Source organism: Saccharopolyspora sp. SCSIO 74807, assembly GCF_037023755.1.
Classification (GTDB): Bacteria; Actinomycetota; Actinomycetes; order Mycobacteriales; family Pseudonocardiaceae; genus Saccharopolyspora_C; species Saccharopolyspora_C galaxeae.
Genome location: NZ_CP146100.1, coordinates 4,238,843 through 4,469,007, shown reverse-complemented (window position 1 = coordinate 4,469,007; position 230,165 = coordinate 4,238,843). Strand labels below are relative to the sequence as shown.

At 70.6% G+C, this 230,165-nt stretch carries 201 protein-coding genes and 1 riboswitch (2 of these 202 running past the window's edge); of the genes, 89 read left to right on the top strand and 112 right to left on the bottom strand.

All coding sequences use genetic code 11. The features are described 5' to 3' along the window. From cysD to V1457_RS20420, 5 genes are all read right to left on the bottom strand, one after another. Window positions 1-561, bottom strand: partial view of a sulfate adenylyltransferase subunit CysD gene (gene cysD / locus V1457_RS20440; RefSeq protein ID WP_338596124.1) — the 5' portion only. 345 nt of this gene lie to the left of the window's left edge; 561 of the gene's 906 nt are visible here — the first part of the coding sequence; it begins with the start codon at window positions 559-561; its stop codon lies beyond the left edge, outside the window. Next, window positions 561-1,292 carry a 3'(2'),5'-bisphosphate nucleotidase CysQ gene (locus tag V1457_RS20435; protein WP_407074792.1) on the bottom strand — a complete coding sequence of 244 codons (732 nt, stop codon included), beginning with the start codon at window positions 1,290-1,292 and terminating at the stop codon, window positions 561-563. The genes cysD and V1457_RS20435 overlap by 1 nt, the downstream gene beginning before the upstream one ends. Further along, window positions 1,204-2,244, bottom strand: coding sequence for a sulfite exporter TauE/SafE family protein (locus V1457_RS20430; protein ID WP_338596123.1), 1,041 nt, complete (start codon window positions 2,242-2,244; stop codon window positions 1,204-1,206). Before V1457_RS20430 ends, V1457_RS20435 begins: the two co-directional genes overlap by 89 nt. Further along, window positions 2,229-3,722: an adenylyl-sulfate kinase gene (gene cysC, locus V1457_RS20425; protein WP_307850069.1), complete on the bottom strand. Its 1,494-nt coding sequence runs from the start codon at window positions 3,720-3,722 to the stop codon at window positions 2,229-2,231. Before cysC ends, V1457_RS20430 begins: the two co-directional genes overlap by 16 nt. Window positions 3,723-3,888: 166 nt before the next feature. Next, window positions 3,889-6,858, bottom strand: a complete 2,970-nt coding sequence (locus V1457_RS20420; protein ID WP_338596122.1) for a family 78 glycoside hydrolase catalytic domain — start codon at window positions 6,856-6,858, stop codon at window positions 3,889-3,891. A gap of 162 nt (window positions 6,859-7,020) precedes the next feature. On the opposite strand from V1457_RS20420, the gene V1457_RS20415 reads away from it, so the two are divergent. Continuing rightward, window positions 7,021-8,511, top strand: coding sequence for an MFS transporter (locus V1457_RS20415; RefSeq protein ID WP_338596121.1), 1,491 nt, complete (start codon window positions 7,021-7,023; stop codon window positions 8,509-8,511). A 37-nt stretch (window positions 8,512-8,548) separates the two neighbouring features. Here V1457_RS20415 and V1457_RS20410 read toward each other — a convergent pair whose 3' ends face one another. From V1457_RS20410 to V1457_RS20395, 4 genes are read right to left on the bottom strand one after another with little or no spacing between them, the layout of a single operon-like run. Further along, window positions 8,549-8,800, bottom strand: a complete 252-nt coding sequence (locus V1457_RS20410) for a hypothetical protein (protein WP_233627519.1) — start codon at window positions 8,798-8,800, stop codon at window positions 8,549-8,551. After that, the gene (locus V1457_RS20405) at window positions 8,800-9,027 is read right to left on the bottom strand and encodes a non-oxidative hydroxyarylic acid decarboxylases subunit D (protein WP_200070620.1); all 228 of its coding nucleotides are present in this window, start codon (window positions 9,025-9,027) and stop codon (window positions 8,800-8,802) included. The genes V1457_RS20410 and V1457_RS20405 overlap by 1 nt, the downstream gene beginning before the upstream one ends. A 17-nt stretch (window positions 9,028-9,044) precedes the next feature. After that, on the bottom strand, window positions 9,045-10,460 hold the full coding sequence (locus tag V1457_RS20400) for a non-oxidative hydroxyarylic acid decarboxylases subunit C (protein ID WP_338596120.1): 1,416 nt from the start codon (window positions 10,458-10,460) through the stop codon (window positions 9,045-9,047). 59 nt (window positions 10,461-10,519) lie between these two features. Then, on the bottom strand, window positions 10,520-11,107 hold the full coding sequence (locus V1457_RS20395; protein WP_338596119.1) for a non-oxidative hydroxyarylic acid decarboxylases subunit B: 588 nt from the start codon (window positions 11,105-11,107) through the stop codon (window positions 10,520-10,522). A 324-nt stretch (window positions 11,108-11,431) separates the two neighbouring features. Here V1457_RS20395 and V1457_RS20390 point away from each other — a divergent pair, with 324 nt between their 5' ends. Next, the gene (locus tag V1457_RS20390) at window positions 11,432-11,959 is read left to right on the top strand and encodes a MarR family transcriptional regulator (protein WP_307850070.1); all 528 of its coding nucleotides are present in this window, start codon (window positions 11,432-11,434) and stop codon (window positions 11,957-11,959) included. 173 nt (window positions 11,960-12,132) lie between these two features. After that, window positions 12,133-13,890, top strand: coding sequence for a GAF domain-containing protein (locus V1457_RS20385; RefSeq protein ID WP_338596117.1), 1,758 nt, complete (start codon window positions 12,133-12,135; stop codon window positions 13,888-13,890). A gap of 271 nt (window positions 13,891-14,161) precedes the next feature. Here the strand turns inward: V1457_RS20385 and V1457_RS20380 are convergent, their stop codons facing one another. Both V1457_RS20380 and V1457_RS20375 read right to left on the bottom strand, forming a co-directional pair. Beyond that, complete coding sequence (locus tag V1457_RS20380) at window positions 14,162-14,458, bottom strand: hypothetical protein (protein ID WP_200070623.1); 297 nt, start codon at window positions 14,456-14,458, stop codon at window positions 14,162-14,164. 108 nt (window positions 14,459-14,566) lie between these two features. After that, the gene (locus V1457_RS20375; RefSeq protein WP_338596116.1) at window positions 14,567-15,265 is read right to left on the bottom strand and encodes a response regulator transcription factor; all 699 of its coding nucleotides are present in this window, start codon (window positions 15,263-15,265) and stop codon (window positions 14,567-14,569) included. Between the two features lie 405 nt (window positions 15,266-15,670). On the opposite strand from V1457_RS20375, the gene V1457_RS20370 reads away from it, so the two are divergent. Then, complete coding sequence (locus V1457_RS20370; RefSeq protein ID WP_200070821.1) at window positions 15,671-15,808, top strand: hypothetical protein; 138 nt, start codon at window positions 15,671-15,673, stop codon at window positions 15,806-15,808. A gap of 138 nt (window positions 15,809-15,946) precedes the next feature. Here the strand turns inward: V1457_RS20370 and V1457_RS20365 are convergent, their stop codons facing one another. After that, window positions 15,947-17,173, bottom strand: a complete 1,227-nt coding sequence (locus V1457_RS20365; RefSeq protein ID WP_200070625.1) for an acyl-CoA dehydrogenase family protein — start codon at window positions 17,171-17,173, stop codon at window positions 15,947-15,949. A 94-nt stretch (window positions 17,174-17,267) separates the two neighbouring features. Then, window positions 17,268-18,395, bottom strand: a complete 1,128-nt coding sequence (sfnG, locus tag V1457_RS20360) for a dimethylsulfone monooxygenase SfnG (RefSeq protein WP_200070626.1) — start codon at window positions 18,393-18,395, stop codon at window positions 17,268-17,270. A gap of 627 nt (window positions 18,396-19,022) precedes the next feature. Here sfnG and V1457_RS20355 point away from each other — a divergent pair. Further along, the gene (locus V1457_RS20355) at window positions 19,023-19,508 is read left to right on the top strand and encodes an NUDIX hydrolase (protein ID WP_200070627.1); all 486 of its coding nucleotides are present in this window, start codon (window positions 19,023-19,025) and stop codon (window positions 19,506-19,508) included. Between the two features lie 133 nt (window positions 19,509-19,641). Here the strand turns inward: V1457_RS20355 and V1457_RS20350 are convergent, their stop codons facing one another. Next, on the bottom strand, window positions 19,642-20,799 hold the full coding sequence (locus V1457_RS20350) for a nucleotide disphospho-sugar-binding domain-containing protein (protein ID WP_338596115.1): 1,158 nt from the start codon (window positions 20,797-20,799) through the stop codon (window positions 19,642-19,644). A 173-nt stretch (window positions 20,800-20,972) separates the two neighbouring features. Between V1457_RS20350 and V1457_RS20345 the strand changes: the two genes are divergently transcribed. Genes V1457_RS20345 through V1457_RS20305 form a run of 9 tightly spaced genes read left to right on the top strand, consistent with a single transcriptional unit; the run spans window position 20,973 to window position 28,375 of the window. Beyond that, a complete protein-coding gene (locus tag V1457_RS20345; RefSeq protein ID WP_200070629.1) occupies window positions 20,973-21,797 on the top strand; it encodes a CoA transferase subunit A in 825 nt (274 codons plus the stop codon). Next, the gene (locus V1457_RS20340) at window positions 21,794-22,552 is read left to right on the top strand and encodes a CoA-transferase (RefSeq protein ID WP_338596114.1); all 759 of its coding nucleotides are present in this window, start codon (window positions 21,794-21,796) and stop codon (window positions 22,550-22,552) included. Before V1457_RS20345 ends, V1457_RS20340 begins: the two co-directional genes overlap by 4 nt. An 8-nt stretch (window positions 22,553-22,560) precedes the next feature. Beyond that, window positions 22,561-23,742 carry a thiolase family protein gene (locus V1457_RS20335; protein WP_200070631.1) on the top strand — a complete coding sequence of 394 codons (1,182 nt, stop codon included), beginning with the start codon at window positions 22,561-22,563 and terminating at the stop codon, window positions 23,740-23,742. 9 nt (window positions 23,743-23,751) lie between these two features. Further along, entirely contained in the window at window positions 23,752-24,486 is a 735-nt protein-coding gene (pcaH, locus tag V1457_RS20330; protein WP_338596113.1) for a protocatechuate 3,4-dioxygenase subunit beta, read from the top strand. After that, a complete protein-coding gene (gene pcaG, locus V1457_RS20325; protein ID WP_338596112.1) occupies window positions 24,486-25,064 on the top strand; it encodes a protocatechuate 3,4-dioxygenase subunit alpha in 579 nt (192 codons plus the stop codon). The genes pcaH and pcaG overlap by 1 nt, the downstream gene beginning before the upstream one ends. Further along, a complete protein-coding gene (gene pcaB / locus V1457_RS20320; protein WP_338596111.1) occupies window positions 25,036-26,400 on the top strand; it encodes a 3-carboxy-cis,cis-muconate cycloisomerase in 1,365 nt (454 codons plus the stop codon). Before pcaG ends, pcaB begins: the two co-directional genes overlap by 29 nt. After that, window positions 26,400-27,161: a 3-oxoadipate enol-lactonase gene (pcaD, locus tag V1457_RS20315; protein ID WP_407074704.1), complete on the top strand. Its 762-nt coding sequence runs from the start codon at window positions 26,400-26,402 to the stop codon at window positions 27,159-27,161. The genes pcaB and pcaD overlap by 1 nt, the downstream gene beginning before the upstream one ends. Next, window positions 27,158-27,541: a 4-carboxymuconolactone decarboxylase gene (pcaC, locus tag V1457_RS20310; RefSeq protein WP_338596109.1), complete on the top strand. Its 384-nt coding sequence runs from the start codon at window positions 27,158-27,160 to the stop codon at window positions 27,539-27,541. Before pcaD ends, pcaC begins: the two co-directional genes overlap by 4 nt. Window positions 27,542-27,583: 42 nt before the next feature. Then, window positions 27,584-28,375: an IclR family transcriptional regulator gene (locus tag V1457_RS20305; protein ID WP_200070637.1), complete on the top strand. Its 792-nt coding sequence runs from the start codon at window positions 27,584-27,586 to the stop codon at window positions 28,373-28,375. Window positions 28,376-28,509: 134 nt separating this feature from the next. On the opposite strand, the gene V1457_RS20300 is transcribed toward V1457_RS20305, so the two are convergent. Further along, window positions 28,510-28,773, bottom strand: coding sequence for a hypothetical protein (locus V1457_RS20300; RefSeq protein WP_200070638.1), 264 nt, complete (start codon window positions 28,771-28,773; stop codon window positions 28,510-28,512). A 403-nt stretch (window positions 28,774-29,176) separates the two neighbouring features. Between V1457_RS20300 and V1457_RS20295 the strand changes: the two genes are divergently transcribed. The 3 genes from V1457_RS20295 to V1457_RS20285 all read left to right on the top strand — a co-directional run bounded on the left by V1457_RS20295 (window position 29,177) and on the right by V1457_RS20285 (window position 30,749). Continuing rightward, window positions 29,177-29,512, top strand: a complete 336-nt coding sequence (locus V1457_RS20295; RefSeq protein WP_338596108.1) for a hypothetical protein — start codon at window positions 29,177-29,179, stop codon at window positions 29,510-29,512. A gap of 164 nt (window positions 29,513-29,676) precedes the next feature. Next, window positions 29,677-30,531: a helix-turn-helix transcriptional regulator gene (locus V1457_RS20290; protein WP_338596107.1), complete on the top strand. Its 855-nt coding sequence runs from the start codon at window positions 29,677-29,679 to the stop codon at window positions 30,529-30,531. After that, the gene (locus tag V1457_RS20285) at window positions 30,528-30,749 is read left to right on the top strand and encodes a DUF397 domain-containing protein (protein ID WP_200070641.1); all 222 of its coding nucleotides are present in this window, start codon (window positions 30,528-30,530) and stop codon (window positions 30,747-30,749) included. The genes V1457_RS20290 and V1457_RS20285 overlap by 4 nt, the downstream gene beginning before the upstream one ends. A gap of 108 nt (window positions 30,750-30,857) precedes the next feature. Here V1457_RS20285 and V1457_RS20280 read toward each other — a convergent pair whose 3' ends face one another. Genes V1457_RS20280 through V1457_RS20260 form a run of 5 tightly spaced genes read right to left on the bottom strand, consistent with a single transcriptional unit; the run spans window position 30,858 to window position 36,832 of the window. Further along, on the bottom strand, window positions 30,858-31,775 hold the full coding sequence (locus tag V1457_RS20280; RefSeq protein ID WP_295145516.1) for a sugar kinase: 918 nt from the start codon (window positions 31,773-31,775) through the stop codon (window positions 30,858-30,860). Beyond that, window positions 31,772-33,241, bottom strand: a complete 1,470-nt coding sequence (locus V1457_RS20275; protein WP_338596106.1) for a mannitol dehydrogenase family protein — start codon at window positions 33,239-33,241, stop codon at window positions 31,772-31,774. The genes V1457_RS20280 and V1457_RS20275 overlap by 4 nt, the downstream gene beginning before the upstream one ends. 20 nt (window positions 33,242-33,261) lie before the next feature. Next, complete coding sequence (gene manD / locus V1457_RS20270; protein WP_200070644.1) at window positions 33,262-34,476, bottom strand: D-mannonate dehydratase ManD; 1,215 nt, start codon at window positions 34,474-34,476, stop codon at window positions 33,262-33,264. Continuing rightward, window positions 34,473-35,507, bottom strand: coding sequence for an alcohol dehydrogenase catalytic domain-containing protein (locus V1457_RS20265; protein WP_338596105.1), 1,035 nt, complete (start codon window positions 35,505-35,507; stop codon window positions 34,473-34,475). Before V1457_RS20265 ends, manD begins: the two co-directional genes overlap by 4 nt. Then, the gene (locus tag V1457_RS20260) at window positions 35,504-36,832 is read right to left on the bottom strand and encodes an MFS transporter (protein ID WP_200070646.1); all 1,329 of its coding nucleotides are present in this window, start codon (window positions 36,830-36,832) and stop codon (window positions 35,504-35,506) included. Before V1457_RS20260 ends, V1457_RS20265 begins: the two co-directional genes overlap by 4 nt. A gap of 112 nt (window positions 36,833-36,944) precedes the next feature. Between V1457_RS20260 and V1457_RS20255 the strand changes: the two genes are divergently transcribed. Further along, window positions 36,945-37,685: an IclR family transcriptional regulator gene (locus V1457_RS20255; RefSeq protein ID WP_200070647.1), complete on the top strand. Its 741-nt coding sequence runs from the start codon at window positions 36,945-36,947 to the stop codon at window positions 37,683-37,685. A 220-nt stretch (window positions 37,686-37,905) separates the two neighbouring features. Beyond that, complete coding sequence (locus V1457_RS20250; RefSeq protein WP_200070648.1) at window positions 37,906-38,133, top strand: hypothetical protein; 228 nt, start codon at window positions 37,906-37,908, stop codon at window positions 38,131-38,133. Between the two features lie 39 nt (window positions 38,134-38,172). Here V1457_RS20250 and V1457_RS20245 read toward each other — a convergent pair whose 3' ends face one another. Beyond that, on the bottom strand, window positions 38,173-39,648 hold the full coding sequence (locus V1457_RS20245) for an APC family permease (protein WP_338596103.1): 1,476 nt from the start codon (window positions 39,646-39,648) through the stop codon (window positions 38,173-38,175). Window positions 39,649-39,939: 291 nt separating this feature from the next. Between V1457_RS20245 and V1457_RS20240 the strand changes: the two genes are divergently transcribed. Continuing rightward, complete coding sequence (locus tag V1457_RS20240) at window positions 39,940-41,859, top strand: ABC transporter ATP-binding protein (protein ID WP_407074703.1); 1,920 nt, start codon at window positions 39,940-39,942, stop codon at window positions 41,857-41,859. A gap of 218 nt (window positions 41,860-42,077) precedes the next feature. Here the strand turns inward: V1457_RS20240 and V1457_RS20235 are convergent, their stop codons facing one another. Then, window positions 42,078-42,569 (bottom strand): MarR family winged helix-turn-helix transcriptional regulator, encoded by a 492-nt coding sequence (locus V1457_RS20235; RefSeq protein ID WP_295145196.1) that lies wholly within the window; start codon window positions 42,567-42,569, stop codon window positions 42,078-42,080. Window positions 42,570-42,683: 114 nt separating this feature from the next. On the opposite strand from V1457_RS20235, the gene V1457_RS20230 reads away from it, so the two are divergent. Continuing rightward, complete coding sequence (locus V1457_RS20230; protein WP_338596102.1) at window positions 42,684-43,463, top strand: class III extradiol ring-cleavage dioxygenase; 780 nt, start codon at window positions 42,684-42,686, stop codon at window positions 43,461-43,463. 104 nt (window positions 43,464-43,567) lie between these two features. On the opposite strand, the gene V1457_RS20225 is transcribed toward V1457_RS20230, so the two are convergent. After that, window positions 43,568-44,542 (bottom strand): PHP domain-containing protein, encoded by a 975-nt coding sequence (locus V1457_RS20225; RefSeq protein ID WP_338596101.1) that lies wholly within the window; start codon window positions 44,540-44,542, stop codon window positions 43,568-43,570. A gap of 44 nt (window positions 44,543-44,586) precedes the next feature. Continuing rightward, a complete protein-coding gene (locus tag V1457_RS20220) occupies window positions 44,587-46,449 on the bottom strand; it encodes a cellulase family glycosylhydrolase (RefSeq protein ID WP_338596100.1) in 1,863 nt (620 codons plus the stop codon). A gap of 188 nt (window positions 46,450-46,637) precedes the next feature. On the opposite strand from V1457_RS20220, the gene V1457_RS20215 reads away from it, so the two are divergent. Then, window positions 46,638-47,465, top strand: coding sequence for a TIGR03620 family F420-dependent LLM class oxidoreductase (locus tag V1457_RS20215; protein WP_338596099.1), 828 nt, complete (start codon window positions 46,638-46,640; stop codon window positions 47,463-47,465). Here V1457_RS20215 and V1457_RS20210 read toward each other — a convergent pair. Then, window positions 47,446-48,252, bottom strand: coding sequence for a hypothetical protein (locus tag V1457_RS20210; protein WP_338596098.1), 807 nt, complete (start codon window positions 48,250-48,252; stop codon window positions 47,446-47,448). The genes V1457_RS20215 and V1457_RS20210 overlap by 20 nt on opposite strands. A gap of 315 nt (window positions 48,253-48,567) precedes the next feature. Here V1457_RS20210 and V1457_RS20205 point away from each other — a divergent pair, with 315 nt between their 5' ends. The 6 genes from V1457_RS20205 to V1457_RS20180 all read left to right on the top strand — a co-directional run bounded on the left by V1457_RS20205 (window position 48,568) and on the right by V1457_RS20180 (window position 56,948). After that, entirely contained in the window at window positions 48,568-49,281 is a 714-nt protein-coding gene (locus tag V1457_RS20205; RefSeq protein WP_200070657.1) for a GntR family transcriptional regulator, read from the top strand. A gap of 386 nt (window positions 49,282-49,667) precedes the next feature. Next, a complete protein-coding gene (locus tag V1457_RS20200) occupies window positions 49,668-51,368 on the top strand; it encodes a thiamine pyrophosphate-binding protein (RefSeq protein ID WP_338596096.1) in 1,701 nt (566 codons plus the stop codon). Between the two features lie 145 nt (window positions 51,369-51,513). Continuing rightward, entirely contained in the window at window positions 51,514-52,740 is a 1,227-nt protein-coding gene (gene frc, locus V1457_RS20195; protein ID WP_338596095.1) for a formyl-CoA transferase, read from the top strand. Beyond that, complete coding sequence (locus tag V1457_RS20190; protein ID WP_338596094.1) at window positions 52,740-54,872, top strand: acetate--CoA ligase family protein; 2,133 nt, start codon at window positions 52,740-52,742, stop codon at window positions 54,870-54,872. Before frc ends, V1457_RS20190 begins: the two co-directional genes overlap by 1 nt. A gap of 41 nt (window positions 54,873-54,913) precedes the next feature. Then, the gene (locus V1457_RS20185; protein ID WP_338596093.1) at window positions 54,914-56,428 is read left to right on the top strand and encodes an Nramp family divalent metal transporter; all 1,515 of its coding nucleotides are present in this window, start codon (window positions 54,914-54,916) and stop codon (window positions 56,426-56,428) included. Window position 56,429: 1 nt separating this feature from the next. Next, complete coding sequence (locus V1457_RS20180) at window positions 56,430-56,948, top strand: hypothetical protein (protein ID WP_338596092.1); 519 nt, start codon at window positions 56,430-56,432, stop codon at window positions 56,946-56,948. 43 nt (window positions 56,949-56,991) lie between these two features. Here V1457_RS20180 and V1457_RS20175 read toward each other — a convergent pair whose 3' ends face one another. After that, window positions 56,992-57,189: a hypothetical protein gene (locus tag V1457_RS20175; RefSeq protein ID WP_200070662.1), complete on the bottom strand. Its 198-nt coding sequence runs from the start codon at window positions 57,187-57,189 to the stop codon at window positions 56,992-56,994. Window positions 57,190-57,363: 174 nt separating this feature from the next. Here V1457_RS20175 and V1457_RS20170 point away from each other — a divergent pair, with 174 nt between their 5' ends. Further along, the gene (locus V1457_RS20170; RefSeq protein ID WP_200070663.1) at window positions 57,364-57,519 is read left to right on the top strand and encodes a hypothetical protein; all 156 of its coding nucleotides are present in this window, start codon (window positions 57,364-57,366) and stop codon (window positions 57,517-57,519) included. 88 nt (window positions 57,520-57,607) lie between these two features. On the opposite strand, the gene V1457_RS20165 is transcribed toward V1457_RS20170, so the two are convergent. From V1457_RS20165 to V1457_RS20150, 4 genes are all read right to left on the bottom strand, one after another. Next, a complete protein-coding gene (locus V1457_RS20165) occupies window positions 57,608-61,516 on the bottom strand; it encodes a HAMP domain-containing protein (protein WP_338596091.1) in 3,909 nt (1,302 codons plus the stop codon). 1 nt (window position 61,517) lies between these two features. Then, the gene (locus V1457_RS20160) at window positions 61,518-62,174 is read right to left on the bottom strand and encodes a response regulator transcription factor (RefSeq protein ID WP_200070664.1); all 657 of its coding nucleotides are present in this window, start codon (window positions 62,172-62,174) and stop codon (window positions 61,518-61,520) included. Between the two features lie 314 nt (window positions 62,175-62,488). After that, window positions 62,489-62,908: a CBS domain-containing protein gene (locus tag V1457_RS20155; protein ID WP_200070665.1), complete on the bottom strand. Its 420-nt coding sequence runs from the start codon at window positions 62,906-62,908 to the stop codon at window positions 62,489-62,491. Between the two features lie 90 nt (window positions 62,909-62,998). Beyond that, window positions 62,999-63,235: a hypothetical protein gene (locus V1457_RS20150; RefSeq protein ID WP_233627525.1), complete on the bottom strand. Its 237-nt coding sequence runs from the start codon at window positions 63,233-63,235 to the stop codon at window positions 62,999-63,001. 171 nt (window positions 63,236-63,406) lie between these two features. On the opposite strand from V1457_RS20150, the gene V1457_RS20145 reads away from it, so the two are divergent. The 8 genes from V1457_RS20145 (at window position 63,407) to V1457_RS20110 (ending at window position 72,716) form a co-directional block, all read left to right on the top strand. Continuing rightward, window positions 63,407-64,786: an NAD(P)/FAD-dependent oxidoreductase gene (locus V1457_RS20145; RefSeq protein WP_338596090.1), complete on the top strand. Its 1,380-nt coding sequence runs from the start codon at window positions 63,407-63,409 to the stop codon at window positions 64,784-64,786. Between the two features lie 126 nt (window positions 64,787-64,912). Next, entirely contained in the window at window positions 64,913-65,233 is a 321-nt protein-coding gene (gene fdxA / locus V1457_RS20140) for a ferredoxin (RefSeq protein WP_295150718.1), read from the top strand. A 149-nt stretch (window positions 65,234-65,382) separates the two neighbouring features. Beyond that, window positions 65,383-66,060: a GntR family transcriptional regulator gene (locus V1457_RS20135; RefSeq protein ID WP_338596089.1), complete on the top strand. Its 678-nt coding sequence runs from the start codon at window positions 65,383-65,385 to the stop codon at window positions 66,058-66,060. 337 nt (window positions 66,061-66,397) lie between these two features. After that, the gene (locus V1457_RS20130; protein WP_200070670.1) at window positions 66,398-67,180 is read left to right on the top strand and encodes an enoyl-CoA hydratase/isomerase family protein; all 783 of its coding nucleotides are present in this window, start codon (window positions 66,398-66,400) and stop codon (window positions 67,178-67,180) included. After that, window positions 67,177-69,273, top strand: a complete 2,097-nt coding sequence (locus tag V1457_RS20125; protein ID WP_338596088.1) for an acetate--CoA ligase family protein — start codon at window positions 67,177-67,179, stop codon at window positions 69,271-69,273. Before V1457_RS20130 ends, V1457_RS20125 begins: the two co-directional genes overlap by 4 nt. 61 nt (window positions 69,274-69,334) lie before the next feature. Next, on the top strand, window positions 69,335-70,648 hold the full coding sequence (locus V1457_RS20120; RefSeq protein ID WP_338596087.1) for an MFS transporter: 1,314 nt from the start codon (window positions 69,335-69,337) through the stop codon (window positions 70,646-70,648). Further along, window positions 70,645-71,739, top strand: a complete 1,095-nt coding sequence (locus V1457_RS20115) for an acyl-CoA dehydrogenase family protein (RefSeq protein WP_200070673.1) — start codon at window positions 70,645-70,647, stop codon at window positions 71,737-71,739. The genes V1457_RS20120 and V1457_RS20115 overlap by 4 nt, the downstream gene beginning before the upstream one ends. After that, window positions 71,736-72,716, top strand: coding sequence for an acyl-CoA dehydrogenase family protein (locus V1457_RS20110; protein ID WP_338596086.1), 981 nt, complete (start codon window positions 71,736-71,738; stop codon window positions 72,714-72,716). Before V1457_RS20115 ends, V1457_RS20110 begins: the two co-directional genes overlap by 4 nt. A gap of 48 nt (window positions 72,717-72,764) precedes the next feature. Here V1457_RS20110 and V1457_RS20105 read toward each other — a convergent pair whose 3' ends face one another. From V1457_RS20105 to V1457_RS20075, 7 genes are all read right to left on the bottom strand, one after another. Continuing rightward, a complete protein-coding gene (locus V1457_RS20105) occupies window positions 72,765-73,814 on the bottom strand; it encodes an MOSC N-terminal beta barrel domain-containing protein (RefSeq protein WP_338596085.1) in 1,050 nt (349 codons plus the stop codon). Between the two features lie 75 nt (window positions 73,815-73,889). Beyond that, entirely contained in the window at window positions 73,890-75,539 is a 1,650-nt protein-coding gene (locus V1457_RS20100; protein WP_338596084.1) for a class I adenylate-forming enzyme family protein, read from the bottom strand. Window positions 75,540-75,658: 119 nt separating this feature from the next. Further along, window positions 75,659-76,555 carry a crotonase/enoyl-CoA hydratase family protein gene (locus V1457_RS20095; RefSeq protein ID WP_407074702.1) on the bottom strand — a complete coding sequence of 299 codons (897 nt, stop codon included), beginning with the start codon at window positions 76,553-76,555 and terminating at the stop codon, window positions 75,659-75,661. Continuing rightward, window positions 76,552-77,616, bottom strand: a complete 1,065-nt coding sequence (locus V1457_RS20090; RefSeq protein WP_338596083.1) for an acyl-CoA dehydrogenase family protein — start codon at window positions 77,614-77,616, stop codon at window positions 76,552-76,554. The genes V1457_RS20095 and V1457_RS20090 overlap by 4 nt, the downstream gene beginning before the upstream one ends. A gap of 42 nt (window positions 77,617-77,658) precedes the next feature. Continuing rightward, entirely contained in the window at window positions 77,659-78,876 is a 1,218-nt protein-coding gene (locus tag V1457_RS20085; RefSeq protein WP_338596082.1) for an acyl-CoA dehydrogenase family protein, read from the bottom strand. Window positions 78,877-78,908: 32 nt separating this feature from the next. After that, window positions 78,909-80,054: a thiolase family protein gene (locus V1457_RS20080; RefSeq protein WP_200070679.1), complete on the bottom strand. Its 1,146-nt coding sequence runs from the start codon at window positions 80,052-80,054 to the stop codon at window positions 78,909-78,911. Window positions 80,055-80,081: 27 nt separating this feature from the next. Beyond that, window positions 80,082-81,623: an acyl-CoA synthetase gene (locus tag V1457_RS20075; protein ID WP_338596081.1), complete on the bottom strand. Its 1,542-nt coding sequence runs from the start codon at window positions 81,621-81,623 to the stop codon at window positions 80,082-80,084. 128 nt (window positions 81,624-81,751) lie between these two features. On the opposite strand from V1457_RS20075, the gene V1457_RS20070 reads away from it, so the two are divergent. Further along, on the top strand, window positions 81,752-82,438 hold the full coding sequence (locus tag V1457_RS20070; protein WP_200070681.1) for a TetR/AcrR family transcriptional regulator: 687 nt from the start codon (window positions 81,752-81,754) through the stop codon (window positions 82,436-82,438). 62 nt (window positions 82,439-82,500) lie between these two features. Here the strand turns inward: V1457_RS20070 and V1457_RS20065 are convergent, their stop codons facing one another. Continuing rightward, on the bottom strand, window positions 82,501-83,265 hold the full coding sequence (locus V1457_RS20065) for a 3-hydroxyacyl-CoA dehydrogenase (RefSeq protein ID WP_338596080.1): 765 nt from the start codon (window positions 83,263-83,265) through the stop codon (window positions 82,501-82,503). A gap of 384 nt (window positions 83,266-83,649) precedes the next feature. On the opposite strand from V1457_RS20065, the gene V1457_RS20060 reads away from it, so the two are divergent. Then, the gene (locus tag V1457_RS20060) at window positions 83,650-85,245 is read left to right on the top strand and encodes a long-chain-fatty-acid--CoA ligase (RefSeq protein ID WP_338596079.1); all 1,596 of its coding nucleotides are present in this window, start codon (window positions 83,650-83,652) and stop codon (window positions 85,243-85,245) included. 120 nt (window positions 85,246-85,365) lie between these two features. Here V1457_RS20060 and V1457_RS20055 read toward each other — a convergent pair whose 3' ends face one another. The 3 genes from V1457_RS20055 to V1457_RS20045 all read right to left on the bottom strand — a co-directional run bounded on the left by V1457_RS20055 (window position 85,366) and on the right by V1457_RS20045 (window position 88,110). Further along, the gene (locus V1457_RS20055; protein WP_338596078.1) at window positions 85,366-86,208 is read right to left on the bottom strand and encodes a PaaI family thioesterase; all 843 of its coding nucleotides are present in this window, start codon (window positions 86,206-86,208) and stop codon (window positions 85,366-85,368) included. Next, on the bottom strand, window positions 86,205-86,969 hold the full coding sequence (locus tag V1457_RS20050) for a crotonase/enoyl-CoA hydratase family protein (RefSeq protein WP_338596077.1): 765 nt from the start codon (window positions 86,967-86,969) through the stop codon (window positions 86,205-86,207). The genes V1457_RS20055 and V1457_RS20050 overlap by 4 nt, the downstream gene beginning before the upstream one ends. Before the next feature lie 88 nt (window positions 86,970-87,057). Beyond that, the gene (locus V1457_RS20045; RefSeq protein WP_338596076.1) at window positions 87,058-88,110 is read right to left on the bottom strand and encodes an MBL fold metallo-hydrolase; all 1,053 of its coding nucleotides are present in this window, start codon (window positions 88,108-88,110) and stop codon (window positions 87,058-87,060) included. Window positions 88,111-88,248: 138 nt separating this feature from the next. On the opposite strand from V1457_RS20045, the gene V1457_RS20040 reads away from it, so the two are divergent. The 4 genes from V1457_RS20040 (at window position 88,249) to V1457_RS20025 (ending at window position 92,256) form a co-directional block, all read left to right on the top strand. Continuing rightward, window positions 88,249-88,782 carry a DUF1697 domain-containing protein gene (locus V1457_RS20040; RefSeq protein WP_338596075.1) on the top strand — a complete coding sequence of 178 codons (534 nt, stop codon included), beginning with the start codon at window positions 88,249-88,251 and terminating at the stop codon, window positions 88,780-88,782. Between the two features lie 139 nt (window positions 88,783-88,921). Further along, on the top strand, window positions 88,922-90,811 hold the full coding sequence (gene dnaK / locus V1457_RS20035; RefSeq protein WP_338596074.1) for a molecular chaperone DnaK: 1,890 nt from the start codon (window positions 88,922-88,924) through the stop codon (window positions 90,809-90,811). 6 nt (window positions 90,812-90,817) lie between these two features. Continuing rightward, window positions 90,818-91,408 (top strand): nucleotide exchange factor GrpE, encoded by a 591-nt coding sequence (locus V1457_RS20030; protein ID WP_338596072.1) that lies wholly within the window; start codon window positions 90,818-90,820, stop codon window positions 91,406-91,408. A 239-nt stretch (window positions 91,409-91,647) separates the two neighbouring features. Continuing rightward, on the top strand, window positions 91,648-92,256 hold the full coding sequence (locus tag V1457_RS20025) for a lytic polysaccharide monooxygenase auxiliary activity family 9 protein (RefSeq protein ID WP_338596071.1): 609 nt from the start codon (window positions 91,648-91,650) through the stop codon (window positions 92,254-92,256). Window positions 92,257-92,395: 139 nt separating this feature from the next. On the opposite strand, the gene V1457_RS20020 is transcribed toward V1457_RS20025, so the two are convergent. Continuing rightward, complete coding sequence (locus tag V1457_RS20020) at window positions 92,396-92,710, bottom strand: hypothetical protein (protein ID WP_338596070.1); 315 nt, start codon at window positions 92,708-92,710, stop codon at window positions 92,396-92,398. A 140-nt stretch (window positions 92,711-92,850) separates the two neighbouring features. On the opposite strand from V1457_RS20020, the gene V1457_RS20015 reads away from it, so the two are divergent. Next, window positions 92,851-93,702 carry a helix-turn-helix transcriptional regulator gene (locus V1457_RS20015; protein ID WP_295141773.1) on the top strand — a complete coding sequence of 284 codons (852 nt, stop codon included), beginning with the start codon at window positions 92,851-92,853 and terminating at the stop codon, window positions 93,700-93,702. A gap of 13 nt (window positions 93,703-93,715) precedes the next feature. Beyond that, window positions 93,716-93,919, top strand: a complete 204-nt coding sequence (locus tag V1457_RS20010; protein ID WP_295141770.1) for a DUF397 domain-containing protein — start codon at window positions 93,716-93,718, stop codon at window positions 93,917-93,919. 64 nt (window positions 93,920-93,983) lie between these two features. On the opposite strand, the gene V1457_RS20005 is transcribed toward V1457_RS20010, so the two are convergent. The 9 genes from V1457_RS20005 to V1457_RS19965 all read right to left on the bottom strand — a co-directional run bounded on the left by V1457_RS20005 (window position 93,984) and on the right by V1457_RS19965 (window position 108,417). Further along, window positions 93,984-95,183, bottom strand: a complete 1,200-nt coding sequence (locus V1457_RS20005) for a macrolide family glycosyltransferase (RefSeq protein WP_338596069.1) — start codon at window positions 95,181-95,183, stop codon at window positions 93,984-93,986. 257 nt (window positions 95,184-95,440) lie between these two features. After that, the gene (locus tag V1457_RS20000) at window positions 95,441-96,892 is read right to left on the bottom strand and encodes a glutamate synthase subunit beta (protein WP_338596068.1); all 1,452 of its coding nucleotides are present in this window, start codon (window positions 96,890-96,892) and stop codon (window positions 95,441-95,443) included. Beyond that, window positions 96,885-101,450: a glutamate synthase large subunit gene (gltB, locus tag V1457_RS19995; protein WP_338596067.1), complete on the bottom strand. Its 4,566-nt coding sequence runs from the start codon at window positions 101,448-101,450 to the stop codon at window positions 96,885-96,887. Before gltB ends, V1457_RS20000 begins: the two co-directional genes overlap by 8 nt. A 677-nt stretch (window positions 101,451-102,127) precedes the next feature. After that, the gene (locus tag V1457_RS19990) at window positions 102,128-103,423 is read right to left on the bottom strand and encodes a glycosyltransferase family 87 protein (RefSeq protein ID WP_338596066.1); all 1,296 of its coding nucleotides are present in this window, start codon (window positions 103,421-103,423) and stop codon (window positions 102,128-102,130) included. A gap of 240 nt (window positions 103,424-103,663) precedes the next feature. Further along, window positions 103,664-104,131: a cupin domain-containing protein gene (locus V1457_RS19985; RefSeq protein WP_200070694.1), complete on the bottom strand. Its 468-nt coding sequence runs from the start codon at window positions 104,129-104,131 to the stop codon at window positions 103,664-103,666. Between the two features lie 92 nt (window positions 104,132-104,223). Continuing rightward, the gene (locus V1457_RS19980) at window positions 104,224-105,279 is read right to left on the bottom strand and encodes an Rrf2 family transcriptional regulator (protein ID WP_338596065.1); all 1,056 of its coding nucleotides are present in this window, start codon (window positions 105,277-105,279) and stop codon (window positions 104,224-104,226) included. Window positions 105,280-105,607: 328 nt separating this feature from the next. After that, the gene (locus V1457_RS19975) at window positions 105,608-106,726 is read right to left on the bottom strand and encodes an LLM class flavin-dependent oxidoreductase (RefSeq protein WP_338596064.1); all 1,119 of its coding nucleotides are present in this window, start codon (window positions 106,724-106,726) and stop codon (window positions 105,608-105,610) included. A 120-nt stretch (window positions 106,727-106,846) separates the two neighbouring features. Next, window positions 106,847-107,587 (bottom strand): ABC transporter ATP-binding protein, encoded by a 741-nt coding sequence (locus tag V1457_RS19970; RefSeq protein ID WP_338596063.1) that lies wholly within the window; start codon window positions 107,585-107,587, stop codon window positions 106,847-106,849. Further along, window positions 107,560-108,417, bottom strand: coding sequence for an ABC transporter permease (locus V1457_RS19965; protein WP_338596062.1), 858 nt, complete (start codon window positions 108,415-108,417; stop codon window positions 107,560-107,562). The genes V1457_RS19970 and V1457_RS19965 overlap by 28 nt, the downstream gene beginning before the upstream one ends. 329 nt (window positions 108,418-108,746) lie before the next feature. Here V1457_RS19965 and V1457_RS19960 point away from each other — a divergent pair, with 329 nt between their 5' ends. The 3 genes from V1457_RS19960 to V1457_RS19950 all read left to right on the top strand — a co-directional run bounded on the left by V1457_RS19960 (window position 108,747) and on the right by V1457_RS19950 (window position 111,101). Beyond that, window positions 108,747-109,592: a metallophosphoesterase gene (locus V1457_RS19960; protein ID WP_338596061.1), complete on the top strand. Its 846-nt coding sequence runs from the start codon at window positions 108,747-108,749 to the stop codon at window positions 109,590-109,592. Then, window positions 109,589-110,251 carry a 4'-phosphopantetheinyl transferase superfamily protein gene (locus tag V1457_RS19955; protein WP_338596060.1) on the top strand — a complete coding sequence of 221 codons (663 nt, stop codon included), beginning with the start codon at window positions 109,589-109,591 and terminating at the stop codon, window positions 110,249-110,251. The genes V1457_RS19960 and V1457_RS19955 overlap by 4 nt, the downstream gene beginning before the upstream one ends. A 103-nt stretch (window positions 110,252-110,354) precedes the next feature. Beyond that, window positions 110,355-111,101, top strand: coding sequence for an MBL fold metallo-hydrolase (locus V1457_RS19950; RefSeq protein WP_338596059.1), 747 nt, complete (start codon window positions 110,355-110,357; stop codon window positions 111,099-111,101). 10 nt (window positions 111,102-111,111) lie between these two features. On the opposite strand, the gene V1457_RS19945 is transcribed toward V1457_RS19950, so the two are convergent. Next, window positions 111,112-112,278: an MFS transporter gene (locus V1457_RS19945; RefSeq protein ID WP_338596058.1), complete on the bottom strand. Its 1,167-nt coding sequence runs from the start codon at window positions 112,276-112,278 to the stop codon at window positions 111,112-111,114. 159 nt (window positions 112,279-112,437) lie between these two features. Between V1457_RS19945 and V1457_RS19940 the strand changes: the two genes are divergently transcribed. Then, the gene (locus tag V1457_RS19940) at window positions 112,438-113,304 is read left to right on the top strand and encodes an alpha/beta hydrolase (RefSeq protein WP_338596057.1); all 867 of its coding nucleotides are present in this window, start codon (window positions 112,438-112,440) and stop codon (window positions 113,302-113,304) included. Window positions 113,305-113,347: 43 nt separating this feature from the next. On the opposite strand, the gene V1457_RS19935 is transcribed toward V1457_RS19940, so the two are convergent. From V1457_RS19935 to wrbA, 4 genes are all read right to left on the bottom strand, one after another. Further along, window positions 113,348-113,947, bottom strand: a complete 600-nt coding sequence (locus V1457_RS19935; protein WP_200070703.1) for a hypothetical protein — start codon at window positions 113,945-113,947, stop codon at window positions 113,348-113,350. 210 nt (window positions 113,948-114,157) lie between these two features. Then, the gene (locus tag V1457_RS19930; RefSeq protein WP_200070704.1) at window positions 114,158-114,772 is read right to left on the bottom strand and encodes an alpha/beta hydrolase; all 615 of its coding nucleotides are present in this window, start codon (window positions 114,770-114,772) and stop codon (window positions 114,158-114,160) included. Then, window positions 114,769-115,734, bottom strand: coding sequence for a ring-cleaving dioxygenase (locus V1457_RS19925; protein WP_338596056.1), 966 nt, complete (start codon window positions 115,732-115,734; stop codon window positions 114,769-114,771). Before V1457_RS19925 ends, V1457_RS19930 begins: the two co-directional genes overlap by 4 nt. 66 nt (window positions 115,735-115,800) lie before the next feature. Continuing rightward, on the bottom strand, window positions 115,801-116,415 hold the full coding sequence (wrbA, locus tag V1457_RS19920; RefSeq protein ID WP_200070706.1) for an NAD(P)H:quinone oxidoreductase: 615 nt from the start codon (window positions 116,413-116,415) through the stop codon (window positions 115,801-115,803). Window positions 116,416-116,729: 314 nt separating this feature from the next. Between wrbA and V1457_RS19915 the strand changes: the two genes are divergently transcribed. Then, a complete protein-coding gene (locus V1457_RS19915) occupies window positions 116,730-117,167 on the top strand; it encodes a MarR family transcriptional regulator (RefSeq protein WP_307850091.1) in 438 nt (145 codons plus the stop codon). Between the two features lie 10 nt (window positions 117,168-117,177). Here the strand turns inward: V1457_RS19915 and V1457_RS19910 are convergent, their stop codons facing one another. The 7 genes from V1457_RS19910 to V1457_RS19880 form a co-directional block, all read right to left on the bottom strand. Then, window positions 117,178-117,720 (bottom strand): 2'-5' RNA ligase family protein, encoded by a 543-nt coding sequence (locus V1457_RS19910; RefSeq protein ID WP_338596055.1) that lies wholly within the window; start codon window positions 117,718-117,720, stop codon window positions 117,178-117,180. Between the two features lie 108 nt (window positions 117,721-117,828). After that, on the bottom strand, window positions 117,829-118,851 hold the full coding sequence (locus V1457_RS19905; RefSeq protein ID WP_338596054.1) for an Acg family FMN-binding oxidoreductase: 1,023 nt from the start codon (window positions 118,849-118,851) through the stop codon (window positions 117,829-117,831). Between the two features lie 186 nt (window positions 118,852-119,037). Next, entirely contained in the window at window positions 119,038-119,220 is a 183-nt protein-coding gene (locus V1457_RS19900) for a hypothetical protein (protein ID WP_200070710.1), read from the bottom strand. Between the two features lie 82 nt (window positions 119,221-119,302). Then, window positions 119,303-121,075 carry an acetyl/propionyl/methylcrotonyl-CoA carboxylase subunit alpha gene (locus V1457_RS19895; RefSeq protein ID WP_200070711.1) on the bottom strand — a complete coding sequence of 591 codons (1,773 nt, stop codon included), beginning with the start codon at window positions 121,073-121,075 and terminating at the stop codon, window positions 119,303-119,305. Window positions 121,076-121,152: 77 nt separating this feature from the next. Next, on the bottom strand, window positions 121,153-121,443 hold the full coding sequence (locus tag V1457_RS19890) for an acyl-CoA carboxylase epsilon subunit (RefSeq protein ID WP_200070712.1): 291 nt from the start codon (window positions 121,441-121,443) through the stop codon (window positions 121,153-121,155). A 251-nt stretch (window positions 121,444-121,694) separates the two neighbouring features. Then, the gene (locus V1457_RS19885) at window positions 121,695-123,332 is read right to left on the bottom strand and encodes an acyl-CoA carboxylase subunit beta (RefSeq protein WP_200070713.1); all 1,638 of its coding nucleotides are present in this window, start codon (window positions 123,330-123,332) and stop codon (window positions 121,695-121,697) included. Window positions 123,333-123,625: 293 nt separating this feature from the next. Beyond that, window positions 123,626-124,798: a TetR/AcrR family transcriptional regulator gene (locus V1457_RS19880; protein ID WP_338596053.1), complete on the bottom strand. Its 1,173-nt coding sequence runs from the start codon at window positions 124,796-124,798 to the stop codon at window positions 123,626-123,628. Window positions 124,799-125,031: 233 nt separating this feature from the next. Here V1457_RS19880 and V1457_RS19875 point away from each other — a divergent pair, with 233 nt between their 5' ends. From V1457_RS19875 to V1457_RS19865, 3 genes are all read left to right on the top strand, one after another. After that, window positions 125,032-125,847, top strand: a complete 816-nt coding sequence (locus V1457_RS19875) for an enoyl-CoA hydratase-related protein (protein ID WP_338596052.1) — start codon at window positions 125,032-125,034, stop codon at window positions 125,845-125,847. Window positions 125,848-126,125: 278 nt separating this feature from the next. Further along, complete coding sequence (locus V1457_RS19870; RefSeq protein ID WP_338596051.1) at window positions 126,126-127,376, top strand: hypothetical protein; 1,251 nt, start codon at window positions 126,126-126,128, stop codon at window positions 127,374-127,376. Between the two features lie 171 nt (window positions 127,377-127,547). Beyond that, window positions 127,548-128,435 (top strand): oxygenase MpaB family protein, encoded by an 888-nt coding sequence (locus V1457_RS19865; RefSeq protein WP_200070717.1) that lies wholly within the window; start codon window positions 127,548-127,550, stop codon window positions 128,433-128,435. A 39-nt stretch (window positions 128,436-128,474) separates the two neighbouring features. On the opposite strand, the gene egtD is transcribed toward V1457_RS19865, so the two are convergent. The 4 genes from egtD to egtA form a co-directional block, all read right to left on the bottom strand. After that, a complete protein-coding gene (gene egtD / locus V1457_RS19860; protein WP_338596050.1) occupies window positions 128,475-129,446 on the bottom strand; it encodes an L-histidine N(alpha)-methyltransferase in 972 nt (323 codons plus the stop codon). Next, window positions 129,443-130,195, bottom strand: coding sequence for an ergothioneine biosynthesis protein EgtC (gene egtC, locus V1457_RS19855; protein WP_200070719.1), 753 nt, complete (start codon window positions 130,193-130,195; stop codon window positions 129,443-129,445). Before egtC ends, egtD begins: the two co-directional genes overlap by 4 nt. Before the next feature lie 6 nt (window positions 130,196-130,201). Continuing rightward, window positions 130,202-131,572 carry an ergothioneine biosynthesis protein EgtB gene (gene egtB / locus V1457_RS19850; RefSeq protein ID WP_338596049.1) on the bottom strand — a complete coding sequence of 457 codons (1,371 nt, stop codon included), beginning with the start codon at window positions 131,570-131,572 and terminating at the stop codon, window positions 130,202-130,204. A gap of 83 nt (window positions 131,573-131,655) precedes the next feature. Further along, a complete protein-coding gene (gene egtA / locus V1457_RS19845) occupies window positions 131,656-132,897 on the bottom strand; it encodes an ergothioneine biosynthesis glutamate--cysteine ligase EgtA (protein ID WP_200070720.1) in 1,242 nt (413 codons plus the stop codon). Window positions 132,898-133,133: 236 nt separating this feature from the next. Here egtA and V1457_RS19840 point away from each other — a divergent pair, with 236 nt between their 5' ends. Both V1457_RS19840 and V1457_RS19835 read left to right on the top strand, forming a co-directional pair. Further along, on the top strand, window positions 133,134-133,727 hold the full coding sequence (locus V1457_RS19840) for a TetR/AcrR family transcriptional regulator (RefSeq protein ID WP_200070721.1): 594 nt from the start codon (window positions 133,134-133,136) through the stop codon (window positions 133,725-133,727). A gap of 164 nt (window positions 133,728-133,891) precedes the next feature. Then, entirely contained in the window at window positions 133,892-136,231 is a 2,340-nt protein-coding gene (locus V1457_RS19835) for an FUSC family protein (RefSeq protein ID WP_338596048.1), read from the top strand. A gap of 177 nt (window positions 136,232-136,408) precedes the next feature. On the opposite strand, the gene V1457_RS19830 is transcribed toward V1457_RS19835, so the two are convergent. Further along, the gene (locus tag V1457_RS19830; protein ID WP_338596047.1) at window positions 136,409-137,887 is read right to left on the bottom strand and encodes a peptide MFS transporter; all 1,479 of its coding nucleotides are present in this window, start codon (window positions 137,885-137,887) and stop codon (window positions 136,409-136,411) included. A gap of 521 nt (window positions 137,888-138,408) precedes the next feature. Between V1457_RS19830 and V1457_RS19825 the strand changes: the two genes are divergently transcribed. From V1457_RS19825 to V1457_RS19785, 9 genes are all read left to right on the top strand, one after another. Continuing rightward, entirely contained in the window at window positions 138,409-139,767 is a 1,359-nt protein-coding gene (locus V1457_RS19825) for a hemolysin family protein (protein ID WP_200070722.1), read from the top strand. Then, window positions 139,764-140,807 carry a hemolysin family protein gene (locus V1457_RS19820; RefSeq protein ID WP_200070723.1) on the top strand — a complete coding sequence of 348 codons (1,044 nt, stop codon included), beginning with the start codon at window positions 139,764-139,766 and terminating at the stop codon, window positions 140,805-140,807. Before V1457_RS19825 ends, V1457_RS19820 begins: the two co-directional genes overlap by 4 nt. 195 nt (window positions 140,808-141,002) lie before the next feature. Then, entirely contained in the window at window positions 141,003-141,836 is an 834-nt protein-coding gene (locus tag V1457_RS19815; protein ID WP_338596046.1) for a mycofactocin-coupled SDR family oxidoreductase, read from the top strand. 23 nt (window positions 141,837-141,859) lie between these two features. Further along, window positions 141,860-142,273 carry a nuclear transport factor 2 family protein gene (locus V1457_RS19810; protein WP_338596045.1) on the top strand — a complete coding sequence of 138 codons (414 nt, stop codon included), beginning with the start codon at window positions 141,860-141,862 and terminating at the stop codon, window positions 142,271-142,273. A 7-nt stretch (window positions 142,274-142,280) separates the two neighbouring features. Next, the gene (locus V1457_RS19805) at window positions 142,281-143,840 is read left to right on the top strand and encodes an AMP-binding protein (protein WP_338596044.1); all 1,560 of its coding nucleotides are present in this window, start codon (window positions 142,281-142,283) and stop codon (window positions 143,838-143,840) included. After that, a complete protein-coding gene (locus tag V1457_RS19800; RefSeq protein ID WP_200070727.1) occupies window positions 143,837-144,277 on the top strand; it encodes a hypothetical protein in 441 nt (146 codons plus the stop codon). Before V1457_RS19805 ends, V1457_RS19800 begins: the two co-directional genes overlap by 4 nt. Beyond that, window positions 144,274-144,687: a MaoC family dehydratase gene (locus V1457_RS19795; RefSeq protein ID WP_338596042.1), complete on the top strand. Its 414-nt coding sequence runs from the start codon at window positions 144,274-144,276 to the stop codon at window positions 144,685-144,687. Before V1457_RS19800 ends, V1457_RS19795 begins: the two co-directional genes overlap by 4 nt. Next, on the top strand, window positions 144,684-145,100 hold the full coding sequence (locus V1457_RS19790; RefSeq protein ID WP_295142272.1) for a thioesterase family protein: 417 nt from the start codon (window positions 144,684-144,686) through the stop codon (window positions 145,098-145,100). The genes V1457_RS19795 and V1457_RS19790 overlap by 4 nt, the downstream gene beginning before the upstream one ends. A gap of 52 nt (window positions 145,101-145,152) precedes the next feature. Then, window positions 145,153-146,058, top strand: a complete 906-nt coding sequence (locus V1457_RS19785; RefSeq protein WP_200070729.1) for a 3-methyladenine DNA glycosylase — start codon at window positions 145,153-145,155, stop codon at window positions 146,056-146,058. A 181-nt stretch (window positions 146,059-146,239) separates the two neighbouring features. Here the strand turns inward: V1457_RS19785 and V1457_RS19780 are convergent, their stop codons facing one another. The 8 genes from V1457_RS19780 to V1457_RS19745 form a co-directional block, all read right to left on the bottom strand. Further along, window positions 146,240-146,524, bottom strand: coding sequence for a HesB/YadR/YfhF-family protein (locus V1457_RS19780; RefSeq protein ID WP_200070730.1), 285 nt, complete (start codon window positions 146,522-146,524; stop codon window positions 146,240-146,242). An 81-nt stretch (window positions 146,525-146,605) separates the two neighbouring features. Then, entirely contained in the window at window positions 146,606-149,503 is a 2,898-nt protein-coding gene (gcvP, locus tag V1457_RS19775) for an aminomethyl-transferring glycine dehydrogenase (RefSeq protein ID WP_200070731.1), read from the bottom strand. 167 nt (window positions 149,504-149,670) lie between these two features. Then, window positions 149,671-149,772, bottom strand: a riboswitch (glycine riboswitch). A gap of 138 nt (window positions 149,773-149,910) precedes the next feature. Continuing rightward, on the bottom strand, window positions 149,911-150,441 hold the full coding sequence (locus V1457_RS19770; RefSeq protein ID WP_200070814.1) for a MerR family transcriptional regulator: 531 nt from the start codon (window positions 150,439-150,441) through the stop codon (window positions 149,911-149,913). A gap of 343 nt (window positions 150,442-150,784) precedes the next feature. Continuing rightward, a complete protein-coding gene (locus V1457_RS19765) occupies window positions 150,785-151,261 on the bottom strand; it encodes a bifunctional nuclease family protein (RefSeq protein ID WP_200070732.1) in 477 nt (158 codons plus the stop codon). A gap of 538 nt (window positions 151,262-151,799) precedes the next feature. After that, on the bottom strand, window positions 151,800-152,261 hold the full coding sequence (garA, locus tag V1457_RS19760; protein WP_200070733.1) for a glycogen accumulation regulator GarA: 462 nt from the start codon (window positions 152,259-152,261) through the stop codon (window positions 151,800-151,802). 115 nt (window positions 152,262-152,376) lie between these two features. Then, complete coding sequence (gcvH, locus tag V1457_RS19755; protein WP_200070734.1) at window positions 152,377-152,760, bottom strand: glycine cleavage system protein GcvH; 384 nt, start codon at window positions 152,758-152,760, stop codon at window positions 152,377-152,379. Window positions 152,761-152,951: 191 nt separating this feature from the next. Further along, the gene (locus V1457_RS19750; protein WP_200070815.1) at window positions 152,952-153,557 is read right to left on the bottom strand and encodes a CDP-alcohol phosphatidyltransferase family protein; all 606 of its coding nucleotides are present in this window, start codon (window positions 153,555-153,557) and stop codon (window positions 152,952-152,954) included. 408 nt (window positions 153,558-153,965) lie between these two features. Next, window positions 153,966-154,190: a hypothetical protein gene (locus V1457_RS19745; protein ID WP_295147005.1), complete on the bottom strand. Its 225-nt coding sequence runs from the start codon at window positions 154,188-154,190 to the stop codon at window positions 153,966-153,968. Window positions 154,191-154,608: 418 nt separating this feature from the next. Between V1457_RS19745 and V1457_RS19740 the strand changes: the two genes are divergently transcribed. Together V1457_RS19740 and V1457_RS19735 are read left to right on the top strand one after the other, a co-directional pair. Continuing rightward, complete coding sequence (locus V1457_RS19740) at window positions 154,609-156,483, top strand: propionyl-CoA synthetase (RefSeq protein ID WP_338596040.1); 1,875 nt, start codon at window positions 154,609-154,611, stop codon at window positions 156,481-156,483. 117 nt (window positions 156,484-156,600) lie between these two features. Next, on the top strand, window positions 156,601-158,175 hold the full coding sequence (locus tag V1457_RS19735; protein ID WP_338596039.1) for a beta-N-acetylhexosaminidase: 1,575 nt from the start codon (window positions 156,601-156,603) through the stop codon (window positions 158,173-158,175). Between the two features lie 42 nt (window positions 158,176-158,217). Here V1457_RS19735 and V1457_RS19730 read toward each other — a convergent pair whose 3' ends face one another. Both V1457_RS19730 and V1457_RS19725 read right to left on the bottom strand, forming a co-directional pair. Then, window positions 158,218-158,610, bottom strand: coding sequence for a DUF779 domain-containing protein (locus V1457_RS19730; RefSeq protein WP_295146010.1), 393 nt, complete (start codon window positions 158,608-158,610; stop codon window positions 158,218-158,220). Further along, the gene (locus tag V1457_RS19725) at window positions 158,610-160,133 is read right to left on the bottom strand and encodes an aldehyde dehydrogenase family protein (RefSeq protein WP_200070739.1); all 1,524 of its coding nucleotides are present in this window, start codon (window positions 160,131-160,133) and stop codon (window positions 158,610-158,612) included. The genes V1457_RS19730 and V1457_RS19725 overlap by 1 nt, the downstream gene beginning before the upstream one ends. A gap of 266 nt (window positions 160,134-160,399) precedes the next feature. Here V1457_RS19725 and V1457_RS19720 point away from each other — a divergent pair, with 266 nt between their 5' ends. Then, on the top strand, window positions 160,400-161,872 hold the full coding sequence (locus V1457_RS19720) for a GAF domain-containing protein (protein WP_200070740.1): 1,473 nt from the start codon (window positions 160,400-160,402) through the stop codon (window positions 161,870-161,872). A 117-nt stretch (window positions 161,873-161,989) separates the two neighbouring features. Here V1457_RS19720 and V1457_RS19715 read toward each other — a convergent pair whose 3' ends face one another. The 8 genes from V1457_RS19715 to V1457_RS19680 form a co-directional block, all read right to left on the bottom strand. After that, on the bottom strand, window positions 161,990-162,238 hold the full coding sequence (locus tag V1457_RS19715; RefSeq protein WP_200070741.1) for a phosphopantetheine-binding protein: 249 nt from the start codon (window positions 162,236-162,238) through the stop codon (window positions 161,990-161,992). Further along, window positions 162,235-162,897 (bottom strand): isochorismatase family protein, encoded by a 663-nt coding sequence (locus V1457_RS19710; RefSeq protein ID WP_295147976.1) that lies wholly within the window; start codon window positions 162,895-162,897, stop codon window positions 162,235-162,237. Before V1457_RS19710 ends, V1457_RS19715 begins: the two co-directional genes overlap by 4 nt. A 34-nt stretch (window positions 162,898-162,931) precedes the next feature. Beyond that, the gene (locus V1457_RS19705) at window positions 162,932-164,581 is read right to left on the bottom strand and encodes a (2,3-dihydroxybenzoyl)adenylate synthase (protein WP_338596037.1); all 1,650 of its coding nucleotides are present in this window, start codon (window positions 164,579-164,581) and stop codon (window positions 162,932-162,934) included. 19 nt (window positions 164,582-164,600) lie between these two features. Further along, window positions 164,601-165,857 carry an isochorismate synthase DhbC gene (dhbC, locus tag V1457_RS19700; protein WP_338596036.1) on the bottom strand — a complete coding sequence of 419 codons (1,257 nt, stop codon included), beginning with the start codon at window positions 165,855-165,857 and terminating at the stop codon, window positions 164,601-164,603. Window positions 165,858-165,904: 47 nt separating this feature from the next. Next, a complete protein-coding gene (locus V1457_RS19695; protein WP_338596035.1) occupies window positions 165,905-166,687 on the bottom strand; it encodes a 2,3-dihydro-2,3-dihydroxybenzoate dehydrogenase in 783 nt (260 codons plus the stop codon). A 720-nt stretch (window positions 166,688-167,407) separates the two neighbouring features. Then, window positions 167,408-168,703 carry a carboxyl transferase domain-containing protein gene (locus tag V1457_RS19690; protein ID WP_338605048.1) on the bottom strand — a complete coding sequence of 432 codons (1,296 nt, stop codon included), beginning with the start codon at window positions 168,701-168,703 and terminating at the stop codon, window positions 167,408-167,410. Window positions 168,704-168,854: 151 nt separating this feature from the next. Next, a complete protein-coding gene (locus V1457_RS19685; protein WP_338596033.1) occupies window positions 168,855-170,306 on the bottom strand; it encodes an acyl-CoA synthetase in 1,452 nt (483 codons plus the stop codon). A gap of 27 nt (window positions 170,307-170,333) precedes the next feature. Next, window positions 170,334-171,584 carry an SLC13 family permease gene (locus V1457_RS19680; RefSeq protein WP_338596032.1) on the bottom strand — a complete coding sequence of 417 codons (1,251 nt, stop codon included), beginning with the start codon at window positions 171,582-171,584 and terminating at the stop codon, window positions 170,334-170,336. A 180-nt stretch (window positions 171,585-171,764) separates the two neighbouring features. Here V1457_RS19680 and V1457_RS19675 point away from each other — a divergent pair, with 180 nt between their 5' ends. From V1457_RS19675 to V1457_RS19660, 4 genes are all read left to right on the top strand, one after another. Further along, complete coding sequence (locus V1457_RS19675) at window positions 171,765-172,469, top strand: FadR/GntR family transcriptional regulator (protein ID WP_200070747.1); 705 nt, start codon at window positions 171,765-171,767, stop codon at window positions 172,467-172,469. Window positions 172,470-172,620: 151 nt separating this feature from the next. Continuing rightward, the gene (locus tag V1457_RS19670) at window positions 172,621-173,109 is read left to right on the top strand and encodes a VTT domain-containing protein (RefSeq protein ID WP_200070748.1); all 489 of its coding nucleotides are present in this window, start codon (window positions 172,621-172,623) and stop codon (window positions 173,107-173,109) included. A gap of 65 nt (window positions 173,110-173,174) precedes the next feature. Next, window positions 173,175-175,292 carry a catalase gene (locus V1457_RS19665; protein ID WP_338596031.1) on the top strand — a complete coding sequence of 706 codons (2,118 nt, stop codon included), beginning with the start codon at window positions 173,175-173,177 and terminating at the stop codon, window positions 175,290-175,292. 302 nt (window positions 175,293-175,594) lie between these two features. Further along, a complete protein-coding gene (locus tag V1457_RS19660; protein WP_200070750.1) occupies window positions 175,595-177,055 on the top strand; it encodes an APC family permease in 1,461 nt (486 codons plus the stop codon). Here the strand turns inward: V1457_RS19660 and V1457_RS19655 are convergent. Next, window positions 177,036-178,457, bottom strand: a complete 1,422-nt coding sequence (locus tag V1457_RS19655) for an MFS transporter (RefSeq protein WP_338596030.1) — start codon at window positions 178,455-178,457, stop codon at window positions 177,036-177,038. The two genes, V1457_RS19660 and V1457_RS19655, sit on opposite strands and share 20 nt — an antisense overlap. Before the next feature lie 125 nt (window positions 178,458-178,582). Here V1457_RS19655 and V1457_RS19650 point away from each other — a divergent pair, with 125 nt between their 5' ends. The 3 genes from V1457_RS19650 to V1457_RS19640 all read left to right on the top strand — a co-directional run bounded on the left by V1457_RS19650 (window position 178,583) and on the right by V1457_RS19640 (window position 180,628). Further along, window positions 178,583-179,440, top strand: coding sequence for a TetR family transcriptional regulator C-terminal domain-containing protein (locus V1457_RS19650; protein WP_200070819.1), 858 nt, complete (start codon window positions 178,583-178,585; stop codon window positions 179,438-179,440). Window positions 179,441-179,526: 86 nt separating this feature from the next. After that, on the top strand, window positions 179,527-180,300 hold the full coding sequence (locus tag V1457_RS19645; protein WP_200070751.1) for an enoyl-CoA hydratase-related protein: 774 nt from the start codon (window positions 179,527-179,529) through the stop codon (window positions 180,298-180,300). A 157-nt stretch (window positions 180,301-180,457) separates the two neighbouring features. Further along, window positions 180,458-180,628 carry a hypothetical protein gene (locus tag V1457_RS19640; protein ID WP_200070752.1) on the top strand — a complete coding sequence of 57 codons (171 nt, stop codon included), beginning with the start codon at window positions 180,458-180,460 and terminating at the stop codon, window positions 180,626-180,628. On the opposite strand, the gene V1457_RS19635 is transcribed toward V1457_RS19640, so the two are convergent. From V1457_RS19635 to V1457_RS19620, 4 genes are all read right to left on the bottom strand, one after another. Further along, on the bottom strand, window positions 180,613-182,031 hold the full coding sequence (locus V1457_RS19635; protein ID WP_200070753.1) for an FAD-binding oxidoreductase: 1,419 nt from the start codon (window positions 182,029-182,031) through the stop codon (window positions 180,613-180,615). The genes V1457_RS19640 and V1457_RS19635 overlap by 16 nt on opposite strands. A 245-nt stretch (window positions 182,032-182,276) precedes the next feature. Next, window positions 182,277-183,206 (bottom strand): NAD(P)-dependent oxidoreductase, encoded by a 930-nt coding sequence (locus V1457_RS19630; RefSeq protein WP_338596029.1) that lies wholly within the window; start codon window positions 183,204-183,206, stop codon window positions 182,277-182,279. A 141-nt stretch (window positions 183,207-183,347) separates the two neighbouring features. After that, on the bottom strand, window positions 183,348-183,551 hold the full coding sequence (locus V1457_RS19625) for a cold-shock protein (protein WP_200070755.1): 204 nt from the start codon (window positions 183,549-183,551) through the stop codon (window positions 183,348-183,350). 316 nt (window positions 183,552-183,867) lie between these two features. After that, complete coding sequence (locus V1457_RS19620) at window positions 183,868-185,091, bottom strand: Glu/Leu/Phe/Val dehydrogenase dimerization domain-containing protein (RefSeq protein ID WP_338596028.1); 1,224 nt, start codon at window positions 185,089-185,091, stop codon at window positions 183,868-183,870. Between the two features lie 557 nt (window positions 185,092-185,648). Between V1457_RS19620 and V1457_RS19615 the strand changes: the two genes are divergently transcribed. Both V1457_RS19615 and V1457_RS19610 read left to right on the top strand, forming a co-directional pair. Beyond that, window positions 185,649-186,536, top strand: a complete 888-nt coding sequence (locus V1457_RS19615; protein ID WP_338596027.1) for a hypothetical protein — start codon at window positions 185,649-185,651, stop codon at window positions 186,534-186,536. A gap of 41 nt (window positions 186,537-186,577) precedes the next feature. Next, complete coding sequence (locus tag V1457_RS19610) at window positions 186,578-188,146, top strand: amidohydrolase (protein ID WP_338596026.1); 1,569 nt, start codon at window positions 186,578-186,580, stop codon at window positions 188,144-188,146. Between the two features lie 52 nt (window positions 188,147-188,198). Here the strand turns inward: V1457_RS19610 and V1457_RS19605 are convergent, their stop codons facing one another. Both V1457_RS19605 and V1457_RS19600 read right to left on the bottom strand, forming a co-directional pair. Further along, on the bottom strand, window positions 188,199-188,996 hold the full coding sequence (locus tag V1457_RS19605; protein ID WP_338596025.1) for a serine hydrolase: 798 nt from the start codon (window positions 188,994-188,996) through the stop codon (window positions 188,199-188,201). Between the two features lie 16 nt (window positions 188,997-189,012). Next, a complete protein-coding gene (locus V1457_RS19600; protein WP_338596024.1) occupies window positions 189,013-189,957 on the bottom strand; it encodes an ornithine cyclodeaminase family protein in 945 nt (314 codons plus the stop codon). Between the two features lie 313 nt (window positions 189,958-190,270). On the opposite strand from V1457_RS19600, the gene V1457_RS19595 reads away from it, so the two are divergent. From V1457_RS19595 to V1457_RS19575, 5 genes are read left to right on the top strand one after another with little or no spacing between them, the layout of a single operon-like run. Beyond that, window positions 190,271-191,857 (top strand): aldehyde dehydrogenase family protein, encoded by a 1,587-nt coding sequence (locus V1457_RS19595; protein WP_338596023.1) that lies wholly within the window; start codon window positions 190,271-190,273, stop codon window positions 191,855-191,857. Beyond that, the gene (locus V1457_RS19590; RefSeq protein WP_338596022.1) at window positions 191,854-192,996 is read left to right on the top strand and encodes an FAD-binding oxidoreductase; all 1,143 of its coding nucleotides are present in this window, start codon (window positions 191,854-191,856) and stop codon (window positions 192,994-192,996) included. The genes V1457_RS19595 and V1457_RS19590 overlap by 4 nt, the downstream gene beginning before the upstream one ends. 48 nt (window positions 192,997-193,044) lie before the next feature. Next, window positions 193,045-194,220 carry a Glu/Leu/Phe/Val dehydrogenase dimerization domain-containing protein gene (locus tag V1457_RS19585; protein WP_338596021.1) on the top strand — a complete coding sequence of 392 codons (1,176 nt, stop codon included), beginning with the start codon at window positions 193,045-193,047 and terminating at the stop codon, window positions 194,218-194,220. 6 nt (window positions 194,221-194,226) lie between these two features. Beyond that, window positions 194,227-195,318: a LysR family transcriptional regulator gene (locus tag V1457_RS19580; RefSeq protein ID WP_338596020.1), complete on the top strand. Its 1,092-nt coding sequence runs from the start codon at window positions 194,227-194,229 to the stop codon at window positions 195,316-195,318. After that, a complete protein-coding gene (locus V1457_RS19575; protein WP_338596018.1) occupies window positions 195,315-197,549 on the top strand; it encodes a thiamine pyrophosphate-dependent enzyme in 2,235 nt (744 codons plus the stop codon). The genes V1457_RS19580 and V1457_RS19575 overlap by 4 nt, the downstream gene beginning before the upstream one ends. A 326-nt stretch (window positions 197,550-197,875) precedes the next feature. Here V1457_RS19575 and V1457_RS19570 read toward each other — a convergent pair whose 3' ends face one another. From V1457_RS19570 to V1457_RS19555, 4 genes are all read right to left on the bottom strand, one after another. Beyond that, window positions 197,876-199,270 carry an FAD-linked oxidase C-terminal domain-containing protein gene (locus V1457_RS19570; RefSeq protein ID WP_338596016.1) on the bottom strand — a complete coding sequence of 465 codons (1,395 nt, stop codon included), beginning with the start codon at window positions 199,268-199,270 and terminating at the stop codon, window positions 197,876-197,878. A gap of 178 nt (window positions 199,271-199,448) precedes the next feature. Then, window positions 199,449-199,658 carry a DUF397 domain-containing protein gene (locus V1457_RS19565; protein ID WP_200070765.1) on the bottom strand — a complete coding sequence of 70 codons (210 nt, stop codon included), beginning with the start codon at window positions 199,656-199,658 and terminating at the stop codon, window positions 199,449-199,451. Between the two features lie 157 nt (window positions 199,659-199,815). Continuing rightward, window positions 199,816-200,253 (bottom strand): PPOX class F420-dependent oxidoreductase, encoded by a 438-nt coding sequence (locus V1457_RS19560; RefSeq protein WP_338596015.1) that lies wholly within the window; start codon window positions 200,251-200,253, stop codon window positions 199,816-199,818. A 64-nt stretch (window positions 200,254-200,317) separates the two neighbouring features. Then, window positions 200,318-201,346: a phosphatidylinositol-specific phospholipase C gene (locus V1457_RS19555; RefSeq protein WP_338596013.1), complete on the bottom strand. Its 1,029-nt coding sequence runs from the start codon at window positions 201,344-201,346 to the stop codon at window positions 200,318-200,320. 79 nt (window positions 201,347-201,425) lie between these two features. Here V1457_RS19555 and mmuM point away from each other — a divergent pair, with 79 nt between their 5' ends. After that, window positions 201,426-202,313, top strand: coding sequence for a homocysteine S-methyltransferase (gene mmuM, locus V1457_RS19550; protein ID WP_338596011.1), 888 nt, complete (start codon window positions 201,426-201,428; stop codon window positions 202,311-202,313). A 145-nt stretch (window positions 202,314-202,458) separates the two neighbouring features. On the opposite strand, the gene V1457_RS19545 is transcribed toward mmuM, so the two are convergent. The 8 genes from V1457_RS19545 to V1457_RS19510 all read right to left on the bottom strand — a co-directional run bounded on the left by V1457_RS19545 (window position 202,459) and on the right by V1457_RS19510 (window position 214,900). Next, on the bottom strand, window positions 202,459-203,346 hold the full coding sequence (locus V1457_RS19545; protein ID WP_200070769.1) for a mycobacterial-type methylenetetrahydrofolate reductase: 888 nt from the start codon (window positions 203,344-203,346) through the stop codon (window positions 202,459-202,461). A gap of 237 nt (window positions 203,347-203,583) precedes the next feature. Beyond that, entirely contained in the window at window positions 203,584-205,041 is a 1,458-nt protein-coding gene (gene ahcY, locus V1457_RS19540) for an adenosylhomocysteinase (protein ID WP_338596010.1), read from the bottom strand. A 121-nt stretch (window positions 205,042-205,162) separates the two neighbouring features. Beyond that, window positions 205,163-208,756, bottom strand: a complete 3,594-nt coding sequence (gene metH, locus V1457_RS19535) for a methionine synthase (protein WP_338596009.1) — start codon at window positions 208,754-208,756, stop codon at window positions 205,163-205,165. Between the two features lie 103 nt (window positions 208,757-208,859). Continuing rightward, window positions 208,860-209,834: a carbohydrate kinase family protein gene (locus tag V1457_RS19530; protein ID WP_200069422.1), complete on the bottom strand. Its 975-nt coding sequence runs from the start codon at window positions 209,832-209,834 to the stop codon at window positions 208,860-208,862. 133 nt (window positions 209,835-209,967) lie between these two features. Then, window positions 209,968-211,107 carry a methionine adenosyltransferase gene (gene metK / locus V1457_RS19525; RefSeq protein WP_407074790.1) on the bottom strand — a complete coding sequence of 380 codons (1,140 nt, stop codon included), beginning with the start codon at window positions 211,105-211,107 and terminating at the stop codon, window positions 209,968-209,970. A 194-nt stretch (window positions 211,108-211,301) separates the two neighbouring features. Next, window positions 211,302-213,008: a class I SAM-dependent methyltransferase gene (locus V1457_RS19520; RefSeq protein WP_200069424.1), complete on the bottom strand. Its 1,707-nt coding sequence runs from the start codon at window positions 213,006-213,008 to the stop codon at window positions 211,302-211,304. 621 nt (window positions 213,009-213,629) lie between these two features. Further along, on the bottom strand, window positions 213,630-214,499 hold the full coding sequence (locus tag V1457_RS19515; RefSeq protein WP_338596006.1) for an EamA family transporter: 870 nt from the start codon (window positions 214,497-214,499) through the stop codon (window positions 213,630-213,632). 32 nt (window positions 214,500-214,531) lie between these two features. Then, window positions 214,532-214,900 carry a hypothetical protein gene (locus V1457_RS19510; RefSeq protein WP_338596004.1) on the bottom strand — a complete coding sequence of 123 codons (369 nt, stop codon included), beginning with the start codon at window positions 214,898-214,900 and terminating at the stop codon, window positions 214,532-214,534. 157 nt (window positions 214,901-215,057) lie between these two features. Here V1457_RS19510 and V1457_RS19505 point away from each other — a divergent pair, with 157 nt between their 5' ends. Both V1457_RS19505 and V1457_RS19500 read left to right on the top strand, forming a co-directional pair. Beyond that, window positions 215,058-215,924, top strand: coding sequence for a helix-turn-helix transcriptional regulator (locus tag V1457_RS19505; protein WP_338596002.1), 867 nt, complete (start codon window positions 215,058-215,060; stop codon window positions 215,922-215,924). Continuing rightward, on the top strand, window positions 215,917-216,120 hold the full coding sequence (locus V1457_RS19500) for a DUF397 domain-containing protein (RefSeq protein WP_200069428.1): 204 nt from the start codon (window positions 215,917-215,919) through the stop codon (window positions 216,118-216,120). The genes V1457_RS19505 and V1457_RS19500 overlap by 8 nt, the downstream gene beginning before the upstream one ends. A 174-nt stretch (window positions 216,121-216,294) precedes the next feature. On the opposite strand, the gene V1457_RS19495 is transcribed toward V1457_RS19500, so the two are convergent. Beyond that, complete coding sequence (locus tag V1457_RS19495; protein ID WP_307849957.1) at window positions 216,295-218,013, bottom strand: AMP-binding protein; 1,719 nt, start codon at window positions 218,011-218,013, stop codon at window positions 216,295-216,297. A gap of 292 nt (window positions 218,014-218,305) precedes the next feature. Between V1457_RS19495 and V1457_RS19490 the strand changes: the two genes are divergently transcribed. The 3 genes from V1457_RS19490 (at window position 218,306) to V1457_RS19480 (ending at window position 222,060) form a co-directional block, all read left to right on the top strand. Beyond that, complete coding sequence (locus V1457_RS19490; RefSeq protein ID WP_338605045.1) at window positions 218,306-220,045, top strand: sugar-binding domain-containing protein; 1,740 nt, start codon at window positions 218,306-218,308, stop codon at window positions 220,043-220,045. A gap of 59 nt (window positions 220,046-220,104) precedes the next feature. Then, window positions 220,105-221,157 (top strand): aldose 1-epimerase family protein, encoded by a 1,053-nt coding sequence (locus V1457_RS19485; RefSeq protein ID WP_338595999.1) that lies wholly within the window; start codon window positions 220,105-220,107, stop codon window positions 221,155-221,157. A 63-nt stretch (window positions 221,158-221,220) separates the two neighbouring features. Further along, window positions 221,221-222,060, top strand: coding sequence for an alpha/beta fold hydrolase (locus tag V1457_RS19480; RefSeq protein ID WP_295145175.1), 840 nt, complete (start codon window positions 221,221-221,223; stop codon window positions 222,058-222,060). 42 nt (window positions 222,061-222,102) lie between these two features. On the opposite strand, the gene V1457_RS19475 is transcribed toward V1457_RS19480, so the two are convergent. After that, window positions 222,103-223,035, bottom strand: coding sequence for an alpha/beta hydrolase-fold protein (locus tag V1457_RS19475; protein ID WP_338595996.1), 933 nt, complete (start codon window positions 223,033-223,035; stop codon window positions 222,103-222,105). 118 nt (window positions 223,036-223,153) lie between these two features. Between V1457_RS19475 and V1457_RS19470 the strand changes: the two genes are divergently transcribed. Continuing rightward, entirely contained in the window at window positions 223,154-224,698 is a 1,545-nt protein-coding gene (locus V1457_RS19470; protein ID WP_338595995.1) for an acetolactate synthase large subunit, read from the top strand. Window positions 224,699-224,742: 44 nt separating this feature from the next. After that, window positions 224,743-225,204 (top strand): MarR family transcriptional regulator, encoded by a 462-nt coding sequence (locus V1457_RS19465; RefSeq protein WP_338595994.1) that lies wholly within the window; start codon window positions 224,743-224,745, stop codon window positions 225,202-225,204. A gap of 15 nt (window positions 225,205-225,219) precedes the next feature. On the opposite strand, the gene V1457_RS19460 is transcribed toward V1457_RS19465, so the two are convergent. The 5 genes from V1457_RS19460 to V1457_RS19440 form a co-directional block, all read right to left on the bottom strand. After that, window positions 225,220-226,683, bottom strand: coding sequence for a UbiD family decarboxylase (locus V1457_RS19460; RefSeq protein ID WP_338595992.1), 1,464 nt, complete (start codon window positions 226,681-226,683; stop codon window positions 225,220-225,222). A gap of 122 nt (window positions 226,684-226,805) precedes the next feature. Further along, a complete protein-coding gene (locus tag V1457_RS19455; RefSeq protein WP_338595989.1) occupies window positions 226,806-227,486 on the bottom strand; it encodes a response regulator transcription factor in 681 nt (226 codons plus the stop codon). A gap of 110 nt (window positions 227,487-227,596) precedes the next feature. Beyond that, window positions 227,597-228,205 carry a sensor histidine kinase KdpD gene (locus V1457_RS19450; protein WP_200069436.1) on the bottom strand — a complete coding sequence of 203 codons (609 nt, stop codon included), beginning with the start codon at window positions 228,203-228,205 and terminating at the stop codon, window positions 227,597-227,599. A gap of 119 nt (window positions 228,206-228,324) precedes the next feature. Then, window positions 228,325-229,458: a glycosyltransferase gene (locus V1457_RS19445; protein ID WP_338595987.1), complete on the bottom strand. Its 1,134-nt coding sequence runs from the start codon at window positions 229,456-229,458 to the stop codon at window positions 228,325-228,327. Continuing rightward, a protein-coding gene (locus V1457_RS19440; RefSeq protein ID WP_338595986.1) for a response regulator transcription factor crosses the window boundary here: on the bottom strand, window positions 229,455-230,165 show its 3' portion. The gene runs 171 nt beyond the window's last position; only the last 711 of its 882 coding nucleotides appear in the window; its start codon lies off the right edge, out of view; its stop codon occupies window positions 229,455-229,457. The genes V1457_RS19445 and V1457_RS19440 overlap by 4 nt, the downstream gene beginning before the upstream one ends.

The following is a 230,165-nucleotide window of genomic DNA, read 5'->3' as shown; positions in this document are numbered from 1 at the left end:
GTTCGACAGCGGGAACGCGCGCACGCTCTCGCCGGGCCGGATCAGTCCGTTGTAGACGTTCCACAGCTCGGGGCGCTGGTTGCGCGGATCCCACTGCCCGAAGGAGTCCCGGAAGGACAGCATCCGCTCCTTGGCCCGCGCGCGTTCCTCGTCGCGGCGCGCGCCGCCGAACAGGGCGTCGAAGCGGTGCTCGGCGACGGCGTCCAGCAGCGTCACCGTCTGCGCCCGGTTGCGGCTGGGCCAGCGGCCCGTCGGCTCGGCCACCCGACCCGCATCGATCGAGTCCTGCACGCCGGCCACCACCAAGCGCACTCCCAGCTCGGCGACGCGGCGATCCCGGAACTCGAGCACTTCGTCGAAGTTGTGCCCGGTGTCCACGTGCAGCACCGGGAACGGGATCGGAGCGGGTGCGAACGCCTTCTCCGCCAGGCGCAGCAGGACCGCGGAGTCCTTGCCGCCGGAGAACAGCAGCGCGGGGCGGTCGAATTCGGCGGCCACTTCGCGGATCAGGTGCAGCGCCTCGGACTCCAGGACGTCCGATCGGGACGGTCCGGACGGCATCAGCGACTCCCCTCGGTCAGGTTCCCGGGCAGCGCGGCCAGCAGGTCCGCGGCCAGTTCCCGGCGGCACACCAGCAGATCCGGCAACCACGGGTCCGGCAGGTCGTAGTGCAGCGGCGAGCCGTCCACCCGACTGGTGTGCAGTCCGGCCGCCCGGGCCACGCCGACCGGCGCTGCGCTGTCCCATTCGTACTGCCCGCCCGCGTGCACGTAGGCGTCGACCTCGCCGAGCACCACCGCGCTGATCTTCGCGCCCGCGGAGCCCATCGGAACGGTCTCGGCGCCGAGCGATTCGGCGAGCTCGCGCACGAAATCCGGCGGGCGGCTGCGGCTGACCGCCAGCCGCGGGTGGGCGATGCCGTGGCTCGGCTGCTTCGGCGGCGCACCGGTGCCGAGAACCCGGCCGTGCGCGGGCAGCGCTACCGCGGACGCGGTGATCTGATGATCCTCGGCCAGTGCCACGTGCACGGCCCAGTCGGTGCGTCCGGCTTCGGAGAACTCGCGGGTCCCGTCCAGCGGGTCGATGATCCAGACCCGGTCGGCGGATTCCCGCGGTGGCCCGGAAACGCCGTGCTCGGACAGCACCGGATCCTGCGGGCGGGCTTGCGCGAGCGCGGCGACCAGCAGGTCGTGCGCCGTGCGGTCACCCTCCGCGCCGAGGGCTTTCGGGTCCGTTGTGGACGCCGTCCGCTCCCGCAGGTCCAGCAGGCTCTCGCCGGCTTCCCGCGCCAGTCGTGCGGCGAGTTCGTGATCGTCCGCGCTCACCCGGTACCTCCTCGTCCGACGTCAACTCTTCGTTCCGCGCGCCAGGGCGGGCACGGGAGAACACCCGGTGCGCGACCGGGGAGACCGCTGCCGCGAGCACCACCAGCACGCCCGACGACGCGCCGATGATCGCGTTCGCCCCCAGGAGCATCACTGCGGTGGTCGCCAGCATTCCGCCGAGCAGCACGCGGATCGGCCGGTCCGAGACGCGGGCCGAGATCACCGCTCCGACCAGCACTCCGGGCAGCGAGCCCACCAGCAGCGAACCGACGATTCCGAAGTGGACTTCGCCGGTGAACAGGTGCCCGCAGGCGGCGACCAGCACCAGCGGCACGGCCTGCACCAGGTCGGTGCCGACCAGCCGCGCCGAGCTCAGCGAGCGGTTCGTCAGCAGCAGGCACACGATGATGATGGAACCGGAACCGACCGAGGTGGTGCCGACGATGAGCCCGGCCACGGCGCCGAGCAGCGCGGTCGGCAACGGCCGCACCGAGGCGGCGCCGGCCGCGGGGCTGCGTTTCGCCAGCAGCATCCGGGCGAACAGCATGATCGCGGCCAGCAGCACCGCCACGCCCGTCAACGTCTTCAACGACGACTCCGCGCCGTCGCCGAGCGAACCCGCGAACAGCGATCCCACCACCGCGCACGGCAACGAGCCCAAGCACAACCAGCCGACCAGCCGCGCGTCCGCGGTCCTGCGCCGCAGGTGCACCAGCGCCCCGACCGGCTTCATGACCGCGCTGGCGACCAAGTCGGAAGACACCGCTGCCAGCGGCGGCACCCCGAACACCAGCGTGAGCAGGGGCATCGTCAACGCGCCGCCGCCCATCCCGGTCAGTCCCACCAGCAGCCCGGTCAGCAGGCCGGTGACCGCCACTCCCGGGTTCGGTGCGGCGAGCTCGGCTAATGCGGGTTCCACCGGCCCACCCAGCCTCGTCGCCGCAGCAGCGCGACGACCTCGTCGACGGCTTCGTCCTGCGACAGCCCGGAGGTGTCCAGCACCAGGTCCGCATCGGCGGGCACCTCGTACGGCGCGGAGACGCCGGTGAACTCCGGCAGCGTCCCGGCGCGGGCCTTGCGGTAGAGGCCCTTGCGGTCGCGGCGCTCGCACTCGCCCAACGGCGTCGCCACGTACACCAGCACGAATCCGCCCGATTCCTCGACCATGTCGCGCACCGCATCGCGGTCGGCGCGGTACGGCGCGATCGGCGCGCAGATCGCGGCGCCGCCGTGCCGGGTGACTTCGGAGGCCACGAACCCGATCCGGCGCACGTTGCGGCTGCGGTCCTCAGCGGAAAAGCCCAGTCCCGCGCACAACGTGCGGCGCACGACGTCGCCGTCGAGCAGCGTCACGGCCCGGTGGTCGTACTGCGTGAGCTCGTCCCGCAATGCACGCGCCATCGTGGACTTGCCCGCTCCGGAAAGTCCGGTGAACAGCACCGTGAAGCCGCGCCGGGACAGCGGTGGATGCAGCCGTTGCTGCTGCTCGGCGATGGCGGGCGTGGTGAACCAGCTCGGCAGCGGGTCGCCCCGGTCCAGGTGTGCGCGCAGTTCTTCAGCGCTGAGGCCGGGAAGCCGCCTGCTCGGCTCGACCTGCGCGGCCGGGCGCCAGCGGCCGGTGTCCTCGCGCACCACCTCGGGCGGCTCCAAGCCCGGAATCGGCGGCTGTTCCAGCGGATGCTCGCTGATCAGGTGGGTGGCTCCGTAGGCGGCGGCGACGTGCGCGGTCAGCAGCGCGTCCCGCTTCGGATCGGGCCGCTGCGCCAGCGGCACCGGCACGACCGTCGTGTCCGGCGGCAGTTCCGGGCGTGCGGCCAGCACTGCCTGCACCAGGACTTCCGGGCGCGGCCCGATCATCCGGGGCAGCAGCAGCAGGTGCGCCCCGTGCTCGGCGACCAGCTCGCGCAGCTGCGCGATCTCCTTGTGGTGCAAGGGTTTTTCCGGAAGCATCGCCAGAACGGGGCCGTGCGACAGGTTTTCCCGCACACTGGCGGCCGGCGGGCGCATTCTGCGCAGCGCGCCCGTAGGCGCCGCGGCGGCGCGTACCGGTCCGGCGGCATGGCTGCCGTCGGCGTCCGACCAGGCCGCGACGTTGCTGACCACGGCGACAGGTGCGCCTTCGGAGTCCTGCAGTTCGATCTCGTCCGCGGCGGCCACTTCCGCAGGCACGGTCAACGTGATCGGGGCGGGCCAAGGGGTCGCGTCGCACAGGCGTTGCCGGGTGCGCACGGACTCGACGTCGGCGGCATCGAGAAATCCGCTCAGCGCCGGGAAAGCACCGTCCAGCAGGAGTTCCACATCGGACAGTTCGGCGGCGCCGGGCACCCACGTGGCGCGCCGGACCGCACCGCGGCCGCGCGTACCCGGCCCCGGACACTCGGATTCCGCTCCGCTCACACGCACCTCTGTCCGCCCGATGAACTGGATCCATACGGTGACCGACCGCAGCCGCCGCGGAGAACCCCGGTGTCCATTTCTCGCCAGATCTCGTTTTTCCCACCTTGCACGGCGGATCTCGTTGCCACTGAGCGTGATTTCCGGCATTGCACGCGTACCGTACGGATCATTCCGGCTCCAGGTCGGACGTGAAGGTGTGGGTGCCCGGGCCCGCGGAGAAGACCGCACCGGCGGCGCTCTCCTCCGCGACACCTGGCGATCCCCTGCAGGAAACTCGCCCCGGCAGCTGGACCCGCGCCGATGCGTTCGGCGGAATGCGCACGGTGAGCGTGAAATCCGTCCCGTCGCGCCGCCATCGCGTCTCGATGCGCCCCGCGGGCGCGCGGTAGTGGCCTTCGGCCCACCGCAGATCGCCCACGGGCTTCGGCCGGATCAGCAGTCGCCGGAAGCCGACCGAGCCGGGTTCCTGGCGTATCCCGGCGATCCCGGTGTGGAACCACTCGTCGATCTGCGTGAGGATCATGTGGTTCAGCGAGTTCACCATGTCCCACTGCTCCGGGATCGTGGTCAGCCCACCGGGATTCTGCGGGTGATCCCGCAGGAACGCGCCATAACCCGGCACCTCGTCCCGGCGCAGCGCCGCCCACAGCACGTCGTCGCGGTCGGCGTCGCGCAACACCCGCACCACCGGGCCGAGTCCGATGTGGCCGGCGAGCAGCCGCGGACCGTCCCGATGGTGGATTCGGCCGAGCAGCGCATCCAGCACCCGCGGGCGTTCCGCTTCCGGCACCATGCCCGCGTCGAGCGGGAGCGCTTGCGCGGCCTGCGTCGCGCCGGAGGTGGCGCCGTCGCCGGTGTAGCATCCCAGCTCGGCGTCGAAGAAGCGGTCGTGGAACGCGCCCGCGATCGCCTCCGCGAGCGCGCAGAACTCGCGGAAATCCGTTGTGCGGCCGAGGGTTCCGGCCATGTCGGCGAGCCGCCGGGTAGTCAGGTAATAACCCCAGGTCCCGGTAAGCTCACCCGAGGTGTCTTCCGCTCCGACCCAATCGCCGAGCGGCCCGGTCACCAGATGGCCGTTCGCTTTGCGCCGGCTCAGGTAATCCAGGTAAGCCGTCATGGCCGAGTAGTGCTGCGCCATCGTCCGGGTGTCGCCGTAGAGCCGGTGCAGCAGCCACGGCACCAGCACGATCGCGTTGCCCCAGTTGACCTCGTCGCCGAAATCCCCGGTGTAGCCCCAGTCGTAGACCGGGGCCTTCAACGCCACGTTGCCCGCCCGCGGACCGCGCCCCGCCTGACCTTCGACGAGGTGGCGCTGCATCGTGCGCAGGTACGCGGAGAGGTCGAAGTGCCGCGAGAGCACGCCGATCGGATGCGTGTAGTCCGCGCCGTAAGCCAGCTTCTCCCGGCCGGGGCAATCGGTGAGCACGGACATCAGGTTCGCCGCCACCGAGAAGTGCACCATCCGGTGCAGCCGGTTGATCCGGCCGTCCGAAGTGCGCACTGCTCCGGCAGGCGCCGCATCGGCACGCAGTTGCAGTCCGCGCAGTCCGGGCCGGATCCCTTCCGGTGCGGCGACTTCGACGAACCGCATCGCGAAGTACTGGAACGCGGGCCGCCACCGCTCCCCCTCCGGTGAGCCCGCTGCGATGTAGGTGTGCAGCACGTCGGTGCCGCGGGTGGCGTCGCGGATCGAAGTCTGGTCCACGCGGCCGTCCTCGGTCAGCGCCTCCCCCGGCCGCAGGCTGATCGCGGTTCCCGCGGGTACCGGAGGCAGCCGCAACTCCGGCCACCCGGCGATGTTCTGCCCGAGGTCGAACACCTGGATCCCCGGCTCCGGTTCGCGCACCGCCACCGGCTCCCACTCGCGGACCACGCGCACCGGCGGGCCCGCGCGCCGCACCAGCTCGGTGGCCAGGTTCGGCGGCGCCGCGGGCATCGCGTCGATCCAGCCGGTCCTGCTCCCGTCGCGGCGCACGGCTTCGGCGGAGTGGTCGGCGCCCGGCTCGTCCCAGCCGGGCTGTTCCCGGCGGGCGTCGTGATCGGTGCCCGAGAACCAGTTGTCGGTGACCGCCGGGCCGAGCGCGGTGCGCCACTCCGGCCCGCTGACGATCGCCTCCTCGCGGCCGGCGGTGGTGAGCTCCAGCCTCGCCAGCATTCGCGGCGGCACCGCGGCACCGGCGCTCGGGTCGACATCCGCCACCGGGTCGCCGGACCCTGCGACAGGTGTGCCGGCGGGGTGCGCCCGCTCCAGCGGCGGCGCGAAGGTGATCGACTCGTCGCCGAGCGCGGTGATCCACCGGTCTTCCAGCTGCTCGCCCTCGCCGACGTGCACGGAACCGCCCACGAAGTAGCCGCCGGTGCCGGCGGCCCGGACCGAGTCGTCCCCTGCGCGGGCGTCCGCGCTCAGCACCCCCGAGGCGGTGTCGTGACTGGTCCACCACGAATACGCGTCGCGCAGACCGGAGTTCGTGCCCTCCCGGTGCACGTGCGCGGTGCCGTGGCCGAGCCGGACGCCGAGCGTGTTCGGCCCGCACCGCACCGACTCCGTGACGTCGTAGGTCCGGTACTCGGCGGATCGCTGGTAGTTCGAGTTCCCCGGGGCCAGCACCTCGTCGGTGACGGGGCGGCCGTTGAGCGTCACGACCTGCACGCCGAGCCCGCACACGTACAGCCGCGCGCGCCGGACCGGACCGCTCACCCGGAAAGCCCGCGCGAAGATCGGCAGCGGGTCGCCCGGCCCGCGCCGCGGATGCGCGATCCAGCGCGCCCCGCCCCAGTCCGCGCGCGTCAGCAGGCCGGTTTCCCAGCCGGCCCGTTCGCTCCAAGGCGACCAGCGGTCGTCCTGGTCGCGCACCCGGACCCGCCACTCGACCCGGGTGCGCGCGGGCAGCCGCGGGCCGCCGTAGCCGAGTCCGGCGCAGCCGGATTCGACGACCCCGCTGTCCCACAGCTGTTCCCCGCGTTCGTCGAACACCTGGACTCGGCAGGCGCTCTGGTGGCCGGAGTCGCCCAGCAGCCGCCAGCTCAGGTCCGGAGCCGGATCGTCCACGCCGAGCAGTGGACCGTGCCTGCCGGCCCCCAACCCGCCGACCTGCAGCTCACCGACCCGCGGCCCCGCGACCCGGAGTCCGGTCACCGGCCACCCCCGCTCACGATCGCCAACGCCGAGGCTGTTTGTACGCAGCGCACCCCACCCCGTCAACACTCCACAGTGGACAGGTGCCGCGCCCGGGCGCGCACGCTTATCCTCGGCGAGTCGCCCGGAACCCGAACGAGGTACCCAGCGGAAGAGGCCAGCATGGAAGCTCCGTCAGCCCCGCCGACCGTGGCGCTCGGCGGCCGGGCAGGCCGCTGGATCATCGTGGCCACCATCCTCGGCTCCGGGGTCGCGTTCCTGGACGGTTCGGTGGTCAACGTGGCGCTGCCCGCCATCGGCCGGGACACCGGTGGCGGGTTCGCGGTGCTGCAATGGGTGCTGGACGCCTACCTGCTCACGCTCAGCGCGCTGCTGCTGCTCGGCGGGGCGCTGGGCGATCGCTACGGGCGGCGGCTGGTGTTCCAGATCGGGCTGGTGGTGTTCACGCTCGCCTCGCTGGGATGCGGGCTCGCGCCGGACGGCGCGGTGCTGATCATCGCCCGGCTGGTGCAGGGCGTCGGCGGGGCGCTGCTGGTGCCGGGCAGCCTCGCGCTGATCAACTCGACGATCCGGCCCGACGACCGGGGGCGGGCGGTGGGCACCTGGGCCGGGCTGACCGGGGTTTCCTCCGCGCTCGGCCCGTTCGTCGGCGGCTGGCTGGTGGACGCGGTGTCCTGGCGCTGGGTGTTCTTCATCAACCTCCCGATCGCCGCGGTGGCGCTGGTGGTCACCGCCCGGCACGTGCCGGAAACCCGCAGCACCGGCGTCACCGGGGCGCCGGACCTGGCCGGAGCCGCGGCCATCACCCTCGGGCTGGCCGGGGCGATCTACGCGCTGATCGAACTGCCCGTGCACGGCTGGAACGTGCTGACCGCCGTGGCGCTCGCCGCCGGAGTGGCCGGGCTGGTGGCGTTCCCCTTGGTGGAGTCGCGGACGAAGGGGCCGATCATGCCGCCGGCGCTGTTCGCGAACCGGCAGTTCACCGGTGCGAACCTGACCACGTTCACGGTGTACTCGGCGTTGAGCGGCGCGCTGTTCCTGCTGTCGCTGCAACTGCAGCAGACCCTCGGCTACTCGGCGCTGGAGGCCGGGATCGCCACCCTGCCGATCACCGTGATCATGCTGCTGCTGTCCGGCCGGATGGGTGCGCTGGCCCAGCGAACCGGCCCGCGGCTGCCGATGACGATCGGCCCGTTCGGCTGCGCGGCCGGGCTGGCGCTGATGACCTTGGCGGTGCCCGGATCGTCCTACCCGACCGGTGTGCTGCCCGGAGTGCTGGTGTTCGGGCTCGGCCTGGCGGTGACCGTGGCACCGCTGACCTCCGCGGTGCTGGCCGCGGTGGAACCGGCGCGGGCGGGGGTGGCTTCCGGGGTGAACAACGCGATCTCCCGGCTGGCCGGGCTGGTCGCCGTCGCGGTGCTGCCGCTGGTGGCGGGCATGACCGGCCCCGGTGCCACGGTGGGCAGCGGGTTCGGCAGGGCGATGGTGATCTCCGCGGCGGTGTGCGCGCTGGGCGGAGTGCTTTCCTGGTGCACCATCGACCGCCGCTGCCCCGTCGAGTCCGTCGCGGTCCCGGGCCTCAACCACGCCTGCCAGGACCCTTGCACCCAACACGGCTCCATCGAGGAGCGAACGGACCGTTCGTCCCGCTAGATCGGTCGAACGGTCCGTTCGCTCGGAACGACCGCGCTCACTGCGGCGAGCACTTCTCGAACGGCCACTGGTGCGGCGGGCGGGCGCTGAGCTCCTCCGGCGGCTCGGGCAGCCGCACCGGCTCGCCCGCGAAGTGCGCGATGACCACGACCCGGTCGGCCGAGCGGTACACCGCGAGGTCCTCCCCGCCGCTCGCGCGCAACGCGGGCACGCCGTGCGCGCGCACCCAGGCGAGCAGTTCGTCCCGCTTGCCCTCCGGCGCGCGCGCCTCCCACATCAGCGCGTTCATTAGCTCGTCCGGCGCAACGGCGGGATCGCGGGAACCTGCGGCGCCTCGTCGATGTCGGCCTGGGTCATCTTGAACGCGTCGGGATAGGACTCGCGCTTGGTGCGGCGGTCCGGTTCGGTGCTGCGCCAGGTGTAGAGGCAGCGTTCGCACTGCCAGACCTCCCACACCCCGGCGACCGGCGACACGGCCAGCCGCCGCAGTCCTTCAGCGGCGCAACGAGGACACATCGTCGGCTCCTCTCGTCTCACTTGCCCTGCAACGTGCGCAGCCGGGAAATCCACCGCCCGGTCTCCGGCAGGTCCCGCACCGGCTGGCTGTAGTGCCCGCGCGTGTCGGGCGCGACCGGGGTGGTCGCGTCGATCACGAGCTTGTTGCTGATCCCCGGCGGCTGCGAACCCGGGTCCAGCTCCAGCACCGACATGTTCGGCAGGTTCACCAGATCGCTGGCCGGGTTGACCTTGGTCGACAACGCCCACATCACCTGCGGCAGGTCGAACGGGTCCACGTCCTCGTCGACCACGATCACGACCTTGGTGTAGCCGAGCCCGTGCGGCGTGGTCATGGTGCGCAACCCGACCGCGCGGGCGAAACCGCCGTAGCGCTTCTTGGTGGACACGATCGCCAGCAGCCCGTGCGTGTACATCGCGTTGACCGCCTGCACCTCGGGGAAGTCCGCGCGCAGCTGCTGGTACAGCGGCACGCAGGTGGCCGGGCCGATCAGGTAGTCGATCTCGGTCCACGGCTTGCCCAAGTACAGCGACTCGAACAGCGGCTTGCTGCGGTAGGAGATCCGGTCGATGCGCACCACGGTCATGTTCCGGCCGCCGGAGTAGTGCCCGGTGAACTCGCCGAACGGGCCCTCGATCTCCCGCTTGCGGCCCTCCACGACACCTTCCAGCAGGACTTCGCAGCCCCACGGCACGTCGAACCCGGTCAGCGGGGCCGTGGCGATCGGAGCGGGCGCGCCGCGCAGCGCACCGGCCATCTCGTACTCGGACTGCTCGTAGCCGAGCGGGGTACCCGCCACGACCGTGATCAGCGGGTCGTTGCCGAGTGCGATGGCCACCGGCAGGTCCTCGCCCTTCTCCTCGGCTTTGCCCAGGTGCAGCGCGATGTCGTGCATCGGCACCGGCTGCATCCCGAGCCGGTTCGGGCCTTTCACCTCCAGCCGGTAGGTGCCGACGTTCTGCTTGTCGAAGTTGTCCGGGTCGTCCGGGTCGCGCGAGACCACCGCGGCCTTGTCCAGGTAGAAGCCGCCGTCGCCGTCGTTGAGCCGGAACAGCGGCAGCACGTCGAACAGGTCCACGTCGTCGCTGGTGTTGGCCGCGAACGGCGGATCGTCGCGGCGCTGCGGGGCGACCGGGAAGTCTTCCCAGCGGCGGATGAACTCCTCGACCTGCTCCCGCGTGGACGTGGAAGGCGGCAGGCCCATCGCGATGGCGTGGTTGGCCCAGGAACCGTGCGCGTTGAGCACGATCCGGGGGTCGACGAACCCGTTGACGTCGTCGAAGTAAAGCGCGGGCGCGTTCTCGCCGAGCCGTGCGGCGGCGTTCGCGGCCGCGCCCAGGTCCGGTTCCGGTTCGACCCGTTCCGGCACCCGCAGCAGCTGCCCTTCCTTCTCCAATGCGTCCAAATAGGACCGCAGGTCGTCGTAGGCCAAGATCTCCTCCTCACCGCTCGCCGGATGCCCATCGGCGGCTCATTCCCGGACGTACCGGCTCAGCGCTCGTCGTCCCGCCGCGCTTCGGCGAGCCCGTTCCACCGGCGGGCGGCGGGCGCGGGCAGGCCGAACTGGTCGAGCACCCTGGCGACCACGTGGTCGACCACGTCCCCGACCGACGACGGGTTGTTGTAGAAGGCGGGCATCGGCGGAACCATCACCGCGCCCATGCGCGAGAGCGCGAGCATGTTCTCCAGGTGGATCTCGCTGAGCGGCGTTTCCCGCGGCACGACCACGAGCTTGCGGCGTTCCTTGAGCACCACGTCGGCCGCCCGCCCCACCAGGCCGTCGGCGAACCCGGTGCGGATGCCCGCGAGGGTCTTCATGCTGCACGGCACGACGACCATCCCGTCGGTCCGGAAAGAGCCGGACGAGATCGAAGCGCCCTGATCACCCGAGCCGTGCACCACGTCGGCGAGCTTGCCGATCTCGCGGGCGCTGTAACCGGTTTCCAGCTCGATCGTGGTGCGCGCCCAGCGGCTCAGCACGAGGTGCGTTTCCACCTCGGGCTGCTCGTGCAGTTCTTCCAGCAGCCGGACGCCCAGCGGCGCCCCGGTCGCCCCGGTCATCCCGATGATCAGCCGCAACGCCGGACCTCCCGCCCACCGAGAATAATAGTTCGTATGCGAACGTTCGTCTACATACTAACACCTGGTGGCGCGAACTGCCCGCGGCCACCAGGCCACCGGGTACCCGGAACCGCCCGAACCGGACCGGCGTGCGCAACCGCGCAGCGGCCGGGATCTAGAATGGCGGGCCACCGATCAGCCGGGCCCGCGGCCGCCGGGGGGCGAGCGAATACCGGGCAGAGCCAACGACGGGGGGCGGCACACGGCGCCGGCGGGCGTAACGAGGTTCCCCACCCACTACGCAACCGTTCCGAGACACCCTCAGCGGGAGGAGCGCGCCAAGTGCAGCACCTGGAGCACGTCGTCTTCCACCTCATGCGCCGGGTCCTGCAGGACCACGGCGCGCGCTGGCAGTCCGAGCTGCCCCAGCTCACCAAACCGCAGTACGCCGCACTCACCGCCATCGACGAACATCCGGGCATCGAGCAGACCGCGCTGGGCCGCCGCGCGGCCATCGACAAGGCCACCCTCGCGGCCATGCTCGCCCGCCTCGAACAGCGCGCGCTGATCGAGCGCACCGTGGACAGCTACGACCGGCGGCGCCGCGTGCTGCACCTGACCGCGGACGGCAGGCGGGTGCTCGCGGACTCGCACCGGCTCGCCGAGAAGATCAACGGCGGGATGCTGCAGCGGCTCACCGCGACCGAGGCCGATCAGCTGCGCGAACTGCTGGCCAAGCTGGCCGCCGACGAGAGCGGCGAACTCGCCGCACCGCCCGAGAACGCCGCAACCACCGAGAACAGCGCACCCCCGGAAAGCGCCGGGTCGCCGGAGCGCGCACGCCCCCCGGAGGCCCCCGCCGAGAGCTGATCCGACACGCCCGCGCGCACCACCCCGGACCAGCGCGAATGGAGTAGCCGCGGCGCGTCCGGTCGGTCACACTCGCAGCACACGCGCGGCCCCGCGCCCACGCGCCACCGGCGACGGCCCCGGCCGTCACGACGCGCGCCGAGCGCGGCACACCGGAACGCACGCCGAGAGCGATGGACCAGCCGATGCCCGATGCCTCCTCGTCCGACCCGGTGAGCTCCCAGCTGCAGGGAGTCGCCTCCACGCTGGGCGACCTGCGACTCGACGAGCTGCTCGGCGAGTTGCAGGAACGCCTGGCCCGGGTGATCAGCACCCGCGACCGGATGCAGGACCTGCTGGACGCGGTGCTGGCGATCGGCACCGAACTCGAGCTGGACAGCACCCTGCACCGCATCGTCACCACCGCCACCGAGCTGGTGCAGGCCCGCTACGGCGCGCTCGGCGTGCTCGGCCCCGGCGGCGAGTTCACCCAGTTCGTGCACGCGGGCATGGACGCCGGGACCACCACGGCGATCGGCGGCCTGCCGAAGGGGCACGGGATGCTCGGCCAGGTCACCCGCGACCCGCGGCCGCTGCGGCTGGCCGACCTCACCGAACACCCGTCCGCGATCGGATTTCCGGCGCACCATCCGCCGATGCGCAGCTTCCTGGGCATCCCGATCCGGGTGCGCGACGAGGTGTTCGGCAACCTCTACCTGACCGAGAAGCTCGACGGCGGCGAGTTCAGCCAGGACGACGAGGTGGTGCTGCGCGCGCTGGCCGCCGCCGCCGGGGTGAGCGTGGAGAACGCGCAGCTGTTCGACCAGGTCCGGTTGCGGCACCGCTGGCTGCAGGCGTCGAGCGAGATCACCACGGAGCTGCTTTCCGGGGTCAGCACCGCCGACGGCCTGCGGCTGATCGCGCAGCGCGCGATGGAGATCTCCCGCGCGGACTGCGCGCTGATCGTGCTGGCGCGGGAGGGAACCGCGACCGGACTGGCGCGGGTGGAGGCGGTCGCGGGCGAGGCCGACATCGAGGTCGGCATCCCGGTGACCACCGACGGGCCGGTGCTGGCCAGCCTCACCGGGGACACCCCGGTGCTGGAGTCGGACGTGTCGGCCTCCCCGGTCAGCGGCTTGCAGCACGTGCTGCCCGGCTACGGCCCGGCGCTGGCGGTGCCGCTGCACTCCGGCGAGGCCGGGGCGGGCGCCGTGATCGCGTTGCGGCGCAAGGGGAATCCGCCGTTCGGGCCGGGACAGGTGCCGATGCTGGCCTCGTTCGCCGACCAGACCGCGATCGCGCTGGAACTGGCCGCGAAGAACCGCGCGCAGCGCCAGCTGGACGTGTTCGGCGACCGCGAACGCATCGCCCGCGACCTGCACGACCACGTGATCCAGCGGCTGTTCGCCACCGGCCTGAGCCTGCAGGGCACGCTGCGCCGCGCAACCGACGCCGACGTGCGGCGGCGGTTGCAGCAGTCGGTGGAGCAGCTCGACGACACCGTGCGCGAGATCCGCACCGCGATCTTCGACCTGCATTCCGCGCCGGAAACCGACGAGCCGGTGAGCCTGCGCAGGCGGCTGCTGGACACCGTGGCCGACGCCAGCAGCGGCGCCGGCTTCGCACCATCGGTGCGGATGTCCGGGGCCGTCGACACCGCGGTGCCCGCCACCTACTTCGAGCACGCCGAAGCGGTCGTGCGGGAGGCGGTCACCAACGCGCTGCGGCACGGCGAGGCCACCGAGATCACGGTCTCCATCGACACCGGCGCGGAACTGACCATCGAGATCGTCGACAACGGGACCGGCATCGGCGAGAACCCCGCCCGCAGCGGGCTGGCGAACCTGCGCAAGCGCGCCACCCAGTGCTCGGGCGGCCTGGACGTGCAGGCCGCTGCCACCGGCGGCACCCGGCTGTGCTGGCACGCCCCGCTCAACAGCAACGAGCCCTGACCGCGGGGGCCAGGGCTCGTCAGGACCGGGTTCTTCGTCCCACTTGTGTTTGCTGGAATGTTTCGTCTTTCCAAGCGGCGTCAGCCGCTTTCGCCACCTAGGCAACCGGCAACGCCGCGGGTTCTCAGGCGTCTGCTCGCGAGGACAGCGGCCCGGACCTGTAAAGACGCCGCGTAGGGAGCTACGTCAGGATGAGATCCCGCAGCGAGCAGGCGCCTGAGGTTCCGCCAAGCGACCACCTACGCAAAACGAGCTCAATGCAGATCCTGCTTCAGTGCTCGTCGTAGTGGTCCTCGTGCGCGGCGTGCCGGTGGCCGTCGTGCAGGTAGTCGACGTGGTCGCCGTGCGGGACCGCGACGTGCCCGCAACCGTCGCCGTGCCGGTGGGCGTGCTGTTCGTGCACGGTGTGACCGTTAGGCTCGCACTCGTCGTAGTGCCCGTCGTGCGCGGTGTGCAGGTGCCCGTCGTGGACGTAATCCACGTGGTCGCCGTGCGGGACCGCGACGTGCCCGCAACCGTCGCCGTGCCGGTGGGCGTGATCGGTGTGTTCCTGGTGCGCGGTGGTCATCGATCTCCTTCAGCGCTGAACGGGGTCCGGTTTGACCCGTTCAGCCTAGGAACACCGGCAGCCGAACACATGCCGAAGCACGCATGCGAACTCGTTCGAGGCGCCTGATCACTTGTCGTGGTGGCCCTGGCGCAGTTCGGTGGCCAGCACCGCTGCCTGGGTGCGGCGTTGCATCCCGAGCTTGGCCAGCAGCTGGGAGACGTAGTTCTTCACCGTCTTCTCGGCGAGGAACATCCGCTCGGCGATCTGCCGATTGGTCATGCCGACGCCGATCAGCTCCAGCACCGCGCGTTCCTGCTCGGTCAGCCGGTGCAGCGGGTCCTCCTGGGCCTGCTTGCGCCGCTGCCGCTCCAGCACGGCCGCGGTGGTGCGCGAGTCCAGCAGCGACCGGCCCGCGGCGACCTGCCGGATGGCCGAGCGCAGGTCGGAGCCGAGCACCTGCTTGAGCACGTAGCCGGAGGCACCCGCCATGATCGCGTCCAGCAGCGCCTCGTCGTCGGAGAAGGAGGTCAGCACCAGGCACCGCACGCCGGGCAGGATCGTCAGCAGTTCGCGGCACAGCTCGATGCCGTTGCCGTCCGGCAGCCGCACGTCCAGCACGGCCACGTCCGGATTCGCCCGCGGCAGCCGCACGAGGGCTTCGCGCACCGAGCCGACCTCGGCGACGATCTCGAAGTCGGCTTCGTCCTCCAGCAGATCGGCTATGCCGCGGCGCACCACCTCGTGATCGTCCACGAGCGCGATCCGGGTGCCGCGCGCGGCGCCGTCCGGTGCGCCCTCTTCCCGGACGCCGTCACCTGTGTCCATCTCGCAGCCCCGCTTCCACCCGCGGACCGCGGGCGACGCGCCAGATCTCGCCTTCCCCAGGCTAAGCGCAGCTCCCCCGGCCCACAGCAACAGCCGGATGCGCGCGCGGCCGCTTAGCTGATCCGCACTCCGGTTTCGATGTTCCGCCGCATCACGGTTCGTCCCATCTGTTCGCCCGGCCGCCCACCGCGGCCGGATTCCCCTCGCAGTCAAAGGTAGAAATCGGATACGCGGCGTCACACGGCCAAAGGTCCCCACCCACGCGGCCGGATGACGGGCGAGGTGATCGGTTCCGCCGCGTCGCCGGGCGTGGTGTGATCGGTCGTGCGGCTTCGAACACGGGGCGCGGACGCGAGCTGCGGAAGGGGCGGAATGCAGCGAGGACGCAGGGGCCACCCGTGCGAGGTGGACACCACCCGGCTCGGGCCGTACCAGTGCCCGGAGTGCGGGCAGCACTGGGAGGTCAACGGCATCGCCGGTTTCGAGCCGAAGGTGCGCCGGGTCAGCCGGGTGGCGTGGTTCTTCGCCAAGTGGTTCGGCTGAGGCCGATCGAGCGACCGGTCGCATCGGCACGGGCTATCGCAGGATCTTTCCCGCATCGACTCGCCCGACGGCAGCACCCGCGCGAGAGCGCCCGCCCGGCTGGATCGCCGGACGGGCGCTGGTGCCACGGCATCGGGCTCAGGTGTACCAGGTGGGTTCCGGGATTTCGCCGAGCAACGCGTAGCGGCCGACCTCGACCCGCTTGTAGGCCACCGGGTCGTGCAGCGTGTGCGTGCGCAGATTGCGCCAGAAGATGTCCAGGCCCGCCTTGTTCGAGGTGGCCCGCGCACCGGTGACCTCGTAGATCTTGGTCGCGATCTCCAGGCCGGTGTCCACGATCCGCTGCTTCGCCGCCGCGATCAGCACGGCCGCCGAGCCGCGCTGCTGCGCGGTCACCGACTCGCGCTCGGCGTGCAGCAGTTGCTCCAGCTCGCCGCCCGCCCGGTCGATCAGCGCCTCCGCCGCCCACAGCTTGGCCTGCAGGTCGCCGTAGGCGTCGAGGACGTAGAACTCCTCGGTGGCGCTTTCCTTGTTGTCCCCGCCGTAGGGCCAGGCGCGGGTCTTCTCCCGGGTGTAAGAACTCGCCACGTCCAGCGCGCCCTGCGCGATGCCCAGGTAGAAGTTCGCGAACACCAGCTGGATGGTGGGCGTGTTCAGCGTGTTGTAGACCAGCGGCCGGAATTCCTTGTCCACGTAGCCCGCCGCCGATTCCCACGGCACCCGCACGTCGCGGATCTCGACGCTGCCGGACTCGGTGAGCCGCTGGCCCAGGTTGTCCCAGTCGTCGCCGAACACGATGCGGTCCTGGTCGGAGGGCACGATCGCGAAGATGTGCTTGTCGGTGCCCGCCAGCACGCCTTCCAGGACGGTCAGGTCGGAGACCTTGCCGCCGGTGGAGAACGACTTGCGGCCGTTGAACACGATTTCCGCGCCGTCGTCGGTGATCACCACGTCGGCGTCGCGGGGGTTGACCGCCCCGCCGAAGAACAGGACCTCGCCGGTGTAGAGCCGCTCGACCTGCTCGATCTGCTCGTCGGTGCCGACCAGCCGCACCGCCCACGCCCACAGGTAGTGGTAGCCGAGCAGCTGGCCGATGGATCCGTCGCCCTTGGCGACCTCGCGGGTGACCTTGTACGCGGTGGACCAGGTCTGCCCGCCCCCGCCGTGCTCGGCGGGGCCGAGCAGGGTGACCAGCCCGGCGTCCTTGAGCAGCCGGACCTCGGCGTGCGGGGTCTCGCCCGCCCGGTCGCGGGCGACCGCGTCGGTGGCCAGCAGCGCGGCGACGTCCTGCGCCCGCTCGATCCAGCCCTGCGCGGTGCTCGGGCGCTGCTGCCAGCGCGTAGCGGTGTCGTCGGTAACGCTCATTCTGTTGTCTCCAAGTCAGGTCAGGAGGTGTCCGCGCACCGGCCGTTGCGGCTGGCCCGGTGCGCGACCACCTGCGTGCGAAGAGTTCGAGGGCTCAGACAGCGGCGCCGACGGGATCGCCCTTGCGGTCCAGTTCGGCTTCCAGCTCGCGGACGATGGGCAGCACGTGCTGGCCGAAGTGCTCGACGTCTTCGAGGTAGTGCAGGAAACCCAGCAGGATCAGGTTCGCGCCGCGCTTCTTGTACTCGATGATCCGGTGCGCGATCTGCTCCGGGGTGCCGATCAGCCCGGTGCGGAAACCGTCGTTGTACTGCACCAGATCGGCGAACTCGGAGTCCGCCCACATGCCCTTTCCGTCCGATGTGGAGTTACCGGCCTGCTGCACGGACTTGCGGAAGCCCTCCACGGCCTCGGTGTCCGCCTTGTCCACGATCTCCCGCAGCACGGCCTTGGCCTCGGACTCGGTCTCGCGGGCGATCAGGAAGCCGTTGAGTCCGAATCGGACGGTGTGCCGGTTCGCCGCCGCGTGCTCGCGGACGTCGGCGACCTGCTCGGAGAAACCGTCGAAGTCCTTGCCGTTGCTGAAGTACCAGTCCGACACGCGCCCGGCCAGCCGCCGTGCGGCGGTGGAGTTGCCGCCCTGGAAGATCTCCGGGTGCGGCCGCCCGGGCACCTGGTACGGCTGCGGGCGCAGGCTGAAGTCGCGGATCCGGTAGAAGTCGCCTGCCAGCTCGAAGTTCGGCTGCGTCCACAATCCGCGCAGCACGCGGATGAACTCCTCGGTGCGCCGGTAGCGCTCGTCGTGCTCCAGCCACGGCTCGCCGAGGCCGGTGAACTCGCCCTTGAACCAGCCGCTGACGATGTTCACCGCGAACCGGCCCTGCGAGATGATGTCTGCGGTGATCCCGAACTTCGCCAGGATCGCCGGGTGCCACAGCCCGGGGTGCGCGGCCACGATCAGCTTCAGCCGCTCGGTCTCGGTGAGCAGGCCGAGGCTGAACGCCGCCGGATCGTGCTGCTCGGCGGCGCTGTAGCTGGAGGCGTAGCGGACCTGGCTGAGCGCGTACTCGAACCCGCTGCGCTCGGCGAGCACCGCGAGCCGCTTGTTGTAGTCGTAGCTGAACTCGGTGCGCTGTTCGATGGTGCTGGTGACCAGGCCGCCGCTGACGTTGGGCACCCAGTAGGCGAACTTCAGCGGTTCGGCGGGCTTGTCTTCGGACACGGTCGTCTCCCGTTGTGCGGTCGTGCTCGGGCGGCGGCGCGCGGACGCGCTGCACCGCGGTGCGAGAAAGGGATCGACCGGCGGGCCGCCGCGCGATTGACGCGCTGCGCGGCCGTCGCCGGGTACAGCGGAACTGCGCCTGCCTGGGAACTGAGCCGACCTGGAACCGGGCCGGTCTGGGAACCGGGCCGGTCTGGGAACTGAACCGACCCGGGAACCGGGTCTGCCTGGCAACCGGCCTGCCTGGGGAATCGGACCTGCCTGCTACAGGACGCGGAAAACGGCCGGAAGTTCGCGAGCGGCGGCGCTGGAGATCAGAATCGACAACCCTGCGCGCCGACGCGGACGAGGTCCACGTGGCGGCGTTTCGTCAGCTGCGCGGCGAACACGGGCTCATCCGACCAGGGCCGCCGAAGGACTGTCAACAGCGCCGAACGGCGTTCCACGCTGCGGACACCCGGACCATCCACAAAGGACCAATCGGCCCAGTGCGGCCCGCCGGGTGCTGGAGCCGCCCACCGGGCCCCGCGCGCGGCCGCGTTGCTGCGGGATTTCCGGGCGCACCGGCGGTAACCTGATCGGTTCGACAGCGGCCCGGCCGCCGGGGCTCGACGAAGGGATCTTGCGATGGCGAAGTTCTCCTGGCACACCCGCGCCGTGCCTGCCGAGCTGCCGGTCCGGCAGGTCTACGGATTCCTGTTCGCCCCCGACGGCCGCGTGCTCATCCGGGTCGACGGCGGCAAGCACTCGCTGCCCGGCGGACGACCCGAACCGGGCGAGTGCGGCTACGTCGAGGTGCTGCGCAGGGAGACCTTCGAGGAGGTCACGCTGGACATCACCGAGCCGCACTACCTCGGCTACCAGTGCGTGGACGACGGCGTCTCCCCGTACGCGCAGGTGCGCATGGCCGCGCGGATCAGCGGGGTGCACGCCCCGGAGCCGGACCCGGACAACGGGCGGACCTACCTGCGGCTGCTGGTGCACCCGGCGAAAGCCGGTGACCTGCTCAACTGGGGCGAAACCGGGCACCAGCAGGCCGTGGCCGCGGCGAACGCGGCGGTCGCCGTGCTGGGCCTGCCGCAGGACGGCCTGCCCGCCAGCGGATATCTCTAGGGCCTTGCGGAAGCGTCTGCGGAGCGGTTCCGCTCGAACTGCCGCGCGGGACCGGCCACCGGCGTAGCCACAGCCGCGGAAGGCCGCTCCCCGATCCGGCTTCATCGACCGGAAAGGCTCCCCGCCAGGACGCTCACGACAGCCGCGCCAGCTCCGGCAGTCGCCCGGCGAGTTCCTCCGGTGCGGGCATCGCGGCGATCTCGGCCGAGATCCTGCCCGCGACCTGCCGCGTGCGGTCGTCCGCCAGCAGGCCGCGAGCCGCGGCCCCGATCGCGGACGCATCGGCCTCGTCGGGCAGCAGCCGCGCACCGGCGCCGGAGTCGTGCACCGCGGCGGCGTTGACGAACTGGTCGGCACCGCGCGGCAGCACGAGCTGCGGCACACCGGTGCTCAACGCGCCGAGCGTCGTGCCGCTGCCGCCGTGGTGCACCAGCAGGTCGATGTGCGGCATTAGGCGCGCTTGCGGGACCCATCGCTCGACCAGCACGTTGCCCGGCACATCCCCGAGTTGCGCGACGTCCACCGCCGGACCGGCCGCGACCAGCACGTCGGCTTCCAACGGCGCCAGCGCGTCGATCCCCCGGCGCAACGTCTCGGCGGTGCCGAACCCGGTGCCGAACGTCAGGTACACGAGCTGCCTGTTGCGGCCCAACTCCCTGTTCCGGCGCAGCACCGGCTCGGGCAGCTCGCCTGCTTCGGCGAACGCCCGAGGACGCATTTCGATCCGCTCCGGCCGGGACCGGAACGCGGGGTCCTGCAGCGATGGCGGATAGATGTCGAGGTAAGGGGCCGCTTTCCCGACGGGAAGACCCACCTCGGCGGCGACCGCCGCCAGCTGCTCGCGGTGCTCCTCGAATCCCTTGTCGACCGCAGGGCCGACGCCGTGCGCGACGGCGGGCACCCCGGCGCGCCGGGCGGCGAGTTCCGCTCCGCCGGTGGCGGCCTCGAACACCACCAGGTCGGGCTCGAACCGGGCGAGCACCGGTTCCAGGTCTGCGAGGAAGCGCCGCGGCAGCACCGTGCCGAACGCCGCGGCCCCGACCGCGGGCAACTGCTCCGGCGACAGCTCGCCGAGTTCGGTGCCGAACAGGTCCCTGGCGGCCTCCGCACCCGCTTCGCTGATCGACGCTCCGGCGTCGATCGGTTCGAAACCCGCGGCGCGCAGCGGATCGTGCATGACCCGGCCGGTCGCGAAAGCGACCTCGTGGCCTTGCTCGCGGGCGGCGACGGCCAGCGGCAGCAGCGGATGAACATGCCCGTACGCGGCGAGCGCGGTGAACAGGACGCGCATTCCGCTCAACTTAGCCGCCCGCGCTCGCGCACACGTGCGGTTTCCGGCGAAGGGTTCGGAATCAATGCAGTTCGTTTGTGGGCGAACGGGATCTCTTGACCGGCCATCCAGCCGCTCGCTATGTTCGTATTAAGCACATCTGTTCACTATGCGCACGATCGGAGCTGATCGGGGTGGCACGCATCCTGGCGCTGTCCGAAGCCATCGCGGAGCTGGTCGCCGACGGCGACGAGGTCGCCATGGAGGGCTTCACCCATCTCATCCCCGTCGCGGCCGGGCAGGAGATCATTCGGCAGGGCCGCGAGGACCTCACGCTGGTGCGGATGACGCCGGACATCGTCTACGACCAGCTGATCGGCGCCGGGTGCGCGCGCAAGCTGGTGTTCTCCTGGGGCGGCAACCCCGGTGTCGGCTCGCTGCACCGGTTCCGCGATGCCGTGCAGAACTCCTGGCCGGTACCGCTGGAGATCGAGGAGCACAGCCACGCGGGCATGGCCAACCGCTACGCCGCGGGCGCCTCCGGGCTGCCGTTCGCGGTGCTGCGCGGCTACACCGGCACCGACCTGGTCGAGCAGACCGAGAACATCAAGACCATCCGGTGCCCGTTCACCGGCGAGACGCTGGCCGCGGTGCCCGCGCTGAACCCGGACGTCGGCATCGTGCACGCCCAGCAGGCCGACCGGGCGGGCAACGTGCAGATGTGGGGCATCACCGGGGTGCAGAAGGAGACCGTGCTCGCCTCGAAGCGTTCCCTGGTGACCGTCGAGGAGATCGTCGACGAGCTCACCCCGCGCCCCGGCGGTGTGGTGCTGCCGAAGTGGGCGGTGACCGCCGTCGCCGAAGCGCCCGGCGGAGCGCGCCCCTCCTACGCGCAGGGCTTCTACGAGCGCGACAACGGCTACTACCAGAACTGGGACGCGATCTCCCGCAGCCGCGAGGAATTCGAGACCTGGATCGAGGCGAACGTGCGGACCACCGCCGAGAGGAGCGCGCGATGACGTTCACCGCCGACGAGATGATGAGCGTCGCCGCCGCGCGCACGCTGCACAACGGCGCCGCCTGCTTCGTGGGCATCGGCCTGCCCAGCACCGCAGCCAACCTCGCCCGCCGCACGCACGCCCCGGACCTGGTGCTGGTCTACGAGTCCGGCACGCTCGGGACCAAGCCGGACCAGCTGCCGCTGTCGATCGGCGACGGCATCCTCGCCGACACCGCGGACTCGGTGGTCAGCGTGCCGGAGATCTTCAACTACTGGTTGCAGCCGGGCCGGATCGACTTCGGCTTCCTCGGCGGCGCGCAGGTGGACAAGTTCGGCAACATCAACTCCACCGTGATCGGCGGGGACTACGCGAGTCCGAAGGTGCGGCTGCCCGGCGCGGGCGGTGCCCCGGAGATCGCGGCGAACTGCCGGGAAGTGCTCATCGTGATGCGCCAGAGCACCCGCAGCTTCGTCGAGCAGGTCGACTTCGTCAGCTCCGTCGGGTTCGGCCGCGGCAAGGGCGATCGGGAGAAGCTCGGGTTGCAGGGCCGCGGCCCGGTGAAGGTGATCACCGATCTGGGCGTCATGCAGCCCGATCCGGACACCTGCGAGCTCACCCTGACCACGCTGAGCCCCGGCGTCGAGGCTGGGCAGGTCAAGGAAGCCACCGGCTGGGACCTCAAGGTCGTCGACGAGCCGGGCGTGCAGGACCCGCCGACCGAAACGGAGCTCAGCGTGCTGCGGGAACTCAAAGCAACGATCGGGAAGGACTGAGAGCTTCCATGAGCAACGGGGCTTACGTCCTCGACGCGGTGCGCACCCCCATCGGCCGCTACGGAAAGGGCCTGGCCGCGGTGCGCCCGGACGACCTGGCCGCGCACGTGGTGCGCACGCTGGTCGAGCGCACTTCCGGGCTGGACCCGGCACGGATCGAGGACGTCGCGTTCGGCGACGCCAACGGCGCCGGAGAGGACAACCGCAACGTCGCGCGGATGGCGGCACTGCTGGCCGGGCTGCCCACCAGCGTGGCCGGATCGACGGTGAACCGGCTGTGCGGCTCCGGGCTGGAGGCCGCGATCGGCGCGAGCCGCGCGGTGCAGACCGGGGACAACGACCTGGTGATCGCCGGTGGCGTGGAGTCGATGAGCCGGGCGCCGTGGGTGTTGCAGAAGCCGGAGAAGGTTTATCCGAACGGCCACGAGACGCTGCACTCCACCACGCTCGGCTGGCGGATGGTCAACCCGGAGATGCCCGAGCGCTGGACCATCGCGCTCGGTGCCTCCGCCGAACTGCTGGCGGACCGCTACAAGATCAGCCGCGCCGAGCAGGACGCCTTCGCGGTGCGCAGCCACCGGCGCGCGGCCGCGGCCTGGGAGGCGGGTCTGTTCGACGACGAGGTGGCGGCCGTGCCCGGCACCGAGCTGACCCGCGACGAGGGCATCCGCCCGGACAGCTCCACCGAGAAGCTGGCCGGTCTCAAGCCCGCGTTCCGCGCGGACGGCACGGTCACCGCGGGCAACTCCTCCCCGCTCAACGACGGCGCGTCGGCGCTGCTGATCGGCTCCGAGTCGGTGGCAGGTGACCTCGGCGCGCAGCCGCTCGCGCGGATCGCCGCCCGCGGCGTCGCAGGGGTGGATCCGGACGTGTTCGGCATCGGCCCGGTCGAGGCGGCCAACACCGCGCTGCGCCGCGCCGGCATCGGCTGGAGCGACCTGGCCGCGGTGGAACTCAACGAGGCTTTCGCCGCGCAATCGCTGGCCTGCCTGGCAGAGTGGCCGGAGCTGGATCCGGAGATCGTCAACGTGCAGGGCGGGGCGATCGCGATCGGGCACCCGCTGGGCGCGTCCGGGGCGCGGATCCTCGGCAGCCTGGCGCATCAGCTGCGGCGCAACGGCGGCGGCTGGGGCCTGGCGGCGATCTGCATCGGCGTCGGGCAGGGCCTGGCAGTGGTACTCGAAGCGTAGGAGTCGACGATGACCGCACAACACAGCTCCGGCCTGCTGGTGCCGAAGTACCGCCCGGACGGCGACTCGCACCCGCCGCTGGACACCCCGGAATACGGGTCTTCGGCGCTGCGGCACCCGAAGCGGCCGTTGCAGCTGCTGCCGCAGTACCTCACCGAGGTCACCGGCCCGCTGCTCGGGCACGACCGGGTCGGCGAGACCGACCACGACCTGACGGTGCAGCACGAGGGCGAACCGCTGGGCGAGCGGATCATCGTCAGCGGCCGGGTGCTGGACTCGGACGGCAAACCGGTTCCGGAGACGCTGCTGGAGCTGTGGCAGGCGAACGCGGCCGGTCGCTACCGCCACGCCGGGGACCGCCATCCCGCGCCGCTGGACCCGAACTTCACCGGTGTCGGGCGCGCGATGACCGACGCGGACGGCTGCTACCGGTTCGTCACCATCAAGCCCGGGGCGTATCCGTGGCGCAACCACGACAACGCGTGGCGGCCAGCGCACCTGCACTTCTCATTGTTCGGGCAGGCGTTCACGCAGCGGCTGATCACCCAGATGTACTTCCCGGGGGATCCGCTGTTCTACCAGGACCCGATCTTCAACTCGGTGCGCGACCCGGCCGCCCGCGAGCGGATGATCAGCAGCTTCGACCTGGACACGACGGTGCCGGAGTGGGCGCTGAGCTACAAGTTCGACATCGTGCTGCGCGGCTCGGAAGCGACCGTGTTCGAGGAGGAGGACGACGACTGATGACGGACTCCACAGTGGACGAACTGGGCACCACGCCGTCGCAGACGGTCGGGCCGTTCTTCGCGCTGCCGGGCGGAATGATGTGGGACGACGGCCCGGAGATCGTGCCCGCGGGCACGCCCGGATCGATCGTCGTGCGCGGCACGGTGCTCGACGGCGACGGCACGCCGGTGCCGGACGCGGTGATCGAGCTCTGGGGCGCCGACGAGCAGGGCCGGTTCTCGCACCCCAACGATCCGCGCGGCGGGTCGGCCTCGTTCGAGAATTTCGGGCGCTGCGGCACCGATCCGCAGGGCGGGTTCTGGTTCCGCACCGTCAAACCGGGTCCGCTGCCCACTCCGGACGGTCGCACCGAGGCGCCGCACCTGGACGTCACGGTGCTGGCGCGCGGAATGCTCAACCGCGTGGTCACCCGGATCTACTTCCCCGATGAGCAGGCTGCCAACGCCACCGACCCGGTGCTGTCCGCAGTGGACGCCGAGCGGCGCGGCACCCTGATCGCGGTGGCCGACGAGCGCAGCGTGCGGTTCGACATCAGGCTGCAGGGCGATGACGAGACCGTTTTCTTCGACCTCTGAGCCCGGCTTGTTCGCGCCGATGTTCAGCACCCCCGATGCCGCGGCGGGCACCGGCCGCGGCGCTTGGGCGCAGGCCATGCTGGACTTCGAGGCCGCGCTGGCGCGCGCCCAAGCCCGCGCCGGGCTCGTTCCGGAATCCGCGGCCGCGGAAATCACCCGGCACTGCCGCGCCGAGGAGTTCGACCTCGAATCGTTGGCGCAGCGCGCGGTTTCCTCGGCAACACCGGTGATCGGGCTGGTGGCGGACCTCGGCGAGCTGGTCCCGGCGGACGCGCGCCCGTATGTCCACAATGGTGCGACCAGCCAGGACGTGCTGGACACCGCCGCGATGCTGGTGGCACGCCGCACGTTGCGCGGGGTGCTCGCGGATTTGCGCAGCGCTGCCGGGCATTGCGCGCGGTTGGCCGGCGAACACCGCGGCACGGTGATGATCGGGCGCTCGCTGTTGCAGCAGGCGTTGCCGACGACGTTCGGGCGTCGCTGCGCCGCGTGGCTGACCGCGCTGTCCGAATCCACCGAGCAGCTGGAGCGGGTGTTCACCACGCGGCTCGCGGTGCAGCTCGGTGGTCCGGCCGGAACGCTGGACTCGCTGGGCGATCGCGGCGTCGAGGTATTGGGCCACCTCGCCGCGGAGCTGGAGCTGGCCGAGCCGGTGCTGCCATGGCACACCGACCGCACCCGGATCGCCGAACTCGCGGGCGCGCTCGGCACCGTCGCGGGCGGCCTCGGCAAGATCGCGCTGGACGTCGAACTGCACGCGCAGACCGAAATCGGCGAGCTCACCGAAGGCAGCTCCGGCGGCTCCTCCGCGATGCCGCACAAGCAGAACCCGGCGGGATCGGTGCTGATCAGCGCCGCCGCGCACCGCGTTCCCGGCCTGGTGAGCAGCTTGCTGGCGGCGATGCCGCAGGCGCACGAACGCGCCGCCGGTGCGTGGCAGTCCGAATGGGAGCCGTTGAGCGAACTGCTGCGCCTGGTCGCGGCCGCGGCGGCGGGAACCGACCGGCTGCTGGCGAATCTCCGCGTGCACCCGGAGCGCATGGCGTCCAATGTGGACCTCACCGGCGGTCTGGTGCTGGCCGCGCCCGCTTCCTCGGCACTGCTCGGCTCAATGGGCCGCGGTGCGGCACAGCAACTCGTCAAGGAGTTGTGCGAGCGGGTCGTCGAGCGGGGCACTTCGCTGCGCGCGGAATTGATCGCCGACGAGCGGGTTCGCGAAGTACTGTCCGAACAGGAGATCATCCGCGCCACCGAGCCCGGCGACAACCTGGGTTCGGCGGGCGCGTTCATCGATCGTGCGCTGGCGCTGCACGAGGCGGGAGGGAATTCGCCGTGATGCCGCATTACGAACTCACCGGGCCCGAAGGGGCCGAGGTGGTCGTGCTGTCGAACTCGCTGGGCACCGATCTGTCCCTGTGGGACGATCAGGAGCCCGCGCTGGCCGAGCGGTTCCGCGTGTTGCGCTACGACCAGCGCGGCCACGGCCGCAGCTCGGCTCCGCCCGGTCCGTACGGGCTGGCCGACCTCGGCGGGGACGTGCTGGAACTGCTGGATTCGCTCGGGATCGAGCGCGCGCACTTCGCCGGGGTGTCGCTGGGCGGCATGACCGGGATGTGGCTGGCCGAACGACACCCGGACCGGATCGGGCGGCTGGCGCTGCTGTGCACTTCGGCATCGCTGACCCCGGCCTCGGCGTGGCGCGAACGCGCTGCGCAGGCCCGCGAGCACGGAACCAAGTCCCTTGTGGACGGTTCGGTGAGCCGCTGGTTCACCCCTGCGACGGCGGCGAAGCCGGAGATCGCGGAGAAGTTCGGCAACATGGTCACCGAATGCAGCGACGAGGGCTACGCGGGATGCGCGGAGGCCATCGCGGAGATGGACCTGCTGCCGAAGCTCGGCGAGATCACCGCGCCGACGCTGGTGATCGCCGGGCGCGACGATCCGGCCACTCCCCCGCCGCACGCCGAACTCATCGGCGCCGAGATTCCCGGCGCGCAGGTGGAAATCCTCTCGGACGCCTCGCACCTCGCCAACGCCGAACGGCCGGAGCCGGTCAACCGCCTGCTGCTGCACCACTTCACGCGGAGCATCCGATGAGCGACGACGCACAGCGCCACGCCGAGGGCATGGAAGTGCGCCGCGCGGTGCTCGGCGACTCCCACGTGGACCGCGCGGAGGCGAAGAAGTCCGAGTTCACCGAGGGATTCCAGGACTTCATCACGCGCTACGCATGGGGCGAGGTGTGGACCGGGGACGGCGTGGACCGCCGGACCCGCAGCTGCCTGACCCTGGCCATCCTCGCCGCCACCGGCTGCGAGGAGGAGTTCGCGATGCACGTGCGCGCCGCCCGGCGCAACGGCGTAGCCCCGGAAGAGATCCGCGAGGTGCTCATGCACGTCGCGATCTACGCGGGCGTGCCGCGGGCGAACCGCGCGTTCGCGCTGGCCAAGGACGTGCTGGACGCCGAGGGCGAGTGAATTGGGGTCTCCGGCGACCTGGCCGGGCGAGCGAGGAGAACGATGGAATCGGAAACCGGCGGGTACGTGCAGTCCTTGGCGCGGGGGCTGGCGGTGATCCGCGCCTTCGACGAGTCCCGCCCGGAGATGACGCTGAGCGAGGTCGCCCGGGCCACCGACCTGTCCCGGGCGGCGGCGCGGCGGTTCCTGCACACCTTGGCGCAGCTCGGCTACGTCTGGAGCGACGGGCGGGTGTTCACGCTGACCCCGCGGGTGCTGGAGCTGGGTTTCGCCTACCTGTCCAGCGTTTCGCTGCCGGAGATCGCGCAGCCGCACCTGGAGCGGCTCGTCTCGCAGGTGCACGAGTCGGCTTCGGTGTCGGTGCTCGACGGCGACGACATCGTCTACATCGCCCGCGTGCCGACCAGCCGGATCATGACCGTCTCGATCAACATCGGCACCCGGTTCCCCGCCTACGCGACGTCGATGGGCCGGGTGCTGCTGGCGAACCTGCCTGCTGACGAGCTGGATCCGTTCCTGTCGCGGGTGCGCCTGGACCCGCTCGGCCCGCACACCCTGAGCAGCCCGGACGAGCTGCGCCAGGAACTCGCGCGCATCCGCGAACGGGGTTTCGCGCTGGTGGACCAGGAATTGGAAGCCGGCCTGCGGTCCATCGCCGCCCCCGTCCGCAACCGCGCGGGCCGGGTGATCGCAGCGGCGAACATCTCCTCGCACGCCAGCCGCACCACCGGAGCCGAAGCCCGGGAGAACCTGCTGCCACCGCTGCTGGAAACCACCGCGAACATCGAAGCCGACCTGCGCGTGGCACCGGGCTCGGCGGCGAGCACGCCGTGACCGTGCTGGAGTGAACGGACCGCCGTCCCGAGAATCGGGCGACCGGTCCGTTCACTCCGCACCAGCTTGCGCCGATCCGGCTATTCGCGGGCATGTCGTCCTGCCAAGCGCCGCGGCCTATCCGATTGCGCGGATCAGCAGGACTCCACCTTGTCGAGCTCGGGCGCCGTGCCGGCGCCGGACTTGTAGGAGCCCTTGTAGCCCGCCTTGACGGTGATGCAGTTGCTGTCCACCGCGCGCTGGATCACGAACTTGACGCGCTGCTGCGACGAGCAGGTGTTGTTGTAGTAGATCGTCACCGTGGCGTTCCCACCGCTGGCGCTGGTGTGGAAGCAGCTCGGCGCCAGGCCCTTCGCTTCCGGCTGCGCGGGCGCCGCATTGGCCACCCCTTGCGTCAACCCACCTGAAAGAATCGTCGCGGTCAAGAGACCGATGACGGCAGTGCGTCGCATCTTCACCCCACATGTTCGTCCGGACCCCGTTGGTCCGGAACCCCAGAGCCGCCCGGAGCGGGTCGGCAGGAACGAACATAGCGATCGGGCGACGGTTCCCGCCCTTGATCTATGTCCGGGGATTGTCCGGGGACAACTGCACCCGTCCGGACATTGACCACCTGCACCTCACCTGCGAGAACGGCCATTGACTTTTCGTCCGTTGTGGACACAAGACGGTCGGCCACCAACACGAGCACGGGCTCGAAGAGGCGACCGTCCGCGCGATCGCGAAGCGGGCCGGGGGCGATCGTCCGCTCGTGATCCAGCACCACGGCTCGAACAAGGATCTGACGCCATCGCGATCCGGGTGCCCCGTGACAACACCGATGACGATGTCGTCGAGCACCTCTTCGATGTCCGCCTCGGCGGGCGTTCGCCAGGACACCTGTCCTGGAATACGCCGTTCGCGAACATGCCGCTGCGCTACGCCACCGCGGACATCGACCTCGGTGCGGTCACGATCCCGTCCGGAGCGGCGATCCTCGCCGCGCAACTGCTGGCGCTGCCGAAGTTCACCGACGCGGCTACGGCGCACACCGCCGCCGACCTGTGGTACTCGCTGAGCAGGAGTCGCGCACCACCGCGACTACGAGCTGTCCCCGACCATCACCGAACTGCACAACTGGCACCGCAGCACCAGTGATGCCTGCGCCGCGCTGACCTCGCCCACACGCTGAAACCAGCGCAATCGCGGCGATAGCACTGCTTCTTCCCACAATCTCCGATGCTTCCTTCGGGTGATCTCGGTGGTTTGCCCAGTTGGCAACCCGCGAAGCTTGGCCCGCGAAGATCAGTGAAGGGGGCAACATGGGAACGCGCAACGGGGTTCCGGTGCACACCAGGCGGGCCAGCAGCAGGCTGCGCGAGCTACGGCAACGCAGCGGCTTCACCGAGAAGGACGTCTCGCGCGCACTGGGCATCTCGATGAGCAAGGTCAGCCGGATGGAATCCGGCCACCGAGCCTTGAAAACCGACGACGTGGCCGCACTCCTCGGCCTCTACCGGATACCGGCACGGGAACGACAGGAAGTTCTCAGCATCGTTCGGGACGGTTCGGAGACCAATTGGTGGACCAGCCGGAGTGTCCCGACCTCGCGGGTCTGGGATGACTTGGAATCGTTCGAAAGCGAAGCCGTCGTCCTGCGCAGCTACGAGACGATGCTCGTCCCCGGGTTGCTGCAAACGCCCGACTATGTGGAGGCGATCACCGCAGCATTGGCCCCGGCTTCACCGGCGATCGATATTGACGCACTGCAAACACAACGCGTGGAACGACAGTTGCTGCTGCATTCCGACCGCCGGTACGAGTTCCTCATCGAGCAAGCAGTCCTGGACCGGCATATCGGCAGCGCCGAGGTGATGTATCACCAGTATCAGCGGATGAGCGCCTTGGCGGATCGGAGCAACATAACCCTGCGCGTGGTCCCCACGAAGGCGGGCGCACACGCTGGGCTAACCGGTCCACTGCTCTACTTCGAGTTTCCGGAGCACGAAGACCTTCTGCTCAGTGAGAGCCGCAGCTCCGCATCGTACGTGGAAGACCCGCGATGCCTTGCGGACGCGCGGGAAGCTCTCCAAATGCTGCGCAAGGTAGCGCTTTCCCCGGAAGAGTCGGCTAACCTGATCAAGCGTGTTTCCAACGGATTGGAAAGGCAGCCATGATCCACCACGACGCATCACGAGACGCGACGTCACCTGCACTCATGTGGCGCAAGAGCAGCTACAGCTCCGAGGTACGTCACTGCGTCGAGGTCGCCTCGGCCGACCGCGCCGTCGCCGCACGCGACTCGAAGAACCCGCAGGGCGCCGTCCTGCTGATGAGCCCGACGATCTGGTCAACATTCCTGCACGGCATCCGCGACGGCCGCTTCGACCACTGACCCGCACGGCCGACGATCAGACGGAGTGAGCGGACCGCTGGGCCGGTAAGGGTCGGCGAGCGGGACGTTCACTCCGCCCGCGTTGCGGCGGGCGCGCAACGGGCAGTCTCACGCCCGCTTCGGCAGTACCTCGTCGGCGACGATGGCGCCCGGGTGGCGGATGACCGTGGCGGCGATTTTCTGGGCGTGCTGGGCGGAATCGGGCGGGGCGGTGCCGGTGAGGCGGGCTGCCAGGTAGGCGGCGTTGAAGGCGTCGCCTGCGGCGGTGGAGTCGACGACCCTCGGGACGTGCTCGGCGGGCAGGCGAAGGGTCCAGTCGCCGTCGAGCAGGACGCAGCCGTTGGCGCCGTCCTTGACCACGGCGTCCTCGACGCCCAGACCGCGCAGCCGGTCCACTGTGGCGGCAGCGTCCGGGTCGGCGAAAAGGGCTTGCTCGTCGGAGAACGTGGGCAACGCGATCGAGGTGAGCCGCCACAGCTCGCGGACCTGCTCGGCAGCTTCCGCGGCGTCCGGCCAGCCCGCTGGGCGGTAGTTGCTGTCGAAGGAGACGCGGCCACCGGAGGTGCGGAACTTCGCCAGCGCCTCCCGCAGACGTTCGCGGGCGGGCGGACTGAGGATCTGCAAGGTGATCGCGGACAGGTGCACGACGTCGTAGTCGGCGAAGTCCACACCGTCCACATCGGTCTCGAACAGTTTCCGGGCCGCTGAAAGGGATCGGTAATAGGTGAAGCTGCGCTCGCCGTGTTCGTCGGTGCGCACCAGGTACAGCCCGGGCTGTTCGCCGGGCAGCTGCCGGATCCGCTCGGTGCCGATGCCTTCGCTGCGCATCGCGGCCAGGATCCGCTCGCTGTAGTGGTCGTCGCCGAGCAGCGTGAGGTAATCCACCTGCACTTGGTCCGGAGTGGTCAGACGCGCCAGGTACGCGGCGGTGTTGAACGTGTCTCCTGCGCAGCCCACGGCCAGCGTGTCCGCATCCCGGTGCGTGAGTTCGATCATGCACTCCCCGATCGCCAGCACCCGGATCACGCCCGGCCCTCCCCTGCTCGCACGACTCCTTGTTCAGCGGCCCAGGCACGCGCCCCCGCGGCGCCGAGCCCGCGCAGATTCTCCCGCAGCAGTGCGGTGAAACGGGAATCGGCTGCCAACTCGGCGTCGAGTTCGGACAACAGCCGATCGGCGCGAGCCAACAGCTCAGCCTCATCCGCGGCACGTACCCGGTCGGCCAGCGGGTCGGAGACCGCCAGCTCCGCACCACGATCGTCCACGCTCAGCGCGGTATAGCGCAGCCAGGCGGCCACCACCAGCGCCGTTCGCAGTGGCGATCGACCGGCGGTCATGTTCTGCCGGATCGCGCCGAGCAGGCGGACCGGGAGCTTTTGCGAGCCGTCGGAGGCGACCTGCGCGGTTCGGTGCTTCAGCGCGGGGTTGGCGAATCGGCGCAGCACGGTGTCGGCGTAGGCGTGCAGGTCGATCTCCGGGGCGTCCACCGTGGGCAGCACCTCTTCGGTGAGCAGGCTGCGCACGAATCCTTCCAGCGCCTCGTCCTGCACGGCTTCGGCGATGGTTTCGTACCCGGCGAGCCCGCCGAGGTAGGCCAGCGCGGAGTGGCTGCCGTTGAGCACCCGCAGTTTGGCTTGCTCGTACGGAGCCGTGTCGGCGGTGAACACGACGCCGGAGCGCGCCCAATCCGGGCGCCCGCCCGGGAATTCGTCGGTGCTGACCCATTGCGAGTACGGTTCGGCCGCCACCGCGGCCCGATCGCGCACGCCCAGTTCCGCGGCGACCCGCGCCAGGTCTTCCTCGGTCGTGGCGGGCACGATGCGGTCGACCACCGAGGATGGGAATCCGGCTTCGCTTTCCAGGAACTCCACGAGCGGGCGCGCCTCGCCACCCGGCATGAGCGAGCAGAAATCGTGCAGCACCGAACGCAGCGCGGCACCGTTGCCCGGCAGGTTGTCGCAGCTCGCGAGCGCGATCGGCCCGGCATCGGCGGCGATGCGGCGCTGCAAACCGCGCACCAGGGCGCCGATGATCGTGCGCGGGGTGCCGCCGGCGGCTTCCGCGCGCAGTTCGTCGTCGACCAGCAGCCGACCTTCCGGACCCAGCCGGTATCCCTTCTCGGTGACCGTCAGCGTCACCGCCCGAGTCGCCGGAGAAGCCAGGGCATCGAGCACCTTCTCCTGCTGCGTGGGCAGATGAGCGGTGTCTACGATGGAACTCATGACGCGGGAAGAGCGGTGCGATCCTTCCTTCGACAGCACGGCGTAGTAGTGGTCCTGCGCGCGCAGCGACTCCAGCACGTCGGTGGATCGCGGACTCACCGCGAGAATTCCCCAGTCACCCGCGTCCTGGGTGTGGACGGCCTGGTGCGCGCGGTGGAACGCGCCGAGTCCGATGTGGACGATACCGGGCGGACCCTGGCCGCGGGCGCCGGGCCGCGCGGCTGCGGGCAACCGATCCAGCCGGGAGGCGTTGAGCCGTGGCTCGGTCACGGGATGCTCCTTCCAGCAGGTCACCAGTCGTGCATCGAGCCGTCGCGCAACCGGTTCACCGGCAGGTACTTCGGCTCGTAAGGGTATTTCGCGGCCGCCTCCTCGTCGATCTCCACGCCGAGACCGGGCGCCGTACCAGGGTGCATGAGCCCGTCCTCGAAGGAGTAGTTCGTCTTGAACACCTCACCGGCCGGGTCGAGATGACCCATGTACTCCTGAATTCCGAAGTTCGGCACCGTCAGGTCGAGGTGCAGCGCGGCGGCGAACGACACCGGCGAGAGGTCTCCGGCACCGTGCGAACCGGTGCGCACCCCGTACAGCGCCGCCAGGTCGAAAATCCTGCGCAGGTGCGTGATCCCACCGGCGTGCGAGACCGATGCGCGGATGTAGTCGATCAGCCGCTCGGTGATCAGGTGCTGGCAGTCCCAGATGGAATTGAACACCTCGCCGACCGCGATCGGCGTGGTGGTGTGCTGCCGGATCGTGCGGAACGCCTCCTGGTCCTCGGCCGGAGTCGGGTCCTCGATCCAGAACATCCGGTACGGCTCCAACGACTTGCCCAGTTGCGCCGCCTCCAGCGGCGAGAGCCGGTGGTGCACGTCGTGCAGCAGGTGGAAGTCGTATCCGAAGCGTTCCCGCACCGCCCGCATCATCTCCGGCGCGAAGTCCAAATAGGCCGGTGTGTGCCAGACGTTGTCGGACGGCATCGCGGCGTCGGCCGGTTCGTACGTCTCACCGGTTCCCGGGTGGTGCAGCCCGTAGGTGCTGTCCAGTCCGGGGATCGCCGCTTGCACCCGGATCGCCTTGTAGCCGCGCTCGTGGAACGTCGCCACGTCGTCGAGGAGTTCGTCGATGCTCCGTCCGCTGGCGTGGCCGTAGATCGTGACGCCGTCGCGGGCGGCTCCGCCGAGCAGCTGGTGCACCGGTTTTCCGGTCTCCTTGCCCAGGATGTCCCACAGCGCGCAGTCCACGGCCGCGATCGAGGTCATCGTCACCGGCCCGCGACGCCAGTACGCACCCCTGTACAGGTACTGCCAGATGTCGTTGATGTGCCCGGCATCCCGTCCGATCAACAGTGGACAGACGTGCTCGCGCAGGTACGCGGCCACGGCCAGCTCGCGGCCGTTGAGGGTGGCGTCGCCGAGCCCGGTGACCCCGTCCGCGGTAGTGATCTTCAGCGTGACGTAGTTGCGCCCCGGGCAGGTCACGATGACATCGGCGGCGGTGATCCTCATGCGTCCTCCTCGGACAGTACGGCGATCTTCAGGTGGTCGCGGTCGGTGAGCGCGGTGTGCAACGCCACCCCGGTCTGCTCCAGCGGGAACCGGCCCGTGACCATCCGGGCGAGGTCGACCCGGCCGGCGCGGACCATGCCGACAGCGGCCCGGAACGCGCCCGGCCCGTAGCGGAAGCAGCCGCGCACGTCGATCTCCCAGCGCTGCGCGGCGGCGAGCAATTCCGGCGACGGCGCGCGACCCGCGGGCACGCCGACCAGCGCCAGCACACCACCCGGCACGAGCGCGGCCGGCGCCAACGCCTCCGGCGCGCCGGAGCACTCGAGTTGGTGATCGAAGCCGGTCGGCAGCTGATCGGCGCTGGTGTCGAGCACCTCATCCGCCCCGGCACCGGCGGCCGACGCCAGCCGCCGCGGGTCCACGTCGGTGAGCACGATCCGCGCCGCACCCGCCGCACGAGCCGCGGCCACCGCCAGCTGCCCGATCGGCCCGGCGCCGGTGACCAGCACCGACGATCCACTGACGATGCCGGCACGGCGCGCGGCCCAGCACGCCACGGCCAGCGGCTCGACCAGCGCGGCTTCGGCGGGATCGACGTTCTGCGGCACCGCGTGGGCCAGCTCCGCATCCACGACCACGCTGGAACGGATCGTGCCGTGCGTGGGCGGCGAGCCGAAGCAGCGCCCGGCCGGGCAGAGGTTGTACCGGCCGGAGGCGCAGGTTTCGCAGCGACGGCATGGCCGCGCCGGCTCGGCTGCCACGAGACGGCCGAGCAGGTCCGGGTCCACGCCGTCGCCGATCTCGGTGATCGACCCGGCCGACTCGTGCCCGAGCACCGTCGGCGTGCGCAGCACGTTCGGCCCGTTCCGGCCGTCGGCGTAGTAGTGCAGGTCGCTGCCGCACAAGCCGGTCGCGGCCACCGCGATCCGCACCGCGCCGGGGCGCAACGGCTCCGGCTCGACCTCTTGCACGCGCACGTCCTCCGGCGCGTGCAGCACCGCGGCCCGTTCCAACGTTCCTCCTCGACTCATGCCGCCACTGGTTCCCGCACCGGCAGCGGCTCGACCCGCTTGATCAGCACCCCGTAGGAGAACGCGCCGAGCAGCCCGAGCGCGCCGGAAAGCACCAGCGGCGCCACGAACGACCCGCCGCTGACGGTCTGCAGCACACCGGTGACGATCGGCCCGATGAACCCGGCGAGGTTCGACGCGCAGTTCTGGATACCCGCCAGCGAGGAGACCTGCCCGGGCTGCGGGGCGACGTCGGCGGGCAGCGAAGCCACCGAGGCGGCGCTGAACGACAGGCTGGCGTAGGAGATCGACAGCAGCACCACCGCGCTCGCCGCGTTCGGCACGACCACCGCGAGCGCGATCACCGAGCTCAGCAGCATTCCCGGAATCAGGCAGATCTTGCGCGCCCGCGTCAGGCTCCACCCGCGCCGCACCAGCGAGTCGGACACCCAGCCGCCGAGCAGGCTGCCGCCGATCGCCACGATGCCGGGCAGCGCGCCGACCGTGCCCAGCTCCAGCAGGTCGAACCCGCGCGCCTGCACCAGGTAGCTGGGGAACCAGGTGATGAAGAAGTAGATGATGTAGTTCAGGCAGAAGAAGCCGAGCATCATCGCCCACACCGTGCGGTAGCGGAACAGGTCCCGCCAGCGCACCTTCGGGCTTTCGTCCGATGTGGACTCCCCCCGCGCGCCGCCTTCGTCGATGTAGGCGAGTTCCTGCTCGGTGACCTTCGGATGCTCCTCCGGCTCGCGGTAGGCGAACCACCACCACGCCACCCACAGCAGCGCGAGCACGCCGACGACCAGGAAGGCCGCGCGCCAGCCCTCCCAGGCGATGATCGCGGTCACCACCGGCAGCGCGATCGCGGTGCCCGCGCGGGCGCCGTTGTCCCAGATGCTGTTCGCGAAAGCCCGCTCGTGGCGCGGGAACCAGCGCGAGACGACCTTCGCCGAGCCCGGGTAGCCGGTGGATTCGCCGACGCCGAGCAGGAACCGGAACGCCAGCAACGCGATCAGCCCGGTCACCAACCCGGTGAGCATCGTGGCCAGGCCCCACACCAGCGCGCCCAGCGCGAAGGACTTCTTCACCCCGATCCGGTCGATCAGCACGCCCGCGGGCAGCTGGAACACCGCGTAGGCGAGGAAGAACGTGCCCAGGATCAGGCCCTGCACGCTCGGGTCGAAGCCGAGGTCGTGGTTCATCGAAGGCAGCGCCACGGAAAGCGCGGAGCGGTCGATGTAGTTCACCGACAACCCGACGAAGCACAGCAGCGCCATGCCCCAGCGCAGGTTGTTCGCCCGGCCTCGCGGACGCGCCGGGCGTTCCGGCGGGGTCTGCGTGGTCATCGCTCCTCCTTGAGCCACCACGTTCCGAAATACGGAATACCGTTTTGTTAGAGCGAACGGTAGCGTAGATCGGGACCGGGCCGGAAGCAATGAAGCGGGGGGAGCGGGGACGATGAGCGCCTCGGAAGGCAGCGCGCTGCGCACGCTGCGCGTCCTGGAAGCGGTCGCCGACCCGGGCGGCCCGCACCGGCTCGGCGAGATCGCCAAGGCCACCGGCATCGCCAAACCCAGCACGCACCGGCTGCTGAGCGGGCTGACCGCGGCCGGCTACGCGGTCAGCGACGGCGACGGCGGCTACTCGCTCGGGCCGCGCGCCTACGCGATGTCGGCGACGATCTCCGCGGCCGCGGGCTCCGGCGGCGAGACGCTGCTGGAGCGGTTCCAGGCCGAAGTGGGCCAGACCGTGCACGTCGCGCTGCTCAGCGGCGACCACGCGATCTACGTGCGCAAGGTGGACAGCGCCGGGCCGTACCGGATGGCTTCGCGGATCGGTGGCGTGCTGCCGCTGCACTGCACCGCGATCGGCAAGGCGATCCTGGCGAACCTGCCCGCCGAGGAGCGTTCCGCCGCGCTGGCCGCCGGACTGCCCGCGCAGACCGACCGCACCATCACCGGCACCGCGGAACTGGAAGGCGAACTCGAGCGGATCCGCGCCGCGGGCTGCGCGATCGACGACGAGGAGAACGAGGAGACCATCCGGTGCCTGGCCGCGCCGCTGCTGGACGGCACCGGACGTCCGGTGGGCGGGGTGAGCATCTCGACGATCACGTTCCAGCTCAGCCGCGACGAGCTGCTGGCGCACTCCGCCCGGCTGATCGAAACCGCCGGGCTGCTGGCTCCGCACTACACGTGAGGCCGAACGCCGCTCGGCGGTGATCCGCCGGGAGTACGCTCGGTGATCGAGTCTGCGAGCAGCGTGCTCCCAGCGGGCGCCTCCTTCCACCGTCCTTCCTGGACACCACGCCAGCAGCGACGGAACCGGTTCGTGGCGCACCACTCGATCCGGTGAGCGACGGAACCGGACGGCGGCCCGCGGAGTCCGACCCCGCGAACCGGCGAAGGGAGACCCACCAGTGGATCAGATTCGCGTCCGGCTGCGCGGCGGACCGGAGGACGGCCGCGAGATCACCGTCCCCGCCGACACGTCCGGGCATCCCGTTCCGCGCATCACCGTGCCCGTCCGCGGCCCGGAGCCGCCGCGCGCGGCGGCCGCTCCGCCGCTGTTGATCTACGAACGCGCCGAGCCGGGCCGAGCCGACACCTGGGAGTTCGACTACGTGGGCGCGCAGTCGCAGACCTAGCGTCCTCCCGGACTGGCTTCACCGGGCGGTGGGCCGCTTTCAGACCCGCTGCTTCCGATCGTCGACCGACCCCGGGTGCGCACCCATCCCGATCCGGGCGTAAGTCCGGGGACGGCTGCGGCGCAACCAAATGCCCCACGCGCCACCGCCGAGCGCGACCACCAGGTACAGCAGCGGCAGCGCCCAGGCCGCCGGATCGCCGGGCGCGACTCCCAGCACGGTGCCGAACGAGCTCAGCGTCAGCACCAGGATCAGCCCGAGCAGCACCACCGCCGCCGCGGGCGCGAACAAGGTGCGCCACCTGCTGTGCCCGCCCGGGCCGTTGCGCAGGAAGTAGCCGACCACGGCCAGCGAGGTCGCGGTCACCAGCAGCAGCACGCCGAGCGCTCCGACCGAGGCGCCCCAGAAGAACAGGTAGACGATCGGATCCCACCCGCCGATCGCGAAGACCACCACGAACAGCAGCGCGATCGCGCTCTGCGTCGCCGACCCGGCGGTCGGCGCCGAGGTGCGCGGGCTGGTGCGCGCCCACCAGCGCGGCCCGACGCCTTCCCGCCCCAGCGCGAAGAAGTAGCGGGCGCAGACGTGGTGGAACGAGAGCATCGCCGCGAACAGGCTCGTGACGTACAGCGCGGAGCCGATCGTGACCACCGCGGCGGGCAGCCGTTCGGCGGCGAGCACGAACAGCAGCTCGGTGGAGTGCTCCTCGGCCCGCGCAACGACCCGCTCCGGCCCGGTCGCCACGGTCATCGCCCAGGTGGAGAACCCGTAGAGCGCACCGATCAGCACCAGCGACGAGTAAGTCGCGATCACCACGGTGCGCCTGCCCCGCGCTTCCTCGGTCAGCACGGTGGAATTCTCGAACCCGATGAACCCGGTGAAGGCGATCACCAGGATCACCCCGGCGGTGCCGGTCAGCAGTTGCGCCGGGTTCAGCGTGTCCGCAACGACGCCCGCGGCGGCGGGCCGGGCCACGAACGCTGCGTCGTAGACCAGGATCACCAGCACCTCGGCGGCCAGCAGCACGCCGAGCACCCGCCCGTTGATGTCGATGCGCAGCACGCCCAGCACCGCCACGCCGGCCAGCCCGATCCCGGCGTAGAGCCACCAGGGGTGGGCGCCGCCGCCGAGCCCGCGGACCAGGTCGGCGGCGCCCACTCCGAAACCGCCGAGGAGGCTGACCTGGAGCACGTTGTAGGCCAGCAACGCCACCCCGCCCGCAGCGGTGCCGGAAACCCGGCCGAGGCCCTTGGCGATGTAGGCGTAGAAGGCGCCCGCGTTCTCGACCTGGCGGGCCATCGTCACGTAACCGATCGCGAACAAGCCCAGCACCAGCGCGATCGCCAGGTAGCCGACGGGGATGCCGTTGACCCCGGAGACGGCGAAACCGCTGACCGCTCCCCCGGCGACGACCGTTTCCGGCGCCGCGGCGGCCACGGTGAAGAACACGATCGCGGGCACGCCCAGCCGGGACCCGGCCAGCGAACCGGTCTCCGCGCTCCCGTTCGACGACATCTCCACCCCGGATCGTCGCGGCCGAAGACGCCATCTGCGCGAGCGCCTCATGCACCGCCGGACAAGGTAACGGCTCGCGGGCCGCGGGAAGATCCTCCAGAAGCGCGATCTTGGCGGCCGAGCGGTCGACTTCCGAAGGGAACACCGGCCGCTTCGTTCGTGTTTGACTTCGAGTTAACCCGAAGTCGCAGCATCGGCTTCGGCGCGCGACACCACCGCGCGGCTGCTCCGCGACCCGGCCGACCCGAACCGGGCGGGCGCGGACGAACTCGACACGAGAGGACCACCACGATGACCTCTGGCGTCAGCTGGGAGACGATGCGCTCCTTCGCCGGTGACCAGTCGGTGACCCGGCAACGCCTGGCCCCCGGCCTCGCGCGGCGGATCACCCGTTACGCCCGCCCCTACGCCCGCGACATCGTCCCGTTCCTGCTGCTGGTCGCCGCGTCCGCGGTGATCGGGATCGTGACGCCGCTGCTGTTCAAGGCGATCATCGACAACGGCATCGTGCCGCGGAACCTGCGCGTGGTGGCATGGCTCGCCGGGCTGGTCGCGCTGGTCGCGGTGCTGGAGGCGGTGCTGTCGCTGGCGCAGCGCTGGTACTCGGCGAAGCTGGGCGAAGGGCTCATCTACGACCTGCGGTCCGAGGTGTTCGACCACGTGCAGCGGATGCCGGTGGCGTTCTTCGTGCGCGCGCAGACCGGTTCGCTGGTCAGCAGGCTCAACAGCGACGTGATCGGGGCGCAGCGGGCGCTGACCAGCACGCTGTCCTCGGTGGTGTCGAACGTGCTGAGCCTGGTGCTGGTGCTGGCCACGATGTTCACGCTGTCCTGGCAGATCACGCTGATCGCGCTGGCGCTGCTGCCGCTGTTCCTGCTGCCGGTGCGCTGGGTCGGCCGCAAGCTGCAGACCGTCACCCGCGAGCAGATGAAGACCGACGCGCAGCTGAGCTCGCTGATGACCGAACGCTTCGGGGTCGGCGGCGCGATGCTGGCGAAGCTCTACGGCCGCACCGAGGACGAGGCGGGCATGTTCTCCTCGCGCGCGGCGCGGGTGCGCGACCTGGGCGTCGTATCGGCGATGTACAGCAGGGTGTTCTTCGTGGCGCTGACGCTGCTGGCGGCGCTGGCCACGGCCGTGGTCTACGGGCTCGGCGGTTCGCTGGTGATATCCGGGGCGTTCCAGCTGGGCACGCTGGTGGCGCTGGCGACCCTGCTGAGCCGCCTGTACGGGCCGTTGACCGCGCTGTCGAACGTGCACGTGGACGTGATGACGGCGCTGGTGAGCTTCGACCGGGTCTTCGAGGTGCTCGACCTCAAGCCGATGATCGAGGAGAAGCCGGACGCCGTGCGCCTGCAGGTCGGCTCCGGCAGCGCCGACGTCGAGTTCGAGCACGTGTCGTTCCGCTACCCGGCCTCCAGCGAGATCTCGCTGGCCTCGCTGGAGTCGGTCGCCCGCAGCGAGCAGGCACCGGCGCACGAGGTGCTGCGCGACATCAGCTTCCGGGCCGAACCCGGGCAGACCGTCGCGCTGGTCGGGCATTCCGGCGCGGGCAAGACCACGCTCACCAACCTCGCGGGACGGCTCTACGACGTCGACTCCGGAACCGTGCGGGTGGCCGGGCACGACGTGCGGGACGTGACGCTGAAATCGCTGTACGCGACGGTCGGCGTCGTCACGCAAGACCCGCACCTGTTCCACGATTCGATCCGCGCCAACCTCGCCTACGCCCGGCCCGGTGCTTCCGACGACGAGCTGTTCGAGGCGCTGCGCACCGCCCAGCTGCACGAGCTGATCGACGAACTGCCGGAGGGCTTGGACACCGTCGTCGGCGACCGCGGCTACCGGCTCTCCGGCGGGGAGAAGCAGCGGCTGGCCATCGCCCGGCTGCTGCTGAAGGCTCCGCCGGTGGTGGTGCTGGACGAGGCGACCGCGCACCTGGACTCGGAGTCGGAGGCCGCGGTGCAGCAAGCGCTGTCCACCGCGCTGTCGGGGCGGACGGCGCTGGTCATCGCGCACCGGCTGGCGACCATCCGGGAAGCGGACAAGATCCTGGTGATCTCCGGCGGCCACATCGCCGAACAGGGCACGCACGCCGACCTGCTCGCCCGCGGCGGGCTCTACTCGGAGCTTTACCGCACCCAGTTCGCCCAGCAGGAAACCGCCGCACCGGCCGGCAACGGCCACCTCCCGAGCCTCGTTTCCGAGTGAACGGCCTGTTGAACCAATCTGGTCGGACGAACGGTCCGTTCACTGTTGGTGGAACAGGGAACGGTCACGCCTGACGCGCATAGCGCTCCCCGGCGATGCGGCCGACAAGCCGATCCGGCGCCGGGGAGCGAAGCGCAGGACGGGCCTCCCGTTCCGAGCGAACGGACTGTTCGACCGATCCAGTCGGACCAACGGTCCGTTCACCCGTGGTGAACCGGCTACGTACCGAGCCGTCCGTCCGGGTCGATGCGGCGGAGCATGGCACCGCAGATCTCGCCGAGTTGCTGGACCTGGGTGCCGGTGAGGGCGTCGAACACCAGCGACCGGACTCGTTCCACGTGGCCGGGAGCGGATTCGACGACCTTGCGGTATCCGGCTTCGGTGAGTTCGGCGAGGTTGCTGCGACCGTCGCAAGTGGACCTGGCGCGCCGCACCCACCCGTTGTTCTCCAGCCGCGCCACCACGTGCGAGACGCGGGACGGCGAAGCGGCGGCCTGCGCGGCGAGATCGCTCATCCGCAGCGTGCGGTCCGGGCGTTCGGACAGCATCGCCAGCACCCAGTAACCGAAGTGGGTCAGGTCCGAGTCCCGCTGCAACTGGGTGTCCAGCGCGGCGGGCAGCAGCGTCATGAGCATCGCGAGCTTGCGCCAGGCGTGCTGCTCGTCGTCGCTCAACCACGGGGGGTCGCTCGACCGCTGCAGCTCGTCCATCCGGCGAGTCTAACCGCCGTCCTGCGCCCCCTCGCCGATCGCCGGGGCGCCTTGAACCCGTTCCTGCCACGGCCTACGCTGTTAATTGAAGCTTCAATCAAGTGGAGGCCGGCGATGCCGCAGTCGATGCCCGCGATCTACCTCAGCCACGGAGCGCCACCGCTGGTCGACGACGCGCTGTGGACCGGCCAGCTCGCGGAATGGGCGGGGAACCTGCCGCGGCCGAAGGCGATTCTGGTGGTCTCGGCGCACTGGGAATCCGCGCCTTGCACGCTCGGTGCGACCGCGGACGGCGTGCCGCTGACCTACGACTTCTGGGGTTTCGCGCCGCGCTACTACGAAACCGTCTACCCGAGTCCTGGTGCTCCTGAGCTGGCCGCGAAGGTCGCCGCGCTGATGCCGGACGACGAACCGGTGGCCCACCAGCCGGACCGCGGGCTCGACCACGGTGCCTACGTGCCGTTGACCGTGATGTACCCGGACGCGGACGTGCCGGTGCTGCAGGTGTCGATGCCGACGTTGAACCCGGAGCGGTTGCTGCAGCTCGGGCGGCGGCTGCGGCCGTTGCGCGACGAAGGCGTGTTGATCATCGGCTCCGGTTTCACCACGCACGGCCTGCCGTTCCTCAGCGACATGCGCCCGAACGCCGCGGCTCCCGGCTGGTCCCGCGAGTTCGACGCGTGGACAGGGGAAGCGCTGGGGCGCGGAGACGTGGACGAACTCGCCGCCTACGCCGATCGCGCGCCCGGGATGCCTTACGCGCACCCGACGGCCGAGCACTTCGCGCCGATGTTCGTCACCCTCGGCGCGGCACGCGACCCGGGAACTGCGCCGGACCAGCTCATCGACGGCTACTGGATGGGGCTGGCGAAGCGATCGTTCCAGGTGGGGTGAGCGGCTGCGACTCTCGGCCGGCCGGTCGCACGCGGTCCCTACCGCGGCGTGCCGGGATGGCAGCGGGGTCCTGCCGCGTCCTCGGGCCGCAGTGCCGACACCGCTCAGCGGCTGAGCAGCATCTCTGCGCCGCGTGTGTTGATCACCCGCTGCGGCGGGATGCCGCATTCCTCGGCCCGCGCGCAGCCGTGGGACTGCCAGGCGAGCTGGCCGGGGGCGTGCGCGTCGGAATCGATGGCGAACTCGCACCCCAGCTCGAACGCGCGCCGCAGCAGCGCCCGCGGCGGATCCAGCCGCTCGGGACGCGAGTTGATCTCGACCGCGACGCCGTGCTCCCGGCAGGCCGCGAACACCTCGTCGGCGTCGAACTCGGACGGCGGGCGGCTCGACCGCAACCGCCCGGTGCAGTGCCCGAGCACGTCGACCCGCGGGTTCGCCACCGCCGCCAGCATCCGCCGGGTCATCGCCGCCGAATCCATCCGCAGCTTGGAATGCACGCTGGCCACCACGAAGTCGAGCCCGGCCAGCACCTCGGGGTCCTGGTCCAGCGAGCCGTCGTCGAGGATGTCCACCTCGATGCCGGTCAGCACGCGGAACGGCCGCATCGCCGCGTTGAGCTCGGCGACCAGTTCGAGCTGGTGGTGCAGCCGCTCGGTGCTGAGCCCCCGCGCCACGGTCAGCCGCGGTGAGTGATCGGTCAGCACCATCCACTCGTGCCCGAGTTCCCGCGCCGTGGCGGCCATTTCCTCGATCGGGCTGCCGCCGTCGGACCAGTCGGAGTGGGTGTGGCAGTCACCGCGCAACGCCGCGCGCAACGGCCCGGCCCGCTCCGCGCCTTCTTCCCGAAGCCGGGCCAGGTAGTCCGGTGTCGCGCCGCGCTCGGCCTGCTCGATCACGCGCGCGGTGGTCTTGCCGATGCCCGCCAGGTCGGTCAGCCGCCCGGCCGCGGCGCGGTCGGCGAGGTCGTCGTGCGAGTCCGCGACCTGCGCCGCCCGCCGGAACGCCCGCACCCGGTAGGTCGGTTCGCCCGCGCGTTCCAACCAGAACGCGATCTCCCGCAAAGCCCGCGCAGAGTCCATGCAGCGTTGGTAACCCCGTGCGCGTCGGCGCGCACGTCCGGGCGTCACCGCAGCGAGCTCGACCACCGGTTCAATTCGGCCTGGGCAGCGGACAGCTGTTGCGGCGACGGGGACTCCGGACCGTTGGCGACGAGCGCGTAGTGCATCGCGCCGGGTTCGCCCGCAACGTCGAGCACGAGCCTTGAGTCCTTTGTGGAGGAAATCGCTTTTCCTGGCTCGTAATCCGGGGTCCCGTGCACGGTGCCGATGTCGGAGACGACCGTGGTATTGGTGTCGCCGAAGGTTTCCGGCAAGTGCAGCTCGGTGGGCGCGTCCGATGCGCCTTCGCGCCACGCGAGGACACCGTACTGGCCTTCGCCGACGAGTTCCCGCACGGCGGGCAGGTCGGCGGGAATCTGGTTCCACGTCAACGTCTTGTCGCCGTCGCGGGATCGGTCCTCGTAGGTGAACGCCGCGGTCTCGCCGTCGACCGCGCGCGGATACAACCGGTCCAGCACGCGCGGGTCCGCGCGCAGCCGGAGCTTTCCGGTCTCGTCACGGCTCACCACGGAATGATCCTCGTCGTTCCAGGCGTCACCTTCGGTCTCGACCTTGTCCGGGTTTCCGTTCATCGGCTCGTGGTGCCGATCGTGGTAGATGTCCCACTGCCACTGGGTTCCGGACAGCACCGAGCCGGAGTGCGCCGCGCCGCGCCACCAGTCCGCTCCGGACAACCGGGAATCCATGGCCTGGTACAGGCCCTTCAGCACGGTCGGATATTTGTCCGCTGTGGACCCGCCGAGTGGATGGCCGAACTCGGAGACGAATCCGGTCGTGCCGAGTTCGGCCGCACGAGCGCGGATCTGGGCGAAATCGGCGACGTTCTCACCGTCCTTCGCCTTGCCGTAGAGCCCGGACTGCGCGAGCGCGTGGTAGAAGTGCGCGTTGAACACGAAGCGGTCGCCGAGGTGGTCTAATTCGGGGAAGCCGCCCGGTTCCCGCACGAGCGGCACGTTGTTGTTCCAGAACACCGTGGGTTCGACGTAAGCGGGCTTGTCCCGCCAGCCGGCCCTGTCCATGACGGACCGGAACCGTTCGAAGAACGGCCAGAGTTCGGCACGTTCCCAGCTCGCACCGTCCTGGCCCTCGTCGTAGTCGCCCGCCGACGGCTCGTTGAACGGGTCGAAGCCGATCATCCGCTGGAACTGCGCCGGAGCGAGGTGTTCGGCGAAGTAGCCGAGCGCGGCTTCGGCCTGCGCCAGGAAGGCGTCCTGGATGCCGACCTCACCGGCCGCGGTCGGAATCCGCCGGTTGTTCCAGAAATCGGCCTTCGCCTGCTTGACCGCCTCGTTGTTCATCATGTTCTGTCCCCAGTGGAAGCAGACCCCGCAATTCTCCGGCGGGTAGTCACCGCCTTCGACCACCCAGCGCGGCGCTCCGTCGCCGGTGTACCAGCTGTCCGGGCGGAACAGGTGCCGCGAGTACAGGTCCTGGTGGTAGTCCGGCAGCACCCAGAATCCGGCGTCGGCGAACGCGGCCATCTGCTCGGTCACGCGCCGCAGGTACTCCCGGTCGATCCGGTCCGGCGCGGGCTGCACCCGCTCCCAGGACAGCAGGAACCGCACGGTGTTCGCACCGGTGGATTCCCGCATCGCGGCGGCGGATTCGCGGGCTTCGGCGGTCGTGGCGAACGGCAGGTTGCCGTTCTCGCCCAGCTTCACCTCGCCGGAGACGTTGAAGCCGCGCAACACCACCTCCCGGCCGTGACCGTCCCGATAGGACACTCCGGCGCCGGAACCGGCGAGGTCGAGCGAGCGGCTCGCCGCATCGTCGAACCAGGGCTCGCTCGCCGCCGCCGCGGGCTCGGCGGGGACCAGGGACAGCGGGACGAGCAGCAGGGCGAGCCCGGCGCCGAAGAAGCGGATCATGCGCGACAAGCTACGAACCCGGGCACGCCACGGACAACAGCAAACGTGAACGCCGTTTACGTTTCACTCGTTCGGCGCAATGTCGCAATCGTTCATCATCCCGCCGCACCGATTGACCTCGACCGCGGTCGAAATAGCAACCTCCGGTAGCGGAAAGCCACGCCACGGGGACGGGATCGGGAGCCGGGATGACGCTGCGAGGCCGGATCGGAGTCACGTTGAGCTTCGGGGATTGGCGGGAATCGCTGGCAGCGGCGCCCGAATTGGAACAACTGGGCTATGCCGCGATCTGGATATCCGGTGGCCGGCTCGACGACTTGAGCCGCGTCGCCGCGACCTTGCGGGCCACACGGCACGTGCCCGTCGGGACGGGGATCATTCCGGTCGACGTGTTCTCCTCGGATTCCGTGGCCACGGCCTACACCGAGATCGAGGCGGATCACCCGGGCCGATTCCTCGTCGGTCTCGGCGGGGCGCACGGGCCGAACCCTCGGCAGACGTTGAGCGATTACCTGAACCGCATCGGACCGGCCGTGCCCGCCGACAGATGTCTCCTGGCAGCACTCGGACCCCGGATGCTCACGCTCGCCGGTGAGCGCACCGCCGGCGCTTTCCCGCTGCTGGCCACACCGGAATACACCGCCCGGGCACGTGCACGCTTGGGGCCGCAACCGACCCTGGTGGTGCAGCATCCAGTGGTCGTCGATACCGATGCTGCCCGCGCGCGTGCGGCGGGACGTTGGCTGCTCGACCAATTGGCCGGAGTCACCGGTTATCGGGCGCATTTCCACCGGATGGGGTTCACCGAGGAGGACGGAACGGGATCGGATCGGATCGTGGACGCGTTGGTGAGCTGGGGCGACCCCGACAGCATCGCCGTACGGGTGGGACAACACCTCGACGCCGGGGCCGATCAGGTCGCGGTGACCGTGCTTGCGACCGAGGCGGACGGACGCGCGCCGCTCAGGCAATGGCGCCGGCTCGCCGAGGTCCTGATCAGTCCCGAGCTCCGCTGACGTCCGGGCTCGGCACCGCGGTCACCGCGCTGAGCGCGATCACCGCGGCCAGGACGCCGAAAGATCCGAGTGCCAGCGCGAGCGTTTCCCCGGAGTTCGCACCGACAAGCGCGCTGAGTCCGGTCTTGACGCCCGCGAAGGCCAGCAGCACCGATAACGCGACCTGCGGTCGAGTCGCCCGCGCGACCGCACGATCGACCAAGCCGAACACCCGAGGCGCGCCGAGCAGCGCCAGCAGGCTCGCAGCGAACGCGGCGGGCTGTTGCGCACCTGGAACCGTGGCTGCGCTGCAGGCGAACAGGACTCCGGTAGCCGCGGCACCGAACAGCAATCCGTTGCGCACCGGTGCGGGGACGGCTGGGAACGGTGGACGCTCGCGGCGGTGCGCCCACCAGCCGCCCGCCCCGACGAGCGCGACACCCAAGATCACCGCGGCCGCTCGCCCGGCCGCGCCCGGCTCGGTGAACGACAGCACCGAGCGCGTGAGCAACGCGGCGCCGACGGCGACCGTTGCGGCATGGGGTACGACCACCGCCCTGGACAGCGCGGCCAGTGCGATCACCAGGTCCAGGCACACCGACCAGCCGACCACCCAGCCGAGGGCGAACTCCGCGCTCTGTCCCGCTCCCCCGCTCATCGCGAAGATCAGCGCGAGGGCGACCCCGCACAACACGTGCCCGGGGAACCACCGCGCGCCGCGCGGTCCCGGTCCGATCAGGACATCGCCGGCGAATGCGAGCAGTGCGAGTGCGGACAGCGCGACCCGCAGTGGAATGGCCGGATCCATCGTCGCCTCCGGGAGCTTCGCGCCGATTCGGCCGCGCGGGCGGCGCGGTCGTGCCGGAACTCAGCATCCGGTTGTAATCCCGCGGGAGAGCCGAGTCCAGCCACCCGGCGGTGATCCAGCCGATCGGCCTAGGACGGCTCCCGCCGACGACACCCGGACCGTCCACAGTAGAGCAGTCGCACCCGGGGCGACCGGCGTCGCGTGCACCGGCGCGCGAACCGAAACCGCGCCGGACGGTCTTCCGGATACTGTATGCTGCCGATGATCTGTCCCTGACCTGCCGGAACGCCGGGCGTTCCGGAGCGCGGAGCCGTCATGTCCGAGCCCTCCACATCCGCCGCGAACTCCGGGCGCCAGGTGGCGCGACCGGTGCCGCTGCGCGAGACCGTGTACGAGGCGATCCTGGAGATGATCGTCACCGGCGAGCTCGAACCGGGCAGGCACCTGGTGGAGAAGGAACTCGCCGAACTGCTCGGGGTGTCCCGCCAGCCGGTCCGGGAAGCGCTGCAATCGCTGCAGAAGGAGGAGTGGGTCGACCTGCGGCCGGGCTACGGCGCGTTCGTGCACTCCCCCACCGACGAGGAGGCCGACCAGCTGCTGAGCGTGCGCACCCTGCTGGAAGCCGAGTCCGCGAAGCTGGCAGCCGCCAACCGCACCGCGGACGGTGTGGCCGCGCTGCGGGAGATCCACGACGAGGGCGTGCGCGCGCTGGACTCCGACGACATCGACACCGTCGTCGCCACCAACGCCCGGCTGCACGCCCGGATCACGCAGCTTTCCGAGAACCGCGTGCTGCAAGAACTCGCCGGCCAGGTCGCTCGCCGAGTGCGCTGGTACCACACTCCGGTCGCGCGCTCGCGGGGTGAGCAGTCCTGGCAGGAGCACGCCGCGCTGATCGACGCGATCGAGCGGGGCGACGGCAAACGCGCGGAGCGGTTGATGCGCGAGCACACCGAGCACACCCGCCTGACCTACCTCGGCCACGGCGAGCAGGACGGAACTCCCAAGCGGCGGCGCAAGAAGTCCTGATCGGCGCGCGGCTCCACCGGGCACGCGAGTTCCTGCGCGCGGCAAGCGGAGCGCGCGCCGACTGCATTGTGGAGCCGTTTGTCCGAATTGACTGTTTTTGGGTTTCGTTGCTGCACAACGGGTTCTGCCGCACCCAGGGTCTCGCCGTCGCGCGACCGATCCAGCTTTTCCGTTCACTGAGCGGAAATCCGCGCTGCGCCAATGTGGATCTTGCGCTCGCCGGGGGCCGGGACACCGCCATCGAGGGGTAATGCCCGGGCCGGCTCTGGACAGCATGCGGACTCAGGAGTACTGCTACCTCATACGGTATGCAGTATGGAGCTGCGCTTACGAGTCCGCGTGCCGACCGGCTCCGCACCGCAGGGCGCGCGGGGAGGAGAACAGCGATGGCCGACTCCGCTTCCAACCCTCCGTTACCCGACGAGCACCGCACGATCTCCGGCGGCCACCTGGTCGCCAAAGCACTGCGCGCCGAAGGCGTGGACACCGTTTTCACCCTGTGCGGCGGGCACATCATCGACATCTACGACGGCTGCGCCGACGAAGGCATCGACGTCCTGGACGTGCGCCACGAGCAGGTGGCCGCACACGCAGCTGACGGCTACGCCCGGATCACCGGACGCCCCGGCTGCGCCGTGGTCACCGCAGGCCCCGGCACCACCGATGCGGTGACCGGCGTGGCGAACGCGTTCCGCGCGGAGAGCCCGATGCTGCTGATCGGCGGCCAAGGCGCGCTTTCGCAGCACAAGATGGGCTCGCTGCAGGACCTCCCGCACGTGGACATGATGTCGCCGATCACCAAGTTCGCCGCGACCGTGCCGCGCACCGAACGGGCCGCCGACATGGTCTCGATGGCGTTCCGCGAGTCGCACCACGGCGCCCCCGGACCGTCGTTCCTGGAGATCCCCCGCGACGTGCTCGACGCCAGCGTGCCGGTCGAGTCCGCCCGGGTGCCGGCCCGCTACCGCGCCTCCACCCGCTCGGCAGGAGACCCGGAGTCGATCGAGCGGCTGGCGGATCTGCTGACACACGCGGAAAAACCGTGCATCCTGCTGGGCAACCAGGTCTGGACCTGCCGGGCCACCGACTCGGCGGTGGAACTGGTGCGGTCGCTAGACGTGCCCGCGTTCATGAACGGCGCCGGCCGCGGCACCCTCGCCCCGGACGACCCGCTGCACTTCCAGCTCGCCCGCAGGCACGCCTTCGCCAACGCGGACCTGATCGTCATCGTCGGCACCCCGTTCGACTTCCGGATGGGTTACGGACGGCGGTTGTCGCAGCAGGCGACCGTCGTGCAGATCGACCTGGATTACCGGACGGTGGGCCGCAACCGGGACGTCGACCTGGGCATCGTCGGCGATGCGGATGCGGTGCTGTCCGCCGTCGCGCAAGCCGCCACCGGCCGCATCGACAACGGCAGCAGCGCGCGCAAGGAATGGTTGCGCGAGCTGCGCGAAGTCGAGCAGGCCGCCTACGACAAGCGATTGCCGCGCCAGCTGTCCACCGCATCCCCCATCGATCCGTACCGGCTGGTGCACGAGATCAACGAATTCCTCACCGCGGACTCGATCTACATCGGCGACGGTGGCGACATCGTCACCTTCTCCGGGCAGGTGGTCCAGCCCAAGTCGCCGGGGCACTGGATGGACCCGGGCCCGCTCGGCACGCTCGGCGTCGGGGTGCCGTTCGCGATGGCCGCCAAGCACGCCCGCCCGGACAAGGAAGTGGTGTGCTTGTTCGGGGACGGCGCGTTCAGCCTCACCGGATGGGATTTCGAGACGATGGTGCGGTTCGGGCTGCCGTTCGTCGGCATCATCGGAAACAACTCGTCCATGAACCAGATCCGCTACGGGCAGGCGCAGAAGTACGGCGCCGAACGGGACCGGATCGGCAACACGCTCGGCGACGTGCCCTTCAGCGAGTTCGCGAGAATGCTCGGCGGACACGGCGAAGAGGTCCGCGAGCCGGACCAGATCGGCCCCGCGCTGCGGCGCGCCCGCGACTCCGGCAAGCCGTCGCTGATCAACGTGTGGATCGACCCGGACGTCTACGCGCCGGGAACGATGAACCAGACGATGTACAAGTAGCGGCTGCCTGCGCAGGGGGCGCGCCGATCGCGCAGCGCGCCGAGCCGCAGAAGTTCCACGAGCGGAACCGCTGCGCAGCAGCCGCCGAACGCGCTATTCAGTCCGTTGTGGATTCCATCGTCCCTGCGCGGAAGGGAATTCGAGCATGAGCACCGCACTGGAAGGTGTCCGGGTGCTGGACATGACCCACGTCCAATCCGGACCTTCGGCGACCCAGATCCTGGCCTGGCTGGGCGCCGAAGTCGTCAAGCTGGAATCGCCGACCGGCGACATCACCCGAACGCAGCTGCGCGACGTCCCGGACGCCGACAGCCTCTACTTCACGATGCTGAACTGCAACAAGCGCAGCATCACGCTGAACATGAAAAGCACCCGGGGCAAAGAGATCTTCTCCGATCTGGTGCGCGGTTGCGACGTGCTGGTGGAGAACTTCGGCCCCGGCACGGTGGACCGGATGGGGTTCGACTGGGACCGGCTGCGCGCGCTGAACCCGCAACTGATCTACGCCTCGATCAAGGGCTTCGGAGACGGCCCCTACACCCACTTCAAAGCCTACGAGGTCGTGGCGCAGGCGATGGGCGGATCGATGTCCACCACCGGGTTCGAGGACGGGCCGCCGACCGCGACCGGTGCGCAGATCGGTGACTCCGGTACCGGTATCCACACCGTCGCGGGCATTCTCGCCGCGCTGCTGCAACGCCAGCGCACCGGGCAGGGCCAGCGGGTTTCGGTGGCGATGCAGCACGCCGTGCTCAACCTGTGCCGGGTGAAGCTGCGCGATCAGCAGCGGCTCGCGCACGGCCCGCTGCGCGAGTACCCGAACGAGCAGTTCGGCACCGAGGTACCTCGCTCCGGCAACGCTTCCGGCGGCGGGCAGCCCGGCTCCGCGCTGCGGTGCGACCCCGGCGGCCCGAACGACTACGTCTACGTCATCGTCCAGCCCGCGGGCTGGGCGCCGATAGCGGAGCTGATCGGACGTCCGGAGCTGGCCGCGGATCCGGACTGGTCCACACCGGAAGCCCGGCTGTCCAAGTTGGACAAGATGTTCGGGCTGATCGAGGAGTGGACCAGGCAGCACGGCAAGTGGGAAGTGCTGGCGCGGCTGACCGAGCGGGGCATCCCGTGCGGTCCGATCCTGTCCACCCGCGAGCTCGTCGAGGACGCTTCGCTGGCCGACAACGGCATGATCGTCACCGTCGAACACCCGGAGCGCGGCCCGTTCCGCACCGTCGGCTGCCCGATCAAGCTGTCCGACTCGCCCGCCGACGTCACCAGATCGCCGCTGCTGGGCGAGCACAACGAGCAGGTCTACCGGGAATTGGGCGTTGGCGCGGAAGAACTCGCCGAGTTGAAGACGGACGGAGTGATCTGATGGGCCACGATGAGCAGACCGTGCGGCGAGTCCTGGACGCCGCGCTCGGAGAAGGGCGCAGCGCACTGACCGCGCCGGAGGGCAGAGCGCTGTGCGGGGCCTACGGCATCCCGACCGCCGCCGAAGCCGTGGCCGACTCGGCCGAAGAGGCGGTGGCGCTGGCGGCGGAACTCGGCGGCCCGGTAGCGCTGAAGATCGTCTCGCCGGACATCCTGCACAAGACGGACGCAGGTTGCGTGCTCACCGGTGTGCGGGGTGCTGCGCAGGTTCGCGAGGGTTATGCGCGGATTCTGGCCAATGCGCGGGAACACGATGCCGACGCGGAAATCGACGGCGTTCAGGTGCAGCAGATGCTCACCGGCGGGCACGAAGTGATCGTGGGCGCGACCACCGATCCCACGTTCGGCAAGGTCGTCGCCTTCGGACTCGGCGGCGTGCTCGTCGAGGTGCTCAGAGACGTGACGTTCCGGATGGCCCCGCTGGAGAAGTTCGAAGCGCGCGGAATGCTCGACGACATCGCCGCGGCCGATGTGCTTCGCGGAGCTCGGGGCGCCGAAGTGGCCGACGCCGATGCGCTCGCCGGCCTCGTGCAAGCGCTGTCCGAACTGGTCACCGATTTTCCGGAGATCAGCGAGTTCGACCTCAACCCGGTGTTCGCCTCGGCAGGTGGCGCGGTGGCGGCCGACGTCCGGGTGCTGCTCGATCCGGACGGCACCGCGCAGCCGCACCGCCATTCCCGGCAGGACATCCTGCACGCGATGAATCGGCTGATGCGGCCGCGCAGCGTCGCCGTCATCGGTGCGTCCAATGAGGACGGCAAAATCGGCAACTCGGTGATGCGCAACCTCACGGCCGGTGGCTACGGCGGCGAGATCCTGCCGGTGAACCCGAAGGCCGACGAAGTGCTCGGGCGCAAGGCATACCGCAGCGTGCAGGACGTTCCCGGCGAGGTGGACGTCGCGGTGTTCACCGTTCCCGCGAAGTTCGTCCCCGCCGCGCTGGAGGAATGCGGCGCCAAGGGCGTGGCCGCGGCCGTGCTGATCCCGTCCGGGTTCGCCGAGACCGGCAACGCCGAATTGCAGGACGAGGTCGTCGAGATCGCGCGCAAGCACGGGATCCGGCTGCTCGGCCCGAACATCTACGGCTACTACTACACCCCGCACGACCTGTGCGCGACGTTCTGCACGCCTTACGACGTGCGCGGCGGCGTCGCGCTGACGTCGCAGAGCGGTGGGATCGGGATGGCCATCCTCGGGTTCAGCCGCACCACCAGGACCGGGGTGTCGGCCATCGTCGGGCTCGGCAACAAGTCCGATGTGGACGAGGACGACCTGCTCACGTTCTTCGAGCAGGACGACAACACCAAGTGCGTGGCCATGCACCTGGAAGATCTCAAGGACGGTCGCGCGTTCGTGGAGGCCGCGCGCCGCATCACGGCGAAGAAGCCGGTGGTGGTGCTCAAAGCGGGCCGGACCGCGCTCGGCGCACGAGCGGCCGGCTCGCACACCGGCGCGCTCGCGGGCGATGACAAGGTCTACGACGACATCCTCCGGCAGTCGGGAGTCGTCCGTGCTCCCGGCCTCAACGACATGCTCGAATACGCCCGCGGTCTGCCGGTGCTTCCGACGCCGAAGGGCGAGAACGTCGTGATCATCACCGGCGCGGGCGGTTCGGGAGTGCTGCTCTCGGACGCGTGCGTGGCCAACGGGCTGCGACTGATGGACATACCGTCCGATTTGGACGAGCAATTCCGGCACTACATCCCGCCTTTCGGCGCGGCGGGCAACCCGATCGACATCACCGGCGGCGAGCCGCCGAGCACCTACGAGGACACGATCCGGCTCGGGTTGCGGGATCCGCGGGTGCACGCGCTGATCCTCGGCTACTGGCACACCATCGTCACGCCGCCGATGGTCTTCGCCGAACTCACCGCCCGCGTGGTGGCCGAGGCCCGCGAACAGGGCATCGACAAACCGGTGGTCGCCTCGCTGGCCGGTGACACCGAAGTGGAACAGGCCGCCGAGCACCTCTTCGACCACGGGATCGCCGCTTTCCCTTACACGACGGAGAAACCGGTGGCGGTGCTGGGAGCCAAGTACCGGTGGGCGCGCTCCGCCGGGCTGCTCGGCTGAGGCCCGGTAGGAACTCTGAGCTGACAAGGAGGCGACCCGGAATGGAAGCCGACAAATCCGCGTCGTACGGCGAAGCGGAACAGGAGCCCGACTTAGCGCCCTCGGCGCGTGCCCGGCCCGGGGTGTGGCGGGCCGGGAAGCTGGAGGCGATGCCGATCCGGCCGCTGCCGGACGCACCGCCGTCGATCCACCTGCTCGGACCCACCGTGTTCCTGGTGGCACTGGGCGTCGGCATGGGCGAGTCCTACATGTGGCCGCGCCTGGTGCTGGTGTTCGGCCCGGAGATCCGCTGGCTGTTCCTGATCGGCGTCACCTTGCAGGCCGTGGTGATGCTGGAGATGGCGCGGTGGGCGATGGCCACCGGCGAGAGCATCTTCACCGGAGCGGCCCGGTTGGCGAAACCGCTGATGTGGTTCTTCTTCGTCACCGCGATCGCCGTCTACATCTGGCCGGGGCATCTCTCGGCCGGTGCCGCGGCACTGGAGAAGATCACCGGGCTGCCGTGGGTGGTTTCGGCCTGTGCCGGGCTGATCCTGGTGGGCGTGGTGTTCAGCCTGGCGAAGGTGATCTATTCGCTGCTGGAGAACGTGCTCAGCGTCCTCATCGGACTGCTGGTGGTCGGCACCACCGTGGTGGCCGCGATGGCGGGCAACCTCAGCGACCTGTCCAGCACGCTGACCGGGATGCTGCACTTCGGCTACTTCCCGCCGGAGGCGATGTCGGCGACCTGGTTCCCCATCGTGGTCGGCTCCGTCGCGTTCGCGGGACCGTCCGGAATGCAGCAGATGTGGTACACCCTGCACCTGCGGGACAAGGGCGCCGGAATGGGCGCGCACATCCCCCGGATCCGCGGTCTGCGGCACGCCGACGAGGAAGAGACGATGCCCTCGCGCGGGTTCATGTTCGACACCGGCGACCCCGCCGAGATGCGCAAGTGGAAGGGCTGGCGGCGGTGGGTCACCTTCGACGCGTTGCTGCTGTTCTGGGGCGTGACCATGCTGGTGACGATCGCGTTCACGGTGCTCGCCCAGTCCGCGGCGCGGCGCAACCCGAACGTCGCCGAGCTGATCGAGTCCGGTGACCGGGACGCCGCGCTGGGTGCCATGGCCGACTCGTTCTCCGCGGCGGGCGGATCCTGGATGGGCTCGGTGTTCCTCGGATTCATCGCGCTGATCGGGCTCAACGCCACGCTCGGGCTGTTCGACTCGTTCTCCCGCGGGCAGGCGGACATGACCCACCACTTCGTGCCGGGCGCACGCAGGTTCCGGATTTCGCACCTCTACGCCGGATTCCTGTGGGGCGTGATCGCCTTCGGCATCCTGGTCCTGCTGTTCGGGCCCGCGGACGGGCCTGCCGCGGTGCTCGACGTGCTGGCATTCCTGTCGACGTTCGCGATGGGCGCGTACTGCGTGGTGCTGCTGCTGGTGAACAACCGGTTGCTACCGCGGCCGATCCGGCCGCGGTGGTGGAACAACCTGATCATCGGGTTCGGCGCGGTGTTCTACCTCGGCATGCTGTTCTACAGCCTGTTCCGCTTCGGCGTGGTCGTGAGCTGAGATGAGCGACGCCGGAACGAACCGAGCCGCGCGGATCGGGCGCACGGCCGAGATCGCGGTGCCTGGAGCGTTGATCGGGGTGCTTGCCGGTGGTTTCGCAGGGCCGCTCGCGGCGATGGCGCAGCAACCTCCGATGTGGACGGTGGTGACGACGCTGGCGCTGATGCTGCCGCTGGGCGTGCTCGGCGGCGGGCACGGCGTGCTGCTGGTGACCGGGCTGGCGCGGCCCGGGATGTTCGCACCGGTAGCGCTGTACTGGCTCGCCGGTTTCCCGCTGGCCCGCTTGGTGCACGAGGTGGCGACGCGCTGGGTGTTGGGCGGTTCCCCGGGATTGCCGGAGGCACCGCTGGGTTTCCTGCTCTACCAGGCGCTGCTCGGGACCGGGTTCGCGATCGGGTTCCTGTGGCTGCACGAACGGCTGGCGCCGCACTGGTTCCTGCGGATCGCCGCGCGCAACGAACTCGCGCGGTCGCTGCTGCAGCAGTACGTCCAGCAGGTCGAACGGGTTCGCAAGCGCTGATGCGGCCGCGGGTTCGGCCGATGCTGCGCCGAACCCGCCGTCGTCACCGCTCGCCCGCTCCCTGGCGCTGCCGGGGCAACGCCGGGTCCGGGTGCACCGGCAGGCCGACGGGCCGATCGTGCCGCCTGCGGCGGCTCGATTCGATCGCCGTGGCGGTGAGCATCCCGAGCATCCGCCCGTCGGCGCCGTGCCCGCGCGGCAGCTCGGCGACGGCGCGCAACAGATCCCGCAGTCTTCGCATGGTGGTTCGCCTCCTCCCGACAGTGCATACAGTATGCTAAACCATCGCGATCCACACCGCTTGTGAGTCGACCGACACCGGACGGAGCAACGCTGCGCACGCCAGTAGACTGGGGAATTCCGGCCTCGTCTGTCCCCCGAGCGAGGCCGGACTCCCGACCACAGGACCTTTTCGATGGCACGACAACCCGGGTTCCCCGAGCCGCAGCGGGATTCCCCGCACGGTGTGGACCACTACGACGCGACGTTCGCCCGTGACCTGCACTGGTTCCAGCGCCTGCGCGAACAGCTCGCCGAACTCCCGAGCACCGACGAACCGCGCGACGGCTGACGAGTTCGTGCAGCGAGCTTCGGCGGTTGCGGCCACGGCGACCCCCACGCCGTGGCAACTATTTCTGACCTGACGCCGCCCGCCGGACTCACTCGGCCCCCGGTTCGGGGACCGTTTCGGCCACCAGATGCGCGGCGAGCAGGTCCAGCAGGAAGCCGGAATCGACGGGCTTCGTGACGCATTCGGTCGCGCCGCAGGACAGGCTCTGCTCCCGGTCGCCCTTCATCGCCTTCGCGGTCACCGCGATGATCGGCAACTGCTGGTGCCGCGGCATCTGCCGGATGGTGCGGATCGTGGAATTGCCGTCCAGTTCCGGCATCATCACGTCCATCAGCACCACCGCCACGTCGTCGTGCTCCTGCAGGGCGTTGAGCCCGGCGATGCCGCTGTCGACGTAGACCACGCGCAGCCCGTGCTGCTCCAGCAGCGCGCTGAGCGCGTAGACGCTGCGCGGATCGTCGTCGACGACCAGCACCTTCTGCCCTTGGAAGCGCAACAGCGGCCGCTGCACGGCGGTTTCCGGCGGTGCGTCGCCGTCGGCGGCATCGGCGTCTTCGCCCGCACCGAACGCGCCCGGTTCCCAATCCAGCATCGGCGGGTCGATGCCTTCCGCGGTCACGTCGTAGTTGACCTCGGCGCTGGTCGGCGCCGCCGACCGGTCCGGTACCGGGACCGGACCGCGCTGTTCCGGCACGTCCCGCGGCTCCTGCGCACCGCCTTCCGGGGTTTCCGGCGGCAGGTAGAGCGTGAACTCGCTGCCGGCTCCGGATTCGCTGCTGACGCGCAGTTCCCCGCCCAGCAGCGCCGTCAGCTCCCGGCTGATCGACAGCCCCAGCCCGGTTCCGCCGTAGCGGCGCACGATGGTCCCGTCGCCCTGCTGGAACGCTTCGAAGATCCGCTCCAGTTTTCCCTCGGGCACGCCGATTCCGGTGTCGCGCACCGAAAAGGCCAGCACACCGGGAACTCCGCGCAGCGATCCGGGCGCGTCCGGCCCTGCCGGGACGATCCGCAGCCGCACGGAACCCTGCTCGGTGAACTTCAGCGCGTTCGACAACAGGTTGCGCAGGATCTGCTCCAGCCTGCTCTGGTCGGTGTGCAGCGTGCCGGGCAGCTCGTCGGCGAGTTCGACCGCGAACTCGAGCCCCTGCTCCTCGGCCAGCGGCCGGTACAACGACTCCAGATGCCCGGCCAGCGCGGCGATTTCGGTGTCCGCGGGCAGCACCGCCATGTGCCCGGCTTCCACTTTGGACAGATCGAGCACGTCGTTGATCAAGCCGAGCAGGTCGGTGAGCGCGCCGTGCATGGTCCTGGCCAGATCCACCTGCTGCTCGGTGAGATTTCCGTCGACGTTGTCGGCCAGCAGCCTGGCCAGCATCAGCGAACTGTTCAGCGGCGTGCGCAGCTCGTGCGACATGTTCGCCAGGAAGTCCGATTTGTAGGCCGACGCCTGGGAAAGCTCGCCCGCGCGTTCCTCCAGCTGCTGGCGGGCCTGCTCGATCTCGCTGTTCTTGATCTCGATGTCCCGGTTGCGCGCGGCCAGCTGCGCGGCGTTCTCCTCCAGCTCGGTGTTGGAGCGGCGCAGCTCCTCCTGCTGCTGCTCCAGTTGTTCGGAGCGGGCCTGCAGTTCGCTGGCCAGGTGCTGGGATTCGCTCAGCAGCTCCTCGGTGCGCGTGTTGGAGACGATCGTGTTCACCTCGACGCCCAGCGTCTCCTGCAACCGCTGCAACAGATCCAGGTGCAGTTCGCTGAACTCGTGCACCGAGGCCAGTTCCAGCACCGCGAGCACCTGGTTCTCGAACAACACCGGCACCACGGCCACCGCCGCGGGCGCGGCCTCGCCGAGCCCGGAGCTGATCCGCAGGTACTCCGGCGGCGCGCCGCGCACCACGATCGTGCGGCCATCGATCGCCGCCTGGCCCACCAGCGACTCGCCCAGCTCGAACCGCTCCGGGACACCATCGGGCGGCAGGCCGTAGGAACCGGCGCGCTCCAGCACCACCCCACCGGGCACGTCGTCGCCGGTCCGGGCCAGGTAGAACGCGCCGCACTGCGCCGAAACCAGCGGCACCAGCTCGCGCATGGTCAGCGAGGCCAGCGCGGAGAGCTCACCCAGCCCGCGCACCAGCCCGGACATCCGCGCCAGGTGCGTCTTGAGCCAGTCGGTGTCCTCGTTGGCGCGGGTGGTGGCCGCCAGGTTCGAGATCATCGCGTTGACGTCCTCGGTGAGCTCGGCGACCTCCCCGCGGGCTTCCAAGGTGATCTGCCGCGTCAGGTCGCCGGTGGTGACCGCGTTGGCCACCGACGCGATCGCGCGCACCTGGGTGGTCAGGTTCCCCGCGAGCCGGTTGACGCTGTCGGTGAGCTGTTGCCAGGTACCGGAGACGTCGGTGACCTCGGCCTGGCCGCCGAGCCTGCCCTCGGTGCCGACCTCGCGGGCCACTCGCGTCACTTCGGCGGCGAACCCGGACAGCCGGTCGACCATGGTGTTGATGGTGGTCTTGAGCTCCAGGATCTCGCCCTGCGCGGCCGCGTCGATCTTCTTGGACAGGTCGCCCTCGGCGACCGCGGTGGTCACCTGGGCGATGTTGCGCACCTGGTTGGTGAGGTTGCGCGCCATCAGGTTCACGTTGTCGGTGAGGTCCTTCCAGGTCCCGGCCACGCCCGGAACCCGCGCCTGCCCGCCGAGGATGCCTTCGGTGCCGACCTCGCGGGCGACCACGGTGACCTGGTCCGCGAACGCGCCGAGCGTCTCGACCATCCCGTTGATGGTCGCGGCCAGCTCCGCGACCTCGCCCTTGGTCTCCACGGTGATCTTCTTGGTCAGGTCGCCGCCAGCGACCGCCGCGGCGACCGCGGAAATGTTGCGCACCTGCGCGGTCAGGTTGTCGGCCATCAGGTTGACGTTGTCGGTGAGGTCCTTCCAGGTCCCCGCAACCCCGGCGGCCCGCGCCTGCCCGCCCAGCTTGCCCTCGGTGCCGACTTCGCGGGCCACCCGCGTGACCTCGTCGGCGAACGCGGAGAGCTGATCGACCATCGTGTTCAACGTGTCCTTCAACGCCAGGATCTCGCCGCGGGCGTCCACGTCGATCTTGCGGCTCAGGTCGCCGCGAGCCACGGCGGTGGCGATCTGCGAGATGTTGCGGACCTGCGCCGTGAGGTTGTCGGCCATCAGGTTCACCGAGTCGGTCAGCCCCCGCCAGGTCCCGGCGGCTCCCGGCACCTGCGCCTGCCCGCCCAGCTTGCCCTCGCTGCCGACCTCGCGGGCCACGCGCGTGACCTCGTCGGCGAACTCCGAGAGCTGATCGACCATCGTGTTGATGGTGCTCTTGAGCTCGCCCATCTCCCCGGAGACCGGCACCACGATGCGGCGGCTCAGGTCCCCGCGGGCGACCGCGGCGGCGACCTGCGAGATGTCCCGCACCTGGCCGGTGAGGTCGGCCGCCATCCGGTTCACCGAGTCGGAAAGGTCCCGCCAGGTCCCGAGCAGGCCGGGCACCTGCGCCTGCCCGCCCAGCCTGCCTTCGGTGCCGATCTCCGCGGCCAGCCTGCCGACCTCGGAGGCGAACATCGAGAGCTGGTCGAGCAGGTTGTTCACGGTGCCGGCGAGGTCGCCGAGCCTGCCAGGGGCGCGATCACCGGCCCGCCGGGACATCCGTTGCGTCAGGTCGCCCTCGGCGACCGCGCCGAGCACCCGCACGAGCTCGCCGGCCGGTCGCAGCAACGCGTCGGTCAGCTCGTTCATCGCCCGCTCGGCCTGCTGCCAGCCGCCCCCGCCGCCGACCTCGGCAGGATCGACCGGCCACTGCCCGCGCACGGCCTGCTCGGTCAGCCTGCTCAGCTCGGCGACCAGCCGCTGATCGCGCTCGGCCAGCTCGTTGCACACCGCGGCGATTTCGGCGTCCGGCCCGGCCACCGGCAACCTGCGGCGGAAGTTGCCGTCGCGCAGGTCCCGCAACCCGGCGAGCAGCCGCGCCCGCCCGGGGTCCTCGGCGGCCACGTCAGTCCTTGCTCCGGCCGCCCCGGTCCAGGCGCAGCTCGGTGGCCAGCACCGCGGCCTCGCTGCGGTGCCGCATGGCCAGCTTCGCCAGCAGCTGCGAGACGTAGTTCTTGATCGTCTTCTCGGCGAGGTACATCCGCCCGGAGATCTCGCGGTTGGTCAACCCCTCCCCGATCAGCTCCAGCACCTCGCGCTCGCGCGCCGTCAGCTCCCGCAGCGGATCGGCGCGTTCCTGCTCCTTGCGCAGCCAGGCCAGCATCGCCTCGGTCTTGCGCGGGCTCAGCAGCGACTTGCCCGCGCCGACCGTGCGCAACGCGCTGAGCAGCTCCTCGCTGACCACGCCTTTGAGCACGAAGCCGGAAGCACCGGCCAGGATCGCGTCCATCAACGCCTCGTGGTCGTCGAAGGACGTCAGCATCAGGCACCGCAGCTGCGGGTGCTGCGACCGCAGCTCGCGGCACAACTCGACCCCGTTGCCGTCGGGCAGCCGCACGTCCAGCACGGCCACGTCCGGTTCGGCCCGCTGGGCCAGTGCGACCGCCTCGGCGAACGAGGCGGCCTCACCGACCAGGTCCAGTTCGGGATCGGACTTCATCAGCACGGCCACGCCGCGCCGGATCACCTCGTGGTCGTCGACCACGAACACTCGTGTCGCCATCGCTCGCCGGCCCCCTGCAAGCTGGAAGACAAGGCACTGACGAGCATAAACACCCCAACGGGTTATGCGCTGGCGGCGCGGTGGCGGCGGGCGGGCAGCGGGCGGTCGTCTTCGCGGCGCCCCGCGTCGGTGTTGACCCTCCGGGAGTGCCAGTACCGCTGGCACTGCTCGCCGCAGAAGTCCTCGGAAGGTCCGGCCGGTGGGATCGGTTGACGGCAACTCGCGCAGATCGGCATGGCCGACACCGCCTTTGCGTGTCGTTCGACAGCGGCGCCCGCCATTGCACATCGCCCGCGTTGCATCCGGGTTGCGGCTCAGCTCATCTGGTAAACCCGCTCCACGAAGTGCGCCAGTTGCTCGTCGGTGATGCCGCGGGCCAGATCGGCCTCGCTGATCATCCCGGCCAGCCGGTGGTCGTGGATGACCGGGATGCGCCGGATCTGGTAGCGCTCCATCAGCGCCAGCACCTCGGACATGTCGGCATCGGCGGCGACCCAGTGCGGCGTGCCCGCGGCGACCTCGCCTGCGGTGACCTCGGCGGCGTCGCGGCCTTCGGCGCAGCAGTGCAGCACGATGTCGCGGTCGGTGAGCATCCCGTGCAGGCGGTCGTCGCGGCCGCAGATCGGCAGCGAACCGACCCGCAGGTCCCGCATCATCTGCGCGGCGGTCTGCAAGGTCTCGTCCTCGCCGACGCAGCGGGCTCCGCTGTGCATGATCTCGCGTGCGGTGGTCATGGCCTTCTCCCTTCGGGCCCCGGCTTTCTCCCTTACGGCCGGAGCGCCTGTCCGCTGGTGCTTCCCGGTCCGCCGCGACCAGCCCCGGGATCAGCCCTCCCGCATCAGGCGGTCGAAAGCGGCGTTGGCGTGCGCCCAGCCGGTGGTGATCACCTCGCTGGGCAGCTCCGGGCGCTGCGGGGAGTCCACGGTGACCACGAAACCCGGTTCGACGACCCGGCGGCGCATCAGCACCAGGTGCCCGGCCTGCGAACGGCCGATCCGCTCACCGTTGTCCCGCGCCGTGCTCTGCCCCGGTACGAGTGCGGAAGTGTCGGTATCGGACATGCTTCCAGTTGTAGTCACTCGTCCGGTGGGCCGCAGCACTCGCGGTGACAGGGGTGCGCCGATGTTGCTGCGGGAACGTCGAGGATCAGAGGTTGTGCACGGGTCAGGTGTGGACGCCCGCCGCGCGCGGGCACCCCTTGGCCGAAGTCCAGCAGCGAGCGAGGAGCGCGAATGGCAGCGGAAGACGTCGACGCGGTCGTGATCGGCATGGGCCCCGGCGGGGAGGACGCGGCGGGCAGGCTGGCCGCCGCCGGGCTGGACGTGGTCGCGGTCGAGGAGCGGCTGGTCGGCGGGGAATGCCCGTACTACGCCTGCATCCCGACGAAGATGATGGTGCGCGCGGCCGAATCGCTGGCCGAGGCCCGCCGGGTGCCCGCGCTGGCGGGCTCGTCGCAGGTGCGCCCGGACTACACCGAGGTCGCCGACCGCATCCGCGACGAGGCCACCTCCGGCTGGGACGACGGACCGGCCGTGGAGCGCTTCGAGTCCACCGGCGGCAAGCTGATCCGCGGCCGCGGCCGGATCACCGGCCCCGGTGAGGTGACCGTGTCGCTCACCGGCGGTGGTCAGCGAGTGCTGCGTGCCCGCCGCGCGATCGTGCTCAATCCGGGCACCGAGCCCGCGGTGCCGCCGATCGACGGCCTGGCGGACACGCCGTACTGGACCAACCGCGACGCGGTGCAGGCCCGGGAAGCGCCGGAGTCGGTGCTGGTGCTCGGCGCCGGCCCGGTCGGACTGGAGTTCGCGCAGGTCTTCGCCCGGTTCGGCAGCGCGGTGACGCTGGCCGAGGCCGGTGAGCGCATCCTCGCTTCCGGCGAACCCGAGGCTTCCCGGAGCCTGGAGGGCGTGCTGCGCGGCGAAGGGATCGACGTGCGCACCGGCACCAGCTTGAGCCGGGTGTCGCATGACGGTTCGGTGTTCCACGCCGAGCTCGATTCCGGAGCGCAACTGCGGGTGCAGCGCCTGCTGGTGGCGACCGGCCGCCGCACCGACCTGGCCGGTCTGGGCGTCGCCGCGGTCGGCCTCGACGAGCGGGCGCGCACGATCCCGGTCGACGAGCGGCTGCGGGCCGCGGACGGCGTGTGGGCGATCGGGGACGTGACCGGGCACGGCGCGTTCACGCACACCTCGGTGTACCAGGCTCCGATCGCCGCGGCGGACATCCTCGGGCAGGGCGGTTCGCCCGCGGACTACCGGGCGGTTCCGGCGGTCACGTTCACCGACCCGGAGGTCGCCACCGTCGGGCGGACCGAGTCCGCCGCCGCCGAACAGGGCGTCCGGGTGCGCACTGCCAGCACCGAGATCCCGTCGTCGCCGCGCGGCTGGATCCACAAGGAGGGCAACGAGGGCCTGATCAAGCTCGTCGCCGACGCCGACCGCGGGGTGCTGGTCGGTGCGACCGTGGTCGCGCCCTACGGCGGCGAGGTGGTCGGCGCGCTCGCCGTGGCGGTGCACGCGGAAGTGCCGGTGGCGAGCCTGCGGCGGATGATCTACGGCTACCCCACTTTCCACCGCGCGATCAGCGCCGCGCTGGAGGGGCTGGAGGTGTGAGGCGTCACCGGCTCGTTTCGGCTCCGCCTGCTGTTGGGAAGTCCCGGGCTCCGAACTGATTGCTGCGTGCGCGGCGGAGGCCGTTCGCGGTGCGCCGCGCCGACCACATGCGACTAGGAGGGCACCGTGACCTACGTGATCACCGAGCCCTGCGTGGACGTGCTCGACCGCGCGTGCGTGGACGAGTGCCCGGTGGATTGCATCTACGAAGGCGGGCGGATGCTCTACATCCACCCCGACGAATGCATCGACTGCGCGGCGTGCGAGCCGGTGTGCCCGGTGGACGCGATCTACTTCGAAGACGACGTGCCCGCCGAGTACGAGCCGTACACGCAGGCGAACGCCGAGTTCTTCAGCGAACTCGGCTCCCCCGGCGGCGCTGCCGAGGTCGGCAAGGTCGACCGCGACGTCCCGCCGGTCACCGAACTGCCGCCGCAGGCCGAGTGAGCCGGCGGCCCGGTCACGCCCGCCCGGTCCGCGCTCGGTTGCACCGGAGTGCGCGGTCGAGCCCCGTACGATGATGCGCGCGGATCGGGCCGGGCCGGCCCGTGGTCAGGCGAGCGGGAACAGTGGGCGCAGTGGGCACGACGGGGTCAGTGAGCGATTCGGCGAGTGACGGCTCCGCGCGGGCGCGGAGTTCGGTGCACCGCGCGGTCGACGAGATCCGCCGGATGCTGCGCGACCAGGAAATGCTGCCCGGCCAGGCGTTGCGGCAGGAGGCATTGGCCGAACGCCTCGGTGTCAGCCGCGTACCGGTGCGCGAGGCGTTGCAGGCGCTGGAGGCCGAAGGCGTGCTGCGGCACGAGCGCAACGTCGGCTACACGGTGACCCGCCTTTCCGCCGAGGAGCTGCGCCAGGCGTACCTGATGCGCGCTGCGTTGGAGGCGGTGGTGTTGCGGGAACTGCCCCGGCTCGGCGCCGAGCAGCTCGCCCGGCTCTCCGAGATCAACGACCGGATCGCCGAGGCGGGAGCGGGTCCGGACGTGCCGCGGATCATGGAGCTCAACCACGAGTTCCACTTCGCGGTGTTCCGCTGCTCCGGGCTGGACCTGGTCGTCGACGAGATCGAGCGGGTCTGGAAGCGCACCGAGGCGTACCGCACCGTCTACGTCTACGACGAGGCGGCGCGGCGGCGCATCGTCCGCGAGCACCGGCAGCTGATCACCGCGCTGCGCCGCGGCAACAATGAACGCGCCATCGAGCTGATGGACGCCCATCGGGAGGCCACCCGCACCCACCTGGGCCCGGCCTTGTCCCCCGCGCCGCGCTCCTGACAGCCGACTTCCGCCACCAGCGGTCCTTTCGTCCCGTCTGGCGGGAGCACCTGTTCGCTCCGTCGTGAGTCCCCGGAGCTGGCGGCGCGCGCACGTGCTTCCCGACTCTCGAGCGAACGGACCGTTTGACCAATCTAGTGGGACGAACAGGCCGTTCACTCCTCTCCGAGATCGCTGGGGGCGGTGACGGTCGGGCGTGTCGGGCGGGGTGCTGCGCTCCGGTTCGGGCAGCGGCGAGCGAGGCTGGATTGCATTCAATTTTGCATGGACTTCCCCCGCTGTGAGGTGCTTTACTCCCGGGTGCGCAACGCGGCGCAGCGGCAGGGAGGCGCACAGCATGGCGGACCTGGAGTACCGAGTCTCCGAAGGCGTGGGCACGATCCTGCTCAACCGCCCGGCCAAGAAGAACGCGTTCACCCTGGACATGGTCGACGAGTGGGCCGCGGCGATCCGCCGGGCGCAGGCCGACCCGCAGGTGCGCGTCCTGGTCGTCACCGGCGCCGGGGACGCGTTCTGCTCCGGGGTCGACCTGGACGACTTCACCGGCGAGGACAAGTCCGTGCTGCAGGACAAGACCGTGCTCACCGACCGGGTGCACCAGGTCGCGCTCGCCTTGGAGGACATGGACAAACCGGTGATCGCCGCGGTCAACGGCGTGGCCGTGGGCGCGGGCATGGACATGGCGCTGATGTGCGACATCCGGCTGGTCGGCGAGTCCGCGCGGTTCTCCGAGGGCTACGTGCGGGTGGGGCTGGTGCCCGGCGACGGCGGTTGCTACTTCCTGCCACGGCTGGTCGGTACGGCCAAGGCGCTGGAGCTGCTGTGGACCGGTGACTTCATCGACTCCGCCACGGCGGTCGAGCTCGGCATCGCCAGCTACCGCCATCCCGACGACGAACTCTCCGAGAAGACCTACGAATTCGCCCGCAAGCTGGCCGCAGGGCCACCGGTGGCGATCCGGGCGATCAAGCGCGCGGTGTACCAGTCGGCGCGCACCGACCTGCGGACCTCGCTGGACCTGATCTCCTCGCACCAGGCGATCGTGCAGTCCACCGAGGACTCCGCGGAGGCGCTGGCGGCGTTCCGCGAGAAGCGCAGGCCGAACTTCCAGGGCCGGTGAGCATCGTGTCCGATGTGGACGCATTGTTCCGGCCGCGCGCGGTCGCGGTGGTCGGCGCCTCAGAACGCTCCGCGATGGCCGCGCGGCTGACGGACTTCCTGGTGCGCGACGGGTTCACCGGCACGGTCCACCCGGTGAACCCGCGGTACCGGGAACTGCACGGCCTGCCCTGCTACCCGTCCGTGGACCAGTTGCCTGGACCGATCGACCTGGTGCTGGTCATGGTGCCTGCCGAGCGGGTGCTCGACGTGGTGGCGCAGTCCGCGCAGGCGGGCGCGAGCCTGGCTGTGGTGCTCTCGTCGGGGTTCGCCGAAGTCGACGACGCGGGCGCGGCGTTGCAGGCGCAGCTGACCGAACTGGCCCGCAGCAGCGGAATCCGCGTGCTCGGGCCGAACTGCCAAGGCTTCATCTACCGGCCGGGGGCGGTGACCGCATCGTTCAGCTCCGGCGCGGGAATCGGTTCCGCACCGCCGAGCGAAACCGGCGGCATCGCCTACATCGGACAGAGCGGCGCGCTCGGCGGCAGCGTGCTGGGCATGGCCGCCGACCGGGGCGTCGGGCTCACGGCGTGGGTCAGCGTCGGCAACCAGGCCGATCTGACCGCAGCGGAGTCCGCCGCGCTGCTTTTGGAAGATCCCGAAATCCGCGTGCTGGCCTGCTATTTCGAGCAGCTTCCGCGCGGTGCGCAGTGGTCCCGGCTGACCGCGCGGGCCGCCGAACTGGGCAAGCACGTCGTGGTGCTGCGATCCGGGCGGTCGGACACCGGTCGGCGCGCCGCCGCCTCGCACACCGGCGCACTGGTGCGCTCCGGTGCGGCGTTCGACCTGGTCACCGAGCGGTCCGGGGCGGTGCTGGTGGACGATGTGGACGAACTGATCGACACCGCGATCGCGCTCGGCGGGCCGCGGCCCGCGGGCGCGCGGCTGGGCGTGGTCACCAGCTCCGGTGGCGCGGGCAGCTTGGCCGCGGATCAGGCCGAGCCGCGCGGGCTGGGCATTCCCGAGCTCGGCCCGGCCACGCAGGACGCGCTGGCACCGCTGATCCCTCCGTTCGGCAGCCTGGTCAATCCGGTCGACGTGACCGCGCAGGTCATCAACGATGCCGGGCAGCTCGGGCAGGTCTGCGAGGCGGTGGCCGAAGACGGCGGCGTGGATGCGGTGCTGGTGCTGCTGACCACGCTCGGCGGACGCACCGCCGAGCAGATCGCCGAGTCGCTGCTGCGTGCCTCGCGCGCCACGGCGAAACCGTATGCGGTGGCTTGGCAGTACTCGCACGCCGAGATCGCGGAACCGGCCGCGATGCTGCGGCGAGCGGGCATCCCGGTGCTGCCTTCGACGAGTGCGGCGCTGACGCTGCTGTCCCGATTGGTCGCGCGGCCCGCACCGGCCGCGGAGGTGGCCGAGCTGTCGTGGCCGGACGTTCCGGCCGGTGAGCTCACGGAGTCGGCCGGGGCTGGCGTGCTCGACGCGATCGGCGTGGCCCGGCCACGCGGGCGACTCGCGGCCGATCCGGCCGAAGCCGGGATCATCGCCCGCGAGCTGGGCGGTGAGCTGGTGTTGAAGATCCAGTCGCCGGACGTGCCGCACAAGAGCGACGCAGGCGGCGTGCACGTCGGTGTATCGGCGACCGGCGCGGACCACGCGGCGCAGCGAATCCTCGACACCGTCAAGGAGAACGTTCCCGACGCGCGGGTCAGCGGCGTGCTCGTGCAGGAACTCGTTCCCGCCGGGGTCGAACTCCTCGTGGGCGTTCAGGGGTCGAGGGACGGATACCCGCCGGTGCTCACGGTGGGCATGGGCGGAGTCACCACGGAGATCTACGGGGATGTGGTCGCGGAACTGGCCCCTGTGGACGTCAAGGGAGCTCACGACATGCTGCGGCGCCTTCGCGGGTGGCCGCTGCTGGACGGATTCCGCGGCAGCGAACGGTCTGATGTGGACGGTGCGGCGCAGGCCATCGCCGCGCTGTCGCAGCTGGCCGCGCAGCTCGGCGAACGGCTGGTGGAGCTCGAGGTGAACCCGCTGATCGTGCATCCGGAAGGCCGCGGTGCGACTGCGGCGGACCTGCTGCTGAACAGCATTCCCGGCGACTGAGCGGAGAATCGCGGTGCACAGCGGGTCGACGGCGCGGTCGCAACAGCGGGGCGGATCGCACGTGCGGGCCGTCATCGGCGGTTCGATCGGCAACCTCGTGGAGTGGTACGACTGGTTCGTCTACGCCAGCTTCGCGCTGTACTTCGCGGAAAGGTTCTTCCCCGAAGGCAGTCCCACGGCGCAGTTGATGAACACCGCGGCGGTGTTCGCGGTCGGATTCCTCGCCCGGCCGCTGGGCGGCTGGCTGCTCGGCCGGGTCGCCGACCGGCGGGGCCGGAAGTTCGGGCTCACGCTGTCGGTCACGATGATGTCGGTCAGCGCGCTGTTGATCGCGGTGGCCCCGACCCACGACCAGGCCGGCTACCTCGGCGCGGCGATCCTGCTGGTCGCCCGGATCATGCAGGGACTCAGCGTCGGCGGGGAGTACGCGGCCAGCGCTTCCTACCTGACCGAGGCTTCCCAGCGCGGGCACCGCGGACTCGGGTCCAGCTTCCAGTACGTCTCGGTGACGTTGGGGCAACTGTTCGGGCTGGCCGTGCTCATGGTGCTGCAAAGCCTGCTGACTCCGCAGCAGCTTTCCGCTTGGGGTTGGCGGATTCCCTTCGTCATCGGCGCCATCGCCGCCGTGGTGGTGTTCTACCTGCGGCGCCGGCTGCCGGAAACCGCGGCGTACCAGGAGGAAACGGCGAACGACTCCGGACGGCGCGGCACGCTGGCCGAAGTCTGGCGCAACAGGCGCGCGGCGCTGCTGGTGTTCGCCCTGACCATCGGCGGCAGCGTCGCCTTCTACACCTACACCACGTATCTAACGAAGTACCTGGTGAACTCGGCCGGTTTGAGCAAGGGCACCGCCACCTCGGTGATGTTCCTGGCGCTGTGCTTGTTCGCCGTGCTGCTGCCGGTTGGTGGGGCGCTGTCGGACCGCATCGGACGCCGCCCGGTGCTCATGTTCTTCGGCGTGGGAACGACATTGGGCACCTACCCGATCATGACCGCGATCCAGCGCTGGCCCTCGTTCGGTGCGGCGCTGGCGCTCGCGGTGCTGGCGCTGACCATCGTCTGCGGGTATTCGTCGGTCAACGCCTGCGTGAAAGCGGAGTTGTTCCCCACTTCGGTGCGCACGGTCGGTGTCGCCGTGCCGTACTCGCTGGCGCAGGCGATCTTCGGCGGCACCGCGGAATACATCGCGCTGGCGTTCCGCAATGCCGGGCACGAGCACTACTTCTTCTTCTACGTCTCCGGTTGCGCGTTGTTCTCGCTGATCGTCTACCTCGCCATGCCGGAGACCCGCGCGGTCGCCCTCAGTCGCTCCGAGCGGGACGCGGTCGCCGAAGCGGGCCGCGAACCCGGTGCGGGAAAGGAAACGGTGTCATGACCGAGCTCGCCGAACTGCGCCGCGAAGTGCGCGAGGTGTGCCGCCGGTGGCGTGCCGACGGGCGCTACCGGCCGCGCCCGGACGCCTGGCTGCGCTCGTACGATCCCGCGTTCAGCAAGGAATTGGCCGAGCACGGCTGGATCGGCATGACCTGGCCGGAACGCGTCGGCGGCGGCGAGCGGTCCAATATGGACCGGCTGGTGGTGACCGAGGAACTGCTGCGCGCGGGCGCGCCGGTAGCCGCGCACTGGATCGGCGATCGGCAGATCGGACCGTCGATCCTGCGGCACGGAACGGCAGAGCTCCAAGACGAGATCCTGCCGGGGATCGCTTCCGGCGAGCACGTGCTGTGCCTGGGCATGAGCGAGCCGGAGGCGGGCTCTGACCTGGCTGCGGTGCGCACCACCGCGCAACGCGTCGACGGCGGTTTCCGGGTCAACGGCAGGAAGATCTGGACCAGCCACGCGCATCACGCCACGCACTCCTACCTGCTGGCGCGCACCGACAAGACCGAGAAGAAGCACGAGGGGCTCACCGAGTTCGTCGTGGACATGACCGCCGACGGGGTGAGCGTGACGCCGATCGTCGACATGGCCGGTTCGCACCACTTCAACGAGGTGGTCTTCGATGACGTGTTCGTGCCCGCGCGCAGGGTGATCGGCGTCGAGGGCAACGGCTGGCGGCAGGTGACCGAGCAGCTCGCCTACGAACGCGGCGGACCGGAGCGGGTGTTGTCGACGTACCCGGTGCTGGAGCAGCTGCTTTCCGGCGGCGTTGACCAGGATGACGGACTGCTCGCCGAACTCGGCGAGCTGGTGTCGCGGTTGGCCACGCTGCGCAGCCTGTGCGCGCAGATCGCCGGCGCGCTCGACGCGGGCGAGGCGCCGATGCGCGCGGCAGCGACGTTGAAGTACCTCGGCACCGACTTCGAGCGCGAAGTGCTGGAATTCGCCCGCAGGGCAACGGGTTCCGGCGTGGTGCCACCGGACAGCCCGCTCGGTGAGGCGATCATGGCCGCGCCCGGTTTCAGCATCCGCGGTGGCTCCTCCGAGGTTCTGCTGTCCATTCTCGCCAAGCAGGAGGCGCAGTGAACAACCCGTTGATCGCCGAGGTCGCCGCGGACGTTCTCGGGTCCGCTTCCCCGGAACCGGCCGACGAAGCGCTTCCCGCGCTCTGGTCCACAGTGGTCGAACTGGACTGGCCCCTCGTCTCCATCGACGAGGATTCCGCCGGAGCGGGCGGAACTTTGGACGATCTGCTCACGCTGATCTCCGCGGTCGCCGGGAGCGGTATTTCGCTTCCGCTGGCCGAGGCCGCAGTCGCCCGCTGGGCACTCGTCGACAGCGGGCACGACCCGGCGGGCCTCGTCGTGCCCGCGTCCGCCGATGCCGAAGGCGCGCTGCACGATGTCCCGTGGGCCCGGCACGCGCAGCACTTGGTGGTGTGGCGGGAACAAAGCGCACCATTGCTCGTCGACCTGGCGGAGTCCCGGATCGAACGCAGCACGAACCTGGCCGGTGAACCGCGCGACACGGTCGTCCTTCCCGAGTCCGGTGGAGTCGCATTGCCGCAGGCGCCTTCCCGGCCGGAAATGCTGGCCAGAGCCGCACTGCTGAACGCGGCCGGAATCGTCGGCGCGGCACGCGGGGCGCACGAGATCACCCGCGCGCACGTCACGCAGCGCCACCAGTTCGGACGTCCGTTGATCGCGGTGAAATCGGTGGCCAGCGCGCTCGCCACGATGCGGACGGATCTGGTCTCGGCGGAAGCCGCGCTCGGCCGCGCCCGCGAGGCGCACGAACGCGACGATGCCGAGACGTTGCTGGCCGGTACCGCCACCGCCAAGATCCGTGCCGCACGCGCGGCGACCTCCATCGCACGCAACGCCCACCAGCTGCACGGCGCGATGGGCGTGACGCAGGAGCACTCATTGCACCACGTGACCCGGAAGCTGTGGGCGTGGCGTGACGAGCACGGCAGCGAACGCAGCTGGGCCATCTGGCTCGGGCGGGAAGCCCGCGCGCTCGGCGAAGATGCACTGTGGACGGATCTGACCGCCGGAGCGTGAGCCGCCTGCGAACCCAGCTCGCGGGGTCCTTCGACCGAGCGGCCGGGATCACACCTCCGATGGGCCTCGTGCTGCGACCGTCACCGGGTCACCGATCGCGAGCGTCCCGGTGCTGGTGACGGCGAACTTGGTGCCGAACGCGATACCACCGCAGGCGGCCCGCCGGTAGGTGGCCAGCGTCGCAAGCGGCTCCGGTCCGGACTTGGCGCCGAGAGCCTGGTCGACTGTGGTGACAACGCATCGGATCGCCGGTTTGGCATATCCGAGCTCGGCCCGGCCGATCCGGATCCGGCGCAGCGTGTCCTCCGCGTGCGGCCCGTCCCCGCCGGTGATGACGATGTTGGGGCGGAAACGGCTCATCGGCAGCGCCGGGGAATCCTTGGCGCGCAGTGTGCGGTTGAGTCCTTGCAAGGACGCCTCCGACAGGAGGTGTATCGGGCAGCTGTCGGCGTAGCCGGATGTGCCGGGGGTGTGCCCGTCGGTGATGCGATGGTGTTCGGGCGGCACACGCACCAATCTGCTCGCCGTTCCCAGCGCCTGCGACAGCCGCTGCGCCACCTCGTCGCCCTGGTCGATGCCCCGGTACGAGGCGCCGAACAGGTTCACATCCCCGCGTGGGCCGGTGTTGTCGACGTCGATGTCGATCGAGGCGGATTCCGGGAAGTGCAGGACGAGCCGGGTGCCGTCGGCGCTGATCTCCGGCTGGATCAGCGCCAGCTGCGGATGCGCGCGCTGCGTGCGGCAACGGCCTCGGTCATCGGTGACCATGAAGCTGCGGTCCTGGCGGAGTCCTGCTCTGGTCAGCACGGCTTCGGTCAGCACGACCGGGGCGCATCCCTTGACCGGGTAGCAGTACAGCGCCGCCACCCGAAACGCCGGGTCATGGCGCTCGTGCCGGCTCGCGGTGGAGGAATCGGCAACGGAGGATTCGGAAAGCACAGGAGGCTCCTTCGTGTGAAGCGCCCTTCCTGATCTCGCTTTCGTCCGGTTCCCGGTTGAGCGTGGCGGACATGATCCGTTGCAGCGCTTCTCAACCCGGCGACACGTCATCGTGCCGGGCAAAGCATACGCGCTGCAGGACGTTTGCGGGCCGATCACCGGTGAGCGCGACTCCGTCGACGAACCATTGCGCCCCGTTTCGTGCGGTGTGCCGTGGCGATCGAAGCACCGGTCTCAGCCGAGTTCCTCGCGGAGGTCGCGTTTGAGCACTTTGCCGGTGGCGGTGCGGGGAAGCAGCTCGGTGCGGAACACGATGTGGTCCGGAATCTTGAACGATGCCAGGCGTTCGCGCACGTGCGCGCGCAGGTCCTCGGCGTCGGCGGACGCGCCGTCGTGCAGCCGCACCACGGCGGCGACCCGTTCGCCGAGCGCGGCGTCCGGCAGGCCGAGCACGGCGGCGTCGGCCACGTCCGGATGCTCGAACAGCGCCGCTTCCACTTCGGCGCAGTAGACGTTCTCGCCGCCGCGGATCACGACGTCCTTCATCCGGTCCACCACGTAAACCCAGCCGTCGTCGACCCGGCCCAGGTCTCCGGTGCGGAACCAGCCGTCGCCGAACGCCTCCGCGGTCGCGCCGGGGTTGTTCCAGTAGCCGCGCACGATCTGCGGGCCCCGGAACCACAATTCCCCGACCTCACCGGCACCGAGATCATCGCCGGTCGCGGGATCTACGATGCGCAATTGCGAGCCCGGAACCGGGCGACCGACGCTGTCGGGGTGCCCGACGTACTCGTCGCCGGAGTTGCTCACCACCGCCGAGGTGGTTTCGGTGAGGCCGTAACCGTTGGCCGGAGCCACGTTCGCCGCGAGCGTCCGGTGCACCCGCCCGACCAGATCCGGCGGGATCGGCGCACCACCCATGCTCGCACCGTCCAACGTGGACAATTCGCCGGGTTCGGAATCCACCAGGTCGCGCAACACCGTGGGAACCCCGGCGATCGAGTTCAGCTGCTCATCGCGCACCAAGCGCGCGGCTTCCGCGGCGTCCCAGCGGTACATCGTGACGGTCTTCGCGCCCGCCAGCGTCGCGAAGCACAGCCCGGAAAGCCCGGCGATGTGGAAGATCGGGAACGTCAGCAGCACCCCTGGTCGGGCCGCTTGCTCCTGCTCGCCGGTCAGCGCGGCACCGATCCGCCGGCCCAGCACCATGTTCCAGATGTTGGTGCAGTGGTTGCGGTGGCTGCCGACCGCTCCTTTCGGTTTCCCGGTCGTGCCGGAGGTGTACAGGATCGTCGCGTCGTCGTCCGGATGCACCGCCACATCCGGAAGTTCCGCACTCGGATCCAGCTCCGCGATCAGTGACTCCCAAGTGCGCACGCCCTCCGGCGGAGCACCACCGCGCACCTGCACGACGCTGCGGTCGCCGAAGTCAGGGGCCAACGCGGCGACTCGTTCCTCGTCGGCGAACAGGACCCGGGCGCCCGAATCCTCCAGCCCGTAGCGCAGTTCCGGCTCGGTCCACCAGGCGTTCAGCGGCACCGCGATCAGCCCGGCGGCTTGGGTGGCCCAGAAGATCGGCGCCCACTCGGGATAGTTGCGCATCGCCACCGCGACACGATCTCCCGGAGCCAGGCCGAGTTCTCCGAGCAGCCGGTGCGCGAGCCCCGCGGCGAGGCGGAAGTGCTCGTCGAACGTGCGCCGATCCCCGCCGTACACGGTGAATTCCGCATCGCCGTGCATCCGCGAAGCCAGCAGCACGTCCCGGAGCGTCTGCGGGCCGGTGCGGAAGACCCGCATCGGGACACCGCGGACCTCGCGGTCTTCGAGCGCGAACTCCCCGTCAGGGGCGGTGAACTCGGCCAGCAGGCGGTCCCGATCTGCCACGTCCCGGCTCCTCTCGCAAGGTTCGCGCTGCGCGCCTCAGTCTGCGCCCATCACCGGCCGGTTGACCACCCCGCGGGGCGACGGCTCGCAGCCGCGCGAACCTCCGCCCGCCGGACCGCTCATTCCGGACTTCCCGGCCACGGCGGGATGAACGACGGGTAGTCGGTGCTCACTTTGCCGGGGAACCGGGCCGGTCGCTTCTCCAGGAACGAAGCCACACCTTCGGCGGCGTCCGGACTCTTGCCGAGGTCGTAGATCGCGCGCGAGTCCAGTTTGTGCGCCTCCATCGGGCTGTCCGCGCCCAACATGCTCCACAACATCTGCCGCGACGCCGCGACCGAGATGGCGGAGGTGTTCTCCACGATCTCCTGCGCGATTCCCCTTGCGGTGCTGAGCAATTCGGCGTCCTCGACGACCCGCGAGACGAGCCCGCCTTGCTTCGCCTCGGCCGCGTCGAAGATCCGGCCGGTGGAGACCCACTCCATCGCCTGCGAGATCCCGACCAACCGCGGCAGGAACCAGGTCGAACCGGCTTCGGGAACGAGACCGCGGCGGGCGAACACGAACCCGAACCGCGCCGAGGTGGCCGCGATGCGGATGTCGGTTGGCAGCAGCATCGTCGAGCCGACGCCGACCGCGGCGCCGTTGACCGCGGCGATCACCGGCTTCTTGGAGGCGGCGAACCGGAGCGCGCAGGTTCCGCCGCCGTCGCGGGGAACGCCGTCGATCGTGTCGATGTCCGGGATGTCCTTGCGCGACCCCGTTTCGTAGTTGAACGTGTCCGCGCCTTCGCTGAGGTCGGCGCCCGCGCAGAACCCGCGGCCCGCGCCCGTGAGCAGCACGACCCGCACGTCGTCGTCGGCGTCGGTGCGGTCGAACGCGTCGATCAGTTCCCGGCGCATCCGATCCGTGAACGCGTTGAGCCGGTCCGGGCGGTTGAGCGTGATCGTGGCGATCCGCTCGTCCACCTGGTACGTGATCTGCTGGTATTCCAACGGAGTTCCTTCCCGCCTCATGCCCCCATCAGGTCGGCCAGCCGCAGCCGCCGGGCGCGGTCCGATCCGAACAGGACCTCGGATGTCTTGGCGCGCTTGTAGAACAGGTGCGCGTCGTGCTCCCACGTATATCCGATCCCGCCGTGCAGCACGACCCCGTTGGCGGCCGCGTCGAAAGCGGCGGGCGAGCAATAGACCTGTGCCAGCGCGGCGGCCATCGGTAGTTCAGCGGGGTCGTGGTCAGCGGCCCACGCCGCGTACCGGACCAGGGACACCGCCTGCTCCTTCGCGCTGTACATGTCCGCGCAGGCGTGCTTGACGGCCTGGTACGAGCCGATGAGCCGCCCGAATTGCACCCGGGATTTCGCGTACTCCACGGTCATGTCCAGCACGCTGCGCATCCCGCCGACCTGTTCCGCCGCCAGCGCGACCGCCGCCAGATCGTCCACCTGCGACTTGACCGCGGAAGAGTCCTCAGCGGACAGCGCACGGGCCGGAGCGCCCTGCAGGTCCAGCCGCGCCATCCGCCGAGTGGGATCGAGCGTGCGCAACGTCGTGCGCTGCACTCCGGAATCCGCGGTGCGGACCAAGAACCAGCCGGAATCGGCGCGCACCAGCACGATGTCGGCCACATCGCCGGACAGCACGGGGGTCAGACGCCCGTCGAGCACCCATCCGCCGTCGCGGGATACCGCCCGCGCACCTTCCGCGACGGTTCCGATGAGTTCGCCGGAAGCCAGTTGCGGCAACAATTCCCGTTGCGCCTGCTGGTCATCGAGCGCGTCGAGCACGTCGACCGCGAGCACCGCCGAAGCCAGGAACGGCGACGGCAGCAGCGTTCTGCCCAGTTCTTCGGACACGATGGACCGCTCCACATGCCCGGCTCCCGCACCGCCGTGCTCGTCGGCGACGACCAGGCCGAGCACCCCCAGATCGCGCCCCATCCGCCGCCACAGGTCCCGGTCGAATCCCGCACCGGTCTCCATCGCCGCACGCACCTGCGCGGAACCGGCGTGGTCGGCGAGGAACTTCCCGACCCCGTCCCGCAGGTCGCGCTGCTGGCTGTCGAGCGTCAGTTCCACGGCCACCCTCCTAGGCGGTGTGTTGAAAGTGGTCCGATGTGGTCAGGAAGTCTCGCGCTGGGTTCCGACGCGGAGTTCGCGGAACGGCACGTCCTTGTCCACCTGCGGTTCCTTCGGCAACCCGAGCAGCCGGTCACCGATGATGTTGCGCTGCACCTGGTTGGTGCCGCCCGCGATGCTGGAGGCGGGCACCGAGTTGATCGCGGTGCTCAGCTCCTCGGCCGCCGCGTCGTCCGGATCCCAGGCCACCGCGTCGGTTCCGGCGATCTCCCCGGCCGCGTGCAGCGCATCCCACAGCAGGGTCGCGCCAGCGAGCTTGGCCACCGAGCCGCGCGCACCCGGCGGTGCGCCTGCCGCCGCCTCCTGGCTCAGCCGCGTGTTGAACAGCGCCAGCGCCCGTTCCTTCGCGTGCAGCGCGGCGAGCCCGGCGCGGACCGACGGGTCCGCGGAAATCCCCTTCGCCCGGGCGATTCCGGCGAGGTTCGCCGAGCCGAGCGGTTCGTCCCGGCGGCGGACCGAGCCGCCCAGCGACACCCGCTCGTGCCCGAGCATCGTCACCGCAGCGGCCCAGCCCTGGCCCACCTCTCCCAGCACCGCATCGGCGGGCAACCGGACCTCGTCGAAGTAGACCTCGTTGAACGGGGCACCGCCGGTCATGTCCCGCAACGGCCGCACCGCAACACCGGCGGCGTGCATGTCGATGACGAACATGGTCAGCCCGGCGTGCTTCGGCACGTCCGGATCGGTCCTCGCCAGCACCGCGCCGAAATCCGCGTGCTGCGCCCCGGAAGTCCACACCTTCTGCCCGCTGATGACCCATTCGCCGCCGTCGCGCACCGCTCTGGTCTGCAGGCTCGCCACGTCCGACCCGGCGCCGGGTTCGGAGAACAGCTGGCACCAAATCTCCTCGCCGCGCAGCAACGGCCGGACGTAGCGGTTCTTCTGCACCTCGGTGCCCAGGTCCAGCAGCGTCGGCCCGCACATGCCCATGCCGATCACGAACGGCCCGGTGGGCAGCTCGTACCCGGCGGCCTGCTCGCGGAAAGCCCGCTCCTGCGCGGCCGTTCCGCCCTGCCCGCCGTACTCCGCGGGCCAGGTGATGCCCGCCAAGCCCGCGTCGTGCAGCGCGGCCTGGAACCGCTTGGCCACCGGGATCAGCTCGTCCGGGGCGAGTTCGGGCCATCCCGCGGGAACCTCGCCTCGCAGGAAGTCCTCGGCACGCCGCCGGATTTCCGCATCGTCCGATTCGGACACCGCCATCTGCGCCACCTCTCCGAGCTCCGTTCGATGCCCTACAACCGCTCCAGGATGGTCGCGTTGGCTTGTCCGCCGCCTTCGCACATGGTCTGCAACCCGTATTCGACTCCGGCGTCCCGCATGTGGTGCACCAGCGTGGTCATGATCCGCGCCCCGCTGGCACCGAGCGGGTGGCCGAGCGCGATCGCTCCGCCCAGCGGGTTGAGCGTCTTCCAGTCGGCGCCGATCTCGGCCTGCCACGCCAGCGGAACGGGCGCGAACGCCTCGTTGACCTCGTAGACCCCGATCCGGTCGACCGGCAATCCGCTGCGCCGCAAGGCTTTCTTCGTCGCCGGGATCGGCGCGGTGAGCATGATGACCGGATCGTCGCCCGCCAGCGTCGCGGTGTGCACCCGCGCCAGCGGCCGCAAACCGAGTTCGGCGGCCTTCTCGCTGGTGGTCATCAGCAGCGCGGCGGAACCGTCGCTGATCTGCGAGCTGTTGCCCGCGGTGATCACACCGTGCTCGTCGAACGCGTTCTTCAGCCCGGCGAGCTTGTCCACAGTGCCACCGCGGCGCACGCCCTCGTCCGCACCGACGACGGTGCCGTCCGGCAGCGTGATCGGCACGAGCTGCTCGTCGAACGCGCCGGAATCCTGCGCTGCGGCGGCCTTTTCGTGCGAGGCGATGCTGAACTCGTCGACCTGGGTGCGGCTCAGGCCCCACCGCCGCGCGATCATCTCGGCACCGACGCCCTGGTTCGGGCGCACCCCGTCGAGCCGCGCGGTGAGCTGTTCGCCCAACGGGTCCGCGCCCTGGGTGGTGCTGCCCATCGGCACCCGGCTCATCGATTCGACACCGCCCGCCACGACCACGTCGTAGTGCCCCGCGACGAGCCCGGCCGCGGCGAAGTGCACCGACTGCTGCGAAGAACCGCACTGGCGGTCCACCGTCACGCCGGTCACCGAGTTCGGCCAACCGGCCGCGAGCACCGCGTTGCGGCCGATGTCCAAGGTCTGCTCACCGGCCTGGCCGACGCAGCCCCACACCACGTCCTCGATCTCGGCCGGGTCGACCCCGCTGCGCTCGGCCACGGCGCCGAGCACCCGCGCCGAGAGGTCCACCGGGTGCACGCCCGAAAGCGCCCCGTTGCGCTTGCCCACCGGGGTTCGCACTGCTTCCACGATCACCGCGTCTCGCACGGTTCCTCCTCGGTTCGAATGCGGCGCTCAGACGCTTTCGGCCGCATAGCGGGATTTCAGGGTGCCTTTGACGAGCTTGCCGGTCGGTGTCCGCGGCAGCGCGTCCAGGAAGTCCACGCTGCGCGGGACCTTGTAGTTCGCGATGCGCGAGCGCACGTGCTCCAGCAGTTCCCGCTCCAGTTCCGGGCCGGGTTCGGCGTCTGCGGCGGGCTGCACGACCGCCTTCACCGACTCGCCCATCTCCGGGTCCGGCACGCCGATCACCGCCACGTCGGCGATCTTCGGGTGCAGCGCCAGCAGGTCCTCGATCTCCTGCGGGTAGATGTTCACCCCACCGGAGATGATCATGAAGGCTTTCCGGTCGGTGAGGAACAGGTAGCCGTCCTCGTCCACGTAGCCCACATCGCCGACCGTCGCCCAGTTCTGGTGCCGCGGATGCCGCGCCGCGCGGGTCTTGGCCGGGTCGCCGAGGTACTGGAACGGCTGCTCGTCCCGTTCGAAGTAGACGGTGCCGACCTCGCCCGCGGGCAGCTCGGCTCCCTCGTCGTCGCAGATCCGCACGGTGCCGAGCCCGCCGACGCCGACCGAACCGGGTTTCTGCAGCCAGCTGTGCGAGTCGATGAAGGTCATGCCGATGCCCTCGGTCGAGGAGTAGTACTCGTAGAGCACCGGCCCCCACCACTCGATCATCTTCTGCTTGACCTCCACCGGGCACGGCGCCGCCGCGTGGATCGCGACCCGCTGGCTGGAGAGGTCGTGGCGCTCCCGCACCTCGGGCGGCAGTTTGAGCATCCGGACGAACATCGTCGGAACCCATTGGCTGTGCGTGACGCCGTAGCGCTCGATCGCGCGCAGCGCCTGCTCCGGTTCGAAGCGCTCCATCATCACCACGGTTCCGCCGAGCGCCTGCGTGGAGACGGAGTACCGCAGCGGCGCGGCGTGGTAGATCGGCGCGGGCGAGAGATACGTGGTGTCCGGGCCGAATCCGTAGAGCGCGGCCATCGCGTCGGCGAGGATGTCGCCCGGCTCGTGCACCTGGCGGTCCGGCAGGTCCGGCCGGATTCCCTTGGGGCGCCCGGTCGTTCCGGACGAGTAGAGCATGTCCGCGCCGCGCGGCTGGTCCTGCGGCGGCTCCGGCGAAGCGTCGGCCAGCGCGGTGTCGTAATCGCCGTAGCCGGCGACCTCGCCACCGAAGGCGAGCCGCAGCTCGGCCCCGGGAACCTGCTCGGCGACCTCGGTCGCGATCTCGGCCAGCGCCGCCGACACGATCAGCGCGGACGCGCCGGAATCGTTGACGATGTAGGAGATCTCGTCCGCGGTCAGGTGGTTGTTCACCGCCGTGATGTAGAGACCCGAACGCACCGCGGCCCAGTAGACCTCGAACGCGGGCAGCGCGTTGTCGGTCAGCAGCGCCACCACGTCACCGCGCTGCAGCCCGGATTCGCGCAGCACGTGCGCCAGCCGGATCGAGCGCTCCTCCAACTCGCCGTAGCTCAGCCGAGCACCCGAACCGGCCATGATCACCGCAGGTCGCTGCGGATCGATCGCGGCATGGGCACCTGGAAACATGCGGCTCCTCCTCGAACCCGGCGAAAATCCACCCGCAGGCGCTTCGAGAGTCGCACCGCCGCACACGAGCGGTCAATGCCGACTGTTCGCGGACGCGGAACCGGCCGGCGGCCGGGTAGGGTGTGCGAGTGGTCCAGTCCGAGACGACGCGCACCGATGGCGCGGGAGAATCCGCGGCGAAGGCCGACGGCGCGGCACCGCGCACCCGCCGGGAACGCAGCGCCGACAGCCGCGCGCTGATCCTCGACGCGGCCGTGGACTGCCTGATCGAACACGGCTACGCCGGGGCTTCCACGCTGGTGATCCAAGCCAAGGCGGGAGTCTCGCGCGGGCGGCTGCTGCACCACTTCCCGTCCAGGGACGGGCTGCTGGTCGCGGCCGCGCAGCACCTGGCCAACACCCGGCTCGCGCAGACGCGGGAACGCGCCGAGAGCAAGCTCGCCGCCGAGCCGGAAGGGCCCGCGCGGGTCGAGCGCTGCATCGAACTGCTCTGGGAAACCTTCCAGGAACCGCACTTCTGGGCCGCGATCGAGCTGTGGACGGCCGCGCGCACCAACTCCGCGCTGGCCGCGGCGCTGCGCCCGGAGGAACGCGGGCTGCGCGCGGCGATCCGCGAAGTCACCGACGGAATCTGGGGTCCGGTGGTGTGCGCGCACCCGAATTACGAGCAGCTGCGGGGATTGCTGTTCACCAGCATGCGAGGCGCGGCGATGCCCTACGCCTTCGAGGACCGGCCGCCCGCCACGGATCCGCACCTGGCGCTGTGGAAGTCCATCGCGCACCGGCTGCTGGCCGACCCGGACCTTTCAGACTGATCCGCGTGGCGGAATGAGCCGTCCACCGCGGGAGATTTCCCCGCGGTGGACGGAGAACGACCTCAGCGCGGTGCCATCCGGATGGCACCGTCGAGGCGGATCACCTCGCCGTTGAGCATCGGGTTGGCCACGATGTGCGCGGCCAGCGTGCCGAACTCGTCCGGTTCGCCCAGCCGCGAAGGGTGCGGCACCTGCTCCCCCAGGGACTTCTTGACCTCTTCGGACGCCCCGGCCAACAGCGGGGTGTTGAACAGCCCCGGCGCGATGGTGACCACGCGGATCTGGTGCTCGGCGAGGTCGCGGGCGATCGGCAGCGTCATGCCCACGACGCCGCCCTTGGACGCGGAGTAGGCGGCCTGGCCGACCTGCCCGTCGTAGGCCGCTGCCGACGCGGTGTTGACGATGACGCCGCGTTCCTCCCCCACCGGCTCGTGCGCGAGCATCCGCTCGGCGCCCAGCCGCAGCACGTTGAACGTGCCGACCAGGTTGATGTTGATGATCTTGTGGAACTCGGCCAGCGGGAACGCGCCGCGCTTGCGGCTGACCACCCGCAGCGCGTTGCCGGTGCCCGCGCAGTTGATCACGGCGCGGATCGGGCCGAGCGAGTCGGCCACGTCCAGCGCGGCGGCGACCTGGTCCTCGTCGGTGACGTCGGCGGCGACGAACCGGGCCGTGGCACCGAGTTCGCCCGCGACCTGCTCGCCGTCGGAGCTCGGCAGGTCCAGCAGCACGACGTGACCGCCCGCTCCGGTCAGCCGCCGGGCGGTGGCCAGGCCGAGCCCGGACGCACCTCCGGTGATCACAGCGACGCCGCCTGCGATGTCCATGCGTTCCTCCGCTCCCGGGACGCCTTCGTCCCGTGCAGTCAGTGATGACCGGTTTCTACGGCACCGCCGAACGCACCCGCAAGACCAGTCTCACCGCCGTGCCGACGCGCGCGGCCGTCACCCGATCCCGCCGGACCGGCGGCGGAGCGAACGGACTGTCGGACCAATCTAGTGCGACGAAAGTTCCGTTCACTCGGAAAAACTCGCGTCGGAGGAGTGGCATGCGGGCGTGTCGGCCGGTGGAGCCGGAGCGAGTGAGCGGACCGCCGGACCGGCCGGGTTCGCGAGCGCGTCGTTCCCTCCGTTTCGGGAAGCGGGCGCCACGCGGACGCCCGGTTGCTCGTTGTTCTTGCGTCCCCGCCACTTCGACGCCGAGGATCGCCGATGCACACACCGGAACCGGCCCTCACCGGCCGCGGCATGACCAGCAGCGACCAGATCGCCCGGCACGCGCGCAAGATCCCCGAGGCGGTCGCGCTGCGCTCCGGCGAACGCGGACTCACCTACCGGCAGCTGGACGAGCGGTTGAGCAGGCTGGCCAATGCGCTCATCGAGCGCGGCGTGCGCCCCGGCGACCGGGTGGCCGTGCTCGGGCTCAACGACATCGAAGTAGTCGAGTCCTACCTCGCCTGCGGGCGGCTCGGCGCGATCTGCGTGCCGATCAACTTCCGGCTGGTCGCCGACGAGATCGCCTACGCGCTCTCGGACAGCGGCTCCGTGGCCGCGATCGTGGACGCCGCGCTGGCCCCGGCCATGGGCAAAGCCCGGGAGAAGGTTCCCGAAGTCGCCACCTGCCTGGTCATCGGCGACGACGTCACCGAAGCCGGGCCGGGCGCGCAGCGCTACGAGCAAGCCCTTGCGGAGGCGGCCGCGACGGCGCCGGACATCTCGGTCGACGAGCACTCCCCCGCGTTCATCATGTACACCTCCGGCACCACCGGGCGGCCGAAGGGCGCGGTGCTGAGCCACTACAACCTGATGTTGCACGCCTTCAGCATGATGGCCCACCTCGGCACCCCGGCGGGCGAGCGCGTGGGCATGTCCGGGGCGCCGCTGTTCCACATAGCCGGGGTCTCCACGATCCTGCCGAACATCCTGCTGGGCGGGAAAACGGTGCTCAGCCGCTCCGGACGGTTCGACCCCGCGGAGATCGTGGACACCTTGGAGCGGGAACGGGTCTCGGACTGCTTCTTCGTGCCCGCGCAGTGGCAGGCGATCTGTGCGGTGCCGGGCATCGCCGAACGCGATCTGTCCGCGCTGCACCGGATCTCCTGGGGCGCCGCGCCCGCGGCGACCTCGCTGCTGCGCACGATGATCGAGACGTTCCCGCAGGCAGAGGTGACGACCTCGTTCGGGCAGACCGAGTGCAGCCCGGTCACCACGTTGCTGCGCGGCGAGGACGCGCTGCGCAAGATCGGTTCGGTGGGCACCCCGATGCTCAACGTCGAAGTGCGCGTGGTCGACGACGACATGAACGACGTGCCGCGCGGCGAAGTCGGCGAGATCGTCTACCGCGGCCCGACGGTGATGCGGGAGTACTGGAACAAACCGGCCGAGACCGCCGAGGTGTTCCGCGGCGGCTGGTTCCACTCCGGCGATCTGGTGCGCGAGGACGAGGACGGCTACTACTACGTGGTCGACCGGAAGAAGGACATGATCATCTCGGGCGGGGAGAACATCTACTGCGCCGAAGTGGAGGACGCGCTCACGGGCCACCCGAAGGTCGCCGACGTGGCGCTGATCGGCGTGGCCGACGAGCGGTGGGGCGAAACCCCGCTGGCGGTGCTCGTCCCGAGCGATCCGGCGGATCCGCCGACCGCGGCGGATGTCGAGTCGTACTGCCGCGAGCACCTCGCCGGGTACAAGCGGCCGCGGCACGTCTCGGTCGTGCCGGAACTGCCGCGCAATCCCAGCGGCAAGGTGCTCAAGACGCAGCTGCGCTCGGACCGGGAGGGCGGGAAGCTGCCGGACTCGGACTGAATTCCGCGGTGCAAGCGAATTCGCCGCCCCGTGCGAGGCGCGGGGCGGCGAATCGTTGCGGTGCAGGGCGAGGGATCGCCCCGGAACATCGGCGGCTGTCCCGCCGGACGGCTCCCCGGCCTAATCCGGCGGCGGGTTGTCGCCGAAGATGCGGCGAGCCTGCTCGGCGGTCGGCGTCACGAACACCCCGAACGCCTCCACCAGCACGGTGTCCGGGTCGTCCTCGGTGGTGATGGTGGCCGCCGGACTCGTGCGCCGTCCGCTGACCGCGTCGTCGTCGACCCATGCCCGCAGCACCAGCGGTGTCTGCAACGGCACCGGTTTCCGGTAGCGCAGTTGCAGCTTCACCGTCATGCCGGGCCGTCCCGCGGCGGCGTTGGCGTGCCCGAGGATCTGGTCGATCAGCATCGCGCTGACCCCGCCGTGGGTGTAGCTGTGCGGTCCCTCGTAGGCCAGCCCGAGCGTGCAGGTGCCGATCGCGACGCCGTCTTCGACCCGCACCCGCATCGGCGGGGCGATCGGGTTGCCCGTCCCGACCGTCGGGTTGTACATCCGCCGCCCCGGCTTGGCCTGATCCACCGTCGGCGCGACGTGCCGGGTGCGGGTGGCCGCGGTCAGCGGTGCCACCAGTTCCCGAGCTTGATCGGCGATCTTGCGCATGGTGGCCGGGTCGGTCTCGGTGCTGACGCCGGCCTCGACGAGTTCGCGCAGCGCGGCGCCGAGTTCGCGGGCCGCGTCGGCGCGCTCCCGGTCGTGGTCCGGGACGGTGCCCTCCGGCTCCATCTCGGCGTCGGACTGGCGATAGCGGGCGCCGCCGAGCATCGGCTCCTCGGTGCCCGGGTCCTGCGCCGCGTCGTTCTGCGCTGCGTTCCGGTCCGCGGCGTCGCCCCGCGCTGCGTCGCCCAGAACCGGGTCGCCCTGAACCGGGTCACCCTGCGCCGCCTCGCCGTGCACCGGGCTCACTCGCCGCGCCAGACCGGGGAGCGCTTCTCGGCGAACGCGCGGGCGCCTTCCTGGGCGTCGGCGGAGTTGAACACCGGGCCCACGATCTCCGCCTGCTCGCGGAAGGCATCGGCATCGGTCCAGCGCAGCGCGCCGGACACGATCTCCTTGGTGGCCCGCACCGCCAGCGGCCCGTTGGCCGCCACGCGCCCGGCGAGTTCCTTGGCCGCTTCCAGCGCGCCACCGGGCTCGGTGAGGCTGTTGATCAGCCCGTGCGCGTGCGCCTTCTCCGCGGTGAGCGGGTCGCCGGTCAGCGCCACCTCCATCGCCAGCTGGTAGGGCAGCGCCTTCGGCAGCCGCAGCAGCCCGCCCGCGGCCGCGACCAGCCCGCGCTTGACCTCGGGCAGCCCGAACTTCGCCTCCCGCGAGGCCACGATCAGATCGGCCGACAGCGCCAGCTCGCAGCCGCCCGCCAGCGCCCAGCCCTCGACCGCGGCGATCAGCGGCTTCTGCGGCGGGCGCTCGGTGACGCCGCCGAAGCCGCGCCCCGGAATGGAGGGCCGCTCGCCGCGGGCGAAGCCCTTCAGGTCCATGCCCGCGCAGAACGTGCCGCCCGCGCCGGTGAGGATCGCGATGGTGAGGTCCTTGCGGGCCTCGAATTCGTCGACGGCCGCGGCGAGCCCCTCGGCGACGCTCTTGTCGACCGCGTTCTTCGCCTCCGGCCGGTCGATGGTGATCACGGCGATGCCGTCGCCGAAATCGGTGCGGACGCTCTCAGTCACGCGCGTGTCCCTCCGTTGCCGCCGCGTCGTCGGCGCGGCACCTGATGCACCACCCCGCTGCGAGTGGTACCCGTTCGCGAAAAAACGGTCAAGTTCGACCGTTCGCGGCGAACCATCGGGTGATCTTCTCATCCGAGGCCCGCAGCCGCCCGTGCGTTTCCAGCAGCACCAGGTGCGCCAGCGACTCGCGCAGCGCGTGCCGCTTGAGGAACTGCGAAAGCGTCGCGAACGGCCGCGACCAGTGCAGCCGGGTCGTCACGTCCCAGCCGGTGCTGCCCGGGTTCGCGGCCACCGCGCGTTCGACCTCCGCGAGCCGCTCGCCGTGGTGCTCCAGCAGCGAAGCGACCCGCGCGTCCAGGCCGCGGAAGCGGTATTCGTGCGCGGGCAGCACCTCGTCGGCGTCGATCTCGCCGACCGCGCGCAGCGAGTCCAGGTAGCGCCCCAGCGGATCGCCGAGCTGGCCCGGGTACAGCGAGATGTTCGGGCTGATCCGCGGCAGCACGTGATCACCGGACAGCAGCAGCCCGTGCTCGCGCTCGTGGAAGCACAGGTGCCCGGGCGTGTGCCCCGGCGTCCACACCGCGCGCAGGTCCCAGCCGGGCAGGTCGATGCGGTCGTGATCGGCGATGAGCACTTCCGCGCCGTCTTCGAGCAGGTGGGCGCGGGACAGGCCGTGCGGTTCACCGACCACGTCCCGGGGCGCGCCCGCGTCGGTCAGCTGCGCCGCTGCGCGGCGGGTGATCGAGTCGGTGAGCGCATCGTCCGGGCGCACCTGCGCGGCGTCGGCCTCGTGCATCCCGATCCAGGCTCCGGATGCCTCCCGCACCCGTCCGGCCAGCCCGAAGTGGTCCGGGTGCATGTGCGTGACCAGCACCGCCCGCACGTCCGCGGGTTCGTAACCGGCGGTGCGCAGCCCGGCGACCAGGGCCAGCCAGGAGTCCTCGGCGTCCCACCCGGCGTCGACCAGCGCGACGCCGTCGGGCAGCTCGAAGGCGTAGATGAGCGTGTAGCGCAGCGGGTTGTCCGGGATCGGCACCGGGATCGACCAGAGGCCGTCGCGGACCTTCTCCACCGGCGGCAGCACGCCGTCCTGCCACGCCTGGCGCTGTCGCGTCCCGGTCACTTGCACCGCGCTGTCCACGACCGGCCTCCTCGCTGCATCGCGGGTTCCTCCGCCGGACTTTAAGAGAGCGTTGTCGGGGGCGGGAGGCATGCTGCCCGCGACGATCATCACTGCGCGTTCCGGAGCGAGCCGGCCGCGGACGGCGAGGGGGTTTCCGTGCGGCAGCGTCAGATCGCCCTGCTGCGGGGCGTCAACCTGGGCAAACACAACCGCGTGCCGATGGCCGAGCTGCGCGGGGAAATGGCCGCGCTGGAGTTCGGCGAGGTCGCCACGCACCTGCAGAGCGGCAATGTTGTGTTCTCCGCCACGATCTCCGCGGATGCGGCCGAACGGGTCATCGCGGAGGGCATCGCGAGCCGGTTCGGCATCGAGGTCCCGGTGCTGGTGCGCACCCGCGACGAATTGGCCGCGCTGATCACCGCCGATCCACTCGCGGGCGTCGCGACCGACCCGGCCAAATACCTCGTCACGTTCCTGTCCGCGAAACCCGATCCGGACCGGTTCGCCGCGCTGGAGCCGCCGGAACCGGAACTCGTGCGGTTCGGCGAGCGCGAGGTGTTCGTGTGGTGCCCGGACGGGGTGCGCAACACGCGCGTTTCGCAATCCTGGCTGGAGCGGCGGCTCGGGGTTACCGCGACCTCCCGCAACTGGAGCACGGTCGAGCGCCTGCTGGCCATCGCCGAGGGTTAACCCGCAACCGTTTTCCCCACCGTGCCAGGACGTTCTGCCCTATCCGGCACCCGCGCGGGGCGCCGAGGCTGGGACGCGGAGCCACCAGCGGGCGCCGAGCAGCGGTGCTGCCCGCAGCCGATCCGGAGGGGGGCCGCAGATGGGCCGAGCGGTGGGCATCGATCTGGGCACGACGAACTCGGTCGTCGCCGTGCTCGAAGGCGGCGACGCGACGGTGATCGCGAACTCGGAGGGCTCGCGCACGACCCCGTCGGTGGTGGCCTTCGCCCGCAGCGGCGAGCTGCTGACCGGGCAGCCCGCGAAGAACCAGGCGGTGACCAACGTCGACCGCACCATCCGGTCGGTCAAGCGGCACATGGGCACCGACTGGAAGACCACGATCGACGACAAGGCCTACACCGCGCAGGAGATCAGCGCCCGGGTGCTGATGAAGCTCAAGCGCGACGCCGAGAACTACCTCGGCGAAGAGGTCACCGACGCCGTCGTGACCGTGCCGGCCTACTTCGACGACGCGCAGCGCCAGACCACCAAGGAAGCCGGGCAGATCGCCGGGCTCGAAGTGCTGCGCATCATCAACGAGCCCACGGCGGCCGCGCTCGCCTACGGCCTGGACAAGGGCGAGAAGGAGCAGACCATCCTGGTCTTCGACCTCGGTGGCGGCACCTTCGACGTGTCGCTGCTCGACGTCGGCGAAGGACTCGTCGAGGTGAAGGCGACGTCCGGGGACACCCACCTCGGCGGGGACGACTGGGACGAGCGGATCGTCGACTGGCTGGTCGAGAAGTTCCGGCAGTCGCAGGGCATCGACCTGACCAAGGACAAGATGGCCCTGCAGCGGATCAAGGAAGCCGCGGAGAAGGCCAAGATCGAGCTGTCCAGCTCCTCGACCACCTCGATCAACCTGCCCTACATCACGGTCGACGCGGACAAGAACCCGCTGTTCCTGGACGAGACGCTCTCCCGCGCCGAGTTCCAGCGGATCACCTCCGACCTGCTCGAACGCACCCGCACACCGTTCAACGCCGCCGTGCGCGACGCCGGGATCTCGGTGCAGGACATCGATCACGTGGTGCTGGTCGGCGGGGCGACGCGGATGCCCGCGGTCGGCGAGCTGATCCGGGAGCTCACCGGCGGCAAGGAACCGCACAAGGGCGTCAACCCGGACGAGGTCGTGGCCGTCGGTGCCGCGCTGCAGGCCGGCGTGCTGCGTGGCGACGTCAAGGACGTGCTGCTGCTGGACGTGACCCCGCTGTCCCTGGGCATCGAGACCAAGGGCGGGATCATGACCAAGCTCATCGAGCGCAACACCACGATCCCGACCAAGCGCTCGGAAACCTTCACCACTGCCGACGACAACCAGCCCTCGGTGCAGATCCAGGTCTTCCAAGGGGAACGGGAAATCGCCGCGCACAACAACAAGCTCGGCAGCTTCGACCTCACCGGGCTGCCGCCCGCGCCGCGCGGCGTGCCGCAGATCGAGGTCTCGTTCGACATCGACGCCAACGGCATCGTGCACGTGGGCGCCAAGGACCACGGCACCGGCAAGGAGCAGTCCATCCAGATCACCGGCGGTTCCGCGCTGCCGAAGGAGGACATCGACCAGATGGTCTCGGACGCCGAGGCGCACGCCGAGGAGGACCGGCAGCGCCGCGAGGAGGCCGAGACCCGCAACCAGGCGGAAACCCTGGTGTACCAGACGGAAAAGGTGCTCAGCGACAACGACGAGAAGCTGCCCGCCGACGTCAAGGACCGCGTGCGCGGCGCGATCGGCGAGACCAACGAGGCGCTGCGCGGGCAGGACGTGGCGGCGATCCGCACGGCGCTGGACAAGCTCTCCGCCGAGTCGCAGTCGCTCGGGCAGGCGCTGTATTCGGATTCCGGTGGTTCGGAAGCAGGCGGCTCCGGTGGCTCGGGCTCCGGCGGTTCGGGGCAGCCCGGCGGTCCGGGACAGTCGGGCGGTTCGGCCTCCTCCGACGATGACGTGGTGGATGCCGAGATCATCGACGACAACACCGGCCGGAAGGAGTGAGCCGGCGTGGCGCACGACGAACAGGACCCGCCGAACGCGCTGCCGATCCCGGCCGAACATCCCCGGCGGCGCCCGACCGTGGTTACCGATCTGATCGGCCCGCCGGAGTCCGCGCGCACCGACGCGCAGGCGTCCGCCGATCCGGCCGACCAGCTCGACCGGCTGCGCGGCGAACGCGATGAACATCTGGCCTCGCTGCAACGGCTCGCCGCCGAATTCGACAACTACCGCAAGCGGATGCTGCGGGAGCAGACCGCCAACCTGGATCGCGCGGCCGAAGGGCTGCTGCGGGAACTGCTGCCGGTGCTGGACGCCGTCGAACTCGGCGCCATGCACAATCCGGAAGCACTGGGCGCGGTGCACAAGCAGTTGCAGCAGACCCTCGCCGCCGAGGGCCTGCACCGCATCGATCCGCTGGGCGAACCGTTCGACCCGGCCGAGCACGAGGCCGCTCCTTCCGACTCCAGCAACGTGATTCCGTTGCACGGCAACGATGTCCAGGCCAACGCCGTGGTCGCCGAGGTGCTGCGCCCCGGCTACCGCACGCACGGCCGGCTCATCCGGCCTGCGCTGGTGCGCGTCGCCTCCGGCGGTTGACGACCGGTTTCCGCGAAAGCGATCAACGCGCCGATCAATTCATCGGAAAATGCCCAACGAGGAGTCATTCCGAAAGCACGCTGCGCACATGAAAGCCTTCGTTCAACTTTATCGCAGCGTTACGTGACGGTAATCATCATGATCAGGTCTTGTGAGTTGTTTCCGGGCTACTAAAGTTCTCCACCCGGAAGGGCCGAAAAGGATTAACCCTTCCGCGGAGAACCCCGAAAAGGAGTTGCATGACCACGAAGCGCGCAGCGCGCTCGATCGGACTTTCGCTGCTCGGCCTGAGCACCTTGCTGGCGCCCGCGATCACGACCGGCCTCGCTCAGGCGCACGGTTTCACCGAGAATCCGCCCAGCCGCCAAGCCGTGTGCGCCAACGGTGCAGCGGGTGACTGCGGGCCGATCCAGTGGGAGCCGCAGAGCGTGGAAGGCCCCGGGAACTTCCCGCAGCAAGGCCCGGCGGACGGGCATTTGTGCAGCGCGGACAACCCGACGTTCGGGCAGCTCGACGACCCGCGCGGCGGCGACTGGCCCGCCACGAACCTCGAGCCCGGGCAGAACGTCCAGTTCCACTGGAAGAACACCGCATCGCACCCCACCGAGTCGTACCGCTACTTCATCACCAAGGACGACTGGGATCCGAACAAGCCGTTGACCAGGGATCAGCTTGAGCCTGCCCCGTTCGCCACGGTGGACTACGGCGGCAAGACACCCGGCGACACCGAGGTCCACGACGTCCGGCTGCCCGCTGGCAAACACGGCAAGCACATGATCTTCGCAGCGTGGGAGATCGCCGACACCGACAACGCCTTCTACAGCTGCTCCGATGTGAACCTCGGCTGACCGGCGCCGGACGGCCGTGATTTGCACCGAATCCGGGGCAGCGGCCGATGCCCCGGATTCGGAACCCATTCCCAGAAAAATCTGGCCCGCCCTGGTTTCGGGTTTTCCAGCTGGAAGTTCGCAAATGTTCCCGCGCCCGCTACCGCGCCCCATCACCTGCCGATGCAACTGCGGTCTCCACCCAGATCAAATGCATCTTGCGGCGGCGCCCCAGGCGCGCGCAGGCGGCTTCGACGGAACGGAAACGCACCCGTGCATCGTCCACGGTACTGATCACCTCCGCGCAGTCGTCGAAGGCCAAACCCCAGTAGCGCACGTACCCGTCTTCGCGCACACCTTCCTCTTCGCACAACGCGAACGCCCTCGGCGCGTCGAACGCCACCACCTCACGCAACTCCCGCTGAAACTCCGCATCCGACGGCGCCGCCAGGATTCCCGACAGATCCACGTTCATGACTCCTCCACCCATGCCTCTACACTGACCGCTAACACGTTACTGGCTAACCGTTAGCTGCCCTAGATCACGATCGGGTGATCACTTCGGGGTAAGCCGAGGCGACAGGCACACTGGGGCGCGCGAGGAGGTTGGTTGCAGTGAGAAGCGATCCCGCGTCAACGCGTCGACGCATCGGAGCGGCCCTGCGGCAGTTCCGAAACGAGGCTGGGAAGACAGCCGAGCAGGCAGCCGAGGAGCTCGGGTGCTCACGCGGCAAGGTAAGCCAAATGGAAGCGGGCATGTACCGCCTCCAACACCGCGACGTGCGGGATCTGTTGCGCTTCTACCGGGTTCCCGAGACCGAGGTCGAAAACCTGGTAGCGCAGGCGAAGAGCTCGGCGGAACCGAGTTGGTGGGAACCGTACGCCGACATCGTCGAGGACTGGTTCGCCTTCTTCCTCGGTTCCGAAGGGGAAGCTGCCCGGGAGTTCAACTACGAACAACTCGTCATACCGGGACTTTTGCAGACCAGGGACTACGCCGAAGCTCTTACCGAGGCCAGTCGCAGCGTCGCTGCCCAGGACCGCCGAGCCGTCGCCGAGCTCCGCCTGGAGCGGCAGCGGCGGCTGCACGACTCGGCTCCGCTGCGACTTGACGCCGTTATCGAGGAGTCCGCGTTGCGCCGTCCGGTCGGCGGCGTAGAGATCCTGCGTGGCCAGCTCGCGCACCTCGTGAAGGTGGCCACCTTGCCGCATGTGCGCATCCAAGTGCTGCCGACTTCGGCAGGTGCCCACAGCGGCATGGATGGGAAGTTCATCGTTCTCGAATTCGCAAGCTTCAGCCCAGGCGTTTTCCTGGAGGGGCATCCGGTGCTGGGTGCGCGCTACGACGTCGGAGACCCACTGCTGGCGGAGACCTACCTCGCAGTTGCGAAAAGTCTTCGCAACGAGGCCCTGTCTGAGGAAGACTCACGGGAGTTCATCGAAGCAGTACTCACCGAACTCCCGTGACGAGGAGCAAGTCGTGGATCCGTTAAAAATCGACTGGAAGCGGTCGTCGCGGAGCATGAACCAGGGTGCGTGCGTCGAGGTGGCGGCGTTGCCCAGCGCAGTCCTCGCACGAGACTCGAAGGACCCGCACGGCCCGATCCTGCGCTTCGACCGGCGCCGCTGGACGAGCTTCCTGACCCACCTGGCGGCCGCGGAGCAACCCGCTCGTTCGGAGTGAGCGGACCGTTCGTCCGGCTAGATTGGACGAACGGTCCGTTCACTCCTGGAAAAACCTCAGTGGATCAGCCGCCGAGGTGCGCCTCCAAGGCGTCGACGCCCGCCGGGGCGCCGCCGGAGTTGCGGACGGCCTCGGACATCTTGTGCACGGCGGCGCGGATCTCGGAGGACTCGGCGACTTCCTGCACCGCATCGCGCAGCTGCGCGGCGGTGATCTCGTCGGAGTCCAGGTACCGCCCGAGTTCGAGTTCCTCCAGCCGCCGCGCGTTGGCCTGCTGCTCCTGCATCTGCGGCACCGCGATCGGCGGCACCCCGTAGTAGAGCGCCTCCATCGTCGAGTTCATGCCGGAATGCGTGAGGAACGCGCTGGCGTGCCGCAGCACCGCGGGCTGCGGGAAGCTCGGGCGGACCTCGAAGTCGTCCGGGATCTCGCCGAGTTCGGCGGGCTCGACGACGTTGCCGATGGACATCGCGACCTGCCAGCCGCTGTCCCGGAACGCCTCGATGCAGGTGCGGAAGAAGTCCGCGCGCTGGTTGAAGATCGTGCCCAGCGAGATGAACAGCAGCGGCTTCCCGGAGTCCGCGGGCCGCCAGTCCGACTCCGCGCGCCCGCCGACCGACGGGCCGATGAACCGGAACCGATCGTCGAAGGTCTCCACCGCGATCTGGAACTCCGCGGGCAGGAACACCAGGTTCAACGAGGACGGGATGGTCTGCCCGAACCCGCCGGATTCGGTGGTCACCCCGAACTCGGTCTTGATCTCCGCCAGCCGCGCCTTGAAGTCCTGGAACACCGGGTGTTCCTCGTGGTCGAACGCATCGGCCGAGTGCTCCCGCAGCAGGTCGCGGAACGAGAAGCGCTCGTTGCCCGCGAAGTGCGGGACCAGCGCCACGTCCGGCACGCCCAGCTTCTCGGCCAGCATCGGCCCGGAGATCTCGCCGTCGTCGAAGCACACCGCGTCCGGCGGATCCTGCTGGAAGTGCTCGAGCAGCACGGGGAAGTTCTCCCGCAGGTCGGCGAGCCGGTGCTGCATGAACGGCGCCATCGCTTCCGGGTCGAACGTGCCGCCGAAGTTCGAGGGCAGCTTTGGCATCTCGCTGCCGGTGGGCACCGCGGTCGCGCCCGCCGCCTCGACCACCGGGGCGAACGCGGCGCCGACGCCGTAGCTGACCCGGTGGCCCCGCCGGACCAGCTCTTCAACGATCGGCAATGTGGGGTTGACGTGACCGTGCGCGGGCATGCTGACGAACGCGAAGTGCTTCATTTTCCCCTCAGAGCGAGTGAGTGCGCGGGCCGGCGGATGCCTGCCCGCCGCGCGGCCACCGGCGCTGGCGCCCGCACCTCCATGGTCGCGCAACAGCCGCCACCAATAAAGGTGTTTCTCGCAACTAAATGACTGGGCGACAGGCCGCCGCAAACCCGTCACCAGCCAAAAAGGCGCCACCGGGACCGCTCTGGTCCCGGTGGCGCCCAGGTGGATCACCGCCCCCGCGCCGAGCTGGCCAGCGCGGAGGCGGTGGCTCAGGTCAGCGGACGATCCGTCGGTGCGATCGGCGCGGGCAGCACGTCCCGGCCGGTCAGGTAGCGGTCCGCCCCGGCGGCCGCGGAACGGCCCTCCGAGATCGCCCACACGATCAGCGACTGCCCGCGGCCCATGTCGCCCGCGGTGAAGACCCCGTCCACGGAGGTCATGAAGTTCTCGTCGCGCGCGACGTTGCCGCGCTCGTCGAGATCCACCCCGAGCTCGTCGAGCAGGCCCTCCTTCTCCGGGCCGACGAAGCCCATCGCCAGGAACGCCAGCTGGCAGGGAATCTCCCGCTCGCTGCCCTCGACGGGCACGAACTTCCCGTCCTCGCGGCGCACCTCGACCAGCCGCAGCGCGCGCAGCTCGCCGTTCTCGTCACCCAGGAACTCCTGGGTGTTGACCGAGAACAGCCGCTCGCCGCCCTCCTCGTGCGCCGAGGAGACCCGGTAGATCATCGGGTAGGTCGGCCAGGGCTGAGCGTCCGGCCGCGTGGACGGCGGCGTCGGCATGATCTCCAGCTGGGTGACCGACCGCGCGCCCTGCCGGTGCGCGGTGCCGACGCAGTCCGCGCCGGTGTCACCGCCGCCGATGACCACGACGTCCTTGCCCGCGGCGTCGATCGGCGAGGTCGCCAGATCGCCTTCCTGCACCTTGTTCGACAGCGGCAGGTACTCCATCGCCTGGTGCACGCCACGCACCTCGCGGCCGGTGATCGGCAGGTCGCGGGCGGCGGTGGAGCCTCCCGCCAGCACGACGGAGTCGTAATCGGACTTCAACTGCTGCACGGTCACGTCCACGCCGACGTTGACGCCGGTGCGGAATTCCGTGCCCTCGGCCCGCATCTGCCCGAGCCGCCGGTCCAGCCGGTGCTTCTCCATCTTGAACTCGGGGATGCCGTAGCGCAGCAACCCGCCGAGGCGATCGGCCCGCTCGAAGACCACCACGTCGTGCCCGGTGCGGGTCAGCTGCTGCGCGGCGGCCAGCCCGGACGGGCCGGAGCCGATCACCGCGACCTTCTTGCCGGTCTTGGCCGCGGGCGGCTGCGGGGTGACCCAGCCTTCGTCCCACGCCTTGTCGATGATCTCGATCTCGACCTGCTTGATGGTGACCGGATCGGAGTTGATGCCCACCACGCACGCCGCCTCGCACGGCGCCGGGCACAACGTCCCGGTGAACTCCGGGAAGTTGTTCGTGGCGTGCAGCCGCTGGATCGCGTCGGCCCAGTCGCCGCGCCAGGTCAGGTCGTTCCACTCCGGGATGAGGTTGCCCAGCGGACAGCCCTGGTGGCAGAACGGGATGCCGCAGTCCATGCAGCGCCCGGCCTGCTTCTGCACGTTGTCCTGCTCGAACTCGAGGTAGACCTCGCGCCAGTCCTTGATCCGGATGTCCACCGGCCTGCGCTGCGGCGTCTGGCGCTCGGTGGTGAGAAAGCCCTTCGGGTCAGCCATGAGCCGCCTCCATGATCGCGTCGTTGACGTCGCGCCCATCGCGTTCGGCGGCGCTCTGGGCTTCCAGCACCCGCTTGAAATCGCGCGGCATGACCTTGCCGAACCGGCGCAGCGCCAGGTCCCAGTCCGCCAGCAGCTCAGCGGCGACCTGCGATGCGGTCTGCTCGAAGTGCCTGCGCACCCGGTCGTGCAGGAACTCGGCGTCGGTGTCGTCGAGCGGGTCGAGGTCGACCATCTCCGGGTTGACCCGGTCGGCGCGCAGGTCCAGCACGTAGGCGATGCCGCCGGACATGCCCGCCGCGAAGTTGCGGCCGGTGTCGCCGAGGATCACCGCGCGCCCGCCGGTCATGTACTCGCAGCCGTGATCGCCGACGCCTTCGACGACGGCCACCGCGCCGGAGTTGCGCACGCAGAACCGCTCCCCGACCACGCCGCGCACGAACAGCTCACCGCCGGTCGCGCCGTAGAGCAGCACGTTGCCCGCGATGACGTTGTCCTCGGCGGTGTAGGAGGCGTTCTGCGGCGGGCGCACCACGATCCGCCCGCCGGACAGGCCCTTGCCGACGTAGTCGTTGCCGTCACCGAGCAGCCGCAGCGTGATGCCGCGCGGCACGAACGCGCCGAAGCTCTGCCCCGCCGAGCCGGTGAACGTCACGTCGATCGTGTCGTCCGGCAGCCCCGCACCGCCCCAATGCTTGGTCAGCTCGTGGCCGAGCATGGTCCCGACGGTGCGGTTGACGTTGCGCACCGGCAGTTCCAGGCGCACCGGAGAACCCTCCTTCAAGGCGCCCTCGCTGAGCTGGATCAGCGTGTTGTCCAGCGCCTTGTCCAGGCCGTGGTCCTGGGTGGTGGTGTTGTGCAGCGGCTTGCCCGCGGGCAGCTCCGGCACGTGGGTGATCGCCGAAAGATCCAGGTCGGCGGTCTTCCAGTGCCGCACCGCCTCGTCGGTGTCGAGCAGCTCGGCGTGCCCGATCGCCTCCTCGATGGAGCGGAAGCCCAGCTGCGCCAGGTATTCCCGGACCTCCTCGGCGATGAACTGGAAGAAGTTCACCACGTAGTCGGCCTTGCCGTTGAACTTCGCGCGCAGCTCCGGGTTCTGCGTGGCCACGCCCACCGGGCAGGTGTCGAGGTGGCAGACCCGCATCATGATGCAACCGGACACGACCAGCGGGGCGGTGGCGAAGCCGAACTCCTCCGCGCCCAGCAGCGCCGCGATCAGCACGTCCCGGCCGGTCTTGAGCTGGCCGTCGGTCTGCACCACGATCCGGTCGCGCAGGTCGTTGGTCAGCAGCGTCTGCTGCGTCTCGGCCAGGCCCAGCTCCCAGGGACCGCCCGCGTGCTTGATCGACGACAGCGGCGAGGCACCGGTGCCGCCGTCGTGCCCGGAGATGAGCACCACGTCGGCGTGCGCCTTCGACACCCCGGCCGCGACCGTGCCGACGCCGACCTCGCTGACCAGCTTCACGTGGATGCGAGCGGCCGGGTTGGCGTTCTTCAGGTCGTGGATGAGCTGCGCCAGGTCCTCGATCGAGTAGATGTCGTGGTGCGGCGGCGGGGAGATCAGCCCGACGCCCGGCGTGGAGTGCCGGGTCTTGCCGATCCACGGGTAGACCTTGTGGCCGGGCAGCTGGCCGCCCTCACCGGGCTTGGCACCTTGCGCCATCTTGATCTGGATGTCGTCGGAGTTGACCAGGTATTCGCTGGTCACGCCGAACCGGCCGGAGGCGACCTGCTTGATCGCCGAACGCCGCGAGTCGCCATCCGCGTCGGCGGTGAACCGATCGGCGTCCTCGCCGCCCTCACCGGTGTTCGACTTGCCGCCGAGGCGGTTCATCGCGATGGCCAGCGTCTCGTGCATCTCCTGCGAGATGGAGCCGTAGGAGATCGCGCCGGTGGCGAACCGCTTGACGATCTCCGAGACCGGCTCGACCTCCTCGACCGGCACCGGCTCGCGGACGCCCTCGCGGAACTTGAACAGCCCGCGCAGCGTCATCAGGTCCCGCGACTGGTCGTCGACGGACTTGGTGTACTCCTTGAAGATCTCGTAGCGCCCGGCCCGCGTGGAGTGCTGCAGCTTGAACACGGTGCGCGGGTTGAACAGGTGCGGATCGCCCTCGCGCCGCCACTGGTACTCGCCGCCCACGTGCAGATCCCGGTGCGGGGCCTGCACGCCGTCGGCCGGGTACGCCTTGCGGTGCCGCTCGGCGACCTCGGTGGCCAGCCCGTCGAAACCGACTCCGCCGAGCCGCGAAGTGGTGCCCGCGAAGCAGCGCTCGACGACCTCTTCGCCGAGCCCGATCGCCTCGAAGATCTGCGCGCCGGTGTAGGAGGCCACCGTGGAGACCCCCATCTTGGACATGGTCTTGCGCACGCCCTTGCCCAGCGCCTTGATCAGGTTCGCGGTGGCCTGGTGGGTTTCAAGGCCCTGGAGCACGCCGTTGTGCACCAGGTCCTCGACACTGGCCATCGCCAGGTACGGGTTGACCGCGGCCGCGCCGTAGCCGATCAGCAGCGCCACGTGGTGCACCTCGCGCACGTCGCCGGCTTCGACGACCAGGCCGACCTGGGTGCGGTTCTTCTCCCGCACCAGGTGGTGGTGCACCGCGCCGGTGACCAGCAGCGAGGGGATCGGGGCGTGCTCGGCGTCGGCGGTGCGGTCGGACAGCACCAGCACGTGCGCGCCGTCGGCGACGGCGGCCGAGACCTCTTCGCAGATCTCGTCCAGGCGCTGCCGCAGCGCCTGCCCGCCACCGCCGACCTCGAAGGTGCTGCGGATGATCGCGGGCTTGAGCCCCGGGCGGTCGCCGTCGTCGTCGATGTGCACGATCTTGGCGAGCTGGTCGTTGTCCAGCACCGGGAACGGCAGCACCAGCTGCTTGCAGGCGTCCGGGTCGTGGTCGAGCAGGTTGTGCTCCGGGCCGACGTGGGTGGCCAGCGAAGTCACCAGCTCTTCCCGGATCGCGTCCAGCGGCGGGTTCGTGACCTGCGCGAACAGCTGGGTGAAGTAGTCGAACAGGTGCCGCGGGCGCTTCGAGAACGCCGCGAACGGCACGTCGTTGCCCATCGAGCCGATCGGCTCGGCGCCACCGGCGGCCATCGGCCGCAGCAGCACGCCGAGCTCTTCCTCGGTGTAGCCGAAGACCTGCTGGCGATGCACCAGCGAGGCGTGCGAGGGCACTTCCCGGTCGCGTTCCGGCAGGTCGCCCAGGTGCACCACACCGGAGTCCAGCCACTCCTGGTAAGGGTGCTCGGCGGCGAGGCCGCCCTTGATCTCGTCGTCGTCGACGATCCGGCCCGCGCCGGTGTCCACCAGGAACATCCGGCCCGGCTGCAACCGGCCCTTGCGCACCACCCGCGCCGGGTCCAGCTCCAGCACGCCGACCTCGCTGGCCAGCACGACCATGCCGTCGTCGGTGACCCAGTAGCGCCCAGGGCGCAGGCCGTTGCGGTCGAGCACCGCGCCGATCTGGGTGCCGTCGGTGAACGCCACCAGCGCCGGGCCGTCCCACGGCTCCATCAGGTAGTTGTGGAACTCGTAGAAGGCGCGCCGCTGCGGATCCATCTCGGCGTGGTTCTCCCACGCCTCCGGGATCATCATCAGCACCGAGTGCGGCAGGCTCCGCCCGCCCAGGTGCAGCAGTTCCAGCACCTCGTCGAACGTCGCGGAGTCGCTGCCGTCCGGCGTGGCGATGGGGTAAAGCCGCTTGAGGTCGCCGGGGATGAGGTCGGTCGCGAGCATGCTCTCGCGGGTCCGCATCCAGTTCCGGTTGCCCTTCATCGTGTTGATCTCGCCGTTGTGCGCGATGAACCGGTACGGGTGCGCCAGCGGCCACGACGGGAACGTGTTCGTGGAGAACCGCGAGTGCACCAGGCCGATGGCGCTGGCGAACCGCTCGTCGCGCAGGTCCGGGTAGAACGCGTCGAGCTGGGTCTCGCTGAGCATCCCCTTGTAGACGAAGGTGCGCGCGGACAGGCTCGGGAAGTACACCTTCGCCTCGTGCTCGGCGCGCTTGCGCACGCAGAACGCGCGGCGCTCGAACTGCAGCGCCGACTCCTGCCCGGCACCGTCGCGGCCGTGCCCGAGGAACAACTGCCGGAAGCCCGGCATCACCTCGCGCGCCGAGCGGCCCGCGTTGTCCGGCACCACCGGAACGTCGCGCCAGCCGAGCAGGGCGAGCCCTTCCTCGGCCACGATCCGCTCGATGGTCTCGACGGCAGCGGCGGCTCCGGCCTCGTCGGCGGGCAGGAACGCGGTCCCGGCCGCGTAGCCGCCCGCCGCGGGCAGCTCGAAAGGCACGACGGCGCGGAAGAACTCGTCCGGGACCTGCGTCAGCAGGCCGACGCCGTCCCCGGTTTCCGGGTCGGCGCCCTTGGCACCTCGGTGCTCGAGGTTGCGCAGCGCGGTGAGCGCGTTGTCCACGAGGGCATGGCTGCGCCGCCCGTGCATGTCGGCCACGAACGCCACACCGCAGGCGTCGTGGTCGTGGGCGGGGTCGTAAAGGCCCTGCCCGGTGGCGCGGCGCTGCGCCTCGTTTCTCAGATACTGGGAATCCGGCATCGATCCTCCCGTCGCCAGGCCACGGACACGCGGGAGGTGTGGTCACTCGCCAGCGGGCCCGCGAAAACCTTCGGGCACTGACAAAAGGATGCGCCGTTGCAACCGCTGGTCAGTTTTCGGCACTGTACAGACCGATGCGGTGGAAAGCTACGGCGCAGTAACGCAGGTGAATGTCACATTCCGGCCGCGCGCTCGGCGCAGCCGCCTGCCGGGACCGGTCCCGCCGCAGGTCAAGACCGCCGCTGCGAACGCGCGCCACCTCCGGTCACCGGCGCCGCACAGCTCGCCACCCAGCGTTCATCCGCGCTGCGCAGCGGCGCTGGCTCGGTCCAGCGGGAGCATTACGTGACCTAGCGCACACCGGAGTGACCCTTGCCTTAGCGCAGACCCGTCGGACGATCCCTTTTGGACTCCGCGGAAGTACGCTCGTGCCACCGAAATTCATCCGGATGCCGCAGTCGGAGTGGTCGGGTTCGCCCGCACAGTCCCAAACCGGACTTACTAGCAGCACGGCCGGGCGCCGTCCCTGCTGGTACAGACCACCATCGGCCAGCAACTCGGCCGTTTCGAGTCCACAAAGGACATGCAGCATCCACGCCGCTCGCACCGGTCGAGCGATCCGCTCACGCGGGCCGGGATTCGCCGCGGAAACGATCGGGCGGTGCCGGGACAATGGTTCAGCGAACTGCGGCCGTGGTCTCGGCGAGGAAGCGCGGAGATCGCCGTCGCCGCCGGAGATCACGCTCCAGCAGCAACAGCATTGCGATTCCGAGCAGCAGATAGGAATTGCCGACCACGTGCTGTATCGCATTCCAGTCCCCGGCGGCGGGCAGCATCCGGAACGGCGCGATGTGCGCGGCGACCACGATGGCCGCGCCGGACACCGCCCACCCGATGCTGCGCCTGCGCACCGCCGTCGCCAGCGCCACCAGCACTCCGGGCGCCGCCCAGACCCAGTGGTCCGACCAGGACGTGGGCGAGATCAGCAACGCCAGCAGACCGTTGGCCAGCAACGCCTGCGGCGCCTCCGCCGTGCGCAGCACCCGCGCGGTCACCACGAGCAACGCCAGCGCCAGCACCGCCCAGACCGCGTAGCGCACGCCGGTCGGCAGTTCCAGCCGCGCCAATTCCCCCATGATCGATTGATTGGTGTGGTACGCGGAGCCGCTCACCCCGGCCGCCGGACCGCGCCCGAACCAGTAGTCCATCGAGGCCGGAAAGCTCACCAGGAACCCGCAAGCCGTCCCGGCCGCGGCCGTGACCGCTGCGACCACCGCCGCCCGGAAATCCCGGCGAAACAAGAAGAACAGCACGAACGCCGCAGGAGTCAGCTTGATCGCGGCCGCGAGGCCCACCAGCAGCCCGCGCGGCCAGCGCGGCCGCGCGGTGAGGCAATCCGCGGCCACCAGCCCCATCAGCAGGATGTTCACCTGACCCAGGCCGAACGAGGCGTAAACCGGCTCGAGCAGCAACGTGCCCGCCAACCCCAGCGAAGCCGCCGCGGCCGCTCCGCTCCGGCCCGCGACCGGCCACATGCTGCGGACCGCGAGGTAGAGCACGCCGCCGAGCGCCGCCAGATCGGTCAGGTACAGCAACCACAAGCCGGGCACGAACGGCAGCACCGACGGAACCGCCAGCGGTAACAGCGCGAACGGCGGATACACCCAGGGCAACGGGCGGTCGGCGCTGGTCATCGCGGCGCCTTGGCTCGGGTCGCCACCGCCGAGCCAGGTGCGCACGGCCCACCGGTAGACCTGGTAGTCCACTCCGGCGCCGTGTCCGGTCCCGGCCAGGTGCAGCAGGAACATGCACGCCATCGCGGCGACCACGGCGACCGCCCCGGACGCGAGGACCGCTCGCGGCCGCGCGAGCACCAGCACGAGAACGCGGTCCCGCAGCCGCCGCGCGCCCGCGACCGGGCCGGCGGGGCGAGAGGGCTCGGACGGTGCGGGTTTCAACAGCGGGGTGGCCAACGAGATCCTTTCTTCACGCGGCCACCGGCATCGGCTGCTCGATCCCCGACGAGGAGCACGGCCGCAAGGTGCACCCTGCGCAGGCGCAGCACTCTATCCGACGGTTCGAGCGATCCCGCCGCCGACCCGACTCGTCCTTTTCGGACATTTCGGAAAATTAACGCTCCGGCGCGGAAATCTCGGGAAGCCCGCGAGAGCGGTGTCCGCCGCCGGCACCACCCAGCTCGTGCGAACGGAGCCTCAGAGCGGGTAGAGCCCGGGGAGGTTCACCACGATGGCTTCCTGGGTGCTGCGGGAGATCACCACGACCGCCTCCTCGTCGGGATCCGGATTCTCCTCCCGGTGCGGCACGTACGGCGGGACGAAGATGTAGTCGCCGGGCTCGGTCTTGATGCGCACCTCGCCGGTGCCGTCGTGGAAGACGAACTCGGGATGCCCGTCGGCGACGTAGATCGAGGTCTCCGACTCGCCGTGGTGGTGATCGGCGGAGGCGGTGTCCGGGGCGACGTGGGTCTGGCCGGTCCAGATCTTCTCGGAACCCACCGACTCGCCGCTGATCGCGGCCAGCCGCTTCATGCCCTCGGTCTGCGCGGTGCCCTCGTCGAGGTCGGCGCCGCGCACGTGGTGCAGCCGGGAACGCAGCGACTTGCGCTGCTCGGGGTCGACCTCGGAGGTCAGGTCTGGGTGGAAGGCGTCGTGCTCGGTCATGGTCGCCGCTCCGGTCGTCTTGGGTGTTGCCAGCTGTCGGTGCCGGTCGTTCCGGCTCGTCCGCGTCGGTCGTCGGCGCGCCCGAGGATCGCTCATGCCGCGGCCGGCTGCGCGAGTTCGGCGACGCTGACCCGCGTCATGAACTCCGCCACCGTCCGCCCGAGCTGCTCCCACACCTCCGCGTGCGGGCCGTCTTCGTGGTGCGAGACCACTTCGCCCTCCACCGCGCGCACCACCTCGGCCAGCGTGATCTGCGCGGCAGGCCGGGCCAGCCAGTAACCGCCCTCGCAGCCGCGCCTGCTGCGCACCAGGCCGCCGCGGCGCAGCTCGACCATCAGGTTCACCAGCGAGTTCAGCGGAATGCCCTGGCTGCGGGCCATCGCCTCGCAGGTCTGCTGCTGCGGGCCGCGCGCCAGCTCGGTCAGCACCCGCAGCGAGTAGTCCACCCGCGCGGACACGTGCACCGGCGCGGCCCGGCGCGCGCGGGTGTTCCTGGCCGCGGGAACTTCGGGCAGCAGCACCGCGCCCTTGGCGATCTCTTCGCAGAACAGCACGATCCGCGCCGCGGCACTGCGGTGCGCCTTGTCGTTGAGGATGTCGTGCACGCCGTCCTTGAACGCGGCAACGGTCGCCTGCGAGTGTGCGGCGCCCAGCCGCGTCACCGGGTCGACGGGAGCGATCGGGTCGGACTCGCCGTGCAGCAGCAGCACCGGGATCTCCGGCAGCCGTTGCGGTGGTTCGCCGGTGGATCCGGTCAGCGCTCCCCATTCGAAATCCGGGTCGGCGCCGAGGTGTTCGCGATGGATCGGGCACGACGTGCGGGCGGCGATCTCGTCCTCCCGCCCGGCCGGTGGCTCCGCGGCGGCCAGCGGCGTTCCCGCCAGCACCAGCGCGTCTACCGGCTCGGCCAGCGCCGCCTCCCACGCCAGCAGCGCGCCGGTGTCCGAGCCCGCGAGCACGCGGGCGGCGTCGCCCGCACCGGCGAACCAGCTCTCCGGGGAGGCTTCGCGGTCCGGCGCCACGACGGTGTAGCCGTCGGCGGCCAGCCGCCGCCCGAGCCGCTCGTACACGCCGGGGTGCTCGCCCCGCCCGTGCAGCACGACGACATGCCCCCGCGAAGCGCTCTCCGGCGCCCAGGTGCGCGTCATGACCCCTCCATTCCTTTCCCCCGGCATGATCCCCCGCCGCACTCCCACTCCGCCCGCACCCCGGAGTGAACGGACCGTTTGACCAATCTATTGGGACCAGCGGGCCGTTCACTCCCCCATGAGCACCCGGATCGAGTGGCGCTCCCACGTGTCGCCTGATCGCTGATCGCCGAGCGAACGGACCGTTTGACCAATCTATTGGGACCAGCGGGCCGTTCACTCCCCCATGAGCACCCGGATCGAGTGGCGCTCCCACGTGTCGCCTGATCGCTGATCGCCGAGCGAACGGACCGTTTGACCAATCTATTGGGACCAGCGGGCCGTTCACTCAGGAAATCGCGGGTGCGGGGTTCGCCGCGCGGCGGGCGACGGTTTCGCGCACTCGCGGGAGGAGTTCGCGGCCGTAGTCGATGGCGTCGTCCAGCGGGTCGTAGCCGCGGATCAGCAGCGTGCTCACCCCGATGTCGACGTAGTCGGCCAGCGCCTCGGCCACCGTCTCGGCGGTGCCCACCAGCGCGGTGGAGTTCCCCGCCGCGTTCGTCGCGCGCGACGTGGGAGTCCACAGTGCACGGTCGTGCAGGTCTCCGCCCGCCGCGGCGGCGAGCAATCGCTGCGATCCGACGTTGGCGACCCCGGCGGAATTGCCGAGCGTCTTCGGCCCGGTGAACGAGCCGAATCCGCCGCGAGCCGCGTGGATCCGGTCCAGGATCCGGTGCGCCCGTTGCCACGCGAGTTCTTCGGTGGCACCGAGGATCGGCCGGAACGAGACGCTGATGCCCGGGAGGTCGCAGCGCCCGGCGGCCTTCGCGGCAGCCCGCACCGACGCGATCTGCTCGGCGGTCTCGGCCAGCGGCTCGCCCCACAGCGCGAACACGTCGGCGTGCTTGCCGCCGACCCGGTACGCCGCCTGCGACGATCCGCCGAAATACAGCGGAATCCGGGGCTGCTGCACCGGTTTCACCCGGGTCTCGAATCCCTCGAACCGGTAATGCTCGCCCACGTGGTCGATCGGGCCCGGCTCGGTCCAAGCCCGTTTGAGCACTTCGAGGTATTCGTCGGTTCGCGCGTAGCGCTCGTCCTTGCCGAGGTAGTCGCCGTCGCGCCGCTGCTCGGCGTCGCTGCCGCCGCTGATGACGTGCACCGCGATCCGCCCGCGCGCCAACGTGTCCAGTGTGGAGAACGTTCGCGCGGCCAGCGTCGGCGCGACGAAACCCGGCCGGTGCGCGACCAGGAAACCGAGTCGTTCGGTGTGCGCGGCCACGTGCGCGGCGAGCTGCGTGCCGTCCGGCGAACCCGAACCGTGTCCGATGAGGACGCGGTCGAACCCGCCGTCCTCGTGCGCGCGGGCGAACCGGCGCAGGAACTCCGGGTCGATCGCCGGGCCGCCGGCCGGATGGATCTCCGAGACGTGCTGCGCCCCGATCATGCCGACGATCTCGACCGACATGTCACCACTTCCTTCACGAATGTGCGTTGCGTTGCCGGAAAAGCTCACCGGTCCGGTTTCGGCTCAGGACCGCGCGTGCCGGAGCCGCGAACGGCCCGCAGCCCCTTCACAACGAAGTCCTCAGTGGACACCGAGCCAGGACAGCAGTTCCGCGCGCTGGGCCACGAAACCCGGCGCGGAAACGTCCCGCGGCCGTTCGTGCTCGACGAGCTGGTCGTGCGCGATGCCGCCGTCGCGCAGCACCAGCACTCGATCGGCCAGCAGCAGCGCCTCTTCGACGTCGTGGGTAACCAGCAGGATCGCGCAGCCGTGGCGCTGCCAGAGCTCGCCGACCAGGTTCTGCACCTTGATCCGGGTCAGCGCGTCGAGCGCGGAGAACGGCTCGTCCAGCAGCAACAGGTCCGGTTCCCGCACCAGCGCCCGCGCCAGCGAGGCGCGCTGCGCCTCACCGCCCGAGAGCACCTTGGGCCACACGTCGACCCGATGTCCCAGGCCGACCTCCTCCAGCGCCTGGATCGCCTTCGCCCGGTCCGGACGCCCGTCCAGGCCCAGGACCACGTTGCGCCACACCCGTTTCCACGGCATCAGCCGCGGGGACTGGAACGCCACCGCACGGCGCCGCGCGACCTGCACGTCCCCGCCGATCTCGCGGTCCAGGTCGGCCAGGATGCGCAGCAGCGTGCTCTTTCCGCAGCCGCTGGGGCCGAGCAGGGCAACGAACTGGCCCGGCCGGATGTCCAAGTCGAGTCCATTGAGGACGGTGTGCTCGTCGAAGCTCTTGGTGAGTCCGCGCACCGACGCGGGCAGCGCCGTCGTCTCGGGCGCGCGCTCGGCTACGCTCCGCGGAAGGCCGGTCGCCATGCCAGAACAGTCCTTTCCAGAAGTCGCACGATGAAATCGGCCACCAGGCCGAGCAGGGCGTAGAGCACCAGGCAGACCACGATCACGTCGGTCTGGAAGAACTCGCGCGCCATGTTCATCTCGTAGCCGATGCCCGCGGTGGCGTTGATCGTTTCGCCGAACACCAGCGCCAGCCACGCCGAACCGAGCGAGTACCGCAGGCCCACCAGGGCGTTGGGCATCGCCGCGGGCAGGATCACGTGGCGCACCTGGGCAAACCGGCCGAGCCCGAGCGTCCTGGACGCCTCCACCAGGCCGGCGTCGACGTTGCGGATGCCGCCGTAGATGTTCATGTACAGCGGGAAGGTCACTGCCAGCGCGATCAGGATGATCTTGGGTTCCTCGCCGATGCCGAACCAGATGATCAGCAGCGGGATCAGTCCGATCACCGGAACCGTGCGCAGCATCTGCATCGGCGCGTCGATCAGGTCCTCACCCCGGCGGAACAACCCCGACAGGGTCGCCAGCACCACGGCTGCGACCAGCCCGCACACGAGTCCGGCACCGACGCGTTGCACCGAGGTCAGCACGGCCGACTGGATCCGGCCCTCCTCCCACAGCTCGCCCGCGGTGGCCAGCACCGTGGCCGGGGAGGCCAGCGTGTCCTCGTCGAGCAGGCCGGTACCGCTGAGCACCTGCCACAGCACGATCAGCCCGACGGGACTGAAGGTTTTGAACAACCAGCGAGGAATCCGCGGGCGGTTCCTGGCTTTGCAGTTCCGGACGTTGGTGACCGCGATGGCATCCGGGTCGGCCCGGGCGCCGTTCAGGGCATGATCGGGCAGAGTCATCAGCACGCTCCGCTGGACAGCACGGCGTGCACCGCGCGCGGGTGCCGCCGGGAGGAATCAGGAGGAAGGCGTCGGCCTCGACCGCGGTCGCCCGCGGGAGTTTTCAGGCGCTACAGAGCGCGGACGACACACGCGCGAAATCCACGTATCCGCGTGTGGTGAGAGTCGCCGTCCGGGCCATGTGGTGACGGTATCGACGCCCTGCCCGGCCGTAAACCCAACTCGGAGAGCCGAGATTCGATTCCCAGCCCGTGGGAGCCCGCCGCGGACTGTGAATTCCCCCAGAACCGCCCCGGGAAGCTCACCAGCACGGATACGATCGGCACATCATGAGCTCTACCCCAGGTGAACTGCTGGCCGTCAGCGATCTGCACGTCGCGATGGCCGAGAACAAGGACATCGCCCGCAACCTGCGCCCGCGCACCGAGCACGACTGGCTGATCGTCGCCGGAGATGTCGGCGAGCTCTCCGACGAGATCTCCTGGGCGCTGGAGCTGCTCGCGGAACGGTTCGCCAAGGTCATCTGGGTGCCCGGCAACCACGAGCTGTGGACGCCGAAGCAGGATTCGCTGCAACTGCGCGGCGAAGCGCGCTACCTGGAGCTGGTGCGCCGCTGCCGGGAACTCGGCGTAGTCACGCCCGAGGACGAGTTCCCGATCTGGACCGGCCGCGGCGGCCCGGTCACCGTCGCGCCGCTGTTCGTGCTCTACGACTACACGTTCCGCCCGGCGGGAACCGCCACCAAGGAAGAGGCGCTGGCCGTCGCGCACGAGTCCGGCGTGGTGTGCACCGACGAGTTCCTGCTGCACCCCGACCCCTACGAGACCCGCGACGACTGGTGCCGCGCCCGGCTGGCCTACACCGAGCAGCGGCTCGCCGAGTGCGACCCGGAACTTCCCACCGTGCTGGTGAACCACTACCCGCTGGTGCGCGAACCCACCGACGTCCTCTGGTACCCGCAGTTCGCGCAGTGGTGCGGAACCGTGCACACCGCGGATTGGCACCTGCGGCACCGGGCTTCGGTGGTGATCTACGGGCACCTGCACATTCCGCGGACCACTTGGCACGACGGGGTGCGCTTCCAGGAAGTCTCGGTCGGCTACCCGCGCGAGTGGAAGCGGCACGGCTTGCCCGCGGACTCGCTGCGGCCGGTGTTCGGCGAGGAGGCGGCGTGATCGAGCGGTTGCTGCCGGGCGAACTGGCCTGGGAGGAGACTTTCACCGACCCGCCCGAGGCGTGGCTGTTCGACGAGGAGTCACAGGTGATCGCCCGCGCGGTGGACAAGCGCCGCCGCGAGTTCACCACCGTGCGGCACTGCGCGCGCAACGCGCTGGCCAAGATCGGCGTGCCCGCTGCTCCCCTGCTGCCGGGTGAACGCGGCGCACCCGGCTGGCCCGAAGGCGTGGCGGGCAGCATGACGCACTGCCTCGGCTACCGGGCCGCGGTGGTCGGCCGCCAGGAAACCGTGCTCACGGTGGGCATCGACGCCGAACCGCACGACGCACTTCCGGACGGGGTGCTGGAGGCGGTCACGCTGCCCGCCGAGCGCGGCCGGATCACTGAACTGTCCACATCGGACTCGTCGTTGCACTGGGACCGGATCCTGTTCAGCGCCAAGGAATCCGTGTACAAGGCGTGGTTCCCCGTGGCCCGGGAATGGCTCGGTTTCGAAGACGCCGAACTCACCATCTCCCGCGACGGCGCGTTCCACGCGCAGCTGCTCAAACGCGGACCGGACGTCGAGGGCGCACCGCTGGACTCGTTCACCGGCCGCTGGCTGGCCGCCGACGGCCTCATCATCACCGCGATCACCCGCTTGCGGACGACGGGATGAGCCGTCGGGGAACCGCGCTCACGAATCGGGCGGCTGCCCGAGTCCGGTAGCGGCGATGCCGCAGCGGATCGTGCTGCGGCGTTCTCGCCGTAACATCCGGTGGGTGCGCATCACGGTTCTCGGGGGTTGCGGCGCTTGGCCCGTTCCGGACCAGGGATGCAGTGGCTACCTGGTCGAACACGGCGGTTTCCGGCTGCTGATCGATCCCGGTTACGGCACGTTCCAAGCGCTGCTGCGGACCACCGCTGCGGAGCGGGTCGACGCGGTGCTGGTCAGCCACGGTCATCCCGACCACTGCGCCGATTTGAACCCGCTGCTGCGCGCGCGTGCGCTCGGTCCGGACCCCTGCGCGCCGCTGCCCGTGCACTCGTTGCCGGGAGCATTGGGGCCGGTGCTCGCGCTGGACTCCCCGCACATGCTGGCGACGGCCTATCGCCTGGCCGAGTTCACGGCGGGACACCGGTTCGCCATCGGACCGTTCACAGTGGACGCACGATGCACGCCGCACTTCGTGCCGAACGCGGCGGTTCGGCTGGCCGCGGGCGGCAGCACGCTCGTCTACACCGGCGACAGCGGTCCGAGCCCGCAGCTCGATGCGCTCGCCGCGGGCGCCGACGTGCTGCTCGCGGAAGCGACCTTCGTCGAGCGGGTCGTGCCGGATTCCGACTCCCCGCACCTGTCCACGGCCTGGCAAGCGGGACGGTGCGCAACGCGCGCCGCGGTCGGGCGTCTCGTGCTCACCCACCTCTGGCCGGGCACCGACCGATCGGCGGCGCGCTCGGCGGCGCGGCGCGAGTACCGCGGTGCGATCGACGTCGCCGAACCGGGTTTGACCATCGAACCGGGCTGAGCGGGAGCCCTCAGCTCCGCGGACTGTCCACCGGCAACCCTCGTGCCAGCACGGCCGTGCACGCCAGGGCCGCGGCGGTGGCTCCGAGCACGCCTGCAGCGCCGACTCCGGCGGCGACGAGGCCGACCGCTCCGGGCACCACGACCTGACCGGCCCGATTCCCGGTCAGGCGCAACGACATCGCGCGCCCGCGCAGGCCCGGCGGGGTCGACTCGGCAAGCCACGACATCGTCAGCGGCTGGCCGACACCCATCCCGAGCCCGGCCAGCACGACCGCGGGCACCAGCAGCCACACGGGTACGGGTGCGGCGACGACTCCGAGTCCGGCGGTGGCGGCCACGATGCTCATCACCAGCAGGCGCCGCCGCCCGAGCAGCCGCGTGCTGGAGCCGAGGAAGAACCGCGACACCATCGAAGCGACCGCGCGCAGCCCGAGCAGCACCCCCACCAGTCCGGAAGCGATGCCGCGTTCCGCGCCGAGCGCGGGCAGGTAGACCACCGAGATGTCCACCGCCGCCAGCACCACGCAGCTCGTGGTCAACGCCGGGATCAGGCCGGGCATCCGCAGCAGCGCGCCGACTCCGCCGGAGTCGGCAGCCGCCTTCCCGCTCGACGCGGTGCGGCCGCGGATCCCCAGCGAGCAGCAGAACAACGCGAGCGCGATCGCCGTCGCACCCCAGAAGATCGGCGTGGTGTCCGGGATCGCCTGCGAACCGCCGAAGGCCACGATCAGCAGCGGGCCGGCCGCCTGCCCCAGCGAGGCGGCGAAGGTGTAGTAGCCGAAAGCCGCGTCCAGCCGGGCCGAACTCGCCGTGTTCGCGACCAGCGCCTGCTGGCCGATCACCGAGCACAGGTGCCCGGTGCCCAGCAGCACGTTGCCCGCGACCAAGCCCGCGACCGAATCGCCGAACACCAGGAATGCACCGCCCGCCGCGCACATCAGCGCCCCGCCGGCGATCATCACCCGGCGCTCCCCGATCCGGTCCACGATGTGCCCGGCGGGCAACGCCAGCACCAGCGGAACCAGCGCGAAGCTGCCCGAGAGGAAACCGAGCCAGGACGCGGGCACGTCCAGCTCCAGCGCGCGGTAGGACGTCGCGGGCCGCAGCACGAAGGTCACCAGCTGGGTGAGGGTGGCGTGCGCCAGCAGCACCCAGGTCTTCCGGTCGATGTTCACAGCGCGTTCACGCGCCGATTCCACCAGGCCCTAGTCGGCATCGCTGCGGCGATGTGCGGATGGTCACGACTCGCGGCTGCCTCGCTCCGCCGGGTGGCAGGTTTCCGCTCACAGCGAATTCGACAGCGGTCGCCGGAAGTGATCGGCAACGCTCGGCCGATGGGAAACAAGGCACCCCGAACGCTGATCGAAGTCAACGGCCGCGAGCTCTGCATCCGGCAGCGCGGCGCGGGTCCCGCCGTGGTGCTGGAAGCGGGCGGCGCGGGCAACGGCAGCGGCGCGGTCTGGGGCGAGTTCGCGGACCGCCTCGCCGCATCGGCGACCGTGCTCACCTACGACCGGGCGGGCAGCGGGCGCTCGGACGGGCCGCAGCACCGGACCGTCGCTGCCATGGCCGACGACCTCGCCGGACTGCTGCGGGCGATCGGGACGAGCACGCCGGTGGTCGTGGTCGGCTGGTCGTCCGGCGGGCTGGTGGCGCAGCTGTTCGCCGCGCGGTACCCGGAGCTGGTTTCCGGTGTGGTGCTGGCCGACCCGTCAGTGCCGCTACCCGACACGAAGCTGCCCGCCGGGGTGCGGCTGGCGATCAGCGGTGTGCAGACCCGAGTGTTCGCGATCGCCGCAAGGCTCGGGTTTTTCCGGACGGCCCGCGGCGAACGCCTCATCGAGCGGATGGCGGGACCGGAGATAAGCCCGGCCGGTCTCCGATTCGCCAAGCGCCAGTGGAACGACTGGCGGGAGCTGTGGCGATCGGCGACGGTCCTGCGCCGCCTGACCTCCTGCACGCGCGAGGCTTCGGCGGCGTTGCGGGCGAACCCGCCTGATGTCCCGATGCGGCTCGTGGTGCCGCAACGGCGCCCCGGCCTGCCGTCCGAGTACCGCGCGCAGCTGGATGCGACGCACGCCGAGCTGGTGCGGCTGTTCCCGCGCGGCGAGCTGGTCACCGCGGCCGACGCCAGCCACGCGCTGCCGCTGGACCGGCCCCAGCTGCTCGCCGGGATCGTGCTCGACGTGCTGCGAGCCTGATCAGCGCCCGTTCACCGGCCCTGCAGCTCACCCGCCCTGCAACTCACCGGCCCTGCAGCGCGTCCAGCGCGACGGCCTGGGCGATCACCAGCCTGCGGTCCAGCCGCGGATCGTCGATCTTGATGACGTAGCGGTCGCGCAGCGCGAACTTCTTCGTGACCGCGAATCCCGCGCCGTCCTCGGCGGTGAAGTCGAAGTGGTACGGGATCATGAACGGGATGTTCTCCACGAACGGGACGATCTCCCAGAGCCGCCGCAGCAGCGCGACCGCCATGCTGCGCTCCTGCCCCTTCGCGGCGACCGAACCGGGCTGCTCCAGGTCCCAGGTGGAGCGCAGCAAGGACTTCCCGAACCGTTTGCGGAACACGCCCAGCGGCGCGCCGTCGGCGTCGGTGACGTCGTAACCGGCGGCGAGGTCGACGACGTTGCGCGCCCGGAAGCTCGCCAGCGCCCGCTGCTTGTCCTGGTCCGCGTAGAACGTGACCTGCTCCTTGAAGCTGACCCGCTTCTGCTGGGCGAAGGCCACCAGGTCACCTTCGCGGCCGGAGCCGTCGTCGAGCCGGAGCTCGTAGCGGTTGACCATGAACGTCACGCGCTGCCGCATGTGCAGCGTCTCCGCCGCCTGCAGCCGGTCGAGATCCATCGCTTCCTCTTCTGTCCGGGAACCTCCATCATCGCAGACCGGACAGCCGGATGATCTCGGCGTGCCGCCGGACAAGCCGTGCGCCGGGGAATCCCGCTCGGAACCCGCCACCGGCCGCGCAGCCGGACGGGCCGCCCACCCCACCCGGCGGACGGCCCGTCCTTCCCCCTCCCCGACCGAACCGGCGAGGGCGTTTCCGCGGAGCTGCGCCTACCGCCCCGCGAGCCATTCGGCCGCGGCGTGCACACCGGGCAGCGTGATCTGGTGGCCGCCGTCGTGCCAGTGCTCGGTGACCTCCGCCGAGCGGGTGCGCAAGTCCGCGACCAGCCGGTCCGCCGACTCCAGCGGCGCCATCGGATCGATCCGCCCGTTGCCCAGGAACACCCGGGTGCCGGTCAGGTCGTGCACCGGCGGATCCGGAACCGGCTGCATCGCGGCGAACAGCACCGCCTCCTGGACCGACTCGGGCCGCAGCAGCGTCAGCGCGGCCGCGATGTTCGCGCCGTTGGAGAAGCCGACCGCGACCAGCCGGCGCCCGCCCAGTCCGTGTTCTTCGACGGCCGCGGCGAGGAAATCGGCGAGCTGGTGGGTGCGCCGCACGACGTCGTCGTGGTCGAAAACGCCCTCGGCGATCCGGCGGAACCAGCGCGCGGAACCGCCTTCGGACACCGGACCGGCCGGGGCCAGCAGCGGAGATCGCGGGCTGAGCTCCTGGGCGACGCCAAGCAGATCCTTCGGGCCACCGCCGGTGCCGTGCAGCAACAGCAGCACCGGCGCGTCCGGGTCGCCGTCGACGTGTTCGTACGTCAGCGACAGCTCGCTCAAGCCGCCACCCCCGGGTTGTTCTCGGCGGGCAGGTCGAGCTTCGGCAACGTCCGGGAGATCTGCTCGCGGTCCGGCTCCAGCCACGGCGGCAGCTTCAGTTCCCGGCCGAGCTCCAGCAGCGGTTCGTCGGCGGTGAATCCGGGCTCGTCGGTGGCGATCTCCAGCAGCGTGCCGCCGGGCTCGCGGAAGTAGATCGAGCGGAAGTACTGCCGGTCGAGGATGGAGGTCACCTGCAATCCGGCGTCGACCAGCTCCTCGCGCCAGCCGGCCTGCGCGGTCTCGTCGGGCGCGCGCCACGCCACGTGGTGCACGGTCCCGGCCGCGACCAGTCCTTCCGGTTCGTCCGGAGTGACCAGCACGTCGACGAACGCGCCCGGGCCGCCGTCACCCGCGGCGAAGCGGAACCGGTTGTCCTCCTGGGAGCTGAACGTGAGCCCAAGGTCGCCGAACATCCAGGCCGTGGCCTCCTCCTCGGTGACCGACAACGTCACCGAGTGCAGCCCGCGCACCCCGTGCTCAGCGGGCACGATCCCGTTGTCCCACGGCGCGCGCGGATCGCCCTGCGGGTGCGCGACCAGCGACAGCGCCAGTCCGTCCGGGTCGGTGAAGGTCAGCGCGTCCTCGCCGTCGCGGTTGTGCACCTCGCCGACCTCGACGCCCTGCTCGGTCAGGTGCCGGTGCCACCAGCCGATGGACTGCTCCGGCACGGAGAACGCGGTGGTGGTGGCTTGCCCGGTGCCGCGGCGGCCGCTCGGCGCGCCCTTCCACGGGAAGAACGTCAGCAACGAGCCGGGGCGGCCCGCCTCGTCGCCGTAGTAGAGGTGGTAGGTGCCCGGGTCGTCGAAGTTCACCGTGCTCTTCACCAGCCGCAGTCCCAGCGTGCGCAGGTAGAAGTCGGCGTTGCGCTGCGGATCACCGGCGATCGCGGTGACGTGGTGCAGGCCGCTCGTGGCGATGCTCATCGAAAAGCTCCGTCGTTCGGGAGGGTGGGTGCCGGTGGGGCGCGCGGCCCCACCGGCGTCCTGGGATCAGGCTGCCTGGCCGGCCTTGAGGGCCTGGGCGACCTTGACGACGCGGCGCGCCTGAACGCTGGCCGCGGTGCGGGTCTCGTCGTCGACCTTCAGCTGGCCCTGCGCGTCGACGTGGCTGGTGCCGTAGGGGTTGCCGTCGACGAACTTCGAGCCGTCGGTGTAGCCGGGGCTGACGATGATGCCGCCGAAGTGGTGGATGGTGTTGTACAGCGCCAGCAGCGTGGACTCCTGACCGCCGTGCTTGGTGGCGCTGGAGGTGAACCCGCTGTAGACCTTGTCCGCCAGCAGGCCCTGCTGCCACTCACCGCCGAGGGTGTCGATGAACTGCTTGAGCTGCGCGGCGATGTTGCCGTAGCGGGTCGGCGAACCGAAGATGACCGCGTCCGCCCACACCACGTCCTCGGCCGCGACGTCGGGCACCGAGCGGGTCGCCTCGAGGTTCGCCCGCCACGCCGGGTTCGCGTCGATCGCGGCGTCGGGGGCCAGCTCCGGCGCCTTGCGCAGGCGCACCTCGGCGCCGGCGGCTTCCGCCTCGGCCACCAGCGCGTTGGCGATCTCGGTGCCGGTGCCGGTCGACGAGTAGTAGATGACGCTGAGCTTGACGTTGCCCATGAACGGCTCCTTCGAGGCGGCCGGGCGACTGCCCGGCATTCGTGCGTTCCGGGAGCGCGCGGCTCCCTCGACCCGGGACATTACTGACCACCTCTCTTCCTCGCAAGAGATTTCATCGCGAGACGCCAGGCAGGTACACTTGCGTCCCGCTAATGGCGGTATCGAAAGGAGCTCAGGTGAGCGTTGGCAGCGCGACTGGCGCGGTGACACCCAACGGCGGCATCCACGGCGAAGACCTCCACGGCGGGGAACCGGCGACTGCCGCCGGACTCCCGGAGCCCGGTACCGACGGCCTCACCACCGACGACGACGAGATCGTCACCTGGTGGGGACTGGTGATCGAGGGATACCACCTCACCCAAGAGCGCCTGATGAGCGAGATCGCCGAGCGCTTCGGTCTCACACCAGGGCCCTTCGACATCCTGCTGCGGCTGGTGCGCTCCCCGGAGCACCGGATGCCGATGACCAAGCTGGCCAGGGAGGCCGCGCTCAGCAGCGGCGGGTTCACCAAGGTCGCCGACCGGCTCGCCGCGGCCGACCTGATCGTGCGGCAGCCCTGCGACACCGACCGGCGCGTGACCTACGCGGTGCTGACCGAGCACGGGCGGGAGATCGCCGAAGCCGCCCGCGAAGCGTGCGCGGAGATCCTGCGCCGCCGGGTGCTGGCGCCGCTGGGCGCGGACCGCTCGCACGCGCTGGCGGAGGCGATGCGCACGCTGCGCGCGGCCAACGGCGACAGCGACGGTTTCTGACCGCGCAGGATCAGCTGCCGGTGCCGCGATGCGGCCGTCCCGCCAGCGGCAGTCGCGCCCGCACCGACCATTCGCCGTCGTAGCCGGTCACCCACGCTTGTTCGAGCACCGCAGGAGGCGGCAGGTGCCCGGCGATGCCCGCCGCGATGCGCCGCGCGTCCGAAGTGGACACATCCATCGCGACGGTCAGGTGCGGGTCCACGTCGTCGCCGTGCGAGCCGCCGTAGGGAACCAGGTGCGGCCAGCGGGACCGGACCGCGTCGGTGAGCTCGCGCAGCGGTTCGAGCGGTTCGGGCCGCAGCGCGACGAAGCCGTGGTCCGGCTCCGGCAGGGCGAACTCGACGCGCGGCGCGGGCTGACCCGCGAACAGCGCACGCAGCTCGGCCAGCACTGAATCGTCCACTTCGGACAGCGGCAGGAACGGGTAGAGCACGGTGATGTGCGCGGGCACGCCCGCCCGCGCCGCTGCGGGATGCTCGGCGGCCACCTTCCGCAGCAGCGCATCCGCGCCGGGAGCAGGCAGCAGCACCGCAGTCGCACCGTGTTCGGGCATGGTCCCGTTATACCGGGACCGCCCGCGGCGCGGCCGCTCCAGTGGCCGTCGCAGCTCGCCCCGTCCGCGGCGCAGTCACCGAAGCACCGCTACGCCGGTGCTTCCGGCCTACCGCGTGGCCGCATGGGTGCGCTGATCCGCCGCGGCGGGCAGCAGCAGCTCGATCGGCTCCCGGCGCGGGGTCGGCGGCACCGGTGAGCCGTAGCCGACGCGCAGCACGGCCCGCGGTTCCAGTGTCCCGTCGAGCAGCGACCGCAGCTGCGCGCGGGTCTCACCCACCTCGACCACCTGGGACAGGTACGAGGCGGCCAGGCCCAGCGAGGTCGCGGTCAGCAGCAGCCGCTGCATCGCCTGCCCCGCCTCCAGATCCGCCTGCCTGCCCTGGCTGTAGGAACACAGCACCATGGTCAGCGGGTCGTCCTCGAAGTCCTTGCCCGGCACGCGCGGGCGGGCGTGCCCTCCGGAGAAGTCCCGCAGCACCCATTCGTCCTGGGCTTCCGGCGCCGGACCTGCCGAGGAGGCCTGCACCCCTTCCGGCGCGCCTTCGCGCAACCCCGTCCACGCCGCCATCTCGGCGCGGAACCGCTCATCGGCCATCTGCGCCTCGTGCGCGCGACGCACCAGGCCGAGCAGCTCGGCGCGCTGCGCCCGCTCCACCATGTGCACCCACGCGTGCTCGGTGGCGACCGCGCCGATCAGCGTGTTGCGGTGCACCTTCGGCACCGGGGTCGGCAAGAACGGGCGGCGGTTCGTGCGCCGGGTCGTGATCGCGCGCAGCAGCGCGGACTGCTCGGCGCCGACGTGCACCGAGCCGCCGCGGCGGATCTCGGCCAGCAGCCCGGGAATCCGGACCGACGGCTGCAAGGTCACCAGCGGCCGCACCCCGACGTGCGCGAGGGCCAGGCGGAGGTTGAACAGCGCGGCACCGCAGCCGAGGCGCAGTTCCCGGTCCTCCGGATCGGTTCCCGGCATCCGGCGATCCTGATCCGCGTGCAACTCGATGACCTCGGGCGCGATCCGGAACCGCCAGGGCTGCCGGTTGTGCAGCGACGGGGCCCGCCCCGCCAGCCGCAGCACCTGCTCGACCTGCTCGGGCGCCAGGCCCAGCGCCGCGGGGAAGGTCGCCTGCATCTGCGGTGCCTCCTTCGTGCCACGCGGTCGTGCTCGGCCGACCGGTTCACGATGCCGGGTTCCGGCTGCACCCCCACACGGGACAAAGTCCCTCGTCAGCGCCTTGAAACAGCGAGGGCGCCGTCATGGCTGCGAACAGCGGGACGGCGCCCTGGAAGAACCGGCGGTTCCGGGAGGAGGAGCGGATCAGGCCGGCTGCGGCAGCCGCCTGCCGCCCTGCACGGTGGCCTGGTAGCAGGGCCTGCACACCTCACCGGTCGAGGTCATGGTCAGTTGCGGCGCCAGCAGCCGCAGGCCGTGCTCCGGGGTCTCCTGGCAGATGCCGTGGTGGCCGGCCTGCCTGCACAAGCAGGTGCAGATCGCGTCCATGGTCTCCTCCTCGCGGGAATTCAGTTCCCCGCCGACCGGCCGTCCACAGTGGAGCGCAGGGGCGACCGGCCGGGCGGAGCGCTCAGTCCTTGATCGTGCACAGCGGCGCGCCCTGGTTCAGGGAATCGCCGGGCTGCGCGGCCAGCTCCGTGACGGTGCCGTCCTTGTGCGCGTTGACCGGGTTCTCCATCTTCATCGCCTCCAGCACGCCGATCAGCTCGCCCTTGGCGACCTGCTGGCCGTCCTCGACCGCCAGCTTGATCAGCGTGCCCTGCATCGGGGCGGTGACGGCGTCCCCGGACACCGCGGCTCCGCCACCACCACCGGTGCGCTTGCGCGGCTTCTTCTTCGCCCCGCCGGCCGCGGGGGCCGCGGCGGCGCCGAACTCGGCGGGCAGCGAGACCTGCACGCGGCGGCCGTCGACCTCGACGACGATGTTCTGCCGCGGTGCGCTTTCCTCCTCCGGCGGCGCGGAGTCGGTGAACGGCTCCAGCCGGTTGTCGAACTCGGTCTCGATCCACCGGGTGTGCACGGTGAACGACTCGGCACCGGACTCGGCCACGAACGCCGGGTCGGTCAGCACCGTGCGGTGGAACGGCAACACCGTCGCGATGCCCTCGACCTGCATCTCCGCCAGCACCCGGCGGGCCCGCGCGATGGCCTGCAACCGGTCGGAGCCGGTGACGATCACCTTCGCCAGCAGCGAGTCGAACTGCCCGCCGATCACGCTGCCGGACTCCACCCCGGCGTCCACCCGCACGCCCGGCCCTGCGGGCGGCACGAAGCTGGTCACCGTGCCCGGGGCGGGCAGGAAGTTGCGGCCCGGGTCCTCGCCGTTGATGCGGAACTCGATGGAATGGCCCACCGGAGTCGGATCCTCGGTCAGCCGCAGCCGCTCACCGGCGGCGATGCGGAACTGCTCGTTGACCAGGTCCAGCCCGGTGGTCTCCTCCGAGACCGGGTGCTCGACCTGCAGCCGGGTGTTGACCTCCAGGAACGAGATCGTGCCGTCCTCGCCGACCAGGAACTCCACGGTGCCCGCGCCGTGGTAACCGGCCTGCGCGCAGATCCCGCGCGCGGCGGTGTGGATCTGCTCGCGCTGCGCGTCGGTGAGGAACGGCGCCGGGGCCTCCTCGACGAGCTTCTGGTGCCGCCGCTGCAACGAGCAGTCCCGGGTGCCGACCACGACGACGTTGCCGTGCTGGTCGGCCAGCACCTGGGCCTCCACGTGCCGCGGCCGGTCCAGGTAGCGCTCCACGAAGCACTCACCGCGGCCGAACGCCGAGACCGCTTCGCGGACCGCGGAGTCGAACAGCTCCGGGATCTCCTCCAGCGTGCGGGCCACCTTCAGCCCGCGGCCACCACCGCCGAACGCGGCCTTGATCGCCACCGGCAGCCCGTGCTCCTTGGCGAAGGCCACCACCTCGTCGGCGTCGGCGACCGGGTCCTTGGTGCCCGGCACCAGCGGCGCACCGGCCTGCAGCGCGATCCGCCGGGCGGTGACCTTGTCGCCGAGGTCGCGGATGGCCTGCGGGTTCGGCCCGATCCACACCAGGCCCGCGTCCTGCACGGCCTGGGCGAATTCCGCGTTCTCGGACAGGAATCCGTAGCCGGGGTGCACCGCGTCCGCGCCGGCGCGGTTCGCCGCCGAGATCACCTTCTCGAAGTCCAGGTAGCTGTCCGCGGCGGTCTGCCCGCCGAGGGCGAACGCCTCGTCGGCCAGTCGCACGAACACCGCGTCCGCGTCCGGTTCGGCGTACACGGCCACCGACGCGATGCCGGCATCGCGGCACGCGCGCACCACGCGCACCGCGATCTCACCGCGGTTGGCGACCAGAACCTTCTTCAACCCCATGGTGTGCACACCATCCCTGTCCGCAATGCTCGTCTTAGGCAGAGTTCTCGTTCTTGAAGATCTTTATGTCCGCGCGCTCAGCGCGGGCGGAGCGAATAGCGCCACGCGCCCGGCCCGGGTCGCGGGGCGGTCTGCGCCGGACCACGGCGCACCTGGTCGGATTTGTCGGCCCAGAACGACACCGGCTGCTGCGGTTCCGCCGCGCCGCTCGCGCCGCCGAGCGCGGTCAGCGTCGCGGTCAACGCGGCGAGTTCGGTGTCGGTCGGATGCCCGTGCAGGACGCGCAACACCGGCCGGTCGCCCGCACCGGTGCCGTCGTCCTCGCCCTGCACGACGCTGAGCTGCGGGCCCTGCCCTGGGCTGCTCATGGCTGCGGCTCCTTACGGATCATTTCAGTACGATTTTTGGTCTTCGTTTTGTCAGCGGCGTAGCCGCTGAGCGGCGACCATGTACGCAGCCGGACCACCGGCGGGTTCTCAGCGGCTTCCTCGCGAGGACAGCGATTTCGCCGCGTAGGGAGCTACGTCAGAAATCGATCCCACAGCGAGGAAGCCGCTGAGGTTCCGCTACCGGCACCGCTACGCAAATCATTCCGAAAGGACTCCTCGAGGTCGGTTGCTCACAGCGGGATGTTGCCGTGCTTCTTGGCGGGCAGGGACTCCCGCTTGTCGGCCAGCATCCGCAGCGACCGGGCCAGGTGGCCGCGGGTGTGCGACGGCGGGATGACCGAGTCGACGTAGCCGCGTTCGGCAGCGACGTAGGGGTTGCAGAGGGTGTCCTCGTACTCCTGCTGCAGCTGCGCCCGCAGCGCCTCGACGTCCTCGCCCTTCTCCTCGGCCTCGGCGAGCTGGCGCCGGTAGAGGATGTTCGCCGCGCCCTGGGCGCCCATCACCGCGATCTGCGCGGTCGGCCACGCCACGTTGATGTCCGCGCCGAGGTGCTTGGAGCCCATCACGTCGTAGGCGCCGCCGTAGGCCTTGCGCATGATCACGGTGACCAGCGGGACGGTCGCTTCCGCGTAGGCGTAGAGCAGTTTCGCGCCGCGCCGGATGATGCCGTTCCACTCCTGCCCGGTGCCCGGCAGGAACCCCGGCACGTCCACGAACGTCACGACCGGGATGTTGAAGGCGTCGCAGGTGCGCACGAACCGGGCGGCCTTCTCGCTGGCGTCGATGTCCAAGGTGCCGGCCAGCTGGGTCGGCTGGTTGGCGACCACGCCGACGCTGCGGCCCTCGACCCGGCCGAAGCCGACCACGATGTTCGGTGCGAACAGCGCCGAGACCTCCAGGAAGTCCCCGTCGTCGAGCACTCGGGAGAGCACTTCGTGCACGTCGTAGGGCTGGTTCGGCGAGTCCGGGACGAGCGTGTCCAGTTCCCGGTCCGCCTCGGTGACGCCCTCCGCGATCGAACCGGCCTCCGCCTCGGCGTCGAACACCGGCGGTTCGGCGAGGTTGTTCGCGGGCAGGTAGGACAGCAGTTCCTTGACGTAGTCGATGCCGTCCTGCTCGTCGGAGGCCAGGTAGTGCGCGTTGCCGGAGGTCGAGTTGTGCGTGCGCGCCCCGCCCAGCTCCTCGAAGCTGACCTCCTCACCGGTGACGGTCTTGATCACGTCCGGGCCGGTGATGAACATGTGCGAGGTCTGGTCGACCATCACGGTGAAGTCGGTGATCGCCGGGGAGTACACCGCGCCGCCCGCGCACGGGCCCACCACCAGCGAGATCTGCGGCACCACGCCGGAAGCGTGCGTGTTGCGCTTGAAGATCTCCGCGTACAGGCCCAGCGCGGCCACGCCTTCCTGGATGCGGGCGCCGCCGGAGTCGTTGATGCCGACCAGCGGGCAGCCGGTCTTGAGCGCCAGGTCCATCACCTTGACGATCTTCTCGCCGAAGACCTCGCCGAGCGATCCGCCGAAGACCGTGAAGTCCTGCGAGAAAACGCAGATCTTGCGCCCGTCGACGGTGCCGTAGCCGGTGACCACGCCGTCGCCGTAGGGCCGGTTCTCGTCCATGCCGAAGTTCGTCGAGCGGTGCCGCGCGTGCTCGTCGATCTCCACGAACGAACCCGGGTCCAGCAGCAGGTCGACGCGCTCACGGGCGGTGAGCTTGCCCTTGGCGTGCTGGCGCTCGATGGCGCGTTCCGAGCCCGCGTGCACCGCCTCGTGGTTGCGCCGGTACAGATCCGCCAGCCGGCCGGCGGTGGTGTGGATGTCCGGCTCCTCGGCCGGCGGCACGCCCACCGGTTCCGTCGCGCTGCTCATCGCTGATGCGACCCTGCCATTCCTTCGTCCTGGGCAGGCCCTGCCGCCGTGGGCAAGTCCTGCGCAACTTGCGCCGTCGTGGCCATTCGCCGCGGAACCTCTCCCCTGACGGGTGCGCGGTCGCGCCGCTGCCTGCGACGCGGTACCTGCGGGTCCCGATCGGGGAGGTTAGTGCGGCCGAATCTTCGGAGTCAACCGACAAGTGAGTACGGCATACCCTCGAAGCAGTACCAAAAGACCTCGAAAACAGGGGTGGCGCCCGCGAAAAGTGAACGCCCCCTAGCAGAGCGCGCTCAAGTTCCGGTAGTGAGCATCAGGGCGGCCCCGACCTGCCGGACCGCCTCCGGAGTGCGCACCGTCCCGGTGCGCGCCATGTCGTTGGCCAGCGTCAGCGTGGCCTGCACGAGGACGCGGGCGGTGGCCGCGTCCAGCTCAGGGCGGATCTCGCGCAGCAGCGAGACCCATTCCGAGACGTATTCGCGCTGGGTCTGCCTGGCGCGGTGCCGCTCGTGATCGGGCAAGTGGCCCACCTCCCCCACCAGCAGCTCGATGAAGCCGCCGTGATCGAGCGCGAAGGTGATGTAGGACCACAGCAGCGCCCGCAGCGCCTCCTGCGGGTCCGGTTCGCGCACCAGGGTGCGGCCCAGGTCGATCTCCAGCCACGCCGAGCCGCGAGTGATCACCGCGGCCAGCAGCTCCTGCTTGCTGGCGAAGTGGTTGTACACGCTGGGCCCGGAGATGCCGACTTCCGCGCCGATCTCCTCGGTGGTCACCGCGTCGTAGCCGCGTTCGGCGAACAGCCGCGTCGCAGCCGAGAGAAGCTGGCGCCGCCGGGACGCTCCGCCGCGTTGCAGCAGCAGCGTGTCCGCGTCCGGGACGCCGCGGCGGCGCCCGGACACCAGCGGCGGCAGTCCGGTGATGGTGCGCACCACGTCCCGCAGCAGCACCTCGAACTGGCCGCGCGGCAACTCGGTGCTGTGGTACGAGGGGCTGGTCAGCGCGCTGAACAGGCACCAGCCGCGGAAGCGCGCGTCCTCCTCGGACAGATCGGGCCTGCTCGCCCGGGCCAGCTCCGCCAGCCCGCCCGCCACGACGCGCAGCTGGTCCTTGAGCTCGGCCCGTTCGCCCTCCGGCAGGTGCCGCGCCTCGCGCTGCCACAGCACGCCGAGTTCGCGGTGGTCCAGCGCGGTCGCGGCCAGTTCCCGCACCACCGCGTCCAGGTCGTCGGAACGCGCGCTCAGCACCCGCTCGAACGGGTGCAGGTGATCGAGCACCACCCGCCGCAGCAGCCGCTGCTTGCCCGCGAAGTGCCGGTACAGCGCGGACGGCCCGACGCCGACGGCCTCGGCGATGTCGCTGACGCTGACCCTGGTGTAGCCGCGCTCGTGGAACAGCCGGGAGGCCGCTGCGGTGATCAGCTCCCGGCGATTGCGCGGCCGGGTCCCACCGGTCCTCGTCTCCGCCACTGGCACGACCTCCCGGCTCGCCCGCCGCCGCGCCCGCCCTCACCGCGGGACGCCCGTCCGCATGGCGGCGCATCGCCGAACAGGATAGGCCGCCGGGCCCGCCGCCAGCGGCGGCGCGCGTGCGTCCCGAGTCACATCCGCCCTGGCAGGCGACGTCGGCGGGCGGTGCATCACGCATCGGCGGCCGGACTCGTTGTCCGCTCGGAAATCGACCAGTGGGGAGCGAGTCGCTGATGTCTTCCTCCGCCGAAGGCGGCACCGGAATCCGGGTGCGCACCGAACGCGGCGTCCGAACCATCCACTTCGGACGCCCGGAGCGGCGCAACGCCATGGACGGCGTGATGTTCGCGGCCTACTACGCCGCGCTGGCCGACGCCGACGCGGACCCGGAAGTCCGGGCCATCGTGGTCACCGGCGACGGCGACTGGTTCTGCAGCGGCGCGGACGCCTCGACGCTGAACCTGCTCGCCGCGGGCGACAGCGCCGACGTGGTCGAAGCGCTCGGCTTCCCGCCGCACCACCCGATGACGTTGCGCAAACCGCTGATCGCCGCGCTCAACGGCGGCGCGGCCGGTCTCGGGCTGGCGCAGGCGCTGTTCGCCGACGTGCGGTTCATGGCCGACGGTGCGCGGCTGTCGACCGCGTTCAGCAAGCTCGGGCTGATCGGCGAGTACGGCACGGCGTGGCTGCTGCCGCGGCTGATCGGGGTGGCCAACGCGATGGACCTGCTGCTGTCCGCGCGCAAGGTCGACGCGGCCGAAGCGCGGGAACTCGGCGTGGTGCAGTTCGTGCGGCCGAAGGAGGAAGTGCTCGCGGCCGCCCAGGACTACGCGCGCGAACTCGCGCAGAACTGCTCGCCCCGCTCGATGGCGGTGATCAAGCGGCAGGTCTGGCGCGGGGTGGACACCGACGGCCCGGAGGCGGTCGCCGAGTCGGTGCGGCTGATGGTCGAGTCGCTCTCGGCCACCGACTTCCAGACCGCGGTGCAGACGCTCGGGCAGCGCACCCCCGTGGAATTCCCGCCGCTGCCGCCGGAAGGCGAGCCGTGAGCGGGCGGCTCACCCCGGCGTGATCCGGCGCGCGTCCCGCCATCGAGTCCGGCGCGTCCCGCCAACGACACCGTTGCGCGGCGAGCTCCTGCCGAGGCGACCGACCGCCGCGGAACGTTCCCACCGGGTCGCCCCTGCGAGCCGACCGGCTCCGGCCAGCGACCATTCGGGTGAATCCCCGGCGAAACGGGTACGCGGAGCGTCCCCTGGGCAAGCATGTTTCTGGATCACACATGCTGACCAGGGGGAGGAACATGAAAATCCGCAGGAAAGGCCTGGTGCGCAGTCCCCGCCGGACGACCGGCTCGCGGATACGGGGCCACGCGGCGCTCGCGGCGATGGGGCTGCTGCCCGCACTGCTCTGCGCACCCGCCACTGCGGTGGCGGCCGAGAACGCCGGACCGCAGGTCGACAAGGGCTTCGAGCTTCGCACGCCGAACCGGGAGTACCTGGACATCGCGAACGAGATCCGGGACCAGCACACCAGGGTCGGGGTTCAGACCCTGCTGAAGGACGCCAACCGGACCGCCGGAACGGAAGGCGACAAGGGTTGCAACGCACCGGAAGGCGCCGCGCACACCTTCTGCTTCCAGCCCCGGGTCGACGGGCAGGGCGACGACCAGAACACCGAGGCCTGGTACCCGCAGGGCGTCACGACCGTCTCCGACGCGGTCGCCGACGAGCAGTGGGGCGCGCGGAAGCCGGTCGTGACCAGCTGGTACAGCAAGGGGGACCAAGGCGTCCGGCTGTCGTTCCTCGACCCGGCGACGAAGAAGTACCGGCACGTCCTGCTGATGATCCCCGACCGCGACGACCAGAACGACCCGACGTTGCGGCCGCTCACCAGCGGCGGGAAGAGCATCCACGCCGGCGGCATCGCGTGGTACGGCAAGAACCTCTACGTGGCCGACACCAACGGCGGTATCCGGGTGTTCAACACCGACTACATCCTCGATCTCGCCGGCAACGGCGACCCCGCGGCCGGGGACTACCGGTACGTGATGCTCCAGGTGGGCGCCTACGTCAAGGTGCAGGAGCCGGAGGGCGAGTGCGGCACCGGACCGACCCGCTTCTCCTACATCGGCCTGGACCGCAGCACCAAGCCGGACCGGTTGATCACCGGTGAGTACTGCGGCGGCGGCAAGGATGCCCCGAACGGCCGGGTCATGACCTGGAACCTGGACAACGGCAGGATCGCACCCGTTTCCGGCGATTCGGAACGGTTCCGGCCGCAGGAGGCGCACACGCTGCCGACCGGGTACGTCCAGGGCGCTTCGGTGCACGACGGGAAGTGGTACTTCACGCATCGGGGCGAAGGCACCGGGGGCTACGACAAGGACGCCTACTACCTTTCGCGCGCCACCGAGAAGGACGGCGAGCTCGTGCTCGACGCGAAGGACGCGGTCGGAACGCCGGACGGACGGGGCCCATCCGAGGACCTGTCCTACTACAACAGCAGCGACCACCTCTGGACGCTGACGGAGAAGCCGGGAAGCCGGGCGATCTACAGCCTGCAACCGCCGAGCTGATCCCACCAGCAGCGGCGCCGGCGCCTCCCCCGGACTCGGGCGGAAGCGCCGGTTCCGGCCGCTCGCACAAGACGAAACAGCCGGAGTCGCGGCCGTCGTCACATCCCGGACGAGCGCGTCGTTGTTCCGGCCGGAAGGCTCGGACCCGACCGTGCCGCGAGGAGGCTCCCGATGCCGCGGACTTGGTTGCACCGCATCGCCGCGCTCGATCCGGCGACCGACGACCAGGAGATCTACCGGATCTCGATCGGGCACGAGTTCCCGTTCGACTACCAGCGCGCGCTGGAGTTCGCGCTGTTCCGCACCTACTGCGTGCCGAGCATCTCGGCGCTGCTGGCCGCCACCGGCGAGTTCGAGAAGCGCCCGCAGCAGCGCTACGACGACACCGCGCTGCTGATGGCCGAACTCGCCGAGCACGGCTACGACTCGGAACGCGGCAAGCAGGCGCTGCGGGTGATCAACCGGGCGCACGGCCGCTACGTGATCAGCAACGACGACATGCTCTACGTGCTGTCGACGTTCGTCTACGACCCGATCGACTGGATCGAGCAGTTCGGCTGGCGGCCGCTGCACGCCAACGAGCGCGCGGCCGCGTTCCACTACTTCCAAGCCGTCGGCAACCGGATGGGGATCAAGGACATCCCGGAGACCTTCGAGGAATTCCGCCGGTTCAAGCTGGATTTCGAGGCCGAGCACTTCCGCTACACCGACACCAACCACGCCATCGGCCGCTACACGCTGGAGCTGTTCTGCTCCTGGTTCCCGAAACCGCTGCGGCCGGTGGTGTCGCTGGGCGTGCGCAGCCTGCTGGACGAGCGGATGCTGACCGCGTTCGGCTTCCGCGCCGCCCCGGCATGGGTGGGAGCGGTTTCCCGCGGCGCGTTGCGCGCGCGCTCGGCGGTGGTGCGGCGGTTGCCCGAGCGCAAGGTCTCGAAGGCCGCGCAAGACCCGGGCAACCGCAGCTACCCGAACTACCCGAACGGCTACACCCCGCAAGACCTGGGCGCCCCGGCTCCGGTCGGCATCGACCCGAGCTGGCTGCGCCGCAAGACCAGCTGAACCCGCGGCGGGGCCGGGAACCCGGCCCCGCCGCCCGGCTCAGCTCGCAGTGGCCAGCGTCAAGGCGAAATCGCCCGCTTCGTCGGTCCACCAGCGGCTGAGCTCGAAACCGGCGGCGGCCAGCTCGCCCGCCACCCGCGCGCGCCGGAACTTCGCCGAGATCTCGGTGCGGATGTCCTCGCCCGCGGCGAATTCCACGGTCAGGTCGAGCCCGGTGATGTGCACCCGCATCGGGCGGGTGGCGCGCAGCCGGATCTCGATCCACTCCTGCTCGGCGTTCCACTGCGCGACGTGCTCGAACGCCGCCGGGTCGAACTCGGCGCCGAGTTCGCGGTTGAGCACCCGCAGCACGTTGCGGTTGAACTCGGCGGTCACGCCCTGGGCGTCGTCGTAGGCGCGCACCAGCCTTCCGGAGTCCTTGACCAGGTCGGTGCCCAGCAGCAGCCACTCCCCCGGCCGCAGCGCGGATCGCACCGCGGAGAGGAACTCCGCGCGCTCGGCGGGCAGCAGGTTGCCGATGGTGCCGCCGAGGAACGCCACCATCCGGCCGCGACCCGGTGGGACCGAAGCCAGCTCGGTGGTGAAGTCGCCGACGATGCCGCGCACCGCCAGGTCCGGGTAGTCCCGCGCGATGGCGTCGATCGCCGCGCGCAGCGCGGACTCCGAGACGTCCAGCGGCACGAACTCCTGCAACGTGCCGGTCTTGCGCAGTGCCTCCAGCAGCAGCCGGGTCTTCTCCGAGGAACCCGACCCCAGCTCCACCAGCGTTCCCGCGCCCGCCGCCTCGGCGATCTCGACCGCGTGCCGGGCGAGGATGTCGTGCTCGGCACGGGTTTGGTAGTACTCCGGCAGTTCGGTGATCCGCTCGAACAGCTCGCTGCCCGCGGCGTCGTAGAACCACTTCGGCCGCAGCCACTTCGGCTCGTCGGTCAGTCCTTCGCGGACGTCGGCGCGCAGTTCCCGCGCCGCGTCGGCCTCGGTGAAGTGCACGGTCAGCTCGGGTTGGCTCACGGGTGTTCCCCCTCCGGAAGTGGTGTGACGCGCACGGTGCTGGAATCGGCCACCACGAGGTGGCGATCCGGCACCGGCTCCCATTCGCGGTCGTCGCCGAACGGTTCGGACGAGACCGTCACCGAGTCCTCGGTGCGGCGCAGTGCGAGCGCATGACTCCAAGTCGTGGCGTACACGGTGGAGCCGTCGGTCAGCAGCAGGTTCAGCCGGGAGTCCGGGCGCACGGCTGCGACCTGGTCGATCACCTCGCACACCGCCAGCGCCGGGTCCTGCCCGGCGTGCAGGCGTTGCCGCAGCAGCGCCCACAGCACCGCGGAGTCCGTGGGCGCCTCCAAGGTCATCAGGTCGATCACGTCGAGTTCCGCGGCGGCCTTGGCCAGCGAGTCCGGCCAGCCGGCGACCACTCCGTTGTGGCTGAACAGCCAGGTGCCGTCGGTGAACGGGGCGCAGGCGGTCTCGATCACCGGCATTCCCACCGTGGCCGAGCGCACCGCCGCGAGCACCGCGCTCGCCCGCTGCCTGCGCGCCAGCCCCGCGAACGCGGTGTCCGTCCACATCGGAACGGCGCTGCGGAACCGCTCCGGTGCACCCTGCTCGTACCAGCCGGCGCCGAAGCCGTCGACGTTCACGGTGCCGCCGCCGCGCATGTCGCGCGGCGACCAGGTCTGCTCCAGCAGCGAATGCCGCGGGCGCAGCAACAACTCCTCCAGCGTCACCGCCGGACCCAGGTAGGCCAGATGACGGCACATCCCGGGTCAGCCGAACTCGCCCGCGCGCGGCGTGCGCGCGCAGCGGAATCCGGTGAAGATCTGCCGCCGGATCGGGAAGTCCCAGTTGCGGAACGTCCCGCGGCAGGCGGCCTCGTCGGTGCCGAACGAGCCGCCGCGCAGCACCTTGTAGTCCGGGCCGAAGAACACCTCGGAGTACTCCCGGTACGGGAAGGCGTTGAAACCCGGGTACGGCAGGAAGTCCGTCGCCGTCCACTCCCACACGTCGCCGATCAGCTGCCGCGCGCCGCAAGGCGCTTCGCCGCGCGGATACGCCCCGGCGGGTGCGGGCCGCAGGTGCCGCTGGTTGAGGTTGGCGTGCTCCGGCGACGGGTCCTCATCGCCCCACGGGTAGCGCAGCGAGCGGCCGCTGCGCGGGTCGTACCGGGCCGCCTTCTCCCACTCCTGCTCGGTCGGCAGCCGTTTGCCCGCCCAGCGCGCGTACGCCTCGGCTTCGTGGAAGCTGACGTGCATGACCGGCTCGTCACCCGGCACCGGTTCGACGTGCCCGAAGCGGCGGCGCATCCAGCGATCGCCGTCGCGCCGCCAGAACCGCGGCGCGGACAGCTCGGCGCGCTGCCGGAAGGCCCAGCCGTCCTCGCTCCACCAGCGCGGCTGCTCGTACCCGCCGGCTTCGATGAACCGCATGAACGCGGCGTTGGTGACCGGTGTGCTGTCGATGGCGAAGTCGTCCACGTGCACCCGGTGCGCGGGCCGCTCGTTGTCCAGCGCCCACGGCTCGGTGGAGGTGCCCATCACGAACGGTCCGCCGGGCACGAAGACCTCCGGCGCCAGACCGTCCACTTCGGACGCCGACGGCGGCTGCACGTCGGTGAGCACCGGGGCGCCCTTGCGCAGCTGATGAGTCGCCAGCATCGTCTCGTCGTGCTGCTGCTCGTGCTGCACGATCATGCCGAAGGCGAACGCCCGGTCCACCAGCCTGCGGCCCTCCAGCGGCGTGCTGTCGAGCAGGTCCAGCACCTTGTCCCGCACGGTTCCCACGTAGGAGCGCGCTTCGGACGGGCCGAGCAGCGGCAGCTGCGGGCGGTCCGAACGCGGGTGCTGGAACGCGTCGTAGAGGTCGTCGATGTCCGGGCGGACCGCCTCGCGCCCGCCGACGTCGCGCACCAGCCAGATCTCCTCCTGACTGCCGATGTGCGCGAGGTCCCACACCAGCGGCGACATCAGCGGCGAGTGCTGCTGGACGAGGTCGTCGTCGTCCACGCTGTCGGTGAGCACGGCGCTGCGCTCACGGGTGCGGACGAGGTCTTCGGCCGCGCGGGAACGCAGTCGCTCGATACCCAGCTCGGCCAGGTTTCCCCTGCTCGCAGGGCGTTCGGTCGGCGGCTCGGTGCTCACCGGATCACCTCCAGGGTTTCGCGGGAACGCGCCAAGGCCCTTCTGTTCGCTGCCCCGGCGCGCGGGATTCCAAACGCGCGGGTTCAGCTCGAAGCGCCGACCGCGGCCAGGCGGCCTGCCACGGTCTCGGCGAGGCGTCCTGCCAGCTGCGGGTGCGTCCCGTCGAGCCGGCGGGCGGCCAGCGCCAGCACGTCCGCGGCGGTGCGGGCCAGCACCGGATCCTGCAGCCCGCAACGGGCGGCGTCGACCCACCGGCCCGCGGCGGGAGCGGCCAGCTCCACCACCTCGTCCACCGTGGACTCGTCGGCGAACAGCGCGAACAGCGCGGCGGCGGGCAGCATCCAGCCGTCCCCGCCCTGCGTGTCCAGGTAGCGCACCTCGAAGTACCCGCGCGGGCGCACCGGCGGGAAGATCGTGGTCAGGTGGTAGTCCAGGTCGTCCGTCGTCGGCGGGCTGGGCAGCGCCCCGCCGATCCACTCGGCGAAGGTCACCCCGCCCGGCACCCGCCAGTCCTCCCCGTCGCGGCGCAGGCACAGCAGCGCGGTGTCGAGCACCCGCCGCGCCCAATCCGCGGCCGGATCGGCGGTGGCCGGACCGGGCCGCATCCGCGGCGCGTCGGTGCGCAGCAGCGACCGGGTCCGCGCCGAGGCCCACCCGGTCGGCTCGCCGAACAGCCGGGGCGAGTTCGCGAAGGCCGCGATGAACACCGGGCCGAGCGCGTGCAACGCGGCCCAGCGCGCCGCCACCCGGTGCGGCTCGCCGGCGTCCACGCACACCTGCACGCCCGCGGTGCTGCACATCATCAGCCGCCCGCCGATCCCGATGCGGTCGAACGCGCACTCCATCGCCGCGTAGCGCGGCACGTTCAGCAGCCGGTGCGGAGTGCGCCAAGGATCGGTGCCCTGTTCCCCCAGAACCAGGTCGGCGCCGGCGAGCCTGCGGCGGACGTGCTCCGCGTCGGCGGCGACGGTGTCGAACAGGGAATGCATCGAATGCGCGGGAAGGCTGGAGACCTCGACCTGGCCACCGGGTTCGACGGTGAGCGCGGAACCGTTCGGCAACGGGCGCTGCGGGGAGTCCGGGACCAGGGAGTTGGGAGCGTGCGGGCCGAGTGCGCGGATCAGCGCGTCGGCGTCGAGTGGCCTGCGCGGATCGTCGGCGTGGTGGACGGTCCATTCGAGCTCGACGCCGAGCAGTCGCGGAGGCCCGTGCTTGAAGCACACCGACGCGACGTAGGCCTCGGCGTCGGCCCGTGTCCGGATGCGGGAGTTGGGAACCTCGGCGGACGGATGAGCGCCGGTCTGCGGGTCGATCGACACGGTCATGCAGGTCACCACCTGTAGTGGGTCGGCCACCGACGCTACCGGCGCCCATGTCCGGCCGCACCCGTCCGCTGCCGAGCGGGTTCCGGCCAGCGCGGCGATCGGCCACGAGGGGCGTTCGCGCGGTGTCGTGCGGACGTGCGATGTCCGTGCGCGATACTTCCGCACCGGGGTGCGGCTTGCCAACAATACGTACGTACTGATTGCATTCCGCACCACCGAGCTGCCACGATCAATGGATGCCCAGGGTCAGTCAGGATCACCTCCAGGCCAGGCGCCGCCAGATCCTCGACGGCGCCCGGAGCTGCTTCGCGCGGCACGGCTACGAGGGTGCCACGGTGCGCCGGCTGGAAGACGCCACCGCGCTGTCCCGCGGCGCGATCTTCCACCACTTCAAGGACAAGGAGTCGCTGTTCCTGGCGCTGGCCGAGGACGACGCCTCCCGGATGGCCGACGTCGTCGCCGAGCAGGGCCTGGTGCAGGTGATGCGCGATCTGCTCGCCGACCGCACCCCCGGAGGCGGGGCCGAGCCGGAGGCCGAATGGCTCGGCACCCGGCTGGAGGTGTCCCGGCGGCTGCGCACCGACACCGATTTCCGCACCCGGTGGGCGCAGCGCTCGGAGCAGCTCACCGCGGCCACCAAGGCCCGGCTGCAGTGGCAGCGCGACTCCGGCAACCTGCGCGACGACGTCGACGTCGACGTGCTCACCGCCTACCTGGAACTGGTGCTGGAAGGGCTGGTCTCGCACCTGGCGATGGGGCTGCCCGCCGACGACCTGGGGCCGGTGCTGGACGTGGTCGAGGAGAGCGTGCGGCGGCACCGGGCGCACTGAGCCGTAGCGAGCGGCTGGCGACCTCGATCGACGGGCCGGCTCGACCGTTCGGCCACCTCGGTCGACGGGCCACCCCGGCGCCGCCGCCTGCGGCAAGCGGGCCGTTGGCACCGCGCGCGGCGTAAGGTCGCACCGGGAGCGGACGGAAAGGAGCGCGCGCGGGCATGATCAGCGAGTGGTGGAACCGCTTCCTCGCCTCCGATCCCGCGTTGCGCCGGTTGCGCAACGCCGTGCGCGTCACGGCCGCCACCGGACTCACCCTGCTGGTGGTGCTCCCGTTGCTGCTGCTGTGGCAGCAGCCCATTCCGGTCGGGATGGTCTCCGCGGTGGTGGCGATCAACTCCTGCACCGCGGTCAACGACGACACCGAGGCCGAGCGCAAGCTGACCACGCTGCTCATGCCGATCCCCGCGATGATCTCGCTGGCGCTGGCGACCAGCACCACCAGCCTGCCGTTGCTGCACGTGGGGCTGTTCCTGCCCGTCGTGTTCGTCGCGACCTACATCCGGCGGTTCGGCTCGCGCTACTTCGCCTTCGGGATGGTCGCGTTCATGGGCTACTTCTTCGCCATGTTCGTGCGTCCGCAGCTGCCGCAGCTGCCCGCGCTGGCGCTGGCGGTGGTCTCCGGTGCGCTCAGCGCCTACCTGATGCGGTTCGTCGTGTTGCGCGACAACCCGCGCGGCGTGCTCGAACGGGGTCGGCGAACGTTGCGAGCGCAGGTGCACGGGCTGCTGCACGACGTCCGCGACGTGGCGCAGAACCCGGACGTGCAGCGGCACCGCAGGCGGTTGCAACACCGCTCGGTGCGGTTGAACGAGACGGCGCTGATGCTGGAGAACAACGTCGCCGAGCTGCCCGGGCTCGACGAGCAAGGCCGTGAGCTGCTGCGCCGGCGGCTGCTGGCGGTGGAACTCGCCGCGGAGAACACGCTCACACCGCTGATGCGCGTGCTGGACCACCCCAGCGGTGGTGGTGCTGTGTCGCACGCGATCGCGGGGCTGCTCGCGCTGGTGCAGAGCGATCCCTCCGAGGTTCGGGCGGCCGCGCGGAGCCTGGCCGACCGCATCGAGCGGGAAGGTGTCGGCACCGGCGGAGCCTGGTCGACCCGGCCCGCGGCGGCGCACTCCGGCGCGGGCTCCCCGGCGCACTCCGGCGCGGCTTACTCGTCGGATCAGGCCCCGGCGCCGATGACCCCGCACGACCCGCGCACGCGCGGACGGTCGCTGCTGCGGATCTCGGGATCGCTCGACTCGGCCGTCCCGGCCACGCGATCAACTCCGCCGCAGCAGCCGCCGGATCCTCCGGATGCAGCGGAAGCCGCTGCGGCCCGGCGACCCGGCGCCGCACAGCTGGCGATGGCGATCCGGCGGTTCGGCGCCGCGCTGGCCGATCTGACCGCAGCCAACGAAGACCTCGGCCGGGTCGGACCGCGCACCGGCGACGATGGCGAGAAGGACGAATCCAGCGCCGAAGAGCCGACCGAGACCGGCTTGCAACGGCCCGAGGTGCGCGCGGCCGTGCAGGCCACCTGCGCTGCCGGGATCGCGATCGTGGCGGGTCAGCTGATCTCCCCGAACCGCTGGTACTGGGCGGTGATCACCGCGTTCGTGGTGTTCATCAGCGCCCGCAGCCGCGGCGAGCTGCTGGTGCGGGCGTGGCAGCGCACCGCGGGCACGCTGCTGGGCGTGATCGCCGGGGTGCTGCTGGCCTCGCGGATCACCGGGGACACCACCGCCGAGCTGATCATGATCCTGTGCTGCGTCTTCCTCGCGTTCTACCTGGCGGGCGTGTCGTACGCGGGGCTGACCTTCTTCATCACCACGATGCTCGGCGCGCTCTACGGCATCCTCGGCACGTTCAACACCTCCACGCTGGGTCTGCGGCTGGCCGAGACCGCGGTCGGGGCGGTGGCCGGGGTGCTGGCCGCCGTGTTCGTGCTGCCCACCCGCACCCGTCGGCTGGTGCGCCAGAACGTGGACAAGTTCCTGCTGGCGCTGCGCGATTTCCTGCGCTCGGCAGGCACCGACGTCAGCAGCGGCAACGCCGGTGGCGTGCTGCGCGAAGACGTGCGGGAGGTCGACGACGCGCTGCACCAGGCGTTGTCGAGCGCTCGCCCGCTGGTCAACTACCGGGTGTCCACCCGGCGCAGCAGCCTGGACCGGTCGATGACGATGCTCAGCGGATGCGCGTACGCGGCCCGCAACCTCGCGGTGGCGCTGCCGCAGGCGGCCGAGATGGTCGACGAGGACACCCGGCAACGGCTGGCCGAGCTGCTGTGGGCGCTGGCCGAGACCGCCGAGGCGTTGACCGACGAGGCCGGGCAGTCGTTCGAAACCGCCCGCGAGTCGGCCCGCAAGTGGGCCGAGGACCTGCGGGACCTGGCGGAGTCGCTGCCGCAGGACCCGACATCGCTGCACCGCGCGCTGAGCGTGCTGGACCGGCTTGCCTCGCTGCTCGACGACGTGCGCGGCGAGATCAGCGCCCCGCAGGTCACCCGCGGCTGACGCCCCGGGGCCGCGCCGCTCACGACGCCGCGACGGGGCCAAGCTGCTGCGCCGTGAGCAGCAGCGGCGCTATCGGTTCGGGCCGCCATCGGTTGGGCCGCTGCCCGGGCAGCCGGCACCCGCGCCTGCTGAAGTGCCGGCTGCCCGAACCGCATCAACCGCTCCGGCCGCAGCCGATCACGGCACCCCGTGCATCATCCGGCGCACCCACGGCACCGACACCGCGAGCAAGCCGCCGCAGGCGATCGTGAGCACGCCGATCACGCCGAAGTACAGCGCCTGGTTCTCCGGCGAGTACAGCTTCACCACCTGCGCACCGAGCCCCTGGCCCAGCGCAGGCGCCAGGAAGTACAGCCCCAGCGTCTGCGAGGAGAACGCCGCGGGCGCCAGCTTCGTCGAGGCGGAGAGCCCGACCGGCGAGAGCATCAGCTCACCGATGGTGAGGATGACGAACACCAGCGCGACCATGATCGCCAGCTGCTGGCCGTCGGAGTTCACCACGAACCCGGACAGCACCACCCACAGGAATCCGAGCCCGACGAACACGACACCGCCGACGAACTTCGCGGGCGTGCTGGGCTGGCGCGAACCCAGCTTGAGCCACAGCGCGGCGAAGACCGGCGCCAGGGTGATGATCGCCAGCGAGTTGATCGACTGGAACCAGGCGACCGGGAACTCCCAGCCGAGCACGGAGTGCGCGGTGTCCTCCTCCGTCACCCGTACCAGCGTGCTGGCCTGCTGCTCGAACAGCAGGAAGAACAGCGCGGTGGCCAGGAACAGCGGAATGTAGGCGATCAGCCGGTCCCGCTCCACCTTGGTGATCTGCTTACTGCTGAGCATCACCGCGAAGTACACGACCGGCAGCACCGCGGAGATCACCGAGACCACGTTGACCAGCCCGCCCAGGCCGATCGAGCCGGTGGCCACCAGACCGCCCAGCACCACCACGAAAAGCACCGCGATGCCGATGGCGCGGGTGAGCACGCGGCCCTTCTGCCCCTCGGGCAGCGGGTTGCCGGGGTGGTCGCTGACCGTGCCGAGGTTGCGCCTGCCGAGCACGTACTGGATCAGGCCCAGCGCCATGCCGACGGCCGCCGCGCCGAAGCCCCAGTGGAAGCCGATCTCGCTCTGCAGGAACCCGGCGATCAGCGGACCGAAGAAGCCGCCGAGGTTGATGCCCATGTAGAACACCGAGAACCCGGCGTCCCGGCGCTGGTCCTGCGCGCTGTAGAGGTCGCCGACCATCTTGGAGACGTTCGGCTTCAGCAGCCCGGAGCCGGCGATGATCAGCACGATGCCGAGCCCGGCGCTGGTCAAGCCGCCGGGCAGGGCCATCCCGATGTGCCCGAACATGATCAGCACGCCGCCGTAGAACACCGAGTGCCGCGCGCCCAGCAACCGGTCGGCGAGCCAGCCGCCCGCGACGCCGGTGAGGTACACCGAGGCGCCGTAGGCCTGGACCGTCGAGGTGGCGGTCCCTTCCGGCAGCCCCAGACCGCCCTTGCTCACCTCGGTCATCAGGTACAGGGCGAGGATGCCCCGCATCCCGTAGTAGGAGAAGCGCTCCCACATCTCGGTGAAGAAGAGCGTGGACAACCCGCGCGGCTGGCCGAAGAAGCCGCGCTGCGGGGCATCCGCGACCGTGTTGTCAGCCACGATCACGTCCTTTCTGCCTGGGTCCGGCTGCTGTGATTTTGCGGCAGGCTATACCTGCGCCGATTGGCGTGGACCAACCGAAACGTGAGTGAATTTTCACAAAAGTCCGGATGGCGCTCCCCGACCCGCCCATCGCCACCCGGGCACGCTAGGTCACGGGACACGCCGCCGATGGTTCAGCCCGCCCGGTGCGCCGCCGGTCGCGGCGCGGCCGGGACGTCGCCGTGATCACGAGGCGCTGCCTCCCGCTACTCCATCCGGATATACTGGCGTCGTATTTCTCCCGTTTCACCGACATCCGGCGAGCACGCCTGATATTCGCGAGAGGTGACACCTTCGGTGCCCCAGGCTGAGTCCCCTGACGGCAGTACCGAGCCGGGTCGAAGTCCCGGCTCCCCGACCTGTTCCTGCGCAGCCGCACGGCCGCGCTCCGCGGAACCCCGCTCCCGCACATGGTTCGGCGGGCCGTCCGCATCCGGCGTCCGCGCCGCAGCGCCCCCCTTCGGCGGGGGTGAACCACGTTGAGCATTCTGCTCTCGATCCTCGGCCTGCTTTTCGTCGCCGTGCTCACCCTGGGCACCGCGCTGGCGGTCACGGCCGAGTTCTCGCTGACCTCGCTGGAGCGCAGCACCGTTGACGCGCACGTCAACGAGGTCGGCGACCGGCGGGCGAAGGCCGTGCAGCGCGCGCACCGCACGCTGTCGTTCCAGCTCTCCGGCGCCCAGGTCGCGATCACGCTGACCACGCTGATCACCGGTTACGTGGCCGAGCCGCTGATCGGTGAGCTGCTGCGCCCGCTGCTGCTGGCCACCGGCATGCCGGGCGCGGTTTCCACCGTGCTCTCGCTGGTCCTGGCGATCCTGCTGGCCACGACGCTGTCGATGGTCTTCGGCGAGATGGTGCCGAAGAACCTCGCGATCACCCGGCCGCTGTCGGCGGCGCGGGCGGTGTCCGGCTACCACCGCCGCTTCTCCCAGGTGTTCCGCTGGCTGATCGATGCGATGAACAACAGCGCGAACTGGGTGGTGCGCCGCTTCGGCATCGAACCCCAGGAGGAACTGCGCTCGGCGCGCTCCGCCGACGAGCTCGGTTCGATCGTGCGCACCAGCGCCGAGCACGGAACCCTCGACCAGTCCACCGCCACGCTGATGGACCGGTCGCTGCGCTTCGGCGACCGCACCGCCGAGGAGCTGATGACGCCTCGCGTGCAGGTGGAGTCGCTGCCCGCCGAAGCAGGCGTGCAGGAGCTGCTGGCGCTGGCGCGGCGCACCGGTTTCTCCCGATTCCCCGTGCACGGCGGCGATCTGGACGACGTGCACGGCGTGGTGCACGTCAAGCAGGCGTTCGGAGTGCCCGTGGACAGGCGCGACACGACCCGGGTCGGCTCGCTGGCACGGCCGGTGCCGAGCGTTCCGGAGACGCTGGACGGCGACTCGCTGCTGAACCGGCTGCGCGGCTCCGGCCTGCAACTGGCGCTGGTGGTCGACGAGTACGGCGGCACCGCGGGCATGGTGAGCCTGGAGGACGTGATCGAAGAGATCATCGGCGACGTGCGCGACGAGCACGACCGCCGGGAGACCGCCGCGGTGCGGCCGCTGGACCGGGACAGCTGGATCGTCTCCGGCCTGCTGCGCGCCGACGAGCTCCTGGAGGCCACCGGCTTCGAGATGCCCGACGGCGAGTACGAGACCGTCGCCGGGCTGGTGCTGGAGAAGCTGGGCCGCATCCCGCAGGCCGGTGACCGCGTCGAGGTCGGCGACTGGTGCCTGACGGTCAACGGCATGGACCGCAACCGCATCGCCGAGCTGCGGCTGAGCCGGCCGCAGACCGCCGCAGGCGGCACCAGCGGGGTCGGCACCACCGCGGGAGGCGTCCGATGAGCGACACCGCGGCGATCCTGTTCGGGATCTTGTTGCTGCTGCTGAACTCGCTGTTCGTGGGCGCGGAGTTCGCGCTGCTGTCCTCGCGCCGGGACCGGTTGGAGGCGCTGCTGGACCAGGGCGTCAGCCGCGCCCGCACGGTGATCAAGGCGAGCCAGGAGGGCTCGCTGATGCTGACCAGCGCCCAGCTCGGCATCACGCTGTGCTCGCTGGGACTCGGGCGGTTGGGCGAACCGGCCGTGGCGCACCGCCTGGAGCTGCTGTTCGAGCCGTTCAACGTGCCCGCACCGGTGGTGCACGCGGTCGGGTTCACCATTGCGCTGGCGATCGTGGTGGTGCTGCACGTGCTGGTCGGCGAGATGGTGCCGAAGAACCTCGCGATCGCCGAGCCGGAACGACTGGCGCTGTGGCTGGTGCCCGCGCTGGTCGGGTTCGTCAAGCTGGCGCGGCCGCTGATCGCGCTGTTCAACATGATGGCGAACGCGGTGCTCAAGCTGCTGAAGGTGCAGCCGAAGGACGAGCTGGACACCGCCTACACCTCCGCCGAGCTGGCCGAGCTGCTGGTGGAGTCGCGCCGGGAGGGGCTGCTGGAGCAGTCCGAGCACCGCAGGCTCGCCCAGACGTTGTCCTCGGTGGAGAACACCGTGGCCGACGTGCTGGTGCCGCTGCCGGAGGTCACCAGCGTGCCGGGGAACCCGACGCTGGGCGATGTGGAGCAGGCGGTCGCCGCGACCGGCTTTTCCCGGTTCCCGGTGCGCGCGGCTTCGGGTGAGCTGCTGGGTTATCTGCACGTCAAGGACCTGCTCGACCAGGCGGGCTCGGACCCGGGCACGCCGGTCGCGCCGAGCCGGGTCCGGCAGCTGCCGAACGTGCCGGTGAGCGCGCGGCTGGACCAGGCACTGGCGTCGTTGCGCCGGGCGCGCAGCCACTTGGCCACCGCGGTCGACGCGGATGGCGTGCCGCGCGGGGTGGTCGCGCTCGAGGACCTGGTCGAGGAGTACGTGGGCACGGTCCGCGACGGCACCCACGTCACCGCCTGAGACCCGTTCCCCTCGGGGGCGGCCGCTACGTGCGGCCGCCCCTTTCTCGTTCGCGCCCGTTCGGGCGCTGGCACCCGGATTCGGCGGCGTCGGGGTAGTTGACACGCAGTCGGCGAAAAATCAGTATAACCATCATCACAGTGCAGTGAGTCCGGCCGCGCCCGCCGAGGCGGTGCGCGAAACGCGGGAGGCAGCGTGGCGGAACGCATGGCTGGCAGGGTCGCTTTCATCACCGGTGCGGCCAGGGGGCAGGGACGATCGCACGCCGTGCGCCTGGCCGCCGAGGGCGCCGACATCATCGCGGTCGATGCCTGCGCGGACGTCGCGACCGCGGCTTACGCGATGGCCACTGAGCAGGACCTGGAGGAGACCGCCCGGCTGATCGCCGAACAGGGCCGCCGGGTGGTGGCCCGCAAGGCGGACGTCCGCGATTTCGACGCCCTGCAAGCCGCCTTCGACGCCGGCGTGGCCGAGCTCGGTCCGGTGCACACCGTGCTGGCCAACGCGGGCATCGCGTCGTTCGCGCCGACCTGGGAGTTGACCGCCCAGCACTGGCAGGACATGATCGACATCAATCTGACCGGGGTCTTCCACACCGCGAAGGTCGCGATCCCCGGCATGATCGAGCACGGTGCGGGCGGCTGCCTGCTGTTCACCTCGTCGATCGGCGGTTTCAAGGGCTTGCAGAACGTCGGGCACTACGTCGCGGCCAAGCACGGCATCGTCGGGCTGATGCGCACGCTGGCCAACGAACTCGGCCCGCACGGCATCCGGGTGAACACCATCCATCCGACCAATGTGGACACTCCGATGATCCAGCACGAAGGCGCGATGGGGCTGTTCGTGCCCGAGGGGGTCGAACCCACCCGCGAGAACGCCATGCCCGGCTACCGCTCGCTCAACGCGATGCCGGTCCCGTGGGCCGAGGTCGGCGACGTCAGCAACGCCGTGGCCTTCCTCGCCAGCGACGAGGCCCGCTACATCACCGGCGCGACCTTCCCGGTCGACGCGGGCGCCAACGTCAAATGAGCCAGCCAGTGGAAGGAGCGCCGATGTCCACCGGCACGGCACGCGGCGAGATCGAGGACGTGCTGAGCAGGTACGCGCTCGGTTACGACGAAGGCGACCTCGCACTGCTCGAGGAGGTCTTCACCGAGGACGCGGTGCTCACGATCCGCATCGCCGACGGTGATCTCATCGGCCCGTTCGAGGGCCGCGCGGCGATCATCGGGATGATGCGCGACACCGCGCAGACGCAGCAGGACAAGCGCAAGCACGTGATCAGCAACCTGGTGCTCGACGAGCGCGGCGACACCGCGACCGCCCGGACCTACCTGACGCTGTTCTCCGTCGCGGACGGGCAGCTGACGGTGTTGACCACGGGCCGGTACGAGACCGAGCTGCGCAGCACCGGTGACGGCTGGCGGCTCGACTCCGTGCACATCGCCCTGGACCTGCCCTACTGAGCCGGCCATGACGAGCAACCAGGGATTCATCCCGGCGAAGTGGGCCGCGCTCACCCCGGATGCACAAGCGATCTACGACGCGCCGAACGAGCGGCGGGTGAACTGGGCGGAGCTGGACGAGCGGGTGCGCCGCGCCGCGAACGGCCTGCGCGGGCTCGGGCTGCAGCACGGTGACCGGGTTGCGGTGCTGGCCCGCAACTGCGTGGAGTTCCAGGAGCTGTACTTCGCCTGCGGCCGCGTGGGGCTGGTGCTGCAACCGCTGAACTGGCGGCTGTCCACCGGCGAGCTCACCGAGCTCATCCGGGATGCCGCGCCGCGCGCCGTGGTGACCGCGGCCGAGTGGTCCGAGCAGGCCCAGCAGCTGCAGCGGGACTGCGACGTGCCGCACTGGCTGGAGTTCGGCGAGTCCCGTGACGGCAGCTACGAGCGGCTGCTGGCCGCGGCGGCCACCGACGAGCCCGAAGGCTCCGACCGCATCGGCGGCAACGACCCGTTCTTCATCCTCTACACCGGCGGCACCACCGGACGCAGCAAGGGCGCGCTGCACACCCACCACAGCGCGGCGACGGGCGGGCTGAACCAGACGGTGGCCGAGCGCATCGTGCCCGGTGACGTCTACCTGCTGACCGGGCAGATGTACCACATCCCGATCGTGCTCTCGATGAACTACCTGCGGCACGGGTGCCCGCTGGTGCTGATGAACTTCGAGGCCGAAAGCGCGCTGCGGATCATCGAGCAGGAGAAGGTCTCGGCGTTCCTGGGCATCACCACGATGCTCAACTGGATGATGGCGGTGCCCGGATTCTCCGGCTACGACCTCTCCAGCCTGCGCAACATCCAGTACGGCGGCGGGCCGATGCCCTCGTCGATCGTGCGGGCGGCGCTGGATTCGTTCCCGTGCACGCTGATCCAGGGCTACGGCCAGACCGAGGGCCCGGGCATGACGTTCCTGTCCCAGGAGGACCACGCCGAGGCGGCGGCCGGGCGAAACGAGCACCGGCTGCGCTCGTGCGGCCGGGAAGGTTTCGCCGGGATGTTGCGGGTGCTCGACGAGTACGGCGCCGAGGTGCCGCGCGACGGGCGCACGCCGGGGCAGATCGCGGTCCGCTCGGACGCGAACATGATCGGCTACTGGAACCGGCCGGAGCTGACCGCGCAGACCATCCGGAACGGCTGGATGTGGACCGGTGACGTGGCCACCTGGGACGAGCAGCACTACGTCTACATCGTCGACCGGGCCAAGGACATGATCATCTCCGGCGGCGAGAACATCTACAGCGTCCAGGTCGAGGAGGCCGTCGCCGCGCATCCGGCGGTGTTGGAGTGCGCGGTGATCGGGGTCCCGGACGACGAATGGGGCGAGAACGTCAAAGCCGTGGTGGTGCTCAAACCCGGCACCGAAGCCACCGAGCAGGACATCATCACCACCGCGAAGCAGCACCTCGCTTCCTACCAGAAGCCGAAGTCGGTGGACTTCGTCGCGAGCCTGCCGAAGGCGCCGACCGGCAAGGTGATGAAGCGCGACCTGCGCACCCCGTACTGGGCCGACCGGGAGCGTTCGGTTTGAGCCCGGACGAGGCCGAACTGGCGAGGCTGGTCGGCACCGAACTGCCCGGCGGCGAGTTCACCTTCGAACCGTGGTGGGTGCGGCTGGTCAACGACTGCGCGCTCGCCGCACCCGAGGACGGCGCGGGAAGCCCGGTGTTCGTCTTCCTCGCCGGAACCGCCGCGATGGGCATGTCCTGGGAGCAGTTGTGGGCGATGTTCGGCGCCACCGAGTCGGACGGCCCGATGGCCGGCGAGACCAGCACCGAAATCCACGTCCCGCTGCGCGTCGGCGGCACCTACCGGGTCCGCGGCCGGATCGAGTCCGCGCGGCGCAAGCGCGGCTCGCGCACCGGTGTCTTCGACCTCGTCGAGTACCGGCTCGACCTGCACGAGGATTCCGGCGCGCTGGCGGCGAGCTGCACCAGCTCGATCATCTTCCCGAGGAGGGCGCAGTGACCGAGGCCGGCGAGCAACTGCCGGAGCACCGCATCGGCCCGGTCTCGGCGGAGAAGATGAAGACGATGTCGGCGCTGATGCGCGACGCCAACCCGATCCACTTCGACGAATCCGCGGTGCGCGCGCTCGGGCTCGGCGAGCGGGTGATCAACCAGGGTCCGCTGAACCAGGCGTACGTGCTGGACATGCTGAGCCGTTGGGCGGGCGGCGCGGACCGGGTGCGCGGCGTGCGGTTGCGCTACCTCGGCACCGTGTTCGCAGGTGACCACCTTTGCGCGCGGGGGACGGTGCGCGAGGTCGCCGATGAGGAGGGCCGCCGGGTCGCCACCTGCGATGTGCAGCTCGACGTGCTCGGCGGGCGGACCGTGCTGTCCGGCACCGCGACCGTGCTGCTGGAGGAGAACCGATGACGCCGCCGACGATGCAACGGTTCCAGCTCTCCTACGGGGATTGCGACTCGCTCGGCATCGCCTACTTCGCGATCTACTACCCGTGGATGGAGCGCACCTACAGCAGCTGGCTGCACCACCACGGGCTGCGCTCGGCGGAGCTGGCCGAACAGCTCGGTGCGGGAACGGTCGGCGTGCACTCGGACGCCACCTACCTGCGGCCGGTGCACGTGTTCGACGAACTCACCTGCGAGCTGGTGCGCAGCAAGGTCGGCACCACTTCGTACACCCTCGGCCACGAGTTCCGCCGCGGCGACGAGCTGGTCACCTTCGGCACCATGACCTTCGCCTGCCGCGCCCCGGACGGGACCAAGACCCCCATCCCGGCACGGCTCGGCGAACTCCTCGGCACGCTGCGACCCGCGACGGACTGAGCGGACCGGGGCGCGAAGGCCCGGCCCGGTCCTCGCCTATCCTGGCCGCACTATGCAAGTGCTTGCCGAGCAGGAGTGGCGCGCACGCCGAGCCGCGCATCGGCAGCGGGTGCGGCAGTGGACCGAACCGCATCGCCGCAGGCGGCGCGAGGGCATCCCGCACCCGGTGATGGACTTCCTGTTCACCTACTACTCGCACCGCCCGTCGCTGCTGGAGCGCTGGCAACCCGGCCTCGGCGTCGCGCTCGCGGGCGGCGAGGAGTTCCTGGACCGGCGCGGCTACGTCGCGCTGCCGCAAGGCGTCGCACTGTCCCCCGCGGCACGCACGGCGAAACGCCTGGACACCGCGCGTTTCGTGCGGGACCTGCTGACCGCGGTGCAAGACCGGCGGCCGTTCCTGGGCTGCTTCGGCCTGCACGAGTGGGCCATGCTGTACCGCACCACGCCGGAGGACGTGCGGCACGCTTCCTGGCCGTTGCGACTCGGGCACCGCGGCACCGATGAAGTCGTGGAGTCCATGCAGATCCGATGCAGCCACCACGACGCCTTCCGATTCTTCACCCCGCAGGCCCGGCCGCTGAATGCGCTGCAACCGACCCGCGCCGATCAGGTCGCGATGGAACAGCCGGGCTGCCTGCACAACAACATGGACCTGTTCAAGTGGGCCTACAAGCTCGACCCGCTGGTGCCGTCCGAGCTGATCGCCGACTGCTTCGACCTGGCCGCGCGCATCCGCGCGGTCGACATGCGCGCGAGCCCGTACGACCTGCGCGAACTCGGATACGAACCGATCGCGGTGGAAACGGCGGAAGGGCGCGCCGAATACGCGGCGCGGCAACGCGAATTCGCCGATGAGGCGGGCGGATTGCGCACCCGGCTGATCGAGGTCTGCGCGGGGCTGCTGGCGGCGGAAACGGCCGAGGCAGCTCGTTCCGAGTTGAGCGATTCCCAGCCCTGAAACGATTTCCGGCCCTAAAGCGGCTCCGGGTCCTAAAGGGGCTCCGGGTCCTAAAGGGGCTCCGGGCAGAAAGCGGCTTCGGTCCCTGAACAACTCCGGTTCCAAAGCGACTCCGCCCAGCGAGCCGCACTTCGATCCGAACGAAATCGGCCCGCCACCACGCGGCGGCGGGCCGATCAGCTCATTCCCGAACGGCCAGGCTCAGCTCACCGTTGTCGTCGCGCTCGGCGTCGAGGACCTTGTCCCCGAGCAGCGACGCGGCCTGCGGCTCGAGGAACACCCGGGCACCGGACTCCTCGACCACCTCGTCGTCGGCCTGCGGCTCGCTGGCGATGGCCGCCTGGAGCTCGCCCTCACCGGACGCGTTGGCGACCGGCGCGATCCGCAGCCCCGAGCTCTCGCCCGATTCACCACCGGCCAGCACGACCTTGATGACCTCGGCTGCGCTCTCGCTGATCGTGAGCATTGCTGCACTCCTCTCGGAGGCGGTCGGATGGAACCGCCCACCGTAGTGCATCCGGCCGGTCGCCCGCTCACCCCCGCGCGATCATGCCTCGTAGGCCGAAAGCGGAGGGCACGAGCACACGAGGTTGCGGTCACCGCGCGCGCCGTCGATGCGGCGAACGGCAGGCCACACCTTCGCCTCCGAGGTGCCCAGCGGGTAGGCGGCCTCGGCGCGCGTGTAGGCGTGCTCCCACGTACCGGCCAGCGCCGGGGCGGTGTGCGGCGCCTGCACCAGCGGGTTGTCGTCGGCGGGCCACTGCCCGGCGGCCACCTTGTCGATCTCCCCGCGGATGGCGATCATCGCCGCGCAGAACCGGTCGAGTTCGGCGAGGTTCTCGCTCTCGGTCGGCTCCACCATCAACGTGCCCGCGACCGGGAACGACATCGTCGGCGCGTGCAGCCCGTAGTCGGCGAGCCGCTTGGCCACGTCGTCCACGGTCACACCGCTGGACTTGGTGATCGGGCGCAGGTCCAGGATGCACTCGTGGGCGACGAACCCGCCGGAGCCGGTGTAGAGCACCGGGAAGTACTCGTCCAACCGCCGCGCCACGTAGTTGGCCGCGGCGACCGCGGTCAGCGTGGCCCGGCGCAGCCCGTCCGAACCCATCATCCGCACGTAGGCCCAGGAGATCGGCAGGATCGAGGCGCTGCCCCACGGCGCGGCGCTGATCGGGCCGACCCCGGTCTCGGGACCGGCCGCGGGCTGCAGCGGGTGGTTCGGCAGGAACGGCGCCAGGTGCGCGCGAACACCGATCGGCCCCACGCCGGGACCACCGCCGCCGTGCGGGATGCAGAACGTCTTGTGCAGGTTCAGGTGCGAGACGTCCGCGCCGAACCGGCCCATCCGGGCCAGCCCGATCAGCGCGTTGAGGTTCGCGCCGTCGACGTAGACCTGCCCGCCCGCGTCGTGCACCAGCCCGCACACCTGTTGCACGGTGTCCTCGTAGACGCCGTGCGTGGACGGGTAAGTGATCATGATCCCGGCCAGGTCGTCGCGGTGCTGCTCGACGACCTCGCGCAGGTGGTCCATCTCGATGTTGCCCTGGTCGTCGCAGCGCACCACGACCACGCGCAGCCCGGCCATCACGGCGCTGGCGGCGTTCGTGCCGTGCGCGCTGGCCGGGATCAGGCAGACGTCCCGCGCCGCCTCACCACGGCTGTGGTGGTAGGCGCGGATGGCCAGCAGACCGGCGAATTCGCCCTGGCTGCCCGCGTTCGGCTGCACGCTGACCGCGTCGTAGCCGGTGATCTCGGTCAGCCAGCGCTCCAGGTCGTGCACCACCTCGAGCAGCCCCGCCGCGTCCTGCCCGGGTGCGAACGGGTGCACCTCGGCGAACTCGGGCCAGGTCACCGGCTCCATCTCGGCGGTGGCGTTGAGCTTCATCGTGCACGAGCCCAGCGGGATCATGCTGCGGTCCAGCGCCAGGTCGGTGTCCGAGAGCTTGCGCAGGTAACGCAGCAGCGAGGTCTCCGAGCGGTGCGTGTGGAACACCGGGTGCGTCATGTAGTCGGACGTGCGCAGCAGTGCGGTGGGCAGCGCGTCGGCCGTCTCCGCGTCCAGCTCGTCCACCCCGGTCAGCGTCTCGCCACCGAACCCGAACGCGCTGAGGACCTTCAGCAGCGTCTCCCGGGTGGTGGTCTCGTCGCAGCTGAGGCCCACGTGGTCGGCGTCGATGTGGCGCAGGTTGATCCCCTCGCCGCGAGCGGCGTCGACGACCTCCGCCGCCCGGCCCGGCACCCGCGTGACGATCGTGTCGAAGAACTCCGCGTGCACGACCTCGACCCCGCCGCGGCGCAGCCGCTCGGCCAGCACCGCCGCCATCCGGTGCGCCCGCTGCGCGATGGCGCGCAGCCCGCCCGGGCCGTGGTAGACCGCGTACATCGACGACATCACGGCCAGCAGGACCTGCGCGGTGCAGATGTTGCTGGTGGCCTTCTCGCGGCGGATGTGCTGCTCACGGGTCTGCAGCGCGAGCCGGTAAGCCTGATCCCCGTCGGCGTCCACGCTCACCCCGACCAGCCTGCCGGGCAACTGCCGCTCGATGCCCTTGCGCACCGCCATGTACCCGGCGTGCGGGCCGCCGAAGCCCATCGGCACGCCGAAGCGCTGCGTCGTGCCGACCACGACGTCGGCACCGATCTCCCCCGGCGCGCGCAGCAGCGTCAGCGCCAGCAGGTCGGCGCTGACCACGGCCATCGCGCCGCGCTCGTGCACCTCGGCGATGATCGCCTCGTGGTCGCGCAGCGCGCCCGATGCGCCCGGGTAGGCCAGCAGCGCACCGAAGAAGTCCCCCTCCGGCAGGCCCTGCGGACCGGCGGAGAGGTCGGCCTCGACGATCTCGATGCCCAGCGGCTCGGCACGGGTCTCGATCACCGAACGCGTCTGCGGCATGGTGTCGGCGTCCACGACGAACCGCGGCGACTTGTTCCGTCCCGCGCGGCGCACCAGGGTCATGCCCTCGGCCGCGGCGGTGGACTCGTCCAGCATCGAGGAGTTCGAGACCGGCACCCCGGTCAGGTCCGCGACCATGGTCTGGAAGTTCAGCAGCGCCTCCAGGCGGCCCTGCGAGATCTCCGGCTGGTACGGCGTGTAGGCGGTGTACCACGCCGGGTTCTCCAGCACGTTGCGGCGGATCACCGGCGGCGTGATCGTCGGGTGGTAGCCGAGCCCGATCATCTCGGTGTGCGGCCGGTTGCGGCTCGCGCGCTCGCGCAGCTCGGCGAGCGCCTCCGCCTCCGTCGCCGGTTCCGGCAGCGCCAAGTGCAGGTCGCGCTCGCGGATGCCGGACGGCACCGCGGACTGGGCGAGTTCCTCCAGCGAGCCGACGCCGATCACGTCCAGCATCCGGGCCAGTTCGGCGGGCAGCGGCCCGACGTGGCGGTCGGCGAACGGGGTTCCGTGTTCCAGGGCGGCCAGCGGGATCCGGTCTTCGGTCGTCATCGCCACACCTCATTCATCGCAGCGGACACAGGGCGGCAGCGTTGTGTGCTGCCCTCCCCCTCTGTCACTGTCCGCATCGCGAACGCCTGAGAGCTTCGCCCGGTCGGACCGGACTTGCACCGTCGGCGGGCGCCACCTCGTCCGGTGGCACCTCTTTCCAGAGGTATCTCGCCCGTGCGGTCCAGCCGCCTGAGAGGTTGTCGGGGAGGGTTTGCTCCTTCGGCGCCGCCGGCGACCGGATCACCGGCGGACTCTCCCGCACGGGGTCTGCGATGCCTCGCACCCTACCCGATCCAGTGAGCGCCGACCGGTGCGATCTTCGTCGCGTCCGAACGTCCCACGCACCGGACGCGCTGCGCACGCACCGTGTCCACGCGAAATCCCCGGGCCGGGGCCGCCGAACCGGTTCAGCCCGTTTGCCGGTCCCGACGCCTGCGGGACAGCTCGTCATCGACGGGCTCTTCGGGGTCGGCGGTGTCGGCTCTTTCCGCCGGGAACTCGTGGATGGTGCCGGTGATCTCCCGCATCGCACCGCTGACCGCGATGCCGAACACGCCCTGCCCGCCCTGCAGCAGGTCGACGACCTCTTCCGCGGAGGTGCACTCGTAGACCGTGGTGCCGTCGCTGAACAACGTGATCTTCGCCAGGTCGCGCACCCCGCGGCCGCGCAGGTGCTCCACCGCCAGCCGGATGTTGTGCAACGAGACCCCGGTGTCCAGCAGCCGCTTGACCACCTTCAGCACCAGGATGTCCTTGAACGAGTACAACCGCTGCGAACCCGAACCGGCGGCGCTGCGGATGGACGGGCCGACCAGCTTGGTCCTGGCCCAGTAGTCGAGCTGCCGGTAGGTGATTCCGGCGATCTGGCAGGCCGCGGGTCCGCGGTAGCCGACGAGTTCGTCCGGCAGCGCGGGATCCGGCAACGCGGGGTCGGCCATCGGTTCCGGCTGCTGCGCGGAATCTTCGCCGGGTGCTCGCTCCACCACGCCTGCCTCCCCTCGTCCGGCCACCGGGGCCGGCGAACCACCGGGAACAACCGCACCGGGCGGCTGCCGCCCCGGAGCTCCCGCGACCGGGCCGCGAGCGCCCGACCTGGAAAATCACATCGGAGCAATTCGCGTTGCAACGACGGTAAGCCCACCCCGTGGGCGGGTCAACGCGACGCGCGGACGCACCCCCGCCGGGCGGACACCCCACCGGGAATTCCCCGCCACCGGGCCGGAAATGCGAACGGCTCCCGTGCCTCTCGGCAGCGGGAGCCGTCGTGGCGCACCGGGGCGGTCAGGTATCCGCGCCCCGGAAGTCCTCCGGCGAGACCGAGTCCAGGAACTCCCGGAACTTCTCGACCTCGTCCTCCTGCTCGTCCGGGATGATCAGCCCGGCTTCGTCCAGCACCGATTCGTCGGCGTGGATCGGCACCCCGACCCGCAGCGCCAGCGCGACCGAGTCGCTCGGGCGGGCCGAGACCCGCACGTCCCCGTCGAAGATCAGCTCGGCGAAGAACGTGCCCTCCTGCAGATCGGTGATCCGCACCTGCTCCAGATCCCGCCCGAGGGCGCCGATGACGTCCTTGAGCAGATCGTGGGTCAGGGGTCTGGCCGGCCGCACACCCTGCTGCTCCAGCGCGATCGCGGTGGCCTCCACCGATCCGATCCAGATCGGCAAGTACCGCTCACCGTCGGTTTCGCGCAGCAGCAGAATCGGCTGGTTGGCTGGTAGTTCCACTCGCACGCCGACGACGCGCATCTCGCTGCTCATCGTCTCATCGCCTCCTCCAGCGCGCCGAAGCGTGACATCCTTGGTCGAGGATCGCGCACCGACGCCTCCGACGCTACCCGCGATACGGCGGACACGCCTACCACTGGCCATCGCCTCCGGCCGGATTTTCCGCTCGCTGAACGGCTTTTTCCGGTTCGTACCGCCTGCTCGCCGGACCGCGCGCGAACGCCGGTGCCGCCGGTGCAGGCCCTTGTTCGTCGACCGACTCCGGTTCCGCTCGCCGGTGCCGTTCGCGATGCTGCCGAGATCGTTCGCCCGCTGCGGGCTCCGGGCGAACGGGGAGTTCCCGCGCCCTGCCGGTTGCTGCAGCGCAACGACGCCCACAGCAACGATACACCGCAGCCCCAACGGCCAACCGCTGGTCAGAGCCTCGCGGAGGGCATCGGGCGAGGACGGACCGGCGGCTCCGCACCCGGCGATCGGATGATCGCCTCCGGTGCCGCGATCGGACGATCGCCTCGGATGCCGTCGGGGCGGCGCCGTGGACGCCGCCCCGTCGCGGAACGGCCGCGGACCTTCAGCGTCCCTGGCCGCCGTCGATCGGCCCGGTCAGGAACACCAGCCGGAACTTGCCGATCTGCACCTCGTCGCCGTTGGCCAGCACCGAGGTGTCCACCGGTTCCCGGTTGACGTAGGTCCCGTTCAAGCTGCCCACGTCCACGACGACGAAGTCGCTGCCCTCGCGCCGGAACTCGGCGTGGCGACGGGAAACGGTGACGTCGTCGAGGAATATGTCGCTGTCGGGGTGCCGACCCGAGCTGGTGGTCTCCCGGTCGAGCAGGAATCGCGACCCCGCGTTCGGGCCGCGCTTGACCACCAGCAGGGCGGACCCGGCGGGCAGCGCGTCGACTCCGGAGGCCGCAGGCTCCGGAGCCGCACTCTCGGTGCTCTCCGATTCCGACAGGAACGGCCTGAAGACCGAGGTGGTCTCCGGTGACTGCTCCGGCGGAACGCCGCCGGGCCCGTCGTTCTGGCTCACCTGAGCTCTCCTCTGCGCGGATGGGTCGTGCAAGTGCGTTCCAACGTACCGCGCCGTTCCAGGTGGCAGACGCGGGAGTCCCACAACGATCCGGCCGCGGTGCGGAGATCGACGATCATGCCTGGTCGATGACGGCTTGGTAGTCCTCCGGGCCGAGCAGCGCGTCCGGCGCCGCCGGGTCGGCCAGCTTGATCTCGAGCATCCAGCCGTCGCCGAACGGCGCGGAGTTGACCAGCTCGGGCTGCTCGTCGAGCCGCTCGTTGCGGGCGACGACCTCGCCGGCGACCGGGGCGTAGATGTCCGAGACGCTCTTGGTCGACTCCACCTCGCCGATGCCGCCACCGGCCTGCACCGCCTCGCCCGCATCGGGCAGCTGGACGAACACCACGTCGCCGAGCTGCTGCTGGGCGTAGTCGGTGATGCCGACCCGGACGGTGTCCTCGCCGGTGCGCAGCACCCACTCGTGGTCTTCGGTGTACTTGATCCCTTCCGGGGCCACTTGGGTCCCGCCTTCCTGGTCGCTCGGCCGGCGGGACTTCGCAGCGCCTCCGCCTCACCCGCGATGATCGCCGCGGGCGTCGCGAGCGTAGGTCGAGGCCGCAGCGGACCGCAAGGCAGCCGCGACGTGATCAACTCCGCAGCGCGGGTGGCGCCGGCAGCGCACGCGCACTGCGGCCGGCTGCGCCGCGGTCAGGTCCGGTTCGATCTGGCCAGCCGCACGGTCGCGAAGACCTGGATCAGGTACAGCACACCGGCCCACACGTACAGCACGCCGCCCCAGCCGGTGAAGGCGTACGCCAGCGGGCGCACGACCTGCTCGAACGCGAAGTCCTCCTGCACCAGCAGCAACAGCGGGAACGCGTACATCAGGCAGAAGGTCGCGGCCTTGCCGAGGTAGTGCACCTCGGGCGGCTCGAACCCGTGCCAGCGCAGCACCGGCAAGCACAGCGTCAGCACCACGTCGCGGCCGATCAGCGCCACCGCGGCCCACCACGGGATCACGTCCCGGAGCACGAAGGCGATCAGCGTCGCGACGATGTAGAGCCGGTCGGCACCCGGGTCGAGCAGCTCGCCGACGCGGCTGTACTGGTTCAGCCAGCGGGCGAGCTTGCCGTCGAGCCAGTCGGTGGCCCCGCTGATCACCAGCACCAGCAGGGCAAGCAGGTCCTGCTGCGGCCCCAGCAGCAGCCAGAGGAACAGCGGGACACCGGCCAGGCGCAGCACGCTGAGCAGGTTCGGCCAGGTCAGCCAGGGGTCGTCCCAGACGTTCGCGGCGACCTCTTTGATGTGCGCGATGCCGGGATCGGGCGGGGCTGCGGTTTCGGCGTCATCCGGACCGGACGAGTCCGCCGGTCGCTGCGCGGAGTCGTCCGCCGGTGGCTGCGCCGCGTGCTCGCCTGGTTCGGGATGCTCGCACGCCTCGGGGTGCTCGCCCGGTTCCGATCGGTCCGGAGCCGGATGCCGGGACGGTTCCGGGGGCACCGAATCCTGCGCCCCACCCCGGCCACGCGGTCCGGCCGTGGTGCCGTCGGCGTCCTGCACCACAGCCCTCCCTGACACGGTTGTGCGATCCGCCGTACGGCGCTCACCTGCGCCTCCGGCCCGATGGACGCTCGGCGTCCACTCGCGTCAGGGTGCCACACGCCCCCGGCACCGGCCGTGGCGGCCGTGGCTGCGCCGAGCCGGGTGCGCGGGTGGCTCCGTTCAGCGACGGGCGTGGCTCCAGCCGCGCCGCTGCAGCTCGGCATCGGTGAGGAAGCGGGCGCGGCCGCGGTCGTCGACACCGGCCCAGCGCGCCCGGCCGCCCACGCCTTCGAGGACGAACGAGTGGCCGCGGCTCCACACCACGCTGCTCGGCGTGGTCGGCAGTTCACCGGCCCCACCGGAGCCGTCCGGCCCGGCTTCGCGCACCGTCGTATCCGCACTCATCACTACCTGGCACCTCCATCACGGTTGTCGGTCGCGCCGCATCCCGCGTTAGCTCCGCCGCCTCCCCTCCCGGCGAATTGTGTTCCATGGATCACCGGTCATTCGCGCAGTTCCGGGCGTGTCGCGCCAAGCGGGCGGGCGAGGGCGCCGAGCTGCACGAGCCGGTCCGCGCACCGGTTCGGCGCGGGCGAAGCGGGAGGACCGCTCGTCGCGAGGCCCGCTCGCCGCCGCAGTTCGGGGCACTCCTGCGGTCCGTTGTGGACGCTCGCCGGGGACGGCGGCACGGGTGCGGTGCCACCCGCCCAACACGGCGCGCGGCGGCGGGTATTCCGACCGGTGGCCGCAGGTTGTTGGCGCGAACGGGTGCCGTGCGGTAGGACTTCGGCACCTGAACAGCCGCACGTGGGAGGTCGTGGTCATGGGCGCCTACGCCGACGCGCACCGGCGCAGTCTGTCCGATCCGGACGGGTTCTGGCTCGATGCCGCCCGCGGCATCGAATGGGACCGGGCACCGGAGCGGGCGCTGGCGGATTCCGGGCGGTGGTTCGCCGACGGTGTGCTCAACACCTGCTTCAACGCGCTGGACCGGCACGTGCGGGACGGGCACGGCGCGCGGACCGCGGTGATCTGGGACTCCGCAATGGCCGGTGAGCAGCTCAGCTGGAGCTACCAGGAGATGCTGGACCGGGTCGCGCGGTTCGCGGGCGCGTTGCGCTCGCGCGGTGTCGGCAAGGGCGATCGGGTGATCATCTACCTGCCGATGGTCCCGGAAGCGCTGGTGGCGATGCTGGCCTGCGCGCGGATCGGGGCGGTGCACTCGGTGGTCTTCGGCGGATTCGCGCCCAAGGAGCTCGCCGCGCGCATCGACGATGCCCAGCCGGCGGTGATCGTGGCCGCCTCCTGCGGGCTCGAGCCGAATCGGGTGGTGGAGTACAAGCCGATCGTCGACGAGGCGCTGCGGATGTCCGAGCACCGGCCCGCGGGCGGTGTGGTGATGTTGCAGCGGCCGCAGGCCCCCGCCGAGCTCGGCCCGGACGACGTCGATTGGGACGAACTAGTCGCGACGGCCGAACCTGCCGACTGCGTGCCGGTCGCGGCGACCGATCCCCTCTACGTGCTCTACACCTCCGGCACCACCGGCCGCCCCAAGGGCGTCGTGCGGGACAACGGCGGGCACGCGGTGGCGCTGCACTGGTCGATGGGCGCGATCTACGACATCGGGCCCGGCGACGTGTTCTGGACGGCCTCCGACGTGGGCTGGGTCGTCGGGCACACCTACATCGTGTACGCGCCGCTGCTGGCCGGGGCGACCACGGTGGTCTACGAGGGCAAGCCGGTGGGCACGCCGGATGCCGGTGCGTTCTGGCGCGTGATCTCCGAGCACCGGGTGAAGGCGCTGTTCACCGCACCGACCGCGTTCCGCGCGATCAAGCGGGTCGATCCGGAGGCGCGGGAGCTCGACCGCTACGACATCTCCAGCCTGCAGACCCTTTTCCTGGCAGGCGAGCGGCTGGATCCCGAGACGTACCAGTGGGCCGTGGACCGGCTGCGGATTCCGGTGATCGACCACTGGTGGCAGACCGAGACGGGCTGGCCGATCTGCGCGAACCTGCGCGGGCTGGAGCCGATGCCGGTCAAGCCGGGTTCGCCGACCGTGCCGGTGCCCGGTTTCGACGTCCGGGTGCTGGACCAGTCCGGGCAGCAGGCACCGGCCGGTACCGAGGGCGCGATCTGCATCAAGCAGCCGCTGCCGCCGGGGATGCTGCCGACGTTGTGGAACGACGACGCGCGGTTCCACGAGTCGTACATGTCCCGCTACCCCGGCTACTACCGCACCGGCGACAGCGGCTACATCGACGAGGACGGCTACGTGTTCGTCATGGGGCGCACCGACGACGTGATCAACGTGGCCGGGCACCGGTTGTCGACGGGTTCGATCGAGGCGGTGCTGGCGGGGAACCCGGCGGTGGCCGAATGCGCGGTGATCGGGGTGCACGACCCGCTGAAGGGCCAGGTGCCGCGCGGATTCGTGGTGCTCAAGTCCGGCGTGGAGATCGACGACGAGACGCTGCGCGCGGAGCTGGTCGCCGCGGTGCGCGAGCAGATCGGGCCGGTGGCGGCGTTCCGCGACGTCGACGTGGTGGACGGGCTGCCGAAGACGCGCTCCGGCAAGATCCTGCGCAAGTCGATGCGCGAGATCGCCGACACCGGCGACGCGAAGGTTCCCTCGACGATCGAGGACCCGGCGGTGCTGGACGGCTTGCGCGGAGCGCTGCGCGGTCGGCGGGAGTGAGCCTGCGCTGATCGTGCGGGCCGGCTCGGTGCCCGATACGTCCGTTCGGCCGCTCCCGGCGGCGGATCGTGGTCTATACCTTTGGTCTGCACGATCTTCCGAGCCGGGAGCGAGCCGATGAACCACTTCCCGATCGAGTTCCCGCGGCGTGCGGCGATGGCCCTGTTCGGCGGCGCCGTCGCGGCGGGCGCGCTGGGCGCCGCACCATCCGCACGTGCGGCGCAGGGAACTCGGATGCAGCAGGTGATCCCGGTGCCGGAGTCGGTGCGGGAGGCGCCGGGCGTGCGCTTCGAGCTGGGGCCGGACAGCGCGATCGGCGCGGACCCGGCGGCCGCAGCGGTCGCCGAGTACCTCGCGGGTGTGCTGCGCCCGGCGACCGGCTACGCCTTGCCGACCGGCGAACGGGGCGATCTCGTGCTGCGCCTCGATGACGCGGGGCTCGGCCAAGCCGGATACCGCCTCGAAGTCACCGCCGAAACCGTCACGTTGCGCGCGGGAACGCCCGAGGGGCTGTTCAACGGCGTGCAGACGCTGCGGCAGCTGCTGCCTCCGCAGATCGAGAGCGCGGGCCCGCAGCCCGGGCCGTGGCCGATCCCGGGCGGTGCGATCGCCGACCGGCCCCGGTTCGGCCACCGCGCGGCGATGCTCGACGTGGCGCGGCACTTCTTCGGCGTCGAGCAGGTCAAGCGCTACATCGACCAGATCGCGCGCTACAAGATCAACTTTCTGCACCTGCACCTGAGCGACGACCAGGGCTGGCGCATCGAGATCGAGTCCTGGCCGCGGCTGACCGAGCACGGCGGCAGCACCGAGGTCGGCGGCGGCCCCGGCGGCTTCTACACCCAGCAGGACTACGCCGAGATCGTGCGCTACGCCGCTTCGCGGCACATCACGATCGTCCCCGAGATCGACGTTCCGGGGCACACCAACGCCGCGTTGTCGTCCTACGCGGAGCTCAACTGCGACGGTGTGGCGCCGCCGCTCTACACCGGCATCGAGGTCGGGTTCAGCTCGCTGTGCGTGGACAAGGACATCTCGTACCGGTTCCTGGACGAGGTGATCGGCGAGATCGCCGCGCTCACGCCCGGCCCCTACCTGCACATCGGCGGTGACGAGGCGGATGCGACGACCGATGAGCAGTACCGGGCGTTCATGCGCCGCGCGCTGCCGATCGTGCGCGCGCACGGCAAGACCGTCGTCGGCTGGCACGAGTACGCCAAGGCGACACCGCAGAATCCGGCGGTGGTGCAGTACTGGGGAACCGATCCTGCCGACCCGGAGGCGGCCGAGGTCGCGGCCGCCGCCGCGCGCGGCAGCAAGATCCTCATGTCGCCCGCGAACAGGTCCTACCTGGACATGAAGTACGACGAGTCGACCGAACTCGGCCTGAGCTGGGCCGGCTACGTCGAGGTCGCCGACGCCTACGGCTGGGACCCGGCCGCGCACCTGCAGGGCGTCGGCGAGGAGTCCGTGCTCGGCGTGGAAGCGCCGATCTGGACCGAGACGCTGGAGAACTCCGCGCAACTGGAGGTGATGGCGTTCCCCCGGCTGCCCGCGATCGCCGAACTCGGCTGGTCCCCGGCCGCGACGCACGACTGGGAGTCGTTCCGGGCGCGGCTGGCCGCGCAAGCACCGCGCTGGGAGGCGGCGGGCATCGGGTTCACCCGCTCCCCGCAGGTCCCGTGGCCGTGAGCGGGTGCGGCCGGGCGGGCCGCACCCGAGCAAACGGGTGGTTCAGCGCGAACCCAGCGCGGCCCATTCCTCGTCGGTGAACAGCCGCGAGCGGATCAGGAAGCGCACGCCTTCGGGCGCCTCCAGGGAGAAACCACTGCCCCGCCCCTGCACGACGTCGATGGTCAGGTGGGTGTGCTGCCAGTACTCGTATTGCGGGCCGGACATCCACACCGGGACCGGATTCGGCGCGCCGTCCTCGTCGTCCACGGCCAGATCGCCGAGATGCACGTCGGACACCCCGGTGCGGAACTCGCCCTGCGGGTAGCACATCGGTGCGCTGCCGTCGCAGCAGCCGCCGCTCTGGTGGAACATCACCGGGCCGTGCTCGCCGCGGAGGCGGCGGATCAGCTCCGCCGCCTCCGGCGTCACGGCCACTCGGCCGGGCTCGTCCATCAGAACAGCCCTTGGGCGCTGTCCGAGTAGCTGACCAGCAGGTTCTTCGTCTGCTGGTAGTGGTCGAGCATCATCTTGTGCGTCTCGCGGCCGATGCCGGACTGCTTGTAGCCGCCGAAGGCCGCGTGCGCCGGGTAGGCGTGGTAGTTGTTCACCCACACCCGGCCCGCCTGGATGTCCCGGCCCGCCTTGTAGGCGGTGTTGCCGTCCCGCGACCACACGCCCGCGCCGAGGCCGTAGAGGGTGTCGTTGGCGGTCTTGAGCGCGTCGTCGTAGTCGTCGAACGAGGCCACCGACACGACCGGGCCGAAGATCTCCTCCTGGAAGATCCGCTGCTTGTTGTGCCCCTCGAAGATCGTGGGCTGCACGTAGTAGCCGCCGGACAGCTCCCCGCCGAGGTCGACGCGCTCACCGCCGGTGCGGATCTTGGCGCCTTCCTGCTTGCCGATGTCGATGTAGGCGAGGATCTTCTCCAGCTGGTCGTTGCTGGCCTGCGCGCCCACCTGGGTTTCGGTGTCCAGCGGGTGCCCCTGCTTGATGGTCTCGGTGCGCGCGACCGCGTCGGCGATGAAGTCCTGGTAGATGCCGCGCTGCACCAGCGCCCGGGACGGGCAGGTGCACACCTCGCCCTGGTTGAGCGCGAACATCGTGAAGCCCTCGATCGCCTTGTCGTAGAAGGCGTCGCGCTGCGCGGCGACGTCGTCGAAGAAGATGTTCGGGCTCTTGCCGCCCAGTTCCACGGTCACCGGGATGATGTTCTCGCTGGCGTACTGCAGGATCAGCCGCCCGGTGGTGGTCTCGCCGGTGAAGGCGACCTTGCGGATGCGGGAGTTCGACGCCAGCGGTTTGCCCGCTTCGACGCCGAAACCGTTGACCACGTTGAGCACGCCCGGCGGCAGCAGGTCCCCGATGACCTCCAGCAGCACGTGGATCGATGCGGGCGTCTGCTCGGCGGGCTTGAGCACGATCGCGTTGCCGCCCGCCAGCGCCGGGGCGATCTTCCACACCGCCATCAGGATCGGGAAGTTCCACGGGATGATCTGCCCGACCACGCCCAGCGGCTCGTGGAAGTGGTAGGCGACGGTGTTCTCGTCGATCTGCGAGAGCGACCCTTCCTGCGCGCGCAGCGCGCCCGCGAAGTAGCGGAAGTGGTCGATCGCCAGCGGGATGTCCGCGGCCAGGCACTCCCGGATCGGCTTGCCGTTCTCCCAGCTCTCGGCGACCGCGAGCTTCTGCAGGTTCTGCTCCATGCGGTCGGCGATCGCCAGCAGCGTCCCCGCTCGCTCGGTGGGTGCGGTGCGGCCCCACGCGGCGGCCGCGCCTTCGGCGGCGTCCACGGCTCGTTCCACGTCGTCCGCGGTGCCGCGGGCGATCTCGGTGAAGACCTGCCCGTTGACCGGCGTGGGGTTGTCGAAGTAACCACCCTTGGCCGGGGACACGTATTCGCCACCGATGAAGTGGTCGTAGCGCGACTTGTATTCGACGACCGATCCCTCGGTGCCCGGCGCTGCGAAGCGGGTCATCTGGTGCCTCCCGTACGACGTTGTGCGGTCTCGGGCGGGGAACCTACGGAGCGCGACGTTGCAGATGCGTTGCCGCGGCGAGCAGCATTGGGGTGAGGATGGTTGCTCGTAACGAGCGTCACCGTTCAGGATGAGCCGAACGGGCGTGGTACGGCGCACCACCGGAGCAGCCCGCGAGCACCGCCCGCGCGAGACCGCGAGGACGGTTCCACGAGCAGGTGCGGCGCACCGGACCACCGGTGAAGATCCCGCGGCGTACAGGAGCCATGAACCACACCGACGACACCCCGGCCGACCCGCTGGAGCGGGCCCACCTGCTGCGGCGGGTGCACACCGCCGTGCTCTCCGGGCAGCCCGCACCGCGAGCGCCCCGCGCGGTGGTGTCCGAGTCGTGGCAGCGGTCGCTGGCGGCCAGCGTGGACCCGGAGCGCTGGGAACCCCCGGTCACTTTCGGCTCCGATCAGCTCTGCGACGTGCGGGCGGCGCATCCGCTGGCGGAGTGCGTGCCGCTGCTGCGCCGGACGTTGCTGGACGCCGCGGACGGCACCACGCACATCATGATCGTCACCGACGCGGACGGGAACATCCTGTGGCGGGAGGGCCACCGCGACGTCTGCCGCGACGCCGACCGGGTGTGGCTGGCGGAGGGCACCCGGTGGGCGGAGTCGTCGATCGGCACCAACGCGATGGGCACCACGCTCGCGACCGGGTTGCCGGTGCAGATCCACTCCGCCGAACACCTGGTGCGCCGCTACCACTCGTGGACCTGCGCGGCGTCGCCGGTGCACGACCCGGAGACCGGGCGGCTGCTCGGTGCCATCGACCTCAGCGGCCCGTTGCACACGATGCACCCGGCGTTGCCCGCGCTGGTATCGGCCGCCGCGACGCTGGTGGAAAGCGAGCTGCGGGAGCGGATGACGCGCCGCGACGAGCAGCTGCGGGAGCGGAACCTGCACGCGTTGCACGCGTTGCAGGGCGAACCGGCCGCGCTGCTGAGTTCCTCCGGCCGCGTGATCGCCGCCGAGCCCGGTGATCTGGCGCTGCCGGAACGGGTCGAGCTGGACCGGCCGGACGGGGCGCTGCTGCTGTCCGGCCGCGAGGCGCGGATCGAGCCGCTGGACGACGGCTACCTGCTGCGCGCACCGTCACCCGCGTCCAAGACGCGCGCGCCGACGTTGCGGCTCGACTTCCTCACTCCCCGTCCGACCGCGCGGCTGCGCGGCCGCGAAGTCGCGCTGAGCCCCCGCCGCGCGGAGCTGCTGGCCGTGCTGGCGCTGCGCCCGGACGGCGTCAACGCCGAACAGCTCGCACTGGCGCTGCACGGCGAGCAGGGCAACCCGGTGACCGTGCGCGCGGAGATCCACCGGCTGCGCGCGCAGCTCGGGCACGACGTGGTGGGCACCAAGCCGTACCGGCTCGCCGCCGAGGTCGACGCGGATTTCCTGCGCCTGCGCAAGGCATTGCGCGCAGGAGAGGTCTCGGCCGCGCTCGAGCTGCACGGTCCGCTGCTGCCCGCTTCGGAAGCGCCGCTGATCCACGAGGAGCGCGAAGACCTGATCACCGGCGTGCGCGGTGCGGTGCTGGCCGCGCGGGACGCCGAGGCGCTGTGGCGGCTGGCCGACGCGGAAGTCGGCAAGCACGACATCGAGGTGCACGAGGTGCTGCTCGAAGCGCTGCCGGTGCACGACTGGCGGCGTGCCACGGTGGCCGCGCGGTTGAACCGGCTGCTGGTCGAGTGAATCGCCGAAGGCGTTGCGCCGGGCGGAGCTCGACCGACCCGCGGTCCGCGGTGCTCCCCGCTGATTCGCGCCGCTCAGCGCCGAATCGGGCCGATGGCGAAACCGCCCGCCGCGAACTCAGTCCTGCGCTTCGGCGACCTTCGGCTCCAGCACGCTCCACCAGTCCGCCAGGCTCGGACGTTCTGCCAGGTCCGCGAAGGTGATCTGCACGCCGAGCCTGCGCCACCGCTCCACCAGGCTCATGATCCGCACCGAATCCAGGCCCCAGTCCAGCAGGTTCTCGTCGTCGGCGAGCTCGGAAGGGTCCTCGTAGAGCAGTTCCGCCACGTCGGCCCGCACGTCGTCCAGGGTCAGCTTCGCGCTCATCGGTTCTCCACTCCCGTCACCGCGCTGCCCGCGAGATCCTTGACGAGCCGTTCGGCCGACTCGACCACCGCGCACCGCTTCGCCGCGTAGCGCAGCGCCATCGCGTGCTCCTCCGCGGAGAAGTCCGCGACCGCGTCGGCCACCAGGAACGCCTGCACCTCCTGCTGGAACGCCTCCGCCGCGGTCATCAGGCAGCCGATGTGCGCGTAGATGCCGGTGATCACCAGCTGGTCGCGTCCCCACTCGTGCAGCATCGAACGCAGCTCGGTGCGCTGGAAAGCGCTGTAGCGCCACTTCGTCATCCGCACGTCGCCGGGTTCGGGCGCGAGTTCCTCGATGATGGCTTCCTGCGCGGCGTCGGCCACGCCCGGCCCCCACCACTCCAGCTGCAGCCCGCGCTGCTGCGGGCTCTGCCCGCTGGGCTGGGCGCAGTAGACCACCGGCACCCCGGCCTGGCGCGCCTGCGCGGCCAGTGCGCGGATGTTCGGCACGACCTCGCTGAGCGGTTCGCCTTCCGGCGCGTACGCGCCCACGAAGTGGCGTTCCATGTCGTGCACCAGCAGCACCGCGCGCGCCGGATCCGCTCGCCAATCCACCCGGTTCGGCGGCAGGTCGTCCTGCCGCGGCACGGGATACGGCGCGATCGTCGGCAACCCCACCGGTGATTCCTCCTGTCCTCGCTGCGAAATCCGTTCAGCGCCGCTGGAGTCCGGGGACGAGGTCCCGCTCGATCGCCGCGCGCAGGTCGCGCTTGCTGACCTTGCCGACGCCGGTCTGCGGGAACCGGTCGACGAACTCGACGCGGTCGGGCACCTTGTAGCCGGCCAGCCCGCGCTGCCGGACGAACTTGATCAGCTCTCGCGGTTTCGGCGCTTCCCCGCGCGGCACCACGAAGGCGCAGGTGCGCTCGCCGAGGTACGGGTCCGGCATGGACACCACCGCGGCGTCGTGCACCGACGGGTGCGCCAGCAGGTGGTTCTCCACCTCTTCGGCGGCGACCTTCTCGCCACCGCGGTTGATCTGGTCCTTGGCGCGGCCCTCGACCACGATGTTGCCTTCCGGGGTGAATCGGACGACGTCGCCGGTGCGGTAGAAGCCTTCCGGCGTGAACGCCTTCGCGTTGTGCTCCTCGGCGTCGTAGTAGCCGCGGATGGTGTACGGACCGCGGGTGAGCAGGTGCCCGGTTTCCCCTGCTGCGACGGGGTTGTCGTCGTCATCGACCACCAGGACCTCGTCGTCCGGGGAGATCGGACGGCCCTGCGTGCCGACGATGACCTCTTCCGGATCGTCCAGCCGCGTGTAGTTCACCAAGCCCTCGGCCATGCCGAAGACCTGCTGCAGCGTCGCCCCCAGCACCGGCCGCACCCGGCGCGCGACCTCCTCGCTGCACTTCGCGCCGCCGATCTGCAGCACTCGCAGGCTGGAGAGGTCGTGCTCGGTGTGCTCGGCCGCGTCCAGCCACACCAGCGCCAGCGGCGGCACGGCCGCCACCAGCGTGGCCCGTTCGGTTTCGACGAGCGGGAAGACCTCGTCCGGGCTGGAGCGCCGCGCGAGCACCACCCGGCCTCCCGCGTGCAGCACGCCGAACGTTCCCGGGGAACTCATCGGGAAGTTGTGCGCGATCGGCAGCGCCGCCAGGTACACCGTGTCCGCGGTGACACCGCAGATGTCGTTGCTGGCGCGGAACGAGTACAGGTAGTCGTCGTGGGTGCGCGGGATCAGCTTCGGAACACCGGTGCTACCGCCGGACAACTGCAGGAAGGCGATGTCGCCGGGATCCGGTCCGTCCAGTTCGGACAGCTCTGCGTCCACATCGGACAGCGCGGTGAAGCCGGAGTCGCCCGGATCGCCCGCGATGAGCACCCGCCCCAGCCCCGGCACCTTCCCCGCCACCTCGGCGGCCAGCGTGCGGTGGTCGAACCCGGCCTCCACGTCGCAGGTGATGTAGGCAGCGGCGGCGCTGAACTCGCAGAAGTAGGACACCTCGGTCAGCCGGTGCGACGGCAGCGCGAACACCGGCACCGCGCCCAGCCGGAACAGCGCGAAGCACACCTCGAAGAACTCCGCGATGTTCGGCAGCTGCACCACGACGCGGTCCTGCCGGGCAATCCCCAGCTCACGCAACCCGGCGGCCAGCCGGTCCGCGCGCTCGTCGAGCTCGGCGTAGGTGATCCGGCGCCGCTCATCGACGATCGCGACCCGATCACCGCGCTCGGCCGCGCGGGCGCGCAGCAGCGCGCCGAAGGTCTCCCCGCGCCAGTAACCGGCTCGCCGGTAGCGGCGGGCGAAATCTTCGGGCCAAGTGGGACATCCGGGCAGCATCGTGCATTCCTCTTCGATCATTGGCCAAGAACGGGTGCGACTACAGCGCGCCGGACCACCCCATGGCCGACAACGCGGTGCGGAATTTGGCGGAGGTTTCGGCGAGCTCCTCGGCCGGATCGGAGCCCTCGACGATTCCCGCGCCCGCGTACAGCCGCAGCGCCGCATCTTCGATCTCCGCGCAGCGGATCGTCACGACCCACTCGCCGTCACCGGCCGCGTCGCACCAGCCGACCATCCCGGTGTAGAAGCCGCGCTCGAACGGCTCGGCCTCGGCGATGGCCTGCCGCGCGGGTTCCGGCGGAGTACCGCACACCGCGGGCGTCGGGTGCATCGCCACCGCCAGCTGCAGCGACGAGGTGGCGGGGTCGGCGAGCTCACCGGTCACCTCGGTCGCCAGGTGCCACATCGCGGCCGTGCTGCGCACCGACGGACGCTCCGGGACGACGAGTTCGGTGCAGTACGGGCGCAACGCGTCCGCGACCGCCTCCACGACGGCGGCGTGCTCGCGCAGGTCCTTGTCCGACTCCAGCAGCTCCGCGGCGCGGCGGCGGTCCTCGGCCGGGTCGTCGCTGCGCGGGCGGGAGCCGGCCATCGGGTTCGCCCGCACCTGGGTGCCGTGCCGCGACACCAGCAGCTCCGGGCTCGCGCCCAGCAGCGTGCGCGCGAGTTCGGGCTGCGGGCCGAAGTTGTCCCGCGAACCGTCGGCGCCGCGCCGCGGCAGGTCGACCGCGTAGGTGTAGCCGCCGGGATCGGCGGCGGCCAGATTGCGCAGCATCCGCGCCGGATCGATTCGGTCCGCAGTGGACAGTTCCAGCGAGCGGGCCAGCACCACCTTGCTCAACTCGGCGCTGCGCAGCCGTTTGAGCACCCGCTCCACCGCCCGCTCGTACTCGCCCGGCGCAGGCACCTGGCGCAGTTCGTAGTCGCCGCCGGCCGATTCCGCCGCCGGGGCCACCACCGCCGACTCGCCCAGCGGTTGCGCGCGGACGACCTCGCTGGGCAGCACCAGGTGCGCGGGCAGATCCCCGTCGAACGGCACCGCACCCACCACGAGCGGATCGCGGCGGCCGAATTCCTCGGCATGGCGCAGGAAATCCGCCACCCGCCGGGGAAGCCCGGAGCGCCCGGAGGCGCACGTCGTCTTGGGCACCGTGGCGTCCACCCCGCGGGCCAGCATCGAACCGCGCGGAGAGGCGAAGAAGAACGACGAGCCCGCCGCGTACTCCGCGAGGAGTTCGGCCGCGTCCGCGGTGTCCCGGAACATGCCGGTGCCGGTGTCGCTGTCAGTGGTCATGTGAGCCTTCCGTGCGAGGCGTTGCGGAGTGGGCCGGGCGCGCGGTCTCAGGCGCGCAGCGTGGCGCCACCGTCCACGTAGAGGTCGTGCATGGTGATGTGCCCGGCCTGCTCGGAGACCAGGAACACCACCGCCTCCGCGATGTCCTCCGCGGTGGCCAGCTTGCCCAGCGGGATGCCGGTTTTGAACGTTTCCGGCGAGCCGGCGATCACCGCGGCGGCACCCTGCTGGTCCCACAGGGCGTGCTGCATCGGGGTGTCGGTGGAGCCCGGCGAGACCACGTTGCAACGAATGCCGTGCTCGGCCAGCTCCAGGCCGAGGGATTTGGTGAACAGCGTGGCCGCTGCTTTGGACGCGCCGTAGGCGGCCATTCCCTGACGCGGGACGCCCGCCGCGTTGGAACCGACCGTGACGATGGCGCCGCGGCTGCGCGGGATCATCAGCTCTGCGGCCGCGCGGCACATGTGGAACACGCCGTTGGTGTTCACCGCGAAGGTCCGGTGCCAGTCGGCGTCGGAAAGCTCAGCGACCTTGCCGGGGTGCAGCACTCCGGCGACGTTGACCAGGATGTCGACCGGACCTGCTTCGTCCTCCGCGCGGCGCACCGCGGCCCGTGCCGCGTAGGCATCGGCGACGTCGGCCGGGCAGGCCAGCATCCGGCGCTGCTTGGCTTGCGCGGCCGCGGCGAGCTCGTCGAGCCCTTCCGCGTCGACGTCCACAGCGGCCACGGTGGCCCCCAGCTCGCCCAGCGCGTGGGCGACCGTGGCACCGATCCCGCGGGCGGCTCCGGTCACCACGGCCGTTCGGCCGCTGATGCCAGTTCGGTCCATTGCGTCCTTTCCTCCCACAACGGCGCGCGGTGCGCTGCGGCGATGCCGCGAGCCTGTATGGTTAGGCTAACCTGACCGCTGACCAAACCGGTAGGGGATGACCATCACATTTGCGATCGCCGCGCAATTTTCCCGTCGAATCGTCGGTGCGTCGCCAGCGGAAGAGGCATGACTCACTGCGGTCGCGGCTTTCGGCGAGCCGGGGCCGATTCGGGAGAAGTCCGCCCGGCGACGCACAGCGCGCGGGGAGATCCGGTGCGTTGATCCACCCGATCAAGCTATGGCGAACGACTGTTCGAGGCCGGATACTCGGGCTCATGGATGAGCAAGCAGCAGAACAGCCGAACCCCACCCAGCACCGAGACCCCGCCCAACGCCGGGAGCCCGCCCAGCCCCGGGACCCGGGCTCGGGCCACCTGCAGTCGGACGATTACCGAAGCGCGAGCGGCTGTCGGTTAGCGGCGCAGGGCGCGATCGTTCCGAACCGACCGTGCCGATCTCGGAAATCGACCGTTCCCGCGGTGCAGCGCGGTTCCATGCTTCGGCCTATCGCGGAAGCGACGTGGCTTCGCGGGGCAATGTGGCTTCGCGGGGGAATCGGGAAATCCGGCGATGTGCCGGTTTCCCGGCCGCCGCCTGTGGTGGGCGCTCCCGGCAGGAATTCCCGGGTACCGACGGGCATCGCGGGCCGCGCGCCACCCGGTAGCGCACGGCGCGGTTTCACGCGGGTGGGACCACACCCCGCACGAAGCCGAGTTCGAGCAGGTCCTGCGGACGCAGCTTGAGCCGGTCGGCCAACTCCGGTGCCTCCTCCGGCGGCCGCTTCAGGATCGCCGCGCTCGATTCCGGGGCGATCACGGCGAAGTAGGCGTCCGCGGTGATCCAGGTGGATTCCGGCGCGGCCAGCGCGAGCGCTCCCCCGGAACCGCCCTCACCGATGACCAGCGTGGTGATCGGCACCCTGGCCTCGGCCACGGCGGTGAACAGCTCCGCGATGGCCGGGCCGACGCCGGTGCGCTCGGCCTCGGCGTCGTTGGCGGCACCGGGGGTGTCCACCAGCGTCAGCACCGGCAGGCCGAGCTGGTCGGCGAGGCGCACCAAGCGCGCGGCGGTCCGGAAACCCGCCGGGTTGTTGGCGGTGCCGTCCTGCGCGGCGTAAGCGACCGGACGCCCGTCGTGTTCGCCGATTCCGCACAACATCCCGGAGTCCGTGCCGCCGGCACGGTCTCCGCTCAACGAGAACCGGGAGGTGAAATACCGGTCGAGGTAGTCCTGCGCATGCGGCCGGTCGGCGGCGCGGGCGCGGCGAACGGCATCCCATCCGGTGCCGGGCTCGGGTCGCCGGGTGATCGGTTCCGGCAGGTCGGCGGGGGCCGGCGGGCGGACCAGGCGTTGCGGGTGCAGCAGCTCCACCAGCCGGGCCAGCACCTGCGGTAGCTCGGTGTCGTCGACGAGCCGGTCGACCTGACCGTCGGTGACCTTGCCCGCGGCGGTGAACGAAGCACTCTTCTCGTCAGGGGTGCGCACCCGGCTGCCGCCGAAGGCAACATCGGCTTCCGGGGAGGCGAGCACGATGTCGGCTCCTGCGGCCAGGGACGCCCACATGCCGCCCGTCGTCGGGTTGCGCAGCACGGTGATGTGCGGGATCCGCGCCTGCCGGGTCAGCAGGCAGGCGCGGGCGATCGCCTGCAGCTGTGCGAGCGCGCGGATGCCCTCCTGCATCCGGCTGCCGCCGGATGCGACCAGGGAGATCACCGGCAGCCGCAGCTCGCGCGCCCGCTCGAAGGCGTGCACCACGCGGGCTCCAGCGGTCTCCCCGACCGAACCGCCCAGGAAACCGAACTCGAATGCGATCAACACGGCGTGCCCGGCGCCGATGCGTCCCTGTCCGCACAGCACGGATTCGTCGGCGCCGGTGCGTTCGGCCGCGCGGCACCGCTGTTCGTCGTAGCCGGGCCAGCGCAGCGGGCCGTCCGCGGTGGAAACCGCGTCCGGGTTGCTCACATCCGGCGCCATCCGCTCGTCCGGGTCCGCATCCGCAACATGATCGAACGCGGCTGCCGCGGGCTCCGGTCCGCCCGCAGCCGTGCCGGTGTGCGGGACCTCGAACTCCTCGAAGTCCGCGCACAGCGACTCGATCAGGACGCGCACGCCGTTCCCGCGCTGGTCAACCATGCAGGGCCTTCTTCATGATCTTGCCCATCTCGTTGCGTGGCAACGACTCCACGAACCGCACCTCGCGGGGCCGCTTGTGCGGGGTGAGCAGTCGGGCGACGTGTTCGGTGAGCTCGGCGGCCGTGCCGTCGCGGTCGGTCAACTCGCCTGCGGGCACGACCCAGGCGACGATGCGCTCGCCCAGGTCCGGATCCGGTGCGGCGGCGACCGCGACCTCGGCGACCAGCGAGTGCTCCAGCAGCGCGTTCTCGATCTCGCCGGCGCCGATCTTGTAACCGCCGCTTTTGATGATGTCGGTGGCCTTGCGCCCGACAATGCGCAGGTAGCCGTCGGCCGCCCGGGTGGCGACGTCACCGGTGCGGAACCAGCCGTCCGCGAACGCCTCCGCGGTGGCGTCCGGCCGGTTGAGGTAGCCGGTGAACAGGTTGCTCCCGCGAACCAGGATCTCCCCGACCGTCTCGTCGTCGCTGACTTCGATGTCCCGGCCCGCGTCGTCGACGAGTTTGATCTCCACCCCGTCGAAGGGCAGCCCGACGTAACCGGGTCTGCGGTCACCGGATGCCCGGACCCCGGAATTCATGATCGTTTCGCTCATGCCGTAGCGCTCCACCACGCGCTGCCCGGTCGATCGCGAGATCCGCTCGTGTTCCACGGCGGGCAGCGCGGCCGATCCGGACACCAGCAGTCGCGCCCGGCCGACCGCCTTCGCCAGGTCCGGATCGCGCTCGGCGTCGTCGGCGAGCCGGTGGTACATGGTCGGCACCCCGAACAACATGGTCGCCGACCCGGCCAGTTCATCGGCCGCCGCCTGCGGGGAGAACTTGCCGAGGTGGTGCACGGTGCCGCCGAGCCGCAGCGGTCCCAGCGTGCCGAGGATCAAGCCGTGCACGTGGAACAGCGGCAGCGCGTGCACCAGCACGTCTTCGGCGGTCCACTCCCACGCGTCGGCCAGCGCGTCCAGGTTCGCCCGGATGGCGCGGCGCGGAAGCACCACGCCCTTCGGCGGTCCGGTGGTGCCGGACGTGTAGACGACGAGCGCGGGCGATTCCTCGTCCGGTTCGGGCGGGAGCGCTCCGCTGCCCGGTGCCAGGTCGACCTCGTGCACCGGGATCTGCCGCAGCGCGTCGGGCGGCTGGAACCCGGGCGCCGCCAGCAGCAATCCCGGCTCGCTGTCGCCGACGATGTGCTCGAGTTCCCGCTCGCCCACCTTCGGGTTGATCGGCACCACCGCTGCCCCGGCGGCCAGCGCGCCTGCCACGGCCACGCAGGTCTCCAGTTCGGCGGTCGCCCACACCGCGACCCGTTCGACGGGCCCCACCCGCTCGGCGATGCCGCTCGCGGCCGCGGCCAGCTCCCGGTAGGTCAGCGCGCGGTCACCGAACCGCAACGCCTCCTCGTCGTCCGGGCGCCGCAGCTTCGGGAACAACTCCGTTGCGCGATCCATGGCGTACCTCCGAGCTCCGTTGCAATTTCACCCCAGACCGGGGACGACGAAAATGAGCCAGGCCACTGCCGGGCCCGCGGCGGCGACCGCTGCGCCGTAAACCAGCAGGCGCCGGAAGAACACTTCCCGATCGACGCCCTTCGCGTTGGCCAGCACGATCGCCCCGTTCGTGGAGAAGGGGCTGACGTCGACGAGCGTGGCGCTGACGGCCAGCGCGGTGACCATGCCGACCGCTCCGATCGCCCCGGTCTCCAGGAACGGCACGGCCAGCGGGATCAAGGCACCCATCAGTCCGACCGAACTGGCGAACGCCGAGACGATGCCGCCGATGTAGCACAGCAGCACCGCGGCCAGCAGCGGCAATCCGACCCCGGCCACGGCGTGGCCCACGTAGTCGATCGTGCCCATTTCCTTGAGCACGCCGACGTAGGTCAGCACACCGCAGATCAGCAGCACCGTGGGCCAGGTGACCTCCGCGGGAGCGTTCGCGGCCGCCTTCGGCGACATCACGGTCAGCACCACGGCCACGGTCATCGCCACCAGGCCGGCGTCCAGCTCGAACACCAGCGTGCACACCACGAGCGAGACCAGCCCGAGCAACGTCAGCACCCGGTCTCTGGTGAGCCGCATGACCTCGGCCGATTCCTCCTGATCGGGTGCGACCGGCCGGCTGCGCGCCAGCCGCATGCCGCCGAGCACCACGAAGACCACGGCCGCGATCAGCAGGTTCGCCGCGAAGCTGCCGAGGAACAGCACCAGCGGACTACCGGGCAGCTTGTTGTCGGCGACCACGCCGTTGACGATCACGCCGTACACGCTGATCGGCGAGAACCCGCCTGCCTGCGCTCCGTGCACGACCATCGCGCCCATCAGCAGCGGGTTGATGCCGTGCCGGGCCGCGAGGTTCAGCGCGATGGGCGCGACGATGGCGCACGCGGCCGGGCTGACCGCGCCGATCGCGGTGAGCACCGCACCGACACCGAACATCACCCAGGGAATGACCGCGAGCCGTCCGCCGACCAGCCGCACCGCCCAGTGCACCAGCCAGTCCGTGGTGCCGTTGGCCCGGGCGATCGCGAACAGGTAGGTCACGCCGACGAGCACCACGAAGATGTCGCCGGGGAAGCCGGCGAAGATGTCGTCGTCGGAGAGCCCGCCGGCGAGCTTGCCGACGGCGAACGCGGCGGCGAACGCCAGAACCCCCATGTTCACCGACATCGTCGTGGCCAACGCGAAGCAGGCCACCAGCGCGAAGATCGAGATCAACTCGGGCGACACCGTTGTCTCCCCTCGTCATCCCCGCGACCGCGAGGCCGCGGGGACATTGGTTCACTGGATGGACCACTTTGCGCCTCGGCCCGAACACCGTCAAGGCTGAATTGGTCGACTGGACGAACCTCTGACCGAGATCTCCGGTGCTAATCTGGGCGCTGTCGATCCGTCCGCTGGAGGCCGAAGGTGTCCGACGCGCTGCGCCCGCTGACCCGGCCGAAGCTCTACGAGCAGGTCGTGGTGCGGTTGCGCGAGCACGTCGCCGCTTCCGGGCTGGACGTCGGCGACCGCCTCCCGCCGGAACGGGAGCTGGCCGACCGGCTAGGGGTGAGCCGCGCCTCGGTGCGCCAGGCGATCGTCGTCCTGGAAGTCCAGGGCCTCGTCGAGGTGCGCCACGGCGGCGGCACCTACCTGCGCGAGCGCGTGCTGGACAGCGAGCCGGTGGAAGAGCTGGTGGCGCGGCGCCGCAGGTTGCCGGACGTGCTCGACGCCCGGGAGGCGCTGGAGACGAAGCTTGCCGAACTCGCCGCCGAACGCCGCACCGAGCAGGACCTGACCGAGATCGACGCGGCGCTGGCCGACATGCGCGGCCAGGTGGAAGCCGGCGACCTCGGCGGCGACGGGGACCGCCGGTTCCACGCCGCGATCACCGCGGCCGCGCACAGCACGATGCTCGCGGACTTCATGCGCACGATCGCCGACGAGATCGCCGAGAGCCGCCAGGAGTCGCTGCGCCAGCCCAACCGCCCGCCGCAGTCGCTGCGCCAGCACGAGCGCATCGCCGAAGCGATCCGCGCGGGCAACGCCCGCACCGCGGTCACCGCGATGCGCCGCCACCTGCGCACCGTCAGCCGCGTCCGGTTGCTCAGCTGGGATCCGGACGCGGACTGAAACCGCGGCGAATCCCCCATCGCGGACACCCTCCGCCGAGCCTGGCCTGCCGCGATGGCACCGGGAACGGTGCGGTTAGGCTTCGTCTCGCCGTCCCGACCGCAGTGGAGCAATCCTTGATCCCCGCCCGCCCCCGGCCCGCAGGCCCCCGATGATCGGCTGGCTGCTGGCCACGGCGGGCACCGCCCTGCTGGGCAGCGTTTTCCCGCTGGCCAACATCGAGCTCTACCTGGTCGGTGTGCTCAGCACCGTCGAAGGCTTGAACTGGTGGGCGCTGGGCCTGGCCGCGGCGGTCGGGCAGATGCTGGGCAAGACGCTGTTCTTCTTGGCCGGTCGCGGCGGCTTCTCGCTCGGCAGGCGCCTCGGCAGGATGACCGAGGCCCGCGAGGGCGGCCGCTGGGCCGCTCTGCTGGAGAAGTTCCACTCCCGCACCGAGCAACACCCGTGGTGGGGACTGGGCGTCCTGTTCGTCAGCGCGGTGCTGAGCTTTCCGCCGTTCACCGTGCTGTGCTTCCTGTCCGGCGCCGCCGGTCTGCCGCTGCTCGGTTTCCTCGCGGTGAGCCTCACCGGCCGCGCGATCCACTTCCTGATCGTCGCAGGCGCCCCGGAAGTGGTGCACCAGCTGCCGTTCTTCGGCTGAGCGCATAACGACCTCCGGGCGAGGGCACCCGCTGAGGGCAGGTTCTGGCCACCCGGAGGTAGGTAATGGCTTCCCACCACGGCGACAAGCAGGAACAGCTCGACGAGGTCCGCAAGAGCCTCGACGACAGCTACTTGACCACCCAGCAAGGCGTGCAAGTCGATCACACCGACGACTCGCTGACCGTCGGCGAGCGTGGGCCGACCCTTCTGGAGGACTTCCACGCGCGCGAGAAGATCACCCACTTCGACCACGAACGCATCCCGGAGCGGGTGGTGCACGCGCGCGGCGCGGGCGCCTACGGCTACTTCCAGCCCTACGACGGCTGGCTGGCGGACTACACGGTGGCGAAGTTCTTGACCGACCCGCAGGAGCAGACGCCGGTGTTCATCCGGTTCTCCACCGTCGCGGGTTCGCGGGGTTCCGCGGACACCGTCCGGGACGTGCGCGGTTTCGCGACCAAGTTCTACACCAGCCAGGGCAACTACGACCTGGTCGGCAACAACATGCCGGTGTTCTTCATCCACGACGGGATCAAGTTCCCCGACTTCGTGCACGCGGTGAAACCGGAGCCGGACAACGAGATCCCGCAGGCGCAGTCCGCGCACGACACGCTGTGGGACTTCGTTTCGCTGCAACCGGAAACGCTGCACATGATGATGTGGCTGATGTCGGACCGGGCGATCCCGCGCAGCTACCGGATGATGCAGGGCTTCGGCGTGCACACGTTCCGCCTGGTCGACGCCCAGGGCAGGGGCACCTTCGTGAAGTTCCACTGGAAGCCGATGCTCGGCACCCACTCCCTGGTCTGGGACGAGTGCCAGAAGGTGGGCGGCAAGGACCCGGACTACAACCGCCGGGACCTGTGGGAAGCCATAGAAACCGGCCAGTACCCGGAGTGGGAGCTGGGCGTGCAGCTGGTCGACGAGACCAAGGAGCACGACTTCGACTTCGATCTGCTGGACGCCACCAAGATCATCCCAGAGGAGGAGGTCCCGGTGCGCCCGGTGGGCAAGCTGGTGCTCAACCGCAATCCGGACAACTTCTTCGCCGAAACCGAGCAGGTCGCCTTCCACACCGCCAACGTGGTCCCGGGCATCGACTTCACCAACGACCCGCTACTGCAGGCCCGCAACTTCTCCTACCTGGACACCCAGCTGATCCGGCTGGGCGGGCCGAACTTCGCGCACATCCCGGTGAACCGGCCGATCACCGAGGTCACCAACAACCAGCGGGACGGGTTCCAGCAGCAGCGGATTCACCGAGGCCGCACCAGCTACACCAAGAACAGCCTCAGCGGCGGCTGCCCGGTGGTTGCGGGCGCGGGGCCGGAGACCTTCAGCCACTACCAGGAGAAGGTGGAAGGCCAGAAGATCCGCAAGCGCAGCGAGAGCTTCAAGGACTACTACAGCCAGGCCACGTTGTTCTGGAACAGCATGGCGTCCTGGGAGAAGGCGCACATCATCGCCGCGTTCCGGTTCGAGCTGGGCAAGGTCGACCACCACCACGTGCGGGAGGCCACGGTCGAGCAGCTCAACCACGTCGACCACGAGCTGGCCGTGCAGGTCGCCGAGGGCATCGGCGTCACGCCGCCGGAGTCCGCGGTCACCACCAACCACGGTCGCAGCTCCCCGGCGCTGAGCCAGTCGAACTCGGTGACCGGCACAATCGCCACCCGCAAGGTGGCCGTGCTCGTCGGCGACGGGGTCGACCCGACCGAGGTCGACCAGATCCGCCGGGGGCTGTCCGAACGCGGCGCGGTCGCCGAGGTGCTCGGGTTGCGGGACGGCACGGCGCGCGGCTCGGACGGCGACGACGTCCGCGTGGACCGTGCGATCAACACGATGGCCTCGGTGGTCTACGACGCGGTGATCGTGCCGGGCGGTGCGGAAAGCGCGCGGGCGCTGTCGGCGGACGGCTACGCGGTGCACTTCGTCACCGAGGCGTACAAGCACGCAAAACCGGTCGCCGCCAGTGATGACGGGGTGTCCGTGCTGCAACGAGCGGGGATCAACGACGTCCGGCATGCCGGTGCGAGCGGGGACGGCGTGGTCGCCGACCGGGGCGTCGTCACCGCCGCCGCGACCGGAGGCACGCTGCCGGAGGAGTTCCTGGCGGAGTTCGCCAACGCGCTCGCCGGCCACCGGGTGTGGGATCGGGACACCGACTCCGTTCCGGCGTGAGACGGCGGGGCCGCTGCGGCGGCCCCGCCCCCGTCAACCCCTTCCCGAATACTGGGCGCGCAGAATCGCGTGATCGTCGGCGATTCCGTGATTCGGCGCACCGCGCCGTCGTCTCGCACTTTTCCCGCGGCCCCTGCACCGCCACCTGGAGCAAGCCCGTGCGCAGCGACGATGTCCGACCGGGGGATCCGGTGCAATTGGCCGGCGCGTCGATGTTCCGTTTCTCGCGGTCCGATACCGAAACAGTTACGCCGAGCCTGGAAATTCGCCATCGCGTTGGCGATCTCCTACGGTGCTAGCCCGTGAGTCTTCTCCGAACACTTCCCGTCGACGACGTGCTGACGCGCACCCAGCGCAGCGGCCTCGTGCGACGGCTGACCGGCCGGGACCTGGTCGGTTTCGGCATCGGCATCATCATCGGCACCGGCGTGTTCACCCTCGCCGGGATCGAGGCGAAGGACCACGCCGGACCGGCCGTGGTGCTGTCCTTCGTGATCGGCGGCGTGGTCGCCGCGCTGGCGGCGCTCTGTTACGCGGAGCTGGCTTCGGCGGTGCCGACAGCGGGCAGCGCCTACACCTACGCCTACTCCACGCTGGGCGAGATCTTCGCCTGGATCATCGGCTGGGACCTGCTGCTGGAGTTCGCGCTGGGCTCGGCGGTGGTATCGCGGAGCTGGTCGGGCTACATCGCCAGCCTGCTCGGGCTGCCGCAGGAATGGTTCGGCGAGGACGCCACCGTCAACCTCGGCGCCATCCTGATCATCGCGGTGCTCACCGTGGTGGCGGTCTCCGGCATCCGGGAGTCCTCCTGGGTGACCAACGCACTGGTCGTGATCAAGGTCGCGGTGTGCGTGCTGGTCATCGTGGCCGGGCTGTTCTTCTTCACCGGCGCCAACCTGACACCGTTCGTACCGCCCGCGGAGCTGAGCACATCGGGCGGCAGCGTGCTGGAGCAACCGCTGGTGTCCGCGCTGCTGGGCATGGAGCAGTCGAAGTACGGCTTCGGCGGGGTGCTCACCGCCGCGGCGATCGTGTTCTTCGCCTACACCGGGTTCGAGGCGCTGGCCAACCTCGGCGAGGAGACCAAGCGCCCGCGGCGCGACCTGCCGACCGGGCTGCTCGGCAGCCTGCTGATCTGCACGGGGCTGTACGTCGCGGTGGCGCTGGTGCTCACCGCGATGGTGCCGTATTCGCAGATCGACGAAGGCGCGCCGCTGGCCGCCGCGTTCCACCTGGTCGGTTCGCACTGGGTGGCCGCGCTGATCTCGCTCGGCGCCGTGACCGGGCTGACCTCGGTGATGATGGTGCAGCTGGTGACCATCGGGCGGATCGGCTTCGCGATGAGCCGGGACGGCCTGCTGCCGCCGAAGCTGTCCCAGGTGCACCCGAAGTGGGGCACGCCGCACCGGATGACCATCGGCGGCGCGATCGTGATCATGCTGCTGGGCGGGTTCGTGCCGATCTCCGAGCTCTCCGACATGGTCAGCATCGGCGCGCTGTCCGGGTTCATCATCGTCGCGATCGCGGTTCCGGTGCTGCGCTCGCGCAAACCGGACCTGCAGCGCCCGTTCCGCGTTCCGCTCTCCCCGGTGCTGCCGGTGCTGACCGCCGTCGCCTGCCTGTACCTGATGTCGAACCTGGACGTGCTGACCTGGCTGCGGTTCGCGGCCTGGCTCGCGGTGGGACTGGTGCTGTACCTGCTCTACGGCTACCGCAAGTCGCGGCTGGGCAAGGGGGAGCCGGTCACCGGCGGCGACGTGTGACCACGAGCTGCTCGGCGACCGCGATCAGCAGCGCCAGCGCGACGAAGCCGACCGCCACCAGCAACCCGGTGGAGATCGCGGCGTCCCAACCGCCTTCGGTGACCGAAGAGAAGAACAGCCCGGAGGCGGTTGCGGTGCCGATCGCGGTGCCCAGCCGCTGTCCGGTCTGCTGCACACCGGCCGCGGTGCCGCCGCTGGCGCTGTCGACCTCGGAGAGCGTGACGGTCTGGTTCGGCGAGATCACGGCACCGCTGCCGATCCCGGCCAGCAGCAGGGCGGGCGCGGCCACCGCGCCCGCCATCCGGCCGAATCCGGCGCCGAGCAGCACGTCGGTCAGAACCAGCCCGGCCAGTGCCGCGACCAGGCCCAGCACGACCAGCGACCGGCCGAAGCGGTGCACGAGACGGCCGCTGGCCGCCGACGACACGGCCGACCCGATGGCGAATGGGGTCATCGACAACCCCGCCAGCAGCGGCGAGTACCCCAGCCCGTGCTGCAGGTACAGCGCCAGCACGAAGAAGATGCTGGTGAACCCGGCGAAGTACACCATCCCGAGGGCGCTGCCGAAGCTGTAGCTGCCGATGCCGAACAGCCGGATGTCGACCAACGGCTGGCGGCCCCGGTCCCGGTAACGACGCTCCCAAAGCACGAACAGCACCAGCAGCACCGGCGCGGCCAGCATGAGCCACCACGGAGTCCCGCTGCTGCTCTCCCGCTCGACCAGCGGCAGCAGCACCGACAGCAGGGTGGCCGCCAGCAGCAGCACGCCGATCAGGTCGAGGCTTTGCGCCGGTCCGCTCGGCAAGTCCCGCGGCAGGTACTTCCGCGCGAACACCAGCGCCGCCAGCCCGATCGGCACGTTCACGAAGAACACCCAGCGCCAGCCGTCCTCGGCGCCCGCGACCTCGATGATCAGCCCGCCCAGAAGCGGGCCGATCGCGGTGGACAGCCCCACCACGGCGCCGAACAACCCGAACGCCTTGCCCCGCTCGGGACCGTGGAACAGTGCCTGGATCAGCCCGAGGATCTGCGGGTTCAGCATCCCGCCCGCGGCGCCCTGCACCAGCCGCGCGATCACCAGCCACAGCGGCCCTGTGGCGAACCCGGCGATAGCGCTAGCGGCGGTGAACAGCAGCAACGCGAGCACGAACATGCGGCTGCGGCCGCGGTCGTCGCCGAGCCGCCCGGACGGCACCAGCACCAGCCCGAAGGTCAGCGCGTAACCGGACACCACCCAGGCCAGCGCGATCGGCGGCGCCTGCAGTCCCTGCTGCATCGACGGCAGCGCGACGTTGACGATGCTGACGTCGAGCAGCGTCATGAATCCGGCCAGCAGGCAGATCACCAATGCCGGCCAGCGGTGCGCCGGCTGCTCGGTGCTGATGGTGCTCGTAGTCGTCACCCCCACATCCTGCCGGTCGTGCTGAAAGATGTTCGCGTTCAGGGCGCCCTGGGTCGACGCGGCCGTGCTCCAGCACACCGGAACCCGCCGCGACGCGCTTGGTAGCGTCCGAGCCCGTGCAGGAGCTGGCGGAGCTGGAGGCGTTGCGCGGGCGGGTGCGCGAGGTCCTCGCCGGCTACCCGGAAAGCCACCGCGCGTTCGCCGACCGCATCGGGCTGGACGCCACCAAGCTCTCCAAGTCGCTGACCGGCATCCGCCGGTTCACCCCGGTCGAGCTGACGCGCATCGCCGAAGTCGGCCAGGTCACGGTGAACTGGCTGATCAACGGCCGGGACGACGCCGAGACCGTCGCCGCTGCCCCGCGCCGCACCGCACGTCCACCGGAGCACCCCGGCGGCGACCGCTACCGGCAGATCCTGGACGCCGCGTGGGAGCTGATCGCCGAGCGCGGCTACCACTCGGTGCGCGTCGCCGACATCGCCGAGGCGTGCGGGGTCAGCGCGGCGACCATCCACTACCACTTCCCCGGCCGCGACGACCTGCTCACCGAGGCGCTGCGGCATTCGGTGCGGCAGGCGTTCGACCGCCAGGTCGCCGAACTGCACCGGATCGACGACGCCCGCGAACGGTTGCTGCGGCTGGTCGAGCTGCAATTGCCCGCATCCGCCCCGTTGCGCCGCGAGTGGTCGATCTGGCTGCAGGTGTGGAACGAGAGCGCGCTGCGCCCCGAGCTGCGCGGGCTGCACGGCGACTCCTACACCCGCTGGCACGACACGATCGCCCGCACCATCCGCGAAGGCCAGCAGCAGGGCGTGTTCGCCCCGGGCGATGCCGAGGACCTGGCGGTGCGGCTGACCGCGCTCATCGACGGGCTCGGCATCGGGGTGCTGACCGGGCGCCCAGGGCGTTCGGTCGACCGGATGCGCGGGGTGTTGCGCGAGTTCATCGAGCGGGACGTGGCAGCCGGTCGTGATCACCCGTAGTGGTCCGCGGATCGCCTGTTTGCGCGGTTGAGCCGTTGTGGTCGCTGCAATAGTTTGCGGGAGCGACCGCCCACGGAGGTGATCACGTGCCGGAGGACGACGAAGTACTGGTCGAGCACCACGACGCGGTGCTGCTGCTGACGTTCAACCGCCCGGAAAGCCTCAACGCCTGGACCCCGTCCATGCAGCGGCGGTACTTCGAACTGCTGGACAAGGCCGAGCACGACCCGGCCGTGCGTGCGGTGGTGGTCACCGGCTCCGGCCGCGGCTTCTGCGCGGGCACCGACCTGTCCGCGCTGTCCGGCGCGCCGGAGGTGGACGACGACGTGCCGCCGGTGTCGCAGCCGATCCGGATGCGCAAACCGGTGATCGCTGCGATCAACGGTCCGGTCGCGGGCATCGGGTTGATCGCCGCGCTGTTCGCCGACGTGCGGTTCGCCGCGGCGGAAGCGAAGTTCACCACCGCGTTCAGCCGCCGCGGGCTGGTCGCCGAGCACGGCATCTCGTGGATCCTGCCGAAGCTCGTGGGGGCCGGAACGGCGCTGGACCTGATGCTCTCGGCGCGCACCTTCCTCGGCGACGAGGCGCACCGGATCGGCTTGGCCGACCGCGTCATGCCCGCCGCCGAGGTGCTGCCCGCGGCGTTGGAGTACGCGCGCACGCTGGCCACCGAGTGCTCCCCTGCCTCGCTCGCCGAGATCAAGCAGCAGATCTACGCCGGCCTGGACAGCGGGCTGGAGACGGCGACAGCGGATGCGCACAGCCGGATGATCGCCGCGTTCGACCGTCCCGACGTGCGGGAAGGGGTGCGCAGCTTCCGCGAGGGCAGGCCCCCGGACTTCCCGCCGCTGAGCGGCTGAGCCGCAGTCACCGCGACGCTCAATGGCTCCGCGCGGCCCCTTCGGCGGCTCCGCCGCGGAAGCGCTGGGCAGCTCCGCCGCGGAAGCGCTGGGCGGCTCCGCCGCGGGGCTACCCGATACGGTGGCCGCAAGCCCCGAGTCGAGGAAGGAGCGCGCGATGAACCCGGAGACCCCGGAAGCCGACGCGGTCGAGCAGGCCCAGCAGGACGAGGCGATCCCGGAGGAGGACGGCCCGACCGGCACCGAAGCCACCTGGGAAGCGGATCCGGCCGACCTCGCCGACCAGAAGCGCACCGAACCCACCGACGACGACTACGAGCGGGACTGACCAGGCAGATCCCCGGCCGGGTCGTCCGCATCGGGTAGCACCCGGCCGGGGTTGAGCACTCCCCTCGGATCCAGCGTCCGCTTGATGGCCCGCTGCGCCCACAGCGCCGCCGGGTCCAGCTCCCGGCCGAGCCAGCGCCGCTTCAGCGCGCCCACGCCGTGCTCGCCGGTGATCGTCCCGCCGAGCCGCAGGCCCAGGTCCATGATCGCGTCGAAGGCTCGCTCGGCGCGCGCGGTCTCGGCCGCGTCGTCGGCATCGAACACGACCACCGGATGCATGTTCCCGTCCCCGGCGTGCCCCGCGCACAGGATCTGCACCCGATGTTCGGCGGACAGTCCGGCGAGCCCTTCGACCAGGTCCACCAGCCGCCCGCGCGGCACGCACACGTCGTCGATGAGCAGTGATCCCAGCTTCTCGTGCGCGTCGCCGACCAGTCGCCGCGCCCGCATCAGCAGGTCGCCTTCGGCCGGATCGTCGGCGACGACCACGTCCGTTGCCGCGCACTCCCCGGCCGCCCGCGCGAACCCGTCCAGGTCCGCGCCCGCCAGCGGTCCGCGGTCGGACTGCGCGATGAGCATTCCGGCGGCCTGCTCCGGGAAGCCCAGGTCGGCGATGCCCGCGACGGCACGCATCGTGGGCGCGTCCATGAACTCCAGCGCCGACGGCCGGAACCCGGCGCCGAGGTAGCTCGCGACCGCGCGGCAGGCGTCGGCGACGGCGCCGAAGAACGCCACGGCGGTCAGCGGCCGCTCCTGCGCGGGCCGCAGCGCGAGCGTCGCCTCGGTGACCACGCCGAGCGTGCCTTCGGAGCCGACGAGCAGGCTGGTGAGGTCGTAGCCGGCCACGCCCTTGGCCGTTGCGCGCCCGGTCCGCAGCACCCGCCCGTCGGCCAGCACGACCTGCAACCCGCGCACGAAGTCCCCGGTCACGCCGTATTTCACGCAGCACATGCCACCCGCGTTGGTGGCGATGTTGCCGCCGATCGTGGAGATGGACCGCGACCCCGGGTCCGGTGGGTAGAACAGCCCGCGCTCGGCGGCGGCCTCCCCCAGCTCGCCGTTGACCACGCCCGGCTGCACGAGGGCAACCTGCTCCTCGGGGTCGATCCGCAGCACCCGGTTCATCTTCTCCAGCGACAGCAGCACGCATCCCGCCGACGCGTTCGCCGCTCCGGAAAGGCCGCTTCGGGCGCCCTGCGGCACGACCGGCACCCCGTGCTGATGAGCCCAGCCGAGCGTGGTCGATACGTCCTCGGTGCTGCGTGCACGCACCAGCACAGCGGGTTCGCCTGCCGGGCAGAAGGTGGCGCGGTCCCTGCTGTGCGCTCGCAGCACGTCGGGATCGTCGATGACGCTGCCCGCGGCGAGAAGTCCGGTCAGCGGGTGCGCGGCGGTCGTCGTCATGGAGCCCCTCGGCGTCGGTGCCGGATCCACGCTAGCCGTGCTCGAGCGTCCGGCCCACCGCCAGGAGGGTCGAGCCGCGGCGGACGCTGGGCCATCCGGCCGGTCGGTTCCGCACGAATGCCGTCGGCGAAATTTCTCTTCCGGGCAGCGCTGCGGGTTTTCCCGCAAATGCGACGCCGAACTTAAAAACGATAAGCCCGCCCCTGTTCGCCGACCGCGAAAGGATTCGGCGGACAACGCGCGCCTCAGCCCGGCCAGAGACCGAACAACGTTGCGAAACCTTCCCGCCAACTCGGCCACATCGGGCGCCATCCCAGCGTTTCCCGCAGCCGGAAATTCGTGGCGCCACGCTGCTCGGTCAGCCGGTGCACCGTCAACCAGTCCAGCTGCGCCCGCGCCTGCTCCAGCGTCAACGACACCGGCGCCGGGCCACCGACCATCCGGGCGTAGGCAGGCAGCCATTCCGCGTATTCGGCAGGTTCGTTGTCCACCACGTTGTAGATGCCGGATTCGCCGGCGCTCAACACTTCGGCCACAGCGCTGGCGGCGTCGTCGACGTGCGTGAACGAGGTGAGCCCGACCCCGTCGTCGACCAACGGCAACGCGCTGCCGCGCACCTGCTCGTGGATCCGCCCGCCCGGGGCGTACCAGGTGTCGGGCCCGTACAGCGAGCCGTAGCGCAGCACCACGCCGTCGTGCTCGAGCACCGCGTCTTCCAGGTCGGCGACCGCGCGCACCAGCTCGCCCCACCGCCCGGGCGCGTCGGTCCACAGCGGGGAGTCCTCGTCCAGCACGTCGTGGCCGTTCGGGTAGTACGCCTCGACCGTGCTCTGCGCGACGACCCGGTTCACCCCGGCGTCCCGCGCGGCCCTCACGAGGTTGCGCGTGCCCAGCCCCCACAGCTGCGCCGTGCGGTCCAGGGCATCGTCGTAGTCCTCGGCGCGGAAACCCGAAACCTGCGCCACGACGACGTCCGGCGCACTGTCGCGCAGCACGCGGCGCAGCTGCGGCAGCTCGAGCACATCGGCGACCGCGACATCGTCCGCGCCGGGCGCCGCCTCCGCGTTCGCGGCGCGCAGCAGCGCCGTCACGTGGTGGCCGCGCTGCTGCAGGCTGGACAGCAACGTTCTTCCGACCACGCCGGTGGCACCGGCGATGAACACCCGCAGGGGCACTGAGAACCTCGCAGCGATCGACATCAGCGGGAGGGGGCAGCCTACCCCGGGAACCCAGAGATGATCATCACTCCGCGCCGGGCGGGAACATGCGAGGGGCCCGCGCCTGGGCAGGCGCGGGCCCCTCGTAGCTCGCGGAACTCAGATGCTGCGGATTCCCGAAGCCTGCGGACCCTTCGGCCCCTGAGCGATCTCGAACTCCACCCGCTGGTTCTCGTCGAGCGTGCGGAAACCCGAGGCGTCAATCGCGGTGTAGTGGGCGAACACGTCAGAACCGCCCCCGTCAGGAGTGATGAAGCCGAAGCCCTTCTCGGCGTTGAACCACTTCACGGTACCGGTAGCCATTCTCTTTACTCCTACTTCAGATGGCCAGGGGCCGACACTTCGCCAACCCCGAAGTCGCCGAGATGATCACCTGGGCCGAACGGCCTACGGCACAACAAAGCGCCTGCGGCACGCTTGTTTCGCAGGCACTTTCAAGTACTTCTGGGAACCAAAACTGCAACCGGCGGCAACGCTAGCACCCGATCCACGGGTTGTCACACACTTGTCACCCGAAGTCGTGGCCGCCACAGATAGATGTAACACCGAAAGGCATTCCGACGATTTCCGCAAAACCTCGGCGCGCGCCACCGGCTATGGCGCGCGCCGAGCACCGCCGCTACGGGATGCTCACCAGCAGCCGGCCTTCCGCCTCGGCCACCCGGTTCTGCTCGGTCTGCCGGTCCGCCATGCCCAGCGCCGCGTCCCGCGGCGTCGTGCCGTCGGCGTCCCAGGCCGCCAGCAGCGGCGGGATCTTGGCCAGCATCTCCTCGCGCAGCACGCTGAACGACAGCACCGGGTCGGCGTCCACCCGCCCCAGCAGCAGCCACCAGGCCCAGGCGACGGCGCCGGAGTTCGCCACGAAGTCCGGGATCACCGGCACGCCCCGGGTCGCCAGCAGCTCCTCGGCCGCGGGCGTGATCGGCGTGTTCGCCGCCTCGATGATCACCTTGGCGCGCACCTGCGGCACCCGCTCCGGAGTGATCGCGTAGGACACCGCCGCCGGGATCAGCACGTCGACCTCCGCGGACAGCACCGCGTCCCTGGACAGCCGCTGCACGTCCGCGGGCACCTGATCGCGATCGATCTCGCCGAACCGGTCGCGGGCCTCCAGCAGCGCCGGGACGTCCAGCCCGTCCGGGTGGTACAGCGAGCCGACCGCGTCGGCCACCGCGACCACCTTCAGCCCCGCCTCGTGCAGGTACCACGCCGCGCCGCCGCCCATGGTGCCCACGCCCTGCACCGCCACGGTCGTGCGCTCGTGGTCCCAGCCGCGGGCCTGCACCACGCCCAGGCAGCTCTGCGCCACGCCGTAGCCGCCGACGACATCGCCCAGCAGGAGTCCGCCCGGCACCGGGGAGTTCAACCCGGCCCGGACCCGGCGCAGCGTGTGCTCGACGTCCGGCGCCCGCCGGATGGCCGCGTGGTAGGACTGCTGCAGGCCGGACTCCTCGAAGACCTCGTCGATCAGGTGCTGCGGCACGCCCAGGTCCTCCGCGGTCACCCAGTGCGCGTCGATCCACGGGCGCATGGCCTCGACGAAGCGGCGCAGCACGCCGCGCGCCTCGGGATCCTTCGGGTCGCAGTCGATCCCGCCCTTGGCGCCACCGACCGGCAGGTTGAACACGGCCGTCTTGCGGGCCATGCCGCGGGCCAGGTCCTCCACTTCGGACATCGTGCAGCCGGCGCGCATCCGGGTCCCGCCGGTGGCCAGGCCGGACACAAGACTGTGCACGACCAGGTAACCGCGGTTGCCCGTCACCGGATCTGTCCAGGTCACCCTCATCAGCGGGTCGCAGTCGACGAGTGCCACCGGCCGAACCTCCTTCCAAGAGCAGTGCATGAAATGGGCGCACGGGTAGGCGCCCATCAGAGTTACTTGCAGAAGGGGCGTGTTCCGGTCACACCTGTGCACGAACCTTCGGCGGATCGGATGTCCGCGTTGTCAGGTCCGTTGCGACCGGCCGCACGCGCTGCGGGTGATGACCACCGGCTTCGCGGTGGTCCACCTCAATGTCGCAGCCACAGCGATGAAGAGGACAGCCAGCGGAGGGGACGGGGAAGGCCGTACTCATCAGCCCGCATGGTCACCTCCGGGTCTCGCTGGCGATGAATCGAAGCTAAACCCCGCCTGGATTTATTGTCAACAATCCTCGCATTCGACATCAGGCTCTTCGTCGGAAGTTACCGGCGAAACCTGGACGTGATCCACAACGAGCCGCTGACCAGCGCATTCGGCGGTGGTTACGAGGTGGGCAGCTGGGTGGTGCCCATCCCTCGACCGGGGTCTTAAGCTCTGCACCCGGGCGGGCTTTCGCCACGCCCGGGTGCAGGAACGGCGGAGCACGGCCGCGGGGAGCCGGGCACGGAAACCCCGCGTGTGGCTGGGAGGATGCAGCTATGAGCCAACCGGGACCGCCCGAGCAGGGCCGCCCCAGAACCGACCCGCAGGAACCGCCGGGGACTCTCGACCAGACCGCTCAGCAGAACCTCATCCAGCAGCTCGGGCGGGCGCTGCTGCGCTCGGTCCCGCCGGCCTGGAACGAGGTCAGCGTCGAGTACCGCGCGGTCGGCGGGCACGCGGAGATCGCGGCGCAACTGGTGGCTCCGAACGGGACGCTCATTCCGCTGACCACGCCGGACGAGGTCCGTGCGCTGTTCTCCCGGCTGCGCCACGGAATGCACGAGTCGGAACGGGGCACTTGGCTCAGTGCCATCTACCGGCTGCGGCGCCCGAGCAGCTACAGCGTCGACTTCAACGGCGACTACGAACCCACCTGGCAGACCCCGCCGCCCAAGGACGCCTTCGCCGAGGAACTGCACCACTACCCCCGCACCGGCGAGAACATCCCCGGTTGGCTCGCCCAGCGCGCCGGGGTGCCGGATGCCAGCGGCAGCGCTACCCGCGCGCCCGCGTTGCGCACCGCGGAGGTCTTCGACGCGGTCGATCAGTCCGGGCGCCCGCAGACCAACCGGGCAGAGGTGAACGCCGCGGAACTCGACGGGCTGGCCGACTACCTGGACCAGGCGCCGCTAGTGCTCGCCGCCCGCAGCTACGACACCGATCAGCTCGACCCGGAACAGCCCGCCTCGGTGCCGCTGACCTTCCACACCGACGGGGCCTGGATCTGGCCCGGCGCGGTCGCGTACTACCTGCGCAAGCACGGGGTGCCGCCGGAGGATGAGCTGGTCGAGCACATCCGCAAGACCGGTTTCCGGGTGCCGGAGGTGGACGAGCACGTGCGCGAACTCGCGGTCACGGTGATCACCGGCGAGGAGCATCGCTGAGTTCCGCGGACCTGGCGTTCGTCGGCGGCCGGGTGCTCACCATGGACGCCGCGGGTTCGAGCGCGGACGCGCTGGCGGTCCGAGCGGGCCGCATCGTCGCCCTCGGGCAGGCGGACGTGCGCGCGATGACCGGTTCCCGTACGGAACTCGTGGACCTGCGCGGGCGGTTGTTGCTGCCCGGTTTCCAGGATGCGCACGCGCACCCGGTCTTCGGCGGGCTGCTGCGGGCGCGGTGCGACCTCACCGCCGCGTCCAGCGCCGCGGGATGCCTGCGGATCGTCGGTGAGCACGACGGGCGTGGATGGGTACTCGGCGGTGGTTGGGATCCCGCGCTCTTCCCGGGAGGTGCGCCGACCGCGACAGCCCTCGACGCTGTGACGGGAGGGCGTCCTGCGTATCTGGTGAACCGTGACCACCACAGCGTCTGGGTGAACACCGAAGCGCTCCGGCTCGCCGGAGTGGACCGGGGCACTCCCGATCCGGTTGACGGCTGGATCGAACGCGACGCCGACGACCGTCCCTCCGGGACGTTGCACGAGGGGGCCGCGGACCTCGTCGCGCGCGTCCTGCCGGAACCCGACCCGCCGGAGTACACGGCGGCGCTGCTGGACGCTCAGCGGCTGATGCACGCGCACGGGGTCGTCGGGTGGCAGGACGCGATCGTCGGGGAATACCTCGGCTACGCGGACACCTTGGGCACCTATCGCGATCTCGACCGGCGCGGGATGCTCACTGCACGGGTCCAGGGAGCACTGTGGTGGGATCGCCGCCGCGGCATCGAGCAGGTTCCGGATCTCGTCGAGCGCCGCCGTCTTGGTCGGGGTGACCGTTTTCGCGCGGAGCACGTCAAGATCATGGGTGACGGAGTCTGCGAGAACCTCACCGCGTCGATGGTCCAGCCGTATGTGGGCGCGCACGGCTGCGGGCTGTCTTATCTGTCCGCAGAGGACCTGCGAAGCGCACTGGCGCATTTGGACGCTGCAGGGTTCTCCACGCATTTCCACGCTGTCGGCGACAGGGCCGTCCGTGACGCACTGGACGCCGTGGCAGCTGCACGTGCCGCGCACGGTCCCATGGGCCTGCGCCACCAGATCGCTCACGTGCAGGTGGTGCGCGATGAGGACATCGGCCGGTTCCGGGAGCTGGACGTCACCGCGAACCTCCAGGCCGCCTGGGCGATCAACGACGCGGCGATGACCGAGCTGACCATTCCGCGGCTCGGGGCGGCGCGTTCCGGGCGTCAATACCCGTTCCGGTCGCTGCTCGACTCCGGTGCGCCGCTGGCGGCGGGCAGCGACTGGCCGGTGTCCGAGATCGACCCGCTCGCGGCGGTGCACGCGGCGGTCAACCGGACCGTTCCGGCAGCGGCGGCCGAACCTTTCCAGCCGGAGCAGGCCATCGGGCTCACCGACGCGCTGGCGGCGCACACGCGCGGGGCCGCGCGCGCGAACGGATTCGCGCACGAGACCGGGTCGCTGGAGATCGGCAAGGCCGGCGACTTGGTCGTGCTCGACCGCGATCTGCTCCGCGTACCGCCGGATGAGATCGGACGCGCGCGCGTAGACCTCACCGCCGTGGACGGTGTCGTCGTGCACGACCGGCTCGGCTGAGCGCGCCGGCATCTCCCGTCGGCGTCATCGAGATCCGCGCTGTCCCACAAGATCAGCCGAGCGCTCGATACACCCGGACGCCGAGGTCGGCGAAGTGGTCGTAGACCGCGCTTCGCCCGCTGCCGCGGGAGGAGAACTCGTCGGTGAGCTCGTCGACGAGCACCGCGACCACCGCGCGCGGACGATCGTCGCCGATCAACGCCACGTCGTGCCGCGCGCCCCTGATCTCGCCGGTCTTGTTCCAGCACCGCGCGGAGGCGGGCAGCAACGCCGGTAGCCGGTCCCGGACCTGCTGGCGGGCCAGCACTCCCAACGCGTGCCGGGTGAGCTCCGGCGGCAACGCGCGCTCGGTCGCCAGCCGGTCCAGAACGCGCGCTTGATCCAGCGCGCAGGTCGTGTTGCGGCCAGGGGCGTGCACGTCCATCAAGCGGCGTTCGACGCGAGTGCGCTCGCAGCCGAGTTCAGCGGTGCATTCGGCGATCGCGTCGAAACCGATGGTGTCGATGACGGCGTTGGTCGCTGCGTTGTCGCTGACCACGATCATCAGCGTGATCAGGTCCGCCAGCGCTACGCGGTGCACGCTGGGCAGTTCGCGCAGCACTCCGAAGCCTCCGGTCCGCTCGGCGGGCAACGCGACCGAGGTGTCCAGCGCGACGCGGCCGGCGTGCGCCTCGCGGAGCGCGGTGATCATGATCAGCACCTTGATCGTGCTGGCCGGGTGCACCTCGCGGTTCGCGCCGAGCAGCACCGGTTCCCGCTCTTGCAGGTCCCACGCGGCGAAGTTGACTTGCCCGGGAAAGGTCTCCCACGCCTGCTGCAGCGACGCACCCAGCCGTTCCGCGAAAGTCACCTTCGGCCCCTTTCCGCTACAAGGTCCCCAGCACGGCGTGCGCGGCGGCCGCGTCCTGCACCGCGACTCCCACGCTGTTGTAGAAGATGACCTGTTCTTCGTCGGTGCGCCCGGCGCGGCGGCCGGTGAGCACGTCGCCGAGCGAATGCAGCTCCTCGACCGACACCGCGCCTTGCTCCAGCGCCGCGATGATCGGGCCGGCGTGCCCGGCTGCGGTTTCGACGTCGTCCACGACGACCGGTGCCGCCTGGCGCACCAGCGCGGGCGCGACTTCCCTGCGGTGCGGTTCGAAACCGCCTACCGAGATCACGGTGGTGCCGGGGTCGACCGGGCCGAGCACCGGATCGGTGCTGAGGGTGCAGGTCGCGACCAGCGCGGCGCCGCGCACGGCATCCTCCGGCGAGTCCGCGGGGCGCACGTCGACGTCCAGTTCGGCATCGAGCTCCCGCGCGGCGGCTTCCCGGCGACCCCGGTTGCGGCTGTAGAGCCGCACCGCGCGCAGCTCGCGGACTCGAGCGAACGCGCGGACGTGCGCCCGCGCCTGCACCCCCGAGCCCAGCACCGCCAACTCGTCGGCACCGCGCGGTGCGAGCGCGTCGACCGCGACGGCGCTGCCCGCGGCGGTGCGCAGTTCGGTGAGCGCGGTACCCGCGAGCGTCGCCCGCAGCCGACCGGTCGCTGCGTCCAAGACCAGCACGGTGGCGCTGATCGCGGGAAGCCCGAGCGAGCCGTTGCCGGGATGCACGGCTACGAGCTTGCTGACCGCGCCGTGGTCCGGTGACAGCGTGCTGAGGTAGCCGAGCGCGGTGTTCGCGCCGACGCCGAGCGCGACCTTCTCCGCCATCCGCGCTCGCCCGTCGCTGAGCGCCCGGAACGCGGTGCGCTGCGACGCGATCGCGGTGTCCGGGTCCAGAGCGGCCCGGACGTCTTCGTCGGTCCACGTCTCGGGCGGGTTCGTCATCCGGTCCTCCTCGCCGCGCACATCCGGAAACTGCCACAGCCGGAGCGGGTCGCGACAGCGGCCGGGAGCCGGACCAAGCAGCGCTGTCGCTCAGAAAGTTGGGAAATCACTCTTCTGGTGCTCGATGGTCGAACGCCTGAACGGTTACGGTGGGTATCGCGCTTGATCGCGCAGTGCGATCGTCCAGATCGAACAGCCAGGCCGATTCCCCGGATCGATCAGCCGAATCCGGCGGCCGATCGCGGAACCGAGCGGCCCGCGACCGCAGCACGCAACCCCGAGGAACACGCAACCCCGAGGAAGAGGTGGACCCGTGGAGTCGACGACCTTGAGTTCGGTGATCGGCACCGGCACCCGCGACGCGGCACCGGACCCGCAGGGCGAGGTGTACCGCTCGCGCAATCCCGCGCATCTGGACGACGTGGTGGCAGAGGTCCACCTCGGCGGTACGTCCGCGCTGCACTCGGCTGCGCGGGCCGCGCGCACCGCGCAGCGGGAGTGGGCGCGCGTACCGGCGCCGGTGCGCGGCAGAGCGGTCGCGGAGCTGGGCAGGCTCGTGGAGGCCAACAAGGACTCGCTCGCCAGGCTGGTCACCAGGGAGATCGGCAAGCCCTACGCCGAAGCGCTCGGCGAGGTCCAGGAGATCGTGGACACCTGCGACTTCTTCCTCGGTGAGGGGCGCAGGCTCTACGGGCAGACGGTGCCATCGGAGATGCCGGACAAGCAGCTGTTCACCTTCCGGGTGCCGGTCGGCGTGGTCGCGGTGATCACCGCGGGCAACTTCCCGGTCGCGGTGCCGTCCTGGTACCTGGTCCCGGCGTTGCTCTGCGGCAACGCGGTGGTGTGGAAACCGGCCGAATACGCCGCTGCGGCGGCGCGCGCGGTGGCCGAGCTGGCGTGGCGCGCCGGTGTGCCGCAGGGCGTGCTCAACCTCGTCTACGCCGATGGCGAGTCGACCTTCGGCGGACTGGAATCGGCGTTGGAAGACGGCCTGGTGGACAAGGTGGGGTTCACCGGGTCCACCGCGGTCGGTTCCCGGGTCGGCGAACTGTGCGGGCGCCACCGGCAGAGCCCGTGCCTGGAACTCGGCGGCAAGAACCCGATGGTCGTCGCCGCGGACGCGGATCTGGACCTCGCGGTGGAGGGCGCGCTGTTCTCCGGCTGGGGAACCGCCGGGCAGCGCTGCACCTCGCTGGGCAATCTGATCGTGCACCGGGACGTGCACGAGGAGTTCGTCGGGCGGCTGGACCAAGCGCTGCGCGCGGCGGCGATCGGGGATCCCGGCGGGGACGTGCTCTACGGCCCGATGCTGGACGAGCGCTTCGCCGCGGGCTTCGAATCCGCGCTGGAGACGATCGCCGATCACCACGAGGTGCTCGGTTCGGACGCGGTCGGCCGGATCGGATCGTCCGCGCCCCGCACGGGCTTTCGCGGTGATCCGGAGTCCGGGCTGTACTACCACCCGGTGCTGCTGGACGGGTTGCGCCCGGACGACCACGTCTTCACCCACGAGACCTTCGGGCCGATCGTCGGGGTGAGCACCTTCAGCGACCTCGACGAGGCGATCGAACTCGGCGACGCACCCGGTTACGGGCTCTCCGCCGCCGTCTACACCAGCGATCCCGCCACGGCCTTCCGCTTCCGGCAGGGCACTCGCGCGGGCATGGTCAGCGTGAACAACTCGACCTCCGGCGCGGAAGCGCACCTGCCGTTCGGCGGCAACGGCCGGTCCGGCAACGGCAGTCGCCAATCCGGCATCTGGGTGCTGGACCAGTTCACCCGCTGGCAATCGCTCAACTGGGACTTCTCCGGGAAGCTGCAGAAGGCCCAGATGGACGTGGACACCATCGAGCCGGACCGCGGCTACCGGCTGCCGCCCGAGCTGGGCGGGACGCCGTGAACCCGCCCGCCACGGCCGACGTCGTGGTGATCGGTGGCGGGGCGATCGGCGCATCGGCGGCCTTCCACCTGGCCGAAGCCGGTGTGGACGTCGTCCTGCTGGATCGCGGCGAGCTCGGCGGTGGCAGCACCTGCAAGGCGGCGGGCGGAGTGCGGGCGCAGTTCTCCGACCCGGTCAACATCGCGCTCGGCGCGCGGAGCCTGCGGGCCTTCGAGCAGTTCGGTGAGCGTCCCGGAGCGGAGATCGACCTGCGCCAGCACGGCTACCTGTTCCTGCTTTCCGCACCTGCGGACGTCACGGCGTTCGAGGACGGCGTGCGGTTGCAGAACGAGCTAGGGGTGCCCAGCCGGATGCTCACCGCTGCCGAGGCGGCCGAGCTCACGCCCGTGGTGTCCGTGCAGGACGTGCTCGCCGCCGCCTACTCCCCCACCGACGGCCATTGCACGCCGGAGGCCGTGGTGCACGGCTACGCCGCCGGTATCCGCAGGCACGGCGGGACCGTGCTCCCGCACTGCGCGGTGACCGGCATCGACACCGCAGGCGATGCGGTCACCGGGGTGCGCACGGACTCCGGTGTCATCGCGACCTCCGCCGCGCTCTGCGCGGCCGGAGCGTGGTCTTCGGCGGTGGCCGCGATGGCGGGGGTCGAACTGCCGGTGCGGCCGCTGCGGCGGCAGATCGTGGTCACCGAGCCGATCCGGGACCTGCCGGGCCGGTTGCCGTTCACCATCGACTTCGGCACCGGTTTCTACTTCCACGAGGAGGGGCCCGGGCTGCTGATGGGGATGCCCGATCCCGCCGACAGCCCGGATCCGCATCCGGACGACAGCTGGCTGGAGCTGCTGGCCGAGACCGTCGCGCACCGCGCGCCCCGGTTCTCGACCGCGGGCGCGGCGCACCGGTGGGCCGGCCTGTACGAGATCACGCCCGACCACAACGCCCTCGTCGGGCAGGCCGGCCAGGTGCGGGGCCTGTGGTACGCCACCGGTTTCTCCGGGCATGGCTTCCTGCAGAGCCCGGCGATCGGCGAAGTGCTGCGGGACCTCGTCCTCGGCCGCACACCGCCGGTCGACGTCGGTGCTCTCGACGTGGCGCGCTTCGAACGCGCCGGGCACCGCCCCGAACGGAACCTCGTCTGAACACCGAGCCGGACACCGGGCGACCGGTCGGCGGCGATGGAGGCAGTTGTGAACGACCTGTTGCAGTCCATGGACCAGTGGGGTCCGGAGAAGATCGTCTGCGTTTCCGATGCCCGCACCGGGATGCGCGGCGTGCTGGTGGTGGACAACACCGCGCGCGGCACCGGCAAGGGCGGCATCCGGATGAGTCCCGGTGTCACGGTCGGCGAGATCGCCAAGCTGGCCAGGGTGATGACGTGGAAGTGGGCCGCCGCCGACCTCTTCCACGGCGGTGCCAAGGCGGGCATCGCGGCCGATCCCGCCGCACCGGACAAGGAAAGGGTGGTGCGGGCGTTCGCGCGCAGGCTGGCCGACCAGGTTCCGGCCAGTTACGTCGCCGGTCTGGACATGGGCATGACCGAGCACGACGCGGCGATCATCCAGGACGAGCTCGGCGACCGCGGCGCGGCCGTCGGGGTGCCGGAGGAACTGGGCGGCGTCCCGTACGACGAGCTCGGCGTCACCGGCCACGGGGTGGCGGCCTCGATCGCAAGCGCGCTGGAACTGCGGGGCCGTTCGCTCGACGGGGTCCGCGTCGCGGTGCAGGGGTTCGGCGCTGTCGGCGCCGCAGCAGCCCGCCGGTTGCACGAGCTCGGGGCGCGGATCGTCGCGCTGTCCACGGCGCAGGGCGCCGTGCACGATCCGGACGGCCTGGACGTGCCGTGGTGGCTCGCCGCGCGCGCCGAACAGGGCGATGCGTGCGTGCACTCCGCTCCCTCTGCGCAGCGGCTCGGCCGCGGGGACGAGCTGCTGGTGGACTGCGACGTGCTGCTGCCCGCTGCGCAGCAGGACGTGATCGGTGAACAGGTCGCAGCCGGAGTGCGCGCCGAGTTGATCGTCGAGGGCGCGAACCTGCCGACCACGACCGGCGCCCGCGCGTTGCTGGCCGCGCGGGGTGTCCAGGTGGTGCCGGATTTCATCGCGAACGCGGGCGGTGCGATCGCCGCCGGGTTCGCCATGGACGCGCGCCGCTCGGCGTTCCGGCCGGAACCGGCGCGAATACTGCACGAGGTCGCCGAGCGGTGCCGGGCGAACACCGCTCTCGTGCTGCGCACCGCTGCGCAGCGGCGGATCGAGCCGCACCACGCGGCGCTGGAACTGGCTCAGCACCGGGTGCGCACGGCGATGGAGCTGCGCGGACGACTGCCGCGGGTCGACGCCGAACCGGTCGGCGCCTGCGGGTGATCGGCGATGCTCAACCCCATCCACCTGCGAACCTTGCAGGAGTGCGTGCGCACCGGATCGTTCGCCGAAGCGGGCCGGACACTCGGCTACACCGCATCGGCGGTGTCCCAGCAGATGGCGCTGCTGGAACGTGCCGTCGGAGCACCGCTTTTCGAGCGCTCCGCGCGCAGCACCCGCAGCACCACGCTGGCGACGCGCTTGGCCGAACGCAGCCGTGACGCGCTGGGCGCGTTGGACGCCTTGGAACGTGAAGTCCACGCCATGGTCAGCGGCGACGAGGGCAGTCTGCGGCTGGCCGGGTTCGCCACCGCCAACGCGCGAATCCTGCCGTCCGTGCTGGCCGCGGTGATCGCGCGGCGCCCGAGCGCCGAGCTGCAGCTCGACGAGGGCGAGCCGGACGAAGTCTTGGACGGAGTGCTGGACGGAGTGCTGGATGCCGCGGTCGTCTTCGAGTACGACCTGGATCCCCGGAAATGGCCGTCGGACCTGCGCGCCGACGACGTGCTCGCCGAGCCGCTGCGGCTGGCGCTGCCCGCATCCCACCGGCTGGCCGATTCCCCGGAGGTCGCTCTGGAGGAACTGGCCGAGGAGTCCTGGATCTGCACCCGCAAGGACACCGCGGGTGCGCGGTCGCTGGTGCGGCTGGCCGCGGCCAGCGGGTTCGTCCCCCGGATCACCTTCCGCAGCAACGACTACTCGGTGATCCGCGATCTGGTGGCGCGCGGGCTCGGGGTCGCCGTGCTGCCGGGGCTCGCGCCCAGCGGTGGCGGAGTTCGGCTCGCCCGGATCGCCGGTCGGCAACCGTATCGGCGGGTGCGGACGCTGTATCGCAAGCAGAACACGAACCCGCTGCTGCCGATCGCACTGGACTGCTTGACGCGAGCCGGGTCGGAACTCGCGGTGCTGTGGAAATCGGACTTCGAGCACCCGCCCCGGGGCAGCAGGGAACGGACATCCGGTTCCGGTCCGGGTCCGGCAGCACCCGCACCGCCGGCCCGCGAGAACGGCACCGAGCACGACGCGGTGCACACCGATCGAGGAATGACCTCGGACGAGAACGAGCCGGCGTCCGGGCGCATCGAAGCGGAGCAATCATGACCCAGCAACCCGCCAGGTCCGAGCCGATCGACGACCACTTCCGGTCCACTGTGGCCGGATGCGGCACCGCCGATTCCTCGACAGCGGCCCGGTATCCGGCCGCGGCGCGCCAGGAACTGCTGGAGCTGTTCGACGCGCAATGCGGCAGCAGGCACCTGGACTTCGCAGCTCGGGAACTGGGGCACCGCAAGCTCGGCTACTACAGCATCGGCTCGGCCGGGCACGAGTCGAACGCGGCGGTCGCCGCGTCGTTGCGCCCGACGGACCCCGCGCTGCTGCACTACCGGTCCGGCGCGTTCTACCTGCGGCGGGCGAGCCAAGTGCCGGGACAGGACCCGCTGCGGGACGTACTGCTCGGCGTGGTCGCTTCCGCCGAAGAGCCGATTTCCGCGGGACGGCACAAGGTCTTCGGTCACGGCGATCTCGGGATCATCCCGCAGACCTCGACGATCGCCTCGCACCTGCCGCGCGCGATGGGGCTGGCGTTCTCGCTGGCGCGCGCCGAACAACTCGGCGTCCGCGCCGAGTGGCCCGCGGATTCGGTGGTGCTGTGCAGCTTCGGCGATGCCTCGATGAACCACTCCACCGCCCTCGGGGCGATCAACTCGGCGCTGCACTGCGCCCACCAAGGGCTACCGATGCCCTTGCTGCTGGTGTGCGAGGACAACGGGCTCGGCATCAGCGTCCGCACTCCGCACGACTGGGTGGAGTCCGCGCACTCCGGCAGACCGGGACTACGGTACTCCACAGTGGACGGTGACGATCCGGAGCAGTGCCTGCGGGTCGCCGCCGAGACGGCGGATTGGGTGCGCGAACATCGCCGGCCCGCGTTGCTGCACCTGCGCACGGTGCGGCTGATGGGACATGCGGGGTCCGATGTGGAGTCCGCCTACCGCTCCCGTGCCGAGATCGTGGCCGAGCACGCGCGGGATCCACTGCTCGCCACCGCGAAAACCTTGGTGCGCCACGAAATTCTCTCCGCCGAGCAGGTGCTGGAGCGTTACGAGCAGAAGCGGGCTGAGGTGGCTCGCATCGCCGAACAGGCGCTGTCCCGGCCGAAGCTCGCCGACAGCGGGGACGTCATGGCAACGATCGCCTCCGAGCACCCGGAAGCCGTCCGGGACCGCGTCCGCCGTGTACCGATCGAGCGGACGACGGTTCCGGACCGGGGGCTGACCCTTGCGGAGTCGATCAATCACGGGTTGGCGGAGGCGTTGGCGGGCGATCCGGGCGTGCTGGTGTTCGGTGAGGACGTCGCGGGCAAGGGGGGCGTGTACGGGGTGACCCGCGGTCTGCGCCGCAGGTTCGGCGGCCTGCGGGTGTTCGACACGGTGCTCGACGAGCAGAGCGTGCTGGGGACCGCGCTCGGGGCCGGAACGGCCGGCCTGCTGCCCATTCCAGAGATCCAATACCTGGCGTACCTGCACAACGCCGCCGATCAGCTGCGGGGTGAGGCCGCGACGCTGGGGTTCTTCTCGGACGGCCGCTTCCGGAACCCGATGGTGGTGCGCATCGCCGGGTACGCCTTCCAGAAAGGTTTCGGCGGGCACTTCCACAACGACAATTCCGTCGCCGCGCTGCGCGACGTCCCCGGCCTGGTGGTCGCTTCCCCGGCCAGCCCGGATGATGCCGCCGCCATGCTGCGCACCTGCGTAGCAGCCGCCCACGAGGATGGACGGGTATGCGTGTTCCTGGAACCGATCGCGCTGTACCACGAGCGGGACCTGCATGAGACCGGGGACGAAGGATGGCTGGCGCGCTACCCCGATCCGGTCGGCGGACACGTTCCGATCGGGCGGGCTCGCACCTACGGGAACGGGACCGACCTGACGCTGGTCACCTTCGGCAACGGGCTACCGCGTTGCCTGCGGGTCGCGCGGCGGTTGCAGCACGAAGGGGCCGGGGTGCGCGTGCTGGACCTGCGGTGGCTGAGCCCGCTACCCACCGAAGACTTGCTGGCGGCGGCGCGTGCGACCGGGTCGGTGCTGGTGGCCGACGAGACGCGGCGCAGCGGCGGGGTGTCCGAACCGGTCGTGACCGCTCTCGCCGACGCGGGTTTCGCCGGCAGGATCGCGCGGGTCACCAGCGAGGACAGTTTCATCCCGCTCGGCGACGCCGCGTACCACGTGCTGTTGGACGAGCAGGACATCGAGGACACCGCGCGGAAGCTGCTGGCGGGAAGGTCCGGCGCCGCCACGGGAGACGGCACCCGCCCGACCCGTGATGGATAATCGCCGCGGCCCTGACAGTTCCGGCCCGTCGGACTGCGGCGGAGGCCGTGCGGGCAAAAGGGCCGACGGCGCACTCCCCTGCGCCGCCGGCACCGCCATGCTAGGCGCGGAACCGCCCCGGGTTCATGTCGTTCATGAGCCGCTGACCTGCTGATTCTTCGATCACGACGTAGTCGCCAAGGTCCTGGAGGCCGCACATACGACGATCCCGCGCCGACTGGTCGGCCCGTCCACGTGATCGTCCGTAGGCGTACCTGCGGCGCTCCGCGCTATCCCACTGCTGCAAGCACGAAGCGGGACCGGCACCCGGCACGGTTCGGATCGCCTCAGCCGTCGGGATCGCCGAAGACCTTGCCGGGGTTGAAGATGTCCGCCGGGTCGAGCGCATTCTTCACCGCGTGGTGCATCCCGACCACCGTCGGCCCGAGTTCGTCGTGCAAGCCGCGTCGTTTCAGCAGGCCCACGCCGTGCTCACCGGTGACGGTGCCGCCCAGCGCGATCGCATCGGCCACGATGTCGTCGAAAGCGCGCTGCGCACGCTCCCGCGCCGCCTCGTCCCCGGCGGGAGTGATGATCAGCGGGTGCAGGTTGCCGTCCCCGGCGTGCGCGATGTTCGCGATCTTGGTGTCGTGCCGCTGCGCGGCGGCTTCGACCTTGGCGAGCATGTCCGGGACCAGCGCGCGAGGCACGCACACATCCTCGGTCAGCAGCGGACCCAACCGTTCCAGCGCCGGATAGGCCAACCGGCGGGCGGCGAACAGCGCATCCGCTTCGTGCTGATCGGTGGAGGCGGCGCTGAACGTGGCCCCGCCCTTCTCGAAGCATTCGACGATGGCCTCGACTTCGCGGTCCCCGGCTTCGCCCGGCGTGTCCGAGCGGCCCAGCAGCAGCACTTCGGCCTCGTCGCTGAGGCCCATGTTCTTCCACTCGTCCACGGCACGCAGGCAGTGCCGGTCGAGTAGTTCGAGCGCGGAAGGCGTCACCCCCGAGGCGGCCACCGCGGCCACCGCATCACCTGCCGCCACGAGCGAATCGAAGTAGCCGACCACGGTGCGCTCCGGCGCGCGCACCCCGGGCAGCAGCTTCACGGTGATCTCGGTGATGATCCCGAGCGTGCCCTCGGAACCGACGAACAGCCCGCACAGGTCGTAACCCGCGACGCCTTTGGCGGTGCGCCTGCCGAGCCGAACCACCTCGCCGTCGCCGACAACGGCTTCCAACCCGAGGACGTAATCCCTGGTCACGCCGTATTTGACGCAGCAGACGCCGCCCGCGTTGGTGGCGACGTTGCCGCCGATCGTGGACCAGGGCGAGCTCGCCGGGTCCGGTGGATACCAGGCGCCGTGCTCGCGGCAGGCGGCGCGGAAGTCGTCGTTGACCGCACCGGGCTGGACCACGGCGAGCTGTTCGCGCGGGTTGATCTCCAAGACCGAAGTCATCCGCTCGAACGAGATCAGCACGCAGCCGTCCAGCGCGTTGGCCCCGCCGGAGAGGCCGGTGCCGGCTCCCCGCGGCACCACCGGCACACCGAGTTGCGCGCACACTTTGACCACGGCGACGACGTCTTCGGTGCCGGTGGGGCGCACGACGGCGGCCGGGGTCCCGTGCGGCGCCCATTCGGCTTCGTCGTGGGCGTAGCGGGCGACGGAGTCCGGATCGGTGACCAGCTGTTCTTGCGGTAGCTCGGCCCGCAGCGCCGCGAGTGTGCTCGCCGTGTCCATCGACCCTCCGTTCACCCGTTCGCACCCACGCTAACCGTTCGGGTGCGGACGAGCCCACCTCCACCCGGCGGGACCGACCCTCGGTGGTGCTTTCGGCAGCGACGTCCGCGCTGGTCACAGCGGCTTGCGCGGTTGAAACGCGGTGCTCGGCGGTTATCACATGCTGCGAAGGACTGCGTCATTCCGCCGTTGCGGGCAGCTTCCGACGGTCGCAGCGCCCCGAACCGATCGAAGCCAGGAAGCCTCGCCACCGCTCCTTCGACACCCGCAGCAGCGCCCCGTGGGGTTCTTTGGAGTCCCGGATCAGCGTGGCCGTCCCCGTGCACGCGACCTCGACGCAGTTGCCCGTCGACCCGCTTCGAGTACTGCGGTGCCACTCCTCGGACATCATGACCCCCTCCTCAGATATCAGGACTCCTTTCATCTTCGGTGATCGGCCGGTGGACTCAATTCAGCACTTGTCGCAACCGGCTTCCTCCGACACATCACGACTCGACATCCCAGTCGGTGGACCGCGGGGCCGCGGCCGAGCACCGGAGGCCGGGTCAGTCCGCGACGCCCTTGCTCTGATCGATGAAGGTCTGGCGCTCCGGGACGATCCAGATGGTCACGCGGTCGCTCTTGATCGCTTCCGGCGGGTAGTCCTTGCCGATGTATTTGTGCGCGAGTTCGTCCACCTGCCGCCGGGCGCGGTCGCCGGTGGTCGTGGCCGAGACCCGGCCACGCACCTCCGCGTAGCGGTACGGGTCCTGCTCGTCCCTGATCAGCACGGTGATCCGGGGGTCCCGCTGCACGTTGAGGTACTTCGCGCGGTGCGTCTCGGTGTTGAGCACCAGCTGGTCGTCGTCCACGTCCACCCAGATCGTCTGGCTCTGGATCCGGCCGCTGGGCAGCACCGTGGACACGGCGGCGAAGTTCTTGCCGGTGGCCAACCGCTCGGTTTCGGGCATCAGCTGTGGTCCGTTCTCGGTCTTCGCCGGCATCGCGACTCCTCCCGGTCGGGCGAACCTTCTCGATTCCGCCCTACCCGGAGCCCACCGGCGCCAATCAGGCGCCGTTGCGGGAGATGACCTCGTTGATCAGGTCCGAGCCGGGGAAGTCCATCAGCACCACGCCGGTGCGCGGCACGTCGTTGCCACCGAGGTGTTCCAGGGCGTGGTCGTTGACGCCGCGGGCCCCGCTCGCGCCGCAGGCGACGTCTTTCGGGTCGGCGCCGAGGCTGGAGCCGCTGGTGAAGTTCAGGAACATCTCCGCGGGATCGGCGGAGTTCGTCTTGTCCCAGTGCTCCCGCACGTGGTTCCACTTCTGCTCGATGTCGCCGACGGTGGGCACTTCGTACTCGTCCTGGACGTAGTCGCCCCAGTTGTCGTCGTTGAACTGCTCCAGCCCGTATCCGTCGACCAAGCCGCCTTGGGCTTCCTGCAGTGCGGTGAGCACGATCTTGCCGCGGGCGGCACCCAGCGTGGGCGTCCCATCGGAAGCGGTGGCACCGGAAGCTGGGCCATCGGAAGCCGGGTTGTACAGGTAGTGCCCGTTGGGATCGTTCTGCTGGTAGCGGTCCAGGATCTCCGCGGTGCTCAGGTCGCTGGACTCGTCGGTGCACGAGCCGACTTCGCCGGTGCACTCGGCTTTCAGCCGCAGCAGCACGGTCTCGCCGGGGTGGGCGGCGAGGAAGTCACCGGCCTTCGCCAGCACGTCGGCGAAGTTGGCGTGCTGGTAGAAGGTTCCGTGGTGGACGGTGAACTCGTTGTCCACCTTGCGCACCCGGATGTCGATGGCGCGGATGCCGGCGTCGAGCTGCGCGGTGAGGGTTTCGGCGCTGTCGCCGTGGTCCTCCTGGGTCTGCGTGATGTCGCCGCCGTGCAACGACAAGGTGTCGTGCGTGCCGGGAACGGACAGCGCCGCGAGGCCGGTGTCGTCGGGCAGCCCGCTCATCCACTCCTGGTTCGACGCGTCGGTGAGGCTTTCGCAGTAGGCGGTCGCCGCGTGCGCGGACCCGGCGGGAACGAGGGTCACCGCGAGCGCCGCCGCGAAGGTGAGCGCGGCCCGGGCGGTGGAAGTTGCGACTCCGGCCATGCGGGCATGATCACGCGTGCGGCGTACCCGGTGGCGGTACTGGCGACATCCCGCCATGGCGGGCTTTTACCGTGGGGACATGGAACTCGACGAGCCGCTGGTGCTCGACGGCGGGCTGGGCACGCAACTGGAGGCGCGCGGGGGTGATCTCTCCGGCGACTTGTGGTCGGCGCAGTTCCTGGCGTCGGCACCGGAAGAGATAGTCGCCGCGCACGAGGCGTTCTTCGCGGCCGGTGCGGACATCGTGACCACGGCGAGCTACCAGGCGGGCTTCGCGGGTTTCGCCGCGCACGGCTTCGATCGCGAGCACGCGGCCGGGCTGATGCGTCGCAGCGTCGAGCTGGCCAAGCGGGCCGCGCAGCGAGATGCGGGCAAGCGGCGCTTGGTCGCGGCATCGGTGGGCCCGTACGGGGCGGTGCTGGCGGACGGTTCGGAGTTCCGCGGCCGCTACGGCCTGAGCCACCGCGAACTCGTCGGGTTCCACCGGCCACGGCTGGAAGTCCTCGCCGAAGCCGGGCCCGACCTGCTCGCGCTGGAGACGGTTCCGGACGTGGACGAGGCGGCCGCGCTGCTGGAAGTGCTCGGCGACGTCGACGTGCCCGCTTGGCTCTCGTACAACATCGATGGCGAGCGCACTCGCGCCGGACAGCCGCTGGAGGAGGCGTTCGCCGTAGCCGCCGGTCGGGACGACGTGCTCGCGGTCGGCATCAACTGCTGCACGCCCGCCGATGCCACGCGGGCGGTGCCGATCGCTCGCGAGATGACCGGAAAACCCGTCGTGGTCTATCCGAACAGCGGCGAAGGCTGGAACGCCGGACGGCAGGACTGGACGGGGCCGTCCCGGTTCGACGCGGCGCTGGTGCGCGACTGGGTCGCTGCGGGAGCCCGCATCGTCGGCGGTTGCTGCCGCGTCGCGCCCGCCGACATCAACGCCGTCGCGAACGTCCTGGCACGGCCGCGCGCTTGAGCTGCAGGGGCGCGGAGTGAACGGACCGCCCGCCGGGCGGACGATCCGTTCACTTCCGGCGAACCGCTCGGGTATCGAAGGGAGGAGAGATCCCGCAGCGGGAGAGCGCCGGAAGGCGACCACCCACGGGCTCAGCAACAGGCGATCAGGACGGTGTCGGGGACCAGTAGTCGAGCATCTCCGCGAACACGTCGAAGGCCGGCTTGGAGTAGCCGTACGGGGCCTCCAGGTGCAGGCTCAGCGGGAAGCCGAGGTCGGCCACCCCGTCGATGACGCTCTTGTACACGTCGAGATGCTTCTGCTTGCGCTGCTCGAAGCCGAGCTCGCTGATCGCGGCGACCCACTTCTGCTCGGCCTCGACGGCCGGGTTGCCGGGGTCCTGGATGAGCCAGTCGATCAGTCCGCGCTTGCCTTCGACGCTCGGCACGAAACCGAACGAGAGCAGGATCTCCGGGCGGTGCGGCGTCTTCTCCGCGAATTCCCGCAGGAATCCGACGATCGCGTCGGAGTACAGCAGCTGCGTCATGCCGTACGTCGCGCCGCGGTCGCACTTGAAGTTGAACCGGCCGTGCTCGCCCTCGCGGGTCGGGATGAGGATCGAGCCGCGGTTGGGCACGATGTCCTGGAACTGGGTTAAGGCGTCGGTCGGCGGGATCCCGCCGCCTTCGCCGTCGGCCATGGTGCGCGGCACGCCGACGAACGTGATGCCTTCCATCCCGGCGCTGCGCAGGTGCTTGAGCCGCTCGGTCAGCTGCGGCTTGTCCATGAACGCGGTGACCTGCGTGCACAGGCCCTTGACGTCGCCGATCTCCGGACGCACCGCGTTCCAGAAGTCGATGACGTCCATCTTCGGCTTCATCTCGATCGGACGGTCGTCGTCCTCGGCGATGATGCCCGGGATCATGAGGTGCCCGATGCGGTCGGCGAGCCCGGCGGCGCGGCTGTTCTCGGCCACCTTGCGGCCTTCCTCCACGGCCCTCTCCTGTCCGCCGTCCAGGTCGGGCGGTGCCATTTCGAGTGCGATCGTGTGCATGTCGGCCTCAGGTTTTCCTTCCTAGCCGGTCACCGCGCACACCCGGCCGCGTCGCTGGAGCAGCCGCGCGAGCAGCAACCGTACTGCCGGAAAAATCGGAATTCGAGGGGGCGCGAAGTGTTCGGCGCCGCGGCCTCGACGGGAGTTGCTGGGTTTTTCGGGGGCCGCCACCGCCCGAGGCTGCAAACCCCGGGCGGTGGCGGCGACCACCGGTCGCTCAGGCCGTAGCCGAACGAATCAGTAGCGGTAGTGTTCGGGCTTGTAGGGCCCGTTGACGTCGACGCCGATGTACTCGGCCTGGGCCTTGGTCATGCGGGTGAGGTTGACCCCGAGCGCGTCCAGGTGCAGCCGGGCGACCTTCTCGTCCAGCAGCTTCGGCAGCACGTACACGTCCTTGCCGTACTCACCCGGCTTGGTCCACAACTCGATCTGCGCCAGCGTCTGGTTCGTGAACGAGTTCGACATCACGAAACTCGGGTGCCCGGTCGCGTTACCCAGGTTCAACAACCGGCCCTCGGACAACACCAGGATCGAGTGCCCATCGGTGAACGTGAACTCGTGCACCTGCGGCTTGATCTCGACCTTCCGCACACCCGGAGTCTTCTCCAACCCCGCCATGTCGATCTCGTTGTCGAAATGCCCGATATTGCCCACGATCGCCTGATGCTTCATCCGGCTCATGTGCTCAGCGGTGATGATGTCGAAGTTCCCGGTGGTGGTGATGAAGATGTCCGCGAACTCAACGACCTCGTCCAAGGTCTTGACCTCGTAGCCCTCCATCGCCGCCTGCAACGCGCAGATCGGGTCGATCTCGGTGACGATCACCCGAGCACCCTGGCCCCGCAGCGACTCCGCCGAGCCCTTACCGACATCGCCGAACCCGGCGATCACCGCGACCTTGCCACCAATGAGCACGTCGGTGGCGCGGTTGATGCCATCGACCAGCGAGTGCCGGCAGCCGTACTTGTTGTCGAACTTCGACTTCGTCACCGAGTCGTTCACATTGATCGCCGGGAACAACAGCTCCTCCGACTTGACCAACTCGACCAGCTTGTGCACACCGGTCGTGGTCTCCTCGGTAACGCCCTTGATCTCCTTCGCCAGCGTCGTGAACCGCTGGGCATCCTGCTCCAGGCTCTTACGCAGCGTCGACAGCACGACCTTGAACTCGTCCGGGTCGTCCTCAGTCGGCTGCGGCACCGCACCCGCGGCCTCGAACTCGACACCCTTGTGCACCAGCAGCGTCGCGTCACCACCATCGTCCAGGATCATGTTCGCGAGCTTGCCGCCGCCGAACTCCCAGAGCTGGTTGGTGCACCACCAGTAATCCTCGAGCGTCTCACCCTTCCACGCGAACACCGGCACACCAGCAGGCTTGTCCGCAGTACCGCCACCGACCACGACCGCCGCCGCGGCCTCGTCCTGGGTCGAGAAAATGTTGCACGACACCCACCGCACATCCGCGCCCAGCTCAACCAGCGTCTCGATGAGCACCGCCGTCTGCACCGTCATGTGCAACGAACCTGCGATCCGCGCGCCCTTCAGCGGCTTCGAGTCCGCATACTCCCGGCGAGTCGCCATCAAACCCGGCATCTCATGCTCCGCCAGCCGGATCTGGTGCCGACCCGACTCGGCCAGTCCCAGATCAGCGACGGCGAAATCGAGGCCATTGGCCGTTTGCAGCTTCGCGCTCATGATTTCCTTTCTTGATTTCCCTGCTCGGGCTTCATCCCTGTCACAGGCGATTTCCCTGCTCGGGTCGAGAGTCCTCCGGCGGGCGGGCCGCGATCAGCCAGCGCGGCCCGCCCGGCCGGGATCACGTGTTGAAGTACTTCGCCTCGGGGTGGTGGGCGATGATCGCGTCGGTGGACTGCTCCGGGTGCAGCTGGAACTCCTCGGAAAGCTCCACGCCGATCCGCTCGCTCTCCAGCAGCTCCACGATCTTGGCCCGGTCCTCGATCTCCGGGCAGGCGCCGTAGCCGAACGAGAAGCGGGCACCGCGGTAGCCGAGCTTGAAGAACTCGGTGACCTCGTCCGGGTCCTCCTCGGAGACCGCCCGGCCGCTGGAGAACAGCAGCTCCTGGCGCACCCGGCGGTGGAAGTACTCCGCCAACGCCTCGGTCAGCTGCACGCCCATGCCGTGGATCTCCAGGTAATCCCGGTAGGCGTCCTTCGCGAACAGCTGGTTGGCGTAGTCCGCGATCGGCTGGCCCATCGTGACCAGCTGCATCGGCAGCACGTCGACCTGCCCGGTCTGCTCGGCCTTCTCCCGCGAGCGGTAGAAGTCCGCCAGGCACAGCCGCCGGTCCCGCTGCTGGCGCGGGAAGGTGAACCGGGTGCGCTCCGGCGAGTCCGGCTCCTCCTTGTCCAGCACGATCAGCGAGTTGCCCTCGGAGACCACCGGGAAGTAGCCGTAGACCACGGCCGCGTGCTGCAGGATGCCCGCGGTGGACAGCTCGTCCACCCACGCGCGCAGCCGCGGGCGGCCCTCGGACTCGACCAGTTCCTCGTAGGTCTTGCCCTCGCCCTTCTTGGAGCCGCGCAGGCCCCACTGGCCGAAGAACGTGGCCCGCTCGTCCAGCAGCGCCAAGTAGTCGGCCGTGGGCACGCCCTTGATCACCCGGGAGCCCCAGAACGGCGGGGTCGGCACCGGGGAATCGGCGTCCACGTCGGAACGGGTGGACTCGTCGTAGAGGTCCGGGATCTCGCCTTCCTCGGCCTTGCGCTTCTCGGCGATCCGCAGCGAACGCTCGCGGCGCTCCTTGCGCTCGGCCTTCTTGGCCTGTTCCTTCTCGTCCTCCTCGGGGCTGTCGCCGCGCTTGATGGCCATCAGCCGGTCCATCAGGTTCAGGCCCTCGAAGGCGTCCTTCGCGTAGCGCACGTCGCCCTGGAAGACCTCGTCGAGGTCGTTCTCCACGAAGGAGCGGGTCAGCGCCGCGCCGCCGAGCATCACCGGGTACTTCTCGGAGATGCCCCTGGAGTTCATCTCCTCCAGGTTCTCCTTCATGATCACCGTCGACTTGACCAGCAGCCCGGACAGGCCGATCACGTCGACCTTGTGCTCGTCGGCGGCTTCCAGGATGGCGTTGACCGGCTGCTTGATGCCGATGTTGACCACGTCGTAGCCGTTGTTGGACACGATGATGTCCACCAGGTTCTTGCCGATGTCGTGCACATCGCCCTTGACGGTGGCCAGCAGCAGCTTGCCCTTGCCGCCGGTGTCGTCCTTGTCCATGTGCGGTTCGAGGTGCGCCACGGCGGTCTTCATGACCTCCGCGGACTGCAGCACGAACGGCAGCTGCATCTGCCCGGAACCGAACAGGTCACCGACGACCTTCATGCCGGCCAGCAGGTTCTCGTTGACGATCTGCAGCGGGGCCTTCTCCTGCATGGCCTCGTCCAGATCCGCTTCGAGCCCGTTGCGCTCGCCGTCCACGATGCGCTTCTCCAGCCGCTCGAACAGCGGCAGCTTCGCCAGCTCCTCGGCCCGCGAGGCACCGCTGGAGGCCGCCGTCTTGCCCTCGAACAGCGACATCAGCTTCTGCAGCGGGTCGTAGTCCTCGGTGCGGCGGTTGTAGACCAGGTCCAGCGCGACCTGCCGCTGCTCGTCCTCGATCTTGCTCATCGGCAGGATCTTGGAGGCGTTCAGGATCGCCGAGTCCAGCCCGGCTTCGCGGCACTCGTTTAGGAACACCGAGTTCAGCACCTGGCGCGCGGCCGGGTTCAGCCCGAACGAGACGTTCGACAGGCCCAGCGTCGTCTGCACGTCCGGGTGCCGCCGCTTGAGCTCGCGGATCGCCTCGATGGTCTCGATGCCGTCCTCGCGGACCTCCTCCTGGCCCGTGGTGATCGGGAAGACCAGGCAGTCGATGATGATCGAGGACTCGTCCAGGCCCCACTTGCCGGTGATGTCCGCGATCAGCCGCTCGGCGACGCGCACCTTCCAGTCCCGGGTCCGGGCCTGGCCCTCCTCGTCGATGCACAGCCCGACGATGGTGGCGCCGTGCTCGTGGACCATGTCCATGACCTTCTGGAACCGCGAGTCCGGGCCGTCGCCGTCCTCGTAGTTCACCGAGTTCACCGCGCACCGGCCGCCGAAGTGCTCCAAGCCCGCCTGGATGACGTCGGCCTCGGTGGAGTCCACCATCACCGGCAGCGTGGAGGCGGTGGCCAGCCTGCTGGCCAGTTCCCGCATGTCCTCGACGCCGTCGCGGCCCACGTAGTCCACGCACAGGTCGAGCAGGTGCGCGCCCTCGCGGGTCTGGGACTTGGCGATCTCGACGCAGTCCTCGTAGCGGCCGTCGAGCATGGCCTCGCGGAACTTCTTGGAACCGTTGGTGTTGGTGCGCTCGCCGACGTTGAGGTTGGTGGCGTCCTGCTGGAACGGCACCGCCTGGTACACCGACGACACCGACGGGATGACCTCCGGCGTGCGCGGCGCCGGGTTGAGCCCGGCGACCGCCTCGGAGACCGCGCGCACGTGCTCACCGGTGGTGCCGCAGCAGCCGCCGACCAGCCGGGTGCCGAAGTTGTTGACGAACCCGACCAGCGCCTCGGCCAGCTCGTCGGCCTGCAGCGGATACACCGCGCCGTTCGGGCCGAGCTCGGGCAGGCCCGCGTTCGGCATCACCGAGATCGGCACCTGGGCGTGCTGGGCCAGCACCCGCAGGTGCTCGCTCATCTCCGCCGGCCCGGTCGCGCAGTTCATCCCGATCATGTCGATGCCCAGCGGCTCCAGCGCGGTCAGCGCCGCGCCGATCTCCGAGCCCACCAGCATCGTGCCGGTCTGCTCCACGGTGACCTGCGCGATGATCGGCCGGTACTGGCCGGTCTTGGCCATGGCGCGCTTGGCGCCGACGATCGAGGCCTTCGTCTGCAGCAGGTCCTGGGAGGTCTCGACCAGGACCACGTCGATCCCGCCCTCGAGCAGGCCCAGCACGCTCTCCTCGTAGGCGTCGCGCAGGTCCGCGTACGGCGCGTGGCCGAGGGTGGGCAGCTTGGTGCCCGGCCCCATCGAACCGAGCACGAACCGCGGCTTGTCCGGCGTCGAGAACTCGTCGGCGGCCTCGCGGGCCAGCCGGGCGCCCTTCTCGGCCAGGTCCCGGATCCGCTCCGTGATGCCGTACTCGCCGAGGTTGGCGAGGTTCGTGCCGAACGTGTTCGATTCGATCGCGTCCGAACCAGCCTCGAGGAAACCGCGGTAGACGCTGGAAACCACGTCCGGGCGGGTCTCGTTGAGGATCTCGTTGCAGCCTTCGAGGTTCGCGAAGTCGTCCAGCGTCAGGTCGTGGGCCTGCAACGCGGTGCCCATTCCGCCGTCCGCGACGAGCACGCGCTCGGCGAGCGCGCTGAGAAACCCGCTCGGGTCCCGGCCCGAAGCGGATTCGCCGTTCGTGTTGACCCCATTCATGTCGCTGCCTCTTCCCACGCTTTCTTCGACCACGCCCGAACCCAGTGTCCTCCGCGCCCGGCGGCACCGGCGGCGTCTGCCGGTGCCGCCGGAGGACGGGGGTTCAGCGCAGCTTCGAGCCGATCTCGGTCGCGGCGGACTCGCCGTACGCCTCGGCGATGCGCGCGAGGAACGACTCGCGCTCGACGTCGTACTCCTGCGGCCCGTCGGTCTCCAGCGACACCGTCGCCAGGGTGCAGCCGAGCTGCAGGGACCGCTCCAGGCCCAGACCGCCGGACAGGCCGGCCAGGAACCCGGCGCGCAGCGCGTCGCCGACACCGGTCGGGTCGCCCTTCTGCTTCTCCTTCGGCGGCACGACCTCCAGGGTCGGGGCCGAAGCGGATTCGACCTTCAGGCCCTTCGCGCCCAGCGAGGTCACCCAGCTGCCGACCTTGCCCAGCACCTCTTCGTGGCTCCAGCCGGTGCTCTGCAGCAGCAGGCCGTGCTCGTACTCGTTGGTGAACAGGTACTCCGCACCCTCGACGAGCTTGCGCACCGCCTCGCCGTCCATCCGGGCCAGCTGCTGGCCGGGGTCGGCGAGGAACTTGTAGCCGCGCTCCCGCGACTCCTGGGTGTGCCTGATCATCGCGTCCGGGTCGTTCGCGGAGATCACCACGAGGTCCAGCCCGCCGATGCGGTCGGCCACGGACTTCAACTCGATCTCCCGCGCCTCGGACATGGCGCCCGGGTAGAACGAGGCGATCTGGTTGAAGTCCTGGTCGGTCGTGCACAGGAACCGGGAGGTGTGCTTGGTCGCCGAGACGTGCACCGAGGCGGTGTCCACCCCGTGCCGCTCCAGCCACGACCGGTATTCCTCGAAGTCCTCACCCACGGCGCCGACCAGGTAGGGGGTCACGCCCAGCTTGCCGAGCCCGAAGGTGATGTTGGCCGCGATCCCGCCGCGGCGCACCTCCAGCTCGTCGACCAGGAACGACAGGGACACCTGCTCGAGCTGATCGGCGATCAGCTGATCGGCGATCCTGCCGGGGAAGGACATCAGGTGGTCGGTGGCGATCGAACCGGTCACCGCAATCCGCACTGCAATACTCCTTCACGGCGGTGGGCCGGCGACGTCGTCGGCCACCGACCTCTAAGTGTTCAGGGGACCTGGCCCGCACCGGGCCGCGGGGCGCGCGACGGCGCCCCGCGGCAGCCCGTGCGGACGTGCGCGATCAGAGACCGGCGGCGCTCTTGAGCGCGGCGGCGCGGTCGGTGTTCTCCCACGGCAGGCTCACGTCGCTGCGGCCGAAGTGGCCGTAGGCGGCGGTCTGCGCGTAGATCGGGCGCAGCAGGTCCAGGTCCCGGATGATCGCGGCCGGGCGGAGGTCGAAGACCTCGTTGATCGCGGCCTGGATCTTGACCGGGTCCACGTTCTCGGTGCCGAAAGTCTCCACGAACAGCCCGACCGGGGCGGCCTTGCCGATCGCGTAGGCGGTCTGCACCTCGATGCGGCTGGCCAGCCCGGCGGCCACCGCGTTCTTCGCCACCCAGCGGGTCGCGTAGGCCGCGGAGCGGTCCACCTTCGACGGGTCCTTGCCGGAGAACGCGCCGCCACCGTGGCGGGCCATGCCGCCGTAGGTGTCCACGATGATCTTGCGGCCGGTCAGGCCGCAGTCACCCATCGGGCCGCCGACCACGAACCGGCCGGTCGGGTTGATCAGCTGGCGGGTGTCGGCCGCTTCCAGCCCGACCCGGTCCAGCTCCGGACGGATGACGTGCTGATCGATGTCCTTGACGAGCTGGCTGTCCAGGTCGATGCCGTCGGCGTGCTGGGAGGACAGCACGACGGTGTCCAGCCGCACCGGCTGGTCGCCGGCGTACTCCACGGTCACCTGGGTCTTGCCGTCGGCGCGCAGGTACGGAACGGTGCCGTTCTTGCGCACGTCGGTCAGCCGACGGGACAGGCGGTGCGCCAGCGTGATCGGCAGCGGCGCGAGCTCGTCGGTGTCGTCGCAGGCGTACCCGAACATCAGGCCCTGGTCGCCCGCACCCTGCTTGGCGATCTCGTCGATGACGCCCTCGACCCGGTTCTCGTGGGCGGTGTCCACGCCCTGGCCGATGTCCGGGGACTGCGCGTCGATGGAGACGTTCACACCGCAGGTGTTGCCGTCGAAGCCCTTGTCCGACGAGTCGTAGCCGATCTCCAGGACCGTGTCCCGCACCAGCTGCTGAAAGTCCACGTTGGCGGTGGTCGTGATCTCACCGGCGATGTGCACCTGACCGGTGGTGATCATGGTCTCGGCGGCGACGCGGGACCGGGGGTCCTGCGCCAGCAGGGCGTCCAGGATGGAGTCGCTGATCGCGTCCGCCATCTTGTCCGGGTGACCCTCGGTCACCGACTCACTGGTGAACAACCTGCGGTTGATCTCACTCACGGCTCAACCTCACCTCTGTCGCTACTTTGGCGGCTTCGATCCTTGCGTACCGGCCGCTCCGATGTCATGGAGTTCCACTCCATGGCACCGGAGCAACCGTCCCCAACAGGGGTCTTATGCTGTTTTAATGATCATGCACGGGCGTGGATGATGCCCCACGCCAGGCTCCCGGCGTTACCGGAGTCGACCCAGGCGCGCAGCCCGCGCTTCATCTTCGTGCGGTACTCCTCGCTGATCCGGTCGGCCAGCTCGGACTCGCGGCTCTCCAGCACCTCCAGCACCCGGCCGTAGTGCACCGGCAGGTACTCGCTGAGGTCCTCGAATTCGAAGTTCTGCAGGCCCAGCCGGGCCAGCTCGCGGCGGTAGAAGCCGGGCGTGCCCATCGTGTCCAGGTTGAGCCGCTCCAAGATCGGCCCGAGGTCCTGCTTGCGGGCGTCATCGGCGGCCATCGGGTCGGTGAACACGAACGAGCCGCCCTTGCTCAGCACCCGGGTGGCCTCTTCGAGAACCCGCTCGCGGTCACCGCTGTGCAGGATCGCGTCCTGCGACCACACCACGTCGAACGCGTTGTCCTGGAACGGGATGTCCTCGAACGAGCCGTCCTTGACCTCGATGAGGTGGTCGAGCCCCTCGGCGCGGTTGAACTCGACGTTGCGCCGGTTCTCCACCTCGCTGAGGTTCAGGCAGGCCACCTTGCAGCCGTAGGTCCGGGCCAAGTGCCGCGCAGCACCACCGTAACCGGCGCCGATGTCGAGCACGCGGGTCTGCGGTGTGATCTCTACCTTGCTCACCATCCGCTCGACGGTGCGCCGGGACGCGGCATCGATGTCCTCGTCCTTGGTCTGGTAGAGGCCGACGTGGATGTCGTTGCCGCCCCAGACGTTGAAGTAGAAGTTGTCCGCGTCCTCGGAGTTGTAGTAGTCGCGGGCGGTGTGCACCGCCGCCGAGTACATGTCGGACAGTTCGTCCTCGGCCCGGTAGTTCTTCTCCGCGACGTGGATGAAGAAGTCCGGGTCCTGGTCGGCGTGCGTTTCCTGGAAATCGCCGTAGGTGTCGATCCGCTGGAATCCGACCTCGCGCAGCAGCCGCCGCACGTAATTCTTCCGCAACGGGTACATGTTGAGGAAGAATTCACTCTTGTCCGGGAACGTGTACTTGAACCGGGCCAGGCCCTCGTCCACGTGATCGGGTTCCGCGGAAACGTCCTCGCCCGCGTAGTAATAGGTGTGCTTGCTGGAGAACCCGTCGTCCAGAATGGAGTCGTAGTTGCGCTGGTCGATGATCAGCACGCCGTCGTGCTTGAGCATCGCGTAGAACTCCGCCAGCGTCTTGCGCCGGTCCCGCTCGGAGAACAGGTGCGTGAACGAGTTGCCCAAGCAGATGATCGCGTCGTACGCGCCGTGCACGTCCCGGTTCAGCCACCGCCAGTCGGCGTGCACCACGCGCAGGATGTGCCCGCCGTAGGCCAGGCCGTTGCGGAACGCCTGGGCGAGCATCTGCGGGCTGCCGTCCGCGCTGACCGTCTCGAAGCCCTCTTCCAGCAGCCGCACGGAATGGAACCCGGTGCCGGTCGCCACGTCCAGCACCGATTCCACACCGCGGGCTTTGAGCTGTTCGACGAAGAACTGGCCTTCGCTCTCGTAGCGCTTCTTCCAGTCGATCAGGTCGTCCCACTTGTCGACGAATCCGCCGACGTACTCGTGCGTGTAGTGGTCGGATTCGCGCACTTCCAACGGGTTGTCGCCGAAGACCTGCTCCTCGCGGGCGACCAGCTCGGCCGTGTTGTCGACCGCACCGTTGCCGTCGCCGTGCGCCAGGTCATCCACGCTCTTGGCCATACTTCACTCCCACCACTCGCGTTGGTCATGCGCCTCTGCACCGCACTCGGGTCCGCGCGAATCCGCCCCGAGATCATCTCGCGGTCGTGCCGGGTCGCCAATCGAAATGGCGACGCCTGCGCACCGGCGCGGGCGGCCGAAAAAGTTCAGGCCGCAACACCTGCGCCAGTCCTCGCACTCAGTCAGCGCCTTTGCCGACCGGCTTCGACGCGAGATCCGTGCGTCGAGTAACCAAACTAGGCGAATGAGTTGCTGAAGCAACCGTGCAAAGCTGTGACACTGATCACATGGGTGGGATATTAGCGTGATTCAACCGATCACCCTGGGTAAAAAAATGCGCTTTCACCTGCGCTTATTCCGGAGATTGCGGAGGCATGTCACGATCAGATAAGTGCACGGTCGCGCCGGAGTGTGTACCATCGCGTACGCAGCACTTACCATGACAACAACGAATAGCGCAACCGCGGATGCCTACAAAATTGCTCACGCTGGGCTCGCGGTGGGGATCGATTTCCCTTTTCCGCCGGTGAGATCGATCGGGGGGCCACGGATGTTACGATCCACACCGCAGCAGCGCCAGACTTTGGCACAAGATCTTTTCAGTTGCCGCTTCCTCGCTGGTCAGGCCAGGTCGATCAGGACGATCCCGGCCACCACGACCCCGGCGAGCACCGCCCGGCCGCGGCCCATCCGCTCGCCCAGGAAGATCGCCCCGAGCAATGCGCCGAACACGATGCTGGTCTCGCGCAGCGCCGCAACCGGTCCAAGGGTTGCCCGTGTTTGCGCCCACAAAACGATCCCGTAGGCGGCCATCGAAACGAGCCCGCCCGCAATTCCGCCGCGCCAATGCCGGCGCAATCCGGGCAGAAAACTCCGGCGCCGCGAGGTCCAGCCGGCCAGCGGCAACGCGGGCCCCTGCAGCAGGAACATCCAGGCCGCGTAGCCGAGCACACCGGTCCGGTGCACTCCGACGCCGTCGATGACCGTGTAAGTGGCGATCAGCAGGCCGGTGCCGAACGCGGCGAGCAGACCCGGCACAGCGGTGCGACCGGGCATCCCGCCGACGAACACCAGGCTCAGCAACCCCGCGGAGACCACCAGCACCCCGGCCAGCTGCACCGCCGGGATGCGCTGGCCGAGCAGGACGGCGGACAGCAGTGTCACCACCCACGGCGAAGTGCCGCGGGCCAGCGGGTAGACCTGGCTGAACTCGCCCAGCCGATAACTGGCCAGCAATCCGAATTGATAAAGGACGTGCACCGCGGCGGAAGCCAGCACCAGCGGCCAGGCTTCCGGTGCGGGCGGGCCGGTGAACATCACCACAACTGCGCCGACCGCGGTGTAGGTGAGGCCGATCAGCGAGAACCCGATCATCCGGTCGGCCACCCCGTGCGCGAGCGCGTTCCACGTCGCGTGCAACACCGCCGCCAGGAGCACCGCCAGGGTGACCAATGTCCCCGCTTGTTGCGCTTCAGCGGCCACGTCGGTCATAGCGCCCCCAGATCGTCTCCCCCGACCCTAGATCAACTCGACGTCTTGATCAGCCGATCGACCGCTGCGTTCCGTCCGCTGGGACCACGTGCGCACGCACCCGGCCGCCCCAGGTGAACCCCTGCCGCACGGAGTCGGGCGAGGGCATCGGCGAGCCATTGGCCCCCGCCGACGCCGATCACGTCGTATCGGCCTCCGACGGCGATCCCCCAGCCCGCGATCTCCATCGCGGCGCGCGTTCCGTACTCCTGGACGACTGCGAATGCGCGGGCCCTGGCTTTGGCGACCTCCACGGCCATCCGGCGGGCGAGCTCCTCCTCTCCGCACATCGGCGGGTGTCCGGTCAGGTCCGGCACCAGCAGGTCCAGCGGATCGCGCCCGATTCCGCCCGTTCCGTCCATGGGTGACTCCTCTCTCCCGTGCCCGCGTGCGATTCGACGCGGTTGATCGGGAGATTAGAAGTTGACATCCAAGGCCGGGCATTCCCCGATCGTGCGATCTTGAATGTCAGGAATTTTCGCTAGGCTGCTGGCCGGATCAGCAGAAGGGGACGACGGCATGACGGGCTCATCGCCGCAGCTGCGCCGGCTCGGCGCGGAACTGCGCAGGCTCCGGGAGGCGGCGGGGCTCACCCAGACCCAGGTCGGCGACGCCATCGGGCGCAGGCACACGACGATGGTCAATTGGGAGCACGGCAACACCAAGATCAGCGAAACCGATCTCGTGCGGCTGCTGGCGGAACTGCGCGCACCGGCCGAAGTGCGCAAGGGCCTGGAGCAGTTGCGCGCGGAATCCCGGCACGGCGCCGGGCAGTGGGCGGTCTACGGACTACCGGAATGGCTGCGGCCGCTGGTCAGCTTCGAGGAGGACGCCACCGAGATCCGCACGTTCGAACCGGTGCTGGTTCCCGGGCTGCTGCAAACCGAGGACTACGCCCGCGCCATCCACGACGCGGGGCGGCACAAGGTCGCCCCGGAATTCGTCGATCGATGGGTGCAGGCGCGAATGCAACGGCAGCAACGGCTCACCGGGCCGAACCCGTTGCACCTGCACGCGATCATCGCCGAGGCGACCTTGCGGCTGGCCGTCGGCAGTCCCGAAGTGCTGGCCGATCAGCTCGATCATCTGCTGGACCAGAGCAAATCCGCCAACATCACGATCCAAGTGCTCACGGCGACCCATGACGGCTACGGCGGAATCGCGACGAACTTCACCCTGCTGCACTTCGCGAACCCGGAGATCGACCCGCCGATGTGCTACTTCGACGGCCCGCTGGGCGGGCACATGATCAGCGATGCGGGCGACGTCGCGACCATGGACGGGATGTTCGGTGACTTGCGCCGGATGGCTCTTGCACCCGGTGAATCCCGCGAGATGCTGGCTCGGGTACTGCACGAGCTACGCGAGGAAAACGATCATGGTTGAGTCGCGCGACGTCCCGTGGCGCAAATCGAGCTACAGCGACGCCGGCGGCAACTGCGTGGAAGTGGCGACCCTGACCGGCGGCGGCTCGGCGGTCCGCGACAGCAAGTCCCCGGCCGCCGGAACCCTGCGCCTCACCGCCGCCGCCCACACCGCCTGGATCGCCGCCCTCAAACAGGGCCGCTTCGACGCACCCTGACCCCGAAGCCACCGAGTGAACGGCCCGCTCGTCCCAATAGTTTGGTCCAACGGTCCGTTCGCTCACGGTCCACGCACGTACGCGACCGGCTACCGCGGCAGGTCGAGCCGAGTGAACGGCCCGTTCGTCCCACTAGATTGGACGAACAGGCCGTTCACTCGTGGAGAAGCGGGGTCAGGACTTCAGGGTCGGGAAGTGCTCCTCGCGGTACTCGCCGGGCGGGGCGGCGTCGGTGAGCTGTTCGGTCTCGCGGGTGCGGAGTTCGACGCGGCGGATCTTGCCGGAGATCGTCTTGGGCAGGTCGGTGAACTCCAGCCGCCGGATCCGCTTGTACGGCGCCAAGTGCTCGCGGGCGAACCGCAGGATCGCCAGCGCCGACTCCTCCCCCGGCTCCCATCCGGCGGCCAGCACGACGTACGCCTTCGGCACCGCCAGCCGGATCGGGTCCGGCGAGGGAACCACCGCGGCCTCGGCGACGGCCTCGTGCTCCAGCAGCACGCTTTCCAGCTCGAACGGTGAGATCCGGTAGTCCGACGCCTTGAACACGTCATCGGTGCGCCCGACGTAGGTGATGTAGCCCTCGGAATCCCGCGATCCGACGTCGCCGGTGTGGTAGTAGCCGCCGCGCAACACCTCGGCGTTGCGCTCGGCGTCGTCGGCGTAGCCGGTCATCAGGCCGACCGGCCGCGGGTCCAGGCGCAGGCAGATCTCGCCTTCCTCGGCTTCCCGGCCACCGGCCGGGTCCACCAGCGTGACCTCGAAGCCGGGCAGCGCGCGGCCCATCGATCCGGGTTTGAGCTCCTGGCCGGGCGTGTTGGCCACCTGCACGCTGGTCTCGGTCTGCCCGAAACCGTCCCGGATGGACACTCCCCACGAGCGGCGGACCTGCTCGATGATCTCCGGGTTGAGCGGCTCCCCGGCGCCGACGACCTTGCGCGGCGGAGTCGGCAACGCGCTCAGGTCCGCTTGGATGAGCATCCGCCACACCGTGGGCGGGGCGCAGAAGCTGGTCACTCCGCAGCGCTCGATCTCGCGCAGCAGCGCCGGAGCGTCGAAGCGGGAGTAGTTGTAGATGAACACCGTCGCCTCGGCGTTCCACGGCGCGAACACGTTGCTCCACGCGTGCTTGGCCCAGCCCGGCGAGGAGATGTTCAGGTGCACGTCCCCCGGTTCCAGCCCGATCCAGTACATAGTGGACAGATGACCGACCGGGTAGGAAACGTGGGTGTGCTCGACGAGCTTCGGCTGCGCGGTGGTCCCGGAGGTGAAGTACAGCAGCAGCGGGTCGGCGGCGCGGGTCGGTCCGTCCGGGGTGAACGACTCGTCCGCGGCTTCGCTGTCCGAATAGGACTGCCAGCCGTCCGCGCCACCGACCGCGATGCGGGTGTAATCCCCTGGCACATCCGCGAATTTGGCGGCGTCGGCGGCCGTGGTGACCACGTGCTTGGCCCCACCCCGATCGACCCGGTCGCGCAGGTCCGCCGCGCCGAGCAGCGTCGTCGCCGGGATGATCACCGCGCCGAGCTTCATCGCGGCCAGGATCGTCTCCCACAGCTCGACCTGGTTGCCCAGCATCAGGATCAGCTTGTCGCCGCGGGCCACGCCGAGGCCGCGCAGCCAGTTCGCGACCTGGTTGGAGCGCCGGGTCAGATCGCCGAAGGTGAGCTTGCGCTCGCCCCCGTCGGCCTCGACGATCCACAGCGCCAGGCGGTCCTCGCGCGCGGCGATGGTGTCGAACCAGTCCAGCGCCCAGTTGAACTCGGCGGGCTGCGGCCAGCGGAACTCCGCCCGCGCGGCGTCGTAGTCCTCGCGGTGGCGCAGCAGCAGGTCGCGGGCGGCCAAGAACTGCGCACCGGGATTTCCGACCTGCGGGGACTGGGCTTGCTGGGTCACGTGCGGGTCCTCCTCGATGCGGCACCGGTGCCGGGTGGTCTGCCGATCCAACTTAACCGGATACACCCGTTCAGATCCATGATGTTGCTCCGATGCGCGGCACACGGATGGTGCCGTTGACTTCCCGTGTGTTTCTGGTCATTGTTGTTGCTTGTTGTGGCTTCTGTTTCGTCCTGATTTCCCGGCTCGCGGCTAGAACCGATCCCCAGGAGGCAACGTGCACCGACGCGCGACCCGCCGGTTCCGATTCGCGGCGCTGATCGCCGCCGCCGGACTGGCTACGGTGACCGGCATGCCCGCTCAGGCGTCCCCGGCTCCCCAGTGGGAACCGAAGGAACCGCCGCTGACCACGCCGTGGACCGACCAGGTCGGCCCGGACAACGCGCTGCCCGAATACCCGCGCCCGCAGATGACGCGGGAGCAGTGGCTCAACCTCAACGGCCTGTGGGAGTTCGCCGGCGCCGCCACTCCCCCCGCGGAAACCTCCGAGCAGATCCTCGTGCCGTACCCGCCGGAGTCCGGCCTGTCCGGGATCCAGCGCCACGACGACCACCTGCTCTACAAGCGCACCTTCGAGGTGCCGCCGGACTGGGCCGGGCAGCGGCTGCTGCTGCATTTCGGGGCGGTGGACCAGAAAGCCGCGGTCAGCGTGAACGGCAAGGAGGTCGCCGTGCACGAGGGCGGTTCCACCGCCTTCAGCGCCGACATCACCGATGCGGTCACCGATTCCGGACCGCAGGAGGTGACCGTCGAGGTGGAGGACCGCAACGACGCGAACCCCTACCCGGTCGGCAAGCAGCGCAACGATCCCGGCGGCATCTTCTACACCGGAGCCTCCGGCATTTGGCAGACGGTGTGGCTGGAACCGGTGCCGGACTCGCACATCACCGGCCTGAAGATCACGCCGGACCTGCCGGACGGGAGTTTCGCCGTGCGCGCGGACGGTTCCCGCGGCGGCCGGGTCGAGGCCGTGCTGAGCGAACCCGGCGGCGGCGAAGTGGCCCGCGCGAGCGGGGACGCGGGCGCGGACGTGCGGCTGCCGGTGCCGGACCCGCACCTGTGGTCGCCGGACGACCCGTACCTCTACGACCTGAAGGTGCGGCTGCTCGACGACGAAGGCAGGCCGGTCGACGAGGTCGGCAGCTACGCCGGAATGCGCTCGATCGGACTCGTCGACGACGAGCAGGGGCGCCCGCGGCTCGCGCTCAACGGCAAGATCCTGTTCCAGCACGGGCCGCTGGACCAGGGCTACTGGCCGGACGGCATTTTCACCGCGCCCACCGACGAGGCGCTGCGGTCCGACCTGGAGCAGACCAAGCAGCTCGGGTTCAACATGGTGCGCAAGCACATCAAGGTCGAACCGGCGCGCTGGTACGCGCACGCCGACCGGCTCGGACTGCTGGTGTGGCAGGACATGCCCGCGCTGGTGAACGGGCAGACCCCTGGCGAGGACGCGAAGCGCAACTACGAGGCCGAGATCCGGGACATGATCGACCAGCTCGGCAACTCGCCGTCGATCGTGACGTGGGTGCCGTTCAACGAGGGCTGGGGCGAGTTCGACACCGCCCGGATCGCCGAGCAGGTCCAGGAGCAGGACCCGACCCGGCTGGTGGACGCGGCCAGCGGGGTGAACTGCTGCGACTCGCTGCCGGACACCGGCGCGGGGCACATCTACGACGACCACACCTACGTCGGTCCGGGCGCGCCGGAGGTCACCGGCGAACGCGCCTCGGTGGACGGCGAGTACGGCGGGCTCGGGCTCGTCGACGAAGGGCACCTGTGGCCCGGCGAACCGTCGTCGTACGAGATCGTCGAGAACCGCGAGGAACTCACCCGCAGGTACCGCGAGGTGCACGACGACCTGGTGCGGATCATCGGCGAGAAGGGGATCTCGGCTTCGGTGTACACCCAGATCACCGACGTGGAGAACGAGGTGAACGGGTTCTTCACCTACGACCGCCAGATCCTCAAGCCCGACGCCGACGCGGTGCGCGAAGCCAACCGGGCGGTGATCGACGCGGGAACCCCGTGATCCCGAGCGAATTCGGTCGCACAGCGAGGAAAATCGAAAAGCCAGCGAGGAGGACGACGATGTCCGTTGGGCACGGTGCAGCCCGGGAGTTCAGCAGGCGCGCGATCGGCGGGGCGGCGATCGCGGCCGCCGGGGCGGCCGGGCTCACCGGCCTCGGTTCGACCACCGCGGCCGCGCAGGCGACCCGGGGATCCGACGGCCAGACGGCGAACGGCCGCCTGTACGAGCTGCGCTCCGGCCGCCACAGCCTGGTGGTCGGCGGAGTCGCGGCCACCGTCCTGTCCTGGCGGGTCGACGGCACCGAGATGCTGCTGACGCACGCGCCCGACGACATCGGCGAAGGCTGGCAGGGCAAGACGTTGCTGCCGTGGGCCAACCGGATCGACCAGGGCCGCTACACCTTCGGCGGCGAGGACTTGCAGGTTCCGATCAACGAGCCGGACCGCGAGTCGGCGCTGCACGGGCTGATGGGCTTCACCGAGTGGACTCCGGTCGAGCACCACCGGGACCGCGTGGTGCTGGAGCACCTGCTGCACCCGCACTACGGCTACCCGTTCACGATCGCCTTCCGGATCGAATTCACCTTGCAGGGCAACGGTTTCCGCAGCACGTTGAGCGCGCGGAACGCGGGCCGCACGGACGCGCCGTTCGGCACCGCGAACCACACGTACCTGGCGGCCGGCGGCGAGCGGGTCGACGACGTGGTGTTCGAGCTGCCCGCGAACACCTACTACGTCACCAACGACCGGCTGATCCCCACCGGCAAAGCCGATGTGGCGGGCTCGGAGTACGACTACCGCACCGCCCGGCCGATCGGTGCGACCGAAATGGACACCGCTTTCACCGACCTGGACCGGGATTCCGACGGCACCGCGACCGTCCGATTCGGACGGCCCGACGGCAGCGCCGTGCAGTTGTGGGCCGACCGCACGCACGGGTACCTGCAGGTCTACACCGACGATTCGCCGGAGACGGACCGTCCCGCGCGAGCCGGGCTCACCGTCGAGCCGATGACTTGCGCACCGAACGCTTTCGTCACAGGTGACGGAATGATCGTGCTGCGGCCCGGGCAGACCCACACCGGTAGCTGGGGCTACCGGCTGCTGGACTGATTCCGTTGCGCGGCAACGGGACTTTCCTGTCCCGCCGTCGGTGCCGCGATCTAGAGTGTGCGGGTGGCTGACTACATCGAGATCCCTACCGAGGCGGGCACCTTCGACGCGCTCAGCGCCGGTGCCGAGGGCGACCGGCCGGTGCTGCTGCTGCACGGCTTCCCGGAAGCCGCGATCGAATGGCGCGAGCAGCTCAACGTGCTCGGCGGCGCGGGTTGTCACGCGGTGGCGCCGGACCAGCGCGGCTATTCCCCCGGTGTCCGCCCGCAGGAGGTCTTCGAGTACCGGCAGGAGGCGCTGGTCTCCGACGTGCTCGCGATCGCGGACCGGCTGGGCTGGCAGCGGTTCGACCTCGTCGGCCACGACTGGGGCGCGGCGATCGCCTGGGCGGTCGCGGCCGCGCACCCCGATCGGATCCGCACGCTCACCGCGGTTTCGGTGCCGCACCTGGACGCCTTCGGCCGCGCGCTGCGCGAAGACGAGGACCAGCAGCGGCGTTCGGAGTACATGCAGGTCTTCCGCCGGACGGGCTCGGACAAGCTGCTGCTGGAGGACGACGCGCGCAGGCTCCGGCGGCTCTACGAGCACAAGATCCCGGAAACGCACATCGAGGAATACGTGCAGCGGTTCTCCGAGCCGGGCGCGCTGGACGCCGCACTGAACTGGTACCGCGCCGCGAAGTTCGCCGACCCGATCGGCCAGGTCCGGGTGCCGACGCTGTACGTGTGGAGCACCGAGGACCCCGCGCTCGGCTCGACCGCCGCGCTGGCCTGCGGCGAGCACGTGACCGGACCGTACCGGTTCGAGATGTTCGAGGAGATCTCGCACTGGGTTCCGGAAGAGGCCGCCGAAGAGCTGACCCGCGTGCTGCTGGAACACCTCATCGCGCACCAGGACGCTTGAGCGCCGATCGCGGTGCCCGGAACCGCCCGGGCACCGCGGCGCTCAGCCCTCGGCGGGGAAGCCCCCTGCGAGGAAGCCGACCGCGTCCACGCCGACCGAGTCGAACACCGGACCCTCGTGCCCACCCGGCACCACCGAGTAGATCGGCGTGTTCGGGTACAGCTGCGCCAGCTGGTCGGTGCCCTCCCGGAACACGTCGAACTCGCCGATCCAGATGCCGACCGGCACGTCACCGAGCTCGTCGACGCGGCGCAGCGGATCGGTCTCGATCCACTCCTGCTCGCTGGCGAACACGCCCTTCTCCTGCATGTGCTGCCAGGTCACCGGCAGCGCGGGGGCGATCGTGGCGACCGCGGCCAGCGGGCTTCCCGCCATGTTGCGTTCGGCCGCGTAGTTCAACGCGCCGAAACCGCCGGTGGACACGCCCCCGCAGGCGAACGGCAGCCCGTCCTGACCGGCCAGCCCGCGCTCGCGCAGCCAGCCGGGAACTTCCTGCAGCAACATGCTCATCAGGTCGCCGTTGGCGGAGCCGTCGTTCCAGTAGGAGTTGAATCCGCCGTCCACGGCCACCAGCCCGAACGGCGGGATGTTGCCCGCGTCGAATTCGGGTTGCAGCGCGTCCAGCACGCCCCACGGGATCGGGCTCGGGTTCATCGCGTCGCGCCCGTGCAGGAACAGCGCCATCGGCAGGTTGGCGGTGTCCTGCAGGCCGTTCGGGTGCGCGATCATCAGCGAGGTGTCCGCGCCCCGGTGCTCGGAGTACACCGTCTCGACGTTGACCAGCGGCGGGCCGGACGCCGGCGCGGGCGGCATCGGCGGACGCGGCAGCGGCTGCGGCGCCGGCGGGCGCTGCGGTTGCGGAGCGGAACAGGCCGCGACCGAACCGGCCACGATCATGCCGGCGGCCGACAGCAGGCTCCGCCGCCCAAACTTCATCTCGCGCATCCGCCCGCCTTCGATCCGTATCCCACTCAATGGAACATCTTATCGAACCGGATCGACCGGATTCCGAGCGGCGTGCCGCACGAACGGTTGCCGCGGCGGTGCGGGCGAGACGAGTATGTCCGCGGAACCTACGGGAAGGGGAACCGGCGTGAAGGGCGCGGAAGGACTGCTGAGCACGGCGCGGGCCGCGGGTGTCGATGTCTGCTTCGCCAATCCCGGCACCACGGAGATGCCGCTGGTCGAGGCGTTCGACTCGACCCCGGGGGTGCGCACGGTGCTCGGCCTGTCCGAGGGCGTGGTGACCGGCGCGGCCGACGGCTTCTCGCGGATGCGCGGAGTGCCCGCGATGACGCTGCTGCACCTCGGTCCGGGGTTCGCCAACGGCATCGCGAACCTGCACAACGCGCGCCGCGGCCGCACTCCGCTGATCAACGTGGTGGGCGAGCACGCGAGTTGGCACCAGGCGGCGGACGCGCCGCTGGCCAGCGACATCGACTCGCTGGCCCGTCCGGTGTCGGGGTGGGTGGGCCGCACCACGTCGGCCGAGTCGGCGGCCGCGGAGTTCGTCGCCGCCCGGCAGGCCGCCCTGGCCGAGCGGATGCCCGCGACGCTGATCGCCGCCGCCGACCACATGTGGAGCGAGGGCGGCGAGCAAGCGGACGTCCCGCAGGCACCTGAGCCCTCCACTGTGGACGCAGAGCGGGTGGAGGGGATGGCGAAGCTGCTCGCCGGGCAAGGACGGCCCGCGCTGCTGCTCGGCGGCGCCGCGCTCGGCGCCGAAGGGTTGCGGCTGGCCTCGCGGATCGCGGCGACCGTCGGCGGCACGGTCTTCGCCGAACGGAATCCCGCACGCATCGAGCGCGGCCCCGGTATCCCGGCCGTGCCCACGCTGCCCTACTTCCCCGAGGACAACCTGGCCGCGCTGCGGGACTGCACGCATCTGGTGCTGGTCGGCACCGGGATTCCGGTGTCGTTCTTCGGGTACCAGGACCAGCCGAGCGTTCCGGTCCCGCCCGAGACGCAGGTGCACACCCTCGCCGACACCGGTGAGGACACGCTCGCGGCGCTGCGGGCGCTGGCCGAGGCCACGGGTTCCGGTGCAGCGGAACCACCCGCGCACGAGCCCGCCGAGCTGCGCGCACCGCAGGGCGCCTTGCACGCCAAGGCGATCGCGACCGCCATCGCGCTCACCCAGCCGGAGCACTCGATCATCGTCAACGAGGGCGTGTCCTCCGCGGCCGCGTACCCGGCGGTGGCCGCGGCCGCTCCGGCGCACACCGAGCTGGACCTGCCCGGCGGGGCCATCGGCATGGGCGTGCCGCTGTCCACCGGCGCCGCGCTGGCCTGCCCGGACCGGCCGGTGATCGACTTCCAGGCGGACGGCAGCGCCTTCTACACGCTGCAAGGGCTCTGGACGCAGGCCAGGGAAGGGCTCGACGTCACCACGGTGATCTGCGCGAACTCGCGCTACCGCATCCTCGACGTCGAGCTCGGCCGCGCCGGGGTGCAGCAGCCGGGTCCGGCCGCCGACGGGATGACCAGCCTCGGCGACCCCGGCGCGGACTGGGTCTCGCTGGCAGGCGGGTTCGGCGTGCCGGGTTCCCGCGCCACCACCGGCGACGAACTCCGCGCCGCGCTGCAGCGCGCCCACGCCGAGCCGGGCCCGCACCTGATCGAGGCGGTCATGACCTGAGTCGCGGCGTAGTCCGATCGCGCAGCGTGTGCCAGGCTCGCCGGATGGACCACATCGCCGGGCAGCTGTCCTCGACGATTGGGCCGCTGCGGCGGCGGCTGCTGCGGTTGACGCGTGCGGCCGCCGGGCTGCCGGAGATCCCGGATGCGAGCGTCGAGCTGATGCGGGTCGTGGACCAGCTCGGGACGCCGACCGTCGCGGAGGCCGCGGCCGCGTTGAACACTGCCGGTTCGACCGTGAGCAACCTGGTGCGCGCGCTGGTGCGGGACGGGCTGGCCACCCGCACCACCGGCGAAACCGACCGCCGGATCTCGCACATCGCGCTCACCGAGCGCGCCCGCGAGTTGCTCCAGCGCTACGACGGGGCCAGCGAACGGATCGTGGCCGCCGCAATGTCCAAAATGGACAGCGAGCAGCGGTCCAGCCTGGCGCAGGCGGCGCCGGCGTTGCGGTCGCTGCTGGAAGCGCTGCAGGAAACGGAAGCAGCGCAGTCCGAAGAGGACTGAACGGGCGGGCGGCCGTCACCGATCCCAGTGCTGCTCGACCCAGCGCTGCACCTGCTCCGGGTAGATGTGCCGGAACGAGCTGCGGCGCTCGCGCCCCGCGCCTTCGGCGGGCAGCAGGCAGTCGTGGACCACCTTCGTCCCGCGCTGCGCGTGCCGCTCCTCGGGGGTGTAGCAGGTCAGCAGCGGCAGGATCTCGCCGTGGCGCAGGACCCGGAAGTCCTCCGGATGGCACCGCGTGGCCAGCGCCCAGGTCAGTTCGGCCGTGTTGGACGGTTCGACGTCGGCGTCGAGCACGAAGGTGCGCGGGATCAGGTGCTCGGAGCGGAATTCGCCGATCGTCTCGGAGATCCGCCGCGTCAGCTCCGCGCTGGAGACGCCGGGCAGCTGCGCACGCCAGTCCGACCGCACGCTGACCACCAGCACGTGCGACGCGCTCTCGAACGGCGACCACGCGGTGACCACCGGCAAGCCCGCCCGCCGCAGCAGTGCGTAGACCTCGGCGGCCATCGTCAGGCCGGTCGCGGTGTGGAACTCGTCGACCGGTTCGCCTTCGACGACGGTCGGCCAGATCGGCCGGTCGCGGTGCGTGATGGCTTCGATGGTGTAGGTGGGCTGGCGGGTCGTTTCGGCGGGGGCGTAGCCCGCGTACTCGCCCATCGGGCCTTCGTCGGCGTTGCGCTCGACGCTGACGTGCCCCTCGATGACGATCTCCGCGCCGGCCGGGACCTGCAGGTCCACCGTCTCGGCTGGGACGACCTCCATCGGCTCGCCGAACAGCGCGCCGAGGAATCCGGGCTCGTCGACGTCGTCGGGAAGCGGCATGCCGGAGATGAACGCCAACGCCGGATCACCGCCCTGCACCAGCGCGAACGGCATCGGCTCGCCCCGCTCGGCCCACATCCGCCACGCCTTCTCGATGTGCTGCGGGCGCATCACCAGACCGGTCAGGTGCTTGTCGTCGAGCATCATGATCCGGGCGATGGACCAGTTCACCCAGTCCCCTTCCGGCGAGCGCACGACGATCGTGCCCCAGGTGTTGACGTACGGGCCGCCGTCGCCTTCGTGCAGCAGCGGAGTCGGGAACTTCGCCAGGCTCGCATCCTCGCCGAGCAGCACGTGCTGCTTGCACGGCGCCGATTCCACCTGCTTCGGCGCGATCGGGTCGCGGTCCCTGGCCTGCGCCAGCTCCTGCACGATCTCGCGGGCACCCGCGTCCGGGGACATGCCCAGCGACAGCGCGATGCGGGCGAGCGGGCTGCCCGGGACCGAACTGAGCGCGCCGGGCGCGCCGAACAGCCGGAATCCCGGCTCGGTTCCGCTGATGTCGTTGAACAACGGCGCCGGGGCGCGGGTTTCGTAGCTGCGCCGGATGAACGCGCCGATCTCCAGCCCCTGCGGCACCTCGGTGTCGACGTGGCGGACGTCGCCGAGCTGTTCCAGCAAGGCGATGTACTCCCGCGAGTCCTTGGCGCGAGCCATGATCGCTGCTACCTCCTCGCCGTCCGGCGCCACTTGAGTTTGTTACAAACCTATTTTCCGCCAGTCCGTTGCACGAGCAAGGACCGGGCGGCGTGAGAACGCTCTCGGACGGTGCGCGCGGTTCAGCGCGAGCAGGTGGCGCGCCAGGCGTCGAACGAGCCGCCGAGCAAGTCGTGCCGCATCGCGAACGAAGCCGCCTCCAGCCGCGAATGCACGCCGAGCTTGGTCAGCACCGCCTGCACGTGAGTGCGCACCGTCGTCGTCGACACCCCGAGGATCTTGGCCATCGCCGCGGTCTGCGCGCCCTGCACCAGCAGGCTCAGGCATTCCCGTTCGCGGCCGGTCAGGTAGGAGGCCAGCCGCCGGGCGTCCGAGCGCTGCCCGCGGTGGTCCTGCGCAGGCACCCGGGCTTCCGGCAGCTCGACGGCGGTGCGCCCCGCCACGACCGAGCGCATGGCCTGCACCAGGACGTCCAGCCCGCACATCTTGTTCACCCATCCCGCCGCACCGGTCGCCAGCGCGGTGCGCACGGCGCGCGCATCGGTGTCGGCGGTGAGCACCACGACCTTCGTCGCCGTGCCCGAGACGATCTCGCCGAGCCGTGCCACCCCATCACCATCGGCGAAGTAGCGGTCCAGCAGGCAGATCTCCGGTTCGAGCCGGTGCACCGCGGCGGTCGTACCGGTGATGTCCGATGCGGTCCCCACGATCCGGAAACCGCGCGGCGGCAATGCGCTGACCAGCGCGTCCACGAAGATCGCGTGGTCGTCGCCGAGCAGCACGCGCGTTCTTTCGTCGTTCATCGAGGTCCCCCATAGCTGTGCGGCGCCCAGGGCGCGTTCATTCCCGGAGCTCGTTGCCGAAGGATCGCGTGGTGGCAGGTCCACCGGGATCGATTTCCCGCGCAGTGCGCTCAAGAACGCGGGAACACCAGCCGCGCGCAGGTCCCCCTCGGCCCCGCCGCGTCCAAGTGCAGCTCGCCCCCGCAGGCGCGCGCGAGCCCGGTCACGATGCCCAGGCCCATCGACGCCGTTCCCGCGGGTCCGCCTCCGATACCCGGGCCGTCGTCGGTGATCTCCAACCGGACCGCACCGGCGTCGTCGGCGGCCGCCAGCTCCACGACCCCGCCGGGTCCCGCGGCGCGGACGGCGTTGTCGACCAGGTTCGAGACCATCCGCCACAGCAACGTCGGGTCGGTGCACAACATGACCGGCTCGCCCGGACGCAGCGCCAGCACCGGCGAACCGCAGTCGCGGGCCGCGGCGACCTGGCCGAGCAGGACCCGCACGTCGACCGGCTCCGGCGGCGCCGGATCACCGGCCACCAGGTCCAGCAGCCGCGCCAGTTCCCGGCCCATCAGCTCCAGCCGGTGCCGCGCGGTACCGGACAGCGCCGGGTCGGTGCGCATGTCGTCGGCCAGGTAGGACACGGTCGCCAAACCGTGCCCGAGGTCGTGCAGCAGGCCGCGCCACCGCCGATCCGGATCGGACCGCGCGGGCGCGGGCGGGGTTTCGGTCCGCACCACCGCTCCCTTCCGTGCTCCGAGCCGGCCGCTGCTCGCGGCCGTGCACTCTGCTCGTCGCGCGGCCGGTGCAGGTCCGTTGCAGTCTCATCCGTTCAGGGTGCTTCGACTACCGCAGGTCACAGTTGTGCGGCGGACAGCGCAGCGGGCAGCGGACCCGGCCGGTAGGCGGCGGCGAGGTCGGCGGCCAGGTCCGCGCCCGTGTGCCTGCCGCGCACGTGCGCCTGCGCGGCATCGGCGAGCGCGGCCGCTTCACCGGGATGGTCCAGCAGGTGCCGGACGGCGCGGGCCAGGGCCGCGGGCCGGGCCGGAGGCGCGAGCATCCCGGTCACGCCGGGCAGCACCACGTCGCCGAGGGCGTTGACCGCCGTGGCCACCACCGGCACCCGGCAGTGCATCGCCTCCACCACCGCCAGCGGCAACCCTTCGTACCGGCTGGGCAGCACGAACACGTCGAACGCGGGCAGCAGGCCGAGCACGTCGTCGCGCCTGCCCGGGAGCACGAGCCGCACGCCCTGCCGGGTCGCGGCGGTGCGCACCCGCTCGGCGCAGTCGCCGTCGCCGATCCACACGCCGATCACGTCCTGGCCGAGCAACCCCAGGGCGCTGACGAAGTCCTCCGGCGCCTTCTGCCGCACCAGCCTGCCGACGGAACCGATCACGGTCGCCTCCGGCGGCAGCCCGAGTTCCCGGCGCGCGTCGCCGGCTGCGCCCGGCGTGCGCACTGCGACTCCGGTGGTGCGGACCCGCTCGGGCGGGATCAGCTCGCGGCGGATCGCTTCGACGGCGACCCCGGTGCCCACGCACAACGCGACATCGGTGAGCCCGCCGAGCGAGCGCTCCACGGCGATGTAGGCGTTGCGGCGCGCGGCGCTCTGGAACTCGTGGAACGGGAAACCGTGGTAGGTGTGCACGACCCGCGGCACACCGGCGCGGCGTGCCGCGATCCTGCCCAGCGCTCCGGCTTTGGCGCAGTGCGTGTGTACGACGTCGAAGTCGCGGCGGCGCAGCAACGCGGTGAGCCGGTGCAGCGCGCGGGCATCGGCCAGCGGGGAGATCGGAGCGCGCAGGGCCGGTTCGACGACGGTCGGCAGGCCCGCGTCGCCGGCTTCGGCGAGCAGCCGATCACCGTTGCCGGTGATCAAAGTGACGGCGAACTCGCGCGGGTCCAGCGCGCGGGCACCGCGCAGCGCCATCGCGCCTGCGCCGCCCTCCAGCCTGGTGATCAGCGTGGCGATCCGCAGCGGCCTCATCGCGCTTCCGGCTCCGCGTCGTGGTGGTCGTCGGGCCGGGCGGCCGGATCGTCGGCTCCGATCTCCGCATCGGGCGCGACGGACTGGTCCGGGATCACTTCGCCGCCGACGTTGGCGCTCGCCTGCGCATGAGCGCCCCGATCACCGTCCGCACCACCGGAAGCGGCCCGATCGGTGCGCGTGCCGCGCGCCCGGACCGCCTTCCCGGTTTGACGACCGGAGGACCCCGCGCGCAGCCCCGCGGCGCTGGCCACGCTGACCGCCTCCAGCTGCGAGTGCACCCGCAGCTTCGACAGGATGCTGCGGGTGTGCGTGCGCACCGTCTCGGTGGAGATCGCCAGATCGCGCGCGATGCGGGCACCGCGCTTGCCCTCGACCATGCCGCGCAGCACTTCCCGCTCCCGGACGCTGAGCACGTCCAGCGGCCCGTCGCGGCGCCCGGCCAGCCGCACGTCCTCCCGCAACGCCCGCAGCACCACTCCCAGCACCTCGGGCGGGAACCAGGCGTGACCGTGGCACACGCCGCGCAGCACGGCGGTCAGCTCCTCCACACCGCTTTCCTTCGGCACCCATCCGGTCGCCCCGGCACGGGCCGCTTCCACCGCACGCTGCGGGTCGAGACCACCGGTGAGCACCACGACCGCCACGGACGGCAGCGCTTCCAGCATCGCTTCGACCAGTTCCCCGGTGGAGGCCACCGGATCCAC

Bases quoted from the DNA above. Each gene is read 5' to 3' on its own strand.
- V1457_RS19905 (WP_338596054.1), bottom strand. From the start codon at position 118,851: ATGCAGGCGACCTTCCCCGCGGCGCTGGGCCTGGCGCCCGAGCAGGTC.
- pcaH (WP_338596113.1), top strand. From the start codon at position 23,752: ATGACCGCACAACACAGCTCCGGCCTGCTGGTGCCGAAGTACCGCCCG.
- V1457_RS20225 (WP_338596101.1), bottom strand. From the start codon at position 44,542: ATGGACTCTGCGCGGGCTTTGCGGGAGATCGCGTTCTGGTTGGAACGC.
- V1457_RS20405 (WP_200070620.1), bottom strand. From the start codon at position 9,027: ATGTGTCCTCGTTGCGCCGCTGAAGGACTGCGGCGGCTGGCCGTGTCG.
- ahcY (WP_338596010.1), bottom strand. From the start codon at position 205,041: ATGAGCGCGAAGCTGCAAACGGCCAATGGCCTCGATTTCGCCGTCGCT.
- V1457_RS19745 (WP_295147005.1), bottom strand. From the start codon at position 154,190: ATGAGTGCGGATACGACGGTGCGCGAAGCCGGGCCGGACGGCTCCGGT.
- metK (WP_407074790.1), bottom strand. From the start codon at position 211,107: ATGGCGGACGCGATCAGCGACTCCATCCTGGACGCCCTGCTGGCGCAG.
- pcaD (WP_407074704.1), top strand. From the start codon at position 26,400: ATGCCGCATTACGAACTCACCGGGCCCGAAGGGGCCGAGGTGGTCGTG.
- V1457_RS19785 (WP_200070729.1), top strand. From the start codon at position 145,153: ATGCAAGTGCTTGCCGAGCAGGAGTGGCGCGCACGCCGAGCCGCGCAT.
- V1457_RS19615 (WP_338596027.1), top strand. From the start codon at position 185,649: ATGAGCCAACCGGGACCGCCCGAGCAGGGCCGCCCCAGAACCGACCCG.
- gcvP (WP_200070731.1), bottom strand. From the start codon at position 149,503: ATGACGACCGAAGACCGGATCCCGCTGGCCGCCCTGGAACACGGAACC.
- V1457_RS20130 (WP_200070670.1), top strand. From the start codon at position 66,398: ATGGCGGACCTGGAGTACCGAGTCTCCGAAGGCGTGGGCACGATCCTG.
- V1457_RS20175 (WP_200070662.1), bottom strand. From the start codon at position 57,189: ATGCGAAGACTGCGGGATCTGTTGCGCGCCGTCGCCGAGCTGCCGCGC.
- V1457_RS19455 (WP_338595989.1), bottom strand. From the start codon at position 227,486: ATGAACGACGAAAGAACGCGCGTGCTGCTCGGCGACGACCACGCGATC.
- V1457_RS20305 (WP_200070637.1), top strand. From the start codon at position 27,584: ATGGAATCGGAAACCGGCGGGTACGTGCAGTCCTTGGCGCGGGGGCTG.
- V1457_RS20255 (WP_200070647.1), top strand. From the start codon at position 36,945: ATGAGCGCCTCGGAAGGCAGCGCGCTGCGCACGCTGCGCGTCCTGGAA.
- V1457_RS19560 (WP_338596015.1), bottom strand. From the start codon at position 200,253: ATGCCGGCGAAGACCGAGAACGGACCACAGCTGATGCCCGAAACCGAG.
- V1457_RS20285 (WP_200070641.1), top strand. From the start codon at position 30,528: ATGATCCACCACGACGCATCACGAGACGCGACGTCACCTGCACTCATG.
- V1457_RS19980 (WP_338596065.1), bottom strand. From the start codon at position 105,279: ATGACGCGCACCTGGGCGCCGGAGAGCGCTTCGCGGGGGCATGTCGTC.
- V1457_RS19445 (WP_338595987.1), bottom strand. From the start codon at position 229,458: ATGAGGCCGCTGCGGATCGCCACGCTGATCACCAGGCTGGAGGGCGGC.
- manD (WP_200070644.1), bottom strand. From the start codon at position 34,476: ATGAGGATCACCGCCGCCGATGTCATCGTGACCTGCCCGGGGCGCAAC.
- V1457_RS20150 (WP_233627525.1), bottom strand. From the start codon at position 63,235: ATGTCCGATACCGACACTTCCGCACTCGTACCGGGGCAGAGCACGGCG.
- V1457_RS19505 (WP_338596002.1), top strand. From the start codon at position 215,058: ATGACGGGCTCATCGCCGCAGCTGCGCCGGCTCGGCGCGGAACTGCGC.
- V1457_RS20115 (WP_200070673.1), top strand. From the start codon at position 70,645: ATGACCGAGCTCGCCGAACTGCGCCGCGAAGTGCGCGAGGTGTGCCGC.
- V1457_RS19685 (WP_338596033.1), bottom strand. From the start codon at position 170,306: ATGGATCGCGCAACGGAGTTGTTCCCGAAGCTGCGGCGCCCGGACGAC.
- V1457_RS19970 (WP_338596063.1), bottom strand. From the start codon at position 107,587: ATGGCGACCGGCCTTCCGCGGAGCGTAGCCGAGCGCGCGCCCGAGACG.
- V1457_RS20220 (WP_338596100.1), bottom strand. From the start codon at position 46,449: ATGATCCGCTTCTTCGGCGCCGGGCTCGCCCTGCTGCTCGTCCCGCTG.
- gltB (WP_338596067.1), bottom strand. From the start codon at position 101,450: ATGCCGGATTCCCAGTATCTGAGAAACGAGGCGCAGCGCCGCGCCACC.
- V1457_RS19695 (WP_338596035.1), bottom strand. From the start codon at position 166,687: ATGGACCGAACTGGCATCAGCGGCCGAACGGCCGTGGTGACCGGAGCC.
- V1457_RS20025 (WP_338596071.1), top strand. From the start codon at position 91,648: ATGACCACGAAGCGCGCAGCGCGCTCGATCGGACTTTCGCTGCTCGGC.
- V1457_RS20355 (WP_200070627.1), top strand. From the start codon at position 19,023: ATGGCGAAGTTCTCCTGGCACACCCGCGCCGTGCCTGCCGAGCTGCCG.
- V1457_RS19740 (WP_338596040.1), top strand. From the start codon at position 154,609: ATGGGCGCCTACGCCGACGCGCACCGGCGCAGTCTGTCCGATCCGGAC.
- V1457_RS19635 (WP_200070753.1), bottom strand. From the start codon at position 182,031: ATGACGACGACCGCCGCGCACCCGCTGACCGGACTTCTCGCCGCGGGC.
- V1457_RS19790 (WP_295142272.1), top strand. From the start codon at position 144,684: ATGACGCCGCCGACGATGCAACGGTTCCAGCTCTCCTACGGGGATTGC.
- V1457_RS19810 (WP_338596045.1), top strand. From the start codon at position 141,860: ATGTCCACCGGCACGGCACGCGGCGAGATCGAGGACGTGCTGAGCAGG.
- V1457_RS19985 (WP_200070694.1), bottom strand. From the start codon at position 104,131: ATGACCGAGCACGACGCCTTCCACCCAGACCTGACCTCCGAGGTCGAC.
- V1457_RS19890 (WP_200070712.1), bottom strand. From the start codon at position 121,443: ATGAGCAGCCCAGGGCAGGGCCCGCAGCTCAGCGTCGTGCAGGGCGAG.
- V1457_RS19885 (WP_200070713.1), bottom strand. From the start codon at position 123,332: ATGAGCAGCGCGACGGAACCGGTGGGCGTGCCGCCGGCCGAGGAGCCG.
- V1457_RS19735 (WP_338596039.1), top strand. From the start codon at position 156,601: ATGAACCACTTCCCGATCGAGTTCCCGCGGCGTGCGGCGATGGCCCTG.
- V1457_RS20060 (WP_338596079.1), top strand. From the start codon at position 83,650: ATGCACACACCGGAACCGGCCCTCACCGGCCGCGGCATGACCAGCAGC.
- V1457_RS19910 (WP_338596055.1), bottom strand. From the start codon at position 117,720: ATGCCCGAACACGGTGCGACTGCGGTGCTGCTGCCTGCTCCCGGCGCG.
- V1457_RS19900 (WP_200070710.1), bottom strand. From the start codon at position 119,220: ATGGACGCGATCTGCACCTGCTTGTGCAGGCAGGCCGGCCACCACGGC.
- V1457_RS19555 (WP_338596013.1), bottom strand. From the start codon at position 201,346: ATGGCCGGAGTCGCAACTTCCACCGCCCGGGCCGCGCTCACCTTCGCG.
- V1457_RS19640 (WP_200070752.1), top strand. From the start codon at position 180,458: ATGAACCCGGAGACCCCGGAAGCCGACGCGGTCGAGCAGGCCCAGCAG.
- metH (WP_338596009.1), bottom strand. From the start codon at position 208,756: ATGAATGGGGTCAACACGAACGGCGAATCCGCTTCGGGCCGGGACCCG.
- V1457_RS19620 (WP_338596028.1), bottom strand. From the start codon at position 185,091: ATGCACTGCTCTTGGAAGGAGGTTCGGCCGGTGGCACTCGTCGACTGC.
- V1457_RS19805 (WP_338596044.1), top strand. From the start codon at position 142,281: ATGACGAGCAACCAGGGATTCATCCCGGCGAAGTGGGCCGCGCTCACC.
- V1457_RS19625 (WP_200070755.1), bottom strand. From the start codon at position 183,551: ATGGCTACCGGTACCGTGAAGTGGTTCAACGCCGAGAAGGGCTTCGGC.
- V1457_RS19460 (WP_338595992.1), bottom strand. From the start codon at position 226,683: ATGGCTCGCGCCAAGGACTCGCGGGAGTACATCGCCTTGCTGGAACAG.
- V1457_RS19520 (WP_200069424.1), bottom strand. From the start codon at position 213,008: ATGGCCAAGAGCGTGGATGACCTGGCGCACGGCGACGGCAACGGTGCG.
- V1457_RS19820 (WP_200070723.1), top strand. From the start codon at position 139,764: ATGAGCGACACCGCGGCGATCCTGTTCGGGATCTTGTTGCTGCTGCTG.
- V1457_RS20205 (WP_200070657.1), top strand. From the start codon at position 48,568: ATGTCCGAGCCCTCCACATCCGCCGCGAACTCCGGGCGCCAGGTGGCG.
- dnaK (WP_338596074.1), top strand. From the start codon at position 88,922: ATGGGCCGAGCGGTGGGCATCGATCTGGGCACGACGAACTCGGTCGTC.
- V1457_RS19705 (WP_338596037.1), bottom strand. From the start codon at position 164,581: ATGATCGAAGAGGAATGCACGATGCTGCCCGGATGTCCCACTTGGCCC.
- V1457_RS20290 (WP_338596107.1), top strand. From the start codon at position 29,677: ATGGGAACGCGCAACGGGGTTCCGGTGCACACCAGGCGGGCCAGCAGC.
- frc (WP_338596095.1), top strand. From the start codon at position 51,514: ATGAGCACCGCACTGGAAGGTGTCCGGGTGCTGGACATGACCCACGTC.
- V1457_RS19565 (WP_200070765.1), bottom strand. From the start codon at position 199,658: ATGTCCGAGGAGTGGCACCGCAGTACTCGAAGCGGGTCGACGGGCAAC.
- V1457_RS20410 (WP_233627519.1), bottom strand. From the start codon at position 8,800: ATGAACGCGCTGATGTGGGAGGCGCGCGCGCCGGAGGGCAAGCGGGAC.
- V1457_RS19515 (WP_338596006.1), bottom strand. From the start codon at position 214,499: ATGACCGACGTGGCCGCTGAAGCGCAACAAGCGGGGACATTGGTCACC.
- V1457_RS20185 (WP_338596093.1), top strand. From the start codon at position 54,914: ATGGAAGCCGACAAATCCGCGTCGTACGGCGAAGCGGAACAGGAGCCC.
- V1457_RS19925 (WP_338596056.1), bottom strand. From the start codon at position 115,734: ATGAGCATCGCCACGAGCGGCCTGCACCACGTCACCGCGATCGCCGGT.
- V1457_RS20190 (WP_338596094.1), top strand. From the start codon at position 52,740: ATGGGCCACGATGAGCAGACCGTGCGGCGAGTCCTGGACGCCGCGCTC.
- V1457_RS19835 (WP_338596048.1), top strand. From the start codon at position 133,892: ATGATCAGCGAGTGGTGGAACCGCTTCCTCGCCTCCGATCCCGCGTTG.
- V1457_RS20245 (WP_338596103.1), bottom strand. From the start codon at position 39,648: ATGTCGTCGAACGGGAGCGCGGAGACCGGTTCGCTGGCCGGGTCCCGG.
- V1457_RS20230 (WP_338596102.1), top strand. From the start codon at position 42,684: ATGCCGCAGTCGATGCCCGCGATCTACCTCAGCCACGGAGCGCCACCG.
- V1457_RS20375 (WP_338596116.1), bottom strand. From the start codon at position 15,265: ATGGACACAGGTGACGGCGTCCGGGAAGAGGGCGCACCGGACGGCGCC.
- dhbC (WP_338596036.1), bottom strand. From the start codon at position 165,857: ATGACCACTGACAGCGACACCGGCACCGGCATGTTCCGGGACACCGCG.
- V1457_RS20335 (WP_200070631.1), top strand. From the start codon at position 22,561: ATGAGCAACGGGGCTTACGTCCTCGACGCGGTGCGCACCCCCATCGGC.
- V1457_RS19575 (WP_338596018.1), top strand. From the start codon at position 195,315: ATGACCCAGCAACCCGCCAGGTCCGAGCCGATCGACGACCACTTCCGG.
- V1457_RS19935 (WP_200070703.1), bottom strand. From the start codon at position 113,947: ATGGATCTCGACCGGCTGCAGGCGGCGGAGACGCTGCACATGCGGCAG.
- V1457_RS19865 (WP_200070717.1), top strand. From the start codon at position 127,548: ATGCCGCGGACTTGGTTGCACCGCATCGCCGCGCTCGATCCGGCGACC.
- wrbA (WP_200070706.1), bottom strand. From the start codon at position 116,415: ATGGGCAACGTCAAGCTCAGCGTCATCTACTACTCGTCGACCGGCACC.
- V1457_RS20200 (WP_338596096.1), top strand. From the start codon at position 49,668: ATGGCCGACTCCGCTTCCAACCCTCCGTTACCCGACGAGCACCGCACG.
- V1457_RS19690 (WP_338605048.1), bottom strand. From the start codon at position 168,703: ATGGCGCCGGATGTGAGCAACCCGGACGCGGTTTCCACCGCGGACGGC.
- V1457_RS19940 (WP_338596057.1), top strand. From the start codon at position 112,438: ATGGGAAACAAGGCACCCCGAACGCTGATCGAAGTCAACGGCCGCGAG.
- V1457_RS20065 (WP_338596080.1), bottom strand. From the start codon at position 83,265: ATGGACATCGCAGGCGGCGTCGCTGTGATCACCGGAGGTGCGTCCGGG.
- V1457_RS20000 (WP_338596068.1), bottom strand. From the start codon at position 96,892: ATGGCTGACCCGAAGGGCTTTCTCACCACCGAGCGCCAGACGCCGCAG.
- pcaG (WP_338596112.1), top strand. From the start codon at position 24,486: ATGACGGACTCCACAGTGGACGAACTGGGCACCACGCCGTCGCAGACG.
- V1457_RS20215 (WP_338596099.1), top strand. From the start codon at position 46,638: ATGACGCTGCGAGGCCGGATCGGAGTCACGTTGAGCTTCGGGGATTGG.
- V1457_RS20415 (WP_338596121.1), top strand. From the start codon at position 7,021: ATGGAAGCTCCGTCAGCCCCGCCGACCGTGGCGCTCGGCGGCCGGGCA.
- V1457_RS20180 (WP_338596092.1), top strand. From the start codon at position 56,430: ATGAGCGACGCCGGAACGAACCGAGCCGCGCGGATCGGGCGCACGGCC.
- V1457_RS20380 (WP_200070623.1), bottom strand. From the start codon at position 14,458: ATGACCACCGCGCACCAGGAACACACCGATCACGCCCACCGGCACGGC.
- V1457_RS20075 (WP_338596081.1), bottom strand. From the start codon at position 81,623: ATGTTTCCAGGTGCCCATGCCGCGATCGATCCGCAGCGACCTGCGGTG.
- V1457_RS19610 (WP_338596026.1), top strand. From the start codon at position 186,578: ATGGACGCCGCGGGTTCGAGCGCGGACGCGCTGGCGGTCCGAGCGGGC.
- V1457_RS19765 (WP_200070732.1), bottom strand. From the start codon at position 151,261: ATGAGCAGCGAGATGCGCGTCGTCGGCGTGCGAGTGGAACTACCAGCC.
- V1457_RS20265 (WP_338596105.1), bottom strand. From the start codon at position 35,507: ATGAGTCGAGGAGGAACGTTGGAACGGGCCGCGGTGCTGCACGCGCCG.
- V1457_RS20365 (WP_200070625.1), bottom strand. From the start codon at position 17,173: ATGAGCGTTACCGACGACACCGCTACGCGCTGGCAGCAGCGCCCGAGC.
- V1457_RS19780 (WP_200070730.1), bottom strand. From the start codon at position 146,524: ATGCTCACGATCAGCGAGAGCGCAGCCGAGGTCATCAAGGTCGTGCTG.
- V1457_RS19875 (WP_338596052.1), top strand. From the start codon at position 125,032: ATGTCTTCCTCCGCCGAAGGCGGCACCGGAATCCGGGTGCGCACCGAA.
- V1457_RS20155 (WP_200070665.1), bottom strand. From the start codon at position 62,908: ATGACCACCGCACGCGAGATCATGCACAGCGGAGCCCGCTGCGTCGGC.
- V1457_RS19665 (WP_338596031.1), top strand. From the start codon at position 173,175: ATGGCTTCCCACCACGGCGACAAGCAGGAACAGCTCGACGAGGTCCGC.
- mmuM (WP_338596011.1), top strand. From the start codon at position 201,426: ATGGAACTCGACGAGCCGCTGGTGCTCGACGGCGGGCTGGGCACGCAA.
- V1457_RS19895 (WP_200070711.1), bottom strand. From the start codon at position 121,075: ATGGGGTTGAAGAAGGTTCTGGTCGCCAACCGCGGTGAGATCGCGGTG.
- V1457_RS20235 (WP_295145196.1), bottom strand. From the start codon at position 42,569: ATGGACGAGCTGCAGCGGTCGAGCGACCCCCCGTGGTTGAGCGACGAC.
- V1457_RS19545 (WP_200070769.1), bottom strand. From the start codon at position 203,346: ATGCACACGATCGCACTCGAAATGGCACCGCCCGACCTGGACGGCGGA.
- pcaB (WP_338596111.1), top strand. From the start codon at position 25,036: ATGACGAGACCGTTTTCTTCGACCTCTGAGCCCGGCTTGTTCGCGCCG.
- V1457_RS20095 (WP_407074702.1), bottom strand. From the start codon at position 76,555: ATGAGGCGGGAAGGAACTCCGTTGGAATACCAGCAGATCACGTACCAG.
- V1457_RS20240 (WP_407074703.1), top strand. From the start codon at position 39,940: ATGACCTCTGGCGTCAGCTGGGAGACGATGCGCTCCTTCGCCGGTGAC.
- V1457_RS19510 (WP_338596004.1), bottom strand. From the start codon at position 214,900: ATGGACGGAACGGGCGGAATCGGGCGCGATCCGCTGGACCTGCTGGTG.
- V1457_RS19490 (WP_338605045.1), top strand. From the start codon at position 218,306: ATGCCCGCTCAGGCGTCCCCGGCTCCCCAGTGGGAACCGAAGGAACCG.
- V1457_RS20005 (WP_338596069.1), bottom strand. From the start codon at position 95,183: ATGAAGCACTTCGCGTTCGTCAGCATGCCCGCGCACGGTCACGTCAAC.
- pcaC (WP_338596109.1), top strand. From the start codon at position 27,158: ATGAGCGACGACGCACAGCGCCACGCCGAGGGCATGGAAGTGCGCCGC.
- V1457_RS19670 (WP_200070748.1), top strand. From the start codon at position 172,621: ATGATCGGCTGGCTGCTGGCCACGGCGGGCACCGCCCTGCTGGGCAGC.
- V1457_RS20145 (WP_338596090.1), top strand. From the start codon at position 63,407: ATGGCAGCGGAAGACGTCGACGCGGTCGTGATCGGCATGGGCCCCGGC.
- V1457_RS19715 (WP_200070741.1), bottom strand. From the start codon at position 162,238: ATGAGCGCGAAGCTGACCCTGGACGACGTGCGGGCCGACGTGGCGGAA.
- V1457_RS19770 (WP_200070814.1), bottom strand. From the start codon at position 150,441: ATGGCCGACCCCGCGTTGCCGGATCCCGCGCTGCCGGACGAACTCGTC.
- V1457_RS19730 (WP_295146010.1), bottom strand. From the start codon at position 158,610: ATGGACGAGCCCGGCCGAGTGGCCGTGACGCCGGAGGCGGCGGAGCTG.
- V1457_RS19840 (WP_200070721.1), top strand. From the start codon at position 133,134: ATGCCCAGGGTCAGTCAGGATCACCTCCAGGCCAGGCGCCGCCAGATC.
- V1457_RS19500 (WP_200069428.1), top strand. From the start codon at position 215,917: ATGGTTGAGTCGCGCGACGTCCCGTGGCGCAAATCGAGCTACAGCGAC.
- V1457_RS19570 (WP_338596016.1), bottom strand. From the start codon at position 199,270: ATGGACACGGCGAGCACACTCGCGGCGCTGCGGGCCGAGCTACCGCAA.
- V1457_RS20210 (WP_338596098.1), bottom strand. From the start codon at position 48,252: ATGGATCCGGCCATTCCACTGCGGGTCGCGCTGTCCGCACTCGCACTG.
- V1457_RS19600 (WP_338596024.1), bottom strand. From the start codon at position 189,957: ATGACGAACCCGCCCGAGACGTGGACCGACGAAGACGTCCGGGCCGCT.
- V1457_RS20260 (WP_200070646.1), bottom strand. From the start codon at position 36,832: ATGACCACGCAGACCCCGCCGGAACGCCCGGCGCGTCCGCGAGGCCGG.
- V1457_RS19720 (WP_200070740.1), top strand. From the start codon at position 160,400: ATGAACCACACCGACGACACCCCGGCCGACCCGCTGGAGCGGGCCCAC.
- V1457_RS20350 (WP_338596115.1), bottom strand. From the start codon at position 20,799: ATGCGCGTCCTGTTCACCGCGCTCGCCGCGTACGGGCATGTTCATCCG.
- V1457_RS20385 (WP_338596117.1), top strand. From the start codon at position 12,133: ATGGACCAGCCGATGCCCGATGCCTCCTCGTCCGACCCGGTGAGCTCC.
- V1457_RS20340 (WP_338596114.1), top strand. From the start codon at position 21,794: ATGACGTTCACCGCCGACGAGATGATGAGCGTCGCCGCCGCGCGCACG.
- V1457_RS19975 (WP_338596064.1), bottom strand. From the start codon at position 106,726: ATGTCGGTCGAGATCGTCGGCATGATCGGGGCGCAGCACGTCTCGGAG.
- egtC (WP_200070719.1), bottom strand. From the start codon at position 130,195: ATGTGCCGTCATCTGGCCTACCTGGGTCCGGCGGTGACGCTGGAGGAG.
- V1457_RS19580 (WP_338596020.1), top strand. From the start codon at position 194,227: ATGCTCAACCCCATCCACCTGCGAACCTTGCAGGAGTGCGTGCGCACC.
- V1457_RS20020 (WP_338596070.1), bottom strand. From the start codon at position 92,710: ATGAACGTGGATCTGTCGGGAATCCTGGCGGCGCCGTCGGATGCGGAG.
- V1457_RS20160 (WP_200070664.1), bottom strand. From the start codon at position 62,174: ATGGCGACACGAGTGTTCGTGGTCGACGACCACGAGGTGATCCGGCGC.
- V1457_RS19485 (WP_338595999.1), top strand. From the start codon at position 220,105: ATGTCCGTTGGGCACGGTGCAGCCCGGGAGTTCAGCAGGCGCGCGATC.
- V1457_RS19960 (WP_338596061.1), top strand. From the start codon at position 108,747: ATGAGCTCTACCCCAGGTGAACTGCTGGCCGTCAGCGATCTGCACGTC.
- V1457_RS19725 (WP_200070739.1), bottom strand. From the start codon at position 160,133: ATGACCCGCTTCGCAGCGCCGGGCACCGAGGGATCGGTCGTCGAATAC.
- V1457_RS20085 (WP_338596082.1), bottom strand. From the start codon at position 78,876: ATGGCGGTGTCCGAATCGGACGATGCGGAAATCCGGCGGCGTGCCGAG.
- V1457_RS20170 (WP_200070663.1), top strand. From the start codon at position 57,364: ATGGCACGACAACCCGGGTTCCCCGAGCCGCAGCGGGATTCCCCGCAC.
- V1457_RS19465 (WP_338595994.1), top strand. From the start codon at position 224,743: ATGGACCACATCGCCGGGCAGCTGTCCTCGACGATTGGGCCGCTGCGG.
- V1457_RS19965 (WP_338596062.1), bottom strand. From the start codon at position 108,417: ATGACTCTGCCCGATCATGCCCTGAACGGCGCCCGGGCCGACCCGGAT.
- egtA (WP_200070720.1), bottom strand. From the start codon at position 132,897: ATGACCGTGTCGATCGACCCGCAGACCGGCGCTCATCCGTCCGCCGAG.